The organism is Pedobacter sp. Leaf132 (genome assembly GCF_920984695.1).
In the GTDB taxonomy this organism is placed as follows: Bacteria; Bacteroidota; Bacteroidia; order Sphingobacteriales; family Sphingobacteriaceae; genus Pedobacter.
This window is the reverse complement of the sequence record NZ_CAKLBO010000006.1, coordinates 1-230,686: the sequence shown is the minus strand read 5'-3', so window position 1 is coordinate 230,686 and position 230,686 is coordinate 1. Positions and strand designations below refer to the sequence as shown.

Sequence of the window (230,686 nt, the reverse complement as noted above, 5' to 3'; positions counted from 1 at the left end):
AGTTTTAGCGCCAGAGCACGAATGGGTTGCCGAGCTAACTACGTCAGCGCAAAAACAAGATATCGAACACTATATTGCTCAAACTAAAAAGAAATCGGAATTAGACCGCATGGCGGATACAAAAACGGTTTCTGGAGCTTTTACCGGCACTTATGTAATTAACCCGGTTAACGATGAACGCGTGCCTTTGTGGATTGCAGATTACGTGCTTGCGGGTTATGGAACAGGTGCGGTTATGGGTGTGCCAAGTGGCGACCAACGCGATTGGTTATTTGCAACGCATTTTAATTTGCCAATTGTTCAAATTTTAGATGCTCAGCAAGATATTGAAATACAAGCCGACCCAACTAAAGAAGGGAAATATATAAACTCTGGTTTTATTAATGGATTAACTTATAAAGAAGCTGTTCCCTTTTTAAATAACTGGTTAGAAGAAAAAAATGCAGGCAAGGCGAAGGTTAATTTCCGCCAACGCGATGCAATTTTTGGCCGCCAACGTTATTGGGGTGAGCCAATTCCGGTTTACTTTAAAGATGGTTTGCCATATCTATTGCAAGAGGAAGAATTGCCTTTAATCTTACCAGAAATTGATAAATATTTACCTACAGAAACTGGAGAACCACCTTTAGCGAGAGCAGAAGGATGGCGATATGGTGCCCCACCCCAACCCTCCCCAGGAGGGAGGGAGCTGAAAGACGCTTACCGTGCGAAAGCAGAACCAGCGATTTACACAAGCTTAAAAGAAAATGCAAAGTCGAATCGCTCAGAGCCAACTGAGGCTGAAAATATTTTATGGCAATTTTTAAGAGATAACCAAACTGGAGTTAAATTCAGACGTCAACATCCTGTAGATAAATATATTGTTGATTTTATTTCGCTAAAAAAAGGCTTAGTTGTCGAAGTTGATGGCGGTTATCATAATGTCGTTATTGAAGAAGATGCACAAAGAACTGAAGTGCTGGCTCTATATAATTATGAGGTAATTAGATTTACAAATGAAGAAGTTATTGGAAACCCGGATGGGGTTGTTGCTCAAATTAAGCAGAAACTTGCCACAATGGATGATACAAAAGTCCTCCCTACCGGGGAGGATTTAGGTGGGGCTGGATTTTCTTACGAGTTAAGCACCATGCCGGGTTGGGCAGGTAGTAGCTGGTATTGGTATCGCTATATGGACGCTAACAACAACAGTGATTTTGCTTCAAAAGAAGCTATTGAATATTGGAAAGATGTTGATTTATACATTGGTGGTTCGGAGCATGCAACCGGTCACTTATTGTATAGCCGTTTCTGGAACAAATTTCTGAAAGATTTAGGTTATACTAAAGAAGAAGAGCCTTTCAAAAAATTGATTAACCAGGGCATGATTCAGGGCAGAAGTAATTTTGTTTACAGAATTAATGACGAAGATGGCAGACCAACAAATACTTATGTTTCTGCCGGATTAAGAAAAGAATATAAAACTTCAGCACTACATGTTGATGTTAACATAGTTGAAAACGATAAATTAAACATTCAAAAATTCAGAGCTTGGAGACCAGAGTATAAAGATGCCATTCTTATTTTAGAGGACGGTTCAATCTCCTCCCCATCTGGGGGAGGCCGGGAGGGGGCTTCTGATTACGTTTGCGGTGTTGAAGTAGAAAAAATGTCGAAATCAAAATTCAATGTGGTTAATCCTGATGATTTGATTGAGCGTTACGGAGCCGATACTTTACGTATGTACGAGATGTTTTTAGGTCCGCTGGAGCAAAGTAAACCTTGGAATACAAATGGTATAGAAGGTGTGTTTAAATTCTTGCGTAAGTTCTGGAGATTATTCCACAATGAAGCATGGGAATTTACCGTTACAGATGCAGAGCCGACAAAAGCAGAGCTGAAATCATTGCATAAAATCATTAAAAAAGTTCAGGACGATATTGAGCGTTTCTCTTTCAATACTTCTGTATCAAGCTTTATGATTGCTGTAAACGAGCTAACAGATTTGAAATGCAACAAACGTTCTATTCTTCAAGATATGGTGGTAATTTTATCTCCATACGCACCTCACATCTGCGAAGAACTTTGGATACAACTAGGCAACGAAGCTGGAAGTTTGTCATACACAGCATTTCCAACTTTCAACCCTGAACATTTGGTTGAAGATGAATTTGCTTATCCGGTTTCCGTTAATGGTAAAATGAAAATGAATTTAAATTTAAGTTTGACATTGGCACAGCCAGAAGTGGAAACTATTTTACTGGCTAACGAGCAATTTCAGAAATTCTTAGATGGCAAAGCACCAAAGAAAATCATTTTTGTAAAAGGAAAGATTATTAATGTGGTTGTTTAAGTTTTTTAAGCTAAAAGGTTAAAGACTAAAGCGAAAAGCTTTCTAGCGATTTTTTTAAAAAGAAACCCCGAGTTGAATAAATCAATTCGGGGTTTTTCTGTTAAGGCTATCGTCATTGCGAGGCACGAAGCAATCTTGAAACTTTAGTTTTTCATAGCGATCGCATTAAGATTGCTTCGTCCCTCGCAATGACGACCGTTCGTGTTTGAGGAACAGATATCTCTTTCATAATTCTTGGCATCTTGCAACTTCCTTGCCATCAGGATTTAGCCGACAGATAAAAAAACCGAGCTGTAATGTACAACTCGGGTTTTTAAGCAATTTGCAAAGAAGCTTTCCGTTTTGGTCCTTCAACTTTAGACTTTCAACTTTCCATTTTCAACTTTCCACTTTTTTAATCTTTCTTTCTCCTATTCCCGCCAAACCTTCTGTTATTACTGGCATTACGAGGTTTGCCGCTCATGTTACCATCGCCGCTGCCTTTTCTAGCGCCACCACCACCTTTCGATTGTGCTTGTGGTTTGCGTTTAACCTGGCTTTTTGCAATCATGTTTTGCCATGATAGGGGATAAGGATGGTCATCAACAACTGGTAAAGTGATTTTTATCAGTTTCTGAATATCAATTAAATATTCGTTTTCTTCGGCATCGCAGAAAGAAATTGCAATTCCGTTTGCACCTGCACGACCAGTACGCCCAATCCTGTGTACATAAGATTCAGGAATATTTGGTAATTCGAAGTTAAACACGTGAGATAATTGGTCGATATCAATGCCACGAGCAGCAATATCAGTCGCCACCAAAACTCTAATTTTTCTATCCTTAAAATCAGTTAAAGCACGTTGACGGGCATTTTGCGATTTATTTCCATGAATGGCCGCCGCTTTAATTCCGGCATGCGCTAAATCTTTCACAATTCTATCTGCACCATGTTTAGTTCGTGTAAAAACTAAAGCCGTTTGGATGTTTTTATCTTCCAAAAGATGAATCAACAGCTTCTTTTTATCAGGTTTATCAACAAAATATACCGATTGAACAATGGTTTCGGCAGTTGAAGAAATTGGAGTAACCTCAACTTTAGTTGGGCTTGATAAAATAGTATTTGCTAACTTTTGAATTTCATCAGGCATGGTAGCCGAGAAAAATAAAGTCTGGCGTTTAGCAGGTAATTTAGCAACCACTCTTTTCACATCGTGGATAAAACCCATATCTAACATACGGTCGGCCTCATCTAAAACAAAAAGCTCGATAGTATTCAGGCTTATAAAACCCTGATTCATTAAATCTAACAAACGTCCGGGTGTTGCCACTAAAATATCAACGCCTTTGCGTAAAGCTTCAACTTGCGAGTGTTGATTAACACCCCCAAAAATTACCAGACGGCGTAAGTTTAAATTATTTCCATAAGCTTTAAAACTTTCTTCAATTTGTATAGCAAGTTCGCGTGTTGGCGTTAAAACCAGGGCTTTAATGTTTTTGTTTGCTTTTGTGTTGATGTGTTTTTCGTGCAGTAATTGCAACATTGGAATGGCAAAAGCAGCAGTTTTACCTGTTCCTGTTTGTGCGCAACCTAATAAATCTTTTCCTTTTAAAATTGTTGGGATGGATTGCTCCTGTATTGGTGTTGGTTGTGTATAACCTTCTTTCTCAAGGGCCTTTAAAATGGGCTCAATGAGGTTTAATTCTTTGAATAACATGTATATATTTCTGTAATATTTATTGAAGAAGCTAGAACGATCAACTGTTGAAGGACTAACTTGCGGAGAGAATATGCCAATAGATTGGCAAGCCCTAATTCCTGCTTCGGTGGCAAATATACATTTTATAAATTGAATGCGAAAATAAGGGCTCTTGGCTTTGTAAACGAATGTTTATAAAACACATTTAACAAATTTTAACATTTATGTAGGATTTGAGCAGATTGTTTTGTAAGTTTAATTTGTCAAACGTATATCACTAACCAAATATACTATCTAATTATGAAAACTAATCTACCTATCCCTGTAGGATTATTTTCCTATGCTGTTAAAAACCAAATTTTATTTCTTCCTATCCACCCGATAAGATGTCATAGTGCGTGAGCCTTTGTTGTAGTTGATTTGACTCTAGTCTAGCAAAATAAACGATGATTTCTTTATTGCGATCGTCCTTTTACCTTAACTAAACAATTTAATCTTATGAAACAAAACCAATCTTTTGTTCAGAGGAGACTTCTCCTCTGGCTACTGGCCGTGCTGTTTGCGGTCGGGGCCAACGCCCAAACTAAAATTACGGGTAAAGTAATTGCCAGCGACGACCGACAGCCGGTTGTGGGTGCAAGTATTAAAATCAAAAATGGAGCAGGAGGAACCAGTACAGATGCAAATGGCGTTTTCACATTAAGTGCAAAGTCAACTGATGTACTGGTTGTTTCTTTTGTAGGTTACGCTCCGCAAGAAGTAACAGTTGGCAATCAAACCAATCTTAACATTACCTTAGCAATTGAAAACAATAACCTATCGGATGTTGTGGTTACGGGTTATTCATCACAGCGTAAAAAGGACTTAACAGGTGCTGTTGCGGTTGTAGATATGGGCTTATTAAAAGCGCAACCTGCAGCAAGTGCTGTTGAAGCATTGCAGGGTAAAGCTACAGGTGTTTCCATTATCAATGATGGTGCGCCAGGTTCTACACCTCAAATCAGGATTAGGGGTACAAGTACAATTAATAACAACGAACCACTCTATGTTATTGATGGTGTTCCTTTTGAAGGTAAACTTTCCTGGTTAAACCAAAACGACATAGAAAGTTTGCAGGTTTTAAAGGATGCTTCTTCTGCTTCAATTTATGGCTCTAGAGCTAATAACGGAGTTGTAATTATCACTACAAAAAAAGGTACAAGTGGTGCTCCAAAAATTACTGTAGATTCATATTATGGTACACAGGCGCCTCGCAAAGGCAGTTTCCCTGAAATGATGACACCTCAGCAATATGCTCAGTATGTTTTTGATAGTTACACCAATTCAGGTAAAGCAATTGCAGCTGGTCGTAATTATGGTTCTGGCCCAACACCTACATTGCCAGAATATTTAGTGGCGGGTTCTGTTTTAGGACAAGATGTTACGGCTGCAGATGCAGATCCATCGAAATATAATTACAGCCGCGACCCAAGTTTGTTCTATCAGATTACAAGGGCAAACAAAGCAGGTACAAACTGGTTTGATGAAATTACTAAAGCAGCTCCTATACAAAACTATCAGTTGGGTGCTACAGGTGGCTCTGAAAATGCTACATACGCTTTATCAGCTGGTTATTTAAATCAAAAAGGTACAATAGAATATACAGGATTTACACGGTATAACTTTAGATCAAATGCCACAGTAAATGCTTTCAATAAACGCGTACGTTTTGGCGAGAATGCACAATATAGTTATTCAGAAGGCTTTGGGTTCGGAGTAAATCCAAATACTCCAGGTGGCTATCAAGATCAGGGTAGTGCATTAGGTTGGGCTTATCGCATTCCTACAATTATTCCGGTTTACGATATAAACGGCAATTTTGCGGGTAGTCGTGGTAGTCAATTGGGTAATGCCGAAAATCCGCTAGCCTTTTTATATAGAGCTAAAGATAATGTGAATAAGAACAATTTCTTTTTCGGTAACATCTTCGCAGAAGGTGATATTGTTAAAGGTTTGGTACTAAAAACTAATTTTGGTATACGTTACGAAAACTATAATGGTTTATCAATGCGATATCCAAACCTTGAATTTTCAGAAGGAAATAATTCAAATAACCTTAACGAATATCAAGGCTACAATACCGAGTGGACATGGACCAATACCTTAAACTACACCGCCACATTTGCTGAAAAACACCGTTTAACCGCCTTGGTTGGAACTGAAGCCATACGCTCCAGATCGAGACAGTTAAATGCCGGAAGAAATGATTTCTTCTTATTGGGAGATTTAAATTATTACTACTTAAATACAGGCTCTTCTAATATCAGCAACTCAAGCACGGGTTCTATAGGCTCATTATTTTCACTATTTACAAAAATAGATTACTCATTTAACGATCGCTACCTGGCAAGTTTTACCCTTCGTAGAGATGGGTCATCAAACTTCGGACCTGCGAATAAATACGGGTTTTATCCTGCTGCAAGTGTAGCCTGGAGAATATCAGAAGAGTCATTCTTAAAAGATGCCAAATGGGTAAGTGATTTAAAACTTCGTGTAGGTTACGGACAAACCGGTAACCAGCGAATCCCGCCTTATCAATATATCAACAGATATCAAAGCTCCATCATTAACGCAGCGTATGCAGTAGGCGGTGGTAATACCCTAACTACTGGTGTATGGCAAAATGCATATCAAAATGCTGATGTTAAATGGGAATCTTTAAAGGCACTAAATGTAGGTATTGATTTTACCATATTTGATGGCAAGTTTGATGGTTCGATTGATGCATACAGTAAAAAAACTACTGATATGCTTTATAACCTTCCATTACCTGTTAGTGTTGTTGGCGGAGGAAGCGCACCTTTTGTTAACATTGGAGATATGAGCAACAAAGGGGTAGAATTTAATGTTGCTTACCATCATGGTCGCAAAGCTGATGACCCTTTCAAATTTGATGTAGGTTTAAATTTTTCTAAAAACGTAAATAAAATCGATAGACTTGCACCGGGTATTTTTAACCAGGTTTATGGAAACTACCGTAGTTTACAAACCAGCGTATTGCAACAAGATGCCGCTTTTGGTTCATTTTATGGCTATAAAACAAATGGAATTTACCAAAGCACGGCTGAGATTCAATCCGGACCATCATACGCAGGTGCACGTGTTGGCGGACTAAAATATATGGATATTAATGGCGATGGAATCATCGATCCAAAAGATAGAACCATTATTGGAGATCCGAATCCTGATTTTACTTATGGAGTTAACCTAAATGCATCTTATAAAAACTTTGATATTTCGGCTTTCTTATACGGTGTACAGGGAAATGATATTTTCGAGGCAACCCGTTACTTTACAGATTTTCCATCTTTCGATGGTGCTAAAAGTACACGTTTATTAAACGCCTGGAGTCCAACCAACAGATCGAGTAACATTCCTTCTGCTTATGCAGGTGCATCTGATGTAGAATTTGCTTCATCAAGCTACTATATTCAAAGTGGCAGCTTCTTGAGGCTTAAAAATATTCAGGTTGGCTACTCAATTCCGGTTAAAGTTTTCGGAACTAAATCTGGCGTTAGCCGCTTCAGGATTTATGCATCGGCAAGTAACTTATTTACCATTACAAAATATACCGGTTTAGATCCAGAGGTTACACAAATTACAGATACTTTTACTGCACCGGGTGTAGATCAGGGTGTATACCCTTCACCTCGCCAGTTTTTATTAGGTATTAACGTTGGATTTTAATTAAAAAGATAAAGATGAAACATATAAAAAATATATTCCTTTTCTTTCTGATACTAAGCTTTGTATCCTGCAAGAAAGACTTCCTTACGCTAAACCCTCAGGCTGAACTTACAGCAGAACAATTAACTTCTCAGGATGGAGTAGAGGGTTTATTAGTTGGTGCTTATGGTTTACTAAATGGTAATATTAATGGTACCTGGGGCAATTATGCGGCAGCACCAAGTCAATGGCTTATTGGCGAAGTAGCATCTGATAATGCACACAAAGGAAGTAGTGTTGGCGACCAGCCAAACATGAATGCAATTGAGCAACATGCTCCAACAAGTACTAATGATAACCTTTCTTTACTTTACAACAGGTGTTTTGAAGGTGTTCAACGTTGTAATAACACCCTTAAAATTCTGGCTGATTTACAAGCTGGAAAGGGAACTACAAAATTTGCTGATGCTAGAGCTAAGGAAATTCAAGGTGAAGCAAGGTTGCTTAGGGCACACTATTATTTCTTTTTAGTAAGGGTATTTAAGTTGGTGCCTTATGTTACCGAAGCTAATTCGGGCACTTTTGTTCCTAACGATAAGGATATCTATCCAAACATTATCGACGACCTGCAATTTGCTGTAGCAAACCTTAACACCACAAAACCAAAAAATCAAAAAGGAAGAATGGATAAATATGCAGCACAAGCTTATTTAGGTAAGGTTTTACTTTATCAAAAACGCTATGCTGAAGCATATACGCAACTAAATGCGGTAATTCTTGCCAAACCGGATTTAACCACTTTACCTTATAATGATAACTTCGATATTACGAAGGAAGATGGTCCTGAATCTATTGTTGTTGTGGAAAACTCAGTTGGTACTGATGGTACCGGAGGTGAAAATGGAAACGTTGGCGACATGTTAAACTTTCCTTATGGTGGTGCAACGCCAATAAACTGCTGCGGATTTTTCCAACCGACTTTAGATTTAGCAAATTCATTTAAAGTAAATGCAGCAGGACTTCCTTTGTTGGACGGAAGTTATCGTACCAATCCTTACCTATCTGATTTAGGTTTAACAGGTGCTGCGAAAACGAATTATCAGGTAGATAGAACCTTGGCGCTAGATCCACGTATTGAATCAACAATTGGTCGTCGTGGCGTTCCATATCGCGATTGGGGAATTATGGCTGGAGATAGCTGGATTAGAGATGCTAGTAACGGCGGACCATTCGTAGCGGTTAAAAATTCTATCGAAGCTTCTCAAATTGCATCTGGCACTGCACCAGGTTCTACCAACGTTACGGGTTTAAATGTTAACCTTATTCGTTTGGCTGATATTTATTTAATGGCAGCAGAATGTGCAGTTGAAACAAGCGATTTACCAAGGGCATTAGCTTTGGTTAATGCAGTTAGATTACGTGCTGCAAAGATTGTTCCGGCTACAATAAATGGATCTGCCGCTGCGGTTTACAGGGTAAATCCGTACCCGGCTTTTCCAAATGCTGATTATGCCCGCAACGCTGTTCGCTTTGAGAGAAGATTAGAGCTAGCCATGGAAGGTCACCGCTTTTTCGATTTAGTAAGATGGGGTATTGCAAAACAAACTTTAGAAAGTTATTTCACTTTTGAGGGTGGTTATTTCGATTATTTAAAAGGAATTACATTCGAAACGAGAGATGAGCATTTCCCGCTTCCACAAGATCAGATTGACAGAAGTAACGGTACTTTAAAGCAAAGTCCGGGTTATTAATAGGTAATTAACTTAATGTAGAAGGGCAGAAGTATTAATTCTGCCCTTTTTTCATTTAAGTACTTTTAAATACTACTACTTATCTTCCTTAAATTTACTGAAACAAATTAAGGCAATCAGGCACAACACGAAACCCACAATGCCATTAAGGCGTAAGCCATAATCATTACCAGGGTCTTTACCATAAATGGTTAGCATAGCAAAAATGGCTATTCCTAAGGTTTGGCCAAGTTTAACAAACAAATACTTCACCGCAAAAAACATCCCTTCATGGTTTTCTCCGGTTTCTAAAGTATCTTTTTGAGCAATATCTGCTAAAATTGCCGTTGGTAAGATGCCTAAAGCAGCCAATGGAAATGATGCAGAAAGCACCAACAGATAAATTTGAGTTTGTGGCGGTAATGGCAACTTCCCTAAAAAGAAAATCGTTATAAAAATGATGCAGAGTACTGCAAATGCCAGTAACACGAATGGCTTTTTGCCAAATTTCGCCGAACCAAAATTAACTATCGGATAAAATAAAAGCGAAAATAATACCATTGCACCCATAAACTTTCCGCCATCAGATTCTGGCAAACCGAGTAAAACTGTGCAAAAAAACAGCAACCCGCTCGATATTATGCTTAAAGCGGTATAAAAAGCAAAATCAGAGATTAAATAATATTTAAAATTGCCATTTTTAAATGTGCTTACAATAGCAGGCCACAGCGGTATGTGTGTAGGCTTTGCAGTTGAATATTCTTTTTCGTTAATAAAAATTATGGGCAGTAACATTACTATTCCTGATAAAATGCATAAGCCCCAAATAGCAATCTGTACAGCTTCACTTCTGTTGGCTACGCTAAAGTAACTTTCTACCAAATCGGCAAAATTATTTGTACAAGCCGATAAAATTATCCCTATAACGAACCCAACTTGTTGATAACTGGAGAGCTTAACTTTTTGGTTTGGGGTTTGTGTTACTTCTGCTAAAAGTGCGTTATAAGGTATAATATAGGTTGTTACAGAAACAAAGAATAGGCAGAGCATAATTGTTAACCACCACGCATTATGCAAACTTTCTCCTTTTTGTAATGGATAAAAAACTAAAGCGCAAAAAATCATAGCCGGGATAATTGCCCATTTCATAAAAGGCATCCTTCTGCCGTTCGGATTCTGGCTTGCATCACTTCTGGAAGCAATAAATGGGTCGAAAACGGCGTCAACTAATCTGCCAGATGCAGCTATAATGGAAAGAATATTAAAGGCCCCAAATAATACCAACTGTGGTACTAAGGTGGGTAATCCTGCATTACTTGGTGGTAGATAGAAATAGGGTAACATCACAATGATAATGTTTGTCATTGTGCTCCAACCTATCATCCCGGCAGCATAAGCGATTTGTTTACCAAAGGAAAGCGATTTTAGATGCATTTTTATGGTTAGGTGCTTACTCCAATTAGCTATAATAAGTTATTGTTTATAACTTTGAGTTTAGCAAATATACAATTGAATTATCTCTTATTACCATGATGATGTTTAGGAAAATTGTAGTTTTCTTGTATTTAATTTCTTTGTCTGTAGATAGCTTTTGCCAAAAGGCTTTTCCGCAGATAGACCATATGATTGATTCGGCCAAAAAAGTTGTAAATGTTGATTCGAGTAATCTATTATTTACAAAAGCATTAGCACAATCGCAGGCCGCTAATTACCAAGATGGTGTTGCGCAAGCCATACTTTACCAGGCTGTAAACTTTTATAATTCTAACGATTTTGTTAAAACACTCAAGTGGCTTGATAAATGGGAAGCAGTAATCTATAAAACAGAAAACAGCTTTAGAATTTCGCATTATTTAGCCTTAAAGGGAAGTTGTTATGGAGGTTTATTTTATTTCGATAAAAGTAATCAATATCTAAAAGAAGCTTTAATTTATGCTGATAAAATAAAAGATAATGATGAGCATTATAGTAGTTTAGGGCGGATTTATATAATAATGGGTACCAATTTAGAATTAGATTCTAAAAGAAAAAATAATCCTGATTCGGTGCTGTTTTATAAAAAGAAGAGCTATTTAATGCAGCGTAAAATTATCGGCGGTGGCTCTAATAAAGTTGGTTTAATCATTCAGACCATTGCCGTTGGAAATCAATTTTTAGAGATGGGCAGAGAAGATTCTGCTAAACATTATCTTCAAATAGGATTAGGACTAGCAAAACAGTATAACTTCGAAAAGTTTGCTGCTGAGTCTTATATCTCTCTAGGTTCAATTCAATATAAAAGAAAAAATTACGACAGTGCTTTAGTTTACTTCAACAAATTACATGCGGTTGCCTCGGAAACAAAAAATGGCTTATTGGTTAAAGATAGTTATGAATTATTATCAAAAACTTACGAGCAGCTCGGCAGGCAAATTGAGTCCGTTTTATACCTTAAAAAGTATAAAGCCATTTCAGATAGTTTAGCCAGAAAAAATAAATTAGAATCAACAATTCCAGCTGATATGCTTTTGGATGAGCAAGATAAGCAGCATAATAGTAAAGAGCGGAATTATATTTTTATCATCGCATGCTCTATCTGTTTACTCATTTTAGCAATTGTTATCATCCGTTTATTAATTTACAGGCAAAGCCGGATGCTTAAAATCCATAACGGAAGGCTTGAGGAGATGCAAATTAAACTAGAATCTGCACAAAATCCTACTTTAAAAGAACCAATAGATGAAAATGCGCTAAATGCTGTAATCCTTTTGGCGATGAATAACGACCCTGCATTCTTGATAAAATTTAAAGAAATTGACGGCCATTTTATTGAAAAATTAATGACTATCCAGCCAGCTTTTGTAACTTCCGATTTAATAATGTGTGCACAATTACGTCTTGGTTTCTATACTAAAGAGATTGCAAGGTATATGAAAATTTCTGTAAGAGCCGTTGAAAATAGAAAGTATAGAATTAGGAAAAAGCTAGATATTTCATCGAACGAAGACATTAATGTTTGGATGTTAAATCTTTAGTTTGTAGAGATTTAATTGCTTGAGCGTATTTGAGTAGGGCGTGAGTAGATAGTAGTAGTTGATTTTCTTTAAAAGAATTGAACTTTGTGATGAAATCTAACCGTCACAGAAAATGTATTACATCACATCCCATCGATTATTATCGATAGCAATTCAAAGAATTTTCCTGTCAGTAATTTTTTGTTCGTTTATCTATGCTACCAAAGCGCAACCTTTACCTTTTTTCGGCGAAACATCTAATGGCAATTCTATCAGTTTAAGACGAATTTTAGATTGGGGAAAAGAAAACAAATTTAAATTTGATAAGGTCTTCGAAAATTATGGTTCAGAGTTTGATTTTCAGAGATTTCATCCTAACTACCCTTCTTTCCAATTAATTGCTTCTAATTCAAGCTTAGTTTACACTAGAACTAATACCGCGAAAATTAACTGCTTTGAAGATTTTTTTACCCTTGTATTAGATGATTCTGTTTTTCTTTTAATGATTCCCGTGGCCATTACAGCATTTTATTTTCTTCGGAAGAAAGTGTAGAAGCCTACTATTTTTTACGCCTTAAAAAATTGGTTATAAAGTAAATGCATAAAAAACCAACAAAAATATAAAGCCCGTTTAAGGCCGCGTTCGGGTCATCAGCATAAATACTAAAAGCCACAAAAGTATAGGCGGCAATAAAGATAATTGGTAAAACCGGGTATAAGGGTACAGTATAAATGGTCTTTTTATCAAGATGTGCAGTACGCTTTCTTAATATAAAAATTGTTGCCGCAGAACTAGCCATGCTAATGCTTTCCAAGAAAATTGTATAGTTTAAAATCTTATCGAAGGTTTTTGCATAAAAAATTATAATAACCGAAATAAGCGCAAAAACAGTTAAACTCACACTTATCACTTCTGTTCTTTTGTTCATTCGGCTAAACACTTTTGGTAAAGCCCCTTCTTCTCCCATAGCAAACATTGCCCTTGGGTTGCTTAATAAATTTACGTTTACGTAACCCATAACTGAAACAAAAATAATTACCGAAAGCATCTTAAAACCTGCCGGGCCAAATATTTTGGAAGCAAGAATTGCAGCAATACTCTCAGCAGTTTTTAATTGCTCAAAACCAATTACTTTAACGTAAACATAATTCAGCGCCATGTAAAGCGTAACAATTATGGTTAAACCGATGATTATTGAACGTGGTATAACCTTTTTTGCCTCAGTAACTTCGCCACCAAAATTTATAGTTTGGGCATAACCTGCATAAGAGAATGAAACCGCAATTAAACACAAGCCTAATGCTTTACCATAATCTGCCCAACTCGGTAAGCTGTTATTTGTAATTTTAAAAACGGGTGTAATGCTTTGTGTGGTTTCAGCAAAGAAAATGGCGCAGATTAAGATTAAAATTAAACCAATTTTAATAAGTGTTAATACATTTTGGGTTTTAGAGCTTGCTTTTAAGCCTAATAAGTTGATGAAATAAAAAACCAAAATCGTTGTTATTGCTATTGCTACCCGATAGGTTTCATTTTGCATATCGGCAGGCAGAATTATTTTACCCAAATATTCTGCACCTATTATAGAAATTGCCGCTACAGATGCAGCGCTTGAAATTAAAACTATACAATTTATAGCAAAGGCAATTGATGGATGGTATGCTTTTGAAAAGATTTTATAATAACCACCAGTAACAGGTAATCGTGAACCAATTTCGGCATAAGTTAAAGCACCGCAGAAAGCTACAAAACCTCCTATAAACCATGCTAAGTAAAATAATTCTGGAATTTGAGCTTTCGCTGCCACGTTTACGGGCGTACGAAAAATGCCCATACCTATAACCAAACTCACCACTATCATGGATAAATCAAAGAGCGAAAGTTGCTTTTTTTGTTGCATCAAAAAGGGAAATAAAATATGGGTTGAAGATATGAAAATATGGTGGATGTACGATGTACGATGTTTGGGGGATGATGTGAAATGTAGGATGGGGAATTGATTGTAGTTCGTTCATTATCCATTTTACTTTTTACATATCGATTGTTGAAATTACTTTCCTCTGCTTGGAAGATAAATTCTTCTAAAATGCCTATTTTAGCAAAGTTTTTTACCCCGATTGCAAACAACATAATTTATGGCAGAAGTAATTTATAACGACGATAGTATTCGCTCATTAGATTGGAAAGAACACATCAGATTGCGCCCCGGTATGTATATTGGTAAGCTTGGTGATGGTTCTGCACAAGACGATGGAATTTATGTTTTACTTAAGGAAATAGTAGATAACTCTATAGATGAGTTTGTTATGGGTACCGGAAAAACCATCGAAATCACAGTTTCTGAACAAAAGATTAATGTCCGGGATTATGGTCGGGGTATCCCTTTGGGTAAAGTTATCGATTGCGTAAGTAAAATTAATACCGGAGGTAAATACGATAGTAATGCTTTCCAAAAATCTGTTGGTTTAAATGGTGTGGGTACAAAAGCTGTTAATGCTTTATCTACCAGTTTTACAGTACAATCTTATCGTGATGGAAAAACTAAAAAGGTAGAGTTTTCGAAAGGAGAGATTGTAAGCGAACAGCCGGTTATTGATACCACTCAGCGAAATGGTACGGCGATTACTTTTTATCCAGATGAAACTATTTTTAGAAATTACCATTACATACCAGATTTTGTAGAAAGTATGGTTTGGAATTATGTATTTCTGAATACAGGTTTAACCATAAATTTTAATGGTCAGAAGTATTTTTCTGAAAGAGGTCTTTATGATTTGCTTTCTAAATTTAACAAACCTGAAGAGATACGTTATCCAATTATACACATGGTTGGTAACGATATCGAAATTGCAATGACTCATGGTCAGCAGTATGGCGAAGATTACCATTCTTTTGTAAACGGGCAACATACAACACAAGGAGGAACGCATCAGGCAGCTTTTAGGGCTGCAGTAGTTAAAACCGTACGTGAGTTTTTCAAAAAGGAATTTGAAGCATCTGATGTTCGTTCATCAATTATTGCAGCCATTTCAGTTCGTGTTCAAGAGCCCGTTTTCGAATCGCAAACAAAAACCAAGTTAGGTTCTCAAAATATGGGTCCTGATGGGCCATCGGTGGCTACATTTATCAACGATTTTGTTAAAAAAGAATTGGATGATTATCTGCACAAAAACCCTGATGTTGCTGATGCCTTGTTAAAACGCATTAACCAATCCGAAAGAGAACGTAAAGATATTGCCGGCATTAAAAAGCTGGCAAATGATAGAGCAAAAAAAGCATCATTACATAATAAAAAGCTTCGCGATTGTAAGGTACATTTTAACACAACACATGAGAAGCGATATGAAACAACTTTGTTCATTACCGAAGGTGATTCTGCATCTGGCTCAATTACAAAATCTCGAGATGTAGATTGTCAGGCTGTTTTCAGTTTAAAAGGAAAACCCCTAAACTGTTACGAATTAACGAAAAAGGTTGTTTACGAAAATGAAGAATTTAACCTTTTACAGCATGCTTTAAATATTGAAGATGGTTTAGAGGGCTTACATTACAACAATATCGTAATTGCTACTGATGCCGATGTTGATGGTATGCACATCAGATTATTAATGATGACTTTCTTTCTTCAGTTTTTTCCTGATTTGGTAAAAGCAGGACATGTTTACATATTACAAACACCGCTTTTCAGGGTTAGAAATAAAAAAGAAACCATTTACTGTTATAGTGATGAAGAGCGAAAAAATGCAATTCAGAAACTTGGCAATAAACCAGAAATTACTCGTTTTAAAGGTTTGGGTGAAATTTCTCCAGATGAATTTGGTTTGTTTATCGGTAAAGACATCAGGCTTGACCCTGTTATTTTAAAAGACCAAACCATTAAAAGTTTGCTTGAGTATTATATGGGAAAAAATACGCCGGATAGACAGCAACACATTATTAGAAACCTGCGTGTTGAAAAAGATGAAGTAACTGAGGAGCCGAAAATTATTGATGAAGTAGCTTAAATTAAAAACTTGCATTATTGAATTTGTTAGGGTATTTTTGTTAGTACCAAACCATTAAACACATCCCTGTTGTTTGATTGATTTTCCGTGATTTTGACAATTATGTTTCATAATTATTAAAATCAAACCGCTTGAAATCTACCCGAAATTCTGCCACAAAATATTTAATCATAGTGCTTTTAATTTTAGTTGTTTTTGCAATAAGTACAGGCTTGTTCATAAATTTTTCTAAAGTGCCACTATTAAAATCGGTTCATAAAATTGTTCGGGTACAGAATGATTTTACGAAGCTGGATAGCTGTATTTTTAAACTCTACAACGCAGAAAATAGCTGCAGAATGTATGTTGTTAGTGGAAATAAAAAATACTACGATTTATACGTAAGTCAGATAAAGGAAATTACCACAATACTGGATGGCATAGAGAGTGATAATGAAAATGAAAAAGCCAGTCAAACTGATAACTTTAACGCTTTAATTGTACAAAAGGAGTTAAGAACCAATCAATTTATCCACCTAAGGAAGCTTGCAGATAGTCTTATTAATTTCTCTGTTAAGGTGGATGATAGAGTTGATGTGGAAGATCCGAAAGAAAATTTATTTACAACCAGGCAATTTAAAAGCATAGTAACCATTGATACTATAAAGCCAGCAGCTGTAGCCCAAACAAGGAGAAAGCTATTAGGGAGAATCTTTGCTGCAATTGGAAACAAGAAAGCTAAAGCGGTTGATACCTCAAAATCCACCTTGGTTAAAACGGCTATCTCTGCTGATACCTCGTCTGTAAGCATTGCCTATAACAAACTTCAGCTCAAATTAATTAACGATTATTACAAAAAGCTTTATCGTTTAAATAGAAATTTGAAGTATAAGGAATGGGCGCTTCTGGATTTAAACCATCAAATAATTGAAACCATTGTTAAAAATCTGAATCAATATAAGGTTAACGAAAAAACCTATTACGATACTATACAGGAAGATTTAAATGTTAAAACCTTTAAAACCGTAGATAGACTGGATAAATTCACGAAGGTTTTACTCGGATTATCGTTTCTATTGCTAATCTGCATTCTGTATGCAATTTATAGATTATACCGTAAAGAAATTGCACTAATTACTTACAGCAATAAATCAAAACTATATGCCCTTTCTAAAAGTAGGTTTTTAGCAAACATGAGTCACGAAATACGTACGCCGCTTAATTCTATTGTGGGCTTTTCTGAGCAACTAACACAGGTAAACTTGCCTGCAGAGCAAAATGAGCAGGTTTCAGCTATTCGTAAATCATCCGTTATGCTGCTCGATGTTGTTAATGATATTTTAGACTTCTCGAAATATGAAACCGGAAAAGTTAATTTCGAGCAACTCCCATTTTCTCCATTGGTTGCCATTGTTGATGTTTTCGACAGCATGAGGATTCAGGCGGAAAAAAAGAAACTTAATTTTGTAATTGCTGCACCAGCGGATAAGGATATTTATGTGCTTGGCGATTCGCTCAGGTTAAAACAAATTGTAATGAACCTTTTAAGTAATGCAATTAAATTTACGCAAAATGGTAATGTTACATTAAAGGCGGAACTTAAGAAAAAAGATGAAAAAAATGTATTGCTACAAGTTAGCGTTAGCGATACTGGTTCTGGTATAAGTGATGTAGACCAAAAGATTATTTTTGATGAGTTTGCCCAGGCCTATTATTCTTCTACAAAAGAAAAACAGCAAGGAACTGGCTTAGGTTTAGCCATCTGTAAAAAAATTGTTGAGTTTCATGGTGGTCATATTACTTTATCAAGTGAAGAAGGAAAAGGCTCTGTTTTTAGTTTTGAGATTCCTTATCAGTTAACAGATAAATCACTCAACGTTGAAGAAAAATCAGAACTCTCTGCAGAAGAGCTTCAAAGACTTGTTGGGAAAAATATTCTTGTGGCTGATGATAATGTTTTGAACATCCTTTTGGCTACAACAATTCTTAAGAAATACAAGCTAAACTTTGATGCAGCTAAAAACGGCCTGCAGGCATTTGAGCTTTTTAGCGAAAACAATTACGATATTATTTTAACGGATATTCAAATGCCTGAACTTGGAGGCATAGAACTTACCAAACTTATACGTTCTTATAGTAATGAAAGTAAAAGGAGTATTCCTATTTTAGGTGTTACAGCTAATGTAATGCAAGAAGATAGAGCTAAATACCTTGAATCTGGTATGAATGAACTGGTTTTAAAACCATTCCTCGAAAAAGAACTATTAGAGAAAATTTTAAAGTTTGTTTAAAATCTAAATTTAACCTTTTGGTGCATTGATGGTATCTTCAGGATGTTGTGGTGGCAACACATCTACACTCTTCTCTACAATGGTTATTTTGGTAAAAACAGCGTACTTACTTGGGGCAATTCCGCCATCATATTTCTCGGCATAAGCCTGAGTAAATTCGGCACCGAAGTATAAAATTACGGATGTGTAGTAAATCCAGAGTAATATTACAATAATAGAACCTGCGGCACCAAATGCAGAAACAGTAGTTCCTTTTTCTATGTATATACCGATTAAATATTTACCCAGGCTAAAAAGCAAAGCAGTAAATAATGCACCAATAATTGCTGATTTCCATTTGATATTCACATCGGGCAGTACTTTAAATATGATCGTAAATACAGCGGTTACCGCAGCAAGCGTTAAAGCATTATTTAAAATATAGATCAGTAAAGCCATAGTATCGTTGGCTACAGGAATAACCTCATCTATTTCTGTTTGAGATATTAAGGACACTAATTTATCGCCTAGGCCAACAACCAGGCTATTTATAACCAATGATACCAATAGTAAAAAACCCATTGATACAATTAGGGAGAAGGATAATAGCCTATTTGTAAGCATTTTTAACCAGCCTTTTTTAGGCATGGCTTTAACTTTCCAAATCAGGTTTATGCTATCCTGAATTTCGATAAAAATAACAGTAGCTCCGATAATTAGCGTAGTAATACCAATAATTAAACCGATGGTAGATTGACCTGATTTATTGGCATTATCTACAAAGCCTTGTATTTGCGTTGCCGCATCAGGGCCAACTAAATCAGATATTTCATTAAAAAATTTATCTCTGGTTTTCATTGCTTCGCCAAAAAAAAGGGTTGCTGAAGCGAGTATAATTATGATTAAGGGCGTAAGCGAAAAAATGGTGTAATAGGCAAGGGCGGCACTCAATTTCATCACTCTATCTTCTGCAAAACCCTTTCCTGCGGCTACAAGCAAATGATATAATGCAATAAAGAAGCTTTTTATTTTATTGAGTAATTTCATAAATCGATTAAAACGGATATCCGATACCAATATTAAAAATTAAATTCTGTCTGCGCCAATCTTTGTTTCCGAAGGAGATATCATCAAATACCCATCTCTGTCCCTCGGGTAAGTATGGTTTGCGTATTGGAAAGGCAACATCTAAGCGAACTACAAATATAGTGGCATCTACACGTAAGCCTGCACCCGTACCTACAGCTAACTCATTTAATGTGTTTTTTAGTTTAAATTCTGAACCCGGTCTAAGCGGATCTTCTTTTCGCAACCAAACGTTACCAGCATCTACAAATAATGCGCCATATAAAACACTTACCAGTTTAAAACGTAATTCAGAATTAAGCATTAATTTAACATCACCACCTTGGTCTGCAAATAGGGCATTATCCGGAACTTTATATGTTCCCGGGCCTAAGGTTCTGGCTGGAAATGCCCGGATATCATTACTTCCGCCGGCAAAAAACTGTCTGACAAATGGGAGCGAGGTACTATTACCATAGGCATAGCCATAACCAATATTTAATCTGTTTGCCCAGGTTACATTTCTGTTAACTTTATAATAATCCCTTAAATCAGCTTCTAAACGAACAAATTGTGTAAGTGGTGTATTAAACAAAGTTTTCTGACCCAAATTATTTGTTGGTGTAAATAATCCCCAAACATTACCACCGGTTTCAATCCCACCAAAGAAATATGTATTATTTCTTCTGTTAGTTTCCATCTGGTTGGTATAGGTAAAATTGTAGTTGCTACCAATAATAAATTGATTTTCTAGAGTTGCTCTTAGTAATGGATTTTCTGTAAAAAGTCTGGTTCTCGTAGTATCAGATGGGAAACGTGTAGAAATATAACTAAGGGATATAGGATTAAAATTATGCTCTTTGTATAAGTTCTCCTTAAAATTATACCCAAACTCACCTTTAAATGCGTTTAAAGTGTACTCGCCACCTCTATTTAACATCTGATAAGAAAGAGAAGCAATTGTTTTTGGTATAAATGCAGTAGTACTATTTGGTTTGTAAAACGGAACAATAAACCTTGGGAAGGTTAATTTTCCTTCTGCTGTTAGCGATAATGAATTTCTACCTAAAGATGTTCCTCGTGTTTGCGTTTCAAAACCTCCGCTAACGCTTACATCCAATTGTTCTGCACCTCTAAAAAGGTTTCTGGTGGTTTGCGTAACCTTAACTTCAGAGCCTACAAAGTTGTTAGATTTACTGGTTCCGGTAACTGAAAAAGTTAAAGAGTTTTTCTTTAAAGGCGTTAGATAAATATTTAAATCTAATTGATTGTTTTTGAAACTATCCACAGGTAAAAACTCAGCTCTTACATCCTGAAAGGCATTTATATTAACCATTCTATTTAAAGATTGGTTATGATCTCTACGGTTGTATAATTCGCCTTTCTGAAAGAAAACTAAACGATCAAATAACCTTGGTTTAAAGGTGTTCCTATCATCATAAATATTAAAATCGTGGTATTGTAAGGGTTGCAATTTCCTTAAGGCAGAGTCTCTCCTTAAAGTATAATTTGGATATATGTTGATGTTTTTGATTGTATAAGGTTTTACACCTGCATCCGGTGCAATATCTTTAACCTTAACCGTTACATTCACCAGGTTTTTACCTATTGTACTATCAACCTGCATTATTAGGTAATCCGGGCTGAAATAAAAATAACCGTTTTCCTTTAAATCGTTATCAATTCTAATTCGCTCGTTTTTATAAACATCCAAGTCATAATAATCGCCAACTTTTAAAAGCGTTTTTTCTTTATTCTGGTTGATGATTCTGGTTAAAACTCCTGAATCTGGCGGGAAATTTACCTTATTTATTTTATATCTATTACCTGTAACTGCAGTGTAAATGGCTTTAGCTTTTTTATCTTTTACTACAGTATCTCCGGTAACCGAAGCTTGCAGATAACCTTCGCTAATCAAATAACTTGTTAAAACATCGTTGTTATATTTTAACTTAACCTCACTTAAAAGTACAGGTGGCTCACCTTGTTTTCGTAACCAGTTTTTAAAACCTTTTGGTTTTTTGGGTTCGCCTGCAAGATTATAAATGCCAAGTTTATATTTTATACCAAGTATAGATTTATTTGGACGAGGACGGGTTTTGCTCTCCAAATCTGCTTTAACCTGTTTTTCGTCTTCTATTTTTCCAGCAGAATCAGGATTAATTTTAACCTCGGCACCAGTATATAATGCTTGCCCGGGTTTTAAAGATTTTGTACTACTACAACCCGCATAAACTAAACAGGCCAATAAAAATAAAAGCGGTCTAGTTAGTTTTCTCATCTTGTGCTTTCTGTTCAATGTTTCTAGTTCTTCTTACTCGTTTCTTTTGAAATATCTCTTTAAATTTATTGTAGTCTACAACCAGGGTAAAACCTAAGCCGGTTTCAATAATCTGACCTTGTACAATAACATCGTTCTGGTTTCTTCTGTAAGCTCTTAAGCGGTATCTTCCATCAGCCGATAAAGCATATTCTACGTTAACGTTTCCTGCTATATCGGTCGATTTTTCTCCGGGTGCCTGTGGTCCTTCCAATGCAAAAGAGCTTCCAACCGAAACCGTTAATCTATCATTCAATAATTTTTTTGATAAACCAACTTCTAAATCTGTTTTTTGCTGTAAAGAACCAGTTGAGTAATCTTCTGATGAATTCACACCAAAATTTAAATCAACACCTTGTATCAAATCAGATGTTAAGTTATTTAATTGCTCTGTTAACAACTTGCTTACACTTGAGCGTGCAAGTGTAGAAACACCGCCACCGCCGCCGGCTAAACTTTGGAACGGGTTACTGGCAATAAATCTGTTTAGAGCTAATAAAGCAAAAACTTGTTTGTTTAACTCACTCTCATCACGGTTAACGTTAATTAATTTGGTGTAAACCTGTCCACCGAGTGCATTACGTTCATTTTCTGGTAAATCTATTTTAAAAGAAATGGTAGGTTTCAGTAATTCGCCTTTCATCATTAAATAAACCTGAAATGGCAATTTGGTTTTAGCTTCGTAAAGATCTGGCTGATTCAACAAATCGATTGGCGCTGCATTTACTTCGTATAACGCACTCAAATTGACGTTTGCAGTTGTTGGTTCACCAGTCCAGTTTATTGTACTACCTTTTACTAATCTAAATGCTTTTTTCCCTAACGGACCAACAGATAGGTTGTATGAACCATCTATAATTTCATAACGACCTGTTAAACTAACTTTGCCGCTTGGGTCTATGGTTGCATTCAGGTTAGCATCGCCTTTAACGTTTAAAGCATCACCATTTGATGGATCTACAACCACATTAAGTTCAGCCTCCGGGTCTACAATAATATTTGCGACCAGATTGATGCCCTTAATTGGAGATTTACTTAGGCTATCTACTTTTAAAGCCCTTTGTCCGTTAAACGGTGGCGCATCTGCATCAATAAACTGAACAATACCTTCCTGATCTATTATGGCTGGGTCGTTTGCAGGCAATGCAAAAAAGAATTTAGTTCCTTTATTTACAGTTACCTTCATATTTACATCTGGTTGGTTTAAATCGCCACGAACTTTTATGTTACTGGTTAAAAACACAGTTCCGTAAATCATTTCATTATCTGCAGAAGTAGAATTTAATGCCCTGAAATTATTGGTGCGAATATCTAAACCGAAACGGTAGCTTTTGTAATCTTTTGTGTAAACCTTGCCATTAATGGTTGCTTTTTGGTTTAAAGAATCTATCAATGTAAAGTTATTGAAACTGATGCCTTCATTCGTAAACGATATTTTCTCATTTGGCATTCTGAAATAAGAATTTACATAAGCAACATTTATTCCTGCATTGTTAAAAGTTAAATCACCCAAAATTCTTGGAGCAGTTAAAGCGCCTTTAACTGTAAGCGCACCAGTTAAGGTTCCGGTTCCATTTTTTAGCTGACCTTGGGATAAACTCTCAATGTTTTTCATCTCGATTTTATCGATATTAACTGTTAAATCTAATGCACTTTGCGGAGCAGTGTAATAAAAACCATTTACCCTTAAATCATGCACACCACTTAAAGCAACATTTACTTCAAATGCATTTTGAGTATTATTATTAACCGCAACACGTAAAGTACCAAGTTGATCTTTTTGATAGCGTAATTGATCAATAGTTAGGTTTGCTTCAAATTTTGGTGTACTTGCCAAATCTTTAACATTTGCAGTGCCATTTAATCTACCTCCAACCAAAGTCGTGTCTGTTTCAGCAAACTTGGTCAAAGTTTCCAATTGAAAATCTTTAAACTCAACATTTAAAGGCGCATTAGGTTGCGTTGGGTTACTATTTATAGATAGCGATTGACCGCTGTTGCTAATTTGAAATTGGTTAACCAAAATACCTGAAGCACCAAATTGGATATAATTATCTTGCGAAACCATCCATTTTTGGTAATCTAAAAGAAGCTTTTGCGGGTCTAAACTAAATTTAAAATCTTTATTTATCGATTGGAAATTTCCACCAATAACGTATTTGTTTTTTAATTGTCTGTCTCTAAGAAAAATATTTACACCTAAGATGTTATTAGCAGCATCGCCACTAACTTCTGTATTAAATAACGAAACAGAAGGGCTTTGAAGGCGCTTTACTGTTAAGCCATAATCCAGTTTATTATTTTGATTGTTGATGTTTAAAACCGTTGTATCAACTTTAAAATCGCCGTAAACTACTTGAGGAAAATTACCTTTTATTTGCAAACTATCCTTTTGAGTATCAATTAAGCCGTAAAACTGCGAGGTTTTGAAAACAGTTAGTTCTGGTACAAACTGTTTTAGTAATTTAGAATCGTAAACCTGCACAAAGAAACGCATGCGTTGATCTGGTATTTTGGTCACTTCTCCAAAAGCATAGTATTTGTTAATTTGGTTTATTATAGCGTTTCCAATCTTTGTAAGTTGATATTTTCCATCAATTTTAGCAGATAAGATTTCAGATTTTAAACTCAATGCATTTTCTGTAGCAGTTGATTTTGCAACAAGTGAAATGGTATCTACATTAATTTTTTGAGCTTCTTTAACCAATTGTAAGCTCGTAATATTAACAGTTCCGTTTAAGTAATCAGCATCCGCAGTTTGTAAATCAACCTTAACAATTCCGGCCGCACTAAGCAAAGTCGGACTGAAATTTAACGCCTGAAGATTAACTTGTTTAAGGTCTAAATTTGCTTTAATGGCTGGATATTTTCCTGCCATATTTACTCTAGCATCTAAGTTAAAATTGGCATTGCTATCGGGCATGTTACTTTTAATGTTGATGTTTTGGTTGGCGTAAGTTCCGGCTAAACTTAAATTGCGGTAGGTGTATTTATTGTAGTAGGCACTTAAAACTTTTGCATTAAACTTTGCATTTATTTTTTTAGGGTCTAGACCCGTTCCCGCAACATTTGCTTTAACTGTAACGCGGCCAAGCTTGGGTTGCATTTTCAGTAATCTGCCAACATTAAAATTGTTTAGACTAACATCTGCTTTGTAACTCTCTCGTCCTTTCGGGCCATTCATTCCGGCAATTACAACTGCAGCACCCATATCCGTTTGGATATTCATGTTGGTGTTAAAATCAGTCATCGAGCCTTTAAAATCACCTTTTGCGTTAATAACGTTTGGCAACTCAATTGATGGTGGAAGTGATTTTTTCGGTACGGCAACTAAAATATCGCTTTTTGTAACGTAAAGTTTTTTAATATTTAAATCGAGGAAGGTTTTGTTAATATCGGGTAAACCTTTAGCCGTTCCACTAATATCAATTTGAGTGTTTTTTAAGCCGCTAATTTGCAACCTCGGAATGTTAAGATTATTTAAATATCCGTTAACCTCAGCGTTCAGTTTAATCTTTTCGTTACGATAATTTGCCGGGATGGCATCACTAAAATATCCGGCATCTTTTAAACCAATTGTAGTGTTTTTAAATGCAAGGGTTAATTTAACCTTTTCAGGATGTTTCGTTAAATCATCCATTGAAGTGAAATTTAATTCAGTAGCATTTTCTATAGTAGTACTCGGCGTTTTTAAAACAAAATTGCTTAATTTAATTTGTTTGTCGTTATAAATTGCATCTCCTTTTAATTCGTTTAAGGCAAAGCCGCTTTTCTCTTTTAACGATCCATTTTTAACTTTAGCCGTAATCCCAGCTGCACTGTAATTTACATCGCTTGCGCCAAAATTTAACCCCGAAATTAGTAAATGGTTAAAATCCATGCCCTTTGCAGCAGGTTTTGCAGCCAGATTGTCAAATTGAATATTGTTCTCAGCAAGGCTGATGTTTTTTATAATCAATCCTAATGGAGATTTCTCCGGAACAACCGTGTCTTTTACCTTCTTCAAATCGTTACTTGGAGCAGGTTTAAATGCGAAAAGTATATTGGATTTGTTTAATCTAGCATCATCAACAGTATATTTGCTATTGGTTAAATCAACTTTGAGGTTCACTAAACCCAAATCATTTACATCAGCAACTGCTTTCGTTGTAGATATTTGGTCGTCATAACTCACTTTAACATTCGAGAATGCAAAATTCTCCACTTCTATTAACGGAAGTTTGCCTATTTCTTTTTCAGCACTATCAACACTATTTGTAACATGCTGTACGAGTTTAACAAGTGGTTTTTGCTGCAGATATTTAAGCGAGGTATTATTAAGTGTTAAATCTTTAATTACATAATGCTGATTAGCTAAGTCGAAGGTTTTAAGCTTAGTTTTAAAAGCGCCTAAATATAATTTTACATCATTTCCGGCAACATCATCGCGGTAGGTTAAGCCAATATCTTCGAAAGAAACTTTATCAACAGAAAATTTGAGCGTTGAAGTGGTGTCTTTATCAACTTTCTCTTCGGGCTTTTTCTGGTCGCTCATAAAAGCATCTACCAAAAAAGAAAAGTTAAAAGTAGTATCCGGACTTATGCGTTTTACATTTGCCCGTATGTTTTTTAGTTCAATATTGTTAATCTCAACCGTATTATCCAAAAGCTTAAAAAGGCTAATGTCTACAGCTAATTTTTCTGCATAAAGTAAGGTGTCTTTGTTTCTATCTTCTATGTAAAACTTGTTTAAAACAACATCTTTAGGTAGTGCAATTTTTATGCTTTCTAAGCTAACTTCTGTTTTGGTTTTGCCTTTAAGGTAGTTTATAGCCTTACCTTTTACAAAATTTTGTACTGCCGGAATGTTTAAAGAAAGGGCAATTGCAACAACAAGAATTATAATTGATGCAATAAACCATAATATTATTTTGAGTCCTTTACGTACGTATCTATTCAAAGCTGAGATTGTTTGGTGTTTGTGAATTGCTAAAAACGTGCCACCAAATTTAATTTCGGGGCACAATTTATAATTAATACAAAAAATAGCTTAAATTGTTCGCCCGTTGTAAAAATTTAACACAATGGTTTTGTAATCACTTTAAAATGAAATCAATTAATTTAAATATAACTTTTGAGCAATATGCTTGCGTAGAAGAATTAAGCAAAAGCGACCAAGAACTTTGTAGCTTATCTAAGCAAGCCCTCGATTCTTCATATTCTCCATATTCTAAATTTAAAGTTGGCACAGCAATACGTTTAACAGGAGGTAAAATAGTTTTAGGCAGTAACCAGGAAAATTTGGCTTATCCTTCGGGTTTATGTGCCGAACGTGTGGCGCTTTTTTCTATAGGTTCAACATATCCTGATGCAGTAATTGAGAGTATGGCTATTACGGCTCAAACAGAAGCATTTGAAATTGTAAAACCGGTAACTTCCTGTGGCGGTTGCTTGCAGGTTATGGCAGAATTTGAGCGTAAACAGAACTCGCCAATTGCAGTAATTTTTTATTGCCTAAATGGCGAAGTGTTAAAAGTACATAGCGTTAAAGATTTACTGCCTTTTGGTTTTGTTGAAGATAGATTAGGCTCAAAAGCTTAATTTTTGGAAATGTACGGTTTAAGGTTTTTCGGTAACTGCAGTCCTGCTAACACTTCAAGTCCTCGCTCATGCTTCGCTGTGGGCTTTTCGCTTATATCAGGTTTATAAATTCAGGCAATTGCTTTTGGGTGGGAGTTTAGCCATGAGCATTACCTTTTGTAATTAAACCCGATTGAAGTGAAAATCCTTTTTATTGCATTGTTCCATAATTAAACGCTCATTCTGAGGTACGAAGAATATGCTTCATGGTTTGCAGATCCTTCGTACCTCAGATTGACAGGAAGTTAAAAAGATTGTAACGGAAAGCGGGAGCAGAGCAACCCATTAGCATAAAACCTGCTTTACAAATCTTTATTACCAAAATGTATCTCATAAATGTGAATAACCTATTTAGAGGTGTGCAATCATTTTCATTATATTTACGGCTGCCAATTTCTGTAAATAAATGAGTGAAGAATTAGAGCCTAAATTAAACGAAGAACATAAACATACGATTACGCCAATTAACGGTTTATACGAAAATTGGTTTCTTGATTACGCATCTTATGTAATTCTGGATAGGGCGGTTCCGCACATTAATGATGGTTTAAAGCCCGTACAGCGACGCATTATGCATTCACTTAAGGAAATGGACGATGGACGTTTTAATAAGGCTGCAAATGTAATCGGTAATACGATGAAGTACCATCCGCATGGCGATGCATCTATTGGCGATGCAATGGTGCAGATTGGTCAGAAAGATTTATTGATTGATATGCAAGGTAACTGGGGCGACCCGGTTACTGGAGATAGTGCTGCAGCACCCCGTTACATCGAAGCCCGTTTATCGAAATTTGCCAACGAGGTTGTTTTTAATCCGGATACTACAGCATGGCAGCTTAGTTATGATGGCCGTAACAACGAACCCATAACACTTCCTGTTAAATTTCCTCTATTATTGGCTCAAGGTGCCGAAGGTATTGCAGTGGGTTTGGCAACTAAGGTAATGCCGCATAATTTTATAGAATTAATTGATGCCTCGATTGAATCGTTAAAAGGTGTGCGTCCGAATATTTTTCCTGATTTTTTTACAGGAGGAATGGCCGACTTCTCAAATTATAACGAAGGGCAGCGAGGTGGCAGGATTCGTGTTCGGGCAAAAATTACCGAAAAAGATAAGAAAACTTTAGTAATTACTGAAGTGCCTTTTAGTACCACAACAGGTTCTGTAATTGATAGTATTTTATCTGCCAATGATAAGGGAAAAATTAAAATCAAAAAGATTGAAGATAACACCGCGGCCAATGTAGAAATTGTAGTGCATTTAGCGCCTGGTATTTCGCCGGATGTAACCATTGATGCACTTTATGCTTTTACGGCTTGCGAGGTTTCAATTTCTCCAAATACTTGTATAATTAATAACGATAAGCCACACTTTATGAGTGTGAACGATATCTTAATTGAAAATACAAAACATACCAAAAGCTTATTAAAACAAGAACTGGAAATTCGTTTGCACGAATTACAAGAGAAAATTTTCTTTAGTTCATTGTTAAAAATATTTATTCAGGAGGGAATGTATAAAAATCCTGAATATGAAAACGCTGCAAATTTTGATACCGTTGTTGAGGTTTTACATTTATTGTTCGAGCCATTTAAGCCTTCACTTTACCGCGAAATTTTACCAGAGGATTTTAAGAAGCTAATCGATAAACCGATGAGTAGCATTACCCGTTTTGATGTGAAAAAGGCCGATGAGCAAATGAAAAACCTTGAAGATGAAATTAAGGTTGTAAAAAACCATTTGAAACATCTTACTGATTATGCTATTGCCTGGTTTCAAAAGTTAAAAGATAAATACGGAAAAGGCAGAGAACGTAAAACCGAAATTAGGTTATTTGATAGGGTTGAGGCAGCGAAAGTTGCACTTGCAAATATTAAATTATACATGAACCGGGAAGATGGTTTTATTGGTTCGGGTTTACGCAAGGATGAATTTGTTGCAGATTGCTCTGATATTGATGAAATTATAGTTTTCCGTGAGGATGGGAAATGTATAATTACTAAAGTGGCCGATAAAACTTTTGTGGGCAAAGGTATTATCCATGCCCAGGTTTTTAAGAAAAACGACGAGCGAACTGTTTACAACATGATTTATAAAGATGGTTCGAGTGGAACATCTTATATAAAACGTTTTGCGGTAGTTGGCGTAACACGAGATAAAGAATACGATTTAACTAAAGGCTCAAAAGGGTCGAAGGTTTTATATTTTACTGCCAATCCAAATGGCGAAGCTGAGGTTGTGAACGTTGCCTTAAAACCGCATTCAAAACTTCGTAAGCTACAATTCGATCAGGATTTTGCAGAAGTTGCCATAAAAGGTCGTGGTTCGCAAGGAAATATTATTTCTAAATATCCGGTTAAAAAAATCATACTTAAAAGTAAAGGTGTTTCTACCTTATCAGGATTAAAAATTTGGTATGATGATTTACTAAAGCGCTTGAATGTTGATGGAAGAGGCAAATATTTGGGTGAATTTGATGGTGATGATAAAATCCTTCAGGTACATAAAGAGGGATATTACGAGTTAAGTTCGTTTGAATTAAGCAACCATTTCGATGATGGCTTAATCTTGATAGAAAAATTTAATGCTGAAAAGGTTTTCGCTGCTGTACATTTTGATGGCAAAGCACAAAATTATTTTGTAAAGCGTTTTGTTTTTGAATCGCAGTCTGTAGGTAAAAAAGTACCTTTTATAAGCGAGGAGCCAAAATCAAGATTGTTGTTTTTAACATCCAATCCGCTTTCTAAAATTATTGTTGAAGTTTTAAAAGGGAAAACCCAAATTCCTGAAACTTTAGATTTATTGCTGGCAGATTTGATTGATGTTAAAGGTTTAAAGGCAAACGGAAATCGTTTATCGCCGCACGATGTTCAAAAAGTGGTTTTGGATGAACCAGCAACTGAAACTGAGCAGTCTGACGATGATCAGGAAGATGAAGGCGGTGAACCGACTGATGAGCAAACAGATGAAATTGAAATTGCTGAAGAAATAATAGTTGTGGATGTTAAAACCGAAGAAGTAGGCGAATCTACCGAAGCAACACCACCACCTGTGAAACCAAAGTTTGAGCGTAAAGTTGAGCCGGAGCTTAAGGAAGAAAAACCGGTTAAAGTAGAGCCGGTTATAGAAAAACCTGTAGAAACGATAAAACCTGAGCCGGTAAAACCTGAAATTTCTAAAGCTGAAGAGAAACCAAAACCAGTAGAAAAGCCTGCAAAGAAAGTAGATTTCGAAATCACTAACCCAAACGATATTGAGATTGATGATAAAGGACAATTGGGATTGTTTTAAATAATTAATTAGATATCGTTTTAAAACCTATATTTGCCATACTCAAAGGGGTGCTTTTTGAAAATGCATTGTCTGTTGCAATCAAAAGGCTGAGATTACACCCATTTAAGAGGTTTAAGGCATAGGAGTTAAGGTTTAGGGTTTTTATCCTTTACTTTATAACTCAAGCCTTTTACCTTTTAATGCACCTGATTCGGATAATGCCGACGTAGGGAAGAGGTTAAAGCTATTGCTGTTTCGCCCCTGAAAACAGTTTTCAATTATTTTATATTTTTTTGATTCATCAGCTTGGAGCTAGATTTCTGCTGTAAATCAAATTATTTAACATGTGTTGTAAATGAATTTTCAGGATTGGTTTAAACTTTTTGTTGAGCAAATTGCAAATACATCTATAGTGGAGTGGTTTGCGGTAGGTTTTGGGGTTTCAGAAGTATTATTGGCTAAAAAAAATAATATCTGGTTATACCCAACCGGCATAATTTCTATCTTGTTATCGATGTTTCTTTTGCTAAATGTAAAACTTTATGCAGAAATGTTGCTGAGCATTTATTATCTTATAATGAGTGTTTATGGATGGATAATCTGGAAAAAACGAAAAGAAGAAGGCGAAAATCAGGTATCCTGGAGCTCAAAAAGAGATTTAACGATAGCTGTATTAATTTCAACTGTTGGCTTTGCCGTCTTTTATTTCGCATTGCGAAATCATACTGATTCTGACGTACCAATTTTAGATGCCTTTGTTTCGGCAACGGCTTGGGCAGGAATGTGGCTTTTGGCAAAACGAAAAATAGAAAATTGGATTTTTCTAAATATTTCCAATATCGTAGCTATCCCGCTTTTATTTCATAAAAAACTTCCTTTAATGGCTTGTTTAACTATCTTTTTGTTCGTGGTAGCCATATTTGGTTTTTTCGATTGGAAAAAAATTATCAATAAAAACAAATTAAAAGCTGGGGTATAATGGAAACTTTGACGAATACATACTGGCAAAAAACAGTTGCAGAATTTGCCGCTCAATCAGAAAAAATCGGTGAACTCCATCCCGAAATTTTAGCGATTGCTTATCAGGAAAATTGGTTTAAACTATTTGTACCGGAAGCTTACGGTGGTGCAGGTAAGAAACTTCCAGAAATTTTAAGGTTAGAAGAAGCGCTTGCTTATGCAGATGGTAGTTTAGGCTGGACCATCACCCTTTGTGCAGGAGCGGCATGGTTTGCAGGTTTTTTAAATCCCGAACTGGCTCTAGAAGTTTTTGCTGATAAAGCAGTTTGCTTCGCCGGGAGTGGAGCAGTTGATGGCACAGCAGTTAAAATAGAAAATGGATATTTATTAAAAGGGCATTGGAAATATGCCAGTGGCGCTTTGCATGCTACCGTTTTTACAGCAAATTGTATCATTAAAAATCAAGATGGTACAGATGTTTTAGATGAAGATGGCAACCCAAAAATTATGTCTTTCATCTTAAAGAAAGATGAGGTTCAAATTTTATCAGGATGGTCTTACTTTGGCTTAGTTGCAACTGGTAGTCATGCTTTTGAGGTTAATAATTTAGAAGTTCCAGCAAACCGAACTTTTAAAATAAACAACGATATCAAATTTGATGAAGCTGGATTTGATTATCCATTTTTACAGTTAGCAGAAACTACACTTGTAGTAAATACTTTAGGCATGACAAATCATTTTATTGATTTGGTTGAGGAAGCTTTTCTTACAAGAAGCGGATTAAAAAGATATTCTGAGAAACAGCTTTTGTTCTTTAAATCAGAATTAAAAGCTTGTAAGGAGGATGTTGAAGAACTTCGATTTAACTTTTATAAAACTTTTGATGAATCGTGGGATGAATTACAGGTAAATCATTCTATTTCTAGCAATACTTTAGATAATTTGAGCTATGTAAGCCGTAAACTTGCCCACACCTGTTGGAGGGTTGTCGCCAAGTTATATCCATACGCTGGCTTGGAGGCTGCAAAAAAGGAAACTGAAATTAACAGAGTTTGGCGAGATATTCATACTGCCAGTCAGCATGCTTTATTAACTTTTATTGATTAATGCGATACCGTTTCTGGCTTAATATTATCCTTAAAATCTTTAAGTAGTTTGTCTAATTTTGGCTGGATAACAAAAGCACAGTATGGCTTACCTGCGTTTTTTGTAAAATAATTTTGATGATAATCTTCCGCCTCGTAAAAATCAGTTGCTAATGAGAGTTCAGTAATTATGGGCTTCTTAAATATATTTTCTTTGGTTAATTTATTTATAATTTCTTCAGCTTGTAGTTTTTGTTCATCACTGTTGTAAAAAATTATGGAGCGGTATTGAGCGCCGATGTCATTACCTTGCCTATTGAGCGATGTTGGCGTATGGGTTTTAAAAAACACCAGCAGTAATTCTTTAAAAGAAATGACATTTTCATCAAATTCAATTTGAATAACTTCGGCATGTCCGGTGTCACCATTAGAAATTTCCATATAAGTTGGGTGTTTTAAATTACCACCCATGTATCCAGAAACTATCCGTTCTACACCGTTTAATGTTTGAAATACAGCTTCAGTACACCAAAAGCACCCGCCGCCAAAAATTGCTGTTTGCATAGTTAATAAACGTAATCTTTTATAAAATGGTTTTACTATGCAAAGGAAAAGCGCCCATGCTTTGGCTATGGGGGCTCCGGTTATATCTTTCTGTCTTTCATCTTCTTTAACTCTTCCTGAAGATGTTTGCTATCTCGATTTTCTGCTTTAGATTTTTCTATTGCGAGTTTTTGATTTTTAATTGCTTCCTCATAAAATTCCAAACGGTATAAAATGTGAGCGAGTGTATCATAATATCCACTTATAGGATTTAATTCTATAGAACGCCTGCTCCAAATCATCGCTTTGCTTAAATGGTTAATGTTTTTGGTGCCAATCTCATAAAATTTGTAAGCTGCATTATTTAGTTCATTTGCATAGCTTGTAGATGTTGGGCCAACGGAGATTACAGATTGTGTATACGAAGTGGCGCCTTTAGCTTTCATTAAACTATCCATTTTCTCTTTTGATACGATGTTTTGGTTTAATATTGAAGGCAAGCCGCGTTTTTCCATCGCTTTACGCTCGTTAGCTTCCATTCTCTTTATACTATCGGCTCCGATTCTCATGTAGTAATTGTCGTAATGATATATAGCCGTTTGTAAGTATCTGGTCGTATCTTTCACAGCTAAATAGTAGCGCATCATCTGCGTGTCGAAACTTTTTTGCCCCCTCACATAATCATTAGTCCAGGTGCCTCTTGTAAAATTAGCTGCAGATTGTGCTTTCTGTAAATTTTTAGCTTTAATCGCATCATTCATGGTATTATTAATCATGAAATTATTGATTGCTGAGCGTTTGGCAAAAGGTTCTCTCTTGTAAATGCTATCAATTAATTTACGATTAGTATGAGCAAATTTAAAGGCATTTCCATCAATATGCGGTCCGGCTTCAAGGATGTATAATACAGTTTGATAATTGTTAAAGTCTTCAATTTTTAAATTTTGTACATAATCTTCTATCAACTCTGCATTATTGTTTATGCCAATTTTCTTTCTGGTATCAATCAATTTTTTGAGTAATTGTACATCATTTTTATCAGCAGCATATTCCTGTTCAAGTTCTGATAATGATTTTTCTTTCCATGCCTTTAAAGCATTATCAAGCATCAATATGTATCTGCTCTGCGATTTCGAATTGCCAAAATCTTTAAAAAATACTTCCTTATTAGAGCGTAGAAATATATAAGCAGGGAAAGTGCTAGTTGCCGATTTTGATAAAATACTTCTAATGGAAGTATCAGTCATGACTGTTTTGTAAGCGATAAAATTTTCATTTATTCTTTTTATTATTTCAGCATCATCAAAGGCAGAACTAAAATCTACTTTTGCACCTAAAGGCGTTACTGGTGCGGTTATACTTGGTGGCGAAACAATTAAAAGAACAGGTTTTACTTTTTTAACAGACTGTTCAACAGCTTTAGCCAATGTAGATTCTGTATTTAATTTTTGAGCTAAACAATTTACGCTAAGCAGAATTGCAAAGATTAAAGAGGTTAATTTGGTTTTCATAAGAGCTTAAAGATTTTGGTTAATATACAAAAAGCCCGCAGATGTATGCGGGCTTTCACTATTATTGGTATTGTATATAAATTGGTTTAGGCGTAAGCTTTAAAAGCTCCTCCGGCGTCATCAACCTGTTTGGCGCCTTTTTCAAATCGTTCTTGTAAAACAATTTAAATCCGGTAAACTGAACAGGTTCCGAAAAAATGAAATGCCTGTATGTTCCTTTTTTCAGTTCTGGTTCTCCCCATCCATCCATGTGTATTACCACCTGTACTTCCGGACGAAGTTTTATATTTTGAGAGTTTGTTACCATTTTTTTTGTAAAACGATGTAATACAAAAACTTTAGGAGGAAGGTTATGCTTTTTCACAATGTCAGCTAAATAACCGGTAACATAATTTATATCTGCAGCATCATAGGTTCCTATTTTTTTACCAGGTAAAGAACCATCTTTCATCGAAAACTCAGGGTCGATACCTAAATGAACATAAGGTAACTCTAAATATTTTTCGATGTGAGGTAATTCTGCTTTTATGGTGCTTAGTGCAACCTGCAAATCTAAAAACACAATGGTATTTGGTTGCATTTTGGCAATTTTTAAAACAGAATCAATCTGTTTGTTTCCCATGCGGTTGATGTATTTACCATCTCTACCAGGTGTACCACTTGCTACTGCTGCAATATAATGCAAACCAGGTTGCACCGGAGTAGTAGGATCTGCTTTTTCCCAACGTTTAACTTCTGTATTTAGGCGTTGCCACATCTCTTTTGGAGCGTACTCACCTAGAGCACCCATTTTTTTTGAATGTAAATTACCGTAATAAACAACAATTCTTTTAAAAGGTAAAATTGCGCCAGCCAGCGGATAAGGCTGGTTTTTGACTGGCCATTTGCCAGTAGTATCTGTTATAGATAGTTTTTTAACTAATGAATCATAAAGTTTAGGATCAACTGGTTTCATTACATTTACAGCTGAGTCCGTTTTTTTCTTTGTCGTATCAGTAGAAAAGATTTTACCAATGCCGCCACCGCTTTTGCCATCAGAATTGCAATTAGCAAACAAGCTTATTGCGGCAAAACCCAACACTACTGTGCCGGTTAATTTTGGAAATTTCATAGATATAGTTTAGGTTAAGTTTTAGACAGTTTTTCCGAATCTGTTTGGGATGAAATTATAACGGAAAATTGAGAGTTCAAAATAAAATAATTAACATTTACACATTACAGAATTTACCGAAAACACCAAGTGGAAGTTTTACACCTTCACTTGCCTGTAAATATAATTCGCCGGTTTCTAAATTTTTAACAGATGGATAAGATGTTCTGATTAAGTTTTCTACAATAACAGATGAGAAACCTAATGAATATGTATTTAGAATAAGAAAATGTTCTTTCTCATCGAGGAGATGAACAACATCCTGCATCATTTCCTGTATATGGTCTTCTAATTTCCACTTTTCTCCATTCGGACCATGGCCATAAGCAGGTGGATCTAAGATGATGCCGTTGTATTTTTTGCCTCTTTTAAGTTCTTTTTTAACAAATTTTAAAGCATCTTCAACCATCCAACGGGTATTTTTTAAACCAGAAAGTTCCTGATTTTCGTTAGCCCAGGTTACAACTTGTTTTATAGAATCTACATGGGTAGTTTCTGCGCCAGCAGCATTTGCAATTAAAGAAGCGGCACCAGTGTAAGCAAATAGGTTTAATACTTTTGGTTGGGGTGTTTTAAATTTCTTAATTGATGAAGAAATATAATCCCAGTTAACAGCCTGCTCGGGGAAAACGCCAACATGTTTAAATGAGGTTAAGCCCAGGCGTAATTTAATAGCAACTTCATTGTTTTTATATTCTACATGCCATCTATCCGGAATATTTTGATTTTTCTTAACCCACTCTCCAGATGTTGCAGAACGGCCTCTAAATGTAATATTTGCCCTTTTCTTCCATTCCTGTTCAGATAGTGTTTTTTTCCAAACTGCTTGTGGCTCCGGACGTATTAAAATTGCGGTTCCAAAACGTTCTAATTTTTCGAAATCCCCACAATCAATAAGTTCGTAATCTTTCCAATGGGTTGGGGCAAGTAATTGTATCATGTAATTAAAATAACTTTAAGCTTGGGTAATTTTTGATGTGTTGGTCATCAGTTATTAATGTTAAATCGTTTGCTAATGCCTGCGAAATAATCATTCTATCAAAAGGATCTTTGTGGATTAATGGTAACGTTAAATATTTGTCGAAATCTGATTTTTGAAAATTTAATATAGTAATACCAAAGCTGGTTATTACATCATACATTTCTTGAATGCTTCTTGTAACAATTAATTTGCCAATATTAATTTTCACTATAATTTCCCAAATACTAGCAACGCTGATGAAAATTTTATTTTCTTTATTTTCAACTGCTCTGATATATCGAATATTAAATCTTCTTCATTGTTAATAAGAGAAATAAAGATATGCGTATCAATCAAATATCGCATTACATAAAGTCTGTAAGATCTTCTAATGGTTCATTAAAATCTTTAGGGATAATAAATAAACCCTTCGCAGCACCATATAAGCCTTTAGGTTCTTCAACTACATTATGAACATCAGAAATTTTTGCAGAATCCTTAGCATGCTTGGCTTTCAAAAAATCAATAAAATCTTCAACCTCATTTACCATATTTTTAGGTAAGGTTTCTAATTTATCCATGATGTTTTTTGTCGCCGTAGTCATAAACAAATATAATAATTTTATTAAAATTTATCTTTGGCTGCTTTCATAAAGCGGCTGGCGAAAACGAAGTCATTTAGTTCTTTAATATCTGTATGGGCGATTTCTTTGTTACTGCCTTCCCAAAATTTCTTTCCTTCGTGTAAGAATAAAATGTAATCACCAATTCCCATTACAGAGTTCATATCGTGTGTAACAACAATGGTGGTGGTTTTAAATTCTTCTGTTAATTCCTGAATAAGTTCATCAATTACAATTGATGTTTTTGGGTCTAAACCAGAGTTGGGCTCATCACAGAACAAATATTTTGGATTCATCGAAATTGCACGGGCAATACCCACACGCTTTTTCATACCACCTGATAATTCAGCCGGGAACAATTTATTTTTACCAGCCAGATTAACCCGTTCGAGGCAGAAATTAACTCTATCTATCTTTTCACTACGGGTTTGGTCTGTAAACATATTCAACGGAAACATAATATTGTCTTCCACTGTCATACTATCAAAAAGTGCCGAACCCTGAAAAAGCATGCCTATTTCTTTACGAACATCTATACGTTGCTCGTAAGTCATTGGTGTAAAATCACGTCCATCGTATAAAACAGAGCCAGAATCTGGCTGATGTAAACCAACCATACATTTAAGTAATGTTGTTTTACCCGAACCTGAGCCACCGATGATAAGATTTGTAACGCCTTCTTCAAACTTACCAGAAATGCCTTTTAAAACTTCATTTCCGGAGAAGGACTTGTATATATCTTTAATTTCAATCATTACAATAATAATTGGGTAACTAAATAATCGCAAACTAGAATTGAAATACAGCTAATAACAACTGCTCTTGTACTTGCTTGTGAAACTTCTAATGCGCCACCGCGTACGTAAAAACCTTCGTAAGCCGGAACTGACGTAATGATAAATCCAAATACAAATGCTTTAACCAAGGCGACAACAATTGTGTATGGATTAAAATCAGTTGTAATACCTTGAATATATTCTGCAGGCGTTACTGCTCCAGAAATTGAACCGCCAATATAACCACCAGAAATACTTAAGAACATAGAAATAATGACCAACATTGGAACCATTGTTATGCCTGAAATAATTTTTGGAAGAATTAAATAACCAGGTGCATTTATACCCATAATCTCGAGGGCATCAATTTGCTCGGTAACCCGCATGGAGCCAATTTCTGATGAAATTGCAGAACCAATTTTACCAGCTAAAACAATTGCACTAATGGTTGGGCTTAGTTCAAGTATGCTCGAATCTCGGTTTACAGAACCAATAATGGTTTTAGGAATAAAATCGCTAACTAACTGGAAGGCGATTTGCAAAGTCATTACTGCACCGATAAAAGTAGAAATGATTGCAATTAAACCCAGCGAACCAACTCCAACATAATCCATCTGTTTGGCTATTTCCTTTAAATATATCTTCAGTTTCTCCGGCTTCCTGAATACAGATTTGAGTAGCAGTATATACCTGCCGAAATTGGTAAAATTCATTCCGTATGTGTTGCTTAATTTAAATGTATGTTATAATACTACAAAGAAACGATAAAAAAGTTGTAGCAATTGTTAATTGCAAAAATATTCGTGGTTTTGATTATAAATATGGTTTTTTGCTTACAAAAACTAAACCGCGACACATGAAAGCTTTAATAACTGGCGCTACAAAAGGAATTGGAAAAGCAATTGCAATTAAGTTATGGCAAAATGGCTATGATTTGGCACTTATCGCCAGAAATCAAAAAGAACTCGAAAGTTTAAGAGAAGAACTGCTATCAACAGGGCGAACTGTTTTAATTTATGCTGCAGATTGTGCCGATAAGAATGAGGTTTATGGTTTTTTAAATCAACTGGATAAAGATTTTGGTTTTGTTGATGTTTTGGTTAACAATGTAGGTGCTTTTTTGCCGGGCAGCATGCTTGATGAGGATGATGAAGTTTTTGAAAAACAACAACAGTTGAATTTGAATTCATCTTATTACATCAGTAAATTTTTTGGTAAAAAGATGCGTTCAGCTAAACGAGGGCACATATTTAACATCTGCTCGGTAGCGAGTAAAATGCCTGTAAAAAATGGTGGGAGTTATAGTGTAACAAAAGCAGCGATGTTAAGTCTTAATCATGTATTGCGGCAAGAGTTAGCACCACACAACGTAAAAGTAACTGCCTTTTTGCCGGGTTCAACCAAAACATCATCCTGGGAAGGAACAACAATCCCGGATGAAAAATTTGTACAGCCCGAAGATATTGCAGAAACTTTGTTTACCATTTTAAACTTAAGTAAAGGTGTAAACGTTGATGAAGTTCTAATCACTCCGCTCGATTTTTAAACACAAAATGAAAAACGTTATGGAAAAGAAGCTTTTTAGAAACGAACACGATAAAATGATTGCCGGTGTAGCTTCGGGTCTTGCAGAATATATGCAGGTAGAAGTAACCATAGTAAGGTTGTTGTTTGTATTATCTGCAATATTTTTTGCAGGTGGCGGACTCATTGCCTATATAATTATGTGGATTATTGTTCCGGTAAATAATGATCCGGCTGCCAAATTCTCAAAGTTTAATGATTATTTAAAAAATAATCCGAGTGCACAACCCTTTGGTACTGGAGCACCTTTTACTGGTCCGGTTGGGTCAACTAATACAAATTGGAATCAACCATTAAATGATACTCAAAAAGCGCCATTTGAAAGCCATGCCGATTTTAGTAAATACAGCAAACCTAACGATACCGGACGTACAATTGGTGGTTTGGTTTTACTTGTTATTGGCTGTTTCTTTTTAATGAGAGAGCTAGATTTTATTCCGGATTGGTTTCGCTTCAGAAATTTCTGGCCAGTAATCTTCATTGTATTAGGTATTAGCATTATCGCAAAAGCCAAAAGAAAAAATGATTGGGCTGCATTTCAAAATCAACAAGCTCCGGCAACTGAGCCAACAACTGAAACGGTTACAGATGCAGTTATTGTTGAAGAAACTGTTGCTCCAAAAGATGAAAATAATTCAAATCCCGTTAACCCTCAGGTATAAATATTATGAAATTAGATAGATTAATTTGGGGTATTTTACTGCTTTTTATTGGTGGTGTACTCTTGCTGGAAAACTTTAACGTAATTACTTTTTACTGGCGCAACGTTTGGCATTTTTGGCCAGTGTTTTTAATAATTGCTGGTTTAAACATACTTTTTAACAAAAACAATTCGCAAACTGGCAGCATTATTTCAATAGGTGTATTGGTTATAACACTATCTTTTCTATTTGTAAAAGGCCAGGAGCGACCAGAGCGTGGTAATTGGTTTGGAAATAAGTACAAAAATGATGTAGATATCACTATTGATGATGATAATGATAACGACACAGACAATGATGAAGATACGGTTCGTAATAATCTGAATTTCTCGGAAGCTTTTAATGCAATAGACAGCACTAAAAAAACAATTTTAAATATATCCGGAGGCGGAATTTCTTTTAATCTTGATGGAGAAACCTCAGATTTGATAAATGCCGAGGTGAAGAAAAAGCGACACAGCAACTTTTCATTAGTTAAACAACTTACTGATTCTGCTACAGTTTTAAACTTTAAAATGGATGGCAAAAACAATAAATGGAACTTTGGTGATGGTGGAAATGACGTTGATTTTAAATTAAACAAAGCGCCAAACTGGGATATAAACATGAAGTTAGGTGCAGGCGAGGCCGATTTTGATTTTGAGCATTATAAAGTACGTTCATTCCGTTTTGATGGTGGGGCAGCTTCTTTAGAAATAAAAATGGGTGATTTACTGCCGATAGCTGATGTCGTTGTAAAATCTGGCGTAGCCGATGTAAAAATTAAAATCCCTACAAATTCTGGCTGTCGTATCAAAACTAAAACCGGTTTATCAGCAAAAGATTTTTCTGGTTTTGAGAAATTAAGTGATGGCGTTTATGAAACCTCGAATTACAAAACATCAACCAAAAAAATATTTATTAATTTGGATGGCGGTTTAAGTAACTTTGAAGTATCAAGGTATTAAGTTATAAGTTTTACGTTATAAGTTCTACGTTGAATGCGTTAATTTTAAGCGCACTTAACGTTGCCGAAGTCTTGATTGAAGATTTAACTATGGTGTTGTTCTCGCAATACTTAAAACTTACTATTTAAAGCGTATAATTCAATGGAATACACAGTTGTAATAAATGGCAAACCACAAGGGCCATATAGTTTATCAGAACTTGCGCAACTAAATATTACACCTACTACATTTATCCGTAAACCAGGGATGGATGATTATAAAGAAGCTCATGCAATGCCAGAATTGCGTGAGCTTCTTGGTTTTAGTCACCAAAAAACCGCTCCTCAGTATTTTGCTGGTTTCGATTTAAGATTACTGGCATCAGTTATAGATCATTTCCTTATTTTCATCATTTATTGCGTTTGTATTTTAATCAGCTTTGCTTTTATAGAAGGTAAAGACCAACGCATTATGGCATTTGTAACGCCTCTTCCACTAATTTTTATTTTTAAGTTGATTTATGGGATTTTCGCAGAATCATCTAAAAGGCAAGCCACATTAGGAAAAAGATTGGTGAATATTAAAGTAACCGATTTAGAAGGTTCAAGACTTTCTTTTGCTCGTTCTTTTGCTCGTAATTTCTCCAAAATTTTATCTGTAGTCCCTGTTTTTTTTGGATATTTCTATAGTTTCCTCAATAAAAAAAATCAATGCTGGCACGATATAGCTGCAAATAGCCTGGTGATAAAAGATAGGTTGATTTAATAATTATTTGGTGATTTTTTTCTGGTGATTACTTGTAATATTCACTAATCCAAAATTCAGTCATTCTACCCTTAAGTTCATTCATTCTCTCATTCAAAATTCTCTCATTCAATATTCTATCTATATCTTTGCAATCGCATGGAAAATATATTGGCAAATCAAGCGCTAAAAGGTGGTTATTGCAACAGTTTAACGCAATATTCGAGGTTTTTAACCCGCGAAGTAAAAATTGGTGATATCGCTTTAGGCGGTCATAATCCAATTCGTATCCAATCGATGACAACTACTGATACCATGGACACCCTTGGTACCGTAGAACAAACCATCAGAATGGTTGAATCGGGTTGTGATTATGTTCGTATTACCGCACCAAGCATTAAAGAAGCCGAAAATTTAGCCAACATCAAAAAGGAACTTCGCTTTCGCGGATTCGATGTTCCATTAATTGCTGATATACACTTTACACCAAATGCTGCTGAAATGGCAGCCAGGATTGTAGAAAAAGTCCGTGTAAATCCAGGTAACTACGCTGATAAAAAGAAATTTGAGAATTTAGAATATACACAAGACGCTTACAATGCTGAGCTTGAAAGAATTAATAAAAAATTTATTCCGCTGATTAAAATTTGTAAGGAATACGGTACAGCTATGCGTATCGGTACAAACCATGGTTCACTTTCTGATAGGATTATGAGCCATTATGGCGATACCCCTCGTGGAATGGTAGAATCTGCAATGGAATTTATCCGCATGTCCGAAGCCGAAAACTATTACAATTTGGTTATCTCAATGAAGGCCAGCAACACGCAGGTGATGGTTCAGGCCTATCGCTTACTGGTTGAAACAATGGTTAAAGAGGGTATGAATTATCCTTTACACTTAGGCGTAACCGAAGCGGGTGATGGTGAAGATGGTCGTATTAAATCGGCAGTGGGGATTGGAACCTTGTTGGAAGATGGTTTGGGTGATACCATTCGGGTTTCGTTAACCGAAGACCCGGAATTTGAGGCGCCGGTTGCAAAAGCTTTGGCCGATAGATATTTGAATAGAGCTGAAAGTCAAAAGCTTAAAGTTGAAAGTAGCACTGTTGTAATTCATCCCGAGCTTGTTGAAGAACAATCACCAACTTACAATCCATACCAATATTCCCGAAGAATTACCGAATCGGTTCAACATATTGGAGGCCATTACCATCCGGTAGTGATGATTGATGTAACAAAAGAAAATCTTAAAGACCCATATTTTTTAAATGCAATCGGTTATAATTATAGTGCGGGCTTAGATAAATATAACCTGGCAGACCAGGCTTGTGATTTAGCTTTTTTAGGCGATAATCTTCCCTCTTTTTCTTTTCCGGGGAATTTAAAACAAGTTTACAATTACCAGACCTGGCTAAAACTTCAGGATAAAAATAATTGCCATCCGCTTATTTCTATTGATGATTTTAACAGCACTGCTGTAAAGGATGAACATTTAAACTTTGTAGAAATTGATGCCACAGAATTTAATCATATTTCACTTCACCAATTACGTAATGTTGTGCTGGTACTAAAAACATCAGCCAGCCACGGTATGGCAGAACAAAGAGCGTTTTTTATCGCTTTGCAAGAAAAGAATATTCAAATTCCGGTTATCATTAAAAGAAGTTACGAAAACTTAGGTGCTGATAATCTTCAGCTTTATGCATCAACAGATTTAGGTGCTCTACTAACTGATGGTTTCGGCGATGGCGTTTGGATTGATGCCATGGGGCAGGATTTAGCTTTAATAAATTCTACAAGCTTTGGTATTTTACAGGCAACCAGAACCCGAATCAGTAAAACAGAATACATATCTTGTCCAAGTTGCGGTAGAACGCTTTTTGATTTACAAGAAACTACACAATTGATTCGTTCAAGAACGGATCATTTAAAAGGCCTGAAAATTGGAATAATGGGCTGCATTGTTAACGGACCAGGCGAAATGGCAGATGCCGATTATGGTTATGTAGGTACAGGCCCAGATAAAATTACCTTATACCGAGGACAAGAAGTTGTAAAGAAAAATGTAAATACTGCTTTTGCTTTAGATGAGCTTATTGAAATTATTAAAGGTGATGGAAATTGGGTTGAGAAAGTTTAATTGTTTTTTCGTTTTCTATTCCAATCCATTTGTAGATTGTAAATAGAAAGTTTTACTATTTGTATTAGCCAGACGGTTTTTTTTCTTTTGACACCAAAAGAAAAAAAAGTGTCGGCTTAAAATTTTTATATTAGAGTTTGTACTGTGGCTTGGTCAGTGGATTCCAAAAAATTTGTTAGGCCGATTTTAGTAGAACGAAGAGATAATGCTTAGGCTCAGTAGGGTGTATAAGCAATGCGAAAATAATTGCTTATGCAATTTCTTTATTAACTGCACACAATTTAATAACTAGCCATTAAAAACTAAATTACCTCAATGAATATTCCAACCTTTCAAACCATATTTAGCGAATTCAGGAATTGGCTTATTGAAAAAGATTTATCTGGTGGAGATTTAATTTATTCTTATTTTTTTATTGGAATAATTGGTGTAATTCTATTTCTTTTCATCACCATTTTTTTAACCCGGCAAGTATTTATTTTTGTTGTAAAAAGCGCAAAAACCAAACGCGATTGGCAGAATGCGCTGTTCGAGTTTAGGGTTTTCAGGGCTTTTGCTTTAATTTTCGGCGCATATATAATTTACAATGCAGTTCCTTTTGTGTTTGTGGATTTTAAAGACTGGCTTTTCTATGCTTTAATTATCTCAAAAATTTATGTGGTTTTAGCCACTATGTTTGCAATTAATGCGTTTTTAAATGCCATGGTTTCCATTATGGAGGCATCGCGTAAATATGCTGATAAACCCATAAGAAGTTATAAACAGGTCGCTAAAATCATCATTTATATTTTAGGTTTTGTTTTAATTCTATCTATAATTCTTGGTCAATCGCCGCTTTATGTTTTTGGTGGTTTTGGAGCCGTAACAGCAGTTTTAATTCTGGTATTTCGCGATCCGATTTTAGGCTTTGTTGCTTCTGTGCAAATGAGTGCAATTGATTTAGTTCGTGCTGGCGATTGGATTACCGTTGAAAAATATGGGGCGGATGGTGAAGTTACGGAAATCAATTTAACCACCATTAAAGTTAGAAACTGGGATAAAACAGTAACCATTGTGCCGAGTTATGCCATTGTAAGTGAATCGTTTAAAAATTGGCGGGCAATGGAAGAAAGTGAAGGTAGAAGAATTAAAAGGCACATAAACATTAAAATTTCGAGTATAAAATTTTGTGATGAGGATTTAATTAATCGACTAAAAAGTATCGATTTTTTGAAAGATTATATTCGCGAAACGCAAAAACAAATAGAAATTTTTAATGCCGAAAACACCGTAGATCCAAATAACCTGGTTAATGGTAGGCACATGACAAATATTGGAACTTTTAGGGTTTACGCAGAAAAATACCTTGAAAGTAACCCATACATTAATACAGATTTAACCTTTATGGTTCGCCAGTTGCAGGCTACAGAAAACGGCTTACCTATCGAAATTTATGTATTCTCAAAAGAAAAAGCCTTAAAAAGATTTGAAGAAGTGGCGGCAGATATTTTCGATCATTTATTGGCTGCTGTTCCTTATTTTGATTTAGAAATTTTCCAAAGCCCAAGCGGAAGCGATATGAGAGGCTTTGTTGGTAGAGGTAATGATTAGCGTTCAACTTCCAAAAAAAGGTTTTAACATTTAACTTTAAAGGTTATTTAAGCTCGCTTCTTCTTATTTTTTTTCAATTTCTCAGATGGAAAAAATTAGTAATGTAGCTTATTCTCCTAAAAACATTAAAACCTTCTCACAAACCTTAAACAAAAGCGGCGGCAAAGTTCCACTCTCAAACGGATGTGTTGCACCATAAACATGATTTGCGCCTTCAATTCTTACCAATCTGCTATTTGTATTTGCATCAGCTAATTTCTGTGCATTTTCAAAAGGAACGTTTACATCATCATCTCCTTGAATAATTAACCAAGGTATATTTACTCTTTTGGCTGCTCTCAAAATATTTAGCGTTGCAGCATTTTCTTCAAAATCTTTTAAAAGAGAAACATTTAAAGGCATTTGCTCTTTCGTTCTGGCATTGGTTACATATATCTTTCCGTTGCTTTTCCATTCCGCTTCTTGATCTTTTTTCCAAAGACTATTAAAACTTGATATGGCGCTCCAGGTAATTAATTTGCCAATGCGTAAGTCGTTAGCGGCTTCGATTATCGCCAAACCACCACCACGGCTGTGCCCAATAATATTTACTTTCGCTTCTTTGCCGAAAGATTTTTCTATAAAATCCAGCACAGCATTAACATCAAAAAGCTCTTTTGAAAAAGTGTTTTCTGCAAATGCATTTATGTCGCTAACATCTTTTGGGTTATCGGCCGGAACTCCGCTGTGCGATAAATTAAATTTAATATAGCGGTAGCCATTAGCTGCAAAATATCGGGCAACAAGATTGTGTGCACCCCAATCTTTAAAACCTTTAAATCCGTGAACGAAAAGTATAATTGGAGCATTTGGATTAATTTCATCAAATGTTATGTCGCCAATAATTAATTTTCCGTCTGCACCGCTAAGGCTAAAATTGCTTTGTGTTATCATAGTGTTTTAACAATATTTATTGGAATAGTGTTTGTCTTATCTTGTGAAAATAAAAGCTATGACAACAGAAAACCAAACACCAAATCCAGAACAAGAAAACGGATTTTTTGATAATTTAAAGGATAAATTTAACGAATTTAAAGAAAAAGCCGAAGATGTGATTGATGATGTGAAAGATAAAGCTGAAGACATTTGGGAAGATACCAAAGTTAAAGCCGAAGAATTAAAGAACGATGCTGAGGAAAAGTGGGGAGATTTGACATCAAAAGATAAAGAGTAATTGTCTTGTTTAATTTTGGAATAGGCAGGGTTTTATACCTTGTCTATTTTTTTTAAACCAGGTTATTTTACATCTCCTTTCATTAAAAAAGGCTTTGTCATTCTTTTGCATCTATTTAAAACCGTTCTAAATTGATGTAAATTACAGATTAATGACGGTGACATTCACCAAGCCTGTTACTTTTGTATCCCGATAATAGTTAATAACGGAAGCACTTGGAATATTTAAAAGTAATAGCTTTTACGCATCATCACATCGACTTACAATCCTTAGGAAAGTTGGTTATTTGTGATCAGAGTTTAGAGAGCAGATTGAAAAATCTTCAAGCGGAACTTCCCGTTAGCGAAATTTTCTACATTGGTACCTGTAACCGTGTAGAATTCGTTTTTCTTACCAAAGAAATCACGGATAAAGAATTTGTAACTAAATTTCTTACCGTTTTAGATATGGGTTTGCCTCCAGAATTTATGGAGCGTTTCCTTGATAACGTTACGGTTTATGAAAACGAAGAGGCTTTCAATCATTTATTAAGAACATCTTGTTCTTTAGAAAGCTTGGTTGTTGGCGAGAAGGAAATCCTTGCTCAAATACGTAAAGCTTACGAAAATTGCCGCGATGCAGGTTTTACCGGCGATTATATGCGTATGATAATGGATAGAGTAGTTAAAACTGCTAAAGAGGTTTATACGCATACCAATATTTCAAAAAATCCGGTTTCTGTTGTTTCATTGGCTTATCGCAAGCTTAAAGAATTAAATATGTGTGGTAACTCACGCGTATTAATTATTGGTGCCGGCGAAACCAACCAAAATATTGCAAAATACCTTAATAAGCATAAATACTCCAATTTTTCAATTTTTAACCGTACACTTTCTAAAGCAGAGACACTTGCCGAAGAACTAAACGGTAAAGCTTACGCCTTAACCGAGCTCGAGAATTTTACTGAAGGTTTTGATGTAATCATTACTTGTACTGGCTCTACCGAAGCAATTATTGATGAAAAACTTTATGCTAAATTGCTGAATGGCGATACAGGCAAAAAAGTAATTGTCGATTTAGCTATCCCAAATGATGTAGCACCAGCTGTGGTTCACAACAATCCAATTCATTATATTGAGGTAGAATCATTAAAAGAAGTTGCCCGTAAAAATATTCAAGAGCGTTATAACGAGTTGGTTCACGCCGAAGATATTATCACCGCAAATATTGCCGAGTTTTTTACCGTTTTAAAACAACGTCGTATAGAACTTGCCATGCAAGAAGTTCCACGTAAAATTAAGGAAATCAAAAACACAGCTATAAATGGTGTGTTTGCCGATGAAATTAGCCAGATGGATGAAGCATCTCGTGAAGTTTTAGAGCGTGTAATGAACTACATGGAAAAGAAATATATTTCCGTACCGATGATTATGGCCAAAGAAATTTTGGTCAAAGAATCTTAGGGTTTAACCGCAAAGAGCGCTAAGCTAAGCTTATATTTACTCACTCTTCTTAAATTGTAAAATAATTAGAAAAGGAAGTTTCTATACTTATCGGTTATTTCAGTCCTGCTCTTCCTGCCCTCCGGCAGGCAGGCGTTTCAATCCTTTTGTCAGTGTCAGTTTGAGCTTGTCGAAGACCTGCAACAAAAAGTATTTTCACTTCAATCTGGTTTAAGAATGTAAAGTTTGTACAAGAAAATAAAAAACCTTTCATAACGCTTAAGTGACACTCATGAGGCATTGTTTGGTCGCTCGTCATTTGCTTGGAACGAAGCAATCTCTTTAAATCAATATGTGATAAAAGAATTTGCTTCAATCGGTCGAAAATCGATTTCGCAATATCAGAAACCACCCCGCCCTGCGGGCACCCCTCCAAAGGAGGGGAATTGTAGTCCGCACAAAAATCCGCTCAATGTTTATAAAACTTTGTAGACTTTCAACTTTTTACTTTTAGCTTTCCACTAAGAACTGTAACCTCACTGTCTCATTTTTAAACAATTCATGGTATAAACCAAATTAACCTTAAATTTGCAGTTCATTTAATCTTTATAGTGAAGAAATTAACCATCGGAACACGCGGTAGCGAACTTGCTTTATGGCAAGCCAATCACATTCAAAGTGAATTAGCTGCACTCGGAATTGAAGCAGAAATTAAAATTATTAAAACGCAGGGCGATAAAATCTTGAACTTGCGTTTAGATAAATTAGAAGGAAAAGGTTTTTTTACCAAAGAATTGGAAGAAGAGCTTTTGGCTGGTACAATTGATTTAGCAGTTCACTGCTTAAAGGATTTGCCAACTAATCATCCGGCTGGTTTAACCATTGCTGCAATACCTACACGTGAAGAGGCGACCGAATATCTTTTAATTTTAAAAGATTGTGTTGATGTTTCGCAAAAGCTTTCTTTGAAAAAAGGTGCAATGGTGGGTACATCATCAAACAGAAGAAAAGCACAGTTATTAGGTTTACGCTCTGATTTAGAAATTGAAGATTTACGAGGAAACGTTCCAACGCGTATACAAAAGCTTCGCGATGAAGATTATGATGCCATTATGCTTGCAAAAGCTGGTATTAAACGTTTAGGCTTAGATGTTAGCGAATTTCATGTTGAAGAATTAGAGCCAACTGAATTTGTTCCGGCTCCTGCACAAGGTGCTTTGGCTATTCAAATCAGAGAAAATGATGCTGAACTTTTTGATGCTTTACAAAAACTGCACGATCCTGCCACAGCCGAAGAGGTTGGTGTAGAGCGTAAAGTTTTGAACCTTTTTGAAGGTGGTTGCCATATGCCTTTAGGTTGTTATTGCAAAAAAGAAGATGGCGAATTTGAGGTATGGACTTCAAAAGCTGAAACTGCTGATGATTTTCCGGAGCGTTTATTTTTACGTTCTGAAACTACCACGGGCTTAGCAGAAAAGATTGTAGCTAAATTTGATAAAGAGCGTAAGAAACCTGCAAAGGTTTTCATCTCTCGCGAAATTGGCGAACACAGTTATTTCCGTAAAGCTTTAGAAAGTAAAAATATAGAAATTGAAGGTCGTTCGTTAATTCGCACCTTTCCAATTGTTACTGTTTTAGACCAGTTTATCTTAAAAAATATCGATTGGATTTTCTTTAGTAGCCGCAATAGTGTCGAATATTTCTTCAACCTAAAACCACAATTGCCAAAGAAAACACAATTTGGTGTTGTTGGCAGAGGCTCTGAAGATGCCTTGCGTAAGTTTGGGCATTTTGCAGATTTTGTAGGAACAAGTGGCGATATTAGTGAAGTTGCAGAAGATTTTGCAAAATTGGTTTCAGGTAAAAATGTTTTGTTTCCAAGAGCACAGGATTCATTACAATCGATTCAAAAATCGTTACCGGCTGATGCGAAAATTATTGATTTACCAATTTACGAAACGGTAATAGAAGAAAATATAGACCAAAGTTATGCTGATGTATTAATTTTTACCAGTCCATCAAACGTGGATGCGTATTTTGCAGATAATTTACTAGAGCCTGGTCAGCAAGTGATTGCGATTGGAAACTCTACAGGTAAGAAATTTGATGAAATGGGTGTGAAATATGCTTTACCGTACTCCCCAGATGAAATTGGATTATCAGAAGCTGTTTTTGGAATAGAGATTAGATAGAGGTTTAGGGTGTAGGGTTTGATGTTTAAGGTGTAGGGTTTGAGGGTTAGGGTTAAAGGTGTAGGATTTGGGAGCAGAAAGTTTAAAGCCCATAAGAGGGCATAAACACTAAAGTGAAAAGCAAGACCACATCGTCATTGCGAGGTATGAAGCAATCTCTTAGGCGTTAGATTGCTTCGTGCCTCGCAATGACAGACATAATTTAAACCCGATTGAAGTGGAAATACTTTTTTAGATGGATAACAAAAAAGATTGCCACGTCGTTCCTCCTCGCAATGAAGGAAATGGAGCAGCATGACAGAAGTTTAAAAAAGATTGAAACGGAAAGGCGGGACTGCATTAAACGAAGGATTACTGAAACTGCTTTTCAAAAAAAATATAATAATGCATCGTCAATTAATGAACCATAATGCTTTAATAAGATGATACTCAAGTCTTGATACCTTCATAAGCGGCAGGCAAGCTTGATACTAAATACTAATACACTCGCTTAATCCTCCCCTCTGGGGAGGGTTGGGTGGGGCTATAATACTAAAAAAATGTTACATCGTCCGCGAAGATTGAGGAAAAACCCGTTGGTTAGAGAGATGGTAGCCGAAACCCGACTATCGAAAGATATGTTTGTGTACCCTTATTTTGTGGTGCCTGGAACAAATGTTATCCATGCTATTGATGCAATGCCTGGCGTTAATCATTATTCGATTGATACTCTGGTTAAAGATGTTGAGGCTGGAATGAATAAAGGTTTGAACAAAATCATGCTTTTTGGTGTTGGAGACGAGAAATCGGCTGATGCCAGATCTGCTTATCACGACCATTCATTAGTGCCAACCGCAGTTCGTGAATTAAAAAAGCATTTTGGTGATAGTTTGTATGTGATTACTGATGTATGTGTATGCTCTTACACCACACACGGACATTGCGGAATTATGGAGAACGATTATGTTCAGAATGATAAAACCGTTGATGTAATTGCTAAAATGGCTTTAACACATGCGCAAGCTGGCGCCGATATGTTTGCACCATCTGATATGATGGATGGCAGAACTGAAGCGATGCGGAATCTCTTAGATGAAAATGGTTTCGTAAATGCCGCTATTATGAGTCACGCTACAAAGTTTGCATCTGCTTATTATGGCCCATTTAGAGAAGCCGCAGATTGCGCTCCAAGTAAAGGTGATAGAAAGGCCTATCAAATGGATTTTAGAAATCCTTTGGAAGCACTTCGTGAAGCACAATTGGATGAACAGGAAGGTGCCGATGTTTTGATGGTTAAACCAGGCTTGGCTTATTTAGACATCATTCAACGTTTAAAGCAAGATACTAATTTGCCTATTGCAGTTTATAATGTCTCTGGCGAATACTCGATGGTTAAAGCCGCCGCAGAACGTGGCTGGATTGATGAACAAAAAGTGGTTATGGAAACCATGCATGCCTTTGCCAGAGCCGGAGCAAGTATTATTACAACTTACCATATAAAAGATATTTTAAATAACGACTGGATTTAGGAAGTTGTAAGTTATAAGTTTTACGTTTTGGCGTTTGCTTAACTGGACCAGAACTTCTAATTTAATAAGAGAGTTGTATGTAGGTTTTAGTTTGGATACTTAAAACTTAGTACGTAGAACTTAAAACACAAAAAAATGTTAGATTCATTAAAAAAAATGTTTTCGGGTAACGAAGCCGATATTCCTGTAAATACCGGAAGTAAACCAGATATTTCTAGAGTAAAATCGGCTGAATTGTATGAGAAATCTAAAACGTATTTCCCGGGTGGTGTAAACTCTCCGGTAAGGGCCTTTAAATCTGTTTACGGCACGCCTCTTTTTATCGAAAAAGGCGATGGTTGTTACATTTGGGATGCTGATGGAAATCAGTTTATTGATTTCTGTGGAAGCTGGGGACCATTGATTTTAGGTCACAATAATCCTAAAATTCGGGAAAAAGTTACTGAGGTAATGCAAAACGGAATGAGTTTCGGTGCGCCAACGGCTTTGGAAAATGAATTGGCAGAATTGATTATCAAAAACAATCGTTTTGTAGAGAAAATTCGTTTCACAAGTTCCGGTACAGAAGCCGTAATGTCTGCCATTCGTTTGGCCAGAGGTTTTACCGGCAGAGATAAAATTATCAAGTTTGAAGGCTGCTACCATGGGCATAGCGATTCACTTTTAGTTAAAGCTGGTTCTGGTTTAGTTACATTTGGCGAAACTTCTTCTGCAGGTGTTCCAAAATCTTTTGCTGAAGAAACAATTGTGATTCCTTTGAATGATACAGCAGCTATTGAGGAGGCTTTTGCTCAGTTTAAAGATCAGGTTGCTGCGGTAATTATTGAGGGTATCCCGGCTAATAATGGATTAATTTTACAGGATGAAGAATACATCAAATTTCTGCGTAAAATTTGTACCGATAACAGGGTTTTATTGATTTTTGATGAGGTAATTACCGGTTTTCGTGTTGGTTTTGAAGGTGCAGCGGCACATTACGGCATAACGCCAGATATTGTTACCTACGGTAAAATAATTGGTGGCGGTTTGCCTGTGGGTATGTATGGTGCTAGCGCTGAAATTATGTCGCACATTTCGCCTGATGGTGGCGTTTACCAGGCGGGTACTTTATCCGGAAATCCGGTAGCTATGGCCGCGGGTATCGCAACTTTAATTGAATTGAACAAATCGGGGTTTTATAAAGATTTGAATAATAAAACACAAGATTTTGTTGCGAGTATTCAGCGTTTTGCTACCGCGAGAAATTATAAGTTTAAGGTTTTTACAGTTGGTTCTATTTTTTGGTTTGCTTTTACCGAGAAAGAAAAAATTCAAACAGCTGATGATATTGATGCGGGTAGCATGGAAAAATTTAAAATAATGCACCGCGAACTACTGAACCGTGGCATTTATTTAGGTCCATCAGGGTATGAAGTTGGTTTTGTATCTGCAGCGCACACAAAAATAGAATTGGAAAAAGCGAAGAGAGCAATTTTTGAAGCGCTTGATTTGGTGTTTAGAAAGTAGGTTCTTTTTAGCCACGGAGATTTTTTACCATAAAAGGCATTAGCCAAACATCATTAACAGGTACGAAGCAATCTTAAAGCTTCGGGTTGTAAAATAGCGATTGTTATGGAATTGCTTCGTGCCCCGCAATAGAGAGAGCGTAAATAGCTCTGAGGGGGTTGTCACCGTTTGGAGAGTGCAGGGGGAAATTTAAGTTTCTTTCTGAGGGCTAAATTCCCTAAACCCGATTGAAGTGGAAATACTTTTTTGAGCAGTAACCCTGAATAAAGTGTCATGCTGAGGCACGAAGCATCTGCAACCGATGAAACACCTGCCTGCCGCAGGCAGGGATGCTCTGTACCTTAGCATGACAGAAGTTAAAAAAAATTGAAACGCCCGCCTGCCGGAGGGCAGGAAAGGCGGGGCTGAAATAACCAAAATGAACAGAAAATTGCTTTTCAAATAAATAGAATAAAATGGTTCGTGAGGACACAAACCATGGCAATAATAAAAAAATTAAAACACCATTAGGGGTTGGGGTATGAAGAAATCAATTATCATATTTTACGCGTTATTGCTTTACGCATTAATTCAGCTCATTTCCTGGGGCACTTTGGTGGTGCGCTTGCAACCAAGCCGCATGACAATGATTATGGGCGAGGGTTCTGTGTTTTTGTTTTTGCTTTGTATTGGCGGATATTTTCTGCATCAATCGTTAAAACGGGAAGATAAATTAAGAGAGCAACAGCAGAATTTTTTAATGTCGATAACACACGAATTGAAATCGCCTTTGGCTGCTATAAAACTTTCTATTCAAACTATTGTTAAAAGAGATTTGGATAAAGCCCGCCAGGTTTCTTTATTAAATAATTCGTTAAAAGATATCGAGCGTTTGGATGATTTGGTAGAAAATATGCTATTGGCTACCAAAATTGAAAACCGATCTTATACATTTCCGAAAGAAGAGTTTAACTTTTCGGAATTGGTTTATAGAATTACGGATAGATTGCAGGTGCATTCTTGCGGGAATGAGCAACTTATAAATGCTCAAATTCAGCCAAATTTGCAGTTAGTGGGTGACAAATTTGCCTTATCGTCAGTTGTTACCAATTTAATAGAAAATGCAGTTAAATATTCGAGTCCATGTGATGAGATAAATGTGCTTTTAAACCAGGTGGATGGGCATATTCAGCTGAGTGTAATTGATAAAGGACCAGGTATTTCAGATGCCGAAAAAATGTTGATATTTGATAAGTTTTACCGCGTTGGTAATGAGAATGTCAGAAAAGCGAAGGGAACAGGTTTAGGCTTGTTTATTGTGAAAGAGGTTTTACAATACCATGATGCAGATATTACAGTAAAAGACAATTTGCCTCAGGGAAGTATTTTTGAAGTAACATTTAGTTAATCTCAATTATGTCACAAAAATTAAGAATATTATTGGTAGAAGACGAGGATCACTTGTTAGATGCTATTAAATTAAACCTCGAACTTGAGGGTTATAAAGTTCACGCCGTTAAAGATGGCAAAACCGCTCTTAAAATATTTAAAGAAGAACGCTTTAATCTAATCATTTTAGATGTTATGTTGCCTGAAATGGATGGTTTCCAGGTTTGTGAAACAATCCGTTTAGAGAATGCAGAAGTTCCGATTATGTTTTTAACAGCTAAAAATACATCAGAAGACCGTGTTTTAGGTTTGAAAAAAGGAGCTGATGATTATTTGGTTAAACCTTTCAACTTGGAAGAATTAATTCTTCGCGTTGGAATTTTAGTTAAACGTAGTTTAAAATCAGACGATTTAAAGGAGTTAAATTCTTATAAAATCGGTGATAAAACTATCTATTTTAATTCTTTTGAGTTGAAACATGATGATGGCACCATTACGCCGCTAACTAAAAAAGAAACGATGTTATTGAAGCTTTTAATTGAGCGTAAAAATGATGCTGTTTCTCGTGAACAGATTTTAGAAACAGTTTGGAATTATGATGTTTATCCATCAACAAGAACGATTGATAACTTCATTTTAACATTCCGTAAGTATTTTGAACCAGACCAAAAAAATCCCGTATATTTTCATTCAATCCGTGGCGTCGGCTATAAATTTACCGATATTCATTAATGTATAATAGTCTTGGCAGGTATGTATTGATGGCCGTTTTTTTACTGGCGGCATTGGTATGTATGTTTGTGGTTCAGTACGAACTTGCCGCTGTTGCAGGCCTTTTATTTGTTTTTGTTATCTGGAGTCATTTCAGGCATGGTTCTGTTTTAATGGCTTCTAAATATTTCAAAAATAATGAGTTTGAAAAAGCAAAGCTGATGCTTGCAGAAGTGCCAAACCCAGAGCGATTATCGAAAAACCGCAGAGGTTATTACGAGTTTATGCAGGGAAATATTGCCCTCAAAGAAGAAAATTACGAAAAGGCTGAATATCATTTTCAACTGGCTAGCCGTTTTCCGGTAGGCGGTAAAACCCAAAAAGGCTATGTGCTTATACATTTGGCAAACCTGGCGCTAAGAAGAAAAGATAGAGAGAAAGCAGAAGCTTATACAAAAATTGCTAAAGAACTGGCAGAATCAGCACGGTCTAAAGATATAATTGTTAAACTTGAAAAAGAAATAAGCAAATTATAATATTAGTATTGTCATTTTGAGAAACGAAGCACCGGTTTAGGAATAAAAAGGTTCTTCGTTTTTTTTTTATTTATACCTTTGCGCAATTAAATTTTTTACACTTAAGTCATCCTGAATTTATTTCAGGATCTATTTATTAAAATGATGCTGAAATAAATTCAGCATGGCGATAGAGTGGAACAGCAACAACAAATCATGGAGAATAATTTATTTTTAGACGCAGCATTTTCGAAACAAACAGAACGTCCACCGGTGTGGATGATGCGCCAGGCTGGTCGTTTTATGCCGCAATATTGGGAGATAAAGAACAAATACTCGTTTTTAGAGATGTGTAAAACCCCTGAAATTGCAGCCGATGTAACCATGTTGCCTGTTGATTTGTTGGATATTGATGCAGCGATTTTATTCTGTGATATTTTAGTAACTGGAGAAGCAATGGGTGGCGATTTGAGTTTTACTCAAGGCGTAGGACCAAAATTTGCAAATCCGGTGCGTAACGCTCAAGATATTGAAAACTTAAATGTAGATTGTTTAGATGAATTGCAGTATGTTGCAGATGCAATTAAAGTGATTCAACAACGATTAAACGGTCGTATTCCATTAATTGGTTTTGCTGGTGCACCTTTTACTGTTATGAGCTATTTAATTGAAGGTGGCTCATCTAAAGATTTTAAGTTAACTAAGCTTTTTATTCATAATCAACCAGAATTAGCACATAAACTTTTAGCAAAGATTGCAAAGGTTACTGCCGATTATTTAAACCTTCAAATTGCTGCCGGCGTTAATGCGGTTCAGATTTTCGATAGCTGGGCATTAGCATTGTCGTGGAACGATTATCAGGAGTTTTCTCATCGTTACATTCAGGAAATTATTGCAAACCTAAACAGAAAAGATATTCCGGTAATTTCCTTCTGTAAAGGAAGCTCGGTTTTTGCACCAATTATGGCAGAAGCTAAGCCAGATGTAATTTCTGTTGATTGGAATGCAGATTTATTAAACATAAAAAATGCTTTACCAAATGGCATAGCTGTACAAGGGAATTTAGACCCACATATTTTATATGCTGATAAATCTGTAATTAAAGCGCAAATACACAAATTGTTTGAGCGTATGCGTGGCACAGAAGGTTTTATCTTCAATTTAGGACATGGTATTATGCCAGATATTCCTTTTGATAATGTGAAATATGCTATTGATGTGGTAAAGGAGTTTAGGTATTAAATCCTAAATCTCCTTAAATGAAGTTTGGACAGCTAGTGTAAATTCTAGAGAGATGATAGAAATCCTTTTGCCATATTATCAATATTTTAAAGCAGTACACATTGTATTCGTAATTAGCTGGATGGCGGGTTTGTTCTACATCCTAAGTCTTTTTATTTACCATACCGAAGCAAACGAAAAACCAGAAGCTGAAAAAAGTATTCTGATTAAGCAGTTTACAAAAATGGAAGCTACATTATGGAAAATTATAGCCACACCGGCCATGATTATTTCTGTTTTAGCTGGTGTTGGTATGCTTACTCTAAATCCTGGTTTGATGAAAGCAGATTGGATGCATGTTAAACTTGGTTTTGTGGCAGGATTATTAATTTATCATTTCATCTGCCAGAATATTGTAAAGCAGTTAAAAAACAATCAATTCAAAATGACAAGTTTTCAGCTCCGTTTATGGCGAGAGTTGGCTACGATTTTTATGATTGCAATTGTTTTTGTGGTTATTTTAAAAAGTGCTATCAATTGGATTTATGGTTTGATTGGCATAATGGGTGTTGCCATAGTTATTATGATTGCAGTTAAATTGTATAAGAATTATCGTTTAAAGAAGTAAGCTTTGGGCTGAAAGATTAAAGCATACTATAGATAACCATTCTTTGTTTTCTTTGCGTAAACTTAGTGTTCTTTGCGGTTAAATAAACGAAAAACTATCCTAAATTTGGGCGATAAACCCAAACACATGTTTACAGCTTCAGTTTTGAAGAAAACTTCACTTTTAGTATCATTTCTTTTTTGCTCATATTTTGCTTCTGCACAGTTTAATCAATCAGCATTAGAAAATAGAATTCGTCCCGATAGTAGCTTAACCAACGAAGTTCATTTTAACTTCTACAACCTCAACTTTGTTCGTAATTACGAATATACCAACGATTTTCATGATGGTTATACTTTGTATGGAACGCAGTTGCAACCTCAAATTACGTATTTTGCCCATCCCAATTTGGCCATTACCGCCGGTGCTTTCATTCGTAAAGATTTTGGTAGAAACGGAATTACTGATGCTAAACCATTATTCAGTTTAAAATATCATAAAAGAAATTTAACCCTAATTTTCGGAAGTTTGGAAGGTGGAATACAGCACAAATATATCGAGCCACTTTATAATTTTGAAAGAACCTTAACCAATCCGATTGAATATGGTACGCAGTTATTGGTTGAGCGTAAGCGGTTTAATCTGGATGCCTGGATTGCATGGCAAAAGATGATTGAAAAGGGTGAAGCTGCTAAGGAAGAGATTGTTGGAGGTTTATCTACAGAAACCACGATTGCTGAAAATAATGGCTGGAAATTTACTTTCCCTGCACAATTTTTGGCTTTCCATCAGGGAGGACAAATTGATGTTTTAAAAGAAATTCCGATTAGTACAGTTTTTAATGGTGCCGCTGGTCTGAAACTCCATAAAGAAATTAATAGCAACATTAAACAAGTCTACACCGATAACTATATAGCGGTTTATAAAGATTTATCGCCAGATAAAAGAAGGGCTTTTCAGGGTGGTTTTGGCGTATGGCTAAATGCAGGAGTAGAAAGTAAATGGGGAAGTTTAGTTGCTTCTTACTGGAAAGGAAATAATTTTATTTCTATTAAAGGTATGCCGCTTTATGAATCTGTTTCGAGTAATTTATACACTAATGGTTTAAAGCAAAGTGGCAGAAATATTGTTTCATTGCGTTATGCTTATCAAAAAGAATTGATTCCTAATTTATACCTCGATGTGCGCTTTGAACCCCATGTCGATTTGGATCATACCGACAAGCAATTGCAGTTTAATCATTCGTTTTTCTTGATTTATAAGCAGGATTTTAGATTGTTTAAATTGAGAAAAACAGATTAATTCATTATTGCCCTTTTTTAAAAGTTATTATTTTATAAAACAGATTTACATCTTCCTAAATAAACTATCAAAAATTTATTGGTTAAGTTAATTAAAGGTAACATTAAACTAGATCATTTTATTTTCTCAGAAGAATGGGTTAAATAATATGATTTTAGGTTTGACTTTCCAAGCAATAATATTAGATTTGCACAAAAAAAATTGATACATGAGCGTTTTAGTAAATAAAGATTCTAAGGTTATCGTTCAGGGTTTTACCGGAAACGAAGGAACTTACCACGCCGAACAAATGTTGGCGTATGGTACAAACGTAGTTGGTGGTGTAACGCCTGGCAAAGGTGGGCAATTACATTTAGAAAAGCCTGTTTTTAATACTGTTAAAGATGCTGTTGATAAAACCGGAGCAAATGTATCTATCATTTTCGTTCCGCCGGCTTTTGCTGCTGATGCGATTATGGAAGCTGCCGAAGGTGGTATTAAAGTGATTGTTTGTATTACTGAAGGTATTCCAACTAAGGATATGATTCAGGTTAAAGAATATATTTCTGACCGCGATGTTACACTTATCGGCCCAAATTGCCCTGGTGTAATTACTGCTGATGAAGCTAAAATTGGTATTATGCCAGGATTTATCTTCAAGAAAGGTCACGTAGGTGTGGTTTCTAAATCAGGAACTTTAACTTACGAAGCTGTAGATCAAGTGGTTAAAGCTGGCTTAGGTATTACTACCGCTATCGGTATCGGTGGCGACCCAATCATTGGTACACCAACTGTTGAAGCAGTTAAATTATTAATGAACGACCCTGAAACTCACGGTATCATCATGATTGGTGAAATTGGTGGCGGTATGGAAGCTGAAGCTGCTCGTTGGATTAAAGAAAATGGTACTAAACCTGTTGTTGGTTTCATCGCTGGTCAAACTGCTCCTGCCGGACGTAGAATGGGTCACGCTGGTGCAATTGTAGGTGGCGCTGATGATACGGCTGCTGCAAAAATGAAAATCATGCGTGAGTGTGGTATTCGCGTTGTAGAAAGCCCGGCTGAGATTGGTGCTGCAATGGCAGAAGAATTAGCAAAATAAGATTTATAAAATCATATAAATGAAAGCGTTTCGATTAATTTCGAGACGCTTTTTTTTGTTTACTAAGTTAGTTGGTTATTAGTTTTGCCACGGAATACACTGAAAAAAAGGAAAGAATTTAGAATTTGATGATTTTTTTTGCCACGGAAGCACGGAATACACAGAAAAGAAATAGTGAGAAGGAGAAATTTGTTTAGATTAGTTAAAATTATCGTTCATGGATTATCAAATAAGACAAGATAATCTTCCCTATAAAAATGAAACTGATTTAATTATTAATGCGTCAATCGAAGTTCATAAAGCTTTGGGCTGCGGTTTTTTAGAAATTGTTTACAAAGATGCGCTTTGCATTGAGTTTGAACGAAGAGGTTATTTTTTAGAAAGAGAAAAGTATTATCCTGTATACTATAAAGATATTCTACTCCCACATAGTTTTTATGCAGATTTTATTGTTTTCGACACCGTAATTCTCGAAGTTAAATCGAAAAGCGGAATTGCGAATGAAGATTTAGCTCAAACCATAAACTATCTAAAATGCTCCGAATGCAAAGTTGGTTTGGTTTTAAACTTTGGCAAACCAACTTTAGAAATTAGACGTGTGATTTTATAAAATCCAAATTCCGTGTCTTCTGTGTTTCCGTGGCAACTTCAAGAGAAAAAATATCATCTCTTTGTAAACACTAAGTCAAACATTTCAACATACAAACCAAATTGAAATCTATAGCGTATATTGATGCATGAGAACGATGTTAAATAAACTATTTTTGATTTCTACTGTTGCAATAATTACAAGTTTATCTGCTTGTGCACAAAAGCAAGAGAAGAAAGAAGTTGAAAAGGTAGAACAAGTAAAAAATATAACAGCCAAAAAGAAAATGAATTGGAATGCATTAACACCCGAAGAAGAAAGAGTAATCGTAAATAAAGGCACAGAATATCCAGGTACAGGAAAGTATGAGCATACAACCGAAAAAGGCACCTACACATGTAAGCGTTGCGATGCAGCTCTATATCGTTCGGAAAGTAAGTTTGATGCTCGATGCGGATGGCCGGCTTTTGACGATGAAATCAAAGGTGCTGTTAAACGTATTCCAGATGCAGATGGCTCGCGTACAGAGATTGTTTGCGCAAACTGTGGCGCACATTTAGGTCACGTATTTATTGGTGAAGGATTTACCAACAAAGATACTCGTCATTGCGTAAATTCTATCTCGATGAATTTCGTTCCGGATAAGAAATAAAGGTGGGTATAGTAGGGTTAGGTTAAGGTGTACAGCGAATGTTGTACACCTTTTTTTGTGCTTGTAAATCAAGCTGTTTTTCCACAATTTATTGATTATAAACTAAATGCTTATATTTGCAGGCTCGATAAAGAAATTTTAGCCTATGAAGTATTTTCTGATATTAAGTTTTTGTTTCCTGTTTTTACAAGGTAAAGCACAAAATTCTGACTCATCAAATGAACCTGAAAGCATCAAGAAAACAGTCTTAGCAACTTATTACCACAGAAAATTCGAAGGTCGCAGAACAACAAGCGGCGCAAAATACAGAGCTAAAAAACACACCGCTGCGCATCGCACATTACCCTTCGGAACAATGATTACAGTAACCAATCCGGATAACGGAAAATCGGTTGTGGTTAAGGTTAATGATCGTGGTCCTTTCTCTAAAAGATTAGCTATAGATTTATCAGAAAGTGCTGCAAAAGAAATTGGTATCTATCATAAAGGTGTTGCTACGGTAGAACTTAGCTATACTGTTGAATAACATTCTATTTAGCTCTAATCTACACCTCAAATTGCCCTCAAATTTAAGTTATTAACACTCAAATTTGTTTGCTAACCCCTTGAAAAGAAACAATTAGCTTTTTTTTTGATTGAAAATGATATTTAGCTGATTGATTTCTCCACCGGTTTCACGGTAGTGTTAACAACTTTGGTTCACAAAAAAGGGCTCCTGTATATATATTTGTTTTAACAAAGTTCTTCAACTTCTGGCGCTAAAAAACAAATACAAAAGCTTAGTTTTTAGTAATTTATATGCGAATCTCTCTGATTACAAATTTAAATTTACCTAACTAAAAACTACGTTGTTTGCCTGGCGACGAGGTTGGTACTTTCACTCTAGAGTTTTAATAAAAACATTTCAATCATCATATAAAATTGATGAATGCGTGGTTTTGTCGGCTCTGTTTAAAATGAAGTTTAAAAAATATCAGCTTATGGAACAGGAATTATTACTACAAGAAAATAAAGACAGATTTGTGCTTTTGCCTATAAAATATCCGGCAATTTGGGAAATGTATAAAAAAACTGAAGCTAGTTTCTGGACAGCTGAAGAGATTGACCTTTCTGATGACCAAAAACACTGGGATAATTTAAATGATGGCGAAAGACATTTTATCTCACACATTCTTGCTTTCTTTTCTGCTAGTGATGGTATTGTTAACGAAAATTTAGCCGTTAACTTCATGAGTGAGGTTCAGTTACCAGAAGCTCGTTGTTTCTATGGTTTCCAGATTATGATGGAAAACATCCACGCCGAAACCTATGCCTTATTAATTGATACTTACATTAAAGATCCAGAAGAAAAAGATCGTTTATTCCACGCTATCGATACTGTTCCGGCAGTAAAAAGAAAAGCAGAATGGGCACTTCGATGGATAGAAAACGGAACTTTTGCAGAACGTTTAGTTGCTTTTGCCGCAGTTGAAGGTATTTTCTTCAGCGGAAGTTTCTGTTCTATTTTCTGGTTAAAGAAACGTGGCTTAATGCCAGGTTTAACTTTCAGTAACGAGTTAATCTCTAGAGATGAAGGCTCACATTGCGAATTCGCCTGCTTACTGTACAGCATGTTAAGCAATAAACTAAGCGAAGAGCAAGTTCATGGAATCATCAGCGATGCTGTAGAAATTGAAAAAGAATTTATTACAGATGCTTTGCCAGTTGCTTTAATTGGTATGAACGCAAAATTAATGAGCCAGTACATCGAGTTTGTTGCCGATAGATGGTTACAAGAATTAGGCTACAAAAAAATCTATAACGCAACCAATCCTTTCGATTTTATGGAGATGATTTCATTGCAGGGAAAAACAAATTTCTTTGAAAAGCGTGTTGGCGATTATCAGAAAAGTGGCGTATTAACCTCTGCTGATAATAAAGCTCAGGCCTTTTCTTTAGATGAAGACTTTTAAGGTTGGGGGTTAAAATTAAAAAGTTTAAAGTTGAAAGCTCGCCCTTGCCTTCATTGCAAGGAACGAAGCAATTTTAATGCAAGAGAAAATAAACAAGAATTATAAACGTGATTAACAAGTCTTGATACTTGATACGCACTACTAAATAAAAAAACATGCCTTAAAAGTCCTCCCTTCTGGGGAGGGTTGGGAGGGGCGCTAAATCTCATAAATTATGTTCGTACTAAAAAGAGATGGCCGGAAAGAGCCGGTACAATTTGACAAAATCACAGCTCGTATTCAAAAGTTGTGTTATAGTTTAAATGCAGACCTTGTAGATCCAATTGATGTTGCCAAGAAGGTAATTGAAGGTCTATATGATGGTGTAACTACATCAGAGTTAGATAACCTTGCCGCAGAAACCGCTGCTTCGTTAACTACAAAACACCCTGATTATGCTTTACTGGCATCGCGTATAGCGGTTTCTAACTTGCATAAAAACACTACAAAATCATTCTCGGGTACGATGAAAATGTTGTACGAATACTTCGACCCGAAAGCGCAAAAAGCCGCACCGCTTATCGCTGATGATGTTTATGAGATTATTGAGAAAAACGCTGATATTTTAGATAGCTCTATTATTTACGATCGTGATTTTGGTTTCGACTATTTCGGTTTTAAAACTTTAGAAAAATCTTATCTGTTAAAAGTAAACGGTAAAATTGTTGAGCGTCCTCAGCATTTATTTATGCGTGTTTCTGTTGGTATCCACAAAGAAGATATCGAGAGCGCAATCAAAACGTATAATTTAATGAGCGAGCGTTGGTTTACACACGCTACACCAACATTATTTAATGCGGCTACGCCGAAACCTCAAATGTCGTCATGTTTCTTATTAACTATGCAAGATGATAGTATTGAAGGTATTTATGATACATTAAAACAAACTGCTAAAATTTCTCAAAGTGCTGGTGGTATTGGTTTAAGCATCCATAACATTCGTGCTACGGGTTCATATATTGGTGGTACAAACGGTACAAGTAACGGTATTATTCCGATGTTACGTGTATTTAATGATACAGCCCGTTATGTAGACCAAGGCGGTGGTAAACGTAAAGGTGCTTTTGCAATTTATTTAGAGCCTTGGCATGCAGATGTTTTCGAATTCTTAGACTTGCGTAAAAATCATGGTAAAGAAGAAATGCGTGCCCGTGATTTATTTTATGCCCTTTGGATAAACGATTTGTTTATGCAACGTGTTAAAGATAACGGCGATTGGACATTATTCTGCCCACACGAAGCACCGGGTTTAGCAGATTGTTTCGGTAAGGAGTTTGAAGATTTATATACTAAATACGAAGCTGAAGGTCGCGGACGTAAAACCATTAAAGCACAAGAGCTTTGGTTTGCCATTTTAGATTCGCAAATTGAAACAGGTACACCGTATATGTTGTTTAAAGATGCAGCGAACAGCAAATCTAACCAACAGAATTTAGGTACAATCAAGTCTTCTAACTTATGTACGGAGATTATTGAGTACACCTCTAAAGATGAAGTGGCGGTTTGTAACTTAGCATCATTAGCATTACCCCGTTTTGTTATCAATGGCACTTTCGACCACCAAAAATTATACGATGTAACTTATCAGGCTACTTTAAACCTGAATAAAATTATCGATCATAACTATTACCCGGTTCAAGAAGCTGAAAACTCAAACATGCGCCACCGTCCGGTTGGTTTAGGTGTGCAAGGTTTAGCTGATGCATTTATTTTATTGCGTTTACCATTCGAAAGTGATGAAGCAAAACGTTTAAACAAAGATATTTTCGAAACGATTTATTTCGCATCGATGACAGCTTCTAACGATTTGGCCGTAAAACATGGTCCTTACCAAACATTTAAAGGTTCTCCGTTATCAAAAGGTCAGTTCCAGTTTGATTTATGGAATGTAACACCAGATAGCGGCAGATGGGATTGGAGTGCTCTACGTAAAAAAGTAGTTAAAGATGGTGTATACAACTCTTTATTGGTTGCGCCAATGCCAACGGCTTCTACTTCTCAAATTTTGGGTAACAACGAATGTTTCGAGCCATATACTTCAAACATTTACACTCGCCGAGTATTAAGTGGAGAATTTGTTGTGGTAAACAAACACTTATTGAAAGATTTAGTAGCATTGGGTTTATGGAACAACGATATGAAAAACCAAATCATATTGGCTAATGGTTCAATCCAGGCAATTCCATCTATCCCAGATTACATTAAAGAATTATACAAAACAGTTTGGGAGATCAAGATGCGTAACATCATCGATATGGCTGCCGACCGTGGTGCATATATCTGCCAGTCTCAATCTTTAAACTTGTTTGTAAATGCGCCAAATACTTCAAAATTAACTTCAATGCACTTCTACGCATGGGAAAAAGGTTTGAAAACCGGAATGTATTATTTACGTACTCAGGCTGCATCACAAGCGGTTAAATTTACAGTAGAAAACCAGGGTGGTAAAGCAATTGAAGCTGTAATTCCTGCAAACATTCCTCAAGATCAGGTTGCAGAGGAAATTGTAGACGGGCCAGTTTGTTCAATGGAAGAAGGCTGTATTAGTTGTTCAGGTTAAGCTGAGAGCTTAAAGCAGAAAGATTAAAGCGAAAAGCTGACCACTTCGCCGTCATTGCGAGGTACGAAGCAATCTTAAAGCAATAATATCATAAGGTTTTGGGCAAACGCTCAAAACCTTATTTTTTGTTTATATTTTTGTAATGCAATTGGGCTAACCTTACGCCTTAAACCTTATGCCTTCAACCGTAAAACATAGCAAACACGAAATCATTCCCTGCGAACGGTGCGGAACGGCTATAGAGTGCAAGGCAAATTCTTACACCAAATGCCAATGTAGCGTGGTTCAATTGAGCATTAACGAAGTGCAATATATCTCAGAATTGTACGATGGTTGTTTATGTGCGAAATGTTTATTCGAACTGCAACAGGAGTATAGAGAAGAAATAGGGGTTTAAAAAACTAATTATCCGTCGGCTGAAGCCAACGGCAATGAAATGCAATGAGGTTATAGGTGGGTTATTCATTGCAGGCTGCTTCAGCAGCCTGAGCATATAAGGGTTGTATGTAGGCTTTAGCCAAAGTAAATGTAGTTGTTGTCTTGAGTATATCGAAGAATCATCATCATTTCCTTGATTAAAAACTTGAAAAGCAGGTTTCTGCTCTTTTCGGTTGCTACAATCCCGCCATTCCTGTCCGTCTGGCAGGCGGGCGCTTCAATCTTTTATGTTCCTTCGACAAGCTCATTATTACAAATAAAAAGTATTTCCGCTGCTGCCGGGTTTAAGTAACAAAAGATTGTTTTCCTGAAAATTTGCAGTTTTTATAATTTCAAATTTTTTATCCGTCGGCTGAAGCCAGACGGAAATGAAATGCAATGAGGTTATAAGGTGGATTATTTATTGCAGTCGGCTTTAGCCGCCTGTGTTTAGAAAAAATTTGCAATAGCTTTAGCCAAATTTTTAAACTTTGCAGCCTTACATAGTAACAAAAACTTCTCAACCTAAACGGGATAGGAGCGATATACTTTTTTGTTGCATTACTAATGCTTTCACAGTGACATTAACAAAAAAGATTTAGCGGATAGCCCGACTAACAATAATCTGAACTACTGCCTTTGCTTTTCAAAAAAAAACAATTACAAAATTATACCGTTCTACTTTTAACAAAATAGTAACTTTGCGCATTAATTTTGAATGAGTGAATTTTGAATGAATGAATTCGTAAAGCGTAATAAACATTCAATCATTCTCTAATTCATTAATTCAATTATTTGAAGATATGAAGAAAGTAAACGTTGGCTTGGTACAAATGACTTGTACTAATAATAAGCAGGAAAATTTAGATAAGGCGATTGCAAAAGTGCGTGATGCAGCGGCGAAAGGTGCTCAAATTGTATGTTTGCAAGAACTTTTTACATCGTTATATTTCTGCGATGTTGAAGATTATGCAAATTTTGATTTAGCCGAGGCTATTCCTGGTCCATCTACAAATGCTTTGCAGGCTGTTGCTAAAGAATTGGGTGTTGTGATTATTGCTTCTTTATTTGAGAAACGTACGGCAGGGATTTACCACAACACAACCGCGGTTTTAGATGCTGATGGTTCTTATTTAGGTAAATATCGCAAAATGCATATTCCTGACGACCCTGCTTTTTACGAGAAATTTTACTTTACACCAGGCGATTTAGGCTACAAAGTTTTTGATACCAAGTTTGCTAAAATCGGTATCTTAATTTGTTGGGACCAATGGTATCCTGAAGCTTCGAGAATTACGGCTCTGATGGGTGCAGAAATTATGTTTTACCCTACGGCAATTGGTTGGGATACAACGCAAGATGAGGAAACTAATAAAGACCAATATAATGCTTGGCAAACCATACAGCGCTCGCACTCGGTGGCGAATGGTGTTCCGGTTGTGAGTGTAAACCGTGTTGGTTTTGAACAAGATGGCGCCATGAAATTCTGGGGTGGAAGTTTTGCAACTAACGCACAAGGTAAATTGCTTTATTTAGCTTCGCATGATAAAGAGGAAACTGAAGTGGTAGCATTGGATTTAGACCAAAGCGACTTTATGCGCAAGCATTGGCCTTTTTTAAGAGATAGAAGGATAGATTCTTATCAACCAATTACGAAAAGGTTTATTGATGAGGATTAAGCAGAAAGGTTAAAGACCAAAGCTTAAAGCGAAAAAAGATAAAATATTGTCATCTTGAGCGGTGACATTCGTTATTGCGAGGCACGAAGTAATCTCATTCAATTAATATAAGGAGATTGCTTCGTGCCTCGCAATGACTAAGTAAAAACGTTAGTACTAACACAAAACAAATGTCAAATTTCCCTCCAAAAGAACTTTTAAATATTAATCAATTCGATTACTCTCCAAAACAACAGGGATATACTTTTCCTGCCGAATGGGCAAAGCATGAAGCAACCTGGTTAAGCTGGCCACACAAAGAAGCGAGCTGGCCGGGTAAAATCGAAACAATTTACAAGCCATATTGTGAGTTTATTAAAATTGTGGCAGAAGGAGAAAAAGTCCGTATTAATGTAAGGGATGAAGAAATGAAAGCTTTTGCAATTTCTGAATTAAATAAAGTTGAGGCAGATTTATCACAAATTGAGTTTTATTTTAATGAAACTAATGATGCCTGGTGCCGAGACCATGGTCCGGCGTTTGTGCTTAAAGGTAATGAAAAAGCAGTTATCGATTGGGGTTACAATGCTTGGGGTGGCAAATATCCTCCATTTGATTTGGATGATGTTGTACCGACTAAAATTGCAAAACATTTCGATTTACCCTTATTTACACCAGGTATTGTAATGGAAGGTGGTTCGGTAGAATTTAATGGAACAGGAACTGTTTTAACAACGACTGCTTGCTTGCTGAACGAAAATCGTAATCCACATTTAACTAAAGAGCAGATTGAAAAATATTTGCTGGAATATTATGGGCAAGACCAGGTTTTATGGTTGGGTGATGGAATAGTTGGCGATGATACAGACGGGCACATAGACGACATAACGCGTTTTGTTAATGAAGACACTGTCTTAACGGTTGTAGAAAGTAATCCGCTGGATGAAAACTATATTTTGTTACAAGAAAATTTAGAGGCTTTGAAAGCCATGAAATTGAAAGATGGCCGCTCGCTTAATATTGTGGAGTTGCCAATGCCATCGCCAGTAATTTTTGATGATACCCGTTTGCCTGCATCTTATGCTAATTTTTACATTGCAAATTCGGCGGTTATTGTTCCGGTTTTTGATGATGTAAATGACCAAAAAGCATTAGATATTATTCAGGGTTGTTTCCCGGATAGAAAAGTAGTTGGCATTAACTCTGTAGATATTATTTGGGGATTGGGAAGTTTCCATTGTTTGAGTCAGCAGGAGCCAACCCCCTAACCCCCTAAAGGGGGAAGATATCAATTGTTAACAATTCACAATTAATACTAACTTTACAACAGTTTAAATTTTTACACATTATATAAGAGTCCCCTTTAGGGGATTTAGGGGTTATGAAATTACTAGAAGGAAAAACAGCATTAATTACTGGCGCATCGAAAGGTATTGGTCGTAAAATAGCTGAAAAATTTGCAGAGCAAGGTGCTAACGTAGCATTTACATATTTATCATCAGTAGAAAAGGGAGAGGCTTTAGAGCTAGAATTGCAAAGTTTTGGAACTAAGGTTAAAGGTTATCGTTCTGATGCTTCCAAATTCGACCAGGCAGAACAATTAATTAATGATATTGTAGCTGAGTTTGGAACGATTGATATTGTTGTAAATAATGCCGGTATTACCAAAGATGGTTTATTAATGCGTATGAGTGAAGAAAATTGGGATGATGTAATTAACATTAACTTAAAATCTATCTTCAACGTTACAAAAGCGGCTTCTAAAGTAATGATGAAGGCTCGTAAAGGTGTATTTATCAATATGAGCTCTGTTGTTGGTGTACAGGGAAATGCCGGACAGGCGAATTACGCTGCATCAAAAGCCGGAATTATTGGTTTTACAAAATCAGTAGCCAAGGAATTAGGTTCTAGAAATATCCGTGCTAACGTTGTTGCTCCGGGTTTCATCCGCACAGAAATGACAGAGGTTTTAGACCCTGCAGTTGTTGCAGGTTGGGAGAAAGATATTCCACTAAAACGTGCTGGCGAAACCGAAGATATTGCTAATGTTTGTGTGTTCTTAGCATCAGATATGAGCGCTTATGTAACCGGGCAAACACTATCTGTTTGCGGCGGAATGCTGTAAAACAGGTAAAGGGTTTAAGGTGGAAGGTTTTCTTTCCATCCATTTAAAAATATAAAGGCGTGAGATGGGCTTTAACCCTAAACCTTACGCCTTTTAGTTTTTACCTGATTAAATACTTTCCTCCAACTTCTTTGATATCTGCTAAATTTCTATTCTTCTCAAAAGCCAAATATCCAGGTTGTAAGTTTATCCAAAAAGCTGCTTGAGTTGGAAACTGTGCTACATACTTCTTCATATTTCCGTCAGTCATTTTGAAGGGAAAAATATTTACCGGAATCTTGTCCTGGCCATTATTCTTCGCTTCAACTGCCAAAACGTAAACTTCTTTAATTTTCTCGTCGGTTAAGGGTATGCATCCAACTGTTACACAATTGCCATGAATATAAATTTCGCCGCCGGTTTTGCGATTTTTTCCCGTTCTGGTTAAATCTACATTATTTGGATAATTAATGCCCAGTGATAAATGAAAACTGCTCATGGGATTAAAAACATTGATGTGGTAGAAGCCTTCTGGCGTTTGCTTATCGCCTTCAATAACCTTTGGCCCCAGCGTACCAGAATGAGCACAGAAATCATAAGTTCGAAATAACCTGTATTTCTTTTCAGCGTCTTTTTTTAACCAAATCTCCAATTTGCTTTCAGCTTTGTATGCGTTTATCAGCATCGAAAAATTATGTCCAAAACCATCTGCTTTCAAAAATTTTTTAAGTGTTTCCCACTTTTCCTCGTAAGCTTTTTCTACTCTTTCGAATTTGATTTGGGTGGCTTTGAAATTACTTTGAGCGCTTGCCATTATACTTAAGGATAGAAAAAAGATTAGACACATGAATTTCATAATGTTGGTTTGAGTTAAAGCTAAATATTTATTTAAAATTTTGATACATAAACACAGATTTACATGGAACTAAAAAATATTTTTTCCGTTGATTCAGTGCTTCCGTGGCGAAAAGATAGTTCGTATAATTCTTGCCTTTCTTTGCGGTTAAACACAAAATTAGCATCTTTATAAAATATGAATAGCATTTTTGCAGGTACTTCTATTTTGTATTTTCTGGGTTGCCTTGCTTTGGGTATTTTATATGGGTGGTTGCTTTATCGCAATAATAAAAACCTCGAAAAAAAACTTCAATATGGATTAACAGCAATCAGAATTGTTGTTGTAACCGCAATCGCCTGGCTTTTATTTGCTCCATTAATTAAAACCTTAAATTATAATTTAGATAAGCCTGTAATCATCATTGGGCAAGATAATTCACTGTCGGTGGGGCAAGTTAAACCTGCGGGCTTCGACCAGAAATTATACGAGCAAAATCTTAAATCTCTTCAGGATAAATTATCAGATAAGTATGAAGTAAGGGCTTATAACTTCTCGGATAAAATTAACGATGGATTCGACTTTAAGAATCAGGGTAAACTTTCTGATGCATCAGCATTTTTCCAAAAAGTTAAAGATGAATATGCCAATCGAAATGTTGGTGCAATTGTTCTGGCAACCGATGGTATTTTCAATCATGGAGGAAATCCTTTATACAACATCAATCAAATAAATGCGCCAGTTTACACGGTAGCGTTGGGCGATAGTATTCCGAAAAGGGATGTGTTAATTGCAAATGTAAATTATAATAACATTGTTTATTTGGATGATGATTTTACCGTTGAAGTTCAGCTTCAGGCATATCAAAGCGATGGAGAAAATACATCTTTATCCGTAAATCTGAATGGTGCGAAAGTTAACCAGCAGAATGTATCAATCATCGGGAATTCTTTTGTAAAAACCATGCCGATTAAGTTGCATGCAGGGAAAATTGGCATTCAAAAATACACCATTCAATTGGCTACCCTGCAAAATGAAATCACAACCCGAAACAACACGCAAACATTTTACATTGAAGTAATTGATGGCAGGCAAAAAGTGTTGTTGGCTGCTGCAGCTCCGCATCCCGATTTAAGTGTTATAAAAGAAGCCATATCACTTAATAAACACTATGATGTTAAGCTTGCTTTAGCTGATGATTTAAGCGCAATAAGCCTTTCAAAGTTTGATTTAATTATATTGTATCAATTACCAGATGGTCAGAATATTTCCGCCTCATTTTTAAAGAATATTTCCAGCTTCAAAAAGCCAATCTGGTATATTTTAGGTGCTCAAAGTAACGTGAATGCCTTTAATCAAATTCAAAATCAAGTGAATTTGGCTTCCGCTAATGGCTCCGTACAAGAAGTTTATGCTGATTTAAATAGCGCCTTTACCAGTTTTAATCTATCAGAAGAAAATAAAAAACAATTTGCTGGCTTCGACCCATTGCTGATGCCTTTTGGAAGGTTAACTGTTAATGCAAGTGCTACGCCAATATTTAATCAACGTATTGGGAAAGTAAGTACAGCGCAACCTTTGCTTTTCTTTACAAATGAAAATGGTTTAAAGACTGGTTATTTAATGGGAGAGGGATTATGGCGATGGAAATTATCAGAAGCGGAGAATGATATCAGCCAATCGGGTTTAAATGATTTAATTTCTAAAACTGTACAGTACCTTTCTGTAAAAGATGATAAAAGGAGATTTAAGGTTTTTACCTCTAAATCTGCTTACGATGAAAACGAGTCTATTCAGTTTAATGGAACGCTTTACAACGAAAGTTATCTGCCCGTAAATGAACCGGAAGTGCAATTGCAGATTAAAAACGATGCAGGAAAGTTATTCAACTATGTTTTCTCAAAAACTGAAAATGGTTATCAGCTAGATGCCGGAAACATGCCCTCAGGAAATTATGCTTACGTGGCTGGTACATCTTTAGGTGGAAAAAAATTAACAGCTACCGGAAGTTTTTACGTGAATGCTTTAATTGCAGAATATCAGCAAACTACCGCTAACCATCAATTGCTGAATACAATTTCTAAGCAAAGTAACGGGCAGCTTTTTATGCCTAATGATTTAATGAAAATTGCTGATGTCATTTTAACTAACGATAACATCAAAACCATAAGTTATGAAGACCGTAAATATGATGAACTTATCAATTTGAAATGGTTATTCGCACTGATTTTAATACTGCTTAGTACCGAATGGTTTTTACGTAAACGCAATGGAGAGCTATAACATTTCTACGTCTGAAGTTATTGAGGTTTTAGGAACCATCGCTTTTGCCATATCTGGTACTTTTACTGCTATGCAGCGCAAATTAGATCCATTTGGTGTTTTAATTATTGCCTTCGTAACTGCAATTGGAGGCGGTACCGTTCGCGATTTATTAATTGGCGATACACCGGTTGCCTGGATGCGTGACATGCAAACCTGCCTGATAATTTTATTTACAGCACTATTAACCATGTTTTTTAAAACACATGTGCAGAAAATGAAAATTACACTTTTTCTGTTTGATAGCTTAGGCCTTGGCTTGTTTACAATGGTAGGTTTATTAAAAGGTATTGACTACGATTTAAATCCCGGAATCTGCATTACCTTAGGTACAATAACCGGTTGTTTCGGAGGAATTATCAGAGATACTTTGCTCAACACAATTCCTTTAGTGTTTAGAAGAGAAATTTATGCTTCGGCAAGTATTTTAGGTGGCATGCTTTATTACTTATTGATTCAAATCAATGTAGAAAGTATAGTTGCTAAACTTACTGTAGTCGCATTTATTTTTGTATTCAGAATTATAGCGGTAAAATTTAAGCTGTCGTTACCTAAATTTGAATATTGATAAAGATGAGATTAATTCGGCTCGCTAATCTAAAAGATAGAAGTATTAAGTCGCCTAAATTTTAAAATCCTTAAATCCTAAAAATCCTGCTCTAATCTTTTTTTTCTTCACGAATAATAACAAAAACATCTTCGTTATCTTTTTTCATGAAATATTTTTCGCGTGCAAATTTTTCAGCAGTATTAAGATTTGTACTCAATTCGTTTAAATCTTTTTTAATCTGAGCGGTTTCATTTTCGAAATATTCCTTTTCCTCCTGCAATTTATTAGCCTGGCTGCGGTATTCATACTGCGACATCATATCGTTTTTATCAAAAAACAACATCCAAATGGCAAAAGCAGCAGTTGCGAGGAAATATTTATTACGGAAAAGTTCTATTAAACGCTTCATAGGTTTTAAAAAATCGTCATTGCGAGGTACAAAGCATTCTATTACGAGATTGCTTCGTACCTTGCAATGACGTAAATGTATAAAAAAACATCCGAAGATTTAAAATCTCCGGATGTTCTCCAAATAAGTTTTTCAACTTCTTAACATTAAAGCTATCTGTCATGTTGAGCCTGTCGAAACATCTTATAGAAAATTCTTCGACAAGCTCAGAATGACATACTGTTTATTTTTTTGCGTATTTGAATTTCGAACCAATAAAACGAGCATTCTCGCCTAATTCCTCCTCAATACGTAGTAATTGATTGTATTTTGCAATCCTGTCAGAACGAGAAGCTGAACCTGTTTTAATCTGTCCGCAGTTTAAAGCAACAGCTAAATCAGCAATCGTAACATCTTCAGTTTCGCCAGAACGGTGACTCATTACCGATGTATAACCACTATTTTGCGCTAAAGTAACTGCATTAATCGTTTCAGTTAAAGAACCAATTTGGTTAACTTTTACCAAGATAGAATTTGCAGTTTCTTCATCAATACCACGTTGTAAACGCGTTACGTTAGTTACAAATAAATCATCACCAACCAGTTGCACACGGTCGCCAACTTTATCAGTTAAGCTTTTCCAGCCAGTCCAGTCGTTTTCGTCCATACCATCCTCAATAGAAATGATTGGATATTTTGCAGAAAGGTCAGCTAAATATTGTGCTTGCTCTTCGCTAGAACGAATTACGCCGGTAGCACCTTCAAATTTAGTGTAATCGTATTTGCCATCTTTGTAAAATTCAGACGAAGCACAATCCAAAGCAAGGCAAATTTGAGAACCTGGTTTGTAACCTGCTGTTTCAATTGCTTTTAATACCGTTTCAATTGCATCTTCAGTACCATCGAAAGTAGGAGCGAAGCCACCTTCATCTCCAACAGCTGTAGATAAACCTCTATCATGAAGAATTTTCTTTAAACTGTGGAAAACTTCAGTTCCCCAACGTAAAGCCTCAGAAAAAGATGGTGCACCAACCGGCATAATCATAAACTCTTGGAACGCGATAGGCGCATCAGAGTGAGAACCACCATTAATGATGTTCATCATCGGAATTGGTAAAGTATTTGCATTGACACCGCCAATGTAACGGTATAGAGGCTGGCCAATTTCATCAGCAGCAGCTTTAGCAACTGCTAAAGAAACCCCTAAAATAGCATTAGCACCTAAGTTACCTTTGTTTTCTGTACCATCAAGTTCCAACATTAATTTATCAATAGCGTTTTGCTCAAAAACATCAATACCTCTTAAAGCCTCGGCTATTTTAGTATTTACGTTTTCAACCGCCTTTAAAACACCCTTGCCTAAATAAGTTGCTTTATCGCCGTCACGTAACTCAACCGCTTCGTACTGGCCTGTAGATGCACCACTTGGTACAGCTGCACGACCAAAAGCGCCTGCTTCAGTTACAACTTCTACTTCTATTGTTGGATTACCCCTTGAATCAAGGATTTGTCTCGCATGGACATTAACAATTATGCTCATTTTATTTGATTTTTATTGATTTTTTAACCTGCTTAGTGTACAAAGTACAATTACTAAGTTTAAAATCAAAGTTAGTATATTTTTTAAATAAATAAAGCGTTTAGGGCGTTAATGTTACGATAGTAATTCTGCAATTTCCGTCACGCTGAATTTATATCAGCACCTTGTTTTTGTAAAGCAATATCAGTGATACTTAGGTTAAATCAGTCCCGCTTTTCCTGTCCTCCGGCAGGCGGGCGTCCAATTTTTTTATTTTCTGTCAACTTTCGCCATTTCCGTCATTGCCTACCTGCGGCAGGCAGGTGAGGATGTACAATGTGATAATCTTTTTCTGAATTACGACAAAAAAGTATTTCCACTTCAATCGGGTTTGGATAACTTACATTTCTGCTAAAAAAAACCACCCCGCCCTTTGGGCACCCTTCCGAAGGAGGGGAATTGCAAGTCGCATAAAATGCAATTTAACTAAAACGAATTTTCAAACGCTAAAATTTGAAAGCTCATCAGCTAAGACAAAAAACTAGAGATGCTGAAATAAAACTCAGCATGACGATTGAGTGAAATACCCCTATTTCAACGCATCCAAAACCCTAAACAATTTTTTATTAATTCCGCTACCGTTATAATTATTTATGTTAATTACAACAACATATTTATTGCCCGAAGCGTCAGTATGATAACCTGCAAAGGCAGAAACATCATTAATGGTTCCGCTTTTGATTTTCATACCATTATACTCTGGCAAGCCCTTATAAAAATCGGTGAACCAATTTTCTTTTTGGATTTGGAATAAAATACTAGCCATTGCAGCAGTTGTAACCCTATCGCCCGGCGAAAGTCCGCTCCCATCAATAATATTCAAAGCAGATTTATCAACGCCTTTATTTGCCCAGAAATTAATTTCTGTTTCAGCACCTTTAGCGGTTGTCGCTGCCTTACCACCTTTTAACGCAATCGTTTTCAATAAGGTTTCTCCGTAAAGATTAACGCTCTTTTTCAAAAACCAGTAACTTATTTCACTCAATGTTGGAGAACTTATGGTATTTATTTTTTGCGTTACTATTGGAACAGTTTGTTTATTCAACTCCATCAATCTTGCAGTTGTAGCTTGTAATGTTGTAGAAATGCCTAATCGTTTTAATGTATCTTGTAAACGGTAAGCACAATCAAATGCCGGGTCGGGTAGGGCAACAGAAATGCCCGGTTTACCAATACCCATGCCCCAACTGCCTCGTAAATAGGCAACATTGCTATAGGGTGGCAAAAAAGCATAAGTTCTATCTTCACTACCAGATGCACCTGTTTTTAGTTCATTTACAATTTGAATATATGGTGTTTCGGGAACCGACTTTATTATTTTAACACCCTCAGCTGTGCTTGAACCTGGTTTTAAGTGGATATCAAATTGATTTTCTCTCCAAGCTAAGCCTGATGTTCCTGCACCATAATAATTGCCGATATCTTGCCAAACCCAGCCTTCAGGTGTAGTTTGGGTTCCAAAAATTCTATCATCTCCAATAATGGAACCTTCAATTTTTTTAATGCCTGCCGCTTTTATTGCCGCAACCCATTGATTTAAAACTGCATTTTCTCTGTTTTGATATCTCCACGAGCCTAAAGTAGGGTCGCCACTACCAGTAATAATTAAATTTCCTTGTAATGTTCCATCGGGCGAAATATTTCCTGAATAACCAAGGGTGGTTTGATACTGAAAATCTTTACCTAAAATGCTAAAAGCTGTTGCCGCAGTAATGGTTTTTAAAGTTGATGCAGTCGCCAAGCCAATCTGCTCGTTTTTTGCAAAAAGAACTTTTCCGGTATTAGCATCTAATACGCATAGCGAAGTAATGGCATGTTTTGCTTGTTCATCAGCCAGTAAGTTATTAAAAGCTTTCTCCAGGTTTTGGATTCGGTTTTGAGCAATACAATTTATTGACAGGAAAATTAAAAATGTGGCAAACTTTAAAAACTTCATTTTATAAAATTAAAGGAAATAAAAAAAGTGATGTGTAACAAACACATCACTTTTAAGGTTAAGCCTATAATGTTTTAAAACCTTGTAGGTTTAAAAAATTTATACCAATTCTTTTTGCAAAAGATATTCAGCGATTTGAACTGCATTGGTTGCAGCACCTTTGCGTAGGTTATCTGCAACAATCCAAAGGTTTAAAGCTTTGGGAGCCGATTCATCTCTACGAATACGGCCAACAAAAACCTCGTCTTTTTCATGTGCGTCTTTTGGCATTGGGTATTTTAAGTTCGCTACATCATCTACAACGATAATACCAGGCGATTTTTCTAAAATACTACGCACTTCAGCTAAATCAAAATCGTTTTCAAACTCAATATTTACCGATTCAGAGTGACCGCCCATTACCGGAATACGAACCGTTGTTGCGGTAACTTTAATGCTGTCATCGCTCATAATTTTGTTCGTTTCCTTAACCATTTTCATCTCCTCTTTGGTATATCCATTATCCATGAAAACATCAATATGAGGAAGAACATTTAAGTCAATTTCATAAGCATAAGCTTTTGGTCCATCAATCCCCTTACGCTCGTTCATTAATTGCTCAACAGCTTTAACGCCAGTTCCGGTAACGGATTGATATGTAGAAACCACTACACGTTTAATTTTATATTTATCGTGCAAAGGTTTCAAAACAACAACCATTTGGATGGTAGAACAGTTCGGGTTTGCAATGATTTTATTATCAATAGAAAGTTCGTGTGCATTAACTTCCGGAACGATTAATTTTATCGCCGGATCCATTCTCCACGCCGATGAGTTATCGATAACAGTTGTGCCTGCTTCTTTAAAACGTGGAGCATGCTCTAACGAAGTGTTGCCACCTGCAGAAAACAATGCGATGTCTGGTTTCATGCCAATTGCAGTATCCATGCTAACGATTGGGAACTTCTTACCCTTAAAAGTAATTTCCTTACCAACACTCTTCTCAGATGCTACGGGAATTAACTCTGTTAAAGGGAAATTTCTTTCCTCCAATACTTTTAACATTACGGTTCCAACCAAACCGGTTGCACCTACCACTGCTACTTTCATTTTAGTTTTTAATTTTTATATTTATTAAACATTTGATATAAGCCCAAATATGAAGAAAATTCTGCTTATATCCCTATTGTTATTCTCTAAAATTACATTTTCTCAGGTTACTGATTCTTTTACTGACGGTGATTTCTTTCAAAATCCACCTTGGAATGGCGATATTGCTTATTTTCAGATTAATAGTCAAAGCCAACTCCAGTCGAAAGGACAACAAATCGCATCGCAAACAATTTCTTTATCAACTGCTAATAAATTAAGTTTAGATAGCAGCTGGGAATTTTTTATTCAGCTTAATTTTAACCCAACATCTACCAACTTTGTACGGATTTATTTAACATCTGATAAGGAAAATTTAGAAGGAAGCTTAAACGGATATTTTGTGCAAATTGGCGAAACTGGTGTGAATGATGGATTTCATCTATATAAACAAACCGGAACATCAACTACAAAAATTATTAATGGGCCGCAAAAAGTAAGGGCGAATGCCAACTTGTTTTTAGCCAAAGTAAAAGTAACCCGGGATGCATCAGGAAAATGGAGTCTTTTTACGGATATTTCAGGAGGAAACAATTTTAACCTTGAGGGCTCGGCGACGGATAACACTTATAAAACTTCTGAATATGCTGGTTTTTATTGCAAGTATGCAACTGCGTCAAGGTATAATCAATATATTTTTGATGATTTTAAAATTGACGATTTAGTGCCAGATTTAATACCGCCAAGTTTAAAGACAGTTTCGGTTATCAATCCAACAACCTTAGAAGTTGCGTTTTCTGAGGCTTTGGATATTCAATCGGCAACCATGCCGGATAACTATTACTTGTCAAACAGTTATGCAACACCGATAAAAATTGAAGCTACAGCTTCGCAAAATATTTATCGGTTAATTTTTGAAAAAGTTTTAGAATCAGGAAGTTACAATCTACAAGTTAAAAATGTGGTAGATAAAAGAGGAAACTCACTTTTAGCAAATTCGAGTTTAAATTTTATTTATATCAAACCTTATACAGCTAAATATGGAGATGTAGTTATAAACGAGATATTTGCAAATCCAACTGGAAATCCCTCGCTTCCGCAAAGGGAATTTGTAGAAGTCTGGAATACGACCAATGAATATATTTTAACGCAAGGCTGGAAATATGCCGACCAGTCATCAACTTATACTTTCTTAATTGATACGATAAAACCAAATCAACATGTTATTCTTACTGCAAAAGCGGATGAGAGCTTATTTAAGCCGTTCGGCAAAACTATCGGATTATCTCCCTGGCCAAGTCTAAATAACGATAAAGATATTTTAACATTATCAGATAATACCGGAAATATAATTGACAAAGTCGCATACAGCGATACCTGGTATAAAGACGAAACAAAGAAAAAAGGTGGTTTCAGTTTGGAGCTTATCGACCCGAAGAATATTTGTAAAGGAAGTCAAAATTGGATTGCATCTGCCGATAATTTTGGCGCTACACCAGGCAAACAGAACGCTGTTTATGGTTCGCAAAAAACAAATGATATACTCAAACTTAGCTCAGCAAATATTTTAGATAGCATAACCGTTCAAATCGAATTCTCCAAAAGTATTGATAGCTTATCTGCTTCAATTGCTTCAAATTATGTAATAAATAATGGAGTTGGAAATCCAAAATCTGTAATTATCGAATCGCCAGATTTTAAGACAGTCACTATCCAATTTTTAACTGCTTTTACCAGAGGAATTGAAAATACTATAATCATTAATAATGTAACAGATTGTGCAGGAAGTTTAATAAGCCCAACCACAAATACTGCAAAATTATTTTTAGCAAAGAAGATAGAAAAGCATGACATTTTGATATCGGAAGTGCTGTTTAATCCTAGAGCAAATGGGGCAGATTTTGTAGAAATTTACAACCATAGCGAACATATATTAGATTTAAAGGATTTACAAATCGCAAATTTGGACACAAAAGGCTTGATTGCCAATGTTAAATCTGTTTCAAGCAAAAGCCTGTTCATTAAGTCCTCTAATTATTGGGTTATTAGTACGAATCCCGTAAATATTAAGCAGAATTATTTGGTTCAGCATCCAGATAATTTTATAGAATTACCTGCTATGCCTGCTTATAATAATGATAGGGGAAGCGTTATTATTTTAAGCAATAATGTGGTTATTGATAGATTAGATTATGATGCTAAAAGTCATCATCCATTAATAAATGATGAAGATGGAATATCAATTGAAAGGGTTTCTTTTAATATTGATGCAAATGCAGCAGGAAATTTTAAGTCGGCCGCTTCAACAGTTGGTTTTGCAACACCTACTTATAAAAATTCTCAGGAATATGCCGGAAACCTAAGTTTTGTAAAATTGAAAGGGAAAACTTTCTCACCTGATGGTGATGGATTTGAGGATATTTTGAATTTAGAATATCAGCTTGAAGATAATGCAAGTTTGGCTACTGTGAATGTGTTCTCAGATAAAGGTAGACTAATTAAAAAACTTTTAAAAAATCAAACTATTGCAACAGCCGGAAATTTAACTTGGGATGGATTAAGTGATAACGGCGAAAATGCCGCCATAGGAATTTACGTTCTGGTTTTTGATGTATTTGATCCGAAAGGGAATACCAAAAGATTTAAAACCACTTGCGTTTTGGCTGCAAAGCTGAATTAATTTTTAGGAATAGATTTCCGAAGTTTAATTACCAGGGGCAAATAAACTTCGAAAATCTAAAGATTATATCAAATTAGCTTTGATGTACTGGCAACTTGTTTTAACAGAATCAATTGGGTTTGGATTATAGTTTGTTTCATGTTCAACAAAAAAATGTTTCATGCCTGAAGTTTTAGCTTCTGCAAAAATGCTTTTAAAGTCAATCGAACCTTTTCCAACTTCGGTATTCCATTCTGGTTTTGCCTTGTCCATATCTTTAACGTGCCACATTGGGAAACGCCCAGGATATTTTTTAAACAAAGCTAATGGATCATTTCCAGAACGAACAACCCAATATAAATCCAATTCAAAATTTACTAAATTTTTATCTGTTTCTGTAAGATAAATATCGTAACCTGTTGTGTCACCTAATTTTTTGAATTCAAAATCATGGTTATGATAAGCGAACTTTAAACCAGAAGATTTAGCAATTTCTGCAACTTTATTAAAGGCATTTGCAACTTTCTTAAAGCCATCTGCACCTTGGTTTACATCAACATGCGCACCCGCTATAGTGAAATATTTTCCGCCAATAGCTGCTGCAGAATCAATGTCGGCCTTCAACTTATCCGTGCTTCCTGTTTTAAGGAAATCATCCATTCCATAATGACCACTAGGTGCCTTTAAGCCATTAGCCTCTAACAAGGATAAAAATTCTTTTGGTGTTAATCCCCAAAATTTTCCATTATAGAAACCATAAGTTTCAACCTCCTTAAAGCCAGCTTGAGCAACTTTTTCTATTACACCATTAACATCAGTCGGCAATTCTTTTCTTAAAGAATATAACTGCAAACCTACGTTCTTTGTAGCCTTATCAAATGCAAAAGATGGAAGGATTAAGGCCGCACCGGCTGCTAAACCAGCTTGCTTGATAAATGTTCTTCTCGAATTCATAGCTGAAGTTTTAGATTAGTTCTTTTTTAATGTATGCACAGCTTGCAGTAATTGAACCGATAGGATTTGGTTTGTAATTAGTTTCATGCTCAACAAAAAAGTGCTTCATGCCAGATAATTTAGCTTCAGCAAAAATGGCTTTAAAATCGATAGAACCTGTACCAACCTCAGCATTTAGCGCCGGGTTTGTTTTATCCATGTCTTTAACATGCCACATTGGGAAACGCCCCGGATTGGCAGCGAACAATTTTTTAGGATCGTTACCTGAGCGCACAACCCAATATAAATCCAATTCAAAATCAACTAATTCTTTGTCGGTATTGCTTAATAAAATTTCATAACCAGTGGTTTCACCTTGTTTTTGGAATTCAAAATCGTGGTTATGGTAAGCAACTTTAATGCCTTCTGCCTTACACATTTTACCTGCTTCATTTATTTTTAGAGCCAGGTTTTTATAATCATCAGCATTTTTTCTTAAAGATGGATCTAGCCAGGGAATAGTTAAGTAGCTCATTCCTAAAGCCTTTGCGGCAACAATAGCAGCTTTTAATTCTTCAGTATTTCCATCATTTAAATATGAACCTAGACCAAAGTGACCACTAACGGCTTTAAGTCCATTATCATCTAAAATCTTTTTGAACTCAGCTGGTGTTAAACCCCAAAACTGATCTTTTATAGAAAATCCATAGGTTTCTACTTCAGTAAATCCAGCTTTAGCTACTTTCTCTAAAGTTCCTTTAACGTCTTTTGGAAGTTCATCTCTAAGCGTATATAATTGTAAACCAACATTCTTTTTATCTGCCATGCAGGCAAATGATGGCACCAACAATGCGGCGGCAACGGCCATACTGCTGTTTAGGAGGAAATTTCTTCTTGATATCATAATTTTTTAAATATCGCAAATTGAAATGGCCTGTTTTAAGGAAGCCAATTTATCTGCATGTTTTGGAATAAACTCTTGCGCTACGAAACCTTTAAAACCTGTTTCAACTATAGCTTTCATTATTGCAGGGTAATAAAGTTCCTGCGTATCATCAATTTCATTTCTACCCGGAACGCCTGCCGTGTGATAATGTGCGATGTAATTATGATTGCTTTTTATTGTGCTTATTACATTGCCTTCATCAATTTGCATGTGGTAGATATCATATAAAAGTTTAAAATTTTCAGAATTTAAACGCTTACATAATTCAACACCCCAAGCCGTTGTATCACACTGGTAATCTTTATGGTTTACTTTGCTATTCAAAAGTTCCATAACGAGTGTTACCTTATGTTTTTCAGCGAGTGGAATCAGCTTCTTCAAACCTTCCACGCAATTATTCCAGCCTGTTTCATCATCTTTTCCTCTTCTGTTTCCGCTAAAGCAAATCAAATTTTTGTAACCTGCAGCAGCAACTAAAGGAATCATCTCCGTATAATTTTTAACTAACTGATCTTGAAACTTTTTATCGTTAAAGCCATCAACAAGGTTAATTTCTGCTCCATTGCACATACTCGAAGTTAAGCCGTGTTTTTTCAAAATTGGCCAATCTGCCGGTCCAACTAAATCAATACCTGTTATGCCTAACTTTTTTGCTTCAACACAAAGTGTTTCAACATCAAGGCTGCTGAAACACCAACGGCAAACCGCATGATTAATGTTTCCTTTCAATTTTGAATCTTGCTTCATAAAATCAGACTTCTCCAAAGCCAAAGCAGAAATACTACTACTAACGCCAATTGCGGCAGTACCAGCAAGTATGTTCTTTAAGGCTTTTCTCCGAGTGAAATTTGCTTTCATTTATATTGTTTCAGCTTCAACAGCCTTTGATTTATCATTAAATACTAAGGCAAAAAGTACAAATACAACTGCAGCAATACCCGCTGGGATAATCCATATCATTTTCCAATCCATAACGCCTTCAGCTGATTTATAGGCATCAGAAATTTTACCAGCAACTGCAAAGCCGATTAACATACCAACACCATAAGTAGCCAGGGTAATTAAACCTTGAGCAGAGCTTTTAAAACGCTCTCCGGCTTTTGAATTTGTATAAATTTGTCCCGAAACGAAGAAGAAATCATAGCAAACACCGTGTAAGGCTATACCTAAAATTAGCATAAAACTTAATTCACCAGCATTTCCATAAGCAAATAATGCATAACGAACTGCCCAGGCTAACATACCAACTAAAATGGTCATTTTAAAGCCGAAACGTTTGAAAAATATTGGGATAAAAAGCAAGAAAATTACTTCAGAAGCTTGTCCGATGGTCATTTTTCCTGTTGGATTATCAACGCCAATATCTGATAAGAATGGATTTGCATTCTGATAATAAAAAGCTAAAGGAATACATATTAAAATAGAAGAGATGAAGAAGATAAGGAAATTTCTATCCTTTAACATCTTTAAGGCATCCAATCCTAATACATCAGATATCGTAATTTTTTCTCCTGATACTTTTGGCGGTGTTTTAGGTAATGTAAAACTGAAAATACCCAACACTAATGAAACTATTCCGGCCATTAAGAAGGTATTTTTTAACAAGCCAGATTCGGTGCCTTCTTTTGAATCCCAATGGAAAAAATAGCTGATTAATAAACCCGCTGCAATCCATCCAATGGTACCCCAGATACGAATGTTTGCAAATTCCTTTTCAGGATCTTTCATTTGGTTAAATGATACTGAATTTACCAATGCTAATGTTGGCATAAATAAAATCATGTAACCTAAAACATAAGGATAAAATACGCTTATTTCGGTTGCATTGTACATTTGATACATTAATATTGCACCAATTATATGCAATACGCCTAAAATCCTTTCTGCATTGAAATATCTATCTGCTATTAAACCAACGATAAAAGGAGCGATGATAGCGCCCCAAGACTGAGTTGAAAATACTGCTCCGGTTTCTGCACCAGAAGCTTTTAAATTGTTACCTAGAAATGTTCCTAAAGTAACAAACCATGCACCCCAAATGAAGAATTCGAGGAACATCATGAAAGAGAGTTTAAAGCGTGTAGTGCTGTTCATTAGTTTATTTGGTTAATGATTAATTGTGAGATGGATGAGGTATGATGTAGGAGGGAACTGTAATTCACATTATACGTTTTCCCTCTTACATCATCCATATTTTAAAGTTCTTTAATTATAATGTTTTTATACCATACTTCATCGCCATGATCTTGCAATGCGATTTTTCCGGTTTTGAAAGTTCCCCAATCTTTCCAGGTTGCAAATTTGCTACCTGCAATAAGGGTTTTCCAGTTGTCATCCCATAAAGTTGTTTTAACAACTTCTACACCGTTTAAAATTAGGGTGAGCTTACCTTTTTTGCTGATGATTTCAGCTTTATTCCACTCACCAACAGGTTTTACAGGCTCTGATGAGCTTTTTACTAAATCATATAAATCACCAGCACGATGCTTGGTGATTTTACCATCTGGATGCCCATCGTTATCAAGAACTTGCATTTCTAATCCAGTTGAATAGGTTGCACCATATTTTGGAGCCTCATTGATGTAGAAAATTAAGCCACTGTTAGCTTTTGGTGCAACTTTCCACTCATATTTTAAATGGAAATCACCATATTCTTTATCGGTAACTAAATCGCCACCACCATCTTTACCTTTTGTTGCTAAGTCTAAATGCAAAGCACCATCTTGCACCTGCCATGCGCTACCAACTACAGTTTTATTGTAGGTATGCCATCCTTTGGTGGTTTTACCATCAAATAATGGTTTAAAACCTTTTTGAGCATTTGATATTTGAGTAACTGCTAAAAGTATTAAAGCAGATAAGAAAATTTTTTTCATGTTTTATAATTATTCTTCATTACGAAATTCAAATTATCTTTTAAAAGACAGCTTCGTTCCCCGCAATAACGGTTTTAAAAAATTAAAGAGTTAAGTTACCCCAGCCTTTACGGTATTCGCGTTTAACGAATTGATTAGCTTCATCAAAATTTGTAATCTTCATGTTATCATTATCCCAAAGCATTTTCATGTATCTGCCAGGATAAGTAACCTTACCATTTACAGTTTTTTGAATATCGAAACTTCTGATTGCAAGATTCGCCATTAAGAGTGCCTCGGTAAGCGGACCAGCAATTTCAAAAGGAGAACTAACTTCTTGCTTGCCATAACCGGCAATTGCCGCCTCTACCCATTGAGCATAGTGGCCGTTTGCACCATCTTTTACACGGGCGTATTTTTCTGGTACTTTGATGTCTTTGTTTCTGCTTAGCGGTAATAATTTTGGATTAGCGCTATAGGTTTCTGCCATCATTTTACCTTTTGTACCGATAAATAAGGTTCCATTACCGCCATCGCCAAAAGTTTCGTTTGCTTCTAATTCTGCCGGACGCTCAGGTTGAATACCTCCGTCCATCCAGTGCATAGTAACATCACCTTTGGTTTTATTGGTTTTTGGGAATTTTAAAGTAACGTGACTAGATGGAGGGCAGCTTTCGGGGAAATAGCCGCGTTTAAATTCATCAACATACACAGAGCCCACACTCGCTTCAACTTCCTTAGCATATTTTAAATTTAAAACGCTAAAAGGAGCTTCAATTAAGTGGCAACCCATATCACCTAAAGCTCCGGTTCCGTAATCCCACCATCCACGCCAGTTAAAAGGCACAAGTTTATCTACATAATCTTTATCCGGAGCGGTACCTAACCATAAATTCCAATCTAACTCTTTAGGTATTTCTGCTTTTGTAGTTGGCCATGGAATACCTTGAGGCCATACCGGGCGATTTGTCCAGGCGTAAACCGTATGTACATCGCCGATTAAACCTGCTTCGTACCATTCTTTCATTTGGCGAGGACCGTCGTTTGATGCACCCTGGTTGCCCATTTGAGTAACCACTTTATATTTTTTGGCCGCTGCAGTTAAAATGCGGGCTTCATAAATATCGTGGGTTAGTGGTTTTTGAACATACACATGTTTGCCCAATTGCATTGCTGCAAGTGTTTGTATGGCATGACTATGGTCTGGAGTGGAAACAGAAACTGCATCGAAATTTTTATGTTCTTTATCGAACATTTCGCGATAATCCTTATAATATTTAGCCTTTGGAAATGCTTTAACGCTTGCTGCGGCACGTCTGTCATCAACATCGCACAAAAATGCAATATCGGCTTTGCCGCTTTTTGCAAACATGGCAATATCGCTTTGGCCTTTACCGCCCGCTCCAATTCCAGCAACAAGCAATCTATCACTTGGTGCTAAAAAGCCTTTGCCACCTAAAACATGGCGAGGAACTATCATAAATGCAGCTGCCGCAACGGCGCTGGTTTTAATAAAATCACGGCGGTTACTCGTGCTTTTATTTTCTTGCTCTGTTTTCATTTTTCAATAGGGTTTGTTGGTTCAATTATTTTTTTCTCAACGATAAAATATATTTTGCCATCAACTTAGCATCTTCTTTCTTTAAAGTTGCATGTGCTGTCATTGGCATTGTTCCCCAAACTCCTGTTCCGCCTTTAATAATTTTATCAGCTAAGTAATTTACATTTTTTTCGGTATTTGCATATTTCTTTGCAACCTCAACGTAAGCCGGACCAATTATTTTGTTCGTTTTGTTGTGGCAACCTAAACAGTCTGATTTATTAATCAGTTTTTCTCCTGCTGATACTTGAAAAAATGCATGATTAGCAGCTACAGTAGTTGCAACGGCTTTTTCTTTCTCTAAATCTGCTTTCGAAAATGAGGCCATAAAAATGAATACAGCGCCCAAACCTAAAATTGTTTTTTTCATATTATTGTATTTGTGTGTTTTGCTATTTTACTGTAAACCTAAAATACTTTTGTTAAATGCAGCATCACTTCCAGATGCAGCAAAATCGTCAAAAGCCTTATCGGTTACATTTATTATATGTTTTTTAATAAATTCTGCGCCTTCTCTGGCACCATCTTCCTGATTTTTAATGCAACATTCCCATTCCATAACAGCCCATCCTTTAAAATCATATTGAGTTAATTTACTAAAAATCTTTTTAAAATCAACCTGGCCATCGCCCGGAGAACGATATCTTCCTGCTCGGTTTGCCCAACTTTGATATCCACCAAAAGTACCTTGTTTTCCTGTCGGATTAAATTCTGCATCTTTTACGTGGAAGGCTTTAATTCGCTCGTGGTAAAAATCTATATACTGAATATAATCTAGCTGTTGAAGTACAAAGTGTGATGGGTCATACAATAAGCATGCCCGAGGGTGATTATTTACTGCTGCTAAGAACATTTCGTACGTTTCACCATCAAATAAATCCTCACCGGGATGAATTTCATAGCAAACATCGACACCGCAATTATCAAATTCATTTAAAATTGGTGTCCACCTTTTAGCTAATTCTGCAAAACCTTCTTCAACCAATCCAGCCGGACGTTGTGGCCAGGGATGAAAATATTGCCATAATAGTGAACCACTAAAAGTTGCATGCGCATTTAAACCTAAGTTTTGAGATGCTTTTGCTGCATATTTCATTTGTTGTACAGCCCATTCTGTTCTTGCTTTCGGATTTTTATGAACTTCTTTCGGTGCAAAAGCATCAAATAAATCGTTGTAGGCAGGATGAACCGCAACTAATTGACCTTGCAAATGCGTAGAAAGTTCTGTAATTTCTAAACCATAAGAAGCAATTTTACCTTTCAATTCATCCGCATAAGTTTTGCTTTCTGCAGCTTTATGTAAATCAATAAATCTGCTATCAAGCGTTGGCATTTGAATGCCCTTAAAACCTAATTCTTTGGCCCATTCGCAAATACTATCTAAAGAATTAAATGGCGCCTCATCACTAATAAACTGTGCTAAAAATACAGCAGGTCCTTTTATTGTTGTCATTATTGATTAAATTTTATAATCCCACCATTTCTGGTCAGAGTTACTTGAATTGACTACATTTTCTATAAATGCCATTCCACGGATACCATCTTCTGTACCCGGAAAATCAAGCATTTCTTCGGTAGGTTTTTGATTATTCAGCTTAGCATCAACTGTTAAAGCAAAGTTTTTATAAATATTAGCAAATGCCTCTAAATAACCTTCGGGATGACCGCCTGGTGTACGAGTATTGTGTTTTGCGAAGCTACCCATGTAGCCATTACCTGTACGATAGATTTGTGCAGGCGCATCAAGCCACTTAACAATCATTGTATTTGGTTCCATTTGGTGCCATTCTAAACCACCTTTCTCACCATAAACTTTAATTTTAAGAGCATTTTCTTCGCCGGCAGCAACTTGCGATGCTACCAGAACACCATTAGAGCCATTATCAAATTTTAGTAAAACATTGCCATCATCATCAATTGCTCTACCAGGTACAACAATATTCAAATCAGCACAAATTTTCGTGATTTTTAAGCCTGAAATATACTCTGCAAGTTGTGCTGCATGTGTACCAATATCGCCCATGCTACCACTTTTACCAGTTTTGGATGGGTCTGTGCGCCACGCTGCCTGTGCATTACCTTCACGCTCTGATAATTTGCTTAACCAGCCTTGAGGGTATTCTACAACAATTTTACGTATTGCGCCAAAAGCACCTTCTTTAACCATTTGTTTGGCTTGTTTAACCATTGGATAGCCCGAATATGTATGGGTTAAGCACAAGGTTAATCCTGTTTCTTCAACCTTAGCTTTTAACTGTTTTGCTTCATCTAGGGTTAAGGTGATTGGTTTTTCTATAACAACATTGAAACCATGCTCTAAAGCCATCATTGCCGGAGCAAAGTGTGCAAAGTTTGGCGTAACGATGGTTACAAAATCAATTCTCTCATCAGCTGGTAATTCACTTTCCTTCTGCAACATTTCTTCATAAGTTTTATAAATTCTGCTGTCAGGTAGGAATAACATTTTACCAGATTCGTATCCAACCTCTGGATTTACACTTAAAGCACCCGCAGATAATTCTATTAAACCATCCATGTTTGCCGCAAGGCGATGTACAGCGCCGATAAATGCGTCTTTGCCGCCACCTATCATGCCCATTCTTAGTTTTCTTTGCATAACGATTTTAGGGTATATGGTAAAAGGTTTAAGGCGGTAGAAATATTTCCTACGCCTTAAACCTTTCAGCTTTTACCTTTATTTAAATATTGTTTTTCTTTAATTCTTTTACTGCATAATCGGCAGCTCGGGCGGTTAAAGCCATAAATGTTAAAGATGGATTTTGACATGCGATTGATGGCATACAAGCTCCATCGGTTACAAATACATTATTAACTTCATGCATTTGGTTCCATTTATTCAGAACAGATGTTTTAGGGTCATTTCCCATTCTGGCTGTACCCATTTCGTGGATGGCCATACCAGGATAACAACCAGCATCATAGGTTTGAATATTTTTCATGCCTGCTTTTTCTAACATTTCAGCAGCATCATTCATCATATCCACACGCATTTTTTTCTCATTCTCCTTGTATTCGCAATCAATTGCTAATACTGGCTGTCCCCATTTATCTTTTTTATCGTGATTGATGTAAACCTTGTTTTCGTAGTATGGCAGCATCTCTCCGAAACCACCCAAGCCCATTGTCCATTTGCCCGGTTTAGTCATTTTTTCTTTTAAACCAGAGCCAAAAGATAATTCGGCAACATCACTTTGCCAGTTAGATCTGTTTGCGCTACCCTGATAACCAAAACCACGCAGATAGTCGCGTTTATCGTTACCTATATTTTGATATCTTGGGATATAAATACCATTTGCTCTACGACCATAAGTATATTTATCATCAAAACCTTCAGCTTCGCCAGATGCTCCACAACGGAAGTGGTGATCCATTAAGTTGTGGCCTAACTGACCGCTACTGTTTCCTAAGCCATTTGGATGAGCATCAGAAGTTGAGTTTAACAAAATAAAGGTAGAGCCTAGCGTAGAACCATTTACGAAAACGATTTTAGCGTAAAACTCCATTGTTTTGTTAGTTTCAGCATCGATAACCATCACGCCTTTTGCCTTTTTAGTATCCTTATCGTAAATGATGTGATTAACGATAGAGTATGGCCTAACAGTTAGGCGCTTAGTTGCCATTGCTGCAGGTAAGGTAGAAGATTGTGTACTAAAATATGCACCAAACGGACAACCACGGCTACATAAATTTCTGTATTGGCAATTACCACGACCTTTGTGAGGTACAGTTAAATTGGCAACACGGCCAATCATCATAATACGCTCTCTTTTATAATGATCTTCGATTCTCTTTTTAACCGATTTTTCTACAACGTTTAAATCCATTGGAGGTAAAAATTGGCCATCAGGACAAGTTGGCCAATTTTCATTGGAACCACTAATGCCCGCAAATCTTTCTGCATAATCATACCATGGAGAAAGTTCTGCATAACGAACAGGCCAGTCACTTCCGTGACCATCCTTTTTGTTATCCTCAAAGTTATGATCGCTTAAACGGTAACTCTGACGACCCCACATTAATGATTTACCACCCACATGGAAGCCACGATACCAATCGAAACGTTTATCTTCAGTATAAGGGCATTCTAAATCGTTAACCCACCATTTTTCGTTTGCTTCCTGGTATGGATAATCTCTTTTCTGAACCGGATGCGTACGTTTTTGTTCTTCTGTTAACTTTCCTGCATGTTGAAAATCCCATGGGTTTTTCATTGCATTTTCGTAACCGGTAATGTGCTCGATGTTCATTCCTCTTTCGAGCATCAAAACGCGTAATCCTTTTTCTGTAAGCTCTTTTGCAGCCCAGCCGCCACTAATCCCCGATCCTATAACAATAGCATCGTAAGTATTTTCTGCTTTTAAATTTGTATTTAAATTCATGATGTTTTGTTCTTGTAGTTAGAAATTAGGTTGCCCAGGATTTTTGTCCTGGTTTTAATGGCGCATTACCATCGTATCTTCCTGGTACAAGAACATACGAACGTGCTTTAGTACAGCCAATTTCTGAAGAATAATAACCTAATAAAGTCAAATCTCTGGCGGTGATGAAAAAGTAAACCAAATCTTTATTTTCTTCAGATTTAGTTTCTTTTTGAGCTAATGACATCGCTCTTAAATCTACCATTAATTTAGTTCTTTCAGGAACTGTTAATGTAACATAACTTTTTTTGAAATCGCTTAATGATTTAGCCTGCAGTTCGCGAAAACCCTTGGCGAAAGAATTTTGCATTTCTTTCGGGTAGCAATCCTGCATCATCATCGGGATAAATTTACCCAATCCGGCAGCTTTTGCTCCGGCAGATGATTTTGTGGTTGGTACAATAATGTCAGCGAATTCGGCAAAGATTTTCTCATCCTGCGGTGAGAATGATACAAAATTCTTTTCGTTTTCAGGGAGCGTGAAACCTTCGAATAAAACGCCCATTGTACTTGCCGAGATGGCTCCTCCCAACAAGAAAGCAACGTTTTTTAGTGCTTCTCTTCTATGCATTGTTTAGTTGTTTTATATATTTTGGTTGTAATATATTGAATAAGTAATATTATAAATTTATGCTCGCAATATTAAATCTGGTGTGTATAATTAACACTATGCAATACTATTGTTACATCGCAGAATTGTTCTAAATAGAATACTTAAATTTAATTTGTTTAGGCATGTAAATTGCCATTATGCTCGTCAAAATCCTTGCTTTAACCTTAATTTTTTACCAATAATCACTTAGTTTATATCTGAATAAAAAACTTTTAAATAAGATTATTTTTAATGTAATTATAGCTTTCACTAATACTTAAATATACATCTTTTTTTACCAAATCCTGCTCGGCAAATATATAATCTACGCCCGCTATTTTAGAGGCGGCAAAGATGTTTTTAAAATCTATCTGGCCAGAGCCAACTTCAGAAAATACATTTTTATCAGCTTTGTCCATATCCTTAACATGAAACATTTTATACCTGCCCGGATTTTTCTTAAACATTTCTACCGGATTTAAGCCGGCGTTTACGGCCCAGAAAATATCCAGCTCAAAACCTACTAATTTAGCATCGGTTTCGTTGAGTAAAATGTCAAATCCGGTTTTACCGTTTCCTTGGTCTTTATATTCAAAATTATGGTTGTGATACGCTAATTTTAAACCAGATTTTTTACAAAGTTCGCCAGCTTGATTAAACAGCCCAGCCATTTTTTTATAGTCATCTAAACTTCCGGCGGTTCTTACGTTAGTTGGTAAAGCGGGTATCACAAAATATTTCTGACCAACTGTTGCTGCAATATCTATGTGTTGTTTTAAAACAGTATCACCTTTTCCTGATAAATAATCATTTGTGTTGTAATGGCCGCTTGGTGTTGTTAGGTTATTATTTTTTAGTAAGCTGAGGAAATCTTTTGCCTCTAAGCCCCAGAAACCTTTAACCTCATACTTGCCAGGATAGCCATAGTAAGTTTCAACTTGATTATACCCAATGCTTGCTACTTTTTGTATGGTTGCATTTACATCAGCAGCAAGTTGCTCTCTTAAAGTAAAAAGGCCGATGCCAATTTTTGAAATTTTTGCCGGATTTGCCAATGCTGAAGAAATGAATGATGGAGAAAGGTAAGCCGCTGCTGCCGCTAAGCCTGCTTTTTGTAAAAATGATCTTCTGTTTTCCATGATATTTTTTATTTAATTAAAAAGCCGGAGCGTATGCCCCGGCTTTAGTGTTAAAATGAATAAGCTAACGATCCCCAGAAAGTACGTTGAAGTAATGTTCTGCCAATCATTAATTGACCAGGGGTAACTTTTGAGAAATCTCTGAATTGATCTCCACGTACATCGCCCTCTGTCAACACTTTTGCATCTAACAAGTTGTCTGCCCAAAATCTTATCGCTACTTTTTTAGTAAAGTTATAGCCTGCAGCAGCTTTCATTACTACGTATGATGGTAGTTTATAGCTATCACTAGGAGAGGTATATCTACTACCAACATAGTTTGCCGCAACATATAAGTTGAAATTTTTATGGTCATAATTTAGACCTAATTCTGTATTTAATACGGGTACACGCTCTGTTCTGTTGCCTGTAAAACTGTAAACACGTGAGCCAAATTCAGCAGCAACAGCAGCATTTCCGCTTGTGTTTGCTTCGTAATCTGTGTATTTAGAATCTTGTAATGTTCCTGTAAATCTAATGCTTAATGGTCTGGCAACTTTGTATGATACTTCATACTCTGCACTCCAGGTACGGGTAGAGCCAAAGGCAACTAAAGCTTGTTGTCCGGCCGCAGTTGTAGGAACGTTAATACTTAAAGATGTGTTTTTAATTGCTGAGTAACTACCCGATGCAAAAATTGCTAAGTTGTTTTTGGCATATTTAAAACCAATTTCGCCTAAATAAACCGGACGTTTTTTAATATTAGCTGCGTTATATGCTGATGCATTATAATCGCCAATGTTTGGTGCATTATAGGCTTTAGTAGCACGGGCAAATATACTTGCTGTAGCATTTATTTTATAATTTGCACCTACTGATGCTGCCCAATTTGTTAAGGTTTCGTTATAACTTGTGTAACCTAAAATTGTTGGTGCCGATGCTGCTCTGATGTTAACCGTACCATCGGCGTTTAATGCATAATATGGTCTATCGCCTTTAACATTTTGGTTGTCAATCCTCGCCCCAATATCTAATCTCCATTGATCTGATAATTTTATCTCATCACCAGCGTAAAGAGATAGTGTTCTTGTATCGCCAATAAACGTATTTTTAGCTGTTATTGTTCTTTCTAACGAAGTTGGAGTTTGTAAAAGAATACTTGGATGTTCTTTAAACTCGGTGAAAGACCTAAAGCTATAACGTAAGTCATCTCGGTTATATTGGTGTATGCCGGCGCCGATGTTTAGGCTATGGTTTTTAATGGTTTTCTTCAAATCTAAATAATCAACGATTTGAACATCACTATTAAATTGACCTTGCGCATTTGAAGTGATTACCTGATCGCCAGCTACAAAAGGGGAAATTGCACCACCTGGTAAATAATATGGTGTTGTTGCTGTTCTTGCAGCAATGCCTCCAGGTGCGGTATAAGTTACATCGGTATGTGTATTCTGATATCTGAAATTATTAGTGATTTGCCAACCAGCATCAGTTAAATAATTAAATTGAAAGCCGGCTGAACCTAACTTTGTATGCATTCCGTCAGTTAAACTGAAATTGTGTACGCCATTTAATGGATCGTTATAACTCCAATCTGTTTGTACCGGAATAATTGATTGCTTAGCCATGTTGTAATCGCGGTATGTAGTCGGTTTACCGGTTCCATCATAAGGATAATAACTGGTTAGCAAGAACTGAACCTTATCATTTAAGTATTTACCATACACGCGAATAAAACCTTTGTTGTTTTTGAAATTAAAGGTCATGTTACCTTTAATTTGCCCACCTCTGTTTGCCGGATTAAAGCCTTGATCAACCACGCCGTTATCTGTACGATAAAACCCACCAATGTTATACTTAATATTATCATTAATTTTTCCTCCGGTATTACCATCAAAGCGATACAGACCTTGAGAAAAACCTGTAGTAAATTTAACCTGTCCGTATTGTTTATCGGCACCCACGTAGCTGATGTTATTCACCACTGCACCTGGTGTATTTGCCTGAATAATTGATGCATTACCACCTCTTACGGCTTCAATATTTTGAATTGTTAAATCGGTTTTATAATACTGATCTACTGATGGTGTAGTGTTAAAGCCTGTTGGCAATAAAGGTAAGCCATCTTCTTGTATCCCTAAGAAAATATAACCTCCGGCTTGTGGAAATCCACGTACCCAAACGTTACCCGGACCATCACCACCTGTACTTTCTACTGTTAAACCGGGTATAGCTTTTAATAAATCGGTACTGTTCAAGGGTGCTCTGTTGGTGATATCTTTATTGCTTACGGAGGTTAATGCAACACTGCTTTCTAATTTTTTCTTCGGATTACCGCCTGTTACCACAACACTTTCTAACTGTAAATTATCTTCAGAGAGGCTGATGCTAATGTTTTCGTCGGCATTTCCGGCAGATAGCGTAACTTCTTTAGAAATATAACCTACATATCTAACCACCAGTACACGGCTGTCAACTGTTAAACCTTTTAAAGAGAAATTACCATTCTCATCAGTTGTGGTTCCTGTTGTTTTGCCCTTTACGCTTACCGATACGCCTGGAAGCGGGTTTCCTTTACCATCGGTAACTTTTCCGGTTACGGTTCCATCAAAAGTTTTTAACAGTTCGAGGTTGTTATTTGCGGGAATAGAATAAAGCAAAATTTGATCTTTAACTATTCTATATCCCACATCATAACCTTTTAGCGAATTCTCAAGAAAGTATTTAAGTTTTTGGTTTACTACGTTGATAGAAATTTTTCTGTCAGAATTTATAAGTTGCGGACTATAAACAAACTTTACGTTTGCTAAAAATTCTGTTTTTTCAATAATTGTTTTAATATCTGTTTTATCGGCTCTTATAGAAATTTCTTTATTTAGAAATGCCTGAGCATCTGCGTTTTTAGCGAATGCTGCACAAGAAAATATTGTTATTGCAAGTATTTGGTAAATCGAAACTCTCATTGCATATATCGCCAGCGAAATAAGTTGATTTTTTTTCATAAATTTGGTTATTGTTCATTAAATGATTGGATTTATTGGACATAGAAATACCATGAATACATTCAGATGTATTTAACTCGCCGGCAATGCCCCACATTGTCGGCTTTGTTGTTTAAGAATATATTATGGAAAATGTTACCGCCGCTAAGGGCTGTTGGTTAGTACTGCTCTTTTCATAATTTGTTTATATTGGTTAGTTTTTATTTGAAACCACAATGCTGGTTCCTTTAATTTGATATTTGCTTGAAATAGATCCGCAAACAAGGTCAAGTTGCTCATACAGCCCTTTTTTGCTTAAATCTCCGGTAAATGTGTAGCCTAATATTTTTTCATTATCAGAAATGATATCAATACCATAAGCTTCGGTAAGTGTTTCGAAAATCGACTTTAAACTTTCTTCTTTAAAGTTGTAATTAAGGCTTGTTGCCACATTATAGGCCTCCGCCAGCGGAATTGGCTTATCAACTAAAGTTTTATTTAGGTTGTGATTGGCAAAAACACCTTTTTGGTTAGGTTTTAACAAAATTGGTTGTGCAACCTTTTTATCATTCATGCTAAACAATGTGCTTTCCTCGTTTTCATTAACCTGAACTTTACCTGTTCTTACGGCTACTTGCGCAGGAATACCATCTTTTGCCGATTTAACATGAAAACTTGTGCCTAAAACTTTAACAATTAGATTGTTATTGTAAACATAGAATGGTTTTTTACGATTTTTACTCACCTCAAAAAAAGCATCGCCTTTTAAATAAACTGTTCTTTTGGTTGATGCAAACGATTCGGGATAAATAATTGTTGCCTTAGGTTTCAATTTTACCTTACTGCTATCGCTGAAAAATATGTAAATAGGTGAATTACCATCATTAGTTTTAGTAATCAGATTTAGATTTTCATTGGCATCCATAAAAGATTGCTCTGCATGATTTTTATTTGCCATGTACAAGCCTCCAATAAAAAATGCAATCAAAATAGATGCAGCAATTGCAAATCCTGGCCAAAGTTTTCTGCTTTTAGAAGCAGATTTTTTCTCCTCTGCAGGATTAATCTTTAGCCAAATGCTGTCTTGCATTTCTGCTAATTCTACCGATGAAATATCCTGAAAGTTTTTGTTGTTTAAATTATGATACCATTTATCCACCCAAAGCTTTTCAGCTTCTGTACATAAACCATTATTATAACGGTTTAATAAATCGATGAATGATTTTTGATTCATAAGGAAAAATATTTGGCTTTATACATACAAGTAACACGAAGCCCCTTAATCCCTAAACCTAAATTTTAAATTTTTATGAAAACTTTATAATCGACTGATTATCAGTTAGAAAAATATATAAAAATTTTTAATATATTCCTTAATTCTTTTGATAGAGCGTGTAATGTGATACTCTACAGCCTTTTCAGATATATTTAATTCGGTAGAGATATCTTTTACAGATTGAAATTGATAGCGGCTTAATCTAAAAACTTCCTGGGTTTTTAATGGTAAAGAATTTATGCTATCTTCTATAATGCCTGATAAATCATTTAACGCAATGCTATGAGCGGTATCATCACTGTTTTCTGTATAATTTAAAGCCTGGTATTCTACATATTTATTTTCGGTAACCAAACTTCTGATATGGTTGATAACGCTTAGTTTTAAAGCGCCAAATAGATAAGCCTGCAGATTCTCTATATTTAAGCTTTCTCTTTTTTCCCAAAGGGAAATAAATATATTTTGAACCAGTTCTTCGGCAATAACTTTATCGCCGGTTTTTTTAAAGGCTGCAACCAAAAGTTCTTTACTAAAAGCAAAATATATTTTTTCGTAAGCCAACTTATCACCATGTTTTAGGCGGCTAAGCAAATCAATAGAATTTTCGGGCTCAATAGGGGTCATTACTTATTTTGGTCGACTACAATTATAGTAAATGTAATTAATTAATTTACCCGGCATTGCAAAAAAACAATTGCTGTAAGCTGGTTTTTCAAACTCATATTTTATATTCAGTTTCAAGGCTAATCACTTAGTTTAAATATTTTACAGCCCTTTTATCTCATTTTTATAACTTTGCTCATTCTCACCAAAATATATGAAAGAAAATATAGTTGTTTTAGGTTCAAATGGGCAAATTGGTACCGAGTTGGTAACTACTTTACGTAAAATATACGGCGATGACCATGTTGTAGCATGTGATATTCGCCGACCAGATTACGATATAAAAAATTCAGCGCCTTTCGAATTTGTAAACGTGCTCGATAAGGAAATAATAAAAGGCATTTTCCAAAAATATAAGCCAACGCAGGTTTATTTGTTGGCAGCTTTATTATCAGCCACAGGCGAGCAAAATCCTAAACTTGCCTGGGATTTAAATATGAATGGCTTGCTAAATGTTTTGGATTTAGCACTTGAATATAAAACTGCAAAGGTTTACTGGCCAAGCTCTATTGCTGTTTTTGGTCCAAATTCGCCGAAAGATAATACACCGCAGTATTGCACCATGGACCCAAATACGGTTTATGGTATCAGTAAACTTGCCGGAGAGCGTTGGTGCGAATACTACAACCAGAAATATGGTTTAGATGTTCGAAGCATCCGTTACCCTGGCTTAATAAGCTGGAAAGCCGCTCCAGGTGGTGGAACAACCGATTATGCCATACACATTTTTCATGAGGCTTTGAAAAAAGGAAGTTACCAAAGCTTTTTAAACGCAGGTTCTGAATTACCGATGATGTATATGGACGATGCCATTCGTGGCACAATTGAATTAATGGATGCACCAGCAGATAAAATTTCTGTAAGAAGCAGTTATAATTTTGGTGGCGTAAGTTTTACACCAGAAATTTTAGCGTCAGAAATCAGGAAACATATTCCGGATTTTAAATTAACTTACAGCGATAAAGATCCCCGTCAGCAAATTGCTGATAGCTGGCCACGTTCTATTGATGATAGCGTAGCTAATAAAGATTGGAACTGGAAACCTGAGTACGATTTATCGAAACTCACAATTGATATGTTAAATAATTTAAAGAAAAGCTAAAAGTTTAAAGCAAAAAGCTAAGAAACTAAAGCAAAATAAAAAAAATAAGGTAAACGGTTTAAGGTTTAGGGAAGTCTACCCGGTCTTGATACTCGATACTAAATACTTGATACTAAAAAATGGGAAGAGCATTCGAATTTAGAAAAGAGAGAAAATTTAAACGTTGGTCTAAAATGGCTGTACAATTTACCCGTATTGGTAAAGATATTGTAATGGCTGTTAAAGAATCGGGTCCGAATCCTGAAACCAATTCTCGTTTACGTACAGCCATGCAAAATGCGAAGGCTGTAAATATGCCAAAAGATAGGGTAGAAGCGGCAATTAAACGTGCTTCTGATAAATCTTTAGCCAACTACGAAGAAATTGTTTACGAAGGTTATGCGCCACACGGTGTTGCCGTTTTAATTGAAACCGCAACCGATAATACAAACCGTACCGTAGCAAATGTGCGTAGTTATTTTAACAAAACGGATGGTTCTTTAGGCAAAACCGGTTCGCTGGATTTCGTTTTTAACCGCAAATCTATTTTTCGTTTTACAACTGCAGAACAGGTTGATTTGGAAGAATTAGAATTTGAACTAATTGATGCAGGCTTAGAAGAACTTTATGTTGAAGCCGATGAAGAAGGCAACGATGTTATTGTGGCTCAGGGTGCTTTTGAAAGTTTTGGAACTTTACAGAAGGCTTTGGAAGAAAAAGGTGTTGAGTTGAAAAGCTCAAAATTAGAGCGTATTGCACTTTCGCACCACGAAGTTACCGAAGAACAAGCCGCAGATGTTTTAAAACTTATTGATAAGTTGGAAGAGGATGATGATGTGCAGGCGGTATATCATAATATGGCAGAGTAGCACTACATACAATTCGCAAAAAAAAGGCTTGAAGATTTATTTCTTCAAGCCTTTTTTGTTTTTTTGAAGAGCAGGTTCAATGCTTATTGGTTTCGGTAGTCCCGCCAACATTGCAAGTCCTCGCCCGAAGAAAAATCGGGCTCCGGGCTTTACATTTATGTCGGGTCTATTTATTTAGGTTTACCTAAGTAATTTAAACCTGACAGGAGCGAACACGCAGCCGAATTTTTATGAGGCCAGTAAAGCGGATGGCAGGGCTTTCGATACCGATAAGCACTTAAATTGCTTTTCTAAATTTTATTTAAAGGTAGTTTGGAAGGTTCTAACTTACTAAAATGGCCTTTGATTATTGTTTTTTATGAGAAAACAACCAAGGCAAGAGCTGCGGCTCTGCAAAGGCGCTATTCCAACTATTGTGATTTGCATTTGGATATAATGTAAATTTCACTTCCTTTCCAACGGATTTTAAGCGTTCGGCAATTGCCATCGAAAATTCGGGGGGAACAACATCGTCTTTCGCTCCGTGGAATATCCAAAGCGGAATATTTTGATAGTTTTTTATATTATTGGTGTTATCGCCTCCACAAATTGCAAAAGCTGCTGCAAATATTTTGCGCTGTCTTCTCAGTAACTCAAACGTTCCCATTCCACCCATTGATAAACCACCAACGTAAACCTGTTGCTTATTTACGAAAGGCTTTTTAAGAAAATTTTTAACCATATTTTGCAATGCATGCATGGCTTTTGTGGGTTTGCCACCTTCTAAAAAACTGAAATTTCGTTTGCCTTTATCATCAGTAGTGATATTAACATTTGCCCAATAACTATCTGCTGCACACTGTGGAAATACAATAATTGCCGGAAAATTTTTTCTTACTTCATCTTTAAGAAATAGCTTAGCTCCATGGGTTAATTGTTTTTCGTTATCGTTTCCACTTTCTCCACGCCCGTGTAAAACAAAAAGAACAGGGTATTTTTGCGTGGCATTAAAATTTTCGGGGAAAAGGATTCTGTAAGAAATGGAGTCTTTTCCTTTTATAAAATTACCGCTATCGTATTTAATTAAATCTTGCGCCTTAACTGTGAATACGAAAAATGAAAGGCAAAATGCCAAAATGATATTCTTCATATAACAAAATTAAAAAACCCCGGCTATTTCGCAACAGCCCGGGGTTTAACTAACCATTTTTTAATCTATTTTAACGAGAAAGAAGTTTCTTTAACATCTTTGGAATTTGTACCAATAAATAATTTAAAATCTCCTGGTTCTGCAACGAATTTCAAATCAGAATTATAAAATTTCAAATCATTTTCGCTTATGCTAAACGTTACATTTTTGGTTTCGCCGGCTTTTAAATATATTTTTTGAAAACCCTTTAATTCTTTAACCGGACGCGTAATGCTTCCAACTAAATCTTGAGTGTAAAGTTGCACAACTTCTTTACCACCAACAGCACCATTATTGGTTACCGGGATTGTAGCGGTAATACTTTTGCCTTTTGTAAGTGTGTTTGAGCTAAGTTTAATATCGCCGTAAGTAAAGGTTGTATAGCTTAAACCATAACCGAAAGGATATAGCGGATCGTTACTTACATCTAAATAATTTGAACGAAATTTTTCGAACCATTTACCTTCTGCCAATGGGCGACCAGTATTTTTGTGTGCATAAAAAATTGGAACCTGACCAACGTTTTGTGGAAAGGTAGCACTTAATTTACCTGATGGATTAACATCACCAAAAAGAACATCGGCAATTGCATTTCCAGCTTCGCTACCCGGAAACCAAACATTTAAAATTGCAGGGATATTTTCGTTTTCCCACTTCAATGCTAAGGGGCGGCCGGTAAATAAAACCAAAACAATCGGTTTGCCTGTTTTTGCTAGTTCTTTAAGCAAGTTTTTTTGCGTTTCAGGAATTTGAATATCCGTTACGCTACTGCTTTCGCCGCTAAATTCAGAACCTTCTCCTAAAACCGCTACAACTACATCCGATTTTTTTGCAACATTAACTGCTTCTTTAATCAATTCTTCTTCAGTTCTAGCATCGCGGGTGTAAGTTTTATTATGAATGTTTACGTAACGATGTTCTGCCACAGAATCTGCCAGGAAATTAGAACCACGTGCGGTTAAAATCTTTGCATTTTCGCCTAATGCATTCTTCATTCCCTGTAAAACGGTTACCGATTTATCAAAAAGTGCAGCAACACTCCATGTTCCGTACATGTTTGCTGTATTATCAACCAATGGACCAACTAAACCTATGGTTCCTGATTTTTTTAATGGCAAAACATTATTTTGATTTTTTAACAATACAAAACTTTCTGCAGCAATTTCTCTTGCCGCCTGACGGTTTTGTGGTGTGAAAACTTCTGTTTCAGCTCTTTTAGCATCGCAAAATTTATATGGATTTTCGAACAAACCAAGTTTATATTTTGCCTGAAGAATTAAGCGACAAGCATTGTTAATTTGCCCGATATTCACTTTTTTCTCTGCTAATGATTTTTTCAAAGTGCCTAAAAACCCTTCGCCAACCATATCCATGTCAACGCCTGCATTTAGCGCTAAAGCCGAAACGGTTTGCAAGTCTCCCATACCATGCGCAATCATTTCAGGTATGCCGGTATAATCTGTAACCACGAAGCCTTTAAAGCCCCATTGGTTGCGTAAAACCTCGGTCATTAACCATTTACTACCTGTTGCCGGTATGCCATCAACTTCGTTAAATGATGCCATGATACTAGCTGCGCCTGCATCTACAGCTGCCTTATATGGCGGTAAATATTCGTTATACATTCTAACTTTGCTCATATCGGTAGTGTTGTAATCTCTACCCGCTTCTGCAGCACCATAAAGCGCATAATGTTTTACGCAGGCTAAGATTTGATTGTTAGCTTTTAAATCGCCCTGGTAACCTTTAACCATTGCTTTTGCAATAGCCGAGCCTAAATAAGCATCCTCTCCGTTACCTTCTGAAATGCGGCCCCAACGTGGATCGCGGGAAATATCTACCATAGGAGAGAAGGTCCAGTTGATGCCACTTGCGCTTGCTTCAACTGCTGCAATTCTTGCCGATTTTTCTACCGCATACATATCCCAGGTTGCGCTCATACCCAAAGGAATAGGAAAAACTGTATTGTAACCGTGGATAACATCCATTCCAAAAAGTAATGGAATTTTTAGTCTGCTCTCTTCAACCGCAACTTTTTGAACAGCTGCGATTTTATCAACCCCTTTAATGTTGAATAAACCACCAACTTCGCCATTTCTGATTTTTTTACCGATATCGCTACTATTGGCTTGCCCGGTGGTTATATCTCCCGAACTAGGTAAATTTAATTGGCCGATCTTTTCATCAATCGTCATCTTCGCCATTAAATTGTTGATAAAGGCATTCATTTTTGCTTCATCAGCAGGAACTGGCTTTTTTGTTTGGGCAAAACTATTCATTGCCAAAGCAAAAATTAAACTAAACAGGAGGTTCGCTTTTCTCATTATATTGTGTGTTATTCTTTTACTATTCTACTTTTTTAACATCAGTTTTTGATGATACACCATTTTCATTTATCGCTTCAATTGAGAAATAATATGCTTTTTGACTATCCATTGCTTTAAACCAATGCTCATTAAAATCGTGTATCATAATGCAGTTGTAAAGCTTATCTGGCGCTGTACCATAATACAAATTATAGGCAAAAGCATTATCAACTGGCTGCCATTTGATGTATGCACTACGCTTATCTTTTTCGGTTCTTAAAACAATTAAATTTTTAACAGCATCAGGTTTTTGTCCGTTACCGTTTCCAAATACTCTTAAACCACTTATTGCAAATTTTCCGGTAGGCATGTGGATATTTACCATTTTTATAAATCTTGTTTTTACAGGTTTTTCTAGCTCGATGTAATCATGCGGAACATCAGTTTTATTTTGGCTTTTATCTACAAGGGTTGTCCAATTTTTTCCATCAACAGACGATAAAATTTTATATTGATGGAAGATGCCTATTTGTTTGCCCAAAAATTCAGCATCCTGATCTGCATAATTTATCTGAATGGCATTTACCGTAGCTAAACTTCCTAAATCGGTTTGAATCCATTCTCCGTTGTTGGATGTTTTTGCACTCCAATAGGTTTTTATACTTTCATCGACAGCGTTATTTGCATTAAATGAACCCAATGTTGATGAAACCGTAACTGGTTTTTTATAATTAATCAGCATCCACCCCGGTCCGGCTGGTCCGCCTTCTTTTCTTTCAGATGGCAGATATAGCGGATAATCGCCAAAGGCAGTATTTGTCCACATCACATCGTCTTTATCGAAACCTGTAGGCCAAATACCCATTCTTCTTTCCCAGGTATTTTTAACGCAAATTATGCTGGTAGAAATGTGCCAATACTGTTTGTTGTTATCTTGAAAGGTTGCACCATGACCAGCGCCTCGAGAAAATCCACCACCTTTATAACTCAAAGGGTCGGATTGTGGTGTAAATGGGCTATCGTAAAACAAGGGCTTTGTACCCACAACAACACCATCCGAATACCCACTAAATTCTGTTCCGGGTGCACCATATTGAAAATAATATTTTCCGTTGTGCTTGGTCATCCATGCGCCTTCTGCAAAAGGATCGAGAAAAGTATCATCCATGTATTCACCGAAACGTTGCCATCCATATCTCCAGCTTTGCAGTAAATACATTGGCATGCGTGTACCTATTGGTTTAAATGTTTTTCTATCTAACTCTACGCCATACATTGGGTAATTATTACTGCTGCCATTGTACATGTAAAATTTGCCATCGTCATCAGTAAAAAACGCAGGGTCCCATCCGCCAATTTCAAGTGAATCGACCAAAGGAAACCATTTATTGCCTAATGGATCGGTACTTCCCCACAAGGTGAAATTTTTAGTGTAAGTACTTCCAAAAACTACAACTGTATCGCCTATTATGCCAACGCCGGGAGCGCAAAGTTCATCTTTGGTTTTATTCCATGGGCGAAGAAACTTACGTTCTATAAATTTCCAGTTTAGCATGTCTGAACTGTGCCAATAGCCCCACTGGTTTGTGCTGAATAACAAATATTCGCCTTTGTAATTAACTATAACCGGGTCTGCAGTTGCCCGATGCCGGCCCCATTCTGTAAAAGATTCGAAAGGCGTGTAGCCATAATCTACGTTGATTGGATTACAGTATGTTTTTTGCTTCTGCGCAAACGCCGTAAAAACAATGGTGATAAGGAAAAATGTTAGTATGGTTTTCTTCATAGTTAAAGTAATTACGTCATTGCGAGGCACGAAGCAATCTCAGAAGAAAGAGATTGCTTCGTGCCTCGCAATGACGATCTATTTTAATCCAGGGCTTTTAAAATCCAATTTAACCAGGCCTTTCTTAACATCAGGGCTGCTCATAAATAACTTCCATAACAAACCAGAGCGATAGTTTTCAATCATAACCACCATTGGTCCTTGGTCTATGCCTAAATAGCGTTTTGGGTACCAATTATCAGTTTCTGAAAAAGCATCATAAAAACCATATTTTCCCCAAACTTTATCGCCTAAATTCTCATAAAGATGTCTGATAACTTTGATGGACTCTTTAGGTGTGTAAGGAATAGATGAAATTGCAGCCGTTGGAGAAATTACGCCAAAATCTTCCTGCGGATTATGAGCTGCATAACCTTTAACAGAATAACTTGCTGTTAATCCCCAATTGTTTTCACCGTATCCTTTAAAGCCCTTTGGGTTTTTTACGCAATAATCGTGAATGGCTAATGTATGATTTACGTTATTTTGCCAATAATCTGCATAACGATCTTTTAAGCCTTTCGGGTTTAAACCTAAATATGAATAATGTGCCCAAAACAGTGGCCCTACAGAATTTTTTTGACCTTGATAATCCATTGTAAACGGATGGCCGTATAATTCAAAATTTGCTTTAATTTCTCCTTTTCGAGCCCAACCTTCGTGATAAACTGAAGCCGGAACAGTATGAGTAGGAGAGGAAGCGGCTAGAACATACATAATCAAACACTCGTTATAACCTTTAACAGGAAAATTCATTTCCCACCTATATTCGGGCGACCAATGCCAGTAAAGTACATTTTGTCCTCCGTTACGGTACCAATTAAAATCTATACCACGCCAAAGTTCATCAGCTTTTTTAGCCAAAGCCTTCTCTGCAGTTGTTCCTTTTTTATAATATTGATTGATGCAGATTAAAGCCTGTGCAACAAAAGAAGTTTCTACTAAATCGCCGCCATTGTCTTTTCTTCCAAACGGACGAACCTTTCCGGTTTCACCATAAATCCAATGTGGCCATGCGCCATGAAAGCGATCTGCCTTTTCCAGAAAATTTAAGATTTTATTTAAACGTGCCAAACCATCTTTTTTGGTCACATAACCTCTATCTATTCCGCTCAAGATTGCCATTAATCCAAAGCCTGTAGCGCCAGTTGCAACGGTACTTTTATCATTCTCAGGGTAGATGTTGTCTTCATGATATCTTTCTCTGCCAGCTCCCGAATTAGGTTCTGCACCATCCCAAAAATATTGGAAGGTTTGTTTTTGCACAACATCCAGCAATTGATCATCAGTTAGATTTTTCTTAATTGCAGGTGCTGCTTTTATGCTCTCGAAAGATTGGGCACAAGCAGTAATTTGGCTACTTGCGCCGATTAGAATAATTAAAAATGTTTTTAGTGTAAATTTCATCAAGGTAGAGATGTATTATAGATTTGGACTAGAGAAACCCAGATTTCGCATACCCGCTTTAACCTCGGGTGCGCTCATAAACAGATTCCAAATTAAATTTGTACGGTAGTTTTCAATCATTACGATTATCGGGCCCTGATCAATGGCTAAGGTTGAGGATGCGAACCATTGGTCTTTCAAAGAGAAAGCATCATAAAAACCATAATCTCCCCAGGTTTTATTACCCAATTTATAATAGAAATATTTTAAAGCAGCCATTGATTCGTTTGGTGTATACGGAAATGATGAAAGTGCTGCGGTTGGCGCAATTACACCAACGTCGTTAGTAGGTGAACTGGCCGTATAACCTCCACTAATATCACTTGCTGTTAAGCCCCAACAATTTTCACTGTAGCCATAATATCCTATCGGATTTGCTTTGCAATAGTTATAATTGATTTGAGCATGTGCCTTGGTTTGTGTTTCGTAATTGGCATAAGCATCGGTTAAGCCTTTGGGGTTTATCCCAAGGAAAGAATAATGAGAGAAGAAAAGTGGGCCACCACTTGGTGGGCCTAAAGGTAACTGAACGCCATAATAAGTATTACCATTTCTCATTGCACCATTTTGCGCCCAACCATTATCATAAACCGTTTTTGGAACATTGTAAGTTGTAGATGCAGAAGCCATAACGTAGGTAATTAGGCACTCATTCCAGCCTTTAATCGGAAGGTTCATGTCCCAGTTGTAGTTTGGACTCCAATGCCAATAAAGTGTATTGCTGTTATCTCTACGATACCAACTCCATTCTACACCATTGTAGATTGCATTAATGTCTGCTCTTAAGGTAGTTTCATTTGCATCGGCGCCATTAAAATATTGGCGGGCTGTAATTAATCCAGCCATTAAAAATGAAGTTTCGACTAAGTCGCCACCATTATCTTTTGTACTAAATGGAATAACTTTACCAGTATTTCCATCAAGCCAATGTGGGTAAGCCCCGTGGAAACGTTCTGCGGTTTTCAAGAAAGCAACAATTTTCTGCATTCTTGCTAATCCTTCAGCTCTGCTGATAAAATTTCTGTTTACACCCGTAACTAGGGCCATTATGCCAAATCCTGAACCTCCAGAAGTTACGGTGTTTCCGGCTGTATTTCGTTCTCTTGCTAAACCACTATTTGGGTGGCCAAAATCCCAGAAATATTTAAAGGTTTGCTTTTGAACCAGTGTTAACAATTCTTCATCGCTTATGCGAGGAAATTTATCTGCATCGTCAACCGCGGTAATTAAATTAACGGTAACGTTGCTTTGTAATTTTGTGGCTGCTTTTGATAGTAAATTTGTGCTTGCAGTTAATGTATATTTTGTAATCGGTTGTAATCCTACGGAAGGTGTAATTACAACAGTATTATCATTGTTTTCTAAAGTTGAGGTAAATGCAGTAATTGTTCCTGCTGCATCTGTTAATGTTATGTTTCCGTTGATGGAAGAGAGATTAATTGGGGATGAAAATGTGAGTTTTACAACCGGGATATTGTTTAATCCATAATAAGTAAAACCTGTAAATGTTCCGTTTACTTTTAAATCTGAAAAAGAGAAAGAGGTTGGTGGTACTACCGGATCAATAGGAGCAGGTGTGCTGCCTTTTTTGCATGCAAAGAAGAAAAGAGAGATAATTAGAATTAATGGATATACTTTTATCATTACATGTAATTAAAAAGGGTTGCCAATTGGCAACCCTTAATTGTTTATTGCCTTAATATTTGAGTTGGTAAGATTATTTACCTCTACCTTCTAACTTAGCAAGGTATCCAACTTCTTCTTCAGTTAATACTTTATTGAAAATCTTAACTTCATCTAACTTACCTGTTAAATAGCTAGCCCAAGGTTCTTTACCGTGGCTTGTTGTTTGGCTTGGCGTAGTCATGAACTGTGTAGTTCCGAAAACCAGGTTGCCGGAGTTAACAAAGTTTAACGGACCACTTAATCCATCAATTTTACCAACGCTAACCCTAGAGCCATTCACAAAAACCTTAATAGTAGCTGTTGCTTCATCATAAGAAAATGCCAATGCATTCCATTTACCAAAGAAGTTTACAACGTTACTTACTGTATAAGTTTTATCGCCAGTGCCATTGTTTGTAAATACAAATTTTAATGTTGCATTATCATTTGTACTACCATTTTCGATAAACACTTCTAAATTTCCCCAAAACTGAGATTTATTAGAAAGGCTGAAAAGGCCAATGATACCGTTTGATGGAGCAGGTGTATTTACCCACTCTGTAATGGTAAAGCTTTTTAAACCAGTTACTTTAGTAGATGGCACACTCAAGAAATAGCTATCTGTAGCACCTTGTAATGATTTACCTTTAACACCCACACCAAAACTTGTACCTGTATTTGTTCCTGCTGTGTTTGATACGCTATCAATTAAACTGCCATCGAAAGCCCAGTATGCAACTAAATTTGCAGCACCAATCTGTTTAGAACTTGTGAAACCACCAATGTTTAATGCCGGAGCATAGCTAGATGGGTCAAATTCTTTTTGGCAAGATGATAACCCCAGGGTTACAGCTGCCATTAATAAGAAATATTTTGTTTTCATTTTTATTGAAATAAACAATTAATAACCTGGATTTTGTGTTAACACACCTACGCTGATATCAATCTCGTTTGATGGAATTGGCCAAACTTCATTTTTGCCAGCTTTCCAACCTTTTGGTCCGAATACAGCTGTACCACGACCCTGACGGATTACATCAAAATAACGATCAGATTCCATTGCCAATTCTACTTGTCTTTCTTTCCAAATTGCCTGGCGTAATGTTTCCTTATCAGAAGTAGTTACATCAGGAAGAATACCTGCAGCGCCATTTCTTGCTCTTGCACGTACACGGTTTAAAGATGTTCTGGCTAAGGCTGCATTATTAGTTTCATTAGCTGCTTCAGCATTCATTAATAATACATCAGCAAAGCGGATTACCCTAACATTTTGCTGGGCACCTTCGTTAAAACCGGTAATGATTAAGTTAAACGGAACATAAGATTTCTGGTTGTACATTGGATTATCGCCAGTTGCCGCAATCGCATCACCTTGTGGAGTAGTTTCGCCTCTAAAAATGATTGTTGCATCTCTTCTTGGGTCACCAGTTTCAAAGGCAGCTGCTAAAGTAGCTGTTGGAACGTTAAAACCCCAACCCCCAACAGAACCCCTAACACCTTGCACTTGGCTATACTGTGAAGTTGCAGAACCTGCAATTGAAGGAATAATTTCGCATTGAATTTCAAATACAGACTCTACGCTGTTTTCGTTGTTTAAACGGAAACCTTGCTCAAAATTCGGAACTAAATTGTAACCCATACCCATTACTGAATTTGTTAGGCTTAAAACCTGATCCCATTTGCCTTGATACATTGCAACTTTAGCATTTAAAGCCATTGCAGCACCTTTTGTAGCACGACCAATATCTGCAGAAGCATACGCTTGAGGTAATGCAGCAGCAGCATCAGCTAAATCTTTTTCGATAGCTGCATAAATTTGTGCCTTAGGTGTTCTTGGAATGTTATATTCACTAACATCTTTTGCAACGTTTAAACGCAATGGCACATCGCCAAATGCTCTTACTAATCTGAAATAAGAATAAGCACGAACAAATTTTGCTTCAGCTAAATAACGTGATTTTAAGTTCGCATCCATCGAAATGTTTGGAACGTTATCTAAAACCTGGTTACAATAGTTGATGTTTTTATACTGACCAGTCCAAAAGCCTAATAATTGGCCTTCAGTAGATGTTACCGTATAATTATCAAAACTGTTTAAATAACTGGCATCATTTGCAGAGCTACCTTTTTCAGCGTCATCGCCACCAATGCTCTCTACAGCCAAGGCCGGAAAAGCGGTGTTTTCCCAGCTTCTAAGGTTAGCATAAATAGCATTAACCCCTTTAGTGGCATCTTCCTGAGTTTTCCAGAAAGATACTGCTGGTTGTTGTGCCTGCGGTTCTACATCTAAAAAGCTTTTTTTACATGCAGGCAAAGCAAAAAGACTAGAGCAAATTGCAATCACTCCAATTTTTTGTATATAAGTATTTTTATAATTTAATTTCATCGCTTTATTAATTAGAAAGTAACTTGAAGACCTAATCTATAAGTTGCAGATAGTGGGTAAACACTTGCATCTATACCTGAACTACCTGGGTTACCACCAATTTCTGGTGTAAATCCTCTGTAGCCAAATAAGTTAATTGCGTTTTGAGCATCAACGAAAAATCTAACTCTTTGTGTTTTCCATTTATTCATTAATGAAGAAGGTAATGAATAACCTAATTGTACATTTCTTAAACGGATGTATGAACCATCTTCAACATAGAATGAGTTTGGAGCTGCATTAGCTGTAGAACCAATACTTACAGAAGGGTAGGTATTAGATGTACCAGCACCACGCCATCTGTTATCATAGAAATCTTTGCTAAAGTTCTCGTTACCGAAACGGTAAGCTAAGTTTGCGTTGTAAACATCAACACCAGCTACACCTTGAACATCGAATGAGAAATCGAAGTTTTTATAATCAAAGCTTGTACTTATTCCGTAATTAAATTTAGGGTTTGGATTACCTAAAACAACGCGGTCTTTTCCATCGATAATACCATCACCATTTTGGTCAACATATTTAAAATCTCCTGGTTTAGCAAGTGGTTGAGCTGAAGAAGAAGCTTCTGCAGTAGTCTGGAAAATTCCTGCTACATCATAACCGTAAAATGCACCAATTGGTCCACCTTCTACAGTGTATGTTGCTAGAGCACCATTTGCGATACCAGCTCCACCATCATAAATTGGGTTTTTACCAGTTACAACAGATAAAATTTTGTTGTTATTGATACCAATGTTACCGCTAACTGAATACCTCAAACCACCAGCAGTTTTATCAGACCAAGTTCCTAAAAACTCGAAACCACGGTTTTGGATATCTGCCTGGTTTCCAATTAATCTTCCTGATGATGTACCAAGAGATGAAAATACCGGAATACCGAAGATTGCCTGTTGCGTTTTCTTGTTGTAAACACCAGTTTCGATGCTTAAACGGTTATCCAAAAATCTAGCTTCTAAACCAATATCAGTACCAACAGTTCTTTCCCAGTTTAAGAAGGTAGGAACAATCATATCGATACTTGCACCTGTGTAACCTACACCATTGTAAAAGGCTACTAAACTTCCGCCTTGGCTAACCGTTAAAGTAGTTGGATTTACTGGTACACCTGCGTTACCAACTTTACCCCAAGAACCTTTTAATTTTAAGTAATTGAAAACCTTTTGGTCTTTCATGAAGTCTTCACTACTTAGAACCCAACCCGCACCAATTGAAGGGAAATAACCCCAAAGGTCTCCACCGCCATAAAATTGCGAGGCAGCATCAGCACGTAAAGTAGCGTTTAATAAATAACGATCTTTAAATGAATAATTAACACGTCCGAAATATGATGCAGAAGTACCTAAGCTACCACCATCAACAATAGTACGCGTTGCTGCAGTTCCTAATGATAGATATAAATCACCATCACTGGTGTAAGGCACATCAAATGCAGTTGCATTTGTAAAGAAAGATTTTCTTCTTTGAGCGGTTTGTCCAGCTAAAACCGTTAAATTATGCTCGCCAAAAGTGTTTTTGTAGGTTAATGTATTTTCTAAAATCCAGTTTCTGGTTTCGTTTCTGTTAACTCTTAATGTACTTTGTGTAGTACGTTGACCCTGAGTTGCAGCGTATAAAGGTGTGTAACCTCTAACCTCGTTCTGACCAAAATCACCACCTGCACTTGTTCTAAATGTGAAGTTTTTAGCGAAGTTTAATTCTGCATAAACATTACCTGTAATACGATAGTTTCTTGATATTTGATTAAAATAATCGATTGTAACTTGTGGATTGAAGTTGTTACCACCACCTAAGCTAAAATCATTCGCATCACCATAACTACCATCAGCATAATAAACCGGAACTACCGGGCCTGCTGCATAAAGCTGGCGAAAAATGCCATCATCTTTATCTCTTGAGCTTATTGCTGTACCAGATACTGTATAACCAACTTTTAATGGCTTTAAGATTTGGAAGTCGTTTGATAATTTAGCGGTGTAACGTTCCCATCCTTCTGTTTTAACAATACCATCTTCTTTGGTATAACCTAAAGAGAAATTGTAAGTTGTTTTTTCTGCGCCACCATTAACCGAAATCTGATGATTGGTTTGTAATGCGTTTCTTAAAACCTGATTATACCAGTTTGTTCCAGTACCGAATGATGCCGGATTAGAAAATAACGGGTTAGCACCATTAATTGCTGATAATTCGTTGATAAGCGTTGCATACTCAGATGCATTTGCCATTTCGACCTGGTTAGTTACAGCTTTAAAACCTACAGAACCATTATAGCTAATAGTTGCTTCGCCTTTTTTACCTCTGTTTGTAGTGATTAAAACAACTCCATTCGCCGCTCTGATACCATAAATCGATTGTGACGATGCATCTTTTAAAATACTTGTACTTTCAATGTCGCTAGGGTTTAAGAAAGTAACATCATCATACCAAACTCCATCTACTACGTATAAAACACCGGTGTTACCATAAATAGTACCCGTACCACGAATTGTGATTTTTGGAGATGAACCAGGTGCACCAGAATTGGTGATGTTTACACCGGCAACTTTACCTTGTAATGCACTAATTGGGTTTACTGATGCTTGTTTAGAGATTTCCTCTCCTTTTACGGTCGCTACTGAACCGGTAACATCTACTTTTCTTTGAGTACCATAACCAACAACAACTACCTGCTCTAATTGCTGTGATGATGATTGTAATTCTACATTTACTGTAGTACGGTTACCAACAGCAACTTCTTGTGAGGTGTAACCTAAGTATTGGAATACTAATGTTGCGTTTGCTGGTGCGCTAATGCTATACGCTCCCGATGCATCTGTTTGTGTACCAATTGTTGTCCCTTTAACTAATACGCTTACGCTAGGGATGGTCGTTTTATCACCTCCATCTCTCACTATACCTTTTACAGTAATGTTTTGCGCAAATGCTACGTTAATTGCGAGTAAACAAAATACGGCCAGAACAGAAATTCTTGTAAAGATTCTTTTCATGCTTTATTAAAATTTAGTTTAATTGTTAAGATAAATGTGAGGTTGTTTTTTTGCTTGTGCAAGTGTTTCTACCTCAACATTAGTACATCAACATGAAAAGAATACTATCTCAAAAATGAATACCAAATACGAAAACAGGCTAAAAACACAGTTTTTAAAATGGAAACTGATAAATTAAACCTACACAAGTGTAAAAAGTACACGAAGTGTTTTTGTGATGTAGAAAAATGCTTTTGAGAGGTAATGATGTAGTGATGTGAAATGGTTATGTAATAAAAATGTTGTTAAATGCAATCGTTCCCGGTACGGTTGTAAACAAAGTTTAGCAACCATGTTTAACTTGTATAGCATACAGGAATAAATACTTAACAAATCTACATGTCTTAGAAAAAATGGGAATCTATTTTTTTAGATTCCCATTAAAAAAGATTATCTGTAAATTATTTTCCGGCAACGGTTAAATCATACATTGCTTTAACAACTGCGTCAGGCATAAAAGCATTATAGATTTTTACTTCATCTATCTTGCCAGTCATTAAGCCATATTCTGTATTTGTGCTTACAGATTTACCAGGAATGAGGTTATAATTTGCCCCAATAATTAATTCATTTGGCTCGTTCGATTTAAATAAGTTATTTCCAGTTCCTCTATCAGAATAGCTGCCGATGTTTTCACCATTGGTTAAAATATTGAATCTTCCTGTTAAGCCATTATAACTTAAAACTAAATGAACCCAATTTCCGGGTCCAATTTTTGGTGTTTTAGTTGCGTTCAGATTATCTTGAGAACCACCACCGATTGTTGAGAATCTTGGGCCAACTTTAAGTACATCAATGTTGCTTGCCGGATAACTGTTTGTGTTTAACCTAATGTCTAAATTTCCATCAAAAATACCGGGACGAGCAAACTGTGTTAACATCGTTCTTTTGGATCCATTGTTTGATATTTGTATCCATTGGCTAATGGTAAAGCTTTTAAAAGCTTCTTGCTTAAAGGCAGCAAATTGAGTGGCGTAATAAAGGTAACCTGCATTTAAATTCAATGCTTTACCTTTAAAACCGTCCACAAACGAATCTCCGGTTTTAGAAGTTGGTGCTGTATTTGTTAGTTTTTCATTGTAGGTATCATCAAAACTAAAATATGCAACTAAATTATCTTTAAGTATTTCATCTGATGTTTTGAAGCCTCCAACCGTGCCAGCATAATCATTGGGATCTAATTCAGGTAAATTATTTGGATTTCCATCTTTCTCACAAGATGAAAATAAGGAGAGAACTGGTATAAAAGCCAATAAATATCTCAACTTATATATTTTTGATCTTTTCATTTTTATATAAATTAGTAACCGTTATTTTGAGTTAATACACCTTTACTTAAATCAATTTGCTGTTGCGGTATGGGTAACAATCTATCTCTATTAGGATTATAACTTGTTTTGCCTGCGGCTTGCATCGCTTCAGCATCAATTCCCCAACGTACAATATCAAAAAAGCGCTCATGTTCCATAGCTAATTCAATCCTTCTTTCTTGTCTGATTGCATTTCTCAATGCATTTTGATCAGTTGTAGTTATGTTTGGCAATGTGCCTGCCGGTGCGCCAATTCTTGCTCTTGTTCTAATGCTATTCAATGCATCTAGGGCTAAAGTTGTATTTGCTGCTCCACCAACTTCGTTTGCAGCTTCTGCAAACATTAAAACGATATCCGCATAGCGAAGAATTCTAACATTCATCCACCAACCACCACGGTTATTATATGCAGCAATGTAAGTTGGATTCACTAAAACTTTATGGTTGTATTTTAAATTTGGCACTTCGCTTGGATAAAGCGGCGCTTTTTGACCATATAAAGTAAAGTTATCTTTACCTGCAATACTGCTGTAAAGGATTGTTCTGGCTTTTCTAGGGTCGTTGGCCTCATAAGCTGCTTCCAGAGCGGCACTTGGTGAGTTCCAGCCCCAACCTCTGTTCCATTCGGTAGTATTTCCTCTTGTGCCCTGAATACTTGCATATTGTACACCATTGGCAGTTTGGACTGTTGCACTCGCAGTTGCTTGAATTTCAAATACGGATTCTCTACTATTTTCACCTTTTTCGCTGAAGATGTCATTATAAGATACGCTTAAATCGTATTGCCCTGAATTCATAACCTGACTGGCTGCAGACATCGCCATACCCCATTTTTTTTGGTAAAGATAAGCTTTGGCTAAAATGCCATTTGCCGAACCTTTCGTAGGGCGACCGATGAATTTACTTGGCCAGCTCAAGGGTAAATTTGCCGCTGCAAATTGCATGTCGGATTCTACCAAAGCATAAATTACTTCCGGGCTACTCTGAGCTATGTTTGAAGTTACATCCAAAACTTTATCAATTTTTGGAACTCTGCCATAGGCTCTAACGAGGAAGAAATATGAATATCCACGTAGAAATCTAGCCTCTGCTTCAGCCTGAATTTTTTGCTGGTCATTAGCTATAATATCCGGGTTATTATAAATTTGGTCGATAATGGTATTACATCTATTAATCATGGTGTAATATTCTGTCCATAACGTGTTAACCCTTCCGTTGGTTAAAGCAGGGAAGTTATCCATTGCGATTACATCGGCACCGCCATCTGTAGGCGTACTGCCTTTATCAGCATCATCACTTCTGATGCTAGTTGCAACCATGAAACCATCCGATATGTAATTGTATGCTCTTAGTGCACTATATGCAGAGAACAAAAAAGTATCATAAGGCGTTCCACCCTGCGGATAAGGGTAATCATCGGCAGTATATTCACCTTGCCTTTGGGTATCTAAAAATTTTTGACAACCCGAATTTGTCGAAGCTGCAACAATGGCCAATATGCCAAGTGCAATGTTTCTTTTATAATTATTGAATATTTTCATCTTTTAAGCCTTTAATTTAGTTAGAAAGTAACATTCAATCCGAACGAATAAATAGCAGGAACCGGATAAACTCCGTTATCTGCACCGCCACCTAAAATACTTCCGATTTGGGCTTCTGGGGTGTATCCTGTTGCTTTTGTCCACGTTTGGATATTTTGGCCACTTAAATAAATTCTAAGTTTCTGAGCACCTATTTTGCTCAGCATTGTTGGTGCAAATGTATAACCTAATTGTACAGTACGAAGTCTGAAATAATCTCCAGGCTCTAAAAAGTAAGAACTGAATAAAAAGTTATTACCTCTTGTATTATCCAAAATTGGTTCAACATTTGAAGTTCCAGGACCAGTCCACGCATTTAACCTGTTGCTTTCGTAATTAAGAGTAGCAAAATTTGCGGTACGACGTTCAGTGTAGATTTTATTTCCTGCCACACCTTGTCCTTCGATAAGTGCATCAAAGCCTTTATAGCCTAAAGATAAACTCATTCCATAACTGTATGGAGGGAATGGAGTTCCTAAATAGGTTCTATCGGCAGCAGTAATCACACCATCGCCGTTTGTATCCTGATAAGCAATATCTCCAAGCTGAGAATTAGAAAATTGTGCCTGGTTTAACATTTCTTTGGCAGTTTGATAAATTCCGATTTGCTTGTATCCATAAAAATAACCAATAGATTGCCCAGAATTGGTTAAGTTTACACCACTGTTTCCAGTAATCTGAAATTCGGTTGTATTACCTAAAGATTCTACTTTATTTTTATTGTAACTGAAATTTCCGGAAAGGTTGTAGATGAAATCTCCGATTTTATCGCTCCATCCTAAGCTTACCTCAATACCACGGTTATTAATTTTACCTAAGTTGGTAAAGTAAGGTAACTGACCTGCAAGTAGAGGGAAACTGGTTAAAATACCATCAGTTGTTTTGTTATATAGATTAATTTCGGCGTTAAAACGATTATTAAAGGCTTTTAAATCAAGCCCTAAATCTAAACCCTGTACAATTTCAAATCTTAAATTTGGATCAGGAATGTAAGAATTTTGTATTGCCGTGTAAACATTTTCACCGAAAACAGCTGTTGAACCATTTGATAAACCTTGTTGATAAAGATTAGGCGAAACACCGTTAGAATTGCCAAGACGACCCCACGAAGCACGCAATTTTAAATAATCAATTCCTTTTATGTTAGATTTAAAAAATGCTTCTTCGCTGGCTACCCAGCCTAAACCTACACTTCCAAAAGTTCCCCATCTGTTTTGTGGTGAAAAACGTGAGCTTCCATCTCTTCTAATGGTTCCGTTGAATAAATATTTATCTTTGAAACTATAGCTTACTCTGGCAAATGCACCAACGTTTGTTTCTTCGCTACCACCGCCACTATTTGCCAATATATTATTTGCGTTTACGATACCTAAATACCATAAATCCGGATCTCCCGGAACAACTAATGTACTGTCTGTTCTACTACCGCCTACATTTGAGCCTGCAAAACGCAACGATGTAAAACCGGCTAATGCGGTAATTCTATGCCCACCCTCTAATGATTTCTCGTAAGTTAAGGTATGATCTTGTTGATATCTATGTGTTTCTGATTGATTTTGGCTAACTGTTGAGCGGAATTGATCGTCTCTAACAATTGTAGTTTGTGCGCCATTTTCGCCGATGTTTGCAACGAAAAATGGAGGTCTTGAGTATCCTCTTGAATGATTAAAACCAAAATCGCCATAAAAGGTAGATTTAATTTTGAAGTCTTTCAAAAATGTTAATTCTGCAAATATGCTACCATTAAAACGGAAAACCTTATTAATAGATGTTCTATCTGATCGCATAATAGCCGAAATTGGATTTCCCACTTGCGCTCTTTGAAACGATGGCATAGAATAGTAAGTATTTTCATTTAGTTGGATTGGCACAATGGGCGCTGCCCAAATTGCATTATTTAAACTTACACCGGTGCCATTTGGTTTAGCCAAGAAACCAGTAATCTCTCCACCAATTTTAAATTTATTGGTTACCTTAATTTCCTCACTTAAGCGTAGAACATATTTTTCATAACTACTGTATTTAACAACACCTTCCTGATTGTTATAACTTAAATTAACTAACGTTGTTGATTTCTCTCCGCTATTGCTAAAACTCAAGCTATTTGTATTTATCATCGCAGTGCGAAGAATTTCATTCTGCCAATCGGTATTTGCGGTATAGTTTGAAAAATCAAATGGTGCCGCTCCAATGTTAGTCAATTGGGTAGAGTATAGTTTTTTAAATCCCTCGGCATCAGTTACATCAATTTTATCGATAACTTTTTGAACGCCAATGTTTGAATTAAAATTAATCCTGGTTTGGCCACGTGCCGCTCTTTTTGTTGTTACAGCAATTACACCATTTGCACCTCTTAAACCGTAAATTGCCGCAGATGATGCGTCTCTCAATAAATCAATTGATTCGATGTCCGCTGGATTTAAGTAATCAATATTATCTTGCAATAAGCCATCTACAACATACAAAGGAGATGCACTATTAGTACTGCTAATACCTCTTATACGGATTACAGGTTGAGCACCAGGACCTCCGGAATTTACAACTGTTAAACCTGCCACCTTACCTTGTAGTGAAGCCAACGGATTTACAGCCGGCATTTTGGCTAATTCATCTCCGTTAACACTAGAAATTGAACCGGTTAAGTCTTTACGCTTTTGTGTACCGTAACCAACTACAACAACCTGTTCTAATTCTTGGTTTGCTGATGATAACACAACATTTAAAGTTGTACGTCCATTTACTGGAATTTCTTGTGTACCGTAACCAATAAATGTAAAAATTAAAGTAGAATTCGGCGGAGCACTAATGCTATATGCCCCTGATGCGTCTGTTTGTGTAGCTATTTGTGTACCCTTAACTAAAATGCTAACGCTTGGAATTGTCGACTTATCGCCGCCGTCCATTACCGTCCCTTTAACGGTTAGGTTTTGCGCAAATGTTAGATTAGTTGTAAGTAAAAAAAATAGAGACAGAACAGAAAATTTTGTAAAGATTCTTTTCATGCTTTATAATTTGGTTGAAAAATTTGGAACAAAGATGTCTTAGATCTTTTACATGCCCAAACATATTACTACAACATTAGTACATCAGCAGCTATGCATCTTAAATTATAGATTTATTAGCAAATAATAAAATGCTAAAAAACTATCTTGAATGCCAATAATATTATTGCTAATGTAAAACGTAGTGTAAATTATACACAGTTGATATATAATTTGTTGTTGTGATGATTTGAGAGGTAATGATGTAGTGAATTAGTCACATCTTTAATGCTTTAATATGAAGCAATAAGAGCATGTTACACGCAAAAATTTCATTACTAAAGCTCCATTAAAAATTCAGTAAGATTTTTATCGTGTGGAACGTTCAATTTTTTACGTAATCTATACCTTCTGATTTCTATACCTCTTAGTGTAATATTCAAAAGTGAAGACATTTCTTTACTGCTCATATTCATACGTAAATAAGCACACAATTTTAAATCGTTTGGTACCAAATCAGGATGTTGTGCTTTTAACTTTTTAAAGAAACTTTCGTGTGCTTCGTTAAAGCTATTTTCGAATAGATGCCAGTCCCGCTCATCGGTCATTCCATCGTTTATTACCTTCTGAATTTTGCGTAGTTGGTCGTCGCCAAGTTTCTTCCCGTTTTCGTCTTTAAGTTTTAGAAGTTCATCGCTTAATTTTTGAAGAAGCTCATTTTTATAAACCAATGTCATTGCCGAATTGGCTAATTCACGATTTTTAGAGGCAAGTTCGGCTTGCAGTTTCTCTGTTTGAAGTTTATGAATTTGCCTTTCATTGGCTTCAGCTTCAAGTTTTAAAACTTCTTCCTGCTCGGCTTGTAGCTTATCCGTAATTTTCTGACTATCCTTTTTAAGCTTGGTTTCGTAAATCTTTTTTCCCATTATTAATGCCGAAACAAAAATCACGAAGTAAAAGAAAATGGCTAAATTACTCAAATACCAGGGGCGTAGCACTGTAAATTCGAAAGTTGTAGTATCACTAACTAAAGAATCATCAATTTTAGCCCTTACTTTGAAAGTGTATGTGCCACTACTTAAATTGGTGAAATCTTTTTGAGTAGCGCTGCTCCAATCAGACCAGTCTTTAGAGTATCCCTCTAGATAATACTGAAACTTAATTTTGGCGGCTCTGAAATATGGAAGCGAGAACGAAATCCGAACATTGTTCCTGCTATTTTTGATTTCTATAGCATTTCCATCATTGCCATTTTCACTTATAATGGCATATTTATCTGTAATATCTTCAATTCTTCTAATCAAAACCTTTTGCAGAATTTTGGCGTTCGCCAAATCAATTTTTTGATTTGCATTGTAAAAAACGAAGCCATCATCAACACTTATTAAATAAATAGACTCACTTATTTTGCTAATATTTTCATAATACTGCACCATTCTGCCATCTAATACACTAAATCTATTCGAGTCGATGGAGATTTTACCAGCCTCGCTAAAATTAGCCAAAGCCGTTTTACCATGGTTTATAAACCAATATTTTTTGGCGCCTGCGTTAATAATTTTGTTTGATGCTGCAAATGAACCAAGTGCCTTATTCAAAACATTATACTTAGAAAATTTGTCGCTAATATTATCGTAAGTATAGAATCCTTTATCACTTGCAAAAACAATCTGATTTTCTAGATTAAATAAATTCAGGTTATAATTGGTAGGCAATCCACTTTTTTCATCATAATATTTATTAGATATTACGGCGCTGTAATCTGCACTTAATTTTAATTTATACAAGCCTTTATAAGCATGGCTAACCCATATTTCGCCTTTATGGTCTTGCTCTACATATCTGGAAGGAATATTGAAATTTGCGATTTTCTTATAAAATTGCCATTTGCCGGCTGTATTTTTATTGAAAAGCAAAAGCCCAGTGTATGTACCTTGAATTAATAAGTTTGGATTGCTGTTAAGCTTCTTTATTGTCCAGCCACCGCTGTAATTTGTTAAGGTTTCTATTTTATCGCCAACAACGTTAAATGTTCCATTGTTGTGGCCGCACAATAATTGGTTGTCTATAACAGTTAATTCCCAAACCTGGCCTTGGGAGTTCGGTATTAATTTAAAATTTAAATTCGAAAACTGCTCTCCATTACGCCAATCACTGTAAAACAAACCTTGATTTGTTCCTAAGTAAATTTTATTATTAAAAATTACGCTAGAGTAAACGGTGCCAAAAATACCAGTTTTATCCAGGTAGAAATAGAGAGGCGAATTTAATTCTATCCGGTCTATTCCATTATCTAAACCAGCCCAAAGGTTCTGTTCGTTATCAACATATAAACTTAAAACGGTATTATTTTGTAAGCCGCTTGATTTATTTATTCTTTGAATGATGTTACCATTTTCGTCAATAATGATAATTCCGTTTAAAATTGTACCGTAAGCATAGTATTTACCTAAAATTTTAACACCATTATTTAATTGGAAGGCCGATAAAAATGAATTTGCAAGGGTATTAAAGGCTGAAAAAGATTTTCCATCGTAAATAAACAGGCCATTTTTACCTGTGCCAATTAACAGTGAATTGCCTTTAAATGGTAAAATAGAAAGTACACCGGTTTTGCAAATTAAATCACTGCCCGCAATAAACTCTAGTTTCCCATTTTTCAGCTCATATAAACCCTTATCCTCTACAAAAAAGCGTTCACCAATTTTGTAGGAAAACAAAAAATTACCCTTGTTTTTTAGAACACTGATTTTGCCATTTTCTAAAGAATATATTGCTTTAAATGATTGAAAAACTACTTTTTTGCCAAAAATGTGAATTTTCCAGATTTCATCACTCAATTTTTCTGCCTTTGGTATAAGATGTGTTAAGGAAGTGTAGATGAGTTTATTTTTCTGGTACGACCAATAACCAAAATCACCGAAACAGCCTGTGTAAATTCTTCCATTGCCATCTGCTGCAACCGACCTTACAATTTGCCCATTTGGCATTCTGTATTGCTCCCAATACTTTCCGTCGTAATTAAGTAAGCCTTCGGTATTACCGAAATACATTACTCCGTTTTTATCTTTTGATATGCTCCAATTCTGATTGCCTGATGCGTATGTTGCCTTCGAAAAATTCTGAATGTAGGGCACACCAATGCTTTTTATGTCAGCTGCTTTAAGGCTTAAAGCTGATAAGAGAACGATTAGTAAACAACGGAAGAATTTTTGCATTTAAAGACGGTAAAGCATAATACACAAAGAAACAAAAATATATAAGAAATTGATTGGTAATCAAATCTATATCAAATTGCAATCAAAAAATTAAAATCTTATACTTCGTGATGTAGGCAAATTAACTAAGCGTTTTTATAAACGGGTTGAGGAACTTTTACATAGTATCCGGTACCGTCGTACGGACGTTTACGTGGATTAGTGGTACACGCCTTAGAGCAACAGCCTTGCAGTTCGTTACCACAATCATCGCACTGCGTAATGTGCTCATTACATTCCGGGTTTGCGCAGTTAATCATTTTTGGTGTTGTTTTACCGCAATTATAGCAAACAGAAACCACAGTTGGGTTTACATTATTAACATCAACCGCAATGCGATTATCAAAAACATAACATTTACCTTCAAAATCTTTACCGCCAGCTTCTTTGCCATATTTTATAATGCCACCATGAAGCTGATAAACATCTTCAAAACCATGATGTAAAAGTAAAGCAGATGCTTTTTCGCATTTTATGCCGCCGGTGCAGTAAGTTAAAATTTTCTTGTCCTTATACTTTGCAAGTTGATTAATCTGCTCCGGAAAATCGCGAAAATTTTCAATATCAAGCGTTATAGCATTTTTAAACTTGCCAAGATTATGCTCGTAATTAGAGCGAACATCTAAAATCACAACATCCTCATCATCCTTCATTTTCATAAAATCAACAGGCTCCAAATGTTTACCTGTTTTTTCGTTTGGATTTATGATGGATGTATCGCGTAAGCCCGAATGAACAATCTCTGATTTGTAACGGCAATGCATTTTTAAAAAAGAAAGTTCTTCAACTTCATCAATTTTGAATTCTGTTTTTGCGAAGCGTTCATCAGCGTGAATCGCTTTCATGTAAGCTTCACAAGCTTCCGGCGTTCCGGAAACGGTGCCATTTAAACCTTCGTCGGCTACAATAATTCGTCCGACTAAATTTAAAGATTTACAAAATTTAAGGTGATCGGCAGCAAATTGTTCTGCATCTGCTATGTAACTATAGCAATAGTAAAGTAGTGTTTGATATTTTTTCATAACGCTGTTGATACCGTTGCAAACGGCGTTTAAAGCGGGGCAAAGATAATAATTTGCATTGTAAGTTTTACGTTCTAAGTTATAAGTTATAAGTTTTTGTGTGTACTACTTATAACGTATTGAGTTATAAGTTTTATATTCTACGTTATAAGTTTTTAGACCTAGGACTTACAACGTAAAACCTATAACTTAAAACCACTAAAAACCGTAAGCAATTCTAAATCCTTGCGTTAATTTTTTGCCTCCATCGTATGCAAAGCCATAACTAGCCCGCAAAACTAATCGTTGTAAACCAAAATAAAATTCTTTATAATTTCTTTTTTCTGGTGATGAAAGATAACCTCCGCCTATAAATTCTTCTAATTTGGCCTTGCGCAATAGCGGAACTTTATTGATGAAAAAGCCTGCGAAATTATGCTCCAGGTGTGCCTCAAAATATTGCTGATTAGTGCTAAACTGGTAAAAATCTAAATACTGGAACTTCCTTAAATTCGGAGGGAAAATGGTTGAGATGTTACCGGAGAAATGTTTGAAATCTGGATAATACATCATACTATTATTCACAAATTTACCGGCACCAACCAAAAATGACGTGTAACCCCATAAACCTAAGCTTATTCTATCCTGATAAACTTCTGCTTTTATAAAATCGTAATCAATATCGCTATTTAATAACCCTTTAAAGCCTTTTTTATAAAGCAATGTAACCCTTGGAAACTTAGATTCGGTGTAAAATTTACCATCCGGACGGGTTATGTATTTTTGGTCGAAGGTGTACGTAACACTTGCTGTTCCGCTAACTGATGTATAGGTTGGAAATAGTGGTGTTTCGGTTAATGGCGTAAACGGGTTATTCGAGGTAAATTCTAAATTCTTATTGTCGAAAAATTTAAAAGTCGAATTATTTGTAAGCGTATGGTTTCTTGCGTAATCCAAACTTAACGAGCCTTGCAAACCACTAGCCAACTCCCTGGTGGTATTAATATTTACAAAACTTTTTTCATAAAGTTTAGGGAAATTCTTTTCGTAAAGCAACGAGTTTATGGTATTACCAAGTTGCGACATGGAGCCTAGATTATTCAAATCGAAGATACCGTTACCGAAAGATGCACCTATGCTTGCTCTTTTAATTGGGTCGTAAAAGTAATTTCCTGATAAACTCCCTGTTAATTTTTTATTGGCGAAGCCATATCGTAATTCTGGTCTGATACTATATGTCCGGCGGTTTTCAAAATTCTTTCTGTAGGTAACACCATATTTTATGGCGAAGCCTTCTACCGTGTTGTAAAAAACTGATTTTAATATCGGGTCGAAAGAATAATACTCCTTGTGGAAACGATCATTAATGCTGTAACCGTTCAAAATCAGTTTTCCTAAGCTAAACTTATTATTGTCTTTTTCAAGGGAATCGAGGTACACTTTAGATTCTTTTCGCTTTGCGATGCTATCCTTAACTACATAATTAACTTTTTCATCAGGTGTTAATGGAATTGGACGATTATTATTCCAATATAGGGAATCCTTTTTGTTCACCATTTCCGTTACTTTCAAAATTTCTCCACTAAAGAAATTTTTCGGGAACACAGGCGCTATGTCATAATTACTATAAATGCCAACATAATAACCTGCAAATTTAAACCCCAAAACATTACCATTAAACTGAAAATTAATGCTTGTAGGCATATAAACATCTTTCACTTTTGTAAATTGTTGGTTAATGTTTAATGTATCAATGAAATTGATTCCGGCTTTTTTAGTCAAATATAAATCGGTATTGTAAACTCGCCAGCTACCATCTATAATATAAATAATTCCCCTAAAAACCGGGTCGTTCGGTCTTCGTGGTATTACTTCAATTTTATTAATTGTTTCGCCGTTTTCTTTGGTTTCACCTAAGTATTTGTATTGATAATAAAACATTGCATTATCCGCAATTGGCGAAACAAAACCCCTAGAGCTTAGTTTATTTTCGAGTAAATAATTGTCGTAAAAGTTTATAATTAAATCGGATGCTTTATTAAAGCTGAAGGCATTATTCCTACCGGCAACTTTTGATGAGATCATTTCTTCATGAACATCATTTGGCCTGCGGAAACTAAACTTACTTTGAGATTCTGACAGATAGATTATACCTTGACGATTAGTATCAAGTTCCATCACTTTTCTAATATCCTGCCCAAAAAACTTTTTGGGTGCACCTTTTAAGCGTTGAACGCCTTTTATGTAAACATCACTTGTAAAAGCGCTAACCTCATTTAAATGTTTTTTGCGCTCTGCAATAGCTTTACGCATAATTGCGTAAGCCGGATCTTCGGCATTAGCCCTGATGGTAACATTATTTAAGGTGTAATTCTCTGAACTTAGTGTTATATTTAAGATAGAATTACTGGTAACATTTAAAATTTGTTCTTGTTGTTTAAAACCAATGGCTCTAAAGGTCAAGGTGTGCTGTGCTTTCGCTAATTTTAACTCATAAATTCCATCAACATTTGCCGATGTGCCTTTAGTTGTGTTTTTTATATAAACTGATGCAAAGGGTATAGGTTGGCCATCAACATCTTTTATTGTTCCCGAAACTGTAAATTGTTGTGCAGTTACGGTTTGTGTTAGAAATAAAAATGCAGTGAGTGCGCACAGTTTGAACATAAAATTATACTAGTTAGGCTATAAATATCGAATAAGTTTTAACACTATACACAAATTGAGGTGTTAAAGTTTGTTAAGTTGATTATAAATTAATTTTTCTAAGGGTCATTTTATAAGATGACCACTCATAAAATGTTATTCAACAGAAACATCAAACGTTTGTTTTTGAAATAATAGTATAATATAGCTTATTTTAAGTCTGAGCGCTTTTTTTTTATAACTTTGAAGGCAAAATCAACCGGTAAAAAACCATGTATAAAACACTACAACCAGTTCTTCAGAAAGAGCTAGAAGAGATAGAAAACGCTGGATTATTTAAACGCGAACGCATCATAGTAACGCCACAAGGCGCTGATATTAAAGTAAGCGGCGGGGCAGAAGTTATAAATTTCTGCGCTAACAATTATTTAGGCCTTTCATCTCACCCAAAAGTAATTGAAGCAGCTAAAAAAGCCATAGATGACCACGGTTATGGCATGTCTTCAGTTCGTTTTATTTGCGGTACACAAGATGTTCATAAAGAACTTGAAGCCAAAATTTCTAAATTCTTAGGTACGGAAGATACAATTTTATACGCAGCAGCATTTGATGCAAATGGTGGTGTTTTCGAACCTTTGTTTAATGCAGAAGATGCGATTATATCTGACGAATTAAACCACGCATCGATTATTGATGGTGTGCGTTTATGTAAGGCGCAACGCTTCCGCTATAAAAATGCAGATTTGGAAGATTTGGAGCAGCAGTTAATTGCAGCAAAAGATTGCAGACATAGAATCATTGTAACTGATGGTGCTTTTTCTATGGATGGCTCAGTTGCTCCGCTTGATAAAATTGCAGATTTGGCCGATAAATATGAGGCATTAATCATGATTGATGAATCGCACTGTACTGGTTTTATCGGTAAAAATGGTAGAGGAACTCATGAGCATTTTAATGTGATGGATAGAATTGATATCATCACCGGAACTTTAGGTAAAGCTTTAGGTGGCGCATCTGGCGGATTTACTTCTGGTAAAAAAGAAATTATTGATATGCTTCGTCAACGTTCTCGCCCATACTTATTTTCAAACACTTTGGCTCCGGCTATTGCTGGTGCATCAATTGCGGTTTTGGATATGTTGAGCGAAACCACAGCGCTAAGAGATAAATTAGAAAGCAATACGAAATATTTTCGCGAAAAAATGACTGAAGCCGGTTTTGATATTAAGCCAGGTTTCCACCCAATTGTACCAGTAATGTTGTACGATGCAAAGATTGCACAAAACTTTGCTGCGAAAATGTTAGAAGAAGGTATTTACGTTATTGGATTTTTCTATCCTGTTGTACCACAAGGTAAAGCTCGTATTCGTGTTCAACTCTCTGCGGGGCATGAGCAACACCATTTAGATAAAGCGATTGCAGCCTTTACTAAAGTTGGTAAAGAATTAGGTGTGATTTAATTATTAAGTTTATTATATAAATTGAAAGCCACAGCGATGTGGCTTTTGTCGTTTCGGGTTCATTTTCTTGTAATTAATAGCTTTAAGGAGAATTTTTGAACTCGTTAGCTATAAGATATAAAGATATTTTGGCGTATATTTGAAGCCATGTTACAGGACAAAATAACACAATACTCAGCAGAAATTAATGCTTTCGTAACTGAAAAAGCAGATGAATTAGAGCAATTCCGAATTAAATATTTAGGTAGTAAAGGAATTATAAAAGATATTTTTGAAGAATTTAAAACCGTTTCTACCGAAGAGAAAAGAACTTTAGGTAAGGTTTTAAATGAGTTTAAACAACTTGCAGAATCTAAATATCAAAGCTTAAAAGATTCTACTGAAGCTTCTCAGGTACATGCTGCTGTAAACGAGCAAGATTTAACTTTACCAGGTGAGGGTTTTGAAATAGGTTCTCGCCATCCATTAGCATTGGTAAGAAGAGAGATTGTAGAAATTTTTGCAAAACTTGGTTTTACAGTTGCTGAAGGTCCTGAGATTGAAGATGACTGGCATAATTTTTCTGCCTTGAATTTTCCGGAAGAGCATCCGGCAAGAGATATGCAAGATACTTTCTTCATTAAAAAAGGAGGCGAAAAAGGTGATATCGCTTTGCGTACACATACCTCATCTGTGCAAGTAAGAATGATGGAACAAGGTCAGCCGCCGTTTAGGGCAATTATGCCTGGTCGTGTTTACCGTAACGAAGCTATTTCAGCCCGTGCACATTGTTTCTTTCATCAAATAGAAGGTTTGTATGTTGATGAAAATGTATCATTCGCAGATTTGAAACAAACATTATTTTATTTCGTACAGGAGTTATACGGCGAAGGGACTAAAGTACGTTTCCGTCCGTCATATTTTCCTTTTACTGAACCATCTGCAGAAATGGATATTTCTTGTACCATTTGTAAAGGTGACGGCTGCCAGCTTTGTAAATACAGCGGTTGGGTAGAAATTTTAGGTTGCGGAATGGTAGACCCAAATGTATTGGAAAATTGTGGTATAGATTCAAAGAAATACAGCGGTTTTGCCTTTGGAATGGGGATTGAGCGTATTGCAAACTTAAAATATGTAATTAAAGATTTAAGGTTGTTTTCTGAGAATGATGCTCGCTTCTTAAAGCAATATAAATCTGCTTTAATTTAATGAATAGATTTTTATATAGCATCTTACTTGCATTCGTATTACTTACGGGTTGCGGAAAAGGTGTAACTTATATTCCGGAAGTATCTCTAAATTTCAGTTTGCCATTAGCCGATCCAAGATTAAGTAGGTTAAGCAGTCCGGGAGGTGCCGTTATACTAAATGGTTACGGCGTAGCAGGTTTAGTACTTTATCGCCGAACTGATAATGGCTATGTTGCTTTTGATCGTTGCAGTACCGTGAACCCAGAGCAGAAATGTGCCGTTACTTTGGATGATCCATCTTTAACCGTAACCGACCCATGTTCTGGTGCAAAATTTTTGCTTGAAGATGGTAGTCCGGTAAAAGCTCCTGCTGTTAGGGCTTTAAAACAATATACAGTAGCCATCTCTGGTGCTAATTTACACGTAACTAATTAGAATGGAAGCCGAAAAAATTAAAGAAACCGTAAAGAAAGCAGCAAAAGAGCTTTTTAGAAAATACGGATATCATAAAACGAGTGTAAACGAGATTGCTAAAAAAGCACGAATAGCTAAAGCTACCATTTACAAGTATTTTGAAAGTAAAGAGCAAGTTCTAGATAGTATTGTAATGGATTATCTTGACCAAAACTTGCATGAGATTTTACAGAATAAAGTGAGTTATGCTTCGGAAGAGGAACATTTAAAAGCTTTGGTAATGAGAACCAGCCGACTATCATTTACGGCCTGTAACGAATTTATTGGCTGGGATTTCGTTCGTGAAAATGCAAATTCGCAAGAGTTCTTAAAACATCTTTCCGATCAATTGGAAGCACTATTGTTAGCTGCCTATCTAAAATTGGATAACTTTAAGAATAACCCAGCAAGGAGAGAAGGACTAGCTTTTTTATTAAAGGCAAGCAAAAGCATTGTATTTTCTTTCGCTTTTACCTCAGTAAGTGATTCTGACGTCCGCAAAAATTTTGTGAGTTTTCAAAAAGAAATTTTGCCATTTTTAGTTAAGGCAGCATTGTAAACAGAAAACGGATAGATTACCGTTTTCTGTTTATGTATTCCTTAACTGCCTCTTTAGTGGTTAGCCAATCTCTTCCTTCTTTGTAGGCATCTATTTTACCTTGGCGTGCTAGCAAACTAACATATTCTTGCCCATAGGGAATATCAGGTTCGCTTACGATGTTTGATATGAGATCAAATTCGCCGTAGCTACTATTTGGTAAGGCGTTTAAATAAATATTTAATGAGCGCTCCAAAGCCTGAATCATTAACAAGCAAAGCTTATAATATTTACCATTATTTGCCTGATTTAAAGCTTCATAGTATTTTTTTCTGTCGTTTTTTAAAATTATTGCAGGAGGAAAACCATTCCTCATGAGAAGTAAATTCATGGCAAGCCTAACCGTTCGACCATTGCCATCGAAAAAAGGATGAATCCAAACAAACTTATGATGGAATATTGTAGAAAGAACCACATCGTTTAAAGCTAAAGGATTTTCATTCACAAACGAAACCAATTCATCGATAAAATCAGGAACTTTCCTGGCATTTGGAGGCGTAAAATTTGCGCCTACTATTCTAACACCACCATTTCTAATCCGGCCTGCATAATCATCTTCAATACTTCTGAGTACTAAACCATGTAGCGATAATATATCTATGCTTCTTAATGTGTAGTTTTTATTTATTAATTGATATAAATAATCGATAGCTTTTTCGTGATTATAGGCTTCAAAATGTTCACGCAGAGATTTTCCTTTAACGGTTATCCCTTCTTTTAAAATCATTTGTGTTTCCTGAAGCGTTAAAGTATTGCCTTCTATACTATTAGAGTTATATGTCCATTCTAAAGTTAAATCTTCACGTATCCGATTTAAAGCACTCGGTGGGATAGGGCGTGAATCATCAAGCTCTGCTTTCTTTTTATAGAGCCTTTCTATCTGAGGCGCCAGCTCCTCCAAATCTGTTATATCAAACTTCCACATAATCAAAGGTAAAAAAAATCGGATAATAGTGAAATATAATCTATCCGATAATTTTACATTCAAAAAAAAGAGAGAAAACTTTTAATTTTCTCTCTTTGTATGTTGATGAGAATACTATTCCCACTTAAAAACTTTTACCGCAACTGCGTATATACCAATTCCCCAAATCAGCAATATCATTATCTGGAATTTAACATCCCACAAACCTGCGCCTTCAAATGCAACTTTACGCATAGCATCGTTTAAATAGGTGAGTGGTAAAGCTCTGCTAATGGGTTGTAGCCAGCTTGGGAATGCTTCTATAGAGAAAAATGTGCCTGATAATAAAAACTGTGGCAAAGTTACAATATTTGATATTGGCGGAACCATACTTTCATTTTTGGCAACCCCCGAAATAATGAAGCCAAAGCCCATAAAAACAATTACACCAAGGGTTGCCAGTATAATCATATTAAGTACGGTGAGCGCCCCATGTACTAGCGTGAAGCCGAAAAAGAAGTGACCCAACAATATTATAAATAATGCGCCTATTAATGCGAAACCAATTCTGGCAATACCTTCGCCAATTACAATACTGGAGCGTTTTACCGGCGTAGCAAAAAACCGTTTAATAACCAATGTTTGCCGCAAACTTAAAAAAACGAAGGCTGTTCCAAATACACCAGTACTTAATAAAGAAAAGCCCAATTGTCCGGGTAAAATGAAATCTATTGTTTTATATTCTCTACCGTGTATGGTGCTTTCTTTAATTTCAGCAACTGATGGTTTTAATTTTTGATCGTAAAACAAGTTGTTAAAAACAGATTTTAATATATTTCCTTTATCCATTGATGCCGAGGTGTATACCACATTAACCGAATATGCTGCAGAATTAACTTTTCTGTGTACATCAATCATTGCATCAACATTTCCCTTTTCTAATAATTTATCAAATTCAGCTTTCGATTTATCTTTTACCAAGCGAATCATTCCGGTTTTTTCCATAGAGTAGATAACCGGATTATTTACGTCAGAACCGGGAGTTATACCAACATCCAGTCTGGTGCCGCCACCTCCTAAAAATCCAAATACTAAAATAAATATTAATGGAAATGCTAGTGTAAAAACCACTGCCGAAGGACTTCTCATTATGGAGCGGAAACTGGCTTTCGCCAAAGCTAAGGTAGCAGTTGTATTGCTGTAACCCGCAACCCCTGATGGTGAGCTTGAATTTTTATTGTTTATATTATTATGCATATAAATCTATTTAATATCTGTATCAAGTTAATGAAGTTTTTTTTGATGTCTGTACATCCCCTTTAGGGATCGGGAGGTTATTCTCTCCACTCTTTGCCTGTTAGGTTGATGAAAACATCTTCCAGATTGGCTTTTTTAACTTCTTTTTTTCTTTCGAAACCGCTGTTAACCAAATTATCGATTAAATTATCTGGTGTATCAAGTGCTATAATTTGACCGCGTTCTACAAAAGCCACCCTATCACAAAGTTGTTCAGCCTCATCCATATAATGAGTGGTTATTACTACTGTGGTTCCATTTGCTCTAATCTCAGTAATCAAATCCCAAAGATTACGCCTTGCCTGAGGATCTAAACCGGTTGTAGGTTCATCTAAAAAGATAATTTTAGGTTGATTAATTAAAGTTGTTGTGATAGAAAAACGCTGTTTTTGCCCCCCAGAAAGCGCTTTGTATTTTGCTTTTGCCTTATCCTGAAGATTAACCTTCTCCAACATTTCCATTGGCTTAATATCAGCGCCGTATAAACCTGCAAAAAGTTCTATCAGCTCGATTAAATTTAAGTTTGGATAGTAACCTGCCGCTTGTAATTGAACGCCTATAATTTGCTTAATATCTTGCGCATGCGTATCTACAGAAAAACCATCAACAATTATTTCGCCCGAGGTTTTATCTCTTAAAGTTTCGATGATTTCTAGCGTGGTTGTTTTGCCGGCCCCGTTCGGACCTAAAAGGCCAAAGATTTCATTTTCATAAACATCAAAGCTTAAATCTTGTACGGCAATAAAATCATCGTATTTTTTTACCAGGTTTTTAACACGGATAATGGCTTGGTTGGTTTGCATATACTAATGTAAGAAGCTTTGAATGAATAGAAAATGAATTTAGTTACAATAAACTAAAATATCGGTAAAATGATGTTTTAAGCAGGTGAGATTACCGTAAACAAAATCTGCGAACCTTTAGCTTTTAATAAAGCCGTAGATTCGCAGATTAAATTAAATTGATTTTAGTTGGATGTTACCAAACTAATTCGCCTTTCATTACCTCAACAAAATCATCAAAAAGGTAACGAGAATCGTGTGGGCCAGGTGACGATTCTGGGTGGTATTGTACTGAGAATGCTTTTTTACCTTTAACACGGATGCCTTCGATAGATTTATCGTTTAAATTTACGTGGGTAATTTCTACCTTATCAGAGTTTCTAACCTCATCAGGAACTACACCAAAACCATGGTTTTGAGAAGTAACTTCGCAATGGTTTTTAATAATATTTTTTACCGGGTGATTTAAACCACGGTGACCGTTAAACATTTTCATTGTGCCAATGCCATTTGCCTCTGCCAATAACTGGTGACCTAAACAAATGCCAAACAATGGTTTATCAACAGCTAAAATTTCTTTTATGGTTTCTACAGCATAAGGCATTACCGATGGATCGCCCGGGCCGTTAGAAATGAAATAGCCATCTGGATTAAATTTCTCCATTTCAGTAAATGGTGTTTTTGCCGGGAAAACCTTAACATAAATGTCTCTGTTTTCAAAACTGCGTAGAATATTTTTCTTAATACCAAGATCTAAAGCCGCAACTTTTAAACTTGCTTCAGGATTGCCATAAAAATAGGGCTCGGTTGTACTTACTTTAGATGAAAGCTCTAAACCTTCCATTGATGGCACTTCGGCAAGTTTCTGCTTTAATTCATCCAGATCTGTAATTTCTGAAGAGATAATTGCATTCATTGCACCTTTATCTCTAATATGACGTACCAAAGCACGAGTATCAATATCAGAAATGGCAACTAAATTATCATTTTGGAAATAATCCTGAATAGATTCTGTTGCTTGTTTACGGCTGTAAACTATGTTGTAATTTTTACAAACTAAACCAGCAATTTTTATCGAATCAGATTCAATCTCTTCCTTTTGGATACCATAATTCCCGATGTGAGAATTGGTGGTAACCATAATCTGGCCGAAGTAACTTGGGTCAGTAAAAATTTCCTGGTAACCTGTCATACCCGTATTAAAACAAATCTCACCGGTTGTGGTTCCGATTTTTCCGGCTGCTTTGCCGTAAAAAACCGTGCCATCGGCTAGTAATAAAATTGCAGGTAACTTGGTGTAGTTAGTCATGGTTAATACAATAAGAATTTTGATTTAAAAAAGAGTATAAAAAAGGATGGCTTTCGGCATTAAAGCCGTTTTTGCTGGGTGCAAAAAAAGATGAATAAATCCCTTCCATTTCGGGGTACGAAGATAGGGTTTTATGCTGTAAAAGTTTAAATTTTTATTCAGTTTTTTGTAACATCCCTAATGATTAAATATTATGACGAAGTAAACTGCATAATTTATAATTTAACTTTATACTTTTGGCTCTACAAAACCAAACTCATGTCGGTACATAAAGAAATTAAACGCATAACCACGCACATTTTACAAGAGATGAAACAACGTGGTGAAAAAATATCGATGCTAACCGCTTACGATTATTCTATGGCTACCATTTTAGATGATGCCGGCCTGGATGTTTTGCTGGTTGGAGATTCTGCTTCGAATGTAATGGCAGGCCATGAAACTACCTTGCCAATTACTTTAGACCAAATGATTTATCACGCTGCATCAGTAATCAGAGCGGTTAAACGTGCTTTTGTAGTTGTCGATTTACCTTTTGGTTCTTACCAGGGAAATTCTAAAGAGGCTTTAAATTCAGCAATCAGAATTATGAAAGAATCTGGTGCGCATGGCGTTAAGTTAGAAGGTGGCGAAGAAATTATCGAATCTGTTCAAAGAATTATTACCGCCGGTATTCCGGTTATGGGTCATTTAGGTTTAACACCACAATCTATTTATAAGTTCGGAACTTACACTGTAAGAGCAAAAGAAGAAGAAGAAGCAAATAAACTAAAAAGCGATGTTTTAGCTCTACAAGCTGCAGGCTGTTTTGCCATTGTTTTAGAAAAAATACCTGCTGTTTTAGGAAAAGAGGTTTCTGAAAGCTTACAGATACCAACCATTGGCATTGGCGCAGGAAGTGGATGCGATGGACAGGTTTTGGTTGTAAATGACATGATTGGTTTAACTAAAGGATTTAAACCGCGTTTCTTACGTCAGTACATTAATTTGTATGATGATATTTTAGGTGCTGCTCAATCTTACATTCGTGATGTTAAAGCCAACGATTTTCCAAACGAAAAGGAGCAATACTAAGTCTGAACTTACTGAAGCAATTAAACAATTAATAATTTTAAACAGTTAAACACGCTGTGCCAATAACCGATAAAGACATACTTTTTGAAGACAACCACCTGATTGCAATTAACAAGAGGGCAGGAGATATTGTGCAGGTTGATGAAACAGGCGATGAGCCGCTTGATGAGCAAGTAAAAAAATACATCGCCCAAAAATATAATAAACCCAATGGCGCTTTTTTAGGTGTTGTGCATCGTTTAGATCGGCCCGTTAGTGGTGTTATTCTCTTTGCTAAAACAAGCAAAGCTTTAGAAAGGATGAATGCCGTTTTTAAAAACCGGGAGGTAAAAAAAACATACTGGGCAGTTGTAAAGAATAAGCCTGAAAATCCATCCGGAACTTTAGTGCATTGGCTGGTTAAAAATCCGCAGAAAAATGTGGTTACTTATTATAAAACAGAAGTAACCGGAAGCCAGCGTGCCGAGTTATCTTATCGCTTAATAGCACAAGTTGGCGATTATTTCTTAATTGAGGTAGACCCATTAACAGGCCGTTCGCACCAAATCAGGGTTCAGCTTTCATCAATGGGATGCCCAATTGTTGGCGATAATAAATACGGTTATCCACGTGGAAGTAGAAAAGGAAGTATCTGCTTACATGCTCGTAGACTTCAGTTTCTTCATCCCGTTAAAAAAGAACCTGTAAATATTTTTGCCAAATTGCCTGTAGATGGATTTTGGGAAAGATTCGAAAGTTTATAGACTTATTTACAAATTGTTTTTTCTAAAACAATAGAAGTGCCATAGTTTAATTTCCTGTAGTTTTTAAATTTTACTATGTCATTATCCTGGTAAGTTTCTCCAAAGCCTTCCAAAAGTTTATCGCCTTGCCTAATCCATGCAACTTGCCTGATTGACCAAACACCTTCTGATTGAAACTTGTAATCGACTATAATTGTGTCTCCAACCGTGCGACCATAAAATTGTCCGCTGTTTTTATCTTTACCAGATAAGCTGTAATTCAGTTTGCCTAAAACTTTATTGTTACCCGTTCCATATATTAAAAGGGAAACATTGTCGCCATTTTTATCATAGGTAAAGCATTCATCCGGACTTCTGTAATTATCTGTTTTATCGCTCATTATACTCGAATCAACGGTTGTATATTTTTTGCTATCGCTTTTACAAGAAAATAAAAACAATGAAAGTGCTATACTTATAGAAAATAATTTTTTCATGGATGTAGATGTTAGGGATTTGTTGGCTCTAAATTAATTATTAAATGCAATAAACAGAATAATATTTATGCAGTGCATCGTTTAGGAATTCGTGTTGTTTTTAGGGAAAATTAATTTAACGGAAGTTCCCTTTTCGATTTCTGAAAGTATTTCGATTTCTATTTTGTGAAATCTGGCAATACTATGAACGATAGCCAGGCCTAAGCCAAATCCGTTTTCATCACTATTGCCTCGTTTAAATCTATCAAAAACATCTTCCAACAATTCTTTACTCATACCAATACCATTATCGCTAATTTTAATTGTGTAACTTTCGTTATCAAAATCTCCCCAAATATCAATTTTTCCACCTTGCTTATTGTATTTTATTGCGTTGTTAATGATGTTGATGAGCAATGTGTGAATTAGCGCCCTATTTCCAGTAAATTTTAAATCGTTATTAATGTTTTGGTCGTAAATTAAAGCCTTATCGGCAATTCTATCATCAAGATCTTCATAAATATCATTAAGCTCTTCCTTCAAACTTATCTCTTCAGTTTTTAAATATTGGTTATTTTCAACTTTGGAGATAAGCAGCAAACTGTTGATGATAACTTTTAAACGATTAAGCGTTTTTAAAGATGCAAAGATTTTATTTTCATGCTCAACGGGAATTTGGGGTGTATTAAGCATATTTTCAAAACGTGTACTCAATACTGAAATAGGAGTTAGGAGTTCGTGAGATACATTTGCAATAAACTGTTTTTCTAATAAAAAAAGTGTATTAATGCGTTTCATTAATGTGTTAACACTATTATCTAATATTTTAAAATCATCTGTATTTGTAGGTATATTTTCGTAGTTATACAATGTTGGGTCGTTAACCTTATTTATTTTTTTATCAATAATTAAATAAAAAGGTTTCAGCAGGAAGTTTGTGAAGGCAAAATCGGTAATTAGGGTTATCAAAAGAGAAATTACTAAAACGATAAGCATATAAAAACGGATGTAATTTTTAATGCCTTCAAGGGCGGTCATACTTTCGCCAAGCTCCAGTTTATACCAGTTTTTACGATACTGAAACTTGTAATTCAAAATTCTGTAAAACTCAATATCGCCTTCAATTTCACGTTTTTCTGTAATAATATTTGTTGGCGTGTCAATTTGCTTATCATCAATATCTGTTAAAATAATAAACTCTTCTTTGAGGATGTTATAATCGGTAAAACTTTCCTGGTTACTCAATAAACTATCAATTTCCCTGTTACTTAGGTGTTCAATAATTCTCGCTTTTTTCTTTAATAAACGATTATCAAGCTGGTTGTATGCAATTCTATCAAGCGAAAACAATATAATAGCACCTAAAACTAAAATAATTGCAATTTTAGTAATGGCATTATACAGAGAAAACTTGACTTGTAACTTCATTTACGACAAGAGATGTAAGGTGTTAAATGGATGATGGATGATGGAAAATGGAGGATGGAAAATGGATGATGGATGATGTTAAATTTAACATTTGAGAATTGATGACTATAATCCCACTAACAATTTATCCTGTAACCAATACTCCTCACTGTTTCAAACCAATCAATAGGGTTAACTGCAGCTAATTTTTTACGAAGATTTTTAACATGAACATCAACAAAGTTTGAATCTGAATTTACTTCCAGTATATCGCCCCAAACATGTTCGGTTAAACTCATCCTAGAAACCACACGATTTTTGTTTAGCACCAGATAATTAAATATTTCAAATTCCTTTTTAGTTAAATTTAACCTTTCCTCACCAAATGAAACCGTTCTGTTTTGAATATTAAAGGCAAAGCCATGAATATTCACCTCGTTTTTTTCCAGTTTATGCTTTCTTCTAATAATGGCATGCATTCTCGCCAGCAATTCGTTTAGCGAAAAAGGTTTTGGTAAATAATCATCAGCACCTTCATCCAAACCTTTAATTCTATCATCTACAGCACTTCTGGCCGTTAAAACGATTACAGCATCATCTCTATCCTTTAATAATTTTAGTTGCTTTAAAACTTCAAAACCATCTCCATCCGGTAAACCTAAATCCAGTAAAATAAAATCGTAATTGTTTACAAAAATTTTTTCTTCTGCTGATGCTTTTTTCCAGGCATGTTCAATAATAAAGCCTTCTTTGCTTAAAAATTCATTCATTTCAAGCGCCAGGCTTTTCTCATCTTCAACAATTAGTACGTTCATTTTAGTATCAAGTATTTTGTATCAGGTATAAAGATTTGCTGCTCGCTTTTCGTTGATCGTTTTTCGTTGTGGGTTTCAGTTTTCGCTTTTCGCTTTCAACTTTAGTCTTTTCGCTTTCCGCTTTCACTCACTACTAAGTTAATATTTCTTAAAATAATATGGCAAGCATCCTCAATTTCTTCTTTCGAAATAATTAACGGCGGAGCAATACGCATCGAATTACTGCAATGCAAAAACCAGTCTGATAAAATGCCGTCTAAAATACAGGCATCTATAATTTTTTTGTTTATTTCGAAGTTTTGAAACTCTAAAGCCAACATTAAGCCTTTACCTCTAATCTCTTTTATAGCCGGATGAATGAGCAAATTTTTGAATAACTGTCCTTTTTCTTCAACTTCATCAACAATACAATTATCGACCAGAGTGCGTAAAGTGGCTAAGCCTGCTGCACAACAAACCGGATGACCGCCAAAGGTTGTCATGTGGCCCAAAATTGGTGAATGCGAAAGCACCGACATAATTTCTAATGAGCTGATAAAAGCCCCAATTGGCATGCCGCCGCCAATGCCTTTTGCTAAAAGCAAAACATCCGGAACTACATTGTAATGCTCAAAAGCAAACATTTTTCCGCTTCTGCCAAAACCAGATTGTATTTCATCAAAAACTAATAGCGTTTTAGTTGCCGTACATTTGGCTCTTAGCGCTTGCATGTACGCTAAATCGGCAACCCTTATTCCGGCTTCACCTTGAATGGGTTCTATAAAAACTGCGGCAATATCTTCCGTAATTTTATCTAAATCGCTAAGTTTATTATGCTCTATAAAACTAACGTTTGGTAAAAATGGACCATAACCAGATGAGTAGAAATCGCTTTCCATCAAACTTTCAGCACCGTGTGTACTGCCGTGGTACGCATTTTTACAAGCAATGAAACCTTTTCTGCCAGTGTATCGTTTTGCTAATTTCATGGCGCCTTCAACGGCCTCTGTTCCTGAATTTAGAAAATAGGTGCAACTTAAACTTTCTGGTAAAATATCTGCTAAAGCTTTAGCAAAATTAACCTGAGGCGTTTGCACATACTCGCCATAAACCATTAAATGCATATAGGTTTCGGCTTGTTCTTGTATAGCCTTAACCACCGCCGGATGACAATGGCCAACATTACTTACACCAATTCCGGCAATTAAATCCAAATGTTTTTTATCTTCAGAATCGTAAATGTAAACACCTTTCGCCCTTACAAATTCGAGCATTAACGGTTCTGGAGAGGTTTGTGCATTATGTTGTAAAAACAACTGGCGTTGTGTAAGCATGGCACAAAAATACGCAAATGATGTGAATAGCTGTTTAAGCTCCGTTGTTTTTTGATGCTACCTTAACAAATCCATTTCTGTAATTTCTACCAATGGGTATTTTAATGTCATTAACCATCAATATATCTGCATTTCCTACAATTTTTATAAATGGTTTCGATACAATAAAAGAACGGTGTACTCTAATAAAGTTTTCTTCGGTAAATAGTTTACTCAGCTTGGCAAAACTTTGGTCGCTTATAATTTGATAATCTATAGTTTGAATTTTTGTATGGCGCACCTGACTTTCAATAAAAATAACCTCGTTAAATTTTATATTAAATTTCTTTGCTCTGTTTCCTGGTTTTTTAATTAAAAATGACTCTGTTTTTGGTATGGTAGAAGCTTGCTCTAAAACTTTTGACACCAAATTATCGAATTTCTTGTAGGATACTGGTTTTAATAAAAATGCGGCTTCTAATTCAATAGAATCATAAGCGTAATTTTTATGGGCAGTTACAAACACAATTCTTTTTGCTTTATGCCCAATTAGTTTTACCAGTTCTAATCCACTCATTTCCAGCATTTCTATGTCTAGAAATATTATATCTACGGCTTCTGCTTTATTAATGTAACCAAGTGCGGTTAACGGATTAGCAAAGGTTTTAAGTAATGTTAAATTTGGTTTTATACTGATGTAATCTTCTAAAATTTCGAGTGCAGATGGTTCATCATCTATAACATAACAGGTAAACATTTTTCCTTAATTGAGCATTAATTTGGATTAAACTATTAAGGAATGATTGTAACAAAACTATTGAAATAAAATTATTTAATCAAAAATAAATATTTCGATTAGGCAGTTTAAAAATCAAAATATGTCGTTCATGACATGGCATATGTCGTTCATGACATGAGAGATGCTGTTGGTGCAAAAATTTTTATTTTAGTTTTTATTAAAGGAGGTTTGAGGTAATTATTTAAATATAAACCTTAAACAAAGAACAATGAAAAAATTATTATTTATTGGATTGATGTGCTTTGCAAGTTTTGGAGCGTTTGCGAAAGCGAACAGGAATGAAGTTAAAGATGTAAACTCTAATTACAGAATTTCAAGACAAACTTCGTGTACGCAAACCGTAACCGTAACTTATACATTGCCTAATGGCGTTGTACTTCGTGAAACTCAAACTTTTACGGCTACCAGTACTAATCCAGCAATGTTGTGTAGTTTAGCCAGAACAATGGCTGCTATGACGGCCCGGAGTAAAATTGAAGCTTTCTTATCAGCCGCTGAAGGTCCAGAATTGTTTTATACGGAACAAGAAGTGGCGGAAGACTAGAATATCATTAGAATCTCTACCGCTTCTAAATTTTATAACATTTCTATTAAATAATAATATGATTAAATCAATCGTATATGTGTTTTTTTTATTTACACCTATCATTAGCAATGCTCAATCTGGGATATTAAATTATAGCTATACAATTAACTATGATAGTTTAACCATCAACAAACTTCAGTTAAGGGTATTATTCAATAAAAATAAATCTTTAGAAGAAATACTTCCACTGGTAAAACATAATACCGAATTAAAACAGATTGATGACAGCCACAGTCAGATTAATATTACTGTTCCTGATAAGGGGAAGCGCCCATTTCTTTACAAAAATTTTTCACAAAAGAGATTAATTTTATCTGATCAATTTTTTATCAAAAAATATTTCATAGAAGATACTTTGAATAATTTTAATTGGAAGATTACAAATGAGAAAAAAATGATACTAAAGTATAATTGTACTAAAGCTATAACAAACTTTAGAGGTCGTAATTATATTGCTTGGTTCGCAGATGAAATTCCAATTTCTAATGGTCCTTGGAAATTTTGCGGCTTACTAGGTTTGATAATTTGTGTATATGATGATAGGTTAATTTATCATTATGAACTTACAGGTATAGTTTTAGGAACAGAAATAAATGATGAGCGATTAACACTAACTAGCTATTTTAATGAAACCAGTAACAAATTAATATCGCATAAGGAATATATAGATGCATATGAAAGGACCAAAAAACATCTAATAAAATATTCAAGATCTCAGACGACAAATAATAGCACAAGCAAAATTGAAATGTCAGAACAAAAAGAAAAATTTTAATGAAAACAATCTATTTATTTGTAGCAATATTAATCATACCTACTGTTTCATTTGCACAAACTACAGCAACTTTAACTTATAAATATTCAGTTCAATCGCAAATTGGTATGAATGAACTAAACAAGATTATTTATATAGATGGTAGTAAATCGATGGAATATTATATTCCAAAAAAAATATTTTCTTCATCAGAGCAAATTTCTGAAACAGAAATAAGGGAAGTAAAAGTTTCACAATATAAAAGGCAGCATTTTGTACTTAAAAATTTAAAATTGAACACCTTAAAATTGGCAGAGAATATTGGTCCTAAATATTTTTTGATTGATGATTCGCTAAATAATTTTAAATGGAATATAACAAAAGAACATAAAAAAATTCTTAACTATAATTGTACCAAAGCAACTGTTAATTTTCGGGGTAGAATTTACACGGCTTGGTTTGCCGAAAGCATTCCACTGCGGTTTGGTCCATGGAAATTTGGGGGGTTGCCAGGTTTAATTCTTCAGGTTAGCGACAGTGAAAATAAATTTGTTTATGAACTTACCGGCATTGATTTAAAATCTTCATTTGATAAAAATTTATTTAACATTCCTTTAGAATATGAAAAGGAAAGGTTATATACCCATGCTGAATTTATTGAAATTTACAACAAAAAAGTAGCTGATTATAAAGTAATGAGCAAAATCGTTACAACTGATGCTATGGGAGGAACTGGTAGAAGTACCATAACCTTACCCGAAAAACAAGAGAAGTTTTAATGCTTAGAATTATTATTTCTTGTTTTATCGTTCTTTTCGCTTTTAGTAGCGTTGCTCAAACTACCAAAATTAGCGGTTCTGTAAAATCTGGTGGTCAGCAGCTTTCTTCGGCTTCTGTACAATTAAAAACTTTTCCGGAGGAAGAGCTATTGTTTTATGGTTTTTCTGATGAAGATGGCAAATATGAGTTAATTGGGGCTTTGAGTCAATCTAACAAATTTATTGTAATCGTGTCGCACATAGGTTATAAGCGAGATACATTGGTTTTAAACAGAAGTGATTTAAATAAGGAATTTAAGCACAATTTTGACTTATCGGAAGATAAAAAGCAGCTTGATGAAATTTATATAAAGGCACCGCCGGCGGTTACGGTTGATAACGATACCACGAAATACAACGTTAAACAATTTACAAGCCCTGATGATAGAAACCTGGAAAGTGTGATTAAAAAGATGCCCGGAATGGAAGTGAATAAAGACGGCACTATATTCTTTAAAGGTAAAAAAATTAGTAAGGTTTTATTAGAAGGTGATGATTTAACAGGCGAAGGATACAAAGCGATAACCAAAAACTTAAAGCCCGAATTGGTTGAAGAAGTACAGGCTTTAGATCATTACGTAGAAGATGACCTCCTCAAAGGAATTATCAATAGTGATGATATTGTATTAAATCTGAAAATTAAAGATAAGAAAGCCAAAAAGATTTTGGGCAGCATTGATGCAGGCCTTGGAACAATAGATAGGAGAGAGATATCTACCAATCTTATTTCTTTTATTAACAAAACCAAGGCTTTTGCATTTGGCAACCATAACAACGTAAGTAATCAATCGAATAATAACCTTTTAGATTTGGTTGATGAAAACCGAGTTTTTACCGGCAATAATAGGATAATAAGAAATGAGGTTAATGCAATTAACCCATTTGATGACAAGTTAAGCGCAATAGGGCATACCTCACAAGGAAGCTTAAATGCTATAAGCAGACTGAGCGATAAATTTAAAATAAGTTATGCTTTATTTTATGCGAGAAATAAATTATTTGGCGAAACAGCCCAGCAAAATTTATATTTCGGTCCTACAATAGCTTCAACAGCAGCTAATGATAGCAGAAGCAATTTGAATAAAACTTTTAAGGCAGATTTTAATGTAGATTATTTGGTAAAAAGTAATGCCCGTTTAACTTCAAAATTTTCTTACAAGCAAGAACCAAAATACTTTAACAGCACCGCATTCTCAACATTTAATAAAATTGTTGGAGATAGCGTTTTACAATATCAATACGATACCAATAAAACCTTTAATGGATTCTTAAAATATACGGTAAAGCAGAACAAACGCAGCGCCTATTTATTTTCTGCAAAAATTCTGGCCGATGATGTAAATCAGAATTATTATGTAAACTCAAATTTATACAATACAATATCAATTTTTAATAATTCAAACCGCCTGCTTCAAGAAGTTAAAAACATTAATTTCAAGTTAAAATTAGATGCAGAGGCTCTTAAGAGATACAATAGCAGTTTTTTATATTTTAATATTGGTAATGAGCTAAATAGGTTAAACCTAAATTCAAATCTGCTTAATGAAAATGGTAATTCAGTTGGCAGTAACTATGTAAATAGCAGTTTGTTTAATCTCAATCAAACCTATTTTACATCAAAATATGTTTATGATAACCAAACAATAAAAGTTACCGCACAGTTGAAATCTACTTTACAGTTGTTGAACAACCTGGGTAAAGATAGTACCTATATAATTTTAGAACCAGTTCTGTCTTTTGCTTATAAGTTTAATCAAGTTCACAATTTATTTTTTTCTTACGGATATAGAAATACCAATCCTCAGCCTATAGAATATTACGAAAATTATATTCTTACGGGCATCAGGAATTTTAATAGTGGTTTGAGCAATTTTTACAATTATAACACCCATTCTATGGTGATAAACTATGGCTTTAACGATTTTGGAAATAGCTATTTTAATTTAAATGCTTCAATAAATGGAAGTTACAGTAAGTATGGATTTTTATACACTAACTTTTTTAACAACAGTCTAAATTACTCAGAAAAACAGCCCTACAACGGCATTAGTACTTTTGGTGGAAATCTGAACGCTAAAAAATTCGTTCCCTTGCTCAGTTTAAATGTTACCGCAACTTATGCTCCATCAATCACAAATTATTATGCTCAACTTGGTAGTGGAGTTAGCAAATGTACCTCGCTTAATCAAGCTCTAAGTTTTAAAATTAACACTGGTTTTAATTTGCCGATTAACTTTGGTGCAAGCACAGAATTTGTACTTAGCAATACAAAAAGGGAAGGCAATTTAATTGCGACGAATAACATGTATAAATATGCTTTGGAATATAGATATAAAATTAGCCAAAGAATATTTAATACATCTTCCTATAATTTGTACAAAATTAACAACCAAAGTTTTAATGTGGTTGATACCGAAGTTCAATATAATCCACAAAAGGGAAATTTTATATATAGTTTGCAAGGGAAGAATTTAGCCAATATAAAAGCATTTACTAATGCAAACATTAGTGAAACCTCTTCTTCGAGTTATGCTTCAACTGTAATGGGAAGATACGTAATGCTAAATGTAGCTATGTCTATAAAGTAAATCAACGCTTTATAACAAAAAAGTCTTGCATTTTAATCATGCAAGACTTTTTTATTACTGTTTATCTCTAAATCTATTCAGCAACTCTCGTTTAAATGCTTCCTGAGCTCTGTAGTATTTACCAACTGTTTTAATTGGCAAGGCCGATTTTAATTTGTAATAATATTTTTTTTCTAAGTTTAAATCCCTTTGGCGAAAATCGAATTCACTGGTAATTAAACTTTGAACCTGTGCATCACTTAAATTATCAATCTCATCCACTTTTCTAAAAGAAATCATTTTTTGAAAACGCTCTTTACGTAGTGTATTTTGTTCTGCCTGCATGTTGTTATAAATTGGCCAAAACACTTTAGCCTCATCAGCCGATAAATCTAACTTTTTAGTAAAAAAGGCAATCTTTAACGATTCTATTTCTTCACCTCGAGGTCTCTGTGCCCAAAGTATCGAGGGTAACATTAACATTAAAGCTGCAAAAAATAAATTCTTCATTTTATATTAGTTTTATAATTCCTGAGCTAAATCTGTTGAAGTATAATTGCTCAGTATGTAGTTTTCCATTTCTGTATCTGAGGCAGAAACATTTGTTTTTTGTGCGGTATTTTGCGCTTCAACATGCTCAATAATGGTGCTTTCATCAATATCATAAAGCATTGCTTCATTTGCCATCTCAGCAGATTGTAATTGGGCAGTGTTTGCAGTTTCTATATTTTGATTTTGATAAAAATATACACCAAACGATGCCATCAGCACAAAACAGGCAGCGCTTGCATACTTAACAAATCCTTTTTTCCATAAAGGAATTACCATCGCTTCCTTCGGTTTTGTTTCCTCTGCTATTATTTTACTATTAATTCTACTTTGTAGCGTATCAAAGTAATTTTCCGGAACTGCAAAACCCTTAATTGGTAAATTTATTTCATCTAAAGCAATTCTGGTTTCAATCATTTCAGTTAACTCTTCGAAATAATTTGCCGGAACTTCAAAAACGTTACTAGTCGTTTGTTGCTTAAGCTTATCTAAAAAAACCTGGTTCAAAACATCTTGTTCACAATTGTCGAAATATCCTTGAGGAACTACAAAAGGATTACGCTTAACCATAGTGGCGAGGGTAGGCGCTTCTTTAATCCAATCGTTATTTTCTAAATTATCATTCATCACTGTTATATGATACAAAAAATGTGAAAAGGTTTAATAGTCAATCTCATCATTTGTAATAAAAGCCTCAATTTTTTTTGCTGCGATATGAAATGATGCCTTCAAAGCCCCAACTGATGTTCCAAGCACTTCAGAAATTTCTTCATATTTCATATCATCAAAGTATTTCATATTAAAGATTATTCTCTGCTTTTCTGGTAATGTTAAAATTGCCTTTTGCAATTTTAATTCTAGTTTATCGCCGTTAAAATACGATGAAGCCACTAAATTGTCCGCTAGTTCTGATGAAACTTCATCTAACGGTGTATTGTTTTTTAGCTTCTGCTTATTTAAAAAAGTAATAGATTCATTTGTGGCGATGCGATAAATCCAAGTATAAAGCTGAGAGTCGCTTCTAAACTTATCCAGGTTTTTCCAAACCTTAACAAAAACTTCCTGAATTAAATCATCACAATCATCATGATTGAGTACCAACCTGCGGATGTGCCAGTAAATTTTTTGCTGATATTTCTTTAATAATAAGTTGAAGGCTTCATTTCGAGTCCGCTCAACAGCAAACATGGCAAGAATTTCCGAATCTTCAACTTGTTTCATTAATTAGATTTTGATGGTCTGATTTTTTAAAATGCCATTAAATAACTGTTCAATATTTTAGAAAATGAACGTTTATATTTCTTCGGTTAATGCAGTCCTGCTTTACGTTACAAGTCCGCTCCCGAGAAAAATCGGGATTGCGGGCTTTTCACTTCAATCAGGTTTATTTACTGTGGTTCGGTTCTCAAATTCCTACTTCTAATGTCCCTGATTTAAGGAAACCGTTGTCAGTCTGAGCCTGTCGAATACCTTTTTTGTAGACGAAAAACAAAAGTGCCACCCGCTAATTCCTTTTGTGCAGAATTATTGTTTCTAAACCCGACAGCAGCGGCAGCTCCCGATTTTTCATCGGGACTAAAGCGAATGGCGGGACTAAAGTTGCCAAACAGTGCTGCATGTCCGTTTCAAAAAAAATCGACGCCCGGTACTATAATAGTGGGCGTCGGTTTTAATTTATTTCTTTCTGCTGATTACTTTTTGTACAGCTTCTACAATATTCACTGCATCTAAGCCATATTTCGACATTAACTGGTCTGGCGTTCCACTTTCGCCAAATGTATCATTTGTGGCTACAAATTCTTGCGGAGTTGGCAACTCTGTAGTTAACAAACGGGCAATACTTTCGCCTAAACCACCAAATTTGTTATGCTCTTCGCAGGTAACTACGCAACCCGTTTTCTTAACAGATTTTAGAATTGCTTCGTCATCCAAAGGCTTAATCGTATGGATGTTTATAATCTCCGCATCAATGCCAAGCTCAGCCAGTTTCTCGCCAGCCTCAATTGCTTTCCAAACCATGTGGCCGGTGGCAATAATGGTCACATCAGTACCTTCATTAACCATCCAGGCTTTGCCAATTTCAAATTTTTGGTCAGGGTCTGTAAACACAGGTATTACCGGGCGACCGAAACGTAAGTAAACCGGGCCTTCGTATTCTGCAATTGCAATTGTTGCGGCTTTAGTCTGGTTATAATCGCAAGGATTGATAACCACCATGCCTGGCAACATTTTCATTAAGCCAATATCTTCTAAAATTTGGTGTGTTGCACCATCTTCGCCTAAAGTTAGGCCGGCGTGTGATGCACAAATTTTAACGTTTTTGTTTGAATAAGCTACAGACTGGCGAATTTGATCGTACACACGACCTGTAGAAAAGTTGGCAAATGTACCTGTGAATGGAATTTTACCACCAATCGTCATACCGGCAGCAATACCAATCATGTTTGCTTCTGCAATACCAACCTGAGTAAAACGCTCAGGAAAATCTTTAATAAAAGCATCCATTTTTAATGAGCCTACTAAATCGGCACATAGCGCAACTACGTTTTCGTTTTTCTTTCCAGCTTCATGTAAGCCAGCTCCAAAACCCGAACGTGTATCTTTTTTTTCTGTATATGTGTATTTTTTCACGATTTCTTAATTTTTTGTTTGTCGTTTTCTGCTTTTCGTTTTAAGCTTCTGCCTTTTAGCTTTAAACTTTAAACGCTAAACTTTCAACTTTAATAATCTCCCAATGTTTCTGGTAATTGCGCTAAGGCTGCGGCTAATTGCTCATCATTTGGCGCTGTACCATGCCATTTGTGGGTACCCATCATATAATCTACACCAGCACCCATTTGCGTACTCATTAGGTTTAAGATTGGTTTACCTTTTCCTGTTAAGGTTTTTGCATAATGTAAACCTTCTACAATAGCTTGCATATCGTTACCATCGGTATTAATTACATGCCATCCAAAAGCTTCAAATTTTGCCTGTAAATCATCTAAAGCCAATACTTTGCTTGTTGGTCCATCAATTTGCTGACCATTATAATCAACTGAAGCAATTAAATGATCTACTTTATTAAATGGGGCAAACATTGCAGCTTCCCAGTTTTGGCCTTCTTGTAATTCTCCATCACCTAGCAAAGCAAAAATATAACCTTTATCGCCATTTAATTTTTTGGCTAATGCAGCACCAATGGCAACTGATAAACCCTGACCTAACGAGCCCGAAGCAATACGGATACCTGGTAAATGCTCGTGCGTAGTTGGATGGCCTTGTAACCTTGAATCTAGCTTACGGAAAGTTGCTAATTCACTTTTATCAAAATAACCTGCATGTGCAAGTGTACTATACCAAACCGGAGAGATGTGGCCATTAGATAAGAAGAATAAATCTTCTCCGCGGCCTTCCATCGTAAAATCTGTTTTGTGGTTTAAAACTTCGAAGTATAAAGCAGTAAAAAAATCTGTACATCCAAGTGATGCACCCGGGTGGCCAGATTGACATCCGTGAACCATTCTTACGATATCTCGTCTGATTTGCGAGGCAATATCTTCAAGCTCTTTAATTGTATGTTTCATTAAATATGAGGTTGTTGTTACATAACAAAGGTAATATTTTACCTGCTATATTATAATTAGTTATTGATTAAATCTAGTACTTGTTGAGTTGCATTTTTAGTGTCAACCTTTTTAATAATGTGCAAAATTTTCCCCTCTCCATCTATAATAAATGTTGTACGAACGGTGCCCATATATTTCTTACCGTACATATTTTTTTCTGCCCAAACACCATAATCATTTACAATTTTCTGGTCGGTATCTGCAAGTAAGGTAAAAGGCAAACTATGTTTAGTTATAAATTTCTGGTGAGATTTTTCATCATCAACACTAACGCCAAGTACAACAATATCTTTTGCCAGCAAGCCTTGATAATTATCTCTAAAATCGCAGGCTTCTGCAGTGCAACCTGGTGTATCATCTTTTGGGTAAAAATATAAAACAACAGTTTTACCTTTAAAATCACTTAAAGAAACCTGTTCGCCTTTTTCATTTTTTGAAGTGATTGCCTTTGCGGTATCACCTTCTTTTAATTCTGCCATGTTTTTTAAATCATTGATTGTATGATAATGCAATTTAGTAATATAACAACGAATAGTGGATTAGGTTGATGCAAATAATAATTGCTACCTAAAAAATGACACAGAGTAACGTTTGATGTTGTTTTTAACATCATCTACCACTAGTTCGAGCGTATGCTTTCCCGCCGTTGTTCTATCATCAAAGCTATGCCACAAGGTTGCAGTTTTTGCATCAAATTCCATTAAAACCCATTTGCCATCTATGTAGCCATTAAAGCTTTTTAAACCGGATAGATTATCGCTGATTTTGAATAATATTTTTGAGAGACCTGCCATGTTCTTTCCTTCGGAAATGTTAGTAGGGAAAATGCGTGGCGCAATGGTATCAACAGCAATGTAAAAACTGCCAAAAGTTTTTGGGTTAGCTTTTATAAATCCATTAACAAAAGTGCCTCCTTGCGATGAACCACCGGTACTAATTATAAGCGCTTTTTCTCTTAAATCAGCGGGTAAATTATCAGCTTTTATAGAAAGCTCAAAGCCAGTGTGCAATGGTGTGTAGCGGTTATGAATTTGATGGATATTTGAAAGAGCATTACCAGAAGGTTTTGGTGTTTTTTTATAAATGAAATTTAAATCACTATATAATGTGCCTATCGGGAAAACTGCTTTTATTTCATCATTACTAAACTCATTAATTTTATTAAAACCAAAAACGATACCTGATGGAATAGTTGTGACAATAGCAGCGGCGGAACCTGCCTGAACTGAAAATGCCAGCGTTGAAGCATTTCCTTTAGAATCGGTTATGATGTAACGAAGTTGATGAATTTCTCCGTCTACAAAATTTATTTTACCACTGTTTATCAAATTACTGTAGATGGTTAATGGATTTCCAGGCTCTACAAAGCTTTTTTGAATGCTTCTTTTGGTATTCAGAAAAACTGGATAGTCGATGTGGGAATTAATTGCCTTGCTGTCTTCAAAGGCAAACCTTTCCAAAGCAGAGGTATAAATCATTTTTCCATCAAGCTCTAACTGGATAGAATAAACGCCGTTCAAACCTGATAAACCATTGTGCCTATCGGTTGTAACCACACCGAAACCAATCTCGCCAGTTAAACTCACCGGGGCAGCAGCCTTGTAAACGCCATTGCTACCACTAATGGCAATAGCTTGTTTCGCTGTGGCTTCGCTAAATGGCTTTCCGTTTAATTTATAGGCATATAAACTGTAAATTACGGGCGGAATATTATCCGGAATATCAATTCCAAAAAACTGCGGATTAATCGTTTCCTCAGTTTTGCTATCTCTAATTTCGAAGTGTAAGTGTGGGCCACCAGAACTGCCGCGGTTACCCGACCACGCAATAACTTCACCTTTACGTACCGGAATGAGCATTTGATCTGGAAATTCATCCAGCTCGAAAGATTTCTTTTCGTATTCTAAGTTTTTTACAATTGATGCAATTTTTGGAGCAAAGCGTTGCACATGTCCATAAACAGAGGTGAAACCATTTGGGTGGTTAATGTAGATTGCTTGCCCGAAACCACTATTTTGTACGCGTAACCTGGATACGTAGCCATCAGCTACTGCGTAAACCGGATAACCTTCACGTTGGTTGGTTCTAAAATCGATGCCAGAATGAAAGTGATTCCCCCTTATCTCGCCGAAAGAACCCGCTAATGCTGGTGGAACAATATCTAAGGGCTGCCTGAAATAGGTTAAGGGATATTTATTATTGCTAAAAATTTGTTGTGCGTAAACTGAACTGCCTGATGTTGAAAATGTAAAAATTAGAGCGGCTGATATCGATTTGTTTTTAATTGCCTTTATAATGTACATCTCTTTATTTAACCTCAAAATTTAAAAGTTGTTTTCCTTCTAGCCAGGCTTCCAATTTATCGCCTTTATTAACTTTGCCTACACCTTGCGGCGTACCTGTAAAAATAAGGTCGCCTTTTTTTAAAGTAATGTATTGCGATACAAAGCTTATTATTTTTTCGAACGAGAATAAAAGATCTTTAGTACATCCTTTTTGTTTCGTTACACCATTTAGCTGGAGTTCGAAATTTAAATTGTATAAATCCTCATAATCTGTTTTTGGTAGAAATATACTTACCGGTGCAGAGTTATCAAAAGCTTTAGCAAGTTCCCACGGCAGGCCTTTTTCTTTATGTTTACTTTGAATATCCCTTGCAGTAAAATCAATACCCAAGCCAATTTCATCGTAATAGGTTGATGCAAATTTCTCGGCGATATGCTTGCCTTCTTTACAAACTTTTAAAACAATTTCTAATTCGTAATGCACATCATCAGAAAAATCCGGATGATAGAAGGGTTTGTTGTCTTTTAAAACAGCAGTATCGGGTTTTAAGAATATTACTGGCGTTGTTGGAACCGGATTATTTAATTCTTTTGCGTGTTCGGCATAATTTCGGCCAATGGCGATAACTTTCATTCTTAATTAATTTGAGATAATAGAATTGAGGTTCTGAATAAACCTCCTGAATCACTCAAAAATAGAAAAGATATTGGTGTTATAAAACTGAGATTCGTTTTACCTGATATTCTGCACCCGCTACAACCCTTAAAAAATAGATGCCGGCATTGAGCCTGCTTGGTACAATAAAACTTTTAGTTTGCTCGCCCGAGGTAAAACGTTCGTTTGCAAGGGTTACAACTTCATTACCTAATAAATCTATAATTTTAATGGTAACCTGGGTGTCTTTATTCAACGATAAAATAATATTCAATTGGTCTTCTACCGGGTTAGGGTAAATTTTTACAATGGTTAAAAGTTTATCTTTTGGAGATGCACTTACAGTTTTAGTATTAGTGCCGGAGTAGGCATCGAACATACTTGTGCTGCTGGTAACATGATTGTAAAGCGGTTTATACGGCTGAATATTGGCTTTTATTTCGGGGATTTTACTTGAGGGTTTTGGCCTTGTTTTTAGACTAAAACGAGTGCTATCTGATTGTTGAGCCCAAGAATTAATGCCACAAAACATTAGCATACATGTTATGCATGTAATATTTAAGAGAAGCATTATCTTTGGGTAGAGTTTCATCAAATTGTATAGCAAATGTATTAATTTAATACAAAGAAATTAAACATTTTAGTTAAACATATTAATTTAACACAATTTAACAATAAATTTTGTTTTTTTACGTATCAGATAATTCTAAAATTTAACAAAAACGTTTTAGCGGTGCCTTAAACGTTTTTTTCTTGTTGTTGATGCCATCAGTTTTATTAGTGTTGAAAATACACAATAAATTGGTTGTTAAATTGTTATAGTTAGTTTACTTTTGCCGCACTAAAAATATATCGAAGTGTCAAATCATAAAAATGTAAATGCGCTAACTGCCGGTGGGGTTTTAATTAGTTTGGGTATCGTTTTTGGCGATATCGGTACTTCACCCTTATATACGCTAAACGCGATTTTCACGACAATATTAGGCGGTAAACAGGATATTAATCCAACCAATGTTTTAGGTGTATTATCTTGTATCATCTGGACATTAACGCTACAAACCACTATTAAATATGTTATTATAACATTAAGGGCTGATAACAAAGGTGAGGGCGGAATATTTTCACTCTTCTCTTTGGTTAGAAAAAAGGCAAAATGGCTCGTTGTGCCTGCTGTTGTTGGTGGCTGCGCTTTACTTGCCGATGGTATAATTACACCTAGTATTACCGTAACATCAGCCATTGAAGGCTTAACAAATAAATTTGATGTGCCTGTAATTCCAATCGTTTTAACCATTTTAACGATTCTTTTTATTATACAGCAATTCGGAACAAATTTGGTAGGTAAACTTTTCGGCCCTGTAATGTTTGTTTGGTTTGCCGTTTTAGGTGTTTTAGGACTTTCTTTTATTGTAAAAGATTTAAGCATTTTAAAAGCTTTTAATCCCTATTATGCTATTCATTTACTTGTAACTAACAAACTCGCTTTTCTTATTCTTGGTGGTGTGTTTTTATGTACAACAGGAGCAGAGGCCTTATATTCTGATTTAGGTCACTGCGGAAGGAACAACATTCGCATAAGCTGGATTTTTGTAAAACTTACCTTAATATTAAACTATTTAGGTCAAGGCGTTTGGATTTTGCAAAACAGCCAAACCTATATTCCAGGTGCTAAAATGAACCCTTTCTTTCAAATTGTGCCCGACCAATTTCAGGTGCCAATGGTTATTTTGGCAACTATGGCTGCGGTTATTGCAAGTCAGGCCTTAATTAGCGGCTCATTTACACTTATTGCTGAAGCCGTTCGTTTAAACCTTTGGCCAAAAATAAAAATCGTTTATCCATCAGTTTCTAAAGGCCAGCTTTATGTTCCATCCATAAACTGGATGCTTTGGATTGGTTGCTGCGGTATCGTTTTTCTTTTTCAAAAAGCAGAAAAAATGGATGCTGCCTATGGTTTATCAATTACCATTGCAATGTTAATGACAACCATTTTGGTTAGTTTTTATTTGCGTAGCAGGCGTTTTCCAAAGTATTTAATAGCAACATTCTTTTTCACTTATGTGATTATAGAAGGTACATTCTTAATCAGTAATTTAACTAAATTTTTACACGGCGGTTGGGTAACAGTAATTATTGGCTCTTTGTTATTTACCGTTATGTGGAGTTGGTTTATAGCAAGAAAAATCAAAAACCGCTTTGTTAAATACGTAGAAATTGAAGATTATTATCAAATTTTAAGCGAGTTGAGCAGCGATGAATCTGTTCCAAAATATTCGTCGCAATTGGTTTATTTAACCAGTGCAAACTTCAAAACGGAAATCGAATCGAAGATTATATATTCAATAATTCAAAAGGAACCAAAACGTGCCGATGTGTATTGGCTGGTTCACGTAGATGTAATGGATGAACCTTATACTTTAGATTACAAGGTGGAGTTTTTAATCCCAGGCAAACTGATACGTATCGATTTTAGATTAGGCTTCCGCATAGAACAACGCGTAAACCTGCTTTATCGTAAAGTTGTAGAAGAGTTGGTGAAAAATGGCGAAATTGACATCACCAGTCAATATACATCATTAAATAAACATAAAATTACGGGCGATTTCAGGTTTGTGTTGTTAGAAAAACACTTATCTAAGTTTACGAAATTGAGTTTTTATGAACGTCAGATAATGGATTACTACTTCATTCTCAAAAAGTTAAGTTTATCAGAAGAGCGAAGTTTTGGTTTGGATAGCAGTTATGTTGATGTAGAAAAAGTTCCTTTAATTTTTGTTACGCCAGACGATATCGAATTACACAGACTACCAGTTTAGCATGCGGAAATTTTTGTTAATCGGGGCAATTTGTCTGTTTATTTTGGGGCCTATCGCAAAAATCCTCAAATGGAACAATTCTGATGTTTACATGATAGCATCATTTGTTGGCTTGGCAACCATTACGATTATGGCATTTGTGAAGAAGAAATAAAAAAATACTTTATCGCAAGTCTCTTAATGTTCAATCATTAAGAGACTTTTTTTATTAAAAAATATTTGAAGCATAAAGTAAGTACTGCTTACAGGAGGCAGGCAATCTTTATGGTAACGTTACAATAATGATTTATCACAATTTGTATGTATCACCATCATCTAAACTTTATCTAATAAAACATTACAGCTATTTATTTGTCGATATTATATGATAAATGACACAACACTTAGTAATTTTACTCAAATACAGTTTATTGGAATTTTAATGATTTTATTCGGCTTTATGCTGTTTGCTTTAGTTTTAAGGCGTCAACTTTTAAAAAGACAGGTTCAGGGAATTTCTAAATTTGTAACAACTGATAGAACCTCGTTTTCTAAAAGATCGGAAAATGCGCTTCAAAGAATTGGTATATTGTTGGCGCTTAGTGGAATACTGATTATTACAGTTGATGCGTTAAGTCAATATGAAAAACCCATTGAAAATCAAACAACTCAGTTAATCGATATTTAAAAAATGCTCATCAAAAAATTAGTCTTTCTTCTTTTAATTTTTAGTTATTCTTCAAATGTATTTGCCCAATTAAATGCTGATACGATTAGCAAACAAACTCTCGCTATAAATGAGGTAAAGTTGATTAAAGATCAGCAGCAAAAGCAAATCGATTCTTTAGTTAAAATTCAATTAGAAGAACAATTAAAAAGTGCAGTTGGCGATAAATCAAAAACTAAAATGCTTGAAGATAAGCTTCGGAGCATTGCAGTAAGCGATTCAATAAGGAGCATTGAGCAGGCAGAAGAAATCAAAAAATTAAAAGCGCATGCCAAAGGTTATCCTGTAATACTAAATGCCGATACACTATTTAACATATATACCCGAACAGGCTCTTTTAGTGCAATGGAGCGTGCAGCAGGAATCTCAAAAAAGATAAATACGCTTTATCATGATGCTTTTTATTCGCAAGACTCTTTGAAGATAAAATCCTCTACAGATAATTTTGATATAGTTTACAAAAACCAGGAAATTATTATGACCGTTTCCAACCTTGATGGGTTATGGTTTGGAACAACAAATGCAAAATTGGCAGAAAAATATCTTAAGGAAATTAAAACTACTGTACAAGCGGAAAGAGAATCTCATAGTTTGTTAAATTGGGCAAAAAGAATAGGTTTAGTTGTACTAATAATTGCTTTACTGATTATTATGGTGGCTTTCATCAATTGGATTTTCAGGCAAAGCCGCAAATACATCATCAACCGTACACAAAAAATTAAGGCTGGCTTAAAGCTTGGTACAGTTAAAGTTGTACCAGCAAGCGATCTTGAACTTATCTTTTTAAAGATTAACAGCGCTGTTAGGTTATTGGTAACCTTGCTTCTTATTTATCTATCATTGCCATTATTATTTAGCGTTTTTCCAGAAACTGAAAGCTGGACGAGTACCTTACTAAATTGGATTTTAGGACCTTTAAGAATAGCCCTCAATAGTATTTTCGCTTATATGCCTAATCTCTTTACGATTTTAGTCATCTATTTCATCTTCAAGTTTACGCTCAAAGCAATTAGATACTTTTTTTACGAAGTTAAACGCAGCAATATTCAAATTAATGGTTTCCATGCCGAGTGGGCGATTCCAACGTTTAATATATTAAGGTTTATACTTTACGCCTTCATGCTCGTTATCATCTTCCCTTATCTTCCGGGTTCAGGGTCGGCTGCATTTCAAGGTGTATCTGTATTCTTGGGTATATTAATCTCTTTAGGTTCATCAAGTGCCATAACTAATATAGTAGCAGGCTTGGTTATCACTTATATGAGGCCCTTCAGGATTGGCGATAGGGTTAAGATTGGGGAAGTAACAGGTGATGTAATCGAGAAAACTATGTTAGTCACGCGGATTAGGACGATTAAAAATGAGGATGTAACCGTACCAAATTCAATGGTGCTTTCCAGTAGTACCGTAAATTACTCTAGCCAGGCTAAAAAAAATGGATTAATTATTCACTATGAAGTAACCTTAGGATACGATGTGCCTTGGCAAAAAGCTTATGAAATACTAATAACTGCTGCATTAAAAACAGAATTTGTTATGGATATTCCAAAACCATTTGTACTGCAAACCAAGCTAAACGATTTTTACGTTTCTTACCAAATTAACGCATATACGCATGAAGCCGGAAAGCAGGCTTTAATTTACAGCAGCCTTTTAGAACACATACAGGAAGAGTTTAAAGCAGCAGATATTGATTTGATTTCGCCTAATTATAATGTAATAAGGAAGGAATAAAATAAATAACCATCACGAAAATGAGTTTGAGGTAATTAATTTACCTCTCTAGCCAGTTTACTATTTCTAAATCCATAGGCAAAATACACAATTAAGCCAATTACCAGCCAAATGCCAAAACCAATCCAGTTCGAAATTCCAAGCTCACACATCATATAAAGGCAGCTAATTAAGCCTAAAACAGGTATTAATGATAGGTTTTTAGTTATGCAGTAATAGCAAATCATCACGCAGATGATTAGAAAAATCCACATTGGTATTTTGTGTTTGAAAAGGCTCCAGCCACTTTCATATTTTTTATCGATGGTTATTTTCGATGCGGCAATAAACTGCTCGTATCTATCGGGAGTTAATCCGCTTAAGTAAGATTCCGCATCAATTTTATCGCTTAAAATAATCTGTGGAGCGGCATTTTTTACAATTTCACTTTTAACTATTTTTAATTCATCGCCGTTTAATGAAGTAACAAAATTTACGGTTTGGATAGTTTTAGGTGAATTTAAAAAGAATGCTTTCGTTTCTTTGCCATATTGTACAAAAGCGAATACCATTGCTGCCACAAATGCAACAGGTACTATAAATTTGCTGTTTACATAAGGTATTTTGAATTTGCCACGTTGCACATCCGGACGGTTTTGTAATACCAAAACGCCTGCGCAAACCAATACAAAGGCGAACAAAGTTCCGATAGAACAAAGGTCGGTAACGATGGTTAAATTCATGAAAAGCGAAGGCACAGCCACCACGAAACCTACAACAATGGTTGCAAATGATGGTGTTTTATATTTTGGATGAATTTTAGAAAAGGATTTTGGCAATAAACCATCGCGACTCATGCTCATCCATATACGAGGTTGACCCATTTGGAATACTAAAAGTACGCTAGCCATTGCAAAAACGGCACTAACGGCAATTATACCACTCATTAATTTCAAATCAATCTGGTCGAAAACGAAAGCTAGCGGGTCGCCTACAGCTAAGGTATCAGATTTAACAATTCCAGTTAAGATAAGGGCAATTGCAACATATAAAATTGTACAAATTATAATTGCCCACATCATACCACGAGGTAAATCTCTTTGAGGGTTTTTACATTCTTCTGCGGTTGTAGAAATTGCATCGAAACCGATATAAGCAAAAAACACTGCCGATACACCTTTCAAAACACCGCTAACACCGTTCGGGGCAAAAGGATTCCAGTTTTTAGTATCAACGTAGAAGATACCAACAGCCAGAACTAAAAGGATAACAGCAAGCTTAACAACAACCATTGCATTGCTTGCATTTCTGCTTTCCTTCATGCCACGGTAAATTAATCCCGTGATTAAGATAATAATACCCAATGCCGGAATATCAGCCACTAAATGAAAGCCACCAATTTGAGGTGCAGTTAACCAGGCGTTGTTGGCCAATGCAGTTGCAGTATCTAAATCAGCAAGGTTTTTGCCTGCAGCTAATAGTGCTTCTGCTTGTTTGTGGCCATTATAAGCACTTAAGTAATCCATTGTCATCCAATCGGGTACGTGGATGCCTTCTATACCGAGGGCGGGAATTTTTATGGTGGAGAGTAATCCGGTAAAATAATCAGACCAGGAAATGGCCACTGTAATGTTGCCAATGGAATATTCCATAATTAGCGACCAACCGATTATCCAGGCCACTAATTCGCCAAAAGCAACGTAAGAGTATGTGTATGCGCTACCAGAAACCGGAACCATTGATGCAAATTCTGCATAAGCAAAAGCTGCAAAACCACAAGCAACCGCCGTAAAAATGAATAAGAAAATTACCGCCGGACCGCCATCAGCACTGGCTTTACCAATGGTACTGAAAATACCCGCACCAATGATGGCTGCAATACCAAAAGCTGTTAAATCGCGAACACCGAGGGTTTTATGTAAAGAACTATCATGGTCGCCATAGCCTTTTGCCGCATCTTGTAATATCTTGGAAATGGATTTCTTTCTGAATAGCTTTTCGAACATTTGTTTTGGTTGTTGTATTCTTCAAACTTAAAAAAATATCAGTTAAAAACGTTTAAAGCAAGGTATAAAATTATTAACGATAATTCTTTGTCATGTTTTATAGACTGTAATTTGAAAAGAGTCAACATAGTTAAAAGGAGAAAAATTATTTTATTCTGCCTTCTTCATCAGTCACACTTGTTTTTCTTTCTCTTGATGCCTTAATAGCATTACTTCCTAAACTATAGTTTAGGCTTATTCTAAAAATTCTGCTCTCTTGTTTCTGGCTTAGATTGTAACTTAAAGTTGATAGTGCACTGCTAATTCTTGCTATTCTACTGTTTAAAACATCGTTAATGGCAAATTTTAAATTCAATCTTTTATTGAGTAAAGATTTTTTTAAACCAAAGTCGATTCCATAATAAGGTTTAATTGCGTAGGTTCCATAGATTTGAGCTGAAACAAATTCTCCGGAAAGTTCTGCTGAAGTTGAGGGTGTAATGGTAAAGCTATGGTTTGTATTTATTGCTAAATTTATCTTTTTCCTATTATAGTCAATTCCACCTAAATCGGCGGATATAATTTGGTTATACGTAGTTGTAAACGTATTATCCATATTCCAGAATTTGGTTATAGGTGTTGGATAGCCAATTGTTAAATCGTAAGATAGTTGTTTATCTAAGTTTAAAACTGTTTGATAAAGCGTTTTTTGATCATCATTAGGAAGTAAAACATCCAGAATTAAACTATTAGTAACACTATAACCAAAAGAAACATTAAGTTCTTTTTTGTAGTTATACGAGAGCTGAAAAGCATTAGTGTATTGTGGGTTTAGAAATGGATTTCCCTGACTAAAGGTGTATAGATCGACAAAATAAATAAACGGATTTAGTGATTTATAATCAGGCCTGTCTATACGTCTGCTGTAAGAAAAACCTAATTGATTATTTTCTGATAAATCTTGATTGACCGAAAAACTGGGGAAAAAGTCGAAGTAACTTCTCTTTACAATCTTTTGTTCGTTTATGGAATTACCTTTCGAATTAGTTTGTTCAACTCTTAAGCCAACCTCAATGCTCGTTGTTTTAAATTTTTTCTTAAGATTAGTGTAAGCTGCGTTTATATTTTCATCGTAAATAAAATGATTGCTTCTTGCTAAATCATTTTGCCATTTTGCATCAATTAAATTTTCAAATCTAAAATCATTATCTGTACTTACCCAACTACTTTTTAACCCCAATTCAAATTTAGTATTGGCATTTATTGGTAGCGAATAATCAATTTTTGCTGCCTTAATTTTTATTAACGATGGTGTTAAATTCCTAAAAGTTAATGGTGCTTTATATTGGTTACCGTTAATATCTGAAAAATTATTATTATAAACGGTGTTTTCCTCGCTAAGATATTCCGCATAGTCTAAATCTGCAGAGAACTCTTGTCCAAGTGTATCAATAATAGATTTGTAATTAATATTGTATGCTTGGTTTCGGTATTTGTTAGATGTAGGATTGTTGGCAACGATAGATGAATCAATTTTATTGAGACTCGTACCAATATCAATAACACCGTTAGAACTTTCGTGGCCACTATTAAAATAGCCCGAATAAATAAAACCAACTGTGTTTTTTTTATCGATAAAATAATCTAATCCTAATTTGTAATTGTTATTGTGGGATGAGCGAATCTGAGTATTGTATTGATGGAAATAGGTATTGATAATACCATCATTTGTAATTCGGTTAATGCTTAAATCTTCCTGATATTTATTGTTATTGTTTGCGAAATTACCAAATACATTAAAGTTTCTATTTCTGTGATTGATTGAAATACCTGAGTTGCTTTTAGGATTTTTTCCATAACCAAAACCGAGTTCTATATTGCCATTTGTGCCAAATTCTGCATTCTTTTTAAGCTTGATATTAATTATTCCGGCATTTCCTTCTGCATCATATTTTGATGATGGATTTGTAATTAACTCAATAGATTTAAGTTCACTACTGCTTAATGATTTCAGTCGTGTTGCCAACTGTTCGTTTGAAAGAAATGTGGATTTTCCATCAATTAAAATATTAACACCAGATTTTCCTCTTACACTGATGGCACCATCCTGATTAACCAAAACTCCTGGCATTTTCGACAAAACTTCGAGTGCAGTGTTACCAGTTGCAACAATACTATTTTCAACATTCATTATAATTTTATCTGCGAATCTTTCAATGAAGGGTTTTTTGCCCAAAATAGTAATGCTACCCAAATCATTTGTTACTTCTTCTATTTTGAAATTTTTTTCAATATATGGCTCATTGGCGGATATGTTTACTTTTTCAGAAATTGGTTTGAAGCCAGCTGCATTTACAGAAATAAAATAACTTCCATAAGGTAAATTTTCAAAACTAAATTTTCTTTGATTATCTAAGGAAATACTTTTAGTAAACATTGCGTCTGCTAAATTCTTAAGATCAATATTTGCTGTAATAGGTTTTGTTTTTTCAGATATTAAAATACCTGAAATTTTACCGTTTTTATCTTGAGCCATAATTTCAGGCATGTAAGAAATAAATAGAAGTATGAACAATGGAGCGATTTGTTTCATCTTAATTTGATAACCTTATAATTTGTATTTTCCTTATCTAAAGAAGAATATTACTAAACTAAGGCATTAGGATAATTATAAAGCGTATTTTAACAATGTTTAACCTAATTCACTAATTGCTGCTGTATGAATTTTCTCCCGCAGATTATAAGAATACTCGCAGATTTTAGATTAAATTTAAACGGGTAAAACCAAAAAGTCGCAACGTTTTGTTGCGACTTTTTTTTATTTAAAACAAGTTTGTGTTTATTAGAATTTTCCCTAAACCCTAAACCCTAAACCCTAAACCCTAAACCCTAAACCCTAAAACTATCCTAATTTCTCTAGCTCTTCTTTTACAAAAGCTGCAAGCTCTTTTACATAATCTTCACTAAAATCGAACTTAATGCCTGCCGTTTCGTAAATTTCATTCATTGGTTTGGTATAACCCAACGAAAGCGCCGCAAGGTATTGTTCTAAAGCTTTCTGTGGATTTTCTTTATAGTTTTTCCAAACTGCTATGGCGCCTAATTGTGCAATCGCGTATTCGATATAATAGAATGGAACTTCGAATAAATGCAGTTGTTTTTGCCAAACATTACCAAATTCTTTTTCTAAATCTGTCCAATCTGCAAAACCTGCCCCAAAGCGGTTATAGATTTGCTTAAAAGTTTCTTCTCTATCAGCAGCAATATGATCTGGATTTGTGTAAACCCAGTGCTGAAACTGATCGATAACGGCAACCCATGGTAATGTTTTTAAAACATCGGCTAGCTGTTCTTTTTTAGCACGATTTAAATCTTCAGCATTATCAAAATAAACATCCCAATTATCCATAGAAATTAATTCCATGCTCATAGAAGCTAGCTCTGCAACCTCGGAAGGGCAATGCTTGAAATCATTTAGTTCTAAATCAGCCGTTAAGAAAGTATGAATTGCGTGCCCACCTTCATGAACCATTGTGGTTAAATCGCGAAGCGAATTAGCAGAATTCATAAAAATAAATGGAGCACCAGTTTCTGCCAAAGGATAATTGTAGCCGCCCGGAGCTTTACCTTTTCTGCTTTCTACATCAAAAAGGTTGTTTGCTTTCATGGTTGCAAGCTTATTGCCTAATTTTTCATCAATAGCATTAAAACAAGCTATACTTTTATCAATCAGCTCATTTCCATTATTGAAAGGTTTTAAGGCCGGTTTGCCACTAATGCTTACTTCTAAATCCCACGGTTTTAAAGTTTCTAAAGCCAAAGCTTCGCGTCTTTTTTCCGCTTGTTCTTTTAAAATCGGAACAATTTCTTTTTCAATTGCATTGGCGAAATCATAACAATCCTGCGGGGTATAATCAAAACGACCTAATACCTGGAACATGTAATCGCGATAGTTTTCAAAACCTGCATTAAGCGCAACCTGATTACGAAGTTTTATCAGCTCATCAAATAAAATATTTAAATCGTCTTTATCTACAAGTCTTCTTTGCTGAATGGTTTTCCATGCATTTTCACGTACTTCACGGTTTAAATCTTTAACAAAAATAGATGCCTGTTCGAGCGTGTATTCCTGCCCGTTAATTTCAACACTCATGGCACCGGTAATACCCTGATATTTTTGTTGCTTAACCTGTAATTCGGTAAAAAGTTCAATATTTTCATCACGATATAATTCTAAAGCCTTTTTTATCGCTCTGCTATATACGTAGTATTTCTCTTTATCCAGCTCATCCATATAAGGGCTATCGCTGAATTTTTTATTCAATTCGTTAGATAATGGAGAAATTTTAGGTTCAATCTCTGTTGCGAAATATTGAAAATTCTTAACCAGTTCTTCGTTGGCGGTGTCGCAACTCATTTTTATATATCGCCATGCGAAATCTTCTTCTAAAGCTGCTTCAATTTCAGATCTGTCTTTAAGCCACTGTTCTAATTCTGAAGCACTATTTAGCTCACGATTTTGTAATTCGGTGAAAATTGGTTCTAAACTTTCCCAAGTGATGTTTAGTTCCTGTGGTATATATTTTCGAGGTTTTTTATTTATAATCATCGGTATTAATTATTGAATTGAGAATTATTAAATTTTGAATGAATGATTGAATGAATTTGTCTATCGCTTTAAGATTGCTTCGTGCCTCGCAATGACGATGCCGTAAATTTATTAATTCATTCAAAATTCACTCATTCTTTCATTACTTATTACTTCGTTCTTATGTAGGCATCAATTAAAAAGCATATTGCAAATACAACCGAGGCATAACCATTTAATGTTTGAAAAGCACGATTTACCTTACTAATGTCGTTAGGTTTTACCAATAGATGCTGGTAAATAAGCATCGAACAGAAAAATGCGATTCCTACATAATAAACCCAACTAAATGAAGTAAAAAACACCGGCAAAATTACACAAACAGCAGAAAGTACATGCAGTAGAACTGATACATTAAGCGCATTTTTTATGCCAAGAGCAGACGGAATTGAATGTAACTTTTCAGCTCTGTCGAAATCTTCATCCTGTAAAGCATAAATAATATCAAAACCACTAACCCAAAAAAGAACGGTAAAAGAATACAAAACGGGTACAATTGCAAACTCACCTGTAACAGCAATGTAAGCGCCAATTGGTGCGAGTGCTAAACCTAAGCCTAATACCAAATGGCAAAGTGCCGTAAATCTTTTGGTATAACTGTAAAACAATACCACAAACAGTGCTACCGGCGACAAATAAAGGCAAAGGGGATTAATGAAATAAGTTGTTACTGCAAATAACACACAGTTGGCGATTACAAAAATCAAAGCCTCTCTGGCAGATACCTTTCCTGCCGGAATATCACGCATTTTGGTACGTGGGTTTTTAGCATCGATGTTTCTATCCAGATATCGGTTAAATGCCATTGCCGAATTACGGGCAAAAACCATACATAGTAAAACTAAGATAAGTTTGTACCACGAAAATGGATTATCAGTTGTGGTTACGCCTAAAAAAAAACCAATCATTGCGAAAGGCAAAGCAAAAACTGAGTGTGCAAATAATACGAGTGAAAAGTATTTTTTCATTAAGAACAGGGTTAACTGTTTAGATTATTAAGTTGTTAAAATGGTTAATTGCTCAATTGATAATTGCTAAATTGGTTATTGTTTAATTACACAATCGCTAACCAATGAACCAATGCCTAATGAACCATTGAATTAATTAATTAAAACCGCTTATAATCAGTTGGTACAACAAAATCTTTATTTACTTCCGTGATGAAATTTAATACATCATCTTTTCCATTTCCTTTTTCGGCTGATGTAATAAATGTTGCAGGAATTTCCTCAAAAAAATCACCAAGCTTTTTCTTAAAGGCGGCAACATTTTTTTGAGTGATGGTCATGCCTTGTTTATCAGCCTTTGTAAAAATTAGGGAGAATGGAATTTGTTTTTCGCCCAACCAATAACAAAATTCAATATCAATTTGTTGCGGTTCCAATCTGCTGTCAATTAATACAAAAACACATTGTAAGCTTTCTCTTTTGGTAATGTAAGCACGGATAAATTTTTCCCATTTCTCTCGGCTTGTTTTAGAAACTTTAGCATAACCATAGCCAGGTAAATCTACAATATACCAGTTTTCATTTATTAAGAAATGGTTTATCAGCTGTGTTTTACCTGGGCGTTGTGATGTTTTTGCCAATCCATGATGGTTAACCAACATATTAATTAATGAAGATTTACCCACATTCGAACGCCCTATAAAAGCATATTCGGGCATTAGCGGAGCCGGCAAGGCCGAAATTTGGGTATTGCTGCAAACAAAAGTTGCGGTTTTAATAATCATATAGCAAAGGTAGGCTTTTGAGTCGTAAGTCGGAAGACCCAAGTCGGTAGTTCAAACTTATTAATGCTTTAAGAATGTAAATTTTGAGATTAGACTTCCAACTCCTGACTTCTGACTCCAGACTTTTTCCCTATCTTTGCTACATATCATGAATCAGAATATAACTCCATATCAGGCAGCAGATGCAACTAAAAAAGAACAGGTTGCAACCATGTTTAATAATATTTCAGGTACTTACGATTTTTTAAATCATTTCCTATCCTTAGGTATTGATGTTTTATGGCGAAAAAAGGCAATTAAAGAACTCGTGTCTTTGCATCCAAGAATTATGCTTGATGTTGCAACCGGAACCGGCGACTTTGCTTTTGAAGCAATTAAAAAACTTCAGCCAGAAAAGGTTATTGGTGTAGATATATCTGAAGGTATGTTAAGTGTTGCCAAAAAGAAAATTAATGAGCGTAGTTTAACTGAGGTGTTTTCTGTTCAGGTTGGCGATTCGGAAGGTTTGCATTTTAATGATGATACTTTTGATGCCATTACCTGTGCCTATGGTGTACGTAACTTTGAAAACCTGGAGCAAGGATTATCTGATATGTTTAGGGTTTTAAAACCTGGCGGCAAAATGGTGGTCTTAGAGTTTTCAAAGCCACGCGTTTTCCCTGTAAAGCAATTGTACAATTTTTATTTTAAACACATCACACCTTTCTTCGGAAAACTGTTTTCAAAAGATCATCGTGCTTATAGCTATTTGCCAGAATCTGTAGCGGCATTTCCAGATGGTAATGATTTTACCGGTTTAATGGAAAAAGTAGGTTTCAAAAGTACCAAACAATCAATTTTAACGTTTGGAATAAGTTCTATTTACACCGGTACTAAATGATAAAAAAAGTAAGTTTAATCATCTCCTTCTTTTTGATAACCTTTACTGCCTTTGCCCAAAATTGGGGTGGAGGTGTGGATGATGAAGATTTACATTTTGGCTTTAGCTTTCAATATATCTCTGCAGAATATAAAATTTTAAAAAAGGCAAACTGGCGTGATATTTATTATGATCCTGCAGATAATACTAAACAGCTAACCACACCAATGACAGCTATTTCCAGTCCACCTCAGGTAGGATTTGGTTTGGGCTTTGTGGTAAATAAAAGAATCTCCGAAAACTTTGATTTGCGTTCTACACCTTCATTAATTTTTAGCGATAGAATTATAAAATATGAATACGAACCTGGGCCAGCCGTTGCTGAGGATGTAAACTCATCGATTACACCGCCGGCATTTCAAACGGTTATCGAAAAAAAGGTTCAGGCTACAATGTTCGAAATTCCTTTAACGTTAAAAATTAAATCAAACCGTTTAAATAATTTTAGAGCATATTGGATAGGCGGTGCAAAATATTCAATGGATATCGCCTCGAAAAAGAAAACTTTTGACGAAGGTGAAATTCCTTTAAATAAGCTGTTGAAAAATAAAAGGAACTATTTATCTTATGAAACTGGCATCGGCTTCGACTTATATTTCGAATATTTCAAAATGTCGCCCGAGATAAAAGTTTCATATTCTATAAACGATTTGCTACAACATGATAACACTGCTTTTGCAAATCCATTAGATAAAACCAAGTTACGCCATTTTACATTCAGCTTGTTTTTTGAATAGTTAGGCAAACCAAAAAAACTTACCTTTGTTGCCATAGTTTAAGTAACACTAAGTACGTTGCTTTTTCAAAATTCATTAAAAAATGTCTAAAATAGCTTTAATTACGGGCGCAACTTCTGGCATTGGCGAAGCTTCTGCACATATTTTTGCGCAAAATGGTTACAACCTAATTTTGGTGGCTCGTCGTGAAGAGCGTTTGAAGAAAATTGCACATCATCTTGAAGATAAATATGCAATTACCGTTCAGCAAATTGTTGCCGATGTTCGCGATAAAAACAACATAACAACTTTGTTTGAAGCATTACCTGCAGACTGGAAAAATGTTGATGTTTTAATAAATAACGCAGGCTTAAGTCAGGGGTTAGAACCCATTGATAAAGGTAATACTGACGATTGGGATACCATGATGGATACCAATGTTAAAGGTTTATTATATGTTACCAGAGTTGTTTCTAACTGGATGATACCAAATCAATCGGGTCATATCGTTAATATAGGCTCCATCGCCGGACTTGAAGTTTATCCAAATGGAAACGTTTATTGTGCCAGTAAGCATGCTGTAGATGCCTTAACAAAGGCAATGCGTATCGATTTATTGCCTCATAAAATTAAAGTAACATCAATAAATCCGGGTGCAGTTGAAACAGAATTTTCTGTAGTTAGGTTTAAGGGAGATGCAGACAGAGCTAAAAAGGTTTACGAAAACTTTGAGCCTTTAATTGCTGATGACATTGCCGATGCCATTTGGTATGCAGTAAGCCGACCAAAGCATGTAAACATTAACGATATGCTGGTAATGCCAACCGCACAAGCTACCGGAACGATAATAAACAGACAATAAATTTGCAGCTTCGGGTTGCCGGTTAATGGTTATGTGATTGGGCATTAAATTTTTAATCCCGACAACATGTAAATTATAACAGATAACAATAATATGATATCAAATACGATAGATCAAGAAATAAAAAAAGCCATGCTGGCTAAAAATGATGCACAATTAAGAGGTTTAAGAGCCATAAAAGCCGCTTTGCTTTTAGCTAAAACCGAAAAAGGTGCGTCAGAAGAAATTACAGAAGAAACAGAACTGAAAATACTTCAGAAACTGATTAAGCAACGTCGTGAATCGGCAGATATTTATAAGCAGCAAAATAGAGAAGATTTATATAAAGTAGAGGAAGAGGAGATAGAAGTTATCAATCAATTTCTTCCAAAACAATTGGATAGGGCAGAAGTTGCAACCATCATAGAAGATGTTATCAAACAATCTGGTGCTACATCAGTTAAAGATATGGGCAAGGTAATGGGTTTAGCAAACAAGGCACTTGCCGGCAAAGCCGATGGTAAATTAATTGCTGAATTGGTTAAAGAGAAGTTGAACGCATAAAGTTAAGATTCGTTAGTGAAAAAGCTGGATGTTAACTGTAGGCAGTAGAAAGTTGTATGTATTACCTAACAAACAAGCATCAGAAAGCAGTAAACTAAATTAAAAACGACGATATGGGTATAAAGCGAACTGTTTTTATACCGTTTTTAATTTTATTTCAGAAAAATGCGGTGTAAATGCCAAAATTTGAATTTACTCTACTAACTTAGTAACACAATACCATCAAATTAATATATGAACTACCAGGTAATAGAAGAAGAAGGATTTAAATACATAGAAGCCGGAAAGGGTGAAACATTGGTGTTGCTGCATGGTTTGATGGGCGAATTAAGCAATTGGGAGCCTGTTTTAGATCGTTTTAAAGATAGATACCACGTTGTTGTGCCTATTCTTCCGATTTATGAATTGCCAATTTTAACTTTAGGTGTTAAAGCTTTATCAAGATATCTTCACCGTTTCTTAAAATTTAAAAATTTAAATCAGGTAGTGCTTATTGGTAATTCTTTAGGCGGTCACGTTGGTTTAGTTTTTACTGCCGCTCATCAAGAGTTTGTGAAAGCTTTAGTGTTAACAGGTAGTTCTGGCCTTTACGAAAATGCTTTTGGAGGTTCTTTCCCGAGAAGAGAAAGCTACGATTACATAAAAGAAAAAGTAGAATTCACTTTTTACGATCCGGCAACGGCTACGAAGGAGTTAGTTGATGATGTTTTCAAAACTGTTAACGATAGGTCGAGAGTAATTAGGATATTAACCATGGCTAAATCGGCGATACGCCACAACATGGCTAAAGAATTAACGAAAATAACCATACCGGTATCTTTAATTTGGGGAAAAAATGATAAAGTTACTCCACCAGAGGTGGCAGAAGAATTTCATCAGCTATTACCAAACTCAGAATTAAATTGGGTTGATAAATGCGGACATGCCCCAATGATGGAGCATCCTGAAGTATTTAATACATATTTACAAAAATTTTTAGATAGGATATTATTGAAGTAATGTTTGCCGAAGAAATCATATCGAATGCTATACTTCCATTAAAAACTGAAGATACAGTGCAGAAGGCTTTAAACCGCATGAATGAGTTTAAGCTTAAACATTTGCCTGTGGTTAACGATAATCAGTTTTTAGGCTTGCTTGCAGAAGATGATTTGCTTGAACTGAGAGATGCTTCAACCTTAATAAAGGATGCATCTTTTGATTTATTAAATGCTTTCGTTTCTACGAATGCACATACGTACGATGTAATTAAACTACTGAGTACACTAAAACTTACATCTATCCCGGTTTTAGACGCTCAAAGAAACTATATTGGTTTAATTTCTATAACAAAAATAGTTGATGCAGTTGCCGAGATTTATGCAGTTGCTGAACCTGGCGGTATTATTGTCCTCGAAATTAGCAACAGAGACAACTCTCTGGCACACATTGCCCAAATTGTGGAAGCCGATAATGCTCAGATTTTATCATCGTACGTAAATTCCTTTGAAAATTCTACAAGGTTAGAAGTTACTTTAAAAGTTAACAAAACAGAAATTACTTCATTGGTCGCTTCTTTCGAAAGATATGATTACCAGGTAAAAGAAGTTTATAATAATACACAAGTTGATGATGGTTCTCAAGAACGTTATGATTCTTTCATGAACTATTTAAACGTTTAATTTTATGAGAATTGCAATTTATGGCAGGGACTTTAATGATACCGTTTTGCCTTATGTTCAGGAGGTTTTTAACCATTTAAAAAGTCATAATATTCAGCCGGTTCTTCATCATAAATTCAAAAACTCGCTTCACGGTAAAATTAAATTACCAGCTAATACCGTCATTTTTCATAACCATAAAGAACTGAAAGAGCATGCAGATGTTTTATTAAGTTTGGGGGGAGATGGAACCTTATTAGATACGCTTTCGCTCATACGCAACTCAGGCATTCCGGTTATTGGTATCAACTTTGGCAGGTTGGGTTTTTTAGCAAGTATCAATAAAACAGAAATAGAATCGGCGCTAACGGCATTAATAAACGGCGAATACACATTGGATGAGCGTTCTCTTTTGCGTTTAGAATCTGAGAATGGCTTATTTGGTGAAGAGAACTTTGCTTTAAACGACATCACCATCCACCGTAGGGATAATTCGGCAATGATGATTATCCATGCAAAAATGAATAATGAATATATTAATTCATATTGGGCAGATGGATTAATCATAGCAACGCCAACTGGTTCTACGGCATATTCACTAAGCTGCGGTGGCCCCATTATTTATCCCGATTCAAGAAATTTTGTGGTTACACCGATTGCTCCGCATAACCTTAATGTAAGACCTGTGGTTTTGCCTGATAGTAGTTCTTTATCATTTGAAGTAGAAGCAAGAGAATCGAAATTTTTAGTTTCTTGTGATAGCAGGACAGTCACTGTTGAGCGTTCGGTAAAAATATCGATTAAAAAAGCTGATTTTTGCGTTAATCTTATCCGACTTAACAATGAAACTTATTTAAACACGTTAAGGAATAAATTATTATGGGGCATTGATACCCGTAACTATTAAGTATGACGCTGAACCGACTACCCTTTATCATCCTATTCACAATTATAACTCAATTTGCAAAGGCACAGTATTTTGCCACTTGGGAAGTTGGCGTGCAGGCAGGAGGCGCTGGTTACATTGGCGATCTGAATCAAAACAACCCGCTCCAGCTAAGTGGTTTCAATGGCGGGCTATTTGTAAAACGTAATTTTAATGCATATTTAGGTGTTAGAGCGATGTATACTTATGGCCGTATCGGCGCCAGTGATGCTAATTCCAGCAACCAACAATTTGTAGAACGTAATTTAAAATTTAATACAACTTTAAACGAGGGCGCTGCAATAATCGATTTTAATTTCTTTGATTATGCTATAAATGGCGGAAACAGGAGATTTACGCCTTATTTATTTGCCGGTGCCGGTTTTGTAAATTTTAAACCAAGCGTTAAATATAACGGCGAAAAATATAGGTTGGATTATATCAATACAGAAAATCTGCCAAACGGATATAGAAACACGGTATTAACTATTCCTTATGGTGGCGGCATAAAATACAATTATAAAGATACCTGGAGCATATTTACAGAGATTGGTTATCGAACTGCGTTTACCGATTATCTGGATGATGTTAGCGGCGTTTATCCATCTGAACAGGTTTATGTAGGCAATCCACCGCTCAATTTAAGTGATCCATCAATCACTCAAATAGGTGCACCGGGTACACAAAGAGGAGATTTTAGAAAAAGGGACACTTATCTATTTGTTAGTGTTGGCATATCTTTTACCTTTGTATCCTCAAAATGCTATTCCTTTTAAGCTGATTTTGACATAATTAATGGGATTTAAAGAACAAATAGATTATAATCGCCTGCCAAAACACATCGCCGTAATCATGGATGGTAACGGTCGTTGGGCAAAAGGCCAGGGTAAAATGCGGGTTTTCGGTCACGAGCAAGGTGTATTATCTGTAAAAGATATTGTAGAAGGTTGCGTAGAAGTTGGTATCGAATACTTAACACTTTATGCTTTTTCTACAGAAAACTGGAGCCGCCCGAAAGAGGAGGTTGATGCTTTAATGCAAATTCTTATCTCTACGATAAATAAGGAAACCGAAACCTTAAACAAAAATAACGTAAAGTTAAATGCCATCGGTAACATCGAATCACTTCCGCAAGAATGTATAAATGATTTGAAAGAGGCGATGGATAAAACGGCTCACAACGAAAAATGTACTTTAACGCTTGCATTAAGTTACAGCTCCAAATGGGAGATTGTTAATGCGGCAAAGAAAATTGCTGTAGCGGTTAAAGATGGCGAGCTTGATATTAATGATATTAATGAAGATCTTTTCTCATCACAATTAACAACTGTATCTATCCCTGATCCGGAATTGATGATAAGAACCAGCGGCGAACATCGCATAAGCAATTACCTGCTTTGGCAAATGGCCTACACAGAGTTTTATTTCACTGATGTTTTATGGCCCGATTTCAGAAGAGAAAATCTTTTTGAGGCGATAGTTGACTATCAAAAACGCGAACGTCGTTTCGGTAAAATTAGCGAACAATTAAACTAATTTTTCTTTTAACACTTTTTAACAAGGGTTTAAACTAACTTAGCCCCACTTTTATACGATAAATGTAACCACGCAAAAGGCATAAAAAGTAAAGCAATTTTGCTAAGCAAAACATTGTTACCTTCGTGGCCATTACTGAACAAATTATTTTAATGAAAAGAATATTTCAAGTTTTACTCCTGTTATGTTTAGCCGCTCCGGCCTTTGCCCAAATTCGTCCGCAAACCCAGGCTCCTGTAACCCCTACTTTAAAAGTTGGTAACCTGGATTTAGATTACTTTAGTCCAAAGGAGTTTATTATTGGAGGTACAAAAATTACCGGAACCGAATATTTGGATAAAGAAGTGCTAATTACACTTTCTAAATTAACCAAAGGTGATAAAATAGTTTTACCAGGTGAGGCAACGGCTGATGCAATTAAAACGCTTTGGGCCCAAGGTTTGTTTGATGATGTAAAATTAAATATCGAAAAGTTTGTTCAGGATTCTGTTTTCTTCGAAATTGAAGTAGTAGAACGCCCTCGTTTAAGCTCTATTGAATTAAAAGGTGTTCGTAAATCTGAAAAAACTGCAATTCAGGAAAAATTAAATGATAAAACGGGTAAAATTGTAAACGATAACTTATACAATACTACCTCAGCAATTGCTAAAAAGTATTTATTGGATAAGGGTTATTTCTTTACTAAAATAGATTATACAACACGTAAAGACCCAAATACTGAAAATAGCGTAATACTTGTGGCCAATATTGATAAAGGTAGCAGGGTTAAAGTGCAGCATATAGATTTTACCGGCAACAAAGATTTTAAAGCAGCTAAGCTTAGAAAATATTTAAAAAACCCTAAGCAATTTGCCTGGTGGCGTTTTTGGGGTTCGGGTAAATTCAGTAAAGAAAAATACGAAGAGAATAAAGTGAAAATGATAGCCAAATTGCACGAAAAAGGCTATCGCGATGCTGAACTTTTAAAGGATAGCATTTATCAGTACAACAATAAAAAGGTAAATATTAAAATGGATATTTACGAAGGTAAAAAATACTATTTTGGTAATGTAACCTGGGCTGGTAATGCAATTTACACAACCGATGTTTTAAACAGAGTACTTTCAATTACCAAAGGTGATGTATTTAGCGAAGATAAATTAGATAAAAAAATTAATGGTGGCGGTGAAAACGGTGGAGATATTAACAGCTTATACACCGATAACGGTTATTTAACTTTCAACATAGACCCGGTTCAAACTAAAATTTACAATGATACTGTTGATGTTGAAATGCGTATTTATGAAGGTCCGCAGTACACCAACAATCGTATAACTTTAAAAGGAAATACCATTACTAATGATAAGGTTGTTTTACGTGAAATTCGTACCAAGCCCGGACAAAAATTTAGTAAAAGTGATTTAATTCGTACCGTACGTGAAATTGGTCAGCTAGGAAACTTTGATGAACAAAAAACAGTTCCAACACCTCGTCCTAACCCTGCTGATGGTACAGTAGATATTGAATATGCAGTAGAAGAAAAACCTTCAGATCAGATTGAGTTATCAGGTGGTTTTGGTGGTGGCCGTATCATTGGTACTTTAGGTTTAACCTTTAATAACTTTTCATTAAGAAATTTATTTAACTTAAAAGCTTACAAACCTCTACCAAAGGGCGATGGCCAAAAATTAAGTTTACGTGGACAAACCAATGGTAAGTTTTATCAATCGTACAGCTTCTCATTCTCTCAACCATGGTTCGGTGGCGAGAAACCTGTTAGTTTTGGTGTAAGTGCATTTACTTCATTGCAATCTAGCGGTATCGGAGATTCGAGTAATCCTAACTACTTTAAAATTCGTTTAAATGGTGTTACGGTAAGTTTGGGTAGAAGATTAAACTGGCCAGATAACTATTTCCAGTTAAGTCATGCGGTAAGTTTGCAACAATACGTTCTTCAAAATTATCCTGGATTTTTATTTAGCACTGGTACTTCTTACAACTTAAACTTATCGCAAGAGATAAGCCGAGATTCAAGAGATTCGCCAATCTTTCCAATGTCTGGTTCATTTATCCGTTTTACAGTTCAGGCTACACCGCCATATTCTTTATTTAATGGCGTTAACTATGCTACAGCATCTGATAAAACAAAATACAGATTTACTGAATACCATAAGTGGAAGTTTGATTCACAATGGTATCAGCGTGTAGGTGGTCAGTTTGTAATTAAAGCACAGGCACAATTTGGTTTCTTAGGTCAATATACTGCGGCAACTGGTCAATCGGCATTTGAGCGTTTCAAATTAGGTGGCGATGGTATGCAAGGTTTCGACTTTTTACAAGGTTCAGAATTAATCGCGATGCGTGGTTATGCAAATAATACAGTTATCCCGGTAGGTTCAAATCCAAGTATTGCGCAATCGTCTGGTAGCCCGATTTACACTAAATATGTATTAGAAGCACGTTACCCGGTAATTAAAAGCCAGCAAGCAACAGCCTTTGTTTTAGCATTTGCAGAAGGTGGTAATACCTGGAACAGATTTAGCGATTTTAATCCGTTTAACATCAGAAGGTCAGTTGGTGTTGGCGCTCGTATATTCTTACCTATTTTCGGTTTGTTAGGTATTGATTATGGTTATGGCTTTGATAATATCCCAGGTTTACCTTCATCAAACAAAGGCCAGTTCCACTTTAGTATCGCACAACAATTAGGTGGATTTTAATTGATAATCATTAAAAAAATAATTAATTATGCAATAAAACATTATAAGTTGAGTTTATACATGGCCTAGTTTTTGCAAAGAATAATAAAACACCACACACAAATGAAAAAATATTTTTTAATCGCATTTTTACTTTGCACAACTTTTGGCGCTTTTGCCCAAAAGTTTGCTTATGTAGATACCGAGTATATTCTTAAGCACATGCCGGAATATAAATCGGCTTTGAGCCAACTGGAAGTGGCATCAAAACAATGGCAACAACAAGTTGACCAAAACTTCGGCGAAATTGATAAGATGTATAAGGCTTATCAGGCTGATCAGGTTTTATTAACTGATGATATGCGCAAACGCCGTGAAAATGAAATTATCGAAAAGGAAAAAGCTGCAAAAGAATTTCAACGCCAAAAATTTGGACCAGACGGAGATTTATTTCAGAGCAGAATTAAGTTAATTAAACCAGTACAGGATAAAGTTGCTGATGCTATTAAGCAGATTGCAAAGGCGAAATTTTTAGATTTTATCTTTGATAAAAGCAGCGAAGCTACCATGATGATTTACGCCAGCAGCAGTTATGATGTTAGTAATGATGTTATTGTAAAATTAGGTTACAAACCAGGGGCTGCAAAAAATTAGTATATTCGCCCTCGAAAAATTAGGAAAAACAATTAAAAAAATAAAAAGTAAAATAGAAATGAGAAAGTTAATTAACGTATTCTTTGTAGCAGCAGGTTTATTGTTTACAGCGAATATGGCAAATGCACAGCAAAAGATTGGTCACGTAAATTCTGAAGAGGTATTTGCAAACTTACCTGAATCTAAAACAGCACAAACTACTTTAGAAAACTTAAGCAAAACTAAGCAAGCTGAAATAGATGTGATGATTAAAGAATATCAATCTAAATTAACTGCAGCACAAGCTAAAGAAAAAACTCGTAGCGAAGCAAATAAAGAAACAGTTGATAAAGAATTACAAACAGCTGCAACTGAATTACAAGATTTACAAAAACGTATTGGCGATGCTCAAACTAAAGCTCAACAAGATTTAGGTAACAAACAAGCTGAATTAATTCAGCCAATTAATACTAAAGTAGCTAGCGCAGTAAATGCTGTTGCTAAAGAAAAAGGTTTAGCTTATGTTTTTGATACCGCAAACGGACAAGGTGGTAACAATTTAATTTTCTGGGATGGTGGTGATGATATTACTGCTGCTGTGAAAACTAAATTAGGTATTTCTGCAACTGCAGCAAAACCAGCGGCACCAAAAAAATAAAATATTAGCCGGGAGTTTAATGCTCTTGCTAAGTAAATTATAAAACGGAATTAAGTTTAACTTAATTCCGTTTTTTTTTTGTTCGGTAATGCAAGATTAATTGTGATTTCGTCATTGCGAGGTACGAAGCAATCTCAATAAGAGATTTACTTTATGCTAAAAAGATAGGTTCTTATCTCGCATTAATGGTTGAGCATACATTTGCTTTGATAGAAAAATATTGCAACTTTACAATGTCTTTAACATTCCAACATTAATCAATACATGCAACAATCCTCACCAATAGGTATTTTCGATTCAGGATATGGCGGATTAACAGTCTTTCGTTCCATTGCAGAAAAGCTTCCGGATTACGACTATATTTATTTGGGTGATAATGCCCGTTCGCCATACGGCGACCATTCCTTTGATACGATATATCGTTACACATTAGAATGTGTTGAATGGCTCTTTGCGAAAGGCTGTAAGCTTGTTATCTTGGCCTGCAATACCGCATCAGCGAAGGCATTGCGAACCATTCAACAAAAAGATTTACCTTCAAGATATCCCGATAGGAGGGTATTGGGTGTCATCCGCCCAACAGCAGAAGTTATTGGAACATTTACAACAAGCAAAAATGTTGGTGTTATGGGTACGCGTGGAACGATAAATTCAGAATCTTATCTGCTTGAGATTAATAAGTTTTTCCCCGATGTTAAAGTTTACCAGCAAGCTTGCCCAATGTGGGTGCCATTGATTGAGAATAATGAACACCTGCAAGCCGGAGCAGATTTTTTTATTAAAGAATATAAAGATGCCTTAATGGCTCAATCGCCACAAATTGACTGTGTATTATTGGCTTGTACACATTATCCTTTATTAATGCCAAAGTTGAGAACTACCTTTCCGGATTACATCAATATTTTAACGCAAGGCGAAATTGTTGCAGAAAGCCTGGCAGATTATTTAGACAGGCATCCTGAGATAGCAGAAAAGCTCGCAAAAACCAAACAAAAACTATTTTATACTAGTGGCGATTGTGAGGTATTTGATAAAAATGCTTCAATATTTTTTGGAGATGAATTAAAGTCTGCCAAAATGTAGATAATCCTTCCTTTCGCTTTAAGATACTCGGTTAAGCTGAATAAAAGGACGGCTTCTCCATTAATTTCACACAATCCATTTATATTAAGTTAACGTCGGGTTTATCCCAAATTAACTCCATTGTGACAAAAGAAAACATTTTTGTTTAGGTTGTGAATATTTAAAAGGATAACTTTGCGCCTTGAAACCCTTACAATGAGTGATCAGATAAAACACGAATGCGGAATCGCTTTTATTCGCCTGTTAAAACCACTTTCTTACTACCAGCAAAAGTACGGTACAGCACTTTACGGCCTTAACAAATTATACCTTTTAATGGAAAAACAGCATAACCGAGGCCAGGATGGCGCTGGTATTGCAACCATTAAATTGGATATGAAACCAGGCAGTAGGTACATCAGCCGATATCGGAGTATGGCTTCGAACGCGGTTGCAGATATTTTTGAATATGTACAAAACAAATTTGTTGATATTCAGGAAAATACACCAGAACTAATGCAGGATACAGAGTGGCTCAAAAACAACGTTAGCTTTATTGGCGAGGTTTTATTGGGCCATTTGCGTTATGGTACACACGGTAAAAACAGCATCGAAAATTGCCACCCTTTTTTAAGGCAAAACAACTGGATGACACGTAACCTTGTTATTGCAGGTAATTTTAACATGACGAATGTTGATGAATTGCTAGAGCAATTGTACGAGTTAGGTCAACACCCAAAAGAAAAAGCAGATACGGTAACCGTTTTAGAGAAAATTGGTCACTTTTTAGATGATGAAAATCAGGACCTTTTTGATAAATATAAAAAAGAAGGGCACGATAATGTAGCCATCACACATAAAATTTCTGATAATTTAGATGTTGCGAATATCCTTCGTCGCTCAGCAAAAACCTGGGATGGTGGCTATTCTATCTGTGGTATGGTTGGTAACGGCGATTCTTTCATCATGAGAGATCCGGCAGGAATTCGTCCGGCTTATTATTATTATGATGATGAGATTGTTGTAGCGGCTTCAGAAAGGCCAGCTTTACAAACTGCGTTTAATATTCAGTTTAAAGATGTTAAGGAAATCGATCCGGGACATGCTTTAATTATTAAGAAAAACGGTGAAGTAAGCATGGAGCAATTCCGTGAACCTACGGAACGTTTATCTTGTTCTTTCGAGCGGATTTACTTTTCAAAAGGTAGCGATGTAGAAATTTATCGTGAACGTAAACAACTTGGTCGTTTATTGAGCGATAAAATTCTTCAAGCTGTAAATTACGATTTAAAAAATACAGTGTTCTCTTTCATACCAAACACCGCAGAAGTTGCTTTCTTTGGCATGGTTGATGGTGTTCAGCAATATGTTCGCAGGCATCAAAAAGATATTCTTTTGCATAAAAAGGAAGAACTTTCTGATGAACAACTGGAAGAATTATTATCATTGGCGCCAAGAGTAGAAAAGCTTGCCGTTAAAGATGTAAAACTTCGTACGTTTATTACACAAGATGCTGATAGAAGCGAAATGGTTGCGCATGTTTATGACACCACTTATGGCATTATAAACAATCACCAGGATACCTTAGTTGCACTTGATGATTCTATCGTTAGAGGAACCACGCTTAAGCAGAGTATTATTAAAATCGTTGATAGGTTGCATCCTAAGAAAATAATTATTGTTTCATCGGCACCTCAAATTCGTTACCCTGATTGTTATGGTATCGATATGAGCAGGATGGGGCAGTTTGTTGCCTTTGATGCGGCAATACAATTATTAACCGAACGTGGCATGTGGCAAGTAATTGAAGATGTTTACGCAAAATGTAAAGCCTCACTTTTATTGCCTAAAGAGGAAATTATAAATCACGTTAAAGAGATTTATAAACCTTTCACACCCGAAGAAATTTCTGCTAAAATTGCGCAGATAATTACACCTAAAGGAACCGTAGCCGAGGTTGAGGTAATTTACCAAAGCTTAGAAAATTTACACGAGGCTTGTCCGAAAAACAAGGGCGACTGGTATTTTTCTGGTAACTATCCAACGCCAGGTGGGAATAAAGTAGTTAATAAAGCATTTATTAATTGGAAAGAAGGAAACAATCAAAGAGCTTATTAAGCAATAATAGAAATTATTAAAAGGGTGAAAACGAAAGTTTTTGCCCTTTTTGCTTTTGCAACCCCGCTTTTTAGCAATTTTCCGTCATTGCGAGGCACGAAGCAATCTTAAAGCGTTCGTCATTCAAACCCCTAGTTGTAAGGTTGCTTTAAATCAAAGTTTTTATATTTCTCAAAATTTTGTTTTTTTTATCTTAGCCAGACAGGCTCTTTTCTTTTTGATGTCAAAAAGAAACAAAAAACACCGGCTGAAAATTTTTGTTTTGAAGTTTGTGAATTGGCTCGGTCAGTGCATCCCCAAAAATTTGTTAGGCCGGATTTAAGTAGAACGGAGATTTGTTGCTTGGGCTTAGCTGGTTGGCGAAATTAGTTCTACAAATTATTAAACATTGGATTTTTGCGCTCATTTTAAGCTTTCTTAAACAAGCTTAAGTTAAATAGCCCCGACAAAGCGTAAAGCCCGGAATGTAGCGCAGCGAAATGAGGACTTGAAGCGATGGCGGGATTATCGGAACCGATTAGCACAGATTTTGCGCTTCAAAAGAAAATAACAATGTTTTTTAGAATTCACCTCATCGCTAAGATTTGGTATCAAAACCCATAGTTTTAAGATTGCTTTCCAAAGAGTCGGGATAAACTGAGCCTTGCAATGAGGGCCGTACTTAGGTTATGTGTTATAGTGACTAGTGTAGACCGTGCAAATTTTTAAACGTAGTAATGGAAATATGTTTTTATAATAAGCCAGGAGGCAAAAATAATAATAATTACACCCGCAACTTTATTTAATTTTGTAAGCGAATTTTCATTTATCCGGTATCTTAACTTACTCGAATAAAAGCATTTAAATCCATCTACAGTAAGTTGTGTAATCATAGCGATGATACAACAAACCAACATCTCGTTGAGTTTATTATTAAGTTTTATAGAAATTATGCCACTTACAACTATCCAAAACATAAGTGTTGATGGCGTTAAGATGCACATTAAGAAACCTTTTAGTACGTAACCCCGTTTGCTGATTTTTTGGATAGCATTATCATGATATTGAACCCTGGTTTTAGCCACCAGGTAATAAATGCCAACAGCAAGTAAAAACACGCCGCCAATTATACCCACGTACTTATCAAACTTATCTATATTGGCCTGGTAATTAAAAAACTGGCTACCATATAACACAATACCTATTAAAATTATATCGCTAATAATCACTCCCGATGCTAAAGAAAAGCCAGCTTTGAAGCCTCTCTCTATACTGGTTTTAATCATTGCAAAAAATACCGGCCCTGTTAAAAACGATGAAATAATCCCTGCCCCTATACCTAACAATATGGCTTCAAACATGTATTCTGTTGTTTATGAATATGCGAATATGCAATTTATAGATTAACAAATCAACTTTAATTTTGTTACAGGTGCTTACTTAAAATAGCCGTTTTTTAATTTTTTTTTATTTAAGTTTAGCCCCACTAAAACTAAATTTTAAAAATGAGCAAAGAACAAGTACAAACGAAGTGGGGGCAGTTTATACCCTTGGTTACCGTTTTCTTTTTTTGGGGCTTTGTAGCCGCCAGTAACGATATTTTAATACCTGTTTTCAAAAAAGCTTTCGATTTATCTCAAGCAGAAAGTCAGTTGGTTTCATTAGCATTTTATATTGCTTATACTGTGGGGGCATTGATTTATAATGGTATTTCTGTGTTAATGAAACAGGATATCGTTAATAAATTAGGCTATAAAAATTCACTGGCTTTGGGTCTGGTTATTTCTGCTGTTGGTACGTTGTTATTTTATCCGGCAGCAAATACAGGTTCATTTCCATTAATGCTTTCAGGCTTATTTATTGTTGCCTTAGGTTTTTCATTGCAACAAACGGTTGCTAATCCTTTAGCAATTGCATTAGGCCCAATTAATACTGGCTCGCAGCGTTTAACTTTAGCTGGTGGTATTAATAACTTTGGTACAACCATCGGTCCATTGATTGTAAGTTTTGCAATTTTTGGTTCTGCTGCAACTGCAAGCTCTGATATTAGCATAGAAAGCGTAAAAGTTCCTTATCTAATTTTAGGTGTTGCTTTTATTGCGGTTGCTATTTTCTTAAAATTATCTTCACTACCTGATAGACCAGCTTTGGTAGAAGCCACTACTGAAGAAGTTGGTGCTAAAGGTTCTGCTTTAAAATATCCACAATTAGTATTGGGTATGATTGCAATTTTTGTATATGTTGGTGTTGAGGTTTCTACAGCAAGTAATTTGCCCGCCTATATGGAAAAAGATTTAGGCTTCGCTTTACATGATATTGCACCATATATTTCTCTTTATTGGGCGAGTATGATGATTGGTAGATGGACCGGCGCTGTTGAAGCTTTTACAGATAATGTAAGCACACAAAAGATTTTAAGATTTGTTGCGCCATATTTAGCTTTTGGAATTTTCTTAGCCGTTAACGCAATTGCCGACCATGATTTGGCGCCGTTTTATGTTTATGGCTTAATTATCTTAGTATTAATTATTGCTGACATGGCAAGTAAAGGAAACCCTGCAAGAATGTTGTTGATCTTCTCTGCAATCGGGATCTTAGCTTTACTAATCGGAATGTTTACAACCGGAATGGTAAGTGTTTACGCAATAACAAGTGTTGGTTTATTCTGCAGTACACTATGGCCATGTATTTTTACTTTAGCAGTTAGCGGTTTAGGTAAGCACACAAGTCAGGGAAGCAGTTTCTTAATTATGATGATTATGGGTGGTGGAATTATTAGCTGGCTTCAAGGTGCAGTTTCTGAAATTACAGGTATCCAATACAGCTATGTTGTAGGTATAATTTGTTTCGCTTATTTAGCTTTCTATGCTTGGAAGGTAAGTGGAATTTTAAGGTCGCAGGGAATTAGTTTTGATAAAAAACTTTCTGGCGGTCATTAACATTTAATAAACTATTTTTACAGCCACAGAAGCTTTTGCTTTTGTGGCTTTTTTAATTTTAAGCATGACTGAAAAACCAAGTTTCGATTCAATATTCATGAATCTTGCCACAGAACTGGCAACGCGTTCGCACTGCGTACGTGCTCATGTAGGTGCTGTATTAACAAAAGATACCCGAATTATTTCTATCGGTTACAATGGACCGCCGGCAGGTACACACAATTGTGATGAGGAATGGCCAGAACATGGTTGTGCGAGGGATAGCAAAGGTAGTTGTTCTTTAGCCTTACATGCAGAAGAAAATGCAATTCTTTATGCTTCTAAAAATGGTTCAAAGATAGAAGGCTGCACTTTATACACTACGTTATCTCCCTGTATTGCTTGTGCCCGCTTAATTTTATCATCAGGAATAAAATTGGTGTACTATTCTAAATCTTATGCAGCCTACAAAGGTTTAGCGAGTGATGAAGGTGTAGATTTTTTAAGGAAATTTGGGGTAGAGGTGAAGTTGATTGAGCCGTAATAAAATCATTTGAAATAATGGTTTTTCTTTGAACTTTTGGCTTTTACCTTTCGGCTTAAAATCCTATCTTTGCCCATGCAAGAAAAAATCATTATCGTCGATTTTGGTTCGCAATTTACACAACTCATAGCCCGTAGAGTTCGCGAATTAAATATTTACTGTGAAATATATCCATTCAATAACCTTCCTGATATTAACACGCCTGATGTAAAAGGTGTTATCTTTTCTGGTAGCCCTTATTCTGTTCGTCAGGAAGATGCTCCACAGGTTGATTTAAACAACTTCCACTTTAAGTTTCCTTTACTGGCTGTTTGTTATGGCGCTCAATATATTGCTCATAAATCTGGTGGTCAGGTTCAGGCTTCATCAACCAGAGAATATGGCCGTGCAAACCTTAATTTTGTAAATCAGGAGAATAAATTGTTTAAAGGCATAAACATCGATTCGCAAGTATGGATGAGTCATGGCGATACGATTACTCAAATGCCTGAAAATGCAGAATTAATTGCAAGTACTGAAAGCGTAAAAGTTGCAGCTTATCACATTAAGGATTCTGATACTTATGCCATTCAATTCCATCCGGAAGTTACACACAGTATTGATGGTAAAATCCTTTTAGAAAATTTCCTTGTAGATATTTGTGGATGTAGCCAAGATTGGACTTCTGCCGCTTTTATCGATACAACTATTGAAGAATTAAAGCAAACTTTAGGTAATGATAAGGTTGTTTTAGGTTTATCTGGTGGTGTAGATAGTAGTGTTGCCGCAGTATTATTGCACAAAGCAATCGGTGCAAACCTGCACTGTATTTTTGTTGATAATGGTTTATTGCGTAAAGATGAATATACACAAGTGCTTGAGCAATACAAGCACATGGGTTTAAATATTAAAGGTATTGATGCCAAAGACCGTTTTTTAAGTCAATTAGCCGGTTTAACTGATCCAGAGTTGAAACGTAAAGCTATTGGTCGTGTTTTTATTGAGGTTTTTGATGATGCTGCACACGAGGTTACTGGTGTAAACTGGTTAGGGCAGGGTACAATCTATCCTGATGTAATCGAATCAATATCTGTTAATGGTCCTTCTGCTACCATAAAATCGCACCATAATGTAGGCGGTTTACCAGATTTTATGAAATTGAAAGTTGTTGAGCCATTAAAAACTTTATTTAAAGATGAAGTTCGCCGCGTTGGTAAAGCTTTAGGTATTGATGATGTAATTCTTGGTCGTCATCCTTTCCCAGGGCCGGGTTTAGGTATCCGTATATTAGGTGAAGTTACAGCAGAAAAAGTAGCAATTTTGCAGGATGCTGATGCAATTTATATGCATGAATTGAAAGCTGCCGGCTTATATGATAAAATTTGGCAGGCGGGTTCTATTTTCCTTCCGGTTCAATCTGTTGGTGTTATGGGCGATGAGCGTACTTACGAGAACGTAATTGCACTTCGTGCAGTTGAATCGGTTGATGGTATGACAGCAGATTGGTGTCATTTACCTTATCCGGTTTTAGCAAAAATCTCAAACGAAATTATAAATAAGGTTAAAGGAATTAACCGGGTAGTTTATGATATTAGCTCAAAACCACCGGCAACTATCGAGTGGGAATAGCAACCTGTTATGGGTTGTCTGTTGTAGGTAGCCTGTATGAGTTAAAGCAATTAATCCGTTCGGTTTAAAGTATAACTGAATTAAATCTAACTTATGCTAGCAAGGTGGAATAAACTTTGCTAGCATATTTTGTTAATATATCACTATGGTTGTAAAATTTAGGCATTGGTCTTTAATTCTTGTTATTGCTGTTTTGGCAGCGTGTTCTCCTAAAATAGTTCCAACTCCAAAACCTGAAACCGAAAAAAAGACAGAACAAGAAAAGGCGCCTGAGAAGAAAACTGTAAAAAAATTATCTACAGCCAATATTTCTTTATTACTTCCCTTTAATCTTAATGATGTTAAACTAAAATCGATGAGTAAGGCAGACGCAGAAAAGTATGCTATGCCGATTGATTTTTACCAGGGTTTTAAAATGGGTTTGGATTCAACCGCATCTTCGGGCTTAAATTTTAACTTAAATGTTTTTGATACACAGGATGATAATACGCAGATTGGTTCACTCTTTAAACTCGAACAATTTAGGAAAAGCAATTTGGTTGTTGGTCCGGTTTTCCCGGTTGGTGTAAAATACATCTCCAACTATTCAAAACTAAATAATGTGCCTGTAGTATCTCCTTTGGCAGCTTCTCAGCCATCAGAGTTTAATAATCCTAACCTAATATCTGTTGTAAATAATATCGATTTACATGCAAAAAAGATTGCAACTTACATTAACAAAGCTGCGAATCCGGCGAGTGCGATTTTAGTGATCATCAACACGAAGAAAACAGAAGATGAGGCTTTTGCAGCACCTATACGTGATTTCTTCAAAAACCAGCAGGGCAATAAACTTATTATTCAGGAATACAATTCTGCGTTTGCTTTCGAAACAAAGATGATTAAAGGCAAGCAATATATGGTTGTTGTTGCATCTTCTGATAGGGCTTTTGTTCTGCCAACAATCGAAAAGTTATATAAGCTAAAAAATCTGCCTACCGGAGGTTATGCTATCAATCTTTTCGGACATCCATTATGGAGTAAGCAAAATTACCCGGCCGATAAGTTACAAAACCTAAATACTATCATTAGTTCTTCTTATAAAATTGATTATAAAAGCTCAAATGTGATTAATTTTATCAAAAGGTACAGACATAAATATGGCTTTGAACCTGGCGAATATGCATTTAAAGGCTTTGATATTGCCTATTTCTTTGGTAAAGTGTTATCAACCTACGGAACAGATTATCTGGAAAACCTAACTAAAGAAAAGTACAAAGGTTTACACAACAATTTCTCCTTTATTCATGATGCGCAATATGGTTATATCAATACCAGTTTGATGCTGCTTCGCTATAAAAATTTTGCCTTAGACGTTGTTGAGTAACCTTTAAATTAATAGTTTCATGAGAGTAGAGCATCAAATTAAAGCTTTTGAACAAATTTTATCGAGTTACGACGGCTCAATTCCACTTCATCGTTTTTTACCATCTTATTTCAAACAAAATAAACAAATGGGCTCATCGGATAGGAGATGGGCAACCAGGCATTTGTATAGTTTTTTTAGGCTTGGTAAAGCGCTGCCCAGTTTAAGTAGCGAATTGCGTTTAAGCATAGCTGATTTTCTGTGTCACGATACTTTGAGCCTAATTGTAGAAAAGAATTTGCCAGGTCTAGTTGATTATATCCTTAGTCCACTTGAAGAAAAATTAGCCCTAATTGGAGCAGCGTACCCTGATTTTAATATAGCTGATGTTTACCCATTTCAGAATAATCTTTCAGAAAGCGTAAAAAAGGATGAGTTCAATTCATCGTTTTTTATACAGCCCGATTTATTTATTAGGGTAAAAGAGGAAGCTTCTATTGAAGTTAAAAATCAATTAGATAGCGCAGGTATAGGTTTTAAGGTGATTTCTGAAACGGCTATCGCACTAGCAAACGGTACTAAATTAGAAACGGTATTAACCAATGGTAAATATCAGGTTCAGGATTTATCCTCACAACAAACAGGCTCGTTTTTTAAGCCACAAAAGTGGGATAAATGGTGGGATTGCTGTGCAGCATCTGGAGGAAAAACCTTATTGCTTCACAGTTTGGAGCCAGTTGTTGAATTATTGGTAACTGATTTAAGAGAAAGCATTCTAACCAATTTAGATGAGCGTTTTGCCCAGGCCGGAATAAGAAAATACCACAAAAAAGAACTCGATTTGCTTAAAAATAACGATCAGATTTTGCATCATTACGCATTTGATGGAATTATTTTAGATGCACCTTGCACAGGTTCGGGTACATGGGGCAGAACTCCTGAAATGCTGACGTATTTTGAAGAAAAGAAGATTAATCAGTTCGCTTCTATTCAGAAATCTATAGTTAATAATGTTATAAAATATCTAAAGCCAGGTAAGCCACTTATATACATTACTTGTTCAGCTTTTGCTGCAGAAAATGAGGATGTTATTAAACACATTACCGAGAATTTGCCTTTAACGCTAGAATCTATGGAATTGATTAAAGGTTACGAAAACAAGGCAGATACAATGTTTGTGGCAAGATTAATTAGAAAAGAACAAGATTAAAAATAATCGCTAAGGAGTCAATAGAATTTTTGACTAAGAATGCTCTACCTTAGATTTAAGATTCTTTTTGATGTATTTTATGAGTTCAATAATTATTGAAAGCACACCAATTATTAAAGTATATTCTTCAAAGCCGTTCATTATTTAGCCTTTCTATTTAGATAAATATACTCATATTTTGTTACAAGTTGTATTACAGGCCTGTATTATTTCTAAATAATTTTATTGCAATAGCTAATAAAATCACCCCAAAAGCTTTACGTAAAATATTAAGTCCGGATTTGCCAAATAGCTTTTCTAATCGATTGGTATTCTTTAAAACGAAATAAACAAATAAAATATTAAGCAATATGCCCACTAAAATATTTTGTGTTTGATATTCTGTTTTTAACGATAAAAGGGTTGTCATAGTTCCTGCACCTGCTATTAGCGGAAATGCCAGTGGTACAATAGACACGGTTTCAGGCGCTTCTTCCTTAAAAATTGTTAAACCTAAAACCATTTCCATCGCAATAAAAAAGATTACAAAAGAGCCGGCAATTGCAAAAGATTCTACATCAAGTCCGATTACTTTTAATAAAGATTCTCCTAAAAAAAGGAACAAAATCATCAAACCTGCTGCAACTAATGAAGCTTTTTCTGATTCAATATGCCCAGCCTTGCGGCGTAACTGAATAATAACCGGTATCGATCCTAATATATCAATGATGGCGAAAAGCACCATTGTAGTGGTTAAAATCTGATTTAAATCGAACTTCATAAAATCAAGTTTCATATTGAGTTATTTTTAACAAAGGTATGGCATTTTGATTTATTCAATACAGTTAATCTAGAAATAGAATTGAGTTCTTAAGGTAAGTACGTTATCTCTCCTATCATTTTCATAACCAGGTATTTGGGTCGCCTCATTTTTAATCATATCGTAGTAAAGCACAGCTTTAAAGTGCGGATTAAAATGATGTAAAAAACCAAATCCAAAAGTGTCAAATCTAACATCCGCAGCTGATAAACCTTGTATCGAGTTAACGGCCATTCCTTTAACCTTAGCATTAGGATCGTAGTAATCGTACTTTAAAATAACTTGATTATCTGTACTGTTAAGCGTTTGCACAAAAGTAACATAAGCCCCGTTAAAACTTCTTGTATAATAAGGTAAGGCTATCGATTTATTATCTACGGGATAGGAACCAGGCGTAGTTGAGGTGGTTGAAGTTCCCGTTTGTAAACCAGAAATTACTTCTGCCCTTAGTTCTGATTTCCAGCTTTCTGATGTTGTTGAAAATTGAATATCAGTGCCATAATATCGTCTTGGTGCTATTGTGTTTATTGTTTTTGCCGAGGAATCTTTAACCATCGACCATAAATTATTAATGTTTTCCGTTTTATAACTTACAGGAAGGCGATGATTTAAACCGCCTTGCAAAGTGCTTATCCCTCCGGCAATTGATAGTGGAATGCTTTTTATTATGTAAGGCTTGTGACTTAATCTGAAAATAAAATCTTTGCTGTTATCAAATTCGGCTGGTCCGGATAATCCTTGCCCGTTGTAAATGCCTAAATCAAATACAAAGTTTTTCAGCTTTGCACCTTTCCATCTAGGGTTTAAAGTAAATGTTACGCCTAAATCACGTTCAGTTTTCATTAAAATTTGCGACATTCGTCCTCGTTCCGGTGCTTCACGCACAGATGAAGATAATTGAAGTTCGTTACCGAACGGGCGGCCGGATAAGCCTAGGGTGACATATAAAAACTTCCATTTGTTTTCATAGTATCTGCCCCAGAAATCTCTCACTGCAACACCTTGTTCTGTTCCATCAAATTGAAGTACAAAATAAGTTGATGGTGCGCCCTCATCTGTTAAAAGCATGTAATCGGCTCTAAGCCTTCCTCTTCTTAATCTAAAACGATTGCTTGTGTTTTCCCCAAAATTTCCACCTTGGTATTCGGCTTGTGTTCCATTGGATTGTGCAAGCTGAAATTGAGGTTGTAAATATCCGCTGAAAGAAAGTGAACCGTATTTTTTTGATATGATTAGCAAATGGTTTACCGTGGTAGAATCCATAACATCATTTATTGTTCTTTGCGCCAATACCCTGGAAGAAAACAGGAATACAGTAAGTAAAATGAGCAGGTAACGCATTTTGATTGTTAAATGATGATTCATCGAAAATTTTTTTCAAAGTTAGAGCAAATAAATCCCTAACGAAATTATTAGCATAAAAAAAGCCCCGATAAATTCGGGGCTCAAAAAATTTATTTAATTTATAACTGTGGTTTAGGTGGGTCTGTTGGTTCAACAACAATACCTTTTTTTCCTAATACCGAATTTTTCTTACCATATAAGAAGTAGATTGCAACACCTAATCCCATCCAAATTGCAAGTCTAATCCAAGCTTCAATTGGTAATGAAGACATTAGATAAACACATACAACAATACCCATAATTGGCACAAATGGAACTAATGGCGTTCTGAAAGGGCGAGGTCTATCCGGGTCAGTTTTACGCAATAACATTACGCCGATGCAAACTAAAGAAAAGGCGAACAATGTACCTATAGATACCATGTGGCCTAAATCTGTTACCGGAACAAAACCTGCAAAAATACTCACAAAAACCATGAAGAATAAGTTTGTTTTAAATGGCGTTCTGAATTTTGAATGAATGCTGCTGAAGAATTTAGGTAATAACCCATCTTTAGACATTGTATAGAATACACGTGACTGGCCCATTAACATTACTAAAATTACTGAAGTATAACCAGCAAGAATAGCAATGATTAAACCCATTTGTAACCAACCGTAACCTGTAACTTTAAATGCTGTTGCGGCAGGAGAAGCATCACCTTTAAATACTGAGAACGGTACTAAACCTGTCATTACGTGTGCGAATAAAACGTAAAGGATTGTACACACCACTAATGAACCCAAAATACCAATTGGCATACCTTTTTGAGGATTTTTAGCTTCCTGAGCTGCAGTTGATACTGCATCAAAACCGATAAAAGCAAAGAATACTAAAGCTGCACCGGCTGCAATACCTGAAATACCAAATTCACCTTTAACACCAGTGTTTTCTGGAATATATGGCGTGTGGTTAGCAGGATTGATGAATTTCCACCCAAGCGTAATAAAAATAATTACTACAGCTACTTTTACAATAACTAAAATGTTATTAAGGCTTGCAGATTCTTTGGTTCCTCTAATTAGCATTAATGATAAAAGGGAAACGATTACCACAGCCGGAAGGTTAATTCCACCGCCATCAACCTCAGCAAAAGATTTTGATAAAGAGAGGGGCATCTGCATTCCGAATTCGTGAAGTAACTTATTGAAATATCCTGACCAGGAAACACCTACTGTGGCAGCTCCAAGGGCATATTCCAGTACTAAATCCCAACCGATAACCCATGCCATAAATTCGCCCATGGTTGCGTAAGAATATGTATAAGCACTACCTGCAACAGGAATCATTGATGCAAACTCTGCATAACATAAGCCAGCGAAAGCACAGCCAACTGCTGCCAATACAAATGATAATGTTACCGCAGGACCAGCATGGTCAGCTGCAGCGATACCTGTTAAAGAGAATAAACCTGCCCCAATAATAGCACCGATACCCAACGCAACAAGGCTCGTACTGCTTAGTGTACGTTTGAGTGTGCCCTCACCACTTTCAGCAGATTCTGCTATAAGCACATCAATAGGCTTTTTTAGATTCATAATTTGTTTAGTGTTTGTTTGTTGATTTATGATAATAAGCGGTAAACCTAAATAAAAATTACCAAAAAGTAAAAGGGATTTTTTTAAAAAATCCCTTTACATTCCATTTATATCTACGATTTTACAACTAACGGCCTAAAGTGTCGGTTGTATTAATCAAAGTATCTGTTATTGTATTGCCAGAAGCATCAGTTTTTTGCTCAATTCTCATTTCCTTCCTAACTTCTAGCTTTTGTGTTGTATTTACGGCCTTAACTGCAATGTATGGTGCAATTACCAATGAAACTATCGACATTAATTTGATTAAAATGTTCATCGAAGGTCCGGAAGTATCTTTAAATGGATCGCCAACGGTATCACCTGTTACAGAAGCTTTGTGCGGTTCTGATTTTTTATAATGCATTTCTCCATTAATCATTACGCCTTGTTCAAAAGATTTTTTAGCATTATCCCAGGCACCGCCTGCATTACTCTGAAATATTCCCATTAAAACGCCTGTTACGGTAACGCCAGCTAACAATCCGCCTAAAACTTCTGGTCCGAAGGTAAAACCAATAATTACAGGAGTTATCAAAGCGATAGCACCCGGCATCATCATTTCACGAATAGATGCTTTTGTAGAGATGGCAACACATTTTTCGTATTCTGGTTTGGCTTTGTATTCCATAATTCCCGGAATATCGCGGAACTGGCGACGAACTTCTTGTACCATATCCATGGCTGCTTTACCAACAGCCTGAATACAAAGTGCAGAAAATATAAAAGGAATCATACCACCTACAAATAAACCTGCCAAAACCGGGGCTTTATAAATATCAATTGCGGTAATGCCTGCAATACCAACAAATGCAGCAAATAATGCTAACGAAGTTAATGCTGCTGATGCAATTGCAAATCCTTTACCTGTAGCCGCAGTTGTATTTCCTACTGCATCTAAATTATCGGTACGTTCACGAACTTCAGGTGGTAATTGGCTCATTTCGGCAATACCGCCGGCATTATCTGCAATCGGGCCGAAAGCATCAATGGCTAATTGCATTGCTGTTGTGGCCATCATACCCGCTGCCGCTATGGCAACTCCATATAATCCAGCAAAATAATAAGAAGACATGATACCGCCTGCTAAAACCAGAATAGGAATTACTGTAGATTTCATCCCAACAGATAAACCTGCAATTATATTTGTAGCATGGCCGGTAGAAGATTGTTGAATAATTGAATTCACCGGGCCTTTGCCCATTGCTGTATAATATTCGGTAACAATACTCATAATTGTACCTACAACTAAGCCCACCATAATTGCATAAAACACATTCATGCTCGAAAACTCATAACCACGCAGGTTTAGTGTTTCTGGCAACATCCATTTTACAATAAAAAATGATGAAACGGCCGTTATCAAAATAGATGACCAGTTCCCTAAATTTAGTGCATTTTGGACATTCGATTTTTCGTCTTTTATGGTTACAAACCAGGTACCGATGATGGAGAAGATAATACCTAAACCACAAATCACCATTGGCAATAAGATAGGAGACATGCCTCCAAAATTATCCGTAACAGAAATTTCCTGCCCTAAAACCATTGTAGCTAAAATTGTAGCAACGTAAGAGCCAAATAAATCGGCGCCCATTCCGGCAACATCACCCACGTTATCGCCTACGTTATCGGCAATAGTTGCAGGGTTACGCACATCATCTTCTGGGATTCCCGCTTCAACTTTACCCACTAAATCTGCGCCAACATCGGCAGCTTTGGTGTATATACCGCCACCAACACGAGCAAATAAGGCAATAGATTCAGCGCCTAAAGAAAAGCCTGTTAAAACTTCAATGGCAGTTTTCATATTGATTACGCTAACGGCACCATCTGCGCCAATAACATCAAAATAAGATAGAAATACAATAAATAAGCCTCCCAAACCCAAAACAGCTAATCCGGCAACGCCTAAACCCATCACCGTTCCGCCTGTAAAACTTACTTTTAAAGCTTGTTTTAAGCTAGTTCTGGCTGCTTGTGTGGTTCTAACATTTGCTTTGGTTGCAGCTTTCATACCAATGTATCCGGCAAATGCCGAGAAAAAGGCACCAATTAAAAATGAAATCGAAATAATCCAGCTCGAATGCATGGGTACCCCATTAATTTCTGTTATCGTTCCTGAGTAGGCTAATAAGGCTGCGGTAAATACAGCAAAAATACTTAATACTCTCCATTCGGCTTTCAAAAAGGCCATTGCACCATCGGCTATGTAACCTGCAAGCTCCTGCATGTTTTTGTCGCCGGCATCTTGCTTGCTCACCCAGGCACTTTTAATCATCATAACAATTATCCCGATAAGCCCAAGAACCGGGATGGTGTAAATAAGGTTCTCTTGTAAAAAATTCATAGTTTAATATTTGGTTATTGATTTAGTTGCATAATACTCAAATTTCAGATCGTTGCTTTCCTCATAAAAACACTAACCTTATCGTTTCATTTGGTTATTATTTAGCAAGTTAATAAATATTTTTTCTTATGATTAATAATTTCACAACCATATAGTATAATATTTTATCAAGCAAAATAATACATGTTTAAGCCCTTAGAATTGTTTTTTTTAAATAATTTAGCCACAACTAAACCAAAAACCGAAAAAACTAAAGATGGAAAAATTTGAGGGCAATGAGCCTGCTAAGAAAAAGCTTGGCCTTTTTGATGCCATAATGCTTGTTATGGGTTCAATGATTGGAAGCGGTATATTTATCGTAAGCGCCGATATCATGAGAAACTTAGGCTCTGGTTATTGGTTAATTGTAGTTTGGTTAATAACCGGTGTAATGACAGTTGCCGCTGCAATCTCTTATGGCGAACTCTCTGCTATCTTTCCAAAAGCGGGTGGTCAGTACACGTATTTAAAAGAAATTTTCGGTAAAATGATGGGATTTCTTTACGGATGGGGCATGTTCACCGTAATTCAAACTGGAACAATCGCTGCCGTTGCAGTTGCATTCGGCAAGTTTACCGCCTATTTAATTCCAGCCTTAAATGATGCTGCTCCTATATTTCAAAGCGGTAGTTACAAAATCACATGGATACAAATTTTAGCCATCGGCGTAATTTTACTGCTTACCTACATAAATACTAAAGGTGTGGAAAGTGGCAAATGGCTGCAAAATATTTTTACAGGCTCTAAAATTGTAGCCTTACTGGGCTTAATTATTTTAGGGTTTTTGTTAGTTAAAACCAACTTTTGGTCTGGCAATATGGCTTTTGGTTGGGATGCATTTAATAACCTTAAAACCGATATGGGCGGAAGTTTTACCAAAGCCGGTTGGGAATCAATCACTGGAATGACGGTAATGGGAGGTATAGCCGCTGCAATGGTAGGTTCTGTATTTTCAAGCGTAGCCTGGGAAAATGTGACTTTTGTTTCTGGCGAAATCGATAACCCTAAAAAGAATGTTGTACGGGCAATGGTATTGGGCACATCTGCCGTAATGATACTTTATCTATTAATCAACTTTGTTTACCTAAGTAATTTAGATAGAGATGGAATTGCCTTTGCAGTTAATGATAGGGTTGCTGTAGTTGTTTCTGAGCAGATTTTTGGTAGCGGAGTTGGTACAATTGTCATCGCCGTTTTGGTTATGATTTCTACATTTGGCTGCGTTAATGGAATTGTATTGGCAGGCTCAAGAGTTTTCCAGACTATGGCTAAAGATGGAATGTTTTTTAAAGCCGCTATTAACAATAATAAAAATGGAGTTCCGGCAAAATCGCTTTGGATGCAAGGCATTTGGGCATCGGTATTGTGTTTAAGCGGTCAATACGGTAATCTTTTAGATATGATATCTTTCGTTATTGTACTGTTTTATATGATAACCGTATTTGGCGTAATCTACTTAAGGTTCAAAAAACCAGATTTAGAAAGACCTTACAAAACATGGCTGTACCCGGTTACACCAATTATTTATTTACTAATTGGAACTGCATTTTGCATTCTGCTATTAATATATAAACAACAATATACTTGGCCCGGACTAATAATTGTATTGTTGGGCGTACCCGTTTATTTATTTATAAATAGAAAAAACACGTAAATCCTATTTCTTTTCTCGTCATTCCCGAGCATTCGGGAATCCTAAAGCACTATACAATTCGCTTTAAGATTCCCAATTAAATTGGGAATGACGACTGTCCGATATACAATTGGCCTAATCAAGCAAAACAAATCTTTTTGAGACAGCCTTTTTTTATTTTAAAATTTTTAGAAAAGCAAGGTTCTGTGTACATCGGTTTCGCTAGTCCCGCCCTTTGCTAAATGCCGAAGAAAAATCGGCATACCGCTGCCGGTCGGGTTTAGATTGGTTATTGTTTTGCAAGTAACTCAGTTTTAAAACCTGGCAAATGCGAAAGGTAAATCAAGTGAGTAACATTAATACTTTTATAAAATCATTTAAGCTTCAAATAATTTTAGTAGTAAATAAAGCCCGATTCTTATTTGTATTTTTGCGGCAATGGGAACACAAGTAGATTTAGGGATAAAAGGTTACAAGAATTACGGTATACATTTGCGGGAAAAATATAATGGGCAACGCGTATTTAAAGTAATTGTTGATGGTGGCTTTACTTGCCCAAATAGAGATGGAAGCAAAGGTTACGGTGGTTGTACCTATTGTAATGTAGATTCTTTTACACCCGAACCTTCCCGTAAAAATCCAAGTATAAAAGATCAGCTTGCTGTTGGTATGGATAGAGCTAAAAAAAACTATCGGGCCGATAAGTTTATTGTTTATTTCCAGCCAAATACAAATACCTATGCGCCAGTACATTATTTAAAGATGATGTACGATGAAGCCCTTTCTATAAATACCGAAGATATTGTGGGCTTTGCTGTTGGTACACGTCCCGATTGTATTGACGCCGAAAAGGTAGCTTTATTAGAAAGTTACACTGATAGGTTTGATGTAGATTTAGAAATGGGCATGGAATCTATTTATGATGAAACCTTAAACCAAATAAATAGAGGCTGTAGTCACAGCGAATTTGTAGAAGCGGTAAAATTGTTAGAAAACAGCAAACTTGATTTATGTGTGCATACCATTTTTGGTTTCCCATGGGAAACCCGGGAAATGATGAAAGGCTATATTAATGAAATAAACCGTTTTCCACAGATAAAATTTGTGAAGTTTCACCATTTACATGTTGTAGAAGGCTCAATAATGGGTGCTAAATATAAAAAGCAACCTTTTAAACTGTTTACACTCGAGGAATACACAGATTTGCTTTGCGAACTGATTCCATTATTAAGGCCTGACATCGTAATTCAAAGACTTTTTGGAATTTCTGACTGGGATTTGCTGATTGCGCCCAATTGGGGCTTAAATAAATCAGCAATTCAAACCTATATGGATAAAGAGATAGAAAAAAGAGGCGTTATTCAAGGTTCTCAATATTTAGAGAATATTTAGAATTTTATCGTAATAATTGATAAAACCCGCAAAATTTGCGGGTTTTTTTGTTTTAAAGATGTTTTTGATGATAATTTTTCACATAAATCTGTTAAAATTCTATAATTTATAAAAATAACTCGTTTTTATTTTTCGTAAAATACCTTGATAAAATTTACTCTTTTTTAGATATATATCATTTTTAACAACATTATTTAATTGTTTTTATAAAAATTTACAGTTTTTGTTAAAAATATTTGATTTAATAGTGTAAAAATTACAATATGTCGTACTTTTAGGGAAACGATTATGAAAATAATATAATATTTATTAAACCAAACAAAATAAACTTAAAACTATGGGTAAAATTTTAGTAAAACAGTATGCGCCATTCGTTATTCTAATGGTTTTCGCAGTTTTGTCGCTATTTGTTCCTCTACTTCCTAATTTTGATGAAGGAAAATACAGCGGACCAGATATCGCTTTCATTTTAATTGCTGCTGCTTTAGTATTTTTAATGACACCAGGCCTTGCATTCTTTTACGGAGGTATGGTTCATCGTAAAAATGTTTTATCAACCATGATTAAAAGTGTGGTTGCAGCAGGTGTTATTACAGTATTATGGATAGTTGTAGGTTTTAGTTTAGCTTTTGGAGATACTATCGGTGGCTTTATAGGTGACCCATCAACCTTCTTCTTCTTTAAAGGCGTAAATTCTGGCGCTCCACATCTTCAGGGTGGTGCCGATTTAACTATTCCGCTTTCTTTATTTGCAGTTTTTCAATTAATGTTTGCCATTATTACACCAGGCTTAGTTGTTGGCGCCGTTGCAGAACGTATCCGTTTTACATCGTATATTTTATTCATCGTTTTATTCGCAATTTTTGTTTATTCGCCTTTAGCGCACTGGACCTGGCATCCACAAGGTTTCTTGTTAAAAATGGGTGTATTGGATTTTGCAGGCGGAACAGTAGTACACATTTCTGCTGGTATGGCTGCATTAGCCGGAGCATTAGTTTTAAAACGTAGAAAATCTCATTTAGAGCATAAAGAAGTTCCGCCGGCAAATATTCCTTACGTATTAATTGGTACAGGTTTATTATGGTTTGGTTGGTTCGGTTTTAATGCAGGCTCTGCATTAGGTGCAGGTAGTTTAGCCGTTTCAGCTTTCTTAACTACAAATACAGCTGCAGGTGCAGCAGGATTATCCTGGATGTTTTTCGATGTAGCAAGAGGTAAAAAACCTTCAGTTTTAGGTTTCTGTATCGGTGCGGTTGTTGGTTTGGTAGCCATTACTCCAGGTGCAGGTTTTGTTAGTATTCCATCAAGCATTTTTATTGGTGTAATTGCTGCGGTAATTTCTAACCTTGTTGTTTCATGGAAGCAAAAAACCAGTTTAGATGATACATTAGACGTTTTCCCTTGCCATGGTGTTGGTGGTATTGTTGGTATGTTATTAACTGGTATTTTTGCAACCAAAACAGTTAATGCAGCCGGAGCCGATGGTTTATTATATGGTAATCCAGCATTCTTTATTACGCAGCTAAAAGGCGCCGTAATTGTAATCGCATTCAGTTTCGTTGTATCATTTGTAATCTTCAAATTAGTTAACCTTATCAATCCAATCAGAGTATCAGATGAGGAAGAGGAAATGGGTCTTGATGCATCTCAACACGATGAGAAATATACACAAGGTACATTATTGGTTGATGAAAGAGCAGCATACATTTCAAATCATGCGCCTGCTCAGGAAGCCCTTTAAAAAGCATTAAATATTATCTAAACACATTCATAGCTCAAACATGAAAAAATTATTATCAGCCATATTTGGTATGGCATGCACTACGTGTGCCCTGGCTCAAGAAACTCCCACGTCGCCACTAGAATTTTCAGGATCGGTAGATACCTACTATAAATACGATTTTGCGAAAAGACCAAACATTCCAACATCTTTTGTTTCTGATCACAATTCGGTTTCTTTAGGGATGCTAGATTTAGTGTTGAAGAAAAAAACGGACAAAGCATCTTTCGTTGGTGAGATTTCTTTTGGTCCCAGAGGTCAATCTCAATCTATTCCAGATGCAGCCGCTAATGGTTCGTCATTCCATATCCAAAATTTATACGTTAACTACGATTTTTCGGATAAGTTTGCCATGACTGCAGGTTACATGGGTACATTTATAGGTTATGAAGTTATTTCTCCGGTAGGAAATTTTAACTACTCAACTTCTTACCTTTTTACTAATGGTCCATTCCAAAATGCTGGTATTAAAGCAACCTATAAATTTTCTGATAAAGTTAGTTTAATGGCAGGTTTGTTTAACGATTGGAATTTGTACAGCGCAACCAGAGGTGTATCTAGTGTTGGTGGCCAATTAATGATTTCGCCGCTTGAGGGTTGGACCGCTTACATTAATGCTTTAACAGGTGCAGACCCATACGGTTATGGTACCATTGTAGATTTAACCACTTCATACCAAATTACAAAAGCTTTTAAATTAGGTTTAAATGCAGCAAATTATGATATGGCTGATGATGCAGGCGGTTATGCAGGTGTGGCTTTATACCCGCAGGTAGCAGTTGCTGATGCGGTAACCTTAGGTTTAAGAGGTGAATATTTTAAAAATAAAGATGTTGGCGCAACACCTGGTACAGCTTATACAGGCTTAACTTTAACAGCAAATATAAAATCTGGCGGTTTAACCTTTATACCTGAGGTTAGGTTAGATCATAATGGCGATAAACCATTTTTAAACAAAACCGGTGGTGCTGCTCCAAATGCTGGTCAGTTTTCTTTAGCTGCTGTTTACGCTTTTTAAAAGAATAGTTTCTCTCCAAATAATGCCGCCGGTTAATTTAAGCCGGCGGCTTTTTATTATCTTTATTTATTATGAAATACAGCCTGATTTTACTTTTCTCAATCCTCCTATCAAGTGCGTTTGCACAACAAAAACAATTTACTGTGGATGAACGCGGAAAATATGTGCACTATGAAGTTGTTGAAACGAAAGTTGGTAAGGACAGTTTGGTAAGCAGAGCTGAGCGATTCATAAAATCGAATAAAAGATCTTTTACAAAATTTACCAAAACAGATAGTTCTGTAACTTCAAATGGTAAAATGATAATTGATAAAACCATTTTGGTGGCTTCGCATCCAAGCGGAGAAGTTAATTATGTTTTTAATTTTGAGGCTAGAGAAGGAAAATACCGTTATTGGATTACGGATTTGGAATACATTCCTTATAATAGAAATAGGTATGGAAACTATGTGGCCACTACAAATATTGCCACACCATTAGAGAAAGCACCTGGAAAACTATCTGCCGGAACATGGAAAGATATTTTAGAAAGTGTTTACTCAAAAGCGACCAGCCTGGGCGAAAATTTTAAAAAGACTTTGGCTACAGTTCAGGTCGAAAATCAACCCAAAAAGGCACAAAGTATTTCTACTAAAAAATGGTAAAATCTTAAATTTTGCCAAATAGTTCTTCAACTTTCTTATAACGGAAGCTGAATATCTCGTTAATTTTTTTTGAAACCATTATTTCATTGGCTATTGTTCCAATAAAGCCATAACCAATTGCGTAGTGTAAAATATCATGCATTAAAACGCCGCCATCGATGGCTTCGAAACGATGAAGATGGTGCCAAAATGCAAAAGGACCAAAGCGCTGCTCGTCGATGAAGTATTCCTTATCTTTTACATGCGTTATTTCAGTCATCCAGTTTAGTTTTATACCCAATAATGGCGAAACCTTATAAGTGATAATCATACCCGGAAACATTTTTTCATCCTTCTTTATAGGTGAAGTAACATCAAATGTCATGCTTTCGGGCGTAATTTCAGCCAAATTTAAGGGCGATGAAAAGAAATCCCATGCGGTATCAATATCCACTGGGATTTTTTGAGTAAATTCTATGCGGTAAGTTTTCAATTTTAAATTTATAGCTAAACAGCAAAAAGTATATTTTGTTGTTGTTTCTGTAAATTTATGTTCTACTTATTTAGTGCACCATTTTATCTGCACATGTCGAGCTTGCAAATGCTTCTGGTTTCGCCTTAAAAATAAAACCCATACTTAATATGTAGCCCATTGCATCATTTAATGCTTTGTTCGATTTAAATGATGGATTGGTATTAATATCTGCATGCACTTCCAAAGCAACATCATAAATATCAAGCAAATCGCAAATGGAATAAGCCGTTTCTATTGATTTTTGAACTTCCATCAGCATGCGTTCTTTAATACTTACTTGCTGAGTAGATTTTTCCTGGTGGATGTACATGAAACCACCGTGATGTTCTCTCAATAAAACGATAACAGTTGCAAAATCGGTTGTTGTTCCTTTAACTTGAGAATCTGTACCAATACAAACTTTAAGTTTGTAGCCATTTTCTGTTTCTCTGATAATTGCTTGTTCTACTTCTTCGAGGATGCTCGTTTGGATTACTTCGCCACTAAATTTCTTCCAGGTCATAGTTGTGGTATTTTGAGTTTAATTCCAAAAGTTTATCTTCTGGAAGCAAATGGTAATCTGGTTTTTATAAAATTAAGAGATGAACGTTAAATTTGCATTAATAAAAAGTTGTTTATTTGCTAACAAAATATTAGTTATCAACAAGTTAGTTATTATTTTTAAGCCGTTTTAAAATATTTGCAACAATTTTATTTTAATAAGCGTTTGTATTATATAATACATTTTAAAATCTTATTGCCATGAAAGCAGAACTTATTCAAGAATTGCAATTGTTACAACACAGTAGGGCTAATAAATTTACTGGTGATTTAGCTGAGAAAATTAGGTCATCAGTTGATGCTGTTAATGAGAAAGTTATAAGCTCAATGTCTAAAAGAGGGCAAATGCTCATGTTGTTAGAAAAGAAACTCAGCGTTTCATTTATCAGAAGGTTAAAGAAAATTTTCTAAAACTCTTATCTGTAGTTAGCAAAATTGTAAATGCTTATCTTTGGCGTAATGGTAGAACATGCGCTAAAAAGATTAAACATTACCGCTTTAAATGAGATGCAAAAGGCAGCTCTCGAAGCTTCAAAATTGGCTAAGGATATTGTTTTGATTGCACCAACGGGTTCAGGCAAAACGCTTGCATTTTTGTTACCGTTAATTTCTAAGCTCAAGCCTACTGCGAAAGGTGTGCAGGCACTTATTTTGGTGCCATCAAGGGAACTGGCTTTGCAAATTGAACAGGTTTTTAAGCAGATGGGCACAGCTTTTAAGGTAAATTGCTGTTATGGAGGGCATTCTGTTCGAACAGAAAAAAATAATTTAAGTCATGCGCCTTCTGTTTTAATTGGAACACCCGGACGAATTGCCTATCACCTTGAATATCAAAATTTTGACGAGTCTACGATTGAAACTTTGGTTTTAGATGAATTCGATAAATCGCTGGAATTTGGCTTTGAGGCCGATATGTCTTACATCATTAAGTCTCTTTTATCTCTCAAAGAAAGAATTCTTACTTCAGCCACTAAAATGGATGAAATTCCCTCTTTCGTACAGATAAATGCGCCAGTTGAAATAGATTTTTCAGCGAATAAAGATGTTAAGCCTGATTTAAAATTAAAAAAAGTAACGGCGCCGGCGGCTGATAAGCTCGAATTCCTTTTTAAACTTTTAACTAAAATTGGTGATAAGAACACTTTGGTTTTCTGTAATCACCGTGAAACCGTAGATAGAATTAGTGATTTGCTTTTTGAGCAGGGTTTAGAACATGAGGTTTTTCATGGTGGGATGGAGCAAGATGAACGCGAAAAATCGTTACTTAAGTTTAGAAACGGTAGTTTAAGAATTTTGATAACAACTGATTTGGCCGCACGTGGATTGGATATTCCCGAAGTTGAACATATAGTTCATTACCAATTGCCATACACAGAGAATGCCTACATCCACAGAAACGGCCGAACAGCAAGAATGAATGCAAAAGGTACGGCTTACGCCATGTTAACTGAAGAAGAAAATTATAAATATTTACCAGAAAACATTGATGAGGAAGATTTAACTGATTCATACAGATTGCCAAAATCAAGTGAATGGATTACGCTTTATCTATCTTACGGTAAAAAAGATAAAATAAATAAAATTGATATTGTTGGTTTATTTTTGCAAAAAGGCAAGTTGCAGAAAGATGATTTAGGCCTGATTGAGGTTAAGGATACATCAAGTTATATTGCCGTAAAACGAGATAAAGTAGAAAATCTTTTAAATATACTTAGCGGAGAAAAAATTAAAGGCAAAAAAATGAAGATAGCTGTGGCGAGTTAATTGGTTCATTGGTTCATTGGTTCATTGGTTCATTGGTTCATTGGTTCATTGGTTCATTGGTTCATTGGTTCATTGGTTCATTGGTTCATTGGTTCATTGGTTCATTGGTTCATTGGAAAAAAAGACAAACAAGTTAGCGATTCAATCATTCAAAATTCATTCATTCAAAATTAAAACATGAGCAATAACGATATATTAAAAAAACTGAGAGTAGCACTTTCATTAAAAACTGAAGATATTATTACAATTTGCGATTTGGTAGGTTTTAAAGTAACCAAAGCTGAGTTAGGTGATATTTTCCGCAATGATGACCATGAAAATTTTAAGCCTTGTGGCGATCAGATTTTAAGAAACTTCTTAAACGGTTTGGTAATTTATAAAAGAGGTCCGAGAGAAGAAAAGAAATAGTTTTTAGCGATTCAATCCCAAATCATGAAAATAAAATTAGCGGTCATTTTTCTTATTCTCGCCATCAATTCCTCATTTGCTCAAACCGCAAAAGAAGATTTTTCTGATGATTGGGCTAACTTATCAAAATATAAAAAGGAAAATTCTGAAATTGGCTTGCCAAAAAAAGGAGAGAAGCGAGTTATTTTTTTAGGCAGCTCTATTTTTGAGTTTTGGAAACAGAAAGACCCTGAATATTTTATTAAAAATGCTTACGTAGATAGGGGAATTAGCGGACAATTATCGCCACAACTCTTGATTAGGTTTAGGCAAGACGTTATTGATTTAAAACCTAAAGCAGTAATTATTTTAGCTGGTAGTAATGATTTAGCAGGAAATAAAGGTCATGTTTCTAACAAGATAATTTTGGATAATATAAAAAGCATGACTGAACTGGCAAAGAAGCATCGCATTAAAGTTATTCTTTGCAAGTATTTGCCTATTTACGAATATCCCTGGAATAAAAGCTTAAAGAGTGTTGCTGAACAAATTATCTCTTTGAATGAAGAAATTGTTGCTTACGCCGATAAAGAAAATTTAACAATTTTAGATTATTTTTCGCCTTTGGCGGATGAAAGAAACGGACAAAAGGCAGAATATACAACCGACGGCGTTCATCCAAGTTTAGCAGGTTATAAGGTTATGGAAGTAATAACTGACGAAGCCATTAGAAAAACTATAGGTAAGTAGCATAAAAAAACTCCCGATTTTAATCGGGAGTTTTTTATTAACCTAATTTTTTATAGCGAATGCGTTTCGGTGTAACATCACCCAAACGTTTTTTTCTGTTTTCTTCGTAATCAGAATAATTTCCTTCGAAAAAGTAAACTTCAGAATTACCTTCGAAAGCTAAAATGTGGGTACAAATTCTATCTAAAAACCATCTATCATGACTAATTACTACAGCGCAACCACCAAAATTTTCTAAAGCTTCCTCCAAGGCACGTAATGTATTAACATCGATGTCATTGGTTGGCTCATCCAGTAAAAGTACGTTGGCGCCTTTTTTCAATGTAATTGCTAGGTGTACGCGGTTACGTTCTCCGCCAGAAAGTATGCCAACTTTTTTCTGCTGGTCGCCGCCATTAAAGTTAAATTTTGAAACATAAGCACGTCCGTTAACAGCTTTGTTGCCTAATTGGATGTTATCTAAACCATCGGTGATGTTTTCATAAACAGTTTTATCTGCATCCAAATCGTTGTGCATCTGGTCTACATAGCCTAATTCAACAGTTTCACCAACACGGAACGTTCCGTTATCGGCTTCTTCCTGGCCAGTAATTAAACGGAAAAGTGTGGTTTTACCAGCGCCATTCGGGCCAATAATACCTACAATTCCTGCTGGCGGAAGTGCAAAGTTTAGATTATCAAAAAGAACTTTATCTCCGTATGCCTTTGTAACATTTGTTGCCTCGATTACAACATTACCTAATCGTGGTCCGGCAGGTATGAAGAGCTCTAATTTTTCTTCTCTTTCCCTTCCATCTTCCGAAGCTAATTTATCGTAATTGGCAATACGTGCTTTAGATTTTGCGTGGCGGGCTTTTGGCGCCATACGTACCCATTCCAGCTCACGCTCCAAAGTTTTCTGGCGTTTGCTTTCCGTTTTTTCTTCCTGAGATAAACGTTTTGCTTTTTGCTCCAACCAGCTGCTGTAATTTCCTTTCCACGGAATACCTTCACCACGATCTAACTCTAAAATCCAGCCAGCAACATTGTCAAGGAAATACCTATCGTGGGTAACTGCAATAACTGTACCTTCATAATTTTGCAAGAACTGTTCTAACCAATCAATACTTTCAGCATCCAGGTGGTTGGTCGGCTCATCCAATAATAAAACATCCGGATGTTGTAAAAGCAAGCGGCACATTGCAACACGACGACGCTCACCACCTGATAATACGCCAATTTTGGTTTCAGGATCAGGACAACGTAAGGCATCCATTGCTCTTTCCAATTTCGAATCAATTTCCCAGGCACCTAAAGCATCAATTTTATCTTGAAGCTCTCCTTGTTTGGTCATCAATTTATCCATCGCATCAGGGTCAGAGTAGTTTTCCTCTAAACCAAATGCCTCATTAATTTCTTCGTATTCTTTTAAAATTGCGGTTACTTCAGCAACACCTTCTTCAACAATTTCACGTACAGTTTTTTCTGGGTCGAGGATTGGTTCCTGAGCTAAATAACCCACAGAATAACCCGGAGAGAAAACAACTTCTCCTTGATAAGCCTTATCTAAACCAGCAATAATTTTTAGTAAAGATGATTTACCAGAGCCATTTAAACCGATAACACCGATTTTGGCACCGTAAAAAAATGATAAATAGATATTTTTTAAAACCTGTTTTTGTGGTGGATAAATCTTATTTACTCCAGCCATTGAAAATATTATCTTCTCGTCAGACATGCTTGTTTTTTGTAGTATTTAAAATAAATATTCTTTTGATGCCATCTTTATTAATTTGAAGTGCAGAGTGGCTTCAACACCCACAAAGATAGAAACAACGAGCCTATAAAAAAGTAGTTTCTAAATCTATTTAGCTAACAATCTGATTTAAATGATATCCATAAAAAGAGCATGTTTCAGCTTATAAAACATGCTTTTTAATAAGTTGTGTTATTCGAAATAGCTTACTTCAATAATTACAACGTTATCTTAAAGCATAACCAAATTAGTGGCAGTCGAAGCCCCAAATTATGCCAATTTTAAAAAGCTATAATAGTGTTAGGCTAGTTGGTTTAATATTCCTTTCGGATAATATACGCTAAATAACAAGTAGTGATTTAGCAATTTTATTAATACTTTGCATTGTAAATCAATTACTTGTTATGAGCCAATCCCTAAAATTTTACTCTTTTATTTTTTGCTTAAGCTTAATTTTATCTTCTATTCAAACATTCGCACAAAAATTATCTGCTTACGATTTAACCATCGATATGTTGGATAATCCGCTTAATATTGATAACGCAAAACCCGGCTTCAGTTGGAAAATCAATTCTAACAAAAAGAATACATATCAAACCCGTTATGATATCCGTGTTTCAAATACGCCATCATTTAAAAAAATTATATGGCAGCAATCAAACGCAAACCAACAATCGGTATTTGTTCGTTATAATGGCGAAAAATTAGCATCTAAAACAAAATATTTTTGGCAGGTTCGTTTAAAAGATAATCATGGAAATACTTCGGCCTGGTCTGAAATAAAATATTTTCAAACCGGTTTAAAGCCCGAAGATTGGCAAGCAAAATGGATTACTGTTCAAGGAAAGGACACTTCTTCTATAATTCCGTTTTTACGCAAGCAATTTGCACTTAAAAAGGATGTAAAATCTGCTACAGCTTACATCACAGCAAAAGGATTATATGAAGCGAATTTAAACGGTGCAAGAATTAGCAGTGATTATTTCACACCCGGCTGGACCAGTTATAAAAATCATATCCAGTATCAGGCTTATCCAATAACTACCCTAAAAAAAGGGCAAAACGTTATCGCAGTTTCATTGGGAGATGGTTGGTATAAAGGCAGAATTGGTTTTTCTAACCAAAGCAAATTTTATGGTGATACAAGAGCTTTGCTATTGCAAATTGATGTAGAATATACCGATGGAACCAAAGAAATTGTGATAAGTGATGATAGTTGGAAAAGTACAAACGGGCCAATTCTGGCATCCAATATATATGATGGCGAAACCTATGATGCCCGAAAAGAATTAAATGGCTGGGATAACCTTGGTTACAAGGAAAGTGATAACTGGAAACAGGTGCGCATTTTAGAGAATGGGCCAGAAAAATTAGTTGGCATGAGCGGACCTGCTGTGAATAAACATGAAGAATTTAAAGCCTTAAAAATTTTTAAAACACCACTTGGCGAAACTATTATAGATTTTGGTCAAAACATGGTGGGTTGGGTAAAGGTTACCGCGAATGGTAATTCAGGAACAAAAATTACTTTAAGCCATGCCGAAGTTTTAGATAAAAATGGTAATTTTTACACAACAAATCTGCGTTCTGCAAAGCAGCAAAACAACTATATTTTAAAAGGAAAGGGTACAGAAATATTTGAACCTCATTTTAGTTTTCAGGGATTTAGATTTGTGAAAGTGGATGGCTATCCGGGCGAATTAAAGTTAGAAAACTTTACCGCAATAGCAGTTTATTCAAGCATGTCACCAACAGGAAACTTTACAACATCAAACCCTTTGCTAAACCAACTGCAACACAATATACAGTGGGGACAAAAAGGAAATTTTGTAGATGTGCCTACCGACTGCCCGCAAAGGGATGAGCGTTTGGGCTGGACAGGCGATGCCCAGGCATTCGCAAATACTGCTGCTTATAATATGGATGTTTCTTCATTTTTTACGAAATGGCTAAAAGATGTTAGCGCAGATCAGCTTCCTAATGGCAGCGTTCCGTATGTTATCCCAAATGTACTTAACCAGAGTGATGCCGGCTCTGCAGGTTGGGCCGATGCCGCAACAATTATTCCATGGTCTATGTACCAATCTTATGGTGATAAAAATATATTAGAAACCCAATATCAAAGTATGCAAAAATGGGTAGACTACATGGCAAGTCAGGCTAAAGATAATTTGTGGAATACTGGTTCCCATTTTGGTGATTGGCTTTTTTATCGCCCTAATGATGATAATGACGGTAGGGCAGCGGTTACTGATAAATACATGATTGCGCAAACCTTTTATGCAAATTCTGTTCAACTTTTAATAAATACCTCAAAAGTTTTAGGTAAAACCGAAGAAGTAAAAAAATATACTGCGCTTTTAAATAATGTTAAGAAAGCCTATGTACAAGAATATATGACACCTAGCGGAAAGCTTGTTTCAAATACGCAAACCGCTTATGTTTTAGCTTTACAATTTGATATGCTTCCAGAAAATCTGCGCCAGCAGGCTGCCAAACGTTTGGTTGATAATGTTAAAAGTTATGGTAACCACCTTACAACCGGGTTTTTAGGTACACCTTATTTATGTCATGTGCTCAGCAGATTTGGATACCAGGATGTTTCATATAATTTATTGTTGCAAGAAAGTTATCCCTCATGGCTTTATCCGGTAAAAATGGGCGCTACTACAATTTGGGAACGTTGGGATGGAATTAAGCAAGATGGTTCGTTCCAAACTGCGGATATGAACTCTTTTAACCACTATGCTTACGGTGCAATAGGCGATTGGATGTATAAAAACATTGCGGGTATTTGTTCAATTGAAGAAAATCCTGGCTATAAAGTTTTTGAAATTGCGCCAAAACCAGGAGGGAAGCTAACGAGTGCTACTGGTGAATTGGAAACCGTTTATGGTAAAATAAAATCATCATGGGAAATCGCAAATGGTGTATTTAAGCTAAATGTTACGGTGCCAGTAAATGCTACTGCAATAGTAACTTTACCGGGAAAGGATAAAAAAGAAAAAATTGGTTCAGGAAGTTATAGTTTCGAATCGAAATATAAATATTGAAAATTAGCTGTAAGATAATGCTGCAATTAAAATCCAGATAACAGAGAAAAAAGAACCAATATAAACCAACTGCATATTCTGCCTAATGTTTTTCTTAATTAAACCTGCATAAATTAACCAGCCAAATAAGGCAGCCAAATATAATGGAACAGCGAATAGTAACATAGTTTTTAGTTTTAATAAAGATAAGCATTTCAATATAAGATTATTGGATTTTACTGGTGAACTATATTTTTAGTAATGTTAGTAAAAACACTACTTTTGCGGAAATATCCTTTTTAATGAAAGCTAAAGCACCTTTTACTTTACCACCTGTTATGGCGGTAATTTTTTCTATATTAAGTGTACAAGGTGGTGCAGCAATTGCTAAAGGAATTTTCCCCGTTCTAGGCTCAGCTTCAACCTCTGCCTTAAGGATTGTTTTATCGGCAATTATCTTAGGCATATATAACCGTCCGAATTTAAGAAACCTGAATAAGGAGCAATGGAAAGCAGTTGCATTGTATGGATTAACCTTAGGTGCTATGAATTTAATATTTTACATTGCCATATCCAGAATACCGCTTGGTTTGGGTGTAACACTAGAATTTATTGGTCCGCTGGTTTTAGCAATAGCAGGTTCTAAACGCATTTTAGATTTTTTATGGGTGATTTTGGCCGCAATCGGCATTTCTTTAATTGCACCATGGAGTGGCAATGGTATCGATCTATTGGGCGTTTTTTTAGCATTATTGGCTGGCGGTTTTTGGGCATGCTATATTTTATTAGGCGGTAAAATATCTAAAATAATGGACGGCGGAAAAGCAGTAAGCATCGGGATGATTTTCGCATCGGCTGTGGTTTTGCCCGTAGCAATTTTCGATGGCCTCTTTCAGAAAATAACACCCGTATTTATGATGTCGGGTTTGGCATTAGCATTACTATCAAGTGCAATTCCATTTACTTTAGAAATGGGAGCGCTTAAAAAAATGCCGGCAAAAACTTTTAGTATTTTAATGAGCTTAGAACCTGCTGCGGCTGCACTTTCAGGTCTGGTATTTTTGCACGAATACCTTACGTTTTATGAATGGCTAGCAGTTGCTTTAGTGGTTATTGCCAGTGCTGGTGCAACTTTAACTGGCAAAAGGCAAGAGCAGCACGCTACTGTAGAATGTTAATATTAAGATGGCTCTGCCTAATAAACACGATATAGCGAAAATCCTTTTTGCTTGCAGTAACTTTAAAATGTTGTGAGCACGATATGTCCCGCAAAAAGATTGTAGCATTAGCGGGACTAACATAAATAGCAGCAATAGCAATGCTTTTCTAAAAACAAAACAACTTTTTACAGGTTATTTTCGTATAATAGTTATGTAACCTCAAACTTTATTTGGTTGCTGCTTTCGAGTTTGTTGGTTGTTTAGGTTTAATGATGTCATGCTGTTTTTATTTATCTGTCAAAATTTGTAAATTGCATTAGCCAAAAGCTACAATTTGTCAGTAAAATGAGTGCTAAAAATCCTTTACAATAAACCGACAAAATGATTTAATGATTGTGTAACATTCATTTTTTCTTTTCTAAGCCTGCAATAACAGTTTATAATCAGATTTATTTGTGCTGCTACAAGAGAAATCTGCTAAATAAACTGCCCGATTTTTTGGTATGTAAGCCGATACATGGGTTTTATTAACCTATATGGCGCAATTGTTGATAAAATAAACAAAATGGCAAGTGCTCTTTTTATAATATATTTTATAGTTTAGAGGCGAGCCGTTAAGAAAGGTATTATGGAAGCAAAATTTTCACCACAGGTTAAAGATGTAATCTCTTTTAGTAGGGAGGAAGCGCTACGTTTAGGGCATGATTACATTGGAACCGAGCATTTATTATTAGGCCTCATCCGCGAAGGCGATGGTATGGCTATAAAAATTTTACGATCGTTAGGAGTTGATACCGGTAAATTGCGCCGCTCGATTGAAGATGCCGTTCGCGGTACTTCGAGCGTTACCGTTAATTTGGGCAATATTCCATTAACTAAACAGGCAGAAAAAGTTTTAAAAATTACTTATTTAGAAGCTAAAATATTTAAAAGCGATTTAATTGGTACTGAGCATTTATTGCTTTCAGTTTTGAGAGATGATGACAACATCGCCTCGCAAATATTGTTGCAATATGGTGTTACTTATGATGTTTTTAAACAAGAGGTTGAAGTAAATAAGAATGGCTTTAGAGATGATATTTCAAACAGCGCATCTACGGGTGGCGATGATGATTATCGTGAAGAAGAAAGCTTTAGCACACCTAAAAAAGTTTCGGATATTAAATCTAAAACGCCGGTATTAGATAACTTCGGTCGCGATTTAACCAAGGCTGCAGAAGAAGGTCGTTTAGACCCGATTGTTGGTCGCGAGAAGGAAATTGAGCGTGTTTCGCAAATTTTATCCCGTAGAAAAAAGAACAACCCGATTTTAATTGGAGAGCCTGGTGTTGGTAAATCTGCAATTGCAGAAGGTTTAGCCTTACGCATAGTTCAACGTAAAGTATCGCGTGTACTTTTTGGTAAGCGTGTAGTTACTTTAGATTTAGCTTCACTTGTTGCGGGTACAAAATACCGTGGCCAGTTTGAAGAACGTATGAAAGCCGTAATGAACGAGCTTGAAAAATCTACTGATGTAATTTTATTTATTGATGAGATTCATACAATTGTTGGCGCTGGCGGCGCATCGGGCTCGCTTGATGCATCGAATATGTTTAAACCTGCATTAGCAAGGGGCGAAATTCAATGTATTGGTGCCACTACTTTAGACGAATACCGTCAGTACATTGAAAAAGACGGTGCTTTAGATCGTCGTTTCCAGAAAGTAATGGTTGAGCCGGCTACGCCTGATGAAACTGTTGAGATTTTAACCAGAATAAAAGATAAATACGAAGAACACCACGGTGTAACTTACACTGATGAGGCGATTCAGGCTTGTGTTACTTTAACTTCTCGTTATATTTCTGACCGTTTTTTACCAGATAAAGCAATTGATGCTTTGGATGAAGCAGGTTCGAGAGTGCATTTAACGAACATTCATGTTCCTCAAAACATAATTGATATTGAAGCTAAGATCGAAGATATCAAGTTAGAGAAAAACAAAGTTGTTCGTAGTCAGAAATATGAGGAAGCAGCTAAACTTCGCGATACAGAGAAAAATTTAATTGAAGAATTAGATAAAGCCAAAGCAGAGTGGGAAGCAGAAACTAAAACTAAACGTTACGAAGTTTCTGAAGATAATGTTGCAGAAGTTGTAGCAATGATGACAGGTATTCCGGTGCAACGTGTTGGGCAAACAGATAGCCAAAAGCTATTGAATATGTACGATAAAGTTGCAGAGAAAATTATTGGTCAGGATGATGCAATTAAGAAATTGACCAAAGCCATTCAACGTACCAGAGCCGGATTAAAAGATCCTAAAAAACCAATTGGTTCATTTATTTTCTTAGGTCCAACTGGTGTAGGTAAAACAGAATTAGCAAAAGAATTGGCTCGTTTCATGTTTGATAGTGATGATTCACTAATTCAAATTGATATGAGTGAATACATGGAGAAATTTGCGGTGTCGCGTTTAGTGGGAGCGCCTCCGGGATACGTGGGATACGAAGAAGGTGGGCAATTAACTGAAAAGGTAAGAAGAAAACCTTATGCAGTTATTTTGTTAGATGAGATTGAAAAAGCGCATCCGGATGTATTTAATATCTTGCTACAAGTTTTAGATGAAGGACAATTAACAGATAGTTTAGGTCGTAAAGTTGATTTTAGAAATACAATCATTATCATGACTTCGAACATTGGTGCCCGTCAGCTAAAAGATTTTGGTCAAGGTGTTGGTTTCTCTACTTCAGCAAAAAACAACCAGGCAGAATCACATAGCCGCGGTGTAATTGAAAGTGCATTAAAACGTGCTTTTGCTCCAGAGTTTTTAAACCGTGTTGATGATGTAGTTGTATTTAACAGTTTAGGTAAAGATGAAATCTTCAGAATTATCGACATTGAACTTAAAGCTTTATTCGGTCGCGTTCATACATTAGGTTATGAAATTGCTTTAACTGAAAATGCTAAAGATTACATTGCAGAAAAAGGATTTGATAGTAATTTCGGCGCTCGACCATTAAAACGTGCCATTCAAAAATATCTGGAAGATCCAATTGCCGAAGAAATTTTGAAAGGTGAATTAACCGAAGGTGATGTTTTAGAAATCGATTACGATAAAGAAACAGAAACCATTTCGGTAAATCACAAAAAAGGCGAAAAGAAAAAAGAAGAGCCTAAAGCAGAAGATTCTTCAAACTAATATCTAAAGCTCCCGATTAACTCGGGAGCTTTCTTGTTTAAGATGCTTGTGTGAAATAAATACATCACGATTTCGTTAATTATTGTAATAAATCGTCATTATTGCAATGATACAATCATCCCTAAATGAAAAAAGTCTACATCCCTGTTTTCGCTATAATTCTTCTATTTACGTCATGTAAAAAAAATACCGAATTAATTTCTGAAGAAGAAACTATTACAAAAAATACTATTGCAACAGTTTCTACTGGATTAAATAATGATTTGTTACTAAAACTTGTTAATGATGTACGCAGCAAAGGTTGCAATTGCGGTACAACTGCAATGCCTCCGGTAATAGTTTTAAACTGGAATAATTTGCTTGCTTCTGCAGCTTTAGGCCATAGCAAGGATATGAACACCAATAATTATTTTAGCCATACCTCATTAGATGGTCGTAGTGCTGGGAATAGAATAACGGCAGCTGGATACAAATGGACAACTTATGGAGAAAATATTGCCGCAGGACAATCTAATGAACAAGCTGTTTTTGATGCTTGGATAAATAGCGAAGGTCATTGTAAAAATATTATGAATGCAAATTTTAGAGATATGGGTGTAGCAAAAGATGGTCGCTATTGGACGCAGGAATTTGGTAAACAATAGGTTTCTTTGATATTTACTGGAATTACCATAAAAATGCTAATTGATTAAATCATTGCTTTTAAAGCATTATAATAATGCTCATAGTTCTGAGTAGAGGTATTTAAAAATAAAAATGGTTCGATAAGTTCTAATTCCATTAATAAAAATTTATTATTTACAAATGTGCCATCAACTCTGGCATAAAGACAATTTTTAGCAAAAAGCTTAACATATTCTGCTGCAATTTCTATTAAACCTTTATCTGGATTTTGTAAGTGTACAGAGCCACCATGTGCTGGCTGCACTCTAAAATCACCGGGTTTTGCTTTTTTAACTAATGTATGGCTATAAACACCATTAAAGAAAATAAACGACCATTCTCCGTTATCTAAAATTTCTGGCAGGAATGGTTGGATAATAAAATCTTCTTTTTGAATAAGCAACCTTAGCTTTTGATTAATCTCCTCAACATTATCAATTGTAACCTTAAATGTATTTTTAGCACCACCGCTAATACAAGGTTTTACAATAAGTTTATCCGTTATAAATTTTTCAAAAAATATATTAAGGTTTATTTCTTCACCTTTGGTAATAAAAATGCTCGGTGTAATATTTAATCCCGCCGACTCAATTTCTCGTAAATAATGCTTATCTGCATTCCATCTTACAACATCAATCGGATTTAGAAGTCTGATGTTTTTTTCTTCCAGAAGATTTAACCACGTTTTAAACTCTTCATATAAATCAAAATAATCCCAGGGCGATTTTAATATTGCAAGCTCATAATTCTCCCAGTTAATATTTTTATCATTCCAAATTACCATTTCAATATTTAAGCCTTTCCCTTTTAAGAATAGTAGAAGTTTTTCATCTTCACTTTCAACCGTCGGACTATCATAAGCACCTTTATCTTCGTATGTTATTAAAGCAATATTCATTTTTAAAACTAACTTTAAATCAACTAACAGACAAGTAAAAACTAGAATAATGATATTTGACTACCCGGAACGCAGAAAATACTATGGTCTAACTTAACTTCTTTTACATTAAGTCCGTTTAATCTGCAATGTAATTTAAAACTATCCCTAATCATCTGCGCAATATTTCCATCACCTTTCATACGCTCACCAAAACGGCTGTCATTAACTTTTCCGCCATGGCAACTTTGTATCATGTGCCAAACTTTATCAAACCTATCAGGGAAATTTTTGCGTAGCCAATCTTCAAAAATCTGCCCGATGGCGCCATTTAATCTAACAATTGTGTAACCCGCACGTATTGCACCGGCATTTGCTACGGCTTTTAAAACTGTGGGGATTTCATGGTCACTCAAACCTGGAACCAGCGGTGCAACCATAACTCCAACCGGAATGCCTGCATTACTTAATTGTTCTACAACCTTTAATCTCTGTTTAGCCGTTGCTGTCCTTGGCTCCATTGCAAGGCGAAGTTTATCATTTAAACTATTAATAGAAGAATAAACCATGCAAAGGTTTAGCTTAGCCATTTCTTGAAGAATATCAATATCTCTCAAAATCAATGCGTTTTTGGTAATCATCCCGATAGGTTGTTTATATGCCAAAGCAATTTCTAAAAGCTGTCGGGTTAGCCGAAATTTTCGCTCAGCTGGTTGATAACAGTCTGTATTACCAGAAAGTGAAATTGTGGTGGCATCCCATCCTTTGCGCTCTAAAAATTTTTTGAAAAGTGCAGGAGCATCCTTCTTTACAATAATTTTTCGTTCAAAATCCAAACCCGCACTATAGCCCCAATATTGATGCGCATTCCTCGCATAACAATACGTACAGCCATGCTCGCAACCCTGATAGGGATTTAAGGAATAGGCCATGCCCACATCCGGACTATCAACTTTATTAACGATGGTTTTTGAATTTTCAAAGATGAAAGATGTTTTTCGGTCGCTCTCTTCCCAATCATCAATTCCTTCATCATGCTCTTTTACATAACTATCTTTTAGGAATTTATTATGAGGATTAAACTGCGCACCTCTACCTTTAAAATACTGTCCTTCTTCCTCATTATTCATAATATAAAAATACTAAAAATATTAGTATTTTAAATCGATGTGAGTAAGTTGTTAATAGTATTATCTATTAGAGATTGGTACATAATCCATAGGAACCATATCACCAATTTTCTCGTAAGCCCAGTAACCTTCGTAAAGCATAGAACGGGAATCGTAAATGCTTCCGTTAGCATAAAAACGAACCGGTCCTTGAGATAATTTTACTATAGAAAGCTCATGTTCAGGTATATCTAAAGGTCTGTAAACCCAAAAACCAGTATTTGAATACGCTAAAGATTCTTTTTCACGAGTGTACTGAATACAAAGTGCATCGGTATAATTTATCCATTTTAAATTGTCATTTAAATAATGAACCAAAGTATCTGGATTTACTTCAGCTCTGCTAAATTTATCTATAAAGCGAGGCATTTCCTTTTGTTTTGTCCAAAACTCCAGCAACCCCGGGTCAATTTTACCTGCCTCTTTTCTAATCCCGGTTTTTTCGGGCAGAGTTTTAATCTTTATTAAATTTTCGTTGATATAATTTTCCGGGTAACGATTTGGGTTTGGCGTTTGTACAATTTTATTGATGATGAAACCCTCTTCCTTGCTTTTGTTTTGATATAGCGAGCGGAAAAAATGTTGCGAAGAACCGTAATAGGCCGTTTCTCTGGCATCAATATATTTCTTCTTTTTTGCTGCTGATGCTTTAAACTCTTCAAAAAACGGATGGCCTGAAAAGTAAATAATCCGCGTTCGGCTATTATATTCAAAGTAATCGAGCATGTATTTAAGGCGATATCCTAAAGCTTTATTTTCTACGATAAGAAATTCGGTTGTTTTAACCGTAAGCAGACTTTTAGTAACATCAAAATCTACATTTAAGACCTGTGGATTTAATATTTTGCACTGCTTGGAATTTGGTGTTGTGCCGATAAAATATTCTGTAAATTGCTTAATATATTTAGCACGGTTCGGGTCGGCCCGGATGGTAACTTCATTTAGTAGAACTGTATTTTCTTTTAATATCAAGTCTACCTTAACCGATTTATCTTCAATAATTACAGATTTTGAATAGGGTAGGTAGCCTACCATTTGAACCAGAATGCTATAACTACCGGGTTTTAAATTTGGTAAAAGGTAATTTCCATCATTATCGGCAACGGTAGCTAATTTATAACCACTTAAATAAACGCCTGCGCCGGGCAATCCGCCTTGATTATCTTTTACTTTTCCACTAATAGAAAATGTACCCTGACTAAAAGCTTGAATTGAGCAAATCAATATGAAAAATAACGTACAGGCGCTTTTATACATAAGTGCTAATGTAGCCAAATGGATGAGTATTTATAAAACTAAATGCTCTCTTTTAACAAATTTAACATTTACAAAAACATTATTTGCCTGGCTTTTGTGGTACGTAATCCAGCGGAACGCTGTCAGCAATTTTTTCCCAACTCCAATATCCTTCAAATAACATAGAACGCGGATTATAAGCACCGCCATTAGCATAAAAATATACAGGAGATACTAGTAAATTTATAAGTGAAACTTGGTAATCGGGCATTGTTAATGGTCGGGATATAGACAAGCCGATTCGGTTTAAATAAACCGGGTCTTCTTTTTCTTTCGTATAGATTACGTACAAAACATTTGTAAAATTTAAGCTTTTTATACTTTCGTTAAATGTTTTGACTAAGGTATCGGGCAAAACTTCTTGTTGATTTAAAATGGCAATTTGCTTTGGCTTATTTTTTTGTTTAGCCCAATAGGATAAAGAATCATTCCCATTAAGCGTTATTTTTAAATTCTCTGAAGAACTTATTGCAGCGGTTCTAAACTGCTTAAGTTTAGCATTAATCAAGCTGTCGGGTGGTCTGTTTTTGTCTGCCTGCCTAATTAATTTATTGATGATAAATCCTTCTTCTTTAGATTTTCCCGCATATAAACTACTTAAAAAATGATTGCTGGAACCACGGTATGCAATATCGCGTTTTGCAGCCCACTTTTTAATTTGTCCTTTGCTTCCTTTCAAATCTTCATAAGTTGGGTAACCTTCATAATAAATGATTTTGGTCTTATTATCCCATTCAAAAAGATTAATCTGGTATTTTATCCGATAACCTAAAGCTTTATTTTCTATGATGAGAAACTGATTGGTTTTTACCGTAAGCTTCGAATCATCTTTACTGTAATCAATTATTAAAACGTTAGGATTTATAATTTTACACTGTGCGGCATTGGGCGTTGTACCAATAAAATAATCAGTAAACATTCTGATGTAACCCGCACGGTTTGGGTCAGGCTTGATGGTTACTTCATCCAATTGCATCGCATCTTCTTCCAAAACCACGTCCAATTTTATGGCTTTATCTGCAACAATGATATTTTTGGTAACAGTTTTATAGCCAATCACCTGAAATAGTAAATCGTAATTACCGGGTTTTAATCCAAGGCTGTAAACACCATTGTTATTTGCAACAGTTGCTATTTTGTAACCACTAACGTACACGCCTGCACCAGGTAAAACTTCACCACGCTTATCTTTTATTATGCCGGATAGCATTACATTCTGAGCAAATGTGGCTATAAAAGATAAAGTGAAAAGAGAAAAAATAAATAATCGTTTCATTAAAACAAATATAAACTAATTATTTAGTTAAAAAAAATATTTGTCTCTGCTGATGAATTATTAGTTTAACAATTCCTTTGCATTTTCTATAGCAGAAGCACCTGGATTTTTACCGCTTAACATTTCTGCAATTACTTCAATTCTTTCTTCTTGTTTCAATTTTTTGATTCCGGTATTGGTTTTTCCTGAATCGTCAATTTTGTAAACAAAATAATGCGATTTACCTTTTGCGGCAATTTGAGGTAAGTGTGTAATCGAAATTACCTGCATATTTTTGCCAAGTGCTGCTATAACTTCACCCACCTTAAGTGCTGTTTCTCCCGAAATACCGGTATCAATCTCATCAAATATAATTGTTGGTAAGGATGTATGCTTAGCCAATAATGCTTTGATAGACAGCATTAGTCTGGAAAGTTCGCCACCAGACGCAACTTTATTCACCGGGGCAGGAGCTTGGCCAGCATTGGCGGTAAACAACAAGGTAATTTCATCTAAGCCATCTTTTGTTAAATCTACTAAAGTTTTCTGAGCTAATACAAGCTTTGCATTAGGCATACCAACTTGTTTTAAGGTGGCTGCAGTTTGCTCTTCAACCAATTTAATCGCAACCTTTCTGTTTTTACTCAATTTATTGGCCTGCTCAAAGAGTTTATTTTTTAGCAAGTCGATTTTCTTTGTTAGCTTTTCTATTTGCTCATCCGAAGATAAAAGCTGACTTAAATTTCTTTCTAGCTGATTTTGAATCGCAATTAGTTCGGTATTGCTATCAACCCGGTGTTTCTGCTGCAAAGAATATAATAAATCTAAACGCTGGTTAATGGTATCCAATCTTTCGGCACTATGCATTGTACTGTTCTCAATGATAGAAATCTCATCGGCAATATCTTTAACTTCAATAATACTTGATTTTAACCTTTCATATAATACGTTTACAGATGGATCAAATTTTTCAATAGATTGCAACTGCGTTTGAGCTTCTTTTAAAAGCAAAATGGCGGCAGGCTCTGCATCATTTAACAATGCATTTGCATTTAGCAGTGCTCGTTTTATGGTTTCAGCATGCGTAAGTTTCTCCAGTTCCGCTTCTAAATCAAGCTGTTCAGTTTCTGATAAATTTGCCTGTTCTAATTCATTAAATAGAAATTGCTCATAATCTTGCTTATTCCTTGCTTCGTTGGCTTCATCAATTAATTTCTTTAATAAGGCAGAATCTTTTCTCAATTCCTTAAAACCTCCTTTATATTGAGTAAGCAAATCTTGATGGTTTGCAAGTGAATCAACCATCAGAAGTTGAAAGTCAGCATTATTGATTTCCTGCGTAGCATGTTGAGAATGAATATCTATAAGTTTTTCGCCAATTTGTTTTAGGGTAGATAAATTTACAGGAGTGTCATTTATAAAGGAACGCGATTTTCCATCAATTGAAATTTCTCTTCGAAGTGTGCTTTCTTGAAAAAAATCGAGGTCGTTTTCTTCAAAGCTATCCCTCAAATGTTCATCAGCTAGCAGAAATGTACCTTCTATAACACATTTTTTATCTTGATTAAAGAAGTATTTGCTTTCGGCCCGCTGACCTAAAATTAGTGATAATGCACCCAGTATGATTGATTTTCCGGCTCCGGTTTCACCTGTTATTATGTTTAAGCCTTTATCAAATTCAATGTCGAGGCTATCAATTAATGCGTAATTACGAATAGATAGTTTTTGTAGCATAGCTATGCGAAAATACTAAAAAGTTATCTCAACAAAGGCTTAAAATAAAAACAGCGAAGATATTTCTTCGCTGCTAATGGATATTATTTATTTGGTTTTTAGTTCTCTTCATTTTCTCTACGTTCAGGTTTTTCCTGTTTTTCCATTTTCTCCCTCAGTTCTTTAACCTCTGTATCAAATTTTTGCTTTAGTTTCTTGTATTCAGCAGATTCTATAATTTTATCATTCTTATCAATCGATATCTTTAATGGAGTAGTGCTAGTATACGGAAATCCATGTTTTGCATTAAATTTCTTCTGAAAATTTATGCTCAATTCTTTCTGTTTTTTATCAAAATTTTTGTTTCCGTTAAATCTGTGCAACTCGTCGAGCTCTGTTTTCCATTCAGGAGATTTCAATTCCTTTAGAGCTAAACTCATATATTCTGTTAAAGATATTTTAGCAGTTGAATCAAGACTAATTTTTAGAGCATCAAAGTTTACGCTCGCCAGTGCTTCAGCAGATAATTTCCTCCATTTTTCCTGGGCTGCTGGCGAACCATATTCTCTCCCAATATCTTCACCAAATTTTTTCCATTTAGCCTGCGCTTCTGGCGATGAAAACTCTTTTGCCAATTTTACGTCTTCACCAAAGCTTTTCGATTTTAATCGTGCTAGGCCAAATTCTCTGTATATTTTTTCCTTAAATATCGAATCTCTAAATCTAAATGCTGAATCACTTCCTATAACAAAAGCTTTTCTTCCTCCAAAAAGTTCATCATCATATAAATCTCTCCTTAAACTATCGGGCACTTCTTTTAAAGAATTGTATTCGGTTTTTTTGCCACTAGCATCTATGGTTACAATTTTAATTTTATGTTTCTTAGTTGTATCTATAAAAACCATGGCATTTTTCGAAATGTTTGCAACCGATAGTAATTCAATTTTTTTTGTGGTTTTTTTGATTTCTTTTTTGGCCGGATTAATCCAGGCAACAGAAACTAAACATGCAATACCTAAGGTTAAGGCTGCCATTTGCTGTTTTGCATTTAAATAATTGGTCTTCATATTTGTGATTCTTTTAATTCGTTGATATAAATTTTGAGTTTTGCCGGTGGCAGCTAAGGCATAAGCCGGACTATTTTTATCTTTCAGCAACTCTAGCTTTAACAAAGCATGAGCATAATTCAGTGGCTTTCCGGTTAGCTTTAGTACCAAATCATCGCAAGCATGCTCACGCTCTATATGTATAAATCGGCCTGCCATCCAAACAAATGGGTTAAAGAACAAGAAAGTCTCTATTGCCGTTTTTATCAGATTTAATAAAAAATCATTTCTTCTGATGTGAGAAAGTTCGTGTATTAAAATTGCTTCAACCTGATCGCTATCTAATTCGTTAACCAATGCAACTGGAAATAAAACGATAGGTTTTAGATAACCAATAACTAATGGCACATTTACAATGGATGATAAATGGAATTTTATAGTTTTATTGATTTTTAGATTTGATGTAACTTTTTGAAAGATATCATTCCAGGCATCAGGTACTAAACTCAGTTTTTCTTTTTTAAACCGTGCCAATTTATTATAGCCTTTAATTATTACAAAAAGCTGTAGTGCAATGCCAATAATGTAAAATACCACAACAACGGGAAAATATTGTTCAATTTTGCTAGTTAGATTTTCGGGTATGGTATTTAAATATTGATGTGTATTAAGATTTTCTACATTTCCACTAGCTTTTTGGATAGCAATATTCTTGAGTAAAATGCTGGTTAGGTTATAGATGAAAAAACCGAACATTAGTAGGATAGAACCAAAAGCCAGGTTGTGCCTATATTTAGCAGCGAGCTTTGGCAGGCTAAGTAAAACGATAAATAAGATACCGTAAATAAGTGCACTTTGCCAGAGCGAATTTAAAATACTCCATCCAAAAGCTTTAATAAATTGTGGTAATAAAGTCTCCATGTTAATTGCTTTAATTTTTTAAATCACTTTATTTTTTTTCTGATACTATTCTTAATGCTAATCTGTTTTGACTAACGACTAACGACTAACGACTAACGACTAACGAGCTACTTAAGACTATCTAAATATTTTTTAATCTCATCTAATTCTTCACTACTGGCAGAATGATTACCCAAAGCCTGCATAACCAATCTTGCAGCCGAACCATTAAAAACGTTATCTATCATTTTATTCACCAATTGCTTTTCAGTTTTATCTTGACTTACCAAGGCTTTATATATGTGGGTTTTCTGATTAGTATCACGCTCAACCATACCTTTTTCATGCATTATTTGCATAAGCTTTAAAGTTGTGGTGTAGCCAGAATCTTTTTTATTTAAAGCTTCATGTACTGCTCTCACCGTGCAAAGACCTTTTTGCCAGAGCACCTGCAAAATTTCCATTTCACCTTCAGTTGGTTTGATATTGCTATTACTCATATATGTTACTGTTCTACGAATTATTTCGTAATCAAATGTACGAAGATATTCGTATTATCAAAATTATTTAACAGATTTTTAACAAAAGCCTTTTACTAACTGACGCAGTTTATTCAAAAACGTTGCACAATTATTTGAAATTCGAGTGGGAGGGAAGGATGTTTTATTTGCTGAATTATCTATCTAAACCTGATTGTAGCGAACATGGAGCGCAGCGGAATAAAGCGGAAAGCAGGACTTACAACAAAATGAATTACAGAAATTGCTTTACAAGAAATTATAAAACTAATTGGTTTTTAATCCTTCGTATTTACCAATATTTGCGGGGTCTATTTCCGATAGTAAATTGTAAGCCTTTAAACGCTCTTGCGTATTTAATTTAGAAAGCACATTCGTAATTTCTTCAGCTTTTGCAGCAAAGTAAACATTTGGAAATATAGAACCCAACTTTTGCTTATCCATTTTTTGCAGTTCGGTAAGTGCCGAAACAATGGGCATTAAGCCTTTATCATCATTAGTTAATTGGTCTAAACCCTTAAAATGATAATTGTATATAAAGTTTCTTAATTCGCTAAAAACCGGATTTAATGTATTTTCATTAAACCAAAAACGGTTTCGTAAACCATCTGCTGCACGCCAACCCGTATTGCCCGATACCTGCGCAAGGTTAATAATGTTTTGCGCTTTTTTAAAATAAAAGCTGCCGCCCATTTTGCCGAAGCTGTCTTTATCTAAACCAATTATGGTATATGCATAATAGGTTAGTAACGCACTGATGTTTGATATGTAATTCTGGTCAGAAAAATCTATTGTAGAACCATCATTATAGCTAAAATCGAAATTCTTATCACTCATATTTAGCAAAGTGCTATTATATGTTGAGTTAAAAACCGGTCGGCTGCTTTGTATTTGCGCTTCTGCCGTATAACCAGAACCGCCATCCCATGATGTTATGGTGATTACAAAATTGCAATCAATTCTTTCTTGCGCTTTATATGTTTCGGTGGTAAACTTGTTATTGTTTAAAAAGTCTCTCAACGTTCTTTGGAGTGCATCGAGCTGTTGTTTATTAATATTAGATACCTGCGGTGCCAATAACTGCACACGAGCATTTAACTCTTGCGCATGTAATTTTCCAAAACCAAGGATGAATAATAAACAAACAAGTCTTTTTATCATTTAATAAGTTTTAAAATTTCATTGCAGATATCTTTTGCAACATCGGCTTTTGACTTTACATCAAACGCTGTCTTTTGAAGCGCTTTGTTAAAAATAGTAATTTTATTTGTATCCGATTTAAAGCCTGCCCCTTTATCGTTTAGGGAATTTAGAATAACCAAATCAAGATTTTTTTTCTCCAGTTTTGCTTTGGCATAATTTTCTTCATCATTAGTTTCTAAAGCAAAACCAACCAAAATTTGATTTTGGGTTTTTACCATGCCAAGCGATGCTAAAATATCGGTAGTTTTTTCCAGCTCTAAATTAAATTCACTATTGTTTTTTTTAATTTTCTGAGTTGAAACTGTTTTAGGCTTATAGTCGGCAACAGCCGCACTCATAATGGTAATGTCGGTTTCTTTGAAAACAGATGTACATGCCTCAAACATATCCTTTGCACTTACTACGTCTATTCTTTTTAATGGTTCTGTAGCTTTTTGAGCGGTAGGTCCGGCAATTAAAGTTACATCGGCTCCTAGTCTGCTTAATTCATCAGCAATGGTAAAACCCATTTTACCAGATGAATGGTTGCCAATAAAACGAACTGGGTCTATAGCCTCATAAGTCGGACCAGCAGTTACCATTACTTTCTGCCCGTAAAAAGGCAGTCCTTTTTTAATCGAACTTTCTAAAAAAGCAACAATTTCTTCTGGTTCGGCAAGTCTTCCTTCACCATATAATCCGCTGGCCAATTCTCCACTTTGTGGTGCAATAATCGTATTTCCAAAACTTTTTATTTTCGAGATATTGCCTCGAGTGGTTTCGTGTTTCCACATATCCAGGTCCATTGCAGGCGCAACGTACACCGGGCATTTAGCCGATAAATAAACTGCAGTTAATAAGTTATCACAAATTCCGGTAGCAAGTTTGGCAAGCGTATTTGCACTAGTAGGCGCAATGATAATTAAATCTGCCCAAAGACCAAGTTCAACATGATTGCTCCAAACGCCGGTTTCTTCTTCAAAATATTGAGTATAAACCGGATTTTTAGAAAGTGTGGCTAAAGTAAGCGGTGTAATGAAATTAGCACCATCGGGAGTTAAAATAACCTTAACGTTTGCACCAGCTTTTACCAAAAGTCTAACCAAAATGGCCGACTTGTAAGCCGCAATACTGCCGCAAACGCCAAGTATTATGTTTTTATTTTTAAGCATCGAGCGAAGAGTTAAAACAGTTGCATTAACGCACAAGCGAAACGCTTAGCTCCAAACTCTATGCGCTATAATCGTTTTATTTTTGTTCTTTTGCCGGGTTTCTGTGGTAAACTTTTTCGTTCAAAAATTCATCCATAGCAACTAAAACTGGTTTCGGCATACGCTCATAATGCTTACTGATTTCGATTTGCTCACGGTTTTCAAAAATCTCTTCAAGGTTATCGTTACTCGAAGCAAATTCTGCTAATTTACCGTGCAATTCTTCTTTCATGTTGTTTGAAATCTGATTTGCTCTTTTAGCAATCACAACTAATGATTCATAAAGATTATCAGTAGTTCTGTCTAAATCGTGTACATTTCTGGTAACCGTAGTGTTCGGTATAGCAGGTTTGTTAGTATTCATGTATTAATTGTTTTTAATATTCGTATTATCTGCGTTAGTTGGTTTTTGAGAAACGGTATCTTTCACCTTACTCGTTTTCTTAATCATTTCCATGTACTTTGCCTGGTCGGCAGCATACATAGCTAATTCTGCTTTATTTTGTTTTATTCCAGTTTCAATATCCGATTTTAATTGCTTAGCATCGTTGGTAAACTTACTCTGAGGATATTTCTCCGTAAACTCTTCGTATAAAGAGGTAGCCTCATTGTATCTGTCTTCCTGGCGAATTGGGATACTTGTTCTAGCATACATATATTGTGCCCTAATCATCAAGAAATCCATTTCCTCAGCGTATTTAATATCCGGATAATCTCGCTGTGCATTTTTTAAAGCAATAACGGCTGCTCTATAATTTTCTACATTGCTTGGGCCCGTAGTTAAGTAAAGCTTTGCATTTTCAAAAACTTTATCCTCCAATTTAGTTCTTAATACACCAATATACTTTGCAGCAGCAGCAGCACGTTCACTGGTAGGGTATAAGTTTATAAATAACTGTAATGCATCAATAGCCTTATAGGTGTTTTCCTGGTCTAATGAAAAAACAGGAGACTCTAAATAATAACAATATGCGGCCATATAACGAGCCTCTTCAGCATCTTTACTGGCAGGATAAGTATCTGCGAAACTTTTAAATTGATACCTTGCAGTGGTATAATCCTGCAATTTATATAATGTATAAGCGTAGTAAAAATTCAAACCTTCAGCTTGCTCACGTCCACGGTATTTTTGAGATAAATCTTCAAAAAGCACCAAAGCTTTGCTAAAATCTCGTTTGTTATATAATCTAATAGCTTCTTGATATTTTTTTGCAACATCGTTACTGGCACGTAGCTTTTCAAAACGACTCTTACAACCCGCCATACCTAAAGCGGCAATAAATACTAAAATAAATAAGTGTTTAACTTTAAACATTCTGCAAAGATAATTAATAATACGATAACATCAATATAAAACAATTGGCCGCTAAGCTACTTATTGCAATTCAGTACATATATATAGTTAACAATTTTTAACATACTTATATAATATGTAAAGCATGTTCCTGTTTTCCAATTAACGTTCGTCCCGTTCTGCATTTCAAATCCTCGGTTCGCTGCGCTTCCCTGCGGGTTTTCCATTCCGCCCGGGTTTATTTTACTTCTGTCCGTTTTCCAATCAGTAATTAGTATCAAGTATTTAGTATCGAGTATCAAGACATAGAGCTTACACTCGCTACTTGGATGACCTTAGATTCCTTAGATGGTGAACCAGTCTTTAGTCGATAGTGCTTAGTATATAGTATTTAGTATCGAGTACTTAGACATAGAGCATACTCTCGCTACTTGGATGACCTTACATTCCTTAGATGGTGAACTAGTCTTAAGTCGATAGTACTTAGTATATAGTATTTAGTATCGAGTATCAAGACATGGAGCTTACACCCGCTACTTAGATGACCTTAGATTCCTTAGATGGTGAACTAGACTTTACTCTTTTATTAAGTGCTAACGATATACATCTTAAACTTAGCTGCCTTAGGCGGTGAAAACTTATGCATTAAGTTTTAAAATCCTTTTCAATCTGCGCTATTTTATCTGCGAACATCAGCGGGAAATGATAGGCGCCTTGCAATCACCACCAACCCTCAACTCAAAACCGACTTGTAGCGTAGATGATCTTAGATTCCTTAGATGGTGGATTTAGTTATTAGTTTTTCACCAGGTGCCAAAGACATATATCTTAAATTTAGCTGTCTTACGCGGTGAAAACTTATCCATTAAGCTTTAAAATCCTTTTCAATCTGCGCTATTTTATCTGCGAACATCAGCGGGAAACGATTGGCGCCTTGCAATCACCTGCAACCATCAACTCAAAACCGACTTGTAGCTTAGATGACCTTATATTCCTTGTATGGTGGATTTAGTCATTAGTCTTTTATTAAGTGCTAAGGATATACATCTTAAACTTAGCTGCCTTACGTGGTGAAAACTTATGCATTAAGCTTTAAAATCCTTTTCAATCTGCGATAATTTTATCTGCGAACATCAGCGGGAAACGATAGGCGCCTTGCAATCACAAGCAACCTAAAACCGACTTACAACGTAGATGACCTTAATTCCTTATATGTACAAACTGTTCCCTTAAAATCTATTTTTTAAAATAACTTAGCTGTCTTAGGCGGTGAAAACTTATATATTAAGCTTTAAAATCCTTTTCAATCTGCGATAATTTTACCTGCGAACATCAGCGGGAAACGATAGGCGCCTTTCAAATACCTGTAACCCTAACCAGTCAACTTACCACAGAAACCCGCCCTAAACAAACCACATCCTGAAAAAGTTTGCTTACAGACGCATTTTTTCTCCCTGAAATCCATGCAGTTACCACTGTCCATCCAAATAAAAGCGGCCCTGGCTTTGCGCAAGCGGATAATTTTTCTACTTTTGCATCCCGCTTCGGAGGAAGAGGAAAAGGTTGAAAAGATGAATTAAGGTTACCGGAATTATTTTCAAATAAAATTTGGTGATTGAGAAAAGTTTTCTACTTTTGCAACCCGCTTCGGAAGGAATCGGAGCTCTGAAAAGAGCGATATTGAAAGAGGGATTAAGAAGAAAAAGGCGACGAAGAAATAAAATTTATTTTATTTGGAAGTTAAAAAAAGATTCTTACCTTTGCACTCCCAACCGAAAGGAAGGGTAAAAAAATCAGAACGGCGGATGTC

At 35.7% G+C, this 230,686-nt stretch carries 180 protein-coding genes and 1 riboswitch (1 of these 181 cut by a window edge); of the genes, 88 read left to right on the top strand and 92 right to left on the bottom strand.

Annotation, left to right across the window (positions count from 1 at the left end; translation table 11 throughout):
- On the top strand, positions 1–2,332 hold the 3' portion of the coding sequence (locus tag LUA86_RS13215; protein ID WP_231463469.1) for a DUF559 domain-containing protein. The gene continues 944 nt to the left of window position 1, outside the view; 2,332 of the gene's 3,276 nt are visible here — the last part of the coding sequence; the start codon falls outside the window, past its left edge; its stop codon occupies positions 2,330–2,332.
- A gap of 394 nt (positions 2,333–2,726) precedes the next feature.
- Here the strand turns inward: LUA86_RS13215 and LUA86_RS13210 are convergent, their stop codons facing one another.
- On the bottom strand, positions 2,727–4,028 hold the full coding sequence (locus LUA86_RS13210) for a DEAD/DEAH box helicase (protein WP_231463468.1): 1,302 nt from the start codon (positions 4,026–4,028) through the stop codon (positions 2,727–2,729).
- 480 nt (positions 4,029–4,508) lie between these two features.
- Between LUA86_RS13210 and LUA86_RS13205 the strand changes: the two genes are divergently transcribed.
- Positions 4,509–7,736, top strand: coding sequence for a TonB-dependent receptor (locus LUA86_RS13205; protein ID WP_231463465.1), 3,228 nt, complete (start codon positions 4,509–4,511; stop codon positions 7,734–7,736).
- A gap of 14 nt (positions 7,737–7,750) precedes the next feature.
- Positions 7,751–9,466 (top strand): RagB/SusD family nutrient uptake outer membrane protein, encoded by a 1,716-nt coding sequence (locus tag LUA86_RS13200; RefSeq protein WP_231463463.1) that lies wholly within the window; start codon positions 7,751–7,753, stop codon positions 9,464–9,466.
- A 75-nt stretch (positions 9,467–9,541) separates the two neighbouring features.
- Here the strand turns inward: LUA86_RS13200 and LUA86_RS13195 are convergent, their stop codons facing one another.
- Positions 9,542–10,879: an MFS transporter gene (locus tag LUA86_RS13195; protein WP_231463461.1), complete on the bottom strand. Its 1,338-nt coding sequence runs from the start codon at positions 10,877–10,879 to the stop codon at positions 9,542–9,544.
- A gap of 95 nt (positions 10,880–10,974) precedes the next feature.
- Here LUA86_RS13195 and LUA86_RS13190 point away from each other — a divergent pair, with 95 nt between their 5' ends.
- The gene (locus tag LUA86_RS13190; protein ID WP_231463459.1) at positions 10,975–12,459 is read left to right on the top strand and encodes a tetratricopeptide repeat protein; all 1,485 of its coding nucleotides are present in this window, start codon (positions 10,975–10,977) and stop codon (positions 12,457–12,459) included.
- 112 nt (positions 12,460–12,571) lie between these two features.
- Positions 12,572–12,991 carry a hypothetical protein gene (locus LUA86_RS13185; RefSeq protein ID WP_231463457.1) on the top strand — a complete coding sequence of 140 codons (420 nt, stop codon included), beginning with the start codon at positions 12,572–12,574 and terminating at the stop codon, positions 12,989–12,991.
- Between the two features lie 7 nt (positions 12,992–12,998).
- Here LUA86_RS13185 and LUA86_RS13180 read toward each other — a convergent pair whose 3' ends face one another.
- Entirely contained in the window at positions 12,999–14,339 is a 1,341-nt protein-coding gene (locus LUA86_RS13180) for an APC family permease (protein ID WP_231463455.1), read from the bottom strand.
- Between the two features lie 235 nt (positions 14,340–14,574).
- Here LUA86_RS13180 and LUA86_RS13175 point away from each other — a divergent pair, with 235 nt between their 5' ends.
- Positions 14,575–16,443 carry a DNA topoisomerase IV subunit B gene (locus tag LUA86_RS13175; RefSeq protein ID WP_231463453.1) on the top strand — a complete coding sequence of 623 codons (1,869 nt, stop codon included), beginning with the start codon at positions 14,575–14,577 and terminating at the stop codon, positions 16,441–16,443.
- 131 nt (positions 16,444–16,574) lie between these two features.
- A complete protein-coding gene (locus tag LUA86_RS13170; protein ID WP_231463451.1) occupies positions 16,575–18,713 on the top strand; it encodes an ATP-binding protein in 2,139 nt (712 codons plus the stop codon).
- 9 nt (positions 18,714–18,722) lie between these two features.
- On the opposite strand, the gene LUA86_RS13165 is transcribed toward LUA86_RS13170, so the two are convergent.
- The 3 genes from LUA86_RS13165 to LUA86_RS13155 are packed head-to-tail and all read right to left on the bottom strand — an operon-like array spanning position 18,723 to position 27,016.
- Complete coding sequence (locus LUA86_RS13165) at positions 18,723–19,739, bottom strand: YihY/virulence factor BrkB family protein (protein WP_231463449.1); 1,017 nt, start codon at positions 19,737–19,739, stop codon at positions 18,723–18,725.
- A gap of 7 nt (positions 19,740–19,746) precedes the next feature.
- Positions 19,747–22,038: a BamA/TamA family outer membrane protein gene (locus LUA86_RS13160; protein ID WP_231463447.1), complete on the bottom strand. Its 2,292-nt coding sequence runs from the start codon at positions 22,036–22,038 to the stop codon at positions 19,747–19,749.
- The gene (locus LUA86_RS13155; protein WP_231463444.1) at positions 22,022–27,016 is read right to left on the bottom strand and encodes a translocation/assembly module TamB; all 4,995 of its coding nucleotides are present in this window, start codon (positions 27,014–27,016) and stop codon (positions 22,022–22,024) included. The genes LUA86_RS13160 and LUA86_RS13155 overlap by 17 nt, the downstream gene beginning before the upstream one ends.
- Positions 27,017–27,162: 146 nt before the next feature.
- Between LUA86_RS13155 and LUA86_RS13150 the strand changes: the two genes are divergently transcribed.
- From LUA86_RS13150 to LUA86_RS13135, 4 genes are all read left to right on the top strand, one after another.
- A complete protein-coding gene (locus LUA86_RS13150; RefSeq protein ID WP_231463442.1) occupies positions 27,163–27,657 on the top strand; it encodes a cytidine deaminase in 495 nt (164 codons plus the stop codon).
- A 445-nt stretch (positions 27,658–28,102) separates the two neighbouring features.
- The gene (locus LUA86_RS13145; protein ID WP_231463440.1) at positions 28,103–30,991 is read left to right on the top strand and encodes a DNA gyrase/topoisomerase IV subunit A; all 2,889 of its coding nucleotides are present in this window, start codon (positions 28,103–28,105) and stop codon (positions 30,989–30,991) included.
- 36 nt (positions 30,992–31,027) lie between these two features.
- Positions 31,028–31,223, top strand: a riboswitch (TPP riboswitch).
- A gap of 105 nt (positions 31,224–31,328) precedes the next feature.
- Positions 31,329–31,952 carry a nicotinamide riboside transporter PnuC gene (gene pnuC, locus LUA86_RS13140; protein ID WP_231463438.1) on the top strand — a complete coding sequence of 208 codons (624 nt, stop codon included), beginning with the start codon at positions 31,329–31,331 and terminating at the stop codon, positions 31,950–31,952.
- Positions 31,952–33,040 carry an acyl-CoA dehydrogenase family protein gene (locus tag LUA86_RS13135; RefSeq protein WP_231463436.1) on the top strand — a complete coding sequence of 363 codons (1,089 nt, stop codon included), beginning with the start codon at positions 31,952–31,954 and terminating at the stop codon, positions 33,038–33,040. Before pnuC ends, LUA86_RS13135 begins: the two co-directional genes overlap by 1 nt.
- Here the strand turns inward: LUA86_RS13135 and msrA are convergent.
- From msrA to LUA86_RS13095, 8 genes are all read right to left on the bottom strand, one after another.
- On the bottom strand, positions 33,037–33,582 hold the full coding sequence (gene msrA, locus LUA86_RS13130) for a peptide-methionine (S)-S-oxide reductase MsrA (protein WP_231463434.1): 546 nt from the start codon (positions 33,580–33,582) through the stop codon (positions 33,037–33,039). The two genes, LUA86_RS13135 and msrA, sit on opposite strands and share 4 nt — an antisense overlap.
- Positions 33,583–33,662: 80 nt before the next feature.
- Entirely contained in the window at positions 33,663–35,072 is a 1,410-nt protein-coding gene (locus tag LUA86_RS13125) for a hypothetical protein (protein WP_231463433.1), read from the bottom strand.
- Positions 35,073–35,133: 61 nt separating this feature from the next.
- Positions 35,134–36,183 carry a hypothetical protein gene (locus LUA86_RS13120; RefSeq protein ID WP_231463431.1) on the bottom strand — a complete coding sequence of 350 codons (1,050 nt, stop codon included), beginning with the start codon at positions 36,181–36,183 and terminating at the stop codon, positions 35,134–35,136.
- 97 nt (positions 36,184–36,280) lie between these two features.
- Entirely contained in the window at positions 36,281–37,162 is an 882-nt protein-coding gene (locus LUA86_RS13115) for a class I SAM-dependent methyltransferase (RefSeq protein WP_231463429.1), read from the bottom strand.
- 4 nt (positions 37,163–37,166) lie between these two features.
- Complete coding sequence (locus LUA86_RS13110) at positions 37,167–37,478, bottom strand: type II toxin-antitoxin system VapC family toxin (RefSeq protein ID WP_255713464.1); 312 nt, start codon at positions 37,476–37,478, stop codon at positions 37,167–37,169.
- A 70-nt stretch (positions 37,479–37,548) separates the two neighbouring features.
- The gene (locus tag LUA86_RS13105) at positions 37,549–37,764 is read right to left on the bottom strand and encodes a DUF2281 domain-containing protein (RefSeq protein WP_231463427.1); all 216 of its coding nucleotides are present in this window, start codon (positions 37,762–37,764) and stop codon (positions 37,549–37,551) included.
- A gap of 44 nt (positions 37,765–37,808) precedes the next feature.
- Complete coding sequence (locus tag LUA86_RS13100; protein ID WP_231463425.1) at positions 37,809–38,561, bottom strand: ABC transporter ATP-binding protein; 753 nt, start codon at positions 38,559–38,561, stop codon at positions 37,809–37,811.
- Complete coding sequence (locus LUA86_RS13095; RefSeq protein ID WP_132403625.1) at positions 38,561–39,295, bottom strand: ABC transporter permease; 735 nt, start codon at positions 39,293–39,295, stop codon at positions 38,561–38,563. Before LUA86_RS13095 ends, LUA86_RS13100 begins: the two co-directional genes overlap by 1 nt.
- A gap of 143 nt (positions 39,296–39,438) precedes the next feature.
- Here LUA86_RS13095 and LUA86_RS13090 point away from each other — a divergent pair, with 143 nt between their 5' ends.
- From LUA86_RS13090 to LUA86_RS13065, 6 genes are all read left to right on the top strand, one after another.
- The gene (locus tag LUA86_RS13090; RefSeq protein ID WP_231463423.1) at positions 39,439–40,128 is read left to right on the top strand and encodes an SDR family oxidoreductase; all 690 of its coding nucleotides are present in this window, start codon (positions 39,439–39,441) and stop codon (positions 40,126–40,128) included.
- A 19-nt stretch (positions 40,129–40,147) separates the two neighbouring features.
- A complete protein-coding gene (locus LUA86_RS13085; protein ID WP_231463421.1) occupies positions 40,148–40,828 on the top strand; it encodes a PspC domain-containing protein in 681 nt (226 codons plus the stop codon).
- Positions 40,829–40,833: 5 nt separating this feature from the next.
- Positions 40,834–41,814, top strand: a complete 981-nt coding sequence (locus LUA86_RS13080) for a LiaI-LiaF-like domain-containing protein (RefSeq protein WP_231463419.1) — start codon at positions 40,834–40,836, stop codon at positions 41,812–41,814.
- A gap of 141 nt (positions 41,815–41,955) precedes the next feature.
- Positions 41,956–42,558, top strand: coding sequence for an RDD family protein (locus tag LUA86_RS13075; RefSeq protein ID WP_231463417.1), 603 nt, complete (start codon positions 41,956–41,958; stop codon positions 42,556–42,558).
- A 138-nt stretch (positions 42,559–42,696) separates the two neighbouring features.
- A complete protein-coding gene (ispG, locus tag LUA86_RS13070; RefSeq protein ID WP_231463415.1) occupies positions 42,697–44,679 on the top strand; it encodes a (E)-4-hydroxy-3-methylbut-2-enyl-diphosphate synthase in 1,983 nt (660 codons plus the stop codon).
- Between the two features lie 315 nt (positions 44,680–44,994).
- Entirely contained in the window at positions 44,995–46,269 is a 1,275-nt protein-coding gene (locus tag LUA86_RS13065; protein ID WP_231463413.1) for a mechanosensitive ion channel family protein, read from the top strand.
- Positions 46,270–46,377: 108 nt separating this feature from the next.
- Here the strand turns inward: LUA86_RS13065 and LUA86_RS13060 are convergent, their stop codons facing one another.
- Positions 46,378–47,202 carry a S9 family peptidase gene (locus LUA86_RS13060; RefSeq protein WP_231463411.1) on the bottom strand — a complete coding sequence of 275 codons (825 nt, stop codon included), beginning with the start codon at positions 47,200–47,202 and terminating at the stop codon, positions 46,378–46,380.
- Positions 47,203–47,260: 58 nt separating this feature from the next.
- Here LUA86_RS13060 and LUA86_RS13055 point away from each other — a divergent pair, with 58 nt between their 5' ends.
- From LUA86_RS13055 to fabG, 21 genes are all read left to right on the top strand, one after another.
- Positions 47,261–47,482, top strand: coding sequence for a YtxH domain-containing protein (locus LUA86_RS13055; protein WP_231463409.1), 222 nt, complete (start codon positions 47,261–47,263; stop codon positions 47,480–47,482).
- Positions 47,483–47,697: 215 nt separating this feature from the next.
- Positions 47,698–48,924 (top strand): glutamyl-tRNA reductase, encoded by a 1,227-nt coding sequence (gene hemA / locus LUA86_RS13050; RefSeq protein ID WP_231463407.1) that lies wholly within the window; start codon positions 47,698–47,700, stop codon positions 48,922–48,924.
- Between the two features lie 590 nt (positions 48,925–49,514).
- Positions 49,515–51,095, top strand: a complete 1,581-nt coding sequence (gene hemC / locus LUA86_RS13045) for a hydroxymethylbilane synthase (protein ID WP_231463405.1) — start codon at positions 49,515–49,517, stop codon at positions 51,093–51,095.
- 539 nt (positions 51,096–51,634) lie between these two features.
- Positions 51,635–52,603, top strand: a complete 969-nt coding sequence (gene hemB, locus LUA86_RS13040; RefSeq protein WP_231463403.1) for a porphobilinogen synthase — start codon at positions 51,635–51,637, stop codon at positions 52,601–52,603.
- Between the two features lie 135 nt (positions 52,604–52,738).
- The gene (gene hemL, locus LUA86_RS13035) at positions 52,739–54,109 is read left to right on the top strand and encodes a glutamate-1-semialdehyde 2,1-aminomutase (RefSeq protein ID WP_231463402.1); all 1,371 of its coding nucleotides are present in this window, start codon (positions 52,739–52,741) and stop codon (positions 54,107–54,109) included.
- A gap of 520 nt (positions 54,110–54,629) precedes the next feature.
- Complete coding sequence (locus LUA86_RS13030) at positions 54,630–55,496, top strand: sensor histidine kinase KdpD (protein WP_231463400.1); 867 nt, start codon at positions 54,630–54,632, stop codon at positions 55,494–55,496.
- A gap of 8 nt (positions 55,497–55,504) precedes the next feature.
- Positions 55,505–56,209, top strand: coding sequence for a response regulator transcription factor (locus LUA86_RS13025; protein WP_109926856.1), 705 nt, complete (start codon positions 55,505–55,507; stop codon positions 56,207–56,209).
- Entirely contained in the window at positions 56,209–56,724 is a 516-nt protein-coding gene (locus LUA86_RS13020; protein ID WP_231463398.1) for a hypothetical protein, read from the top strand. The genes LUA86_RS13025 and LUA86_RS13020 overlap by 1 nt, the downstream gene beginning before the upstream one ends.
- 195 nt (positions 56,725–56,919) lie before the next feature.
- On the top strand, positions 56,920–57,945 hold the full coding sequence (hemE, locus tag LUA86_RS13015; RefSeq protein WP_231463396.1) for a uroporphyrinogen decarboxylase: 1,026 nt from the start codon (positions 56,920–56,922) through the stop codon (positions 57,943–57,945).
- A 52-nt stretch (positions 57,946–57,997) separates the two neighbouring features.
- On the top strand, positions 57,998–58,552 hold the full coding sequence (locus LUA86_RS13010; RefSeq protein WP_231463394.1) for a CopD family protein: 555 nt from the start codon (positions 57,998–58,000) through the stop codon (positions 58,550–58,552).
- A 126-nt stretch (positions 58,553–58,678) separates the two neighbouring features.
- Positions 58,679–59,833 carry a hypothetical protein gene (locus tag LUA86_RS13005; protein ID WP_231463392.1) on the top strand — a complete coding sequence of 385 codons (1,155 nt, stop codon included), beginning with the start codon at positions 58,679–58,681 and terminating at the stop codon, positions 59,831–59,833.
- 208 nt (positions 59,834–60,041) lie between these two features.
- A complete protein-coding gene (gene sucD, locus LUA86_RS13000; protein ID WP_231463390.1) occupies positions 60,042–60,914 on the top strand; it encodes a succinate--CoA ligase subunit alpha in 873 nt (290 codons plus the stop codon).
- Positions 60,915–61,131: 217 nt separating this feature from the next.
- The gene (locus tag LUA86_RS12995) at positions 61,132–61,524 is read left to right on the top strand and encodes a GxxExxY protein (protein WP_231463388.1); all 393 of its coding nucleotides are present in this window, start codon (positions 61,132–61,134) and stop codon (positions 61,522–61,524) included.
- Positions 61,525–61,651: 127 nt separating this feature from the next.
- Entirely contained in the window at positions 61,652–62,155 is a 504-nt protein-coding gene (locus tag LUA86_RS12990; RefSeq protein WP_231463386.1) for a methionine-R-sulfoxide reductase, read from the top strand.
- Between the two features lie 145 nt (positions 62,156–62,300).
- The gene (locus tag LUA86_RS12985; protein WP_231463384.1) at positions 62,301–62,681 is read left to right on the top strand and encodes a septal ring lytic transglycosylase RlpA family protein; all 381 of its coding nucleotides are present in this window, start codon (positions 62,301–62,303) and stop codon (positions 62,679–62,681) included.
- Between the two features lie 430 nt (positions 62,682–63,111).
- Positions 63,112–64,107, top strand: a complete 996-nt coding sequence (locus LUA86_RS12980; protein WP_231463382.1) for a ribonucleoside-diphosphate reductase small subunit — start codon at positions 63,112–63,114, stop codon at positions 64,105–64,107.
- Between the two features lie 214 nt (positions 64,108–64,321).
- On the top strand, positions 64,322–66,706 hold the full coding sequence (locus tag LUA86_RS12975) for a ribonucleoside-diphosphate reductase subunit alpha (protein ID WP_231463380.1): 2,385 nt from the start codon (positions 64,322–64,324) through the stop codon (positions 66,704–66,706).
- 175 nt (positions 66,707–66,881) lie between these two features.
- On the top strand, positions 66,882–67,103 hold the full coding sequence (locus LUA86_RS12970) for a cysteine-rich CWC family protein (protein ID WP_231463378.1): 222 nt from the start codon (positions 66,882–66,884) through the stop codon (positions 67,101–67,103).
- A gap of 823 nt (positions 67,104–67,926) precedes the next feature.
- Positions 67,927–68,802, top strand: coding sequence for a carbon-nitrogen hydrolase (locus LUA86_RS12965; protein WP_231463376.1), 876 nt, complete (start codon positions 67,927–67,929; stop codon positions 68,800–68,802).
- A 170-nt stretch (positions 68,803–68,972) separates the two neighbouring features.
- The gene (locus tag LUA86_RS12960) at positions 68,973–70,049 is read left to right on the top strand and encodes an agmatine/peptidylarginine deiminase (protein WP_231463374.1); all 1,077 of its coding nucleotides are present in this window, start codon (positions 68,973–68,975) and stop codon (positions 70,047–70,049) included.
- A 113-nt stretch (positions 70,050–70,162) separates the two neighbouring features.
- Positions 70,163–70,906: a 3-oxoacyl-[acyl-carrier-protein] reductase gene (gene fabG, locus LUA86_RS12955; protein WP_231463372.1), complete on the top strand. Its 744-nt coding sequence runs from the start codon at positions 70,163–70,165 to the stop codon at positions 70,904–70,906.
- Positions 70,907–71,006: 100 nt separating this feature from the next.
- Here the strand turns inward: fabG and LUA86_RS12950 are convergent, their stop codons facing one another.
- Positions 71,007–71,741: a murein L,D-transpeptidase family protein gene (locus LUA86_RS12950; protein ID WP_231463370.1), complete on the bottom strand. Its 735-nt coding sequence runs from the start codon at positions 71,739–71,741 to the stop codon at positions 71,007–71,009.
- Between the two features lie 177 nt (positions 71,742–71,918).
- Here LUA86_RS12950 and LUA86_RS12945 point away from each other — a divergent pair, with 177 nt between their 5' ends.
- Positions 71,919–74,003, top strand: coding sequence for a hypothetical protein (locus LUA86_RS12945; RefSeq protein WP_231463369.1), 2,085 nt, complete (start codon positions 71,919–71,921; stop codon positions 74,001–74,003).
- Positions 73,990–74,610 (top strand): trimeric intracellular cation channel family protein, encoded by a 621-nt coding sequence (locus LUA86_RS12940; RefSeq protein ID WP_231463367.1) that lies wholly within the window; start codon positions 73,990–73,992, stop codon positions 74,608–74,610. Before LUA86_RS12945 ends, LUA86_RS12940 begins: the two co-directional genes overlap by 14 nt.
- Before the next feature lie 91 nt (positions 74,611–74,701).
- Here LUA86_RS12940 and LUA86_RS12935 read toward each other — a convergent pair whose 3' ends face one another.
- The 4 genes from LUA86_RS12935 to LUA86_RS12920 all read right to left on the bottom strand — a co-directional run bounded on the left by LUA86_RS12935 (position 74,702) and on the right by LUA86_RS12920 (position 79,584).
- The gene (locus tag LUA86_RS12935; protein ID WP_231463365.1) at positions 74,702–75,001 is read right to left on the bottom strand and encodes a septum formation initiator family protein; all 300 of its coding nucleotides are present in this window, start codon (positions 74,999–75,001) and stop codon (positions 74,702–74,704) included.
- Between the two features lie 223 nt (positions 75,002–75,224).
- Entirely contained in the window at positions 75,225–76,520 is a 1,296-nt protein-coding gene (gene eno, locus LUA86_RS12930; protein ID WP_231463364.1) for a phosphopyruvate hydratase, read from the bottom strand.
- A gap of 568 nt (positions 76,521–77,088) precedes the next feature.
- On the bottom strand, positions 77,089–78,495 hold the full coding sequence (gene dacB, locus LUA86_RS12925; protein WP_231463362.1) for a D-alanyl-D-alanine carboxypeptidase/D-alanyl-D-alanine-endopeptidase: 1,407 nt from the start codon (positions 78,493–78,495) through the stop codon (positions 77,089–77,091).
- A gap of 99 nt (positions 78,496–78,594) precedes the next feature.
- The gene (locus LUA86_RS12920) at positions 78,595–79,584 is read right to left on the bottom strand and encodes an aspartate-semialdehyde dehydrogenase (RefSeq protein ID WP_231463360.1); all 990 of its coding nucleotides are present in this window, start codon (positions 79,582–79,584) and stop codon (positions 78,595–78,597) included.
- Between the two features lie 49 nt (positions 79,585–79,633).
- On the opposite strand from LUA86_RS12920, the gene LUA86_RS12915 reads away from it, so the two are divergent.
- Positions 79,634–82,243 carry a lamin tail domain-containing protein gene (locus LUA86_RS12915; RefSeq protein ID WP_231463358.1) on the top strand — a complete coding sequence of 870 codons (2,610 nt, stop codon included), beginning with the start codon at positions 79,634–79,636 and terminating at the stop codon, positions 82,241–82,243.
- Between the two features lie 63 nt (positions 82,244–82,306).
- On the opposite strand, the gene LUA86_RS12910 is transcribed toward LUA86_RS12915, so the two are convergent.
- From LUA86_RS12910 to LUA86_RS12840, 15 genes are all read right to left on the bottom strand, one after another.
- Positions 82,307–83,176: a sugar phosphate isomerase/epimerase gene (locus LUA86_RS12910; protein WP_231463356.1), complete on the bottom strand. Its 870-nt coding sequence runs from the start codon at positions 83,174–83,176 to the stop codon at positions 82,307–82,309.
- A gap of 10 nt (positions 83,177–83,186) precedes the next feature.
- Positions 83,187–84,059 carry a sugar phosphate isomerase/epimerase gene (locus tag LUA86_RS12905; RefSeq protein ID WP_231463354.1) on the bottom strand — a complete coding sequence of 291 codons (873 nt, stop codon included), beginning with the start codon at positions 84,057–84,059 and terminating at the stop codon, positions 83,187–83,189.
- Positions 84,060–84,065: 6 nt separating this feature from the next.
- Positions 84,066–84,959 carry a hydroxypyruvate isomerase family protein gene (locus LUA86_RS12900; RefSeq protein ID WP_231463352.1) on the bottom strand — a complete coding sequence of 298 codons (894 nt, stop codon included), beginning with the start codon at positions 84,957–84,959 and terminating at the stop codon, positions 84,066–84,068.
- Positions 84,960–86,195: a nucleoside permease gene (locus LUA86_RS12895; protein ID WP_231463351.1), complete on the bottom strand. Its 1,236-nt coding sequence runs from the start codon at positions 86,193–86,195 to the stop codon at positions 84,960–84,962.
- A 101-nt stretch (positions 86,196–86,296) separates the two neighbouring features.
- Positions 86,297–86,977, bottom strand: a complete 681-nt coding sequence (locus tag LUA86_RS12890; RefSeq protein WP_231463349.1) for a DUF1080 domain-containing protein — start codon at positions 86,975–86,977, stop codon at positions 86,297–86,299.
- 82 nt (positions 86,978–87,059) lie between these two features.
- Positions 87,060–88,517 (bottom strand): Gfo/Idh/MocA family oxidoreductase, encoded by a 1,458-nt coding sequence (locus LUA86_RS12885; RefSeq protein ID WP_231463347.1) that lies wholly within the window; start codon positions 88,515–88,517, stop codon positions 87,060–87,062.
- 25 nt (positions 88,518–88,542) lie between these two features.
- A complete protein-coding gene (locus LUA86_RS12880) occupies positions 88,543–88,926 on the bottom strand; it encodes a c-type cytochrome (RefSeq protein WP_231463345.1) in 384 nt (127 codons plus the stop codon).
- A gap of 27 nt (positions 88,927–88,953) precedes the next feature.
- On the bottom strand, positions 88,954–90,009 hold the full coding sequence (locus tag LUA86_RS12875; protein WP_231463343.1) for a sugar phosphate isomerase/epimerase: 1,056 nt from the start codon (positions 90,007–90,009) through the stop codon (positions 88,954–88,956).
- A 6-nt stretch (positions 90,010–90,015) separates the two neighbouring features.
- A complete protein-coding gene (locus tag LUA86_RS12870; RefSeq protein ID WP_231463341.1) occupies positions 90,016–91,173 on the bottom strand; it encodes a Gfo/Idh/MocA family protein in 1,158 nt (385 codons plus the stop codon).
- Between the two features lie 82 nt (positions 91,174–91,255).
- Positions 91,256–92,956, bottom strand: coding sequence for a GMC oxidoreductase (locus tag LUA86_RS12865; protein WP_231463339.1), 1,701 nt, complete (start codon positions 92,954–92,956; stop codon positions 91,256–91,258).
- 25 nt (positions 92,957–92,981) lie between these two features.
- Positions 92,982–93,566: a gluconate 2-dehydrogenase subunit 3 family protein gene (locus tag LUA86_RS12860; protein ID WP_231463337.1), complete on the bottom strand. Its 585-nt coding sequence runs from the start codon at positions 93,564–93,566 to the stop codon at positions 92,982–92,984.
- A gap of 254 nt (positions 93,567–93,820) precedes the next feature.
- Positions 93,821–94,726 (bottom strand): sugar phosphate isomerase/epimerase, encoded by a 906-nt coding sequence (locus LUA86_RS12855; RefSeq protein WP_231463335.1) that lies wholly within the window; start codon positions 94,724–94,726, stop codon positions 93,821–93,823.
- A 50-nt stretch (positions 94,727–94,776) separates the two neighbouring features.
- Positions 94,777–97,707, bottom strand: coding sequence for a TonB-dependent receptor domain-containing protein (locus LUA86_RS12850; protein ID WP_231463333.1), 2,931 nt, complete (start codon positions 97,705–97,707; stop codon positions 94,777–94,779).
- A gap of 193 nt (positions 97,708–97,900) precedes the next feature.
- On the bottom strand, positions 97,901–98,920 hold the full coding sequence (locus LUA86_RS12845) for a FecR family protein (RefSeq protein ID WP_231463331.1): 1,020 nt from the start codon (positions 98,918–98,920) through the stop codon (positions 97,901–97,903).
- 105 nt (positions 98,921–99,025) lie between these two features.
- Positions 99,026–99,586 carry an RNA polymerase sigma factor gene (locus LUA86_RS12840; protein ID WP_231463329.1) on the bottom strand — a complete coding sequence of 187 codons (561 nt, stop codon included), beginning with the start codon at positions 99,584–99,586 and terminating at the stop codon, positions 99,026–99,028.
- A gap of 193 nt (positions 99,587–99,779) precedes the next feature.
- Between LUA86_RS12840 and LUA86_RS12835 the strand changes: the two genes are divergently transcribed.
- Positions 99,780–100,727, top strand: coding sequence for an NAD-dependent epimerase/dehydratase family protein (locus LUA86_RS12835; RefSeq protein WP_231463327.1), 948 nt, complete (start codon positions 99,780–99,782; stop codon positions 100,725–100,727).
- A gap of 119 nt (positions 100,728–100,846) precedes the next feature.
- Entirely contained in the window at positions 100,847–101,575 is a 729-nt protein-coding gene (locus LUA86_RS12830) for a YebC/PmpR family DNA-binding transcriptional regulator (protein ID WP_231463324.1), read from the top strand.
- Between the two features lie 346 nt (positions 101,576–101,921).
- On the opposite strand, the gene LUA86_RS12825 is transcribed toward LUA86_RS12830, so the two are convergent.
- From LUA86_RS12825 to LUA86_RS12760, 14 genes are all read right to left on the bottom strand, one after another.
- The gene (locus LUA86_RS12825) at positions 101,922–102,704 is read right to left on the bottom strand and encodes a prolyl oligopeptidase family serine peptidase (RefSeq protein ID WP_231463322.1); all 783 of its coding nucleotides are present in this window, start codon (positions 102,702–102,704) and stop codon (positions 101,922–101,924) included.
- Between the two features lie 65 nt (positions 102,705–102,769).
- Positions 102,770–105,067: a beta-glucosidase BglX gene (gene bglX / locus LUA86_RS12820; RefSeq protein WP_255713462.1), complete on the bottom strand. Its 2,298-nt coding sequence runs from the start codon at positions 105,065–105,067 to the stop codon at positions 102,770–102,772.
- A 22-nt stretch (positions 105,068–105,089) separates the two neighbouring features.
- Positions 105,090–106,835, bottom strand: a complete 1,746-nt coding sequence (locus tag LUA86_RS12815) for a discoidin domain-containing protein (RefSeq protein WP_231463320.1) — start codon at positions 106,833–106,835, stop codon at positions 105,090–105,092.
- A gap of 78 nt (positions 106,836–106,913) precedes the next feature.
- Entirely contained in the window at positions 106,914–108,281 is a 1,368-nt protein-coding gene (locus tag LUA86_RS12810) for a glucoamylase family protein (RefSeq protein ID WP_231463318.1), read from the bottom strand.
- A 15-nt stretch (positions 108,282–108,296) separates the two neighbouring features.
- A complete protein-coding gene (locus tag LUA86_RS12805; RefSeq protein WP_231463316.1) occupies positions 108,297–109,964 on the bottom strand; it encodes a glucoamylase family protein in 1,668 nt (555 codons plus the stop codon).
- A 73-nt stretch (positions 109,965–110,037) separates the two neighbouring features.
- Positions 110,038–110,868, bottom strand: a complete 831-nt coding sequence (locus tag LUA86_RS12800) for a LamG domain-containing protein (protein ID WP_231463315.1) — start codon at positions 110,866–110,868, stop codon at positions 110,038–110,040.
- Between the two features lie 18 nt (positions 110,869–110,886).
- Positions 110,887–112,371, bottom strand: coding sequence for a RagB/SusD family nutrient uptake outer membrane protein (locus tag LUA86_RS12795; RefSeq protein ID WP_231463313.1), 1,485 nt, complete (start codon positions 112,369–112,371; stop codon positions 110,887–110,889).
- Positions 112,372–112,382: 11 nt separating this feature from the next.
- A complete protein-coding gene (locus LUA86_RS12790; RefSeq protein ID WP_231463311.1) occupies positions 112,383–115,397 on the bottom strand; it encodes a TonB-dependent receptor in 3,015 nt (1,004 codons plus the stop codon).
- A 440-nt stretch (positions 115,398–115,837) separates the two neighbouring features.
- Entirely contained in the window at positions 115,838–116,725 is an 888-nt protein-coding gene (locus LUA86_RS12785; RefSeq protein WP_231463309.1) for a LamG domain-containing protein, read from the bottom strand.
- Positions 116,726–116,736: 11 nt separating this feature from the next.
- Complete coding sequence (locus LUA86_RS12780; protein ID WP_231463307.1) at positions 116,737–118,287, bottom strand: RagB/SusD family nutrient uptake outer membrane protein; 1,551 nt, start codon at positions 118,285–118,287, stop codon at positions 116,737–116,739.
- Between the two features lie 20 nt (positions 118,288–118,307).
- Positions 118,308–121,328, bottom strand: coding sequence for a TonB-dependent receptor (locus LUA86_RS12775; protein WP_231463305.1), 3,021 nt, complete (start codon positions 121,326–121,328; stop codon positions 118,308–118,310).
- A gap of 317 nt (positions 121,329–121,645) precedes the next feature.
- A complete protein-coding gene (locus LUA86_RS12770) occupies positions 121,646–124,525 on the bottom strand; it encodes a triple tyrosine motif-containing protein (protein WP_231463303.1) in 2,880 nt (959 codons plus the stop codon).
- A gap of 125 nt (positions 124,526–124,650) precedes the next feature.
- On the bottom strand, positions 124,651–125,586 hold the full coding sequence (locus tag LUA86_RS12765) for a rhodanese-related sulfurtransferase (protein WP_231463301.1): 936 nt from the start codon (positions 125,584–125,586) through the stop codon (positions 124,651–124,653).
- 198 nt (positions 125,587–125,784) lie between these two features.
- Positions 125,785–128,232, bottom strand: coding sequence for a DUF5686 and carboxypeptidase regulatory-like domain-containing protein (locus LUA86_RS12760; RefSeq protein ID WP_231463299.1), 2,448 nt, complete (start codon positions 128,230–128,232; stop codon positions 125,785–125,787).
- Positions 128,233–128,483: 251 nt separating this feature from the next.
- Here LUA86_RS12760 and kbl point away from each other — a divergent pair, with 251 nt between their 5' ends.
- From kbl to LUA86_RS12740, 4 genes are all read left to right on the top strand, one after another.
- A complete protein-coding gene (kbl, locus tag LUA86_RS12755) occupies positions 128,484–129,671 on the top strand; it encodes a glycine C-acetyltransferase (RefSeq protein ID WP_231463297.1) in 1,188 nt (395 codons plus the stop codon).
- Positions 129,672–129,818: 147 nt separating this feature from the next.
- A complete protein-coding gene (pheS, locus tag LUA86_RS12750; RefSeq protein WP_231463295.1) occupies positions 129,819–130,859 on the top strand; it encodes a phenylalanine--tRNA ligase subunit alpha in 1,041 nt (346 codons plus the stop codon).
- Positions 130,859–131,275, top strand: a complete 417-nt coding sequence (locus LUA86_RS12745; RefSeq protein WP_231463293.1) for a hypothetical protein — start codon at positions 130,859–130,861, stop codon at positions 131,273–131,275. Before pheS ends, LUA86_RS12745 begins: the two co-directional genes overlap by 1 nt.
- Before the next feature lies 1 nt (position 131,276).
- On the top strand, positions 131,277–131,852 hold the full coding sequence (locus LUA86_RS12740) for a TetR/AcrR family transcriptional regulator (RefSeq protein ID WP_231463291.1): 576 nt from the start codon (positions 131,277–131,279) through the stop codon (positions 131,850–131,852).
- 16 nt (positions 131,853–131,868) lie between these two features.
- On the opposite strand, the gene LUA86_RS12735 is transcribed toward LUA86_RS12740, so the two are convergent.
- The 4 genes from LUA86_RS12735 to carA form a co-directional block, all read right to left on the bottom strand.
- Complete coding sequence (locus LUA86_RS12735; RefSeq protein WP_231463290.1) at positions 131,869–132,816, bottom strand: Fic family protein; 948 nt, start codon at positions 132,814–132,816, stop codon at positions 131,869–131,871.
- Between the two features lie 114 nt (positions 132,817–132,930).
- Complete coding sequence (locus tag LUA86_RS12730; RefSeq protein WP_231463288.1) at positions 132,931–134,052, bottom strand: ABC transporter permease; 1,122 nt, start codon at positions 134,050–134,052, stop codon at positions 132,931–132,933.
- A gap of 77 nt (positions 134,053–134,129) precedes the next feature.
- A complete protein-coding gene (locus LUA86_RS12725; RefSeq protein ID WP_231463286.1) occupies positions 134,130–134,894 on the bottom strand; it encodes an ABC transporter ATP-binding protein in 765 nt (254 codons plus the stop codon).
- Between the two features lie 175 nt (positions 134,895–135,069).
- Positions 135,070–136,182, bottom strand: coding sequence for a glutamine-hydrolyzing carbamoyl-phosphate synthase small subunit (carA, locus tag LUA86_RS12720; protein ID WP_231463284.1), 1,113 nt, complete (start codon positions 136,180–136,182; stop codon positions 135,070–135,072).
- Positions 136,183–136,440: 258 nt separating this feature from the next.
- Between carA and panB the strand changes: the two genes are divergently transcribed.
- Together panB and LUA86_RS12710 are read left to right on the top strand one after the other, a co-directional pair.
- On the top strand, positions 136,441–137,256 hold the full coding sequence (gene panB / locus LUA86_RS12715; RefSeq protein WP_231463282.1) for a 3-methyl-2-oxobutanoate hydroxymethyltransferase: 816 nt from the start codon (positions 136,441–136,443) through the stop codon (positions 137,254–137,256).
- A gap of 56 nt (positions 137,257–137,312) precedes the next feature.
- Positions 137,313–137,999, top strand: a complete 687-nt coding sequence (locus tag LUA86_RS12710) for an RluA family pseudouridine synthase (protein ID WP_231463281.1) — start codon at positions 137,313–137,315, stop codon at positions 137,997–137,999.
- A gap of 2 nt (positions 138,000–138,001) precedes the next feature.
- Here the strand turns inward: LUA86_RS12710 and LUA86_RS12705 are convergent, their stop codons facing one another.
- The 5 genes from LUA86_RS12705 to LUA86_RS12685 form a co-directional block, all read right to left on the bottom strand.
- Positions 138,002–138,475, bottom strand: coding sequence for a hypothetical protein (locus LUA86_RS12705; RefSeq protein WP_231463279.1), 474 nt, complete (start codon positions 138,473–138,475; stop codon positions 138,002–138,004).
- Positions 138,476–138,556: 81 nt separating this feature from the next.
- Positions 138,557–139,882, bottom strand: coding sequence for a HAMP domain-containing sensor histidine kinase (locus tag LUA86_RS12700; RefSeq protein ID WP_231463277.1), 1,326 nt, complete (start codon positions 139,880–139,882; stop codon positions 138,557–138,559).
- A 116-nt stretch (positions 139,883–139,998) separates the two neighbouring features.
- The gene (locus LUA86_RS12695; RefSeq protein WP_231463276.1) at positions 139,999–140,676 is read right to left on the bottom strand and encodes a response regulator transcription factor; all 678 of its coding nucleotides are present in this window, start codon (positions 140,674–140,676) and stop codon (positions 139,999–140,001) included.
- A 101-nt stretch (positions 140,677–140,777) separates the two neighbouring features.
- Positions 140,778–141,989: an aspartate aminotransferase family protein gene (locus LUA86_RS12690; protein WP_231463274.1), complete on the bottom strand. Its 1,212-nt coding sequence runs from the start codon at positions 141,987–141,989 to the stop codon at positions 140,778–140,780.
- A 34-nt stretch (positions 141,990–142,023) separates the two neighbouring features.
- Positions 142,024–142,725, bottom strand: a complete 702-nt coding sequence (locus LUA86_RS12685) for a LytTR family DNA-binding domain-containing protein (RefSeq protein WP_231463272.1) — start codon at positions 142,723–142,725, stop codon at positions 142,024–142,026.
- A 250-nt stretch (positions 142,726–142,975) separates the two neighbouring features.
- Here LUA86_RS12685 and LUA86_RS12680 point away from each other — a divergent pair, with 250 nt between their 5' ends.
- From LUA86_RS12680 to LUA86_RS12665, 4 genes are read left to right on the top strand one after another with little or no spacing between them, the layout of a single operon-like run.
- Positions 142,976–143,311, top strand: coding sequence for a hypothetical protein (locus LUA86_RS12680; protein WP_231463270.1), 336 nt, complete (start codon positions 142,976–142,978; stop codon positions 143,309–143,311).
- Positions 143,312–143,369: 58 nt separating this feature from the next.
- Positions 143,370–144,128, top strand: coding sequence for a GLPGLI family protein (locus LUA86_RS12675; RefSeq protein WP_231463268.1), 759 nt, complete (start codon positions 143,370–143,372; stop codon positions 144,126–144,128).
- Positions 144,128–144,886 (top strand): GLPGLI family protein, encoded by a 759-nt coding sequence (locus LUA86_RS12670; RefSeq protein WP_231463266.1) that lies wholly within the window; start codon positions 144,128–144,130, stop codon positions 144,884–144,886. The genes LUA86_RS12675 and LUA86_RS12670 overlap by 1 nt, the downstream gene beginning before the upstream one ends.
- Positions 144,886–147,513 (top strand): hypothetical protein, encoded by a 2,628-nt coding sequence (locus tag LUA86_RS12665; RefSeq protein ID WP_231463265.1) that lies wholly within the window; start codon positions 144,886–144,888, stop codon positions 147,511–147,513. The genes LUA86_RS12670 and LUA86_RS12665 overlap by 1 nt, the downstream gene beginning before the upstream one ends.
- A 54-nt stretch (positions 147,514–147,567) precedes the next feature.
- Here the strand turns inward: LUA86_RS12665 and LUA86_RS12660 are convergent, their stop codons facing one another.
- From LUA86_RS12660 to LUA86_RS12620, 9 genes are all read right to left on the bottom strand, one after another.
- Complete coding sequence (locus tag LUA86_RS12660) at positions 147,568–148,002, bottom strand: hypothetical protein (RefSeq protein WP_231463263.1); 435 nt, start codon at positions 148,000–148,002, stop codon at positions 147,568–147,570.
- 12 nt (positions 148,003–148,014) lie between these two features.
- A complete protein-coding gene (locus LUA86_RS12655) occupies positions 148,015–148,668 on the bottom strand; it encodes a hypothetical protein (RefSeq protein ID WP_231463261.1) in 654 nt (217 codons plus the stop codon).
- 33 nt (positions 148,669–148,701) lie between these two features.
- Positions 148,702–149,262, bottom strand: a complete 561-nt coding sequence (locus LUA86_RS12650) for an RNA polymerase sigma factor (RefSeq protein ID WP_231463259.1) — start codon at positions 149,260–149,262, stop codon at positions 148,702–148,704.
- Positions 149,263–149,715: 453 nt separating this feature from the next.
- Positions 149,716–150,672, bottom strand: a complete 957-nt coding sequence (locus LUA86_RS12645) for a transketolase family protein (protein ID WP_231463257.1) — start codon at positions 150,670–150,672, stop codon at positions 149,716–149,718.
- Between the two features lie 89 nt (positions 150,673–150,761).
- Positions 150,762–151,607, bottom strand: a complete 846-nt coding sequence (locus LUA86_RS12640) for a transketolase (protein WP_231463255.1) — start codon at positions 151,605–151,607, stop codon at positions 150,762–150,764.
- Between the two features lie 56 nt (positions 151,608–151,663).
- Positions 151,664–152,128: a thioredoxin-dependent thiol peroxidase gene (gene bcp, locus LUA86_RS12635; RefSeq protein ID WP_231463253.1), complete on the bottom strand. Its 465-nt coding sequence runs from the start codon at positions 152,126–152,128 to the stop codon at positions 151,664–151,666.
- Between the two features lie 84 nt (positions 152,129–152,212).
- Positions 152,213–153,952 (bottom strand): M23 family metallopeptidase, encoded by a 1,740-nt coding sequence (locus LUA86_RS12630; protein WP_231463251.1) that lies wholly within the window; start codon positions 153,950–153,952, stop codon positions 152,213–152,215.
- Positions 153,953–153,956: 4 nt separating this feature from the next.
- Complete coding sequence (locus LUA86_RS12625; RefSeq protein WP_231463249.1) at positions 153,957–154,568, bottom strand: fumarylacetoacetate hydrolase family protein; 612 nt, start codon at positions 154,566–154,568, stop codon at positions 153,957–153,959.
- A 79-nt stretch (positions 154,569–154,647) separates the two neighbouring features.
- The gene (locus tag LUA86_RS12620; RefSeq protein WP_231463247.1) at positions 154,648–155,121 is read right to left on the bottom strand and encodes a T9SS type A sorting domain-containing protein; all 474 of its coding nucleotides are present in this window, start codon (positions 155,119–155,121) and stop codon (positions 154,648–154,650) included.
- Positions 155,122–155,446: 325 nt separating this feature from the next.
- On the opposite strand from LUA86_RS12620, the gene LUA86_RS12615 reads away from it, so the two are divergent.
- From LUA86_RS12615 to LUA86_RS12605, 3 genes are all read left to right on the top strand, one after another.
- Entirely contained in the window at positions 155,447–157,405 is a 1,959-nt protein-coding gene (locus LUA86_RS12615) for a KUP/HAK/KT family potassium transporter (RefSeq protein WP_231463245.1), read from the top strand.
- A 364-nt stretch (positions 157,406–157,769) separates the two neighbouring features.
- Positions 157,770–158,072, top strand: coding sequence for a hypothetical protein (locus tag LUA86_RS12610; RefSeq protein ID WP_231463244.1), 303 nt, complete (start codon positions 157,770–157,772; stop codon positions 158,070–158,072).
- Between the two features lie 3 nt (positions 158,073–158,075).
- Complete coding sequence (locus LUA86_RS12605; RefSeq protein ID WP_231463242.1) at positions 158,076–159,845, top strand: mechanosensitive ion channel family protein; 1,770 nt, start codon at positions 158,076–158,078, stop codon at positions 159,843–159,845.
- Positions 159,846–159,880: 35 nt separating this feature from the next.
- Here LUA86_RS12605 and LUA86_RS12600 read toward each other — a convergent pair whose 3' ends face one another.
- The 5 genes from LUA86_RS12600 to yihA form a co-directional block, all read right to left on the bottom strand.
- On the bottom strand, positions 159,881–161,830 hold the full coding sequence (locus LUA86_RS12600) for an amino acid permease (RefSeq protein WP_231463240.1): 1,950 nt from the start codon (positions 161,828–161,830) through the stop codon (positions 159,881–159,883).
- Between the two features lie 145 nt (positions 161,831–161,975).
- On the bottom strand, positions 161,976–164,402 hold the full coding sequence (locus tag LUA86_RS12595) for an outer membrane beta-barrel family protein (RefSeq protein ID WP_231463238.1): 2,427 nt from the start codon (positions 164,400–164,402) through the stop codon (positions 161,976–161,978).
- Between the two features lie 309 nt (positions 164,403–164,711).
- Entirely contained in the window at positions 164,712–166,418 is a 1,707-nt protein-coding gene (locus LUA86_RS12590; protein ID WP_231463236.1) for a M3 family oligoendopeptidase, read from the bottom strand.
- Between the two features lie 149 nt (positions 166,419–166,567).
- Positions 166,568–167,425, bottom strand: coding sequence for a UbiA-like polyprenyltransferase (locus LUA86_RS12585; protein WP_231463234.1), 858 nt, complete (start codon positions 167,423–167,425; stop codon positions 166,568–166,570).
- Between the two features lie 140 nt (positions 167,426–167,565).
- Positions 167,566–168,189 (bottom strand): ribosome biogenesis GTP-binding protein YihA/YsxC, encoded by a 624-nt coding sequence (yihA, locus tag LUA86_RS12580; RefSeq protein ID WP_231463232.1) that lies wholly within the window; start codon positions 168,187–168,189, stop codon positions 167,566–167,568.
- 148 nt (positions 168,190–168,337) lie between these two features.
- Between yihA and ubiE the strand changes: the two genes are divergently transcribed.
- The 14 genes from ubiE to LUA86_RS12510 all read left to right on the top strand — a co-directional run bounded on the left by ubiE (position 168,338) and on the right by LUA86_RS12510 (position 182,479).
- Entirely contained in the window at positions 168,338–169,069 is a 732-nt protein-coding gene (gene ubiE, locus LUA86_RS12575; RefSeq protein WP_231463230.1) for a bifunctional demethylmenaquinone methyltransferase/2-methoxy-6-polyprenyl-1,4-benzoquinol methylase UbiE, read from the top strand.
- Complete coding sequence (locus tag LUA86_RS12570; protein ID WP_231463228.1) at positions 169,066–169,845, top strand: outer membrane beta-barrel protein; 780 nt, start codon at positions 169,066–169,068, stop codon at positions 169,843–169,845. The genes ubiE and LUA86_RS12570 overlap by 4 nt, the downstream gene beginning before the upstream one ends.
- 82 nt (positions 169,846–169,927) lie before the next feature.
- Positions 169,928–170,686 carry an SDR family NAD(P)-dependent oxidoreductase gene (locus LUA86_RS12565; RefSeq protein WP_231463226.1) on the top strand — a complete coding sequence of 253 codons (759 nt, stop codon included), beginning with the start codon at positions 169,928–169,930 and terminating at the stop codon, positions 170,684–170,686.
- Positions 170,687–170,779: 93 nt separating this feature from the next.
- On the top strand, positions 170,780–171,229 hold the full coding sequence (locus tag LUA86_RS12560; protein WP_231463224.1) for a GatB/YqeY domain-containing protein: 450 nt from the start codon (positions 170,780–170,782) through the stop codon (positions 171,227–171,229).
- A 234-nt stretch (positions 171,230–171,463) separates the two neighbouring features.
- Positions 171,464–172,228 (top strand): alpha/beta fold hydrolase, encoded by a 765-nt coding sequence (locus LUA86_RS12555; RefSeq protein WP_231463222.1) that lies wholly within the window; start codon positions 171,464–171,466, stop codon positions 172,226–172,228.
- Positions 172,228–172,890, top strand: coding sequence for a CBS domain-containing protein (locus tag LUA86_RS12550; RefSeq protein ID WP_231463220.1), 663 nt, complete (start codon positions 172,228–172,230; stop codon positions 172,888–172,890). Before LUA86_RS12555 ends, LUA86_RS12550 begins: the two co-directional genes overlap by 1 nt.
- Before the next feature lie 4 nt (positions 172,891–172,894).
- Positions 172,895–173,776 (top strand): NAD kinase, encoded by an 882-nt coding sequence (locus LUA86_RS12545; protein WP_231463217.1) that lies wholly within the window; start codon positions 172,895–172,897, stop codon positions 173,774–173,776.
- A gap of 2 nt (positions 173,777–173,778) precedes the next feature.
- A complete protein-coding gene (locus tag LUA86_RS12540) occupies positions 173,779–174,570 on the top strand; it encodes a DUF6089 family protein (RefSeq protein WP_231463215.1) in 792 nt (263 codons plus the stop codon).
- A gap of 19 nt (positions 174,571–174,589) precedes the next feature.
- Positions 174,590–175,330: an isoprenyl transferase gene (locus LUA86_RS12535; RefSeq protein ID WP_231463213.1), complete on the top strand. Its 741-nt coding sequence runs from the start codon at positions 174,590–174,592 to the stop codon at positions 175,328–175,330.
- Positions 175,331–175,482: 152 nt separating this feature from the next.
- Positions 175,483–178,029: an outer membrane protein assembly factor BamA gene (bamA, locus tag LUA86_RS12530; RefSeq protein WP_231463211.1), complete on the top strand. Its 2,547-nt coding sequence runs from the start codon at positions 175,483–175,485 to the stop codon at positions 178,027–178,029.
- Positions 178,030–178,131: 102 nt separating this feature from the next.
- On the top strand, positions 178,132–178,662 hold the full coding sequence (locus LUA86_RS12525) for an OmpH family outer membrane protein (RefSeq protein WP_231463209.1): 531 nt from the start codon (positions 178,132–178,134) through the stop codon (positions 178,660–178,662).
- 58 nt (positions 178,663–178,720) lie between these two features.
- A complete protein-coding gene (locus LUA86_RS12520; RefSeq protein ID WP_231463207.1) occupies positions 178,721–179,299 on the top strand; it encodes an OmpH family outer membrane protein in 579 nt (192 codons plus the stop codon).
- A gap of 264 nt (positions 179,300–179,563) precedes the next feature.
- Positions 179,564–180,382, top strand: a complete 819-nt coding sequence (gene murI, locus LUA86_RS12515) for a glutamate racemase (RefSeq protein WP_231463205.1) — start codon at positions 179,564–179,566, stop codon at positions 180,380–180,382.
- A gap of 195 nt (positions 180,383–180,577) precedes the next feature.
- On the top strand, positions 180,578–182,479 hold the full coding sequence (locus tag LUA86_RS12510; RefSeq protein WP_231463203.1) for a class II glutamine amidotransferase: 1,902 nt from the start codon (positions 180,578–180,580) through the stop codon (positions 182,477–182,479).
- Between the two features lie 704 nt (positions 182,480–183,183).
- On the opposite strand, the gene LUA86_RS12505 is transcribed toward LUA86_RS12510, so the two are convergent.
- Positions 183,184–183,819, bottom strand: coding sequence for a LysE family translocator (locus LUA86_RS12505; protein WP_231463201.1), 636 nt, complete (start codon positions 183,817–183,819; stop codon positions 183,184–183,186).
- Positions 183,820–183,963: 144 nt separating this feature from the next.
- Between LUA86_RS12505 and LUA86_RS12500 the strand changes: the two genes are divergently transcribed.
- From LUA86_RS12500 to LUA86_RS12480, 5 genes are all read left to right on the top strand, one after another.
- Positions 183,964–185,397: an MFS transporter gene (locus LUA86_RS12500; protein WP_231463200.1), complete on the top strand. Its 1,434-nt coding sequence runs from the start codon at positions 183,964–183,966 to the stop codon at positions 185,395–185,397.
- 64 nt (positions 185,398–185,461) lie between these two features.
- Entirely contained in the window at positions 185,462–185,920 is a 459-nt protein-coding gene (locus tag LUA86_RS12495) for a dCMP deaminase family protein (protein WP_231463198.1), read from the top strand.
- 75 nt (positions 185,921–185,995) lie between these two features.
- The gene (guaA, locus tag LUA86_RS12490; protein WP_231463196.1) at positions 185,996–187,528 is read left to right on the top strand and encodes a glutamine-hydrolyzing GMP synthase; all 1,533 of its coding nucleotides are present in this window, start codon (positions 185,996–185,998) and stop codon (positions 187,526–187,528) included.
- Positions 187,529–187,673: 145 nt separating this feature from the next.
- Positions 187,674–188,894, top strand: coding sequence for an amino acid ABC transporter substrate-binding protein (locus tag LUA86_RS12485; protein WP_231463193.1), 1,221 nt, complete (start codon positions 187,674–187,676; stop codon positions 188,892–188,894).
- Between the two features lie 19 nt (positions 188,895–188,913).
- Entirely contained in the window at positions 188,914–190,083 is a 1,170-nt protein-coding gene (locus LUA86_RS12480; RefSeq protein WP_231463192.1) for an RsmB/NOP family class I SAM-dependent RNA methyltransferase, read from the top strand.
- A 193-nt stretch (positions 190,084–190,276) separates the two neighbouring features.
- Here the strand turns inward: LUA86_RS12480 and LUA86_RS12475 are convergent, their stop codons facing one another.
- The 4 genes from LUA86_RS12475 to LUA86_RS12460 all read right to left on the bottom strand — a co-directional run bounded on the left by LUA86_RS12475 (position 190,277) and on the right by LUA86_RS12460 (position 196,189).
- Positions 190,277–190,843, bottom strand: coding sequence for a MarC family protein (locus LUA86_RS12475; RefSeq protein ID WP_231463510.1), 567 nt, complete (start codon positions 190,841–190,843; stop codon positions 190,277–190,279).
- Positions 190,844–190,912: 69 nt separating this feature from the next.
- Positions 190,913–192,247, bottom strand: a complete 1,335-nt coding sequence (locus LUA86_RS12470) for a porin (RefSeq protein ID WP_231463189.1) — start codon at positions 192,245–192,247, stop codon at positions 190,913–190,915.
- Positions 192,248–192,345: 98 nt separating this feature from the next.
- Positions 192,346–193,803, bottom strand: coding sequence for an amino acid permease (locus tag LUA86_RS12465; protein ID WP_231463187.1), 1,458 nt, complete (start codon positions 193,801–193,803; stop codon positions 192,346–192,348).
- A 127-nt stretch (positions 193,804–193,930) separates the two neighbouring features.
- Positions 193,931–196,189: a sodium-translocating pyrophosphatase gene (locus tag LUA86_RS12460; RefSeq protein ID WP_231463184.1), complete on the bottom strand. Its 2,259-nt coding sequence runs from the start codon at positions 196,187–196,189 to the stop codon at positions 193,931–193,933.
- Positions 196,190–196,445: 256 nt separating this feature from the next.
- Between LUA86_RS12460 and LUA86_RS12455 the strand changes: the two genes are divergently transcribed.
- From LUA86_RS12455 to LUA86_RS12435, 5 genes are all read left to right on the top strand, one after another.
- Positions 196,446–197,882, top strand: coding sequence for an APC family permease (locus LUA86_RS12455; protein WP_231463182.1), 1,437 nt, complete (start codon positions 196,446–196,448; stop codon positions 197,880–197,882).
- 417 nt (positions 197,883–198,299) lie between these two features.
- Positions 198,300–199,253 carry a TIGR01212 family radical SAM protein gene (locus LUA86_RS12450; RefSeq protein WP_231463180.1) on the top strand — a complete coding sequence of 318 codons (954 nt, stop codon included), beginning with the start codon at positions 198,300–198,302 and terminating at the stop codon, positions 199,251–199,253.
- A 337-nt stretch (positions 199,254–199,590) separates the two neighbouring features.
- Entirely contained in the window at positions 199,591–200,994 is a 1,404-nt protein-coding gene (locus LUA86_RS12445) for an ammonium transporter (protein ID WP_231463178.1), read from the top strand.
- A gap of 40 nt (positions 200,995–201,034) precedes the next feature.
- Positions 201,035–202,051, top strand: coding sequence for a porin (locus LUA86_RS12440; protein WP_231463176.1), 1,017 nt, complete (start codon positions 201,035–201,037; stop codon positions 202,049–202,051).
- A 71-nt stretch (positions 202,052–202,122) separates the two neighbouring features.
- On the top strand, positions 202,123–202,695 hold the full coding sequence (locus tag LUA86_RS12435) for a hypothetical protein (RefSeq protein ID WP_231463174.1): 573 nt from the start codon (positions 202,123–202,125) through the stop codon (positions 202,693–202,695).
- A 4-nt stretch (positions 202,696–202,699) separates the two neighbouring features.
- Here LUA86_RS12435 and LUA86_RS12430 read toward each other — a convergent pair whose 3' ends face one another.
- Positions 202,700–203,167, bottom strand: a complete 468-nt coding sequence (locus LUA86_RS12430; protein WP_231463172.1) for an SRPBCC family protein — start codon at positions 203,165–203,167, stop codon at positions 202,700–202,702.
- Between the two features lie 70 nt (positions 203,168–203,237).
- Positions 203,238–203,711 carry a ribonuclease H-like YkuK family protein gene (locus LUA86_RS12425; RefSeq protein ID WP_231463169.1) on the bottom strand — a complete coding sequence of 158 codons (474 nt, stop codon included), beginning with the start codon at positions 203,709–203,711 and terminating at the stop codon, positions 203,238–203,240.
- 239 nt (positions 203,712–203,950) lie between these two features.
- Here LUA86_RS12425 and LUA86_RS12420 point away from each other — a divergent pair, with 239 nt between their 5' ends.
- The 4 genes from LUA86_RS12420 (at position 203,951) to LUA86_RS12405 (ending at position 206,650) form a co-directional block, all read left to right on the top strand.
- Positions 203,951–204,160, top strand: a complete 210-nt coding sequence (locus tag LUA86_RS12420; protein WP_231463167.1) for a hypothetical protein — start codon at positions 203,951–203,953, stop codon at positions 204,158–204,160.
- Between the two features lie 30 nt (positions 204,161–204,190).
- Positions 204,191–205,513, top strand: a complete 1,323-nt coding sequence (locus LUA86_RS12415; RefSeq protein ID WP_231463165.1) for a DEAD/DEAH box helicase — start codon at positions 204,191–204,193, stop codon at positions 205,511–205,513.
- Positions 205,514–205,690: 177 nt separating this feature from the next.
- Positions 205,691–205,921, top strand: a complete 231-nt coding sequence (locus tag LUA86_RS12410; protein WP_123205800.1) for a DUF1456 family protein — start codon at positions 205,691–205,693, stop codon at positions 205,919–205,921.
- Between the two features lie 24 nt (positions 205,922–205,945).
- Positions 205,946–206,650, top strand: coding sequence for a GDSL-type esterase/lipase family protein (locus tag LUA86_RS12405; RefSeq protein ID WP_231463163.1), 705 nt, complete (start codon positions 205,946–205,948; stop codon positions 206,648–206,650).
- Between the two features lie 37 nt (positions 206,651–206,687).
- Here LUA86_RS12405 and ettA read toward each other — a convergent pair whose 3' ends face one another.
- On the bottom strand, positions 206,688–208,367 hold the full coding sequence (gene ettA / locus LUA86_RS12400) for an energy-dependent translational throttle protein EttA (RefSeq protein WP_231463161.1): 1,680 nt from the start codon (positions 208,365–208,367) through the stop codon (positions 206,688–206,690).
- A 422-nt stretch (positions 208,368–208,789) separates the two neighbouring features.
- Between ettA and LUA86_RS12395 the strand changes: the two genes are divergently transcribed.
- Positions 208,790–211,438: a glycoside hydrolase family 78 protein gene (locus tag LUA86_RS12395; protein ID WP_231463159.1), complete on the top strand. Its 2,649-nt coding sequence runs from the start codon at positions 208,790–208,792 to the stop codon at positions 211,436–211,438.
- Positions 211,439–211,441: 3 nt separating this feature from the next.
- Here LUA86_RS12395 and LUA86_RS12390 read toward each other — a convergent pair whose 3' ends face one another.
- Entirely contained in the window at positions 211,442–211,603 is a 162-nt protein-coding gene (locus LUA86_RS12390) for a hypothetical protein (protein WP_231463157.1), read from the bottom strand.
- Between the two features lie 116 nt (positions 211,604–211,719).
- Between LUA86_RS12390 and LUA86_RS12385 the strand changes: the two genes are divergently transcribed.
- The 3 genes from LUA86_RS12385 to LUA86_RS12375 all read left to right on the top strand — a co-directional run bounded on the left by LUA86_RS12385 (position 211,720) and on the right by LUA86_RS12375 (position 216,396).
- A complete protein-coding gene (locus LUA86_RS12385) occupies positions 211,720–212,595 on the top strand; it encodes a DMT family transporter (RefSeq protein WP_231463155.1) in 876 nt (291 codons plus the stop codon).
- Positions 212,596–213,205: 610 nt separating this feature from the next.
- Positions 213,206–215,752, top strand: coding sequence for an ATP-dependent Clp protease ATP-binding subunit (locus LUA86_RS12380; protein WP_231463153.1), 2,547 nt, complete (start codon positions 213,206–213,208; stop codon positions 215,750–215,752).
- A 125-nt stretch (positions 215,753–215,877) separates the two neighbouring features.
- Positions 215,878–216,396, top strand: a complete 519-nt coding sequence (locus LUA86_RS12375) for a CAP domain-containing protein (RefSeq protein WP_231463151.1) — start codon at positions 215,878–215,880, stop codon at positions 216,394–216,396.
- 44 nt (positions 216,397–216,440) lie between these two features.
- On the opposite strand, the gene LUA86_RS12370 is transcribed toward LUA86_RS12375, so the two are convergent.
- From LUA86_RS12370 to LUA86_RS12320, 11 genes are all read right to left on the bottom strand, one after another.
- Positions 216,441–217,313 carry a RimK family alpha-L-glutamate ligase gene (locus LUA86_RS12370; RefSeq protein ID WP_231463149.1) on the bottom strand — a complete coding sequence of 291 codons (873 nt, stop codon included), beginning with the start codon at positions 217,311–217,313 and terminating at the stop codon, positions 216,441–216,443.
- Between the two features lie 41 nt (positions 217,314–217,354).
- Positions 217,355–218,422 (bottom strand): PA0069 family radical SAM protein, encoded by a 1,068-nt coding sequence (locus LUA86_RS12365; RefSeq protein ID WP_231463148.1) that lies wholly within the window; start codon positions 218,420–218,422, stop codon positions 217,355–217,357.
- A 60-nt stretch (positions 218,423–218,482) separates the two neighbouring features.
- Positions 218,483–219,718, bottom strand: coding sequence for a carboxypeptidase-like regulatory domain-containing protein (locus LUA86_RS12360; protein WP_231463145.1), 1,236 nt, complete (start codon positions 219,716–219,718; stop codon positions 218,483–218,485).
- A gap of 79 nt (positions 219,719–219,797) precedes the next feature.
- A complete protein-coding gene (locus LUA86_RS12355; protein ID WP_231463142.1) occupies positions 219,798–221,033 on the bottom strand; it encodes a carboxypeptidase-like regulatory domain-containing protein in 1,236 nt (411 codons plus the stop codon).
- Positions 221,034–221,093: 60 nt separating this feature from the next.
- Complete coding sequence (gene recN, locus LUA86_RS12350) at positions 221,094–222,746, bottom strand: DNA repair protein RecN (protein WP_231463140.1); 1,653 nt, start codon at positions 222,744–222,746, stop codon at positions 221,094–221,096.
- 98 nt (positions 222,747–222,844) lie between these two features.
- Positions 222,845–224,692: a M56 family metallopeptidase gene (locus LUA86_RS12345; RefSeq protein WP_231463137.1), complete on the bottom strand. Its 1,848-nt coding sequence runs from the start codon at positions 224,690–224,692 to the stop codon at positions 222,845–222,847.
- A 107-nt stretch (positions 224,693–224,799) separates the two neighbouring features.
- The gene (locus LUA86_RS12340; RefSeq protein ID WP_231463134.1) at positions 224,800–225,171 is read right to left on the bottom strand and encodes a BlaI/MecI/CopY family transcriptional regulator; all 372 of its coding nucleotides are present in this window, start codon (positions 225,169–225,171) and stop codon (positions 224,800–224,802) included.
- Between the two features lie 285 nt (positions 225,172–225,456).
- Complete coding sequence (locus tag LUA86_RS12335; protein ID WP_231463131.1) at positions 225,457–226,350, bottom strand: DUF4835 family protein; 894 nt, start codon at positions 226,348–226,350, stop codon at positions 225,457–225,459.
- Positions 226,347–227,543, bottom strand: coding sequence for a bifunctional phosphopantothenoylcysteine decarboxylase/phosphopantothenate--cysteine ligase CoaBC (coaBC, locus tag LUA86_RS12330; RefSeq protein ID WP_231463129.1), 1,197 nt, complete (start codon positions 227,541–227,543; stop codon positions 226,347–226,349). The genes LUA86_RS12335 and coaBC overlap by 4 nt, the downstream gene beginning before the upstream one ends.
- Before the next feature lie 76 nt (positions 227,544–227,619).
- On the bottom strand, positions 227,620–227,946 hold the full coding sequence (locus LUA86_RS12325; RefSeq protein WP_231463127.1) for a DNA-directed RNA polymerase subunit omega: 327 nt from the start codon (positions 227,944–227,946) through the stop codon (positions 227,620–227,622).
- Between the two features lie 3 nt (positions 227,947–227,949).
- Complete coding sequence (locus tag LUA86_RS12320) at positions 227,950–228,897, bottom strand: outer membrane protein assembly factor BamD (RefSeq protein WP_231463126.1); 948 nt, start codon at positions 228,895–228,897, stop codon at positions 227,950–227,952.
- Between the last annotated feature and the right edge of the window lie 1,789 nt (positions 228,898–230,686).

What these genes read in the sequence shown, in the direction of transcription:
- LUA86_RS12895 (WP_231463351.1), bottom strand. Translation starts at nt 86,195, where the DNA reads ATGAACAGCACTACACGCTTTAAACTCTCTTTCATGATGTTCCTCGAA.
- coaBC (WP_231463129.1), bottom strand. Translation starts at nt 227,543, where the DNA reads ATGCTTAAAAATAAAAACATAATACTTGGCGTTTGCGGCAGTATTGCG.
- LUA86_RS13085 (WP_231463421.1), top strand. Translation starts at nt 40,148, where the DNA reads ATGGAAAAGAAGCTTTTTAGAAACGAACACGATAAAATGATTGCCGGT.
- carA (WP_231463284.1), bottom strand. Translation starts at nt 136,182, where the DNA reads ATGACTAACTACACCAAGTTACCTGCAATTTTATTACTAGCCGATGGC.
- LUA86_RS12600 (WP_231463240.1), bottom strand. Translation starts at nt 161,830, where the DNA reads ATGTTCGAAAAGCTATTCAGAAAGAAATCCATTTCCAAGATATTACAA.
- LUA86_RS13090 (WP_231463423.1), top strand. Translation starts at nt 39,439, where the DNA reads ATGAAAGCTTTAATAACTGGCGCTACAAAAGGAATTGGAAAAGCAATT.
- LUA86_RS12460 (WP_231463184.1), bottom strand. Translation starts at nt 196,189, where the DNA reads ATGAATTTTTTACAAGAGAACCTTATTTACACCATCCCGGTTCTTGGG.
- LUA86_RS12390 (WP_231463157.1), bottom strand. Translation starts at nt 211,603, where the DNA reads ATGTTACTATTCGCTGTTCCATTATATTTGGCTGCCTTATTTGGCTGG.
- LUA86_RS12685 (WP_231463272.1), bottom strand. Translation starts at nt 142,725, where the DNA reads ATGTTTACCTGTTATGTTATAGATGATGAACCATCTGCACTCGAAATT.
- fabG (WP_231463372.1), top strand. Translation starts at nt 70,163, where the DNA reads ATGAAATTACTAGAAGGAAAAACAGCATTAATTACTGGCGCATCGAAA.
- LUA86_RS12815 (WP_231463320.1), bottom strand. Translation starts at nt 106,835, where the DNA reads ATGAAGAAAACCATACTAACATTTTTCCTTATCACCATTGTTTTTACG.
- LUA86_RS12425 (WP_231463169.1), bottom strand. Translation starts at nt 203,711, where the DNA reads ATGACCTGGAAGAAATTTAGTGGCGAAGTAATCCAAACGAGCATCCTC.
- LUA86_RS12505 (WP_231463201.1), bottom strand. Translation starts at nt 183,819, where the DNA reads ATGTTTGAAGCCATATTGTTAGGTATAGGGGCAGGGATTATTTCATCG.
- LUA86_RS12890 (WP_231463349.1), bottom strand. Translation starts at nt 86,977, where the DNA reads ATGAAAAAAATTTTCTTATCTGCTTTAATACTTTTAGCAGTTACTCAA.
- kbl (WP_231463297.1), top strand. Translation starts at nt 128,484, where the DNA reads ATGTATAAAACACTACAACCAGTTCTTCAGAAAGAGCTAGAAGAGATA.
- msrA (WP_231463434.1), bottom strand. Translation starts at nt 33,582, where the DNA reads ATGCAAACAGCAATTTTTGGCGGCGGGTGCTTTTGGTGTACTGAAGCT.
- LUA86_RS12410 (WP_123205800.1), top strand. Translation starts at nt 205,691, where the DNA reads ATGAGCAATAACGATATATTAAAAAAACTGAGAGTAGCACTTTCATTA.
- LUA86_RS12700 (WP_231463277.1), bottom strand. Translation starts at nt 139,882, where the DNA reads ATGAAGTTACAAGTCAAGTTTTCTCTGTATAATGCCATTACTAAAATT.
- LUA86_RS12520 (WP_231463207.1), top strand. Translation starts at nt 178,721, where the DNA reads ATGAGAAAGTTAATTAACGTATTCTTTGTAGCAGCAGGTTTATTGTTT.
- LUA86_RS12565 (WP_231463226.1), top strand. Translation starts at nt 169,928, where the DNA reads ATGTCTAAAATAGCTTTAATTACGGGCGCAACTTCTGGCATTGGCGAA.
- LUA86_RS12655 (WP_231463261.1), bottom strand. Translation starts at nt 148,668, where the DNA reads ATGAATGATAATTTAGAAAATAACGATTGGATTAAAGAAGCGCCTACC.
- LUA86_RS13025 (WP_109926856.1), top strand. Translation starts at nt 55,505, where the DNA reads ATGTCACAAAAATTAAGAATATTATTGGTAGAAGACGAGGATCACTTG.
- ubiE (WP_231463230.1), top strand. Translation starts at nt 168,338, where the DNA reads ATGAATCAGAATATAACTCCATATCAGGCAGCAGATGCAACTAAAAAA.
- bcp (WP_231463253.1), bottom strand. Translation starts at nt 152,128, where the DNA reads ATGGCAGAATTAAAAGAAGGTGATACCGCAAAGGCAATCACTTCAAAA.
- LUA86_RS12770 (WP_231463303.1), bottom strand. Translation starts at nt 124,525, where the DNA reads ATGCAAAAATTCTTCCGTTGTTTACTAATCGTTCTCTTATCAGCTTTA.
- LUA86_RS12920 (WP_231463360.1), bottom strand. Translation starts at nt 79,584, where the DNA reads ATGAAAGTAGCAGTGGTAGGTGCAACCGGTTTGGTTGGAACCGTAATG.
- LUA86_RS12840 (WP_231463329.1), bottom strand. Translation starts at nt 99,586, where the DNA reads ATGACCCCTATTGAGCCCGAAAATTCTATTGATTTGCTTAGCCGCCTA.
- LUA86_RS12970 (WP_231463378.1), top strand. Translation starts at nt 66,882, where the DNA reads ATGCCTTCAACCGTAAAACATAGCAAACACGAAATCATTCCCTGCGAA.
- LUA86_RS12775 (WP_231463305.1), bottom strand. Translation starts at nt 121,328, where the DNA reads ATGAAAAGAATCTTTACAAAATTTTCTGTTCTGTCTCTATTTTTTTTA.
- LUA86_RS12440 (WP_231463176.1), top strand. Translation starts at nt 201,035, where the DNA reads ATGAAAAAATTATTATCAGCCATATTTGGTATGGCATGCACTACGTGT.
- LUA86_RS12555 (WP_231463222.1), top strand. Translation starts at nt 171,464, where the DNA reads ATGAACTACCAGGTAATAGAAGAAGAAGGATTTAAATACATAGAAGCC.
- LUA86_RS13210 (WP_231463468.1), bottom strand. Translation starts at nt 4,028, where the DNA reads ATGTTATTCAAAGAATTAAACCTCATTGAGCCCATTTTAAAGGCCCTT.
- LUA86_RS12510 (WP_231463203.1), top strand. Translation starts at nt 180,578, where the DNA reads ATGAGTGATCAGATAAAACACGAATGCGGAATCGCTTTTATTCGCCTG.
- LUA86_RS12995 (WP_231463388.1), top strand. Translation starts at nt 61,132, where the DNA reads ATGGATTATCAAATAAGACAAGATAATCTTCCCTATAAAAATGAAACT.
- LUA86_RS13055 (WP_231463409.1), top strand. Translation starts at nt 47,261, where the DNA reads ATGACAACAGAAAACCAAACACCAAATCCAGAACAAGAAAACGGATTT.
- LUA86_RS12780 (WP_231463307.1), bottom strand. Translation starts at nt 118,287, where the DNA reads ATGAAAATATTCAATAATTATAAAAGAAACATTGCACTTGGCATATTG.
- LUA86_RS13100 (WP_231463425.1), bottom strand. Translation starts at nt 38,561, where the DNA reads ATGATTGAAATTAAAGATATATACAAGTCCTTCTCCGGAAATGAAGTT.
- LUA86_RS12320 (WP_231463126.1), bottom strand. Translation starts at nt 228,897, where the DNA reads ATGTTTAAAGTTAAACACTTATTTATTTTAGTATTTATTGCCGCTTTA.
- yihA (WP_231463232.1), bottom strand. Translation starts at nt 168,189, where the DNA reads ATGATTATTAAAACCGCAACTTTTGTTTGCAGCAATACCCAAATTTCG.
- dacB (WP_231463362.1), bottom strand. Translation starts at nt 78,495, where the DNA reads ATGAAGTTTTTAAAGTTTGCCACATTTTTAATTTTCCTGTCAATAAAT.
- LUA86_RS12335 (WP_231463131.1), bottom strand. Translation starts at nt 226,350, where the DNA reads ATGATAAAAAGACTTGTTTGTTTATTATTCATCCTTGGTTTTGGAAAA.
- LUA86_RS12910 (WP_231463356.1), bottom strand. Translation starts at nt 83,176, where the DNA reads ATGAATTCGAGAAGAACATTTATCAAGCAAGCTGGTTTAGCAGCCGGT.
- LUA86_RS12950 (WP_231463370.1), bottom strand. Translation starts at nt 71,741, where the DNA reads ATGAAATTCATGTGTCTAATCTTTTTTCTATCCTTAAGTATAATGGCA.
- LUA86_RS13125 (WP_231463433.1), bottom strand. Translation starts at nt 35,072, where the DNA reads ATGAAAACCAAATTAACCTCTTTAATCTTTGCAATTCTGCTTAGCGTA.
- LUA86_RS12630 (WP_231463251.1), bottom strand. Translation starts at nt 153,952, where the DNA reads ATGTACATTATAAAGGCAATTAAAAACAAATCGATATCAGCCGCTCTA.
- LUA86_RS12545 (WP_231463217.1), top strand. Translation starts at nt 172,895, where the DNA reads ATGAGAATTGCAATTTATGGCAGGGACTTTAATGATACCGTTTTGCCT.
- pheS (WP_231463295.1), top strand. Translation starts at nt 129,819, where the DNA reads ATGTTACAGGACAAAATAACACAATACTCAGCAGAAATTAATGCTTTC.
- LUA86_RS12675 (WP_231463268.1), top strand. Translation starts at nt 143,370, where the DNA reads ATGATTAAATCAATCGTATATGTGTTTTTTTTATTTACACCTATCATT.
- murI (WP_231463205.1), top strand. Translation starts at nt 179,564, where the DNA reads ATGCAACAATCCTCACCAATAGGTATTTTCGATTCAGGATATGGCGGA.
- LUA86_RS13165 (WP_231463449.1), bottom strand. Translation starts at nt 19,739, where the DNA reads ATGAAATTACTCAATAAAATAAAAAGCTTCTTTATTGCATTATATCAT.
- LUA86_RS13175 (WP_231463453.1), top strand. Translation starts at nt 14,575, where the DNA reads ATGGCAGAAGTAATTTATAACGACGATAGTATTCGCTCATTAGATTGG.
- pnuC (WP_231463438.1), top strand. Translation starts at nt 31,329, where the DNA reads ATGAATTTTCAGGATTGGTTTAAACTTTTTGTTGAGCAAATTGCAAAT.
- LUA86_RS12345 (WP_231463137.1), bottom strand. Translation starts at nt 224,692, where the DNA reads ATGGAGACTTTATTACCACAATTTATTAAAGCTTTTGGATGGAGTATT.
- LUA86_RS12340 (WP_231463134.1), bottom strand. Translation starts at nt 225,171, where the DNA reads ATGAGTAATAGCAATATCAAACCAACTGAAGGTGAAATGGAAATTTTG.
- LUA86_RS12795 (WP_231463313.1), bottom strand. Translation starts at nt 112,371, where the DNA reads ATGAAATTAAATTATAAAAATACTTATATACAAAAAATTGGAGTGATT.
- LUA86_RS12865 (WP_231463339.1), bottom strand. Translation starts at nt 92,956, where the DNA reads ATGAATTTAAATACAAATTTAAAAGCAGAAAATACTTACGATGCTATT.
- LUA86_RS12365 (WP_231463148.1), bottom strand. Translation starts at nt 218,422, where the DNA reads ATGAATAATGAGGAAGAAGGACAGTATTTTAAAGGTAGAGGTGCGCAG.
- LUA86_RS12845 (WP_231463331.1), bottom strand. Translation starts at nt 98,920, where the DNA reads ATGAATCAAAAATCATTCATCGATTTATTAAACCGTTATAATAATGGT.
- LUA86_RS12735 (WP_231463290.1), bottom strand. Translation starts at nt 132,816, where the DNA reads ATGTGGAAGTTTGATATAACAGATTTGGAGGAGCTGGCGCCTCAGATA.
- LUA86_RS12705 (WP_231463279.1), bottom strand. Translation starts at nt 138,475, where the DNA reads ATGAAAAAATTATTTTCTATAAGTATAGCACTTTCATTGTTTTTATTT.
- LUA86_RS12375 (WP_231463151.1), top strand. Translation starts at nt 215,878, where the DNA reads ATGAAAAAAGTCTACATCCCTGTTTTCGCTATAATTCTTCTATTTACG.
- LUA86_RS12595 (WP_231463238.1), bottom strand. Translation starts at nt 164,402, where the DNA reads ATGAAACAAATCGCTCCATTGTTCATACTTCTATTTATTTCTTACATG.
- LUA86_RS13190 (WP_231463459.1), top strand. Translation starts at nt 10,975, where the DNA reads ATGATGATGTTTAGGAAAATTGTAGTTTTCTTGTATTTAATTTCTTTG.
- LUA86_RS12360 (WP_231463145.1), bottom strand. Translation starts at nt 219,718, where the DNA reads ATGTATAAAAGCGCCTGTACGTTATTTTTCATATTGATTTGCTCAATT.
- LUA86_RS12405 (WP_231463163.1), top strand. Translation starts at nt 205,946, where the DNA reads ATGAAAATAAAATTAGCGGTCATTTTTCTTATTCTCGCCATCAATTCC.
- LUA86_RS12805 (WP_231463316.1), bottom strand. Translation starts at nt 109,964, where the DNA reads ATGATAAAAGTATATCCATTAATTCTAATTATCTCTCTTTTCTTCTTT.
- LUA86_RS12850 (WP_231463333.1), bottom strand. Translation starts at nt 97,707, where the DNA reads ATGAAAAAAAATCAACTTATTTCGCTGGCGATATATGCAATGAGAGTT.
- LUA86_RS12855 (WP_231463335.1), bottom strand. Translation starts at nt 94,726, where the DNA reads ATGGAAAACAGAAGATCATTTTTACAAAAAGCAGGCTTAGCGGCAGCA.
- LUA86_RS12605 (WP_231463242.1), top strand. Translation starts at nt 158,076, where the DNA reads ATGCTCATCAAAAAATTAGTCTTTCTTCTTTTAATTTTTAGTTATTCT.
- LUA86_RS12800 (WP_231463315.1), bottom strand. Translation starts at nt 110,868, where the DNA reads ATGAAAACAAAATATTTCTTATTAATGGCAGCTGTAACCCTGGGGTTA.
- LUA86_RS12325 (WP_231463127.1), bottom strand. Translation starts at nt 227,946, where the DNA reads ATGAATACTAACAAACCTGCTATACCGAACACTACGGTTACCAGAAAT.
- LUA86_RS12485 (WP_231463193.1), top strand. Translation starts at nt 187,674, where the DNA reads ATGGTTGTAAAATTTAGGCATTGGTCTTTAATTCTTGTTATTGCTGTT.
- LUA86_RS13060 (WP_231463411.1), bottom strand. Translation starts at nt 47,202, where the DNA reads ATGATAACACAAAGCAATTTTAGCCTTAGCGGTGCAGACGGAAAATTA.
- panB (WP_231463282.1), top strand. Translation starts at nt 136,441, where the DNA reads ATGTCGGTACATAAAGAAATTAAACGCATAACCACGCACATTTTACAA.
- LUA86_RS12785 (WP_231463309.1), bottom strand. Translation starts at nt 116,725, where the DNA reads ATGAAAAGATCAAAAATATATAAGTTGAGATATTTATTGGCTTTTATA.
- LUA86_RS12610 (WP_231463244.1), top strand. Translation starts at nt 157,770, where the DNA reads ATGATAAATGACACAACACTTAGTAATTTTACTCAAATACAGTTTATT.
- LUA86_RS12740 (WP_231463291.1), top strand. Translation starts at nt 131,277, where the DNA reads ATGGAAGCCGAAAAAATTAAAGAAACCGTAAAGAAAGCAGCAAAAGAG.
- LUA86_RS12980 (WP_231463382.1), top strand. Translation starts at nt 63,112, where the DNA reads ATGAAGTTTAAAAAATATCAGCTTATGGAACAGGAATTATTACTACAA.
- LUA86_RS12985 (WP_231463384.1), top strand. Translation starts at nt 62,301, where the DNA reads ATGAAGTATTTTCTGATATTAAGTTTTTGTTTCCTGTTTTTACAAGGT.
- LUA86_RS12825 (WP_231463322.1), bottom strand. Translation starts at nt 102,704, where the DNA reads ATGAAGAATATCATTTTGGCATTTTGCCTTTCATTTTTCGTATTCACA.
- hemL (WP_231463402.1), top strand. Translation starts at nt 52,739, where the DNA reads ATGTTAGATTCATTAAAAAAAATGTTTTCGGGTAACGAAGCCGATATT.
- LUA86_RS12620 (WP_231463247.1), bottom strand. Translation starts at nt 155,121, where the DNA reads ATGTTTTGTGGCATTAATTCTTGGGCTCAACAATCAGATAGCACTCGT.
- LUA86_RS12380 (WP_231463153.1), top strand. Translation starts at nt 213,206, where the DNA reads ATGGAAGCAAAATTTTCACCACAGGTTAAAGATGTAATCTCTTTTAGT.
- LUA86_RS12395 (WP_231463159.1), top strand. Translation starts at nt 208,790, where the DNA reads ATGAGCCAATCCCTAAAATTTTACTCTTTTATTTTTTGCTTAAGCTTA.
- LUA86_RS12415 (WP_231463165.1), top strand. Translation starts at nt 204,191, where the DNA reads ATGCTTATCTTTGGCGTAATGGTAGAACATGCGCTAAAAAGATTAAAC.
- LUA86_RS12960 (WP_231463374.1), top strand. Translation starts at nt 68,973, where the DNA reads ATGTCAAATTTCCCTCCAAAAGAACTTTTAAATATTAATCAATTCGAT.
- sucD (WP_231463390.1), top strand. Translation starts at nt 60,042, where the DNA reads ATGAGCGTTTTAGTAAATAAAGATTCTAAGGTTATCGTTCAGGGTTTT.
- LUA86_RS12905 (WP_231463354.1), bottom strand. Translation starts at nt 84,059, where the DNA reads ATGATATCAAGAAGAAATTTCCTCCTAAACAGCAGTATGGCCGTTGCC.
- LUA86_RS12695 (WP_231463276.1), bottom strand. Translation starts at nt 140,676, where the DNA reads ATGAACGTACTAATTGTTGAAGATGAGAAAAGCCTGGCGCTTGAAATG.
- bglX (WP_255713462.1), bottom strand. Translation starts at nt 105,067, where the DNA reads ATGAGAAAAGCGAACCTCCTGTTTAGTTTAATTTTTGCTTTGGCAATG.
- LUA86_RS12965 (WP_231463376.1), top strand. Translation starts at nt 67,927, where the DNA reads ATGAAGAAAGTAAACGTTGGCTTGGTACAAATGACTTGTACTAATAAT.
- LUA86_RS12535 (WP_231463213.1), top strand. Translation starts at nt 174,590, where the DNA reads ATGGGATTTAAAGAACAAATAGATTATAATCGCCTGCCAAAACACATC.
- LUA86_RS13030 (WP_231463400.1), top strand. Translation starts at nt 54,630, where the DNA reads ATGAAGAAATCAATTATCATATTTTACGCGTTATTGCTTTACGCATTA.
- LUA86_RS12680 (WP_231463270.1), top strand. Translation starts at nt 142,976, where the DNA reads ATGAAAAAATTATTATTTATTGGATTGATGTGCTTTGCAAGTTTTGGA.
- LUA86_RS12810 (WP_231463318.1), bottom strand. Translation starts at nt 108,281, where the DNA reads ATGAAATTTACACTAAAAACATTTTTAATTATTCTAATCGGCGCAAGT.
- LUA86_RS12940 (WP_231463367.1), top strand. Translation starts at nt 73,990, where the DNA reads ATGGAGAGCTATAACATTTCTACGTCTGAAGTTATTGAGGTTTTAGGA.
- recN (WP_231463140.1), bottom strand. Translation starts at nt 222,746, where the DNA reads ATGCTACAAAAACTATCTATTCGTAATTACGCATTAATTGATAGCCTC.
- LUA86_RS12455 (WP_231463182.1), top strand. Translation starts at nt 196,446, where the DNA reads ATGGAAAAATTTGAGGGCAATGAGCCTGCTAAGAAAAAGCTTGGCCTT.
- LUA86_RS12945 (WP_231463369.1), top strand. Translation starts at nt 71,919, where the DNA reads ATGAATAGCATTTTTGCAGGTACTTCTATTTTGTATTTTCTGGGTTGC.
- LUA86_RS13075 (WP_231463417.1), top strand. Translation starts at nt 41,956, where the DNA reads ATGGAATACACAGTTGTAATAAATGGCAAACCACAAGGGCCATATAGT.
- LUA86_RS13150 (WP_231463442.1), top strand. Translation starts at nt 27,163, where the DNA reads ATGAAATCAATTAATTTAAATATAACTTTTGAGCAATATGCTTGCGTA.
- LUA86_RS13180 (WP_231463455.1), bottom strand. Translation starts at nt 14,339, where the DNA reads ATGCAACAAAAAAAGCAACTTTCGCTCTTTGATTTATCCATGATAGTG.
- LUA86_RS13135 (WP_231463436.1), top strand. Translation starts at nt 31,952, where the DNA reads ATGGAAACTTTGACGAATACATACTGGCAAAAAACAGTTGCAGAATTT.
- LUA86_RS13005 (WP_231463392.1), top strand. Translation starts at nt 58,679, where the DNA reads ATGTTTACAGCTTCAGTTTTGAAGAAAACTTCACTTTTAGTATCATTT.
- LUA86_RS12525 (WP_231463209.1), top strand. Translation starts at nt 178,132, where the DNA reads ATGAAAAAATATTTTTTAATCGCATTTTTACTTTGCACAACTTTTGGC.
- LUA86_RS12765 (WP_231463301.1), bottom strand. Translation starts at nt 125,586, where the DNA reads ATGAAAAAATATCAAACACTACTTTACTATTGCTATAGTTACATAGCA.
- LUA86_RS13160 (WP_231463447.1), bottom strand. Translation starts at nt 22,038, where the DNA reads ATGAGAAAACTAACTAGACCGCTTTTATTTTTATTGGCCTGTTTAGTT.
- LUA86_RS12915 (WP_231463358.1), top strand. Translation starts at nt 79,634, where the DNA reads ATGAAGAAAATTCTGCTTATATCCCTATTGTTATTCTCTAAAATTACA.
- LUA86_RS13145 (WP_231463440.1), top strand. Translation starts at nt 28,103, where the DNA reads ATGAGTGAAGAATTAGAGCCTAAATTAAACGAAGAACATAAACATACG.
- LUA86_RS13115 (WP_231463429.1), bottom strand. Translation starts at nt 37,162, where the DNA reads ATGATACAATTACTTGCCCCAACCCATTGGAAAGATTACGAACTTATT.
- LUA86_RS12975 (WP_231463380.1), top strand. Translation starts at nt 64,322, where the DNA reads ATGTTCGTACTAAAAAGAGATGGCCGGAAAGAGCCGGTACAATTTGAC.
- LUA86_RS12835 (WP_231463327.1), top strand. Translation starts at nt 99,780, where the DNA reads ATGAAAGAAAATATAGTTGTTTTAGGTTCAAATGGGCAAATTGGTACC.
- LUA86_RS12495 (WP_231463198.1), top strand. Translation starts at nt 185,462, where the DNA reads ATGACTGAAAAACCAAGTTTCGATTCAATATTCATGAATCTTGCCACA.
- LUA86_RS12860 (WP_231463337.1), bottom strand. Translation starts at nt 93,566, where the DNA reads ATGCATAGAAGAGAAGCACTAAAAAACGTTGCTTTCTTGTTGGGAGGA.
- hemE (WP_231463396.1), top strand. Translation starts at nt 56,920, where the DNA reads ATGGAGAATAATTTATTTTTAGACGCAGCATTTTCGAAACAAACAGAA.
- LUA86_RS12370 (WP_231463149.1), bottom strand. Translation starts at nt 217,313, where the DNA reads ATGAATATTGCTTTAATAACATACGAAGATAAAGGTGCTTATGATAGT.
- ettA (WP_231463161.1), bottom strand. Translation starts at nt 208,367, where the DNA reads ATGTCTGACGAGAAGATAATATTTTCAATGGCTGGAGTAAATAAGATT.
- LUA86_RS13120 (WP_231463431.1), bottom strand. Translation starts at nt 36,183, where the DNA reads ATGAAATTTCCAAAATTAACCGGCACAGTAGTGTTGGGTTTTGCCGCA.
- bamA (WP_231463211.1), top strand. Translation starts at nt 175,483, where the DNA reads ATGAAAAGAATATTTCAAGTTTTACTCCTGTTATGTTTAGCCGCTCCG.
- LUA86_RS13080 (WP_231463419.1), top strand. Translation starts at nt 40,834, where the DNA reads ATGAAATTAGATAGATTAATTTGGGGTATTTTACTGCTTTTTATTGGT.
- LUA86_RS13010 (WP_231463394.1), top strand. Translation starts at nt 57,998, where the DNA reads ATGATAGAAATCCTTTTGCCATATTATCAATATTTTAAAGCAGTACAC.
- LUA86_RS12560 (WP_231463224.1), top strand. Translation starts at nt 170,780, where the DNA reads ATGATATCAAATACGATAGATCAAGAAATAAAAAAAGCCATGCTGGCT.
- LUA86_RS12435 (WP_231463174.1), top strand. Translation starts at nt 202,123, where the DNA reads ATGAAATACAGCCTGATTTTACTTTTCTCAATCCTCCTATCAAGTGCG.
- LUA86_RS12870 (WP_231463341.1), bottom strand. Translation starts at nt 91,173, where the DNA reads ATGCAAAGAAAACTAAGAATGGGCATGATAGGTGGCGGCAAAGACGCA.
- LUA86_RS12540 (WP_231463215.1), top strand. Translation starts at nt 173,779, where the DNA reads ATGACGCTGAACCGACTACCCTTTATCATCCTATTCACAATTATAACT.
- guaA (WP_231463196.1), top strand. Translation starts at nt 185,996, where the DNA reads ATGCAAGAAAAAATCATTATCGTCGATTTTGGTTCGCAATTTACACAA.
- LUA86_RS12935 (WP_231463365.1), bottom strand. Translation starts at nt 75,001, where the DNA reads ATGAAGCGTTTAATAGAACTTTTCCGTAATAAATATTTCCTCGCAACT.
- LUA86_RS12445 (WP_231463178.1), top strand. Translation starts at nt 199,591, where the DNA reads ATGGGTAAAATTTTAGTAAAACAGTATGCGCCATTCGTTATTCTAATG.
- hemB (WP_231463403.1), top strand. Translation starts at nt 51,635, where the DNA reads ATGTTACATCGTCCGCGAAGATTGAGGAAAAACCCGTTGGTTAGAGAG.
- LUA86_RS12830 (WP_231463324.1), top strand. Translation starts at nt 100,847, where the DNA reads ATGGGAAGAGCATTCGAATTTAGAAAAGAGAGAAAATTTAAACGTTGG.
- LUA86_RS13020 (WP_231463398.1), top strand. Translation starts at nt 56,209, where the DNA reads ATGTATAATAGTCTTGGCAGGTATGTATTGATGGCCGTTTTTTTACTG.
- LUA86_RS12465 (WP_231463187.1), bottom strand. Translation starts at nt 193,803, where the DNA reads ATGAATCTAAAAAAGCCTATTGATGTGCTTATAGCAGAATCTGCTGAA.
- eno (WP_231463364.1), bottom strand. Translation starts at nt 76,520, where the DNA reads ATGAGCATAATTGTTAATGTCCATGCGAGACAAATCCTTGATTCAAGG.
- LUA86_RS12420 (WP_231463167.1), top strand. Translation starts at nt 203,951, where the DNA reads ATGAAAGCAGAACTTATTCAAGAATTGCAATTGTTACAACACAGTAGG.
- LUA86_RS12730 (WP_231463288.1), bottom strand. Translation starts at nt 134,052, where the DNA reads ATGCATAATAATATAAACAATAAAAATTCAAGCTCACCATCAGGGGTT.
- LUA86_RS12500 (WP_231463200.1), top strand. Translation starts at nt 183,964, where the DNA reads ATGAGCAAAGAACAAGTACAAACGAAGTGGGGGCAGTTTATACCCTTG.
- LUA86_RS13095 (WP_132403625.1), bottom strand. Translation starts at nt 39,295, where the DNA reads ATGAATTTTACCAATTTCGGCAGGTATATACTGCTACTCAAATCTGTA.
- ispG (WP_231463415.1), top strand. Translation starts at nt 42,697, where the DNA reads ATGGAAAATATATTGGCAAATCAAGCGCTAAAAGGTGGTTATTGCAAC.
- LUA86_RS13205 (WP_231463465.1), top strand. Translation starts at nt 4,509, where the DNA reads ATGAAACAAAACCAATCTTTTGTTCAGAGGAGACTTCTCCTCTGGCTA.
- LUA86_RS12660 (WP_231463263.1), bottom strand. Translation starts at nt 148,002, where the DNA reads ATGAAGAATTTATTTTTTGCAGCTTTAATGTTAATGTTACCCTCGATA.
- LUA86_RS12900 (WP_231463352.1), bottom strand. Translation starts at nt 84,959, where the DNA reads ATGAAAGCAAATTTCACTCGGAGAAAAGCCTTAAAGAACATACTTGCT.
- LUA86_RS12450 (WP_231463180.1), top strand. Translation starts at nt 198,300, where the DNA reads ATGGGAACACAAGTAGATTTAGGGATAAAAGGTTACAAGAATTACGGT.
- LUA86_RS12790 (WP_231463311.1), bottom strand. Translation starts at nt 115,397, where the DNA reads ATGAAAAGAATCTTTACAAGAATTTCTGTTCTGGCCGTATTTTGTTTA.
- LUA86_RS12480 (WP_231463192.1), top strand. Translation starts at nt 188,914, where the DNA reads ATGAGAGTAGAGCATCAAATTAAAGCTTTTGAACAAATTTTATCGAGT.
- LUA86_RS12670 (WP_231463266.1), top strand. Translation starts at nt 144,128, where the DNA reads ATGAAAACAATCTATTTATTTGTAGCAATATTAATCATACCTACTGTT.
- LUA86_RS13065 (WP_231463413.1), top strand. Translation starts at nt 44,995, where the DNA reads ATGAATATTCCAACCTTTCAAACCATATTTAGCGAATTCAGGAATTGG.
- LUA86_RS12665 (WP_231463265.1), top strand. Translation starts at nt 144,886, where the DNA reads ATGCTTAGAATTATTATTTCTTGTTTTATCGTTCTTTTCGCTTTTAGT.
- LUA86_RS13200 (WP_231463463.1), top strand. Translation starts at nt 7,751, where the DNA reads ATGAAACATATAAAAAATATATTCCTTTTCTTTCTGATACTAAGCTTT.
- LUA86_RS12570 (WP_231463228.1), top strand. Translation starts at nt 169,066, where the DNA reads ATGATAAAAAAAGTAAGTTTAATCATCTCCTTCTTTTTGATAACCTTT.
- LUA86_RS12875 (WP_231463343.1), bottom strand. Translation starts at nt 90,009, where the DNA reads ATGACAACAATAAAAGGACCTGCTGTATTTTTAGCACAGTTTATTAGT.
- LUA86_RS12475 (WP_231463510.1), bottom strand. Translation starts at nt 190,843, where the DNA reads ATGAAGTTCGATTTAAATCAGATTTTAACCACTACAATGGTGCTTTTC.
- LUA86_RS12725 (WP_231463286.1), bottom strand. Translation starts at nt 134,894, where the DNA reads ATGCAAACCAACCAAGCCATTATCCGTGTTAAAAACCTGGTAAAAAAA.
- LUA86_RS12650 (WP_231463259.1), bottom strand. Translation starts at nt 149,262, where the DNA reads ATGAAACAAGTTGAAGATTCGGAAATTCTTGCCATGTTTGCTGTTGAG.
- LUA86_RS12760 (WP_231463299.1), bottom strand. Translation starts at nt 128,232, where the DNA reads ATGTTCAAACTGTGCGCACTCACTGCATTTTTATTTCTAACACAAACC.
- LUA86_RS12385 (WP_231463155.1), top strand. Translation starts at nt 211,720, where the DNA reads ATGAAAGCTAAAGCACCTTTTACTTTACCACCTGTTATGGCGGTAATT.
- LUA86_RS12550 (WP_231463220.1), top strand. Translation starts at nt 172,228, where the DNA reads ATGTTTGCCGAAGAAATCATATCGAATGCTATACTTCCATTAAAAACT.
- LUA86_RS12625 (WP_231463249.1), bottom strand. Translation starts at nt 154,568, where the DNA reads ATGAAAGTTATCGCCATTGGCCGAAATTATGCCGAACACGCAAAAGAA.
- LUA86_RS12745 (WP_231463293.1), top strand. Translation starts at nt 130,859, where the DNA reads ATGAATAGATTTTTATATAGCATCTTACTTGCATTCGTATTACTTACG.
- LUA86_RS13105 (WP_231463427.1), bottom strand. Translation starts at nt 37,764, where the DNA reads ATGGATAAATTAGAAACCTTACCTAAAAATATGGTAAATGAGGTTGAA.
- LUA86_RS12640 (WP_231463255.1), bottom strand. Translation starts at nt 151,607, where the DNA reads ATGAAACATACAATTAAAGAGCTTGAAGATATTGCCTCGCAAATCAGA.
- LUA86_RS12470 (WP_231463189.1), bottom strand. Translation starts at nt 192,247, where the DNA reads ATGAATCATCATTTAACAATCAAAATGCGTTACCTGCTCATTTTACTT.
- LUA86_RS12355 (WP_231463142.1), bottom strand. Translation starts at nt 221,033, where the DNA reads ATGAAACGATTATTTATTTTTTCTCTTTTCACTTTATCTTTTATAGCC.
- LUA86_RS12585 (WP_231463234.1), bottom strand. Translation starts at nt 167,425, where the DNA reads ATGAAAAAATACTTTTCACTCGTATTATTTGCACACTCAGTTTTTGCT.
- LUA86_RS13195 (WP_231463461.1), bottom strand. Translation starts at nt 10,879, where the DNA reads ATGCATCTAAAATCGCTTTCCTTTGGTAAACAAATCGCTTATGCTGCC.
- LUA86_RS12990 (WP_231463386.1), top strand. Translation starts at nt 61,652, where the DNA reads ATGAGAACGATGTTAAATAAACTATTTTTGATTTCTACTGTTGCAATA.
- LUA86_RS12690 (WP_231463274.1), bottom strand. Translation starts at nt 141,989, where the DNA reads ATGCTTACACAACGCCAGTTGTTTTTACAACATAATGCACAAACCTCT.
- LUA86_RS12590 (WP_231463236.1), bottom strand. Translation starts at nt 166,418, where the DNA reads ATGATTATAAATAAAAAACCTCGAAAATATATACCACAGGAACTAAAC.
- LUA86_RS12880 (WP_231463345.1), bottom strand. Translation starts at nt 88,926, where the DNA reads ATGAAAAAAACAATTTTAGGTTTGGGCGCTGTATTCATTTTTATGGCC.
- LUA86_RS12885 (WP_231463347.1), bottom strand. Translation starts at nt 88,517, where the DNA reads ATGAAAACAGAGCAAGAAAATAAAAGCACGAGTAACCGCCGTGATTTT.
- LUA86_RS13185 (WP_231463457.1), top strand. Translation starts at nt 12,572, where the DNA reads ATGTATTACATCACATCCCATCGATTATTATCGATAGCAATTCAAAGA.